Source organism: Streptomyces sp. NPDC052042 (assembly GCF_044548345.1).
Classification (GTDB): domain Bacteria; phylum Actinomycetota; class Actinomycetes; order Streptomycetales; family Streptomycetaceae; genus Streptomyces.
Genome location: NZ_JBIUBU010000017.1, coordinates 1 through 171,552 on the forward strand (window position 1 = coordinate 1; position 171,552 = coordinate 171,552).

Below are 171,552 nucleotides of genomic sequence, written 5' to 3' on the forward strand. Positions count from 1 at the left end.
GCCTCCTGCGCGTCCGGCGACCAGGTCCGCGCATCCCCCAACAGATCACTCACACACCGTCAACGAGCCTGAACCCAAAGCGTTTCGGATCAATAAGCCTCCGCGGGCCTTGATGCCCTTGATCTGCGCGTTGACCGAGCGGTCGATCATGACGGCCGCTCAGACCTTGCCATCGACGCCACCATCCGCTCCAAGCGGGCCAGCCGCGTCTTCTCGGTACGGGCGGTGACCAGACCGAGGTACAGCGCGAACTGGTCGGACTTGCCGAGCGTGTCGTAGAACGCCCGCGCTGCCGGGTTCGCATCGAGGGCTTCGATGAGATCCGGTGGTGCGGTGGCGTTCTTCGGCGAGGCATATGCCTTCGCCGAGCGGCCGTCTGCCCGCGCCGCCTCGACCTCGGCAAGGCCGCGGGGGCGCATCCGGCCCGCCGCGATCAGCGCCTCGGCCTTGTCGACGTTCACCTGCGACCAGGCGGAGCGGGGGCTGCGGGGTGTCGTGCGCTGCAGAAAGTACGAGTCGTCGAAGCCCCGCCGCTGACCGTCGATCCAGCCAAAGCAGAGCACCGTGTCGACCATCTCTTCCCAGGTGAGCGACGGGATGCCGGTATGCTTCTTGGCGATCTTCACCCAGAGCGCAGTCCGTTCCCCGTGATGCGTGTCGAGCCAGGCCTCAAGCTCGGCCGGGCTCGCGGGGACAAGGATCTCGACGCCGTCCTCGTATTTCTGCATAAACCGCAGACTAGAGGCCCTATAGGACAGATGCTGACCTACTCGAGCGCACCGCTCAGGTGACCTGCTCAAGCGGCCTACTCAGGCGACCTGACCGGCTCACTACTTGGCGAGCTTCGCCCTGCTGCCACAGGCCACCCGTCGAGTCGATGAACCGCTTGAGCTGACGGCCGACGTTGAGGTCGCGTACTCGGATGTGCCCGATCTCCCCGCTGTGGCCGCCTGGAGGAACCCGACGAACCGGGCGGCGCGGTCAGCAGGTTGACGCAGGATACGGTACAGGTGCACGGGCCGTAGTAGGGCAGGTCAGCGACACCTCGGCCAGCGGTTCACCCTCAGCACGCAGCAGTTCACGATCTCGGTAGCAAGTGCTGGGAACGCATCCGCAAGTCGTGGGTACAGCCCACCTGTCACCACGGCACCGTATATGTCGCAGGCCATGAGAAGCACCAGAGGTTAAAGAACAAGCTCAGTACCTGTTCTCGAACTATCGCCGGTGGGGTTGCAGCGGCAGCCACTCGCATCGCGGGCGGCGTTCCCGGTGGAAGTGGCTGGCAGCGAAATAAGATGACGGCGACCTACCGCGCTTCCTAGGATCGGTCATCGTGCTTTCCCCTCCCTCGTTCATCAGCGATGACGCGGTCGTACGTGCGGTCGCCACCCACTGGCTGCCTCAGGTTGCCGAAGTCGATTACCTGCCCTGGGGGTTCGGCGCATACCACTGGCGAGTGTGTGGTGCTGGCAGGACTCTGTTTGTGACGTTGGACCAATTGGCGCCCCGACATACCGCGACTTCGCTGGAGGCCGCTTACGCGGGGGCCGCCGCATTGGCGGCCGGCGGCCTGGATGTGGTGTGTGCGCCGGTGCCTGCCCGATCCGGGCGCTTTACCGTCGATGTCGGGCCCGGCGTGCTCAGCGTGACGCCGTGGCTGGACGGGCGGTCTCCGACCGAGGCGGAGGCCCGAGAGCCCCAGCACGTCCGTGAGGTCATCGCCGCGCTTGCCGCTCTGCATCGGGCAGCGCCGCCGGACAGCTTGCAGCACTGGACTCCACGGGTGGGCCCGGAGTTTGCCGATGAGGTGCGCGTTCGCACTGCCCGGCCCTGGGCATCCGGACCCCTGGCAGAGAAGGCTCGGGGCGCGCTCGCCGCCCGCTGCGACGCGATCAGGCGCTGGACCATTCGTTATCTGGAGCTGACGGACATCGCATGGGCCCGCCGGGACGCCTGGGTGCCGACCCATGGCGAGCCGCACTTCGCCAACCAGGTCGTGGGTGCCTGTGGACTGAAGCTGGTCGACTGGGAGTCGCTGGCTCTCGCACCGCGCGAGCGAGACTACGCCGATCTGCTCGGCACGGCCGCCGGTGCCGGTCTGAACGCCGACCCGGCGATGGTCGAGCTGTTCGCGCTCGACTGGCGGCTTTCCGAGATCGCTGAATATGCGCGCTGGTTCGCCGCGCCGCACACGGGCACCGACGACGATCGCACCGCATTGGCAGGGTTGTACGAGGAGTTGTCAGACATCCCCGGATGCCCCTCCGCCGAGTAGTCAGGCGGCCTCTGTCGGGGTAGGTCGCTCGCGTCGGTGACGACTCGGCAGGTTCGGGATCTCTGGATGGCGGTGGTGACCGCCGCCACCGCCGGACTGATCAGTCCCGTTGCGCCTTGCAGGTTGCCGGTTGGCCTTTCCTGCGGGAGCTTCGGCGGGTGATTCGCCTGGTCATGAGGGTGATCGCGGCCCAGGTGATCAGCGATTCCGAGTGCTGGATGAGCCGTTCGTAGTCGCGTGTCAGCGGGCGTGCATGATCCAGGCGAGCGAGCGTTCGACGACCCAGCGACGGGGCAGGATGACGAGCCCAGGTGTGTTCTTCGGTCGGCTGACGATCTTGAGTGTCAGATTTAGATGCGTCTTCGCCCAGTCGACGAGTTGTCCGGCGTAGCCGGAGTCGGCCCAGGCGATGGTGATCTCGGGGTGCATCAGCCACAGGCGGAAGAGGACTTCCTTGGCCGCTTCGCGGTCGGTCATGTCGGCCGGGGTGACCACGACGAACAAGGGCAGGCCCTTGGTGTTCACGACCAGGTGCCGTTTGCGGCCGTTGATTTTCTTCGCGCCGTCATAGCCTCGCGAGTCGTGGCCGTGCCCGCCCGGCCGGAGGCGGTCGCGGTGTTGACGACCTTTCCGCCCGCAGCCTCCTGTGCGGTGATGGTGTTGGCCCGGGTGGTGCACTCCATCGTCTCGCCCGGCGCCAGGCTGGTCCTGGGGCAGGTCACGTCGCTGGCGGTGGGGTCGGAAACCTTGATGCCGGTGACGGTCAGGGTGCCCTGGTTGGCGACAGTGAGCTTCCACTCAATGCGGTCCCCGGCATCGGTCCGGCCGTTGCGGTTGACGTCGGTGACCTTGGCCGTCTTGGTCAGGCCCAGCTGGGCCCGTCCGTCGGGCGGCACAGTGATCTTCGACGACGGGGAGACGGGCACCTCACCGGTGGTCGGGGTGCCGGTGGCGGTGGCCGCGTTGGTGATCGACCCCGCGTCCACGTCGGCCTGGGTCACCGTGTAGGTGGCGGTGCAGGTGACCGTCGCGCTCGGGGCCAGGGAGGCCGCCTCCGCCGGGCAGACCACCTCGCCCAGCTTGCCGGTGCCGGTGAACTCGCCCTCCTTGACCTTGACGTCCTTGAGCGTGACGTTGCCGGTGTTGGTGACGGCGAAGCTGTAGGTGATCTCCTCACCGGCCACCAGCTCGTCCGGCCGGCCGCTGTGGCCGGACTTATCGAATTCAGAACGGGGTTCGACGTTATTCCGCCATTTTCGAATCGGTATTCGGGAAAACCGTGAAAAGGTCGAGGCGTTTCCGTGAGGATCGGCCCATGCTCACTCGACTGGCAAGAGCGGGCCTCGCCGCCGTGCTGTCCGTGACCACCCTCGCCGCCGGTGCCGGCGTCGCGGCGGCCGACACCGCCTCACCCTCCGACCAGCACGTGACCGTGGTCCTGCACGGCAGCCCGCCGCAGACTCCCACCTCCTCGGGCCAGTTCGTGGTCGGCTGGACCTCTGCCGGAACGGACGACCTCACCGGGCCGACCCACATCACCCTCGACCTGCCGCCGGGGCTCGCCAACTACGGCGTGGCGTTCTACTCCTCGCCGCCCGACTACACCTTCACCCAGACCCTCTCGGCCGACCGCCGCCACCTGGACGTCGTCCTCACCGCCACCCGGCGGCCCGGCCACTATGAGTTCATGAAGGTGACCTACCAGGCCGACGGCACCCAGCAGCCGGACGACCGGATCGTCGCGACGATCGGCAACCCGAACGACGCTGATCCGACCGGACACGTGGCTGTCATGCCGCTCGACGGGAGTCCTGGACCGACGGTGGTCCAGGCGCCGCCGACCGTCACCGGGACCGACACCACCACCGGCCCGGGCGCGGGCGGCACCGCGCTGACCGTCAGCGGCGGCGACCTGGCCCACGGCATGGTGCTGGTCGGCGGCGTCCCGGCGCCCGGCACCTGTACCGACACCGCCTGCACCGTGACCACGCCCGGCGGTTCGGGCAGCGCGCCGGTCACCGTGGTGACGCCGGGCGGCACGGCCGCGGCGCCGGCCGCCTTCGACTACACCGGCGCCCCGCCCCCGGCCCCGCCCGTGCCGGCGGTGGCGTACGCGCCCGTCACCAGCGGCCCCGCGGCGGGCGGCACCCCGGTCCACCTGTTCGGCACCGACCTGGCGTACGGGATCGTCCGGTTCGGCGGGGTGCCGGCCCTGCACGTCTCCTGCGGCCCGCTGTACTGCAGCGCCACCGCTCCCGCAGGTGCAGTTCCCGGGCCGGTGGACGTCACGGTCACCACGGCGGGCGGCACCAGTGCGCCGGTGACGTACACCTACACGCCGTAGCCCGGCCGCCGTGGCCGCCCGCGCGGTCCGCTCCGCCTCCGATGCCCGGGCGCCCGGTGGCCCCCGGGCATCGGCGCGATTCATCGACACATCGCCGGAGCCCCTGAGTCCTCGGCGTCCCGCCGCTGCCGGTCGTGGTCCGGGCGCGCTCCGCGTGGAGCGCGTGCGCAGAAGACAGCGGGAAGCGGAAGTACAGCCATACCGCGTGCGCGATCGCCTCCACCGGGTACCGGTGGCCCTCGTACGACAGCGGCGCGGACGACACGAGCCAACCTCTTCCGGGTTGATCACGGTGGAGGGGGACCGTCCTTCAGCCTGTCGGCGGTGAAGTCGCGCATCAGCAGGCCCGGCGCTGGCGCGGCCGTCTTGTCCGCGATCGTCGTTCGCCTGGTGCGGCGCAAGTGGCGCCCGATGATGTGGTGGACGCGCATCAGCCGTGTCACGCTTTTCCGGTTGATCTTCCGTCCCCGCGGGCCCTCAACTCGGCGTGGACACGCGGGGCGCCGTAGGCACCCCGGTGCTCGGCGTGGATGGCACGAATCTCGGCGACCGCTGCCGCCTCGTGGGCCTGGCTCTCGACGCGGACCTCTTCGGTGGTCTGGTGCCGGTAGTAGCCGGAGCGGGAGACCCCCAGGACCCGGCACAGCCGCTTGACGCCGAAGTCGGCGGAGTGCATGACCTGTTCCGGCGCTGGCAGCGAGACGGCTCCTGGAAACGGATCTTCACCGAACTTCAGGCTCAGGCCGACGCGAAGAGCCTGATCACCTGGGACATCAACGTCGACTCCACCATCTGCCGGGCCCACCAGCACGCTGCCGACGCGCGGAAAAGGGGGACCTGCAAAAGGAATCGCCCGGCGGCATCGCCACTGAGCCGGACGGCCACAGCCTCGGACGCTCGTGCGACGGCCTGACCAGCAAGCTGCACCTGGTCGTCGAGCAGGGTCAGAAACCGATGTCGATCGTCATCACGGCCGGACAGCGCGGAGACTCGGCCTTCGGCGCCGGGGACCGATTCGGTACCGCACGGCGATCCGTGTTCCGCCGGCTGGAACGAGATGTAAGGAGTTCGGCACTGCGGTATGCGGTCATGGCCTCGGGCCGCTGAGCCGACGGCCGCCGAAGCCGGCGCGGCAACCGGGCCGCGCTCCCTGACGGCCACATCTCGCTGGAGCTGCCGTCCCGGAAGAGCCGTACAAGCCCCTTGGGCGGGCTACGGCGAAGTTCACCCGCCCTGACATGCCGCGCACCGCGCTCAAGGCGCCCCGACCCCCAACCAGGAGGAGAACGGAACATGGCGAAGGACAGGGCGGCCGAGAGGCTGCCGATACCAGGGCAGGACGCTCTGCGGGACGAGGTCCGCGATGTCGTGCGGCTCTCCCCCGCGTCTGCCGAGGGCCTGCTGATGGGGGCCCGGCGGGGTGCCACCGAGGTACTCGCCGCGTTCGCGACGGCCCCCCGGCCGTCCCCGCAGGCCAATGCCCACGCCGTCGGCCGTGTCCTGCAGGACACGATCGGCGTCGCGATGGCCGGTGTGGGCACGGAGACCGGACGGTTGACGCTCTCCTGGCTGGAGACCGAACGGGCGCCCGGCCCGGCCGCCGTGTGGGGCACCGGCCTGCGGCTGGCGCCTTCGCAGGCGGCCCTCGTCAACGGCACCACGGCCCACGCCCTGGACTGGGACGACGCCGCGCCCTCGATGGCGATGCACCCCGGTGCCGTCCTGCTGCCCGCGCTCCTCGCCCAGGCGGCCGCCGAGGACGTGTCCGGCGCCAGGCTCGTCGCGGCGTACAACATCGGCTCGGCCGTCTTCCGAGCGGTCTCCGAAGCGCTGCCGCTGCCCTTCCACTACGGGCGTGGCTGGCACAACACCTCGTCCACGGGGCGTCTGGCGGCCACCGCGGCGCTGGCTCACCTGACGGGCCTGGACACCGGGGCGACCCGGCACGCACTGGGCATCGCCGCGTCGTGCGCCGCCGGGAGCCTGGCCAACTTCGGCACCATGACCAAACCCCTGCACGCGGGGCTGGCCGCCCGCGACGCCGTCACCGCGATCGGCCTGGCCCGGCGAGGATTCACCGCCAACCCGCATCAGCTGGAGGCCCCCCGGGGGTTCTTCGCGGCCTACGGGGACACCTCGTTCGAGCTGCTGGCCACACTCGGCGAGCGGCTCGCCCACTGGGAGAGTGCGTGGACCACCGACTGGGCGCTCAAGCGGTACCCGTCCTGCTACGCCACCCACCTCGCCATCGACTCGGCGCTCGAACTGCGCCGTCGCCTGGCGGACCCGGGCCCGTCACGGATCGCGCGGATCCGGGTGTCGGTCCCCGCCTCGTCGACCAGCCCGCTGCTCGACCGCCTGCCGGTCACCGGACTTGAGGGCAAATTCAGTCTCGCGTACACCGTTGCCCGCGCCCTGGTGGACGGCCGTGTCGAACTTGCGGACTTCACCGACGACCGGGTTCTCCACGACGCCGCGGTCCGCCGTCTGACGGACCTGTTCGAGCTGGAGCGGCGCGACACCGACGACGATCCGACGTGCTCCCACACTACCGTCGAGGTCACTCTGAATGACGGACAGGCTCAGAGCCACGGTGCGGACGTGACCTATGGGGACGCCCGCAACCCGTTGACCGACGCGGATCTCGACGCGAAGTTCGCGGCGGCACTCGCCGAGGCCGACTGGAATCCCGCCGAGGCCGCCGCACTCGGTGAACGGCTGCGCCGGGCCACGGCGACCCCCTCATTGGCCCCCTTGCAGGACGCGTTGTGTTGGGCGCGGGGGACACCCTCCTGGTGAGCCGGCCGCAAGTGCCCGGCCTCACCGGCGTCGGCGGCCCGGCCCCGCCCGGACTCCCCGACGAAGAGACCCGGGAACCGCTCGGCGCGGGCACCGCCGTCTTCGCCGGGAAGTGGGATCCCGCCCTCCGCGGGGCAGAGCGTTCCGTCTGTCGGCACCGATTTCTTCGTGACAGCCGCACATCCGGGAGAACCTTCGGACGTCCGAGCCCGGCACTACGAGAGGCCACCTCGATGACCCTTCAGCTGACCCAGGAGTCCACGAGCCGTTCTGTGAAGCTCCCCTCAGGAAACGTTCACTACAACGTCGCAGGCAACGGCCACCCGGTCATCCTGCTGCACGGCAGCGGCCCCGGCGCGACCGGATGGAGCAACTTCGGCCCCAACATCGTCGAGCTGGTGGAGCAGTTCACCTGCTACGCCGTCGACATGCCCGGCTGGGGCGATTCCGACCCGGTCACGCCCGAGGACCGGGACCATGTGCGTACCGCCCTTGAGTTCATGGACGAACTCGGCCTGGGGAAGGCCGCGTTCATCGGCAACTCCATGGGCGGCGCCACCGCGATCCGCTTCGCGGTCGAACACCCCGAGCGGCTGTCCCACCTCATCACCATGGGAGCCGGCGCCACCGGTGCGAAGCTGTTCGGCGCCGGCGGCCCCACCGAGGGCATCAAGATCCTTCAGAAGGGCTACCGGGAGCCCACGATCGAGAGCATGCGCGAACTGGTCGACGTGATGAGCTACGACTCGGGCGAACTGCGTGAGGAACGTGCCCGGCAACGGCTCGACAGCCTCGTCAAGCACCCCGAGCACGCCCGGAACTTCCTGGCCGGCGGCCGGAACCCGCGCGACTGGCCGAGCGAGGACAGACTGGCCGGCATCCCCGTGCCCACGCTTCTGGTGCACGGCCGCGACGACCGGGTCGTGCACTACGAGAACTCCCTCAAGCTGGTCACCCTGATCCCCGACTCGCGGCTGGTACTGCTCAACCGGTGTGGTCACTGGGCCCAGGTCGAGCACGCGGAGGAGTTCAACCGCCTTGTCGCGGACTTCATCAACAACAACTGACCGAACGAGAGGGGACAGCGATGTCACGTCCGCCGGCGCACAAGCAGCGGCACACTGTGGCAAAGCTCAGGTACCGGGAGGTTCTGGGTCACTACCCGACCGGAGTGGTGGTGGTCACCGCACGGGACGAGACGGGAGAACCGGTCGGGATGACCATCGGATCGTTCACGTCCGTGTCCCTCGACCCGCCGCTGGTCGCCTTCCTGCCCACCCGTGACTCCCGTACTTTCGCCCGTCTGCGGACGGCATCGTCGTTCTGCGTCAACGTCCTCGCGGCTGATCAGGACGGTTTGTGCCGCCGGTTCGCGGTCCCGGGCGAGGACCGGTTCCAGGGGGTGGAGTGGACTCCGGCGCCGTCCGGCGCCCCGGTCCTCGACGGGGCCGTCGCGTGGATCGACTGCGAGCCCCACGACGTGACCGAGGCCGGGGACCACTGGCTGGTGCTGGGCCGGGTCACCCGCCTACGGGTGGTCCGACGGGTGCAGCCGCTGCTCTTCTTCCAGGGCGGCTACGGCCGGTTCACTCCCACGTTGTTGACGGCTCCGCCCGGAACCGATCTGATCCGCGGTGTCCGGCTCGCCGAGCGGACCAGGCCCCGGATGGAGGCGCTCGCCCAGGAGCTGGGGGTGGAGTGCTCCGTACTGTCGCCGGTGGGGCCCGACCTGGTGACGGTTGCCGTGGCCGCGCCGCCGGGCAGGGCGGCCCTGAACACCGTCGGCGACCGGATCCCGATGCGTCCGCCGCTGGGTGATCTGTACGTCGCCTGGCAGGACGAGGAGACGGTCGTCCGGTGGCTGGACGGCACTGGGGCCTCGGACTCCGCGGCGCGCAGCGCCTACCGGCGCCGACTCGACGTGGCCCGTCGGCGGGGCTGGTCGATGTCGCTGGCGGGGAAGCGACAAGAGGGCCGACTGGCGACGGCCCTGCGTGAGTACTCCGAGGGGGACCTGACACCGGAGCACCACCGGCGGGTGGAGCGGGAGATCGCCGAGATGGCGGAAGCGTACGAACCGGTGCCGCTTGAGCCCGGCAAGCGGTACGACGTCCGTTCTCTGGTGGCCCCCGTCTTCGGCCCCGACCATGAGGTCCGGCTCGTCCTGCGCATCTCCCAACTTCCCGTGCAGGCCCCGGAGGCCACGGTCCGGCACTGGCTGACACGCCTGACCGAGGCCGCCGGCCATCTGTCGGCGTCCCGGGAGGCCACCGCCTCCGGCCGGTCCCTCGGATCTGCCAGGTGACCGGCAGATCCCGACGACGCGGTCCCCGTACGGCGGTCGGTGCGGGCTGCCCGACGGGGGTCCGGCGCGGGTGCCGACCGGGGCAGCGGCGGAACCGGGACCCGTGGCCGGGGAATGGACAGGAAGAAGGGCGCGGGACGGAATGTGGCGCGTCACGCGGGAGAAAGCACCGGTGAAGCCGGGAGCGGAGACTGGGGGCAGGGTGCCGGCAGGACGAAATCCGCTGGGTAGTGCTCCGGAGGAGGCGCCCGACGATCTCCCCGCTGATGTTCCGGAAGGGGCCCGGGAAGACCCCGGGGAAGGGAAACGGAAAGCGGGGTTGCGGCACTCCCTGCGGGCCTTTCGACACCGGGACTACCGGCTCTTCTGGAGCGGCGCGCTCGCTTCCAACATAGGGACGTGGCTGTCGAACCTCGCTGTTCCCTTCGTACTGTTCCAGGCCACCCACAGCGCCTTCTGGGTCGGTCTGGCCGCCCTCGCCCAGTTCCTCCCGGGCGTCCTCGTCGCACCATTGGGCGGATCGCTCGCGGACCGCCTGAACCGGCGCCGGGTCTTGATATCCACTCAGATCGCCATGGCTGTCACGGCCGGCGGGCTCTGGGCGCTGTGGGTCACCGGTGCTGCCCGGCCGCCCGCAATCCTCGCGATCGTCGCGCTGTCTGGCCTCATCACCGGGCTCAACCTGCCGATCTGGCAGTCGTTCGTCAACGATCTGGTCCCTCGTGAGGACCTGGCCTCTGCGGTGGCGCTGAACTCGCTCCAGTTCAACGCGGCCCGCTCGGTCGGCCCGGCCGTCGCCGGTCTGCTGCTGGCCACGCTCGGACCGGGCTGGGCGTTCCTCATCAACGGCTTCTCGTTCGTTTTCGTGTTGTGCGCGCTCGTTCTCATCAGGCGCGGAACGGGAAGCCCGGCCCCCGGTTCGGCCCGCGATCCGGGTGTCGTCCGCGGCTTCGTGCAAGCTCTTCGCTATGTGCGCCGACAGCCGGGTATCCGGGTCGCCATCCTGGTCTCGGTGCTCATCGGCTTCTTCGGCAATCCGGTCTTCGGGTTCACGGTCGTCTTCGCCGACGAGGTCTTCCACGTGGGGGCGCTGGCCCTCGGGGCGCTGAACGCGGCGCTCGGCCTCGGAGCGGTGCTCTGTGCCCCTCTCGTGTCCAGTGCCGGAGGCGGGCTCACCCTCGCGCGGATCGTTCGCTGGGCCATGCCGGTCCATGGACTGGCCATGGTCGGCTTCGGCCTGGCACCCGGTCCCGTGGTCGGCGCCTTTTGCCTCGTCGTGGTCGGCGGCTGCTTCCTCGCCGTGGTCTCGTCCGCCAACACCTCGATCCAGATGATGGTGACCGAGCGGATGCGCGGCCGTGTCCTGGCGATCCGGATCATGGTGTACAGCGCGAGCCTGCCCCTGGGCTCCCTGGTCCAGGGCGCGATCTCCGACCTGATCGGCCCGCGCGTGACCGTGGCGGGAGCCGGTGTCGTACTGGCTCTCGTGGTGTTGCCGCTCCTCCGGGGACGCGGCGGGCGACTCCTGTCCCGGCTCGACGACCCGCCCGATCGGGGATGACACAGGGCTTGTGCCGCAGAATGGAACACATTTTCTCCCACATCTTCCCGAGGTGACTGGAACCGGGTAGTTATGGGGGCTCTCACAGGGGTGGATGAAAGGGTCAATCAGTGGCTTTTCTGGATATATCCGCCGCGCGGGGTGACGGGGTGTCCCCTACGGAGAGGGAGAACAGCCCCTTGACCTCTGTCGGCAAGGCGCTGCGCCTGCTGGAGGCGTTCCGCGCCACGGGACCGATCGCCGGAGTGACCGAACTGGCCCGCGCCACCGGACTGCCGAAGTCCACGGCGTTCCGGCTGCTCAACCAGCTCGAACGCAGCGGATTCCTGGATCGGTACGGCACCGACTACCGGCTGAACTGGCTGGTCTTCGAACTCGGCAACCGCGTGGCCGACCGCGCTCCCGCAGACCTGCGCAGCGTCGCCGGCCCATTCCTCAGCGACCTGTTCCTGCACAGCCGATACGTCGTCCATCTCGCGGTTCTGGACCATACGGACGTCCTGTACCTGGACAAGGTGTACGGGCACGGCGGCATCAAGGTGCCCACGGCCATCGGCGGACGCATGCTCGCCTCGTGCTCGGCACTCGGCAAGGCCATGCTTCCGTTCGGACACCAGAACGCGGTCGAGAGGATCCTTGAGGGCGGTCTTACCCGCCGCACCCGCCACTCCATCGCAGCCCCCGGACTGTTCCTGGCCGAACTGCGCCGGGTCGCCCAGCACGGCGTGGCCTTCGACCGGGAGGAGGCGGCACTCGGCCTCACCTGTGTCGCCGCGCCGGTCATCCACCACGGCAGGGCGGTCGCCGCGATATCGGTGTCAGGCCCCACCGGCCGCTTCGACCCCGCGGCGCTGGCCACCCGCGTGCAGTCCGCGGCCAACGAGATCTCCGCTCTGCACGCCTTCCACCTGCGGGAACAGGAAGCCGACGCGGCCCGGGAGTGATGTGCGCCACCAGCGGTTCCACGGGGTGGCACGGACCGCTTCGCCGACCGGCAGTTCCGGGCCGAGTATCAAGCCGCCGAGGCCAAGCCGGGCGGACCGTGTGACCGGCCGCCGAGTCCGGGCCCGGCGAGCCGAACACCGAGCAGCCGAGGCAAAGCCCGGCAGCCCCCTTCGGACCGACCCCCGGGACACTGAGAGAGGCCAGATGAGCGACGTTCGTGAACGGATCGAGAAGGCAGGGGACTTCCTGGCGGGAAGTGCCCCGGACTGCGAGCGGCTCGGCCGGCTCACCGACGAAGTCGCCGACAAGCTGCGCTGGACCGGGGCGACCCGGATGTTGCAGCCTCGCGAGTTCGGCGGTGAGGAGGCCCACCCTGTCGAGTGGTTCGAGGCGGTCCTCGACATCGGCTCCCGCAACGGCTCGGCCGGCTGGGTGGCGAGTGTGGTGGGCGTCCACCCCTGGGAGATGGCACAGTGCGACCACTCCGTCCAGGAGCAGGTCTGGGGTGAGAACCAGGACACCTGGATCGCCTCGCCGTACGCCCCGCTGGGCCGGGCCAGGCCCGAGGGCGACGGGTACGTCCTGAGTGGCCGCTGGTCGTTCTCCTCCGGGACCGACCACTGCGAGTGGATCTTTCTCGGCGGCCTGGTCACCGACGCCCACGGCGCGGTCGCCGACCCCGCCACCGCGGTGCGGCACTTCGTCCTCCCCCGCTCCGACTACACGATCGTTGCAGACTCCTGGCAGGTCATCGGCCTTGAGGGCACCGGCAGCAAGGACATCGTCGTCAAGGACGCGTACATCCCGGCCGAGCGGGTCGTGAACCCCGACCTGCTCCCGGAAGCGGCGATGCGGCTCGGACGCACCAACCCGCTGTACCGGATGCCTTTCGCGATCATGTTCTCCGGGGCCATCACAGCCGGCAGCCTCGCCATCGCCGAGGGCGCCCTCGCGGCCTTCGTCGACCTGACCCGGGAACGGGTGGACGCCCGAGGCGCGGCGGCGGCCCGCAACCCGCACCACCTCGCCGCGCTCGGCGCCGCCTCCGCCGACATCGCGGCTGGCAGGCTGCAGTTCCTCAATGACATCAACCGGGTCCACCAGGTGGCCGAGGCCGGCCACGAGCTGACCCCGTCCCTGCGCCTGGAGGTCCGGCGGAACCAGGTCCGTTCCGTGCGCCGCGCCGTCGATGCGGTCGACAACCTGTTCCTGCACGGGGGTGGCGGCTCGCTCCGTCGTGACCAGCGGTTCCAGCGGTGCTGGCGCGACCTGCACGCCGCCATGAACCACGTCAACAACGCTGCTGAGCTGACGTACGAGGGTTATGGGCTCGACCTGTTCGGTCTGCCCGTCCCCGCCGGTGTCCGGTACTGAGGCCCGTCATGGAGCTGAGCCTCGGCACGGCCCAGGAGATGCTGCGCACACTCGTGAGCGCCGCCAAAGGACGCGGACAACGCCTGAGCGCCGTCGTCGTCGATCAACAGGGTTACGAGATCGCCTCCGTCCGCATGGACGGAGCCTCCTGGTTCACTGCCGGGATCGCCTGCTGCAAGGCACGGTCCTCGGCGGCTTTCGGCCGCCCTTCGGCCGGTCTCGCGGCGATGCGGGAGCGGTATCCCGAGGTAGTGCGGCTGGCCGGTGAGCAGTTGCCGTTCAGCGTGACCGACCTGCCCGGCGGTCTGCCGCTCTTTGCGGGGGAACGGCTCCTCGGGGCCGTCGGGGTGAGCGGCGCGACTCCGGAGGAAGACGTGCGCGCGGCCGGCGAGGCCGTGGCCGCCTTCGCTGAGAGGACCGAGGAGGAAGCCGATGAGTAGGTCGGCGCACCGATCGCCGGGCGAGTTGTTCCGCCACGGGGAATGCCCAGTTGGAGCCACTCCGAGGAGCCGTCCCACGGTCCTCGGGCAAGACGTCGGTCGCCGCACGACCGGCCGACCAGAGGGAGGTGAACAGTGCGTACCGCTCTGATCCGGGTGGCGCACCTGGCAGGAGTACTCCTTGGAGTGACCTTCCTGGTGTACGTCCTCCTCGACATGCTGCCGGGCGACACTGCGGAGGTCATCGTGGCCTCCAGCGACCAGCCGTCACCCGAGGCAGTGGAGGCCATTCGCCACAACCTCGGGCTCGACCAGCCTCTGTTGGTGCGCTACGTGCATTGGCTGGGCGCCCTGTTCCAGGGCGACCTCGGTCAGTCGTACCGCACCGGTCAGTCGGTGCTGGGCGCTGTCGTCGACCGGCTGCCGGTGACCCTGGAGCTGATGGTCGTGGCCGAGGTGGTCTCGCTCGCAGTGGCGATCCCGCTGGCGGCGATCGCCGCCAACCGCCGTGACTCGGTCCGTGACCGGATCATCGCGGTCTTCACGTTCGGGATGCAGTCCCTGCCGCACTTCATGGTCGCCCTGCTCCTGGTGTTCCTGCTTGCGGTGAAGCTCAAGCTGCTGCCCGCGATCGGATACGTCCCGCTCCAGGACGGAGTGATGGAGAACATCAAATCGCTGGCCATTCCGACGCTGGCCCTCTCGGCGGGGCTGATCCCGCTCTACCTCCGTGTGCTGAGAACCGAGATGGTGCGGACGCTCCAGGAGGACTACATCCTCTTGGCCCGCTCCATCGGCCTGCGGTCGGGCACGATCCTCACCCGGTACGCACTGAAGCCGTCGTTGCCCACCCTGGTCACGGTCGTGGGCGTCAACATCGGCGTCCTCGTCGGGGGAACGGTCGTCATCGAGCTGATCTCGGGCCTGCCGGGTGTCGGGACCCTGCTGTTCACCAGCATCAACGCCCGTGACTACGTGATGGTGCAGGGCCTCATCCTGCTCATCGCCTCGGCGTACGTCGTCGCGAACTTCTTTGTCGACATGCTCTACACGTTCCTCGACCCCAGGGTGCGCGCATGACCACCGAGACCGTCGGCGTCGAGCCGGCTACGAAGAAGGCCGGGACGACCGGCGTCCAAGCCCGGGGCGGTTGGCGGTCGTTGACGTTCAGGGCCAGCACCGCGGTCTCCGCGGCGTGGCTCGGACTGCTCGCTCTCGCCGGGCTGGCCTTCCCGCTGCTGCCACTGCCGGATCCGGCCCGCAGCGACTACGGCGCCATCGGTGCCGCGCCGGGGTACGCCGGACACCTTCTCGGCACGGACACCATCGGCCGCGACATGCTCAGCCGGCTCATCATCGGGGGACGGGTCAGTCTCACCGTCGGCATCGGCGGTGTGGCCCTGGCAGTGCTGATCGGCTCCCTGCTCGGCCTGCTCGCTGGGTTCCACGGCGGTGTGCTCTCCCGAGTGATCAACGCGCTGATGGACATACTGCTGGCCTTCCCGTCGCTGGTCGCCCTGATCGCACTGAGCGTCTTCATCGGCACCGGCCTGAAGATGATCATCATCGGCATCGGCCTCATCACCGCGCCCCAGGTGGCCCGGGTCACGCGGGCGGCGACACTGTCATTCACCCAACGGGAGTTCGTGACCGCAGCGCGGGGCATGGGGGCCGGTGGCACCCGCATCCTGATCCGGGAGATCGTTCCCAATGTGGTCGGCCCGGTCATCGCCTTCGCGACCGTGCTGGTCGCCGTCGCCATCGTCGCCGAGGGCAGCCTGAGTTTCCTCGGCCTGGGCGTCCCGCCGCCCGCGTCGAGTTGGGGAACGATGATGGCCGACGGGCGGTCGGAGTTCGAGAACAACCCGCACATCGCCCTTCTGCCGGCGGCCGCGATGTTCGTGACGCTCCTGGCCCTGTACTTCCTGGCCGAGGCCCTCAACCGCAGGTTCGACGTCAAGGAGGCCGCACTGTGACCACCCCTTTGCTCGAAGTCTCGGGTCTGGAGATGCACTTCCGCACCGCCCGTGGCGTCGCCAAGGTGATCAACGGCGTCGACCTGCGGATCGAGAAGGGCCAGGTGCACGGCCTCGTCGGGGAGAGCGGCTCGGGCAAGTCGGTGACCGCCCGGTCGATCCTCGGTATCCTGCCGCAGCGGGCCATCGAGCACCGCGCGGGAGAGATCAGGTACAACGGCCGGGATCTCACCGGGCTGAGCGAGAAGCAACTGCGCCAGGACATTCGCGGTCGGCAGATCGCGATGGTCTTCCAGGACCCGATGACCGCGCTCAACCCGGTCATGCGCATCGGCCGGCAGCTCATGCTGCCGATCCGTCAGCACCAGGGGCTGCCCCGCAAAGAAGCCCGTGCCAAGGCGCTCAGCCTCCTCGGACAGGTCGGCATCCCCGACCCGGAGAGCCGGCTGCGGTCCTTTCCCCACGAGCTCTCCGGCGGTCAGCGCCAGCGGATCATGATCGCCATCGCGCTCGCCTGCGACCCCTTTCTCCTCATCGCTGACGAGCCGACCACCGCGCTCGACGTGACGGTGCAGGCGCAGATCCTCGACCTCTTCGACCAGTTGCGCAAGGAACGTGACCTGGCCATCCTGCTGGTCTCGCACGACCTCGGACTGATCGCCGAGCGCTGTGACGAGGTGTCGGTGATGTACGCCGGCGAGGTCGTGGAGCGGGGCCGGGCGAGCGAGGTCTTCGAGCACCGCCGGCATCCCTACACCTGGCTGCTGGAGGGTGCCCGGCCACGCCTGGAAGACCCGCCGCACACCCGCCTGAACACCATCGGCGGTCGCCCGCCGAACCTCCTGGAACGTCCGTCGGGCTGCGCCTTCCGTGACCGCTGCCCACGGGTACTGGAGATCTGCGGGAGCGTTCGTCCCCTGCTCTCGGCCGTCGACGGTACCTCCTCCATCGCCTGCCACAACCCGATGTCCGCCGTAGAGGTGGACCCGGGTGCGGGCATCGGCGCCCAGCAGTCCGCACCCGTCCGAGGAACGCCGGCATGACCAACCAACAGTCCCATGACAGCGCACCGGTTCCGGGGGAATTGGTACCTGCTCCCGCCAGGGAGACCGAGAAGGGGGCCATCGCGCGGCCCGTCCTGTCCGCACAGGACATCGTCGTAGAGTACAAGGCCGCAGGCCAGCCCCCGGTCCGCGCCGTCCGCGGTGTCAGCCTCGACCTGTTGAAGGGGGAAACCCTGGGCGTCGTGGGCGAGTCGGGCTGCGGAAAATCGTCGATCGGCCGGGCGCTGGTCCAGTTGCCACCCCCGACCTCGGGCGAGGTCCACCTCGGCGGCGACCGGCTCACCGGCCTGACCCAGCGCCAGTTGCGCCCCCTGCGGCGACGTATCCAACTGGTGTTCCAGGACCCGATCTCGTCCCTGAACCCGCGCCGCAGCGCACTGGAGATCGTCGCCGATCCGCTCCGCCTGGCACGGCACCCGAATCCCCGCCAGGTCGCCCTGAAGGCACTCGACGAGGTCGGTGTGGACGAGCGGATGGCGGACCGCCGACCACACGAACTCTCCGGCGGACAGTGCCAGCGGGTGTCGATCGCACGCGCCGTCGTCCAGAATCCGGAGGTCCTGATCTGTGACGAGCCGGTCTCGGCGCTGGACGTGTCGGTTCAAGCCGCGGTGCTCAACCTGCTGGAACGGATGAAGGTCGAGCACGATCTCTCGATGGTCTTCATCTCCCACGACCTCGCCGTGGTGAAGAACATCAGCGACCGTGTGGCGGTGATGTATCTCGGCAGGCTGTGCGAGATCGCGACCGCCGACGAGCTGTACGCCCGGCCGCTGCACCACTACACCGAACTGTTGCTCGCCTCGATCCCGAACCCCGGGGACAAAGAACGCCGCCGACGGCCCGGTGCCGTCCCACCCCGTCCCGTGACCGCCGCGGGATGCCCGTTCGCGGCCCGTTGCCCGGCCGCCACCGAGCTCTGTCTGCGCGAGGCCCCGGAGCTGTCCGAAGCCGAACCCGGGCACCTCGTCGCCTGCCACCACCCCGCGAACACACCTGCGTCCGGCCCGGCGCCGGCCTCCGCGCCCACCTCTCAGCGGCCGTTCTGACCGTTCGTTCCGCCGTGTGGCACCGGAACGTGGGCAGAGGCGCGGAGGGACCAGACCATACAAACCACGGCGGATCAGTCCATGCCCGTGGAACCAGCGATCAGCCCGAGGAGCTTTCGTGATCAAAACCAATCACCGCAAGGCCGGGATACTGGCCACCGCTGTCGCGGTGGCCCTGCTGGCCGCCGGGTGCGGCGGTGGGGAACCCGGTACCTCTCGGCCCACCACCGAGGTCACCAAGAGCGAGGGCGTCTCGCTCAACGCGTACGGCGGCGCGAAGCTGGCGCTCGGTCAGCCCATGAAAGGCGGCTCGCTCAAGGCCGGTGTGATCGCGCCGATCGACAGCCTGGACCCCACGGTCGCCCTCCCGACTCCGGGAACCAGCGCGGCCATGGCCGTCTATGACACCCTGATGAAGATCGAGCCGGACGGCCAGGCCGCGCCGGAAATGGCCGAATCGCTCACCTCCACCGACAACGTTCACTGGACGCTCAAGCTGCGGCCCGGCGTCACCTTCACCGACGGCACGCCCTACGACGCCGACGCGGTGATCGCCCACTTGAAGCGCTACGCGTCGCCGGAGTCACAAGCCCGTGACGCCGGCCAGGCCCGGCAGATCACCAGCCTCAAGAAGGCGAACGACCTCACCGTCGAACTCACCGTCGCGACCAAGTCGGTGGAGTTCCCGCTCCTCCTCGCGGGCAGCGCGGGCATGGTCCCGTCACCCTCCGAGGTCCGCAAGGCAGGCAAGTCGTTCGGTCTTCACCCGGTCGGCGCCGGACCGTTCAAGGTCAAGTCGTTCCAGCCCGGCGGCGACCTGGTGCTGGAGCGGAACCCTGGCTACCGCGACAAGAACCTGCCCTACCTCGACCGCCTGACCCTGACAACGGCGACGGACACCCAGGCACGCCTGTCCGCTCTGAAGGCGGGCAGCCTCGACCTGGCGCCGACCCAGTCGGTCACCGACTTCAAGGAAGCGGAGAAGGCCGGGCTGACGGTGCTGGAGCAGCCCGCGTACACCTACTTCTACATCGCACTCAACCTGTCGAAGCCGCCCTTCAACGACCCGAACATGCGCAAGGCGCTCCTGGAGGGCATCGACACGCAGGCGCTCGCCAAGGCCGTCTTCGAGGGCCAGCAGCCTCCGATGAAGGGCTGGTTCACCTCCAACCATCCCGAGTTCACGAAGACCGCCTACCCGGCCTACGACCCGGACCACGCCAAGAAGCTGGTCGACGCCTATAGAGCGGGCGGAAAGTCACCCGACTTCACCATGACCATCACTTCTCCGCCGGAGTTCCAGCGCCAGGCGAGCGTCATCCAACAGATGCTCTCGGACATCGGAATCAAGATGTCGATCGGTGTCAGCGACCAGCCGACCATCATCACGGAAGCGGCTGCCGGCAACTACGTGGCGCAGCTGAGGTTCATCGGTATGACCCTGCAGACGACCACCGACCTGAGCATCCGGTTCCTCTCCACCTCCCCCGGGTCGATCACCAAGAGCGGCGACCCCGAGCTGGACTCGATCATCAAGCGACTGAACGTGACTCCGATGGACCAGCGCCACGACCTCTACACGCAGGCCCAGCAGAAGCTCACCGGGTGGATGCCGTCCATCCCCCTGGTGCAGCAGGTCGGGGGCTGGATCGTCGGCAAGCAGGTCGGCGGATTCCCCGGGGCCCAGGGCGAGCAGACCGTCGACATGTTCGACGCGAGGCACCTCTACGCCAAGTGACACCGAAGAACGGAACCGAACCGAGCCCCTGAGGACAACAGATGACACACGAGACCGACCCCGCTTCGCGCCGTGCCGACGCCGGGGAAAGCACTCCGGCACCGGCCGAGCACGAAGGCGTCGCACCGCTCCACTTCCGGCAGACCCTCGGGAACTACCCCACGGGTGTGGTCGTGGTGACGGGGATCGACGACCGTGGCGAGCCCATCGGGATGGTCGTGGGTTCCTTCACCTCGGTGTCCCTCGACCCGCCCCTGGTGGCCTTCCTGCCGCAGTGCGACTCCGGCACCTTCGCACGGCTGCGGACCGCCGACAGCTTCTGTGTCAACGTCCTCGCCGCCGACCAGGAGGCGCTCTGCAGGCGGTTCGCCCGGCGCGGTGAGGAAAAGTTCGCCGGTGTCGCCTGGGAACCGGCGCCCAGCGGTGCCCCGGTCCTCGACGGCGTCGTGGCCTGGGTGGACTGCACATACGAATCGATCAGCGAGGCCGGCGACCACTACATCGTGATCGGCCGGGCCTCGGCCATGGACGTGGTCCGGCCCACCCTGCCCCTGCTGTTCTTCCAGGGCGGCTACGGCCGCTTCACCCTGCCGACACTGTTGGCCCGCACGGAGCCTGACCTGATCCAGGGGATCCGGCAGGCGGAACTCGCGCGCGACCAGGTGGAACAGATCGCCTCGGAGTTCCAGGTGGAGTGCAGTGTGACCGCCTGCGCTGGCGAGGACGCGGTGTTCGTCGCCCTCGCCAGCCGTTCCCCGGATCCGAGCCTGATCTCGCTGGGCTTCCGCGTCCCCCTCGTCCCCCCGCTGGGCGCGGTGTTCATCTCGCACGCGGGTTCGGTGGCGGTCAACGACTGGCTGTCCCGGCTGCCCGGCTCCGACGAGAAGACCCGCGCGGCGTACATCGCCCAACTGGAACGTGTCCAGGAACGCGGCTATTCGATCTCGTTGCGCGGATCGCACACCGACCGGGAGATGTTCGCGGCGATCCGCGACTACTCCTCGGTGGACCGACTGCCCGAGCACGAGCGCCGCTTCAAGGCGCTCATCAAGGAGACCGCTTCGCTCTACGAACCGGACATCGACCCCGACGGCAGCTATGACGTCCACTCGATCGTGATGCCGGTCGAGGGGCCGCTGCAGCAGGTCCAGATCGCGCTGAGGCTGGGAGGCACCCCACGCGGTGCCGACGGACGTCAGATCGAGCGGTGGGTGGCACGGCTGCGCGAGGCCGCCCGGATCGTGTCCGAGAGGCTCATCGAGAACCATCAGCCCGAACTCCGGCCCGAGTTCTGACGGCGCCCGCCGTCCGACTGGACGGATCCCCTTCTCATTCCGCACCGCGGCACGGAGCGCTCGTCGGCCGCGCCGGACAACAACGCCCTGACCATGAGACATGGTTGACATCCCGACGGGAGAAGTCATGACAGCGACCGTGAAAAGCCTAGGTTACGCCGTACTGGGATGTACCGACACCGGGGAATGGCGCTCGTTCGCCGAAGATCTCCTGGGCCTCCAGGTCGTCGGGACCGGACCGGGCTCCCTGCGACTGCGCATGGACGAATACCTATACCGGCTCCAGATCGAGGAGAGCGACACCCGCGGTGTCACGACACTGGGCTGGGAGACCGCGGGGCCCGCCGAACTCGATGAGCTGGCCCGGCGCGTCGAAGAAGCCGGATACACCGTGGAACGGCCCGGCGTCGAGGCCGCCCGTGCCCGCAACGTCACCGACCTGGTCCGCTTCAAGGACCCCGACGGCCTCACCCTGGAACTCTTCTACGGGCTGACCAACGCTCTGACGAACTTCGTCTCCCCGACCGGAAACAGCTTCGTCGCCAGCCGCCTCGGCCTCGGACACGCCTTCCAGCTGGTCTCCGACCCGGGCGCCTACTGGACCCTGTACAGGGACGTGCTGGGCTTCCGCCTCAGCGACCACATCGAAGTGGGCCCCGGCACCGACGCCACCTTCCTGCACTGCAACCCGCGCCACCACTCCTTCGCGTTCGTTCCGGCCGTCGCCGACGACCGCCACCGCGCTCAGGGCGTCGGCCATCTCATGCTCGAATCGGTGGACGTCGACGGTGTCGGACGGGCCCTCGACGCGCTGTACGCGAGCGGTGGGAAGGAGACCGCCACGCTCGGCAAGCACACCAACGACAAGATGATCTCCTTCTACCTCGAATCCCCGTCCGGGACGGGCATCGAGTACGGCAGCGGCGGCATCGAGATTGACGACGCATCCTGGACCCCGACCCGTTACCAGTCCGCTCACTACTGGGGGCACAAGCGATGAACACGGTGACCGAGAACAGCGTCCTGGAGAAGATCGAGAAGGTCGCCGACGTCCTGGCCGACGATGCCGTGGAGTCGGACCGGCTCGGCCGTCTCTCCGCCGTATCGGAGCAGGCGCTCCGCTCGACCGGTGTCTGCAGGATGCTCCAGCCGAAGGACTACGGCGGCCTGGAGTCCCATCCGAGGGAGTTCATGGAGGCCGTCCTACGACTGGGCTCGCACTCCCCCTCCACCGGCTGGGTGGCCGGCGTGGTCGGCGTCCACCCGCACGAACTGGCGCTCGGCAGCCGTGAGGTGCAGGAGGAGGTCTGGGGGCGGAATCCCGAGACCTGGATCGCCTCCCCCTACGCGCCCATGGGGCGGGCCCGCCCCGTCGAGGGAGGCTATGTCCTCAACGGCCGCTGGCCGTTCTCCTCGGGCACTGACCTGTGCCAGTGGGTGATGATCGGCGGACTCGTCACCGACCAGGACGGCGGCATCGCCGAGAAGGCCGCCCGGCACTTCGTACTGCCGCGCTCCGACTACGAGATCGTGGCCGACTCGTGGAAGGTCGTGGGGCTGCGCGGCACCGGCAGCAAGGACCTGATGGTCCGAGACGCGTTCGTCCCGGCGCACCGGGTCATCGAGACCGCGGAGATCACCGACGGCACGGCCCACTCCGCCGCGGGCCGCAGCGACTCACCGCTCTACGCGATGCCCCGCAACGTGATGTTCGCCGGAGCGGTCACCGCAGCCACCCTGGGCGCGTCCCTGGCGGTGCTCGGCGCGTACACGGCCCTCACCCGCGACCGGGAAAGCCGGTCCGGAAAGTCCTCGCGCGATCCCTATCAGCTCGCCGCACTCGGTGAGTGCGCGGCCGACATCGACGCGAGTGTCCGCCACTTCCTCGGCGACATCGACCGGATCTTCGACATGTGCGCCGCCGGTGTCGGCGTCCCCCTGTCGGTGCGCGCGGAGGTCCGCCGCAACCAGGTCCGTGCCTCGAACCGAGCCGCTGCGGCTGCCGACAAGCTGTTCCGTATCGCCGGCGGCATCTCGCTGCGCACCGACCTCCCGCTGGAGCGCCTGTGGCGTGACAGCCAGGCGGCCGTCCATCACGTGCAGAACGTCCAGGACCCCATCCTGCAGGCATACGGCCTCGACTTCTTCGGACACCCCATTCCGCCGTCCGTGAAGTTCTGAACCTGACGAAGGAGAGGAAAGCCCATGGCTGTTCAAGAGCTCGGCCACGCCGGACTCTGGGTCGACGACCTGGAGAAGATGCGTGACTTCTACACCTCCGTGCTCGGACTCACCGTCACCGACGAGGACCTCGACAAGGGGATCGTCTTCATGAGCGCCCGGCCGGAGGTCGAGCACCACGAGTTCGTGATCGCTCGTGGCCGGAACGCGCCCGCGGACGTGAAGCTCGTCCAGCAGATCTCCTGGCGGGTCGACTCCGTCGAGACGCTGATGGAGTTCCACAAAAAGTTCAGGAGCGCCGGCGTCTCCGTCCAGCAGGAGGTCACCCACGGCAACGCGTTCGGCATCTACTTCTGGGACCCCGAGGGCAATCGTATCGAGGTCTACCTGCGCGTACCGCGCGACGTACGGCAGCCGTTCCGCAAGGACCTCAATCTCGACCAGAGCGTGGAGGGCGTCCTCGCCGAGGCCGAACGCCTGCTGGCGGAGGGTGGTCCCGCGTTCGGTGCACCCGGCGGCCGTGAGCGATTCGTCGTCGAGGAGGTGGAACGATGAGACTGGCGTCCGTCGTCGTCGGCGGCCGGGAGTCCGCCGCGCGGGTGGAATCAGGCTGCTACCACCTCCTGCCGTACCGTGACGTGGGCGAGTTGCTCCGCCGGCCCGAGTGGCGCACGCTCGCCGGGGCCGAGGGCGAGACGGCAAGGGCCGACGAGGTGCGGCTCCTTCCTGTCGTACCCCGTCCGGACAAGATCGTGTGCCTCGGCCGCAACTACGCGGAACACGTTGCGGAGACCGGCAACGACCTACCCGAACACCCCGTGCTCTTCTCGAAGTTCCGTGCTTCGCTGACCGGACCGTACGACGACGTTCCCATGCCGCGGGCGAGTGACAGGCTCGACTGGGAGGCCGAGGTCGCCGTCGTCATCGGTGTTGGTGGCCGCGACATCCCAGAGGCGGAGGCACTGTCGCACGTCGCCGGCTACACGGTCAGCAATGACCTCAGCGTCCGTGACTGGCAGAGCCGGAGCCGCCAGTGGCTCGCCGGCAAGGCGTGGGATGGTTTGACCCCGCTCGGCCCGCACCTGGTCACCGACGACGAACTGCCGCCGGGCGCGGCCGGCCTGGAGATCTCGTGCGAGGTCGACGGAGTGGTCATGCAGCAGGCCGGAACCGACAAGATGATCTTCGATGTGCCGACGGTCATCGCCGAGATCAGCACGTTCACCCTGCTGGAGCCCGGTGACGTCATCCTCACCGGCACCCCGAGCGGCGTCGGCAACGCCAGGGAGCCGAAGATCTTCCTCAGCCCCGGGCAGGTCGTGGTGACCCGGGTGGAGAAGATCGGAGAGACAAGGAACAGGATCGTTGACTAGGTCAGTTCTCTTCGACCCCGAGCACCTCGCCGACGAGCGGCGGGCGCTGTACGACGAACTCCGGTCGGGGCCACGTGCCGACCCCGACCGTCCCGGGGGGCCGGTCGACAGCCGCGGCCGGCTGACCGGACCGTTCAACGCCATGTTGCACAGCCCCCGTGTGGGCGGCCCCCTGCAGCGCCTCGGCGCCGCCCTGCGCTACGAGTCGTCCATCGACGACCGGGTGCGGGAGATGGCGATCCTGCTGGTCGCCGGTCGCCACGACTGCGCGGTCGAGCGAATCACGCACCAACGCATCGCCCGCGATATCGGTATTTCCGAAGAGACCATCGGAACGCTGGAACGCGGCGAGGTCCCGGCCTCGTTCGACGACGGCACCCACGTCACCGCCGCGGCGGCGCTCGAACTCGCGGAACGTATGCTCGACCGGGAGCCGCCCGACGACGCCGGGTTCGAGCGGCTCCAGAAGGTACTGGGCCCCGACGGCGTCTTCGAGGTCAGCTCGCTGGTCGGCTACTACTGGACGCTCGCCCACCAGCTGAACCTCTTCGCGGTTGAGCCTATCGAAGACAGGTCCGAGGCATGACCCCCACTGAACAGTCCACGTCACGGCTGGTCGAAGCGGCCGGCGTACGCCTGCACCTGCACGAGGCCGGGCGAGGGCCGCTTCTGCTCTGCGTCCACGGCGGCGCCCCCGGCGCGTACGGCTGGGGCAACTTCGGGCAGAACATGGCCGCCTTCAGCAAGCGGTTCCGGACTGTGATCGTGGACCTGCCCGGCTACGGGAAGTCCGACAAACCCGCGATCGAGGGTGGCCGCCACGCCTTCTATGCGAAGGTGTTCGCGGCCCTCGTCCGAGAGCTGGGGGAAGAGCGCGCCCACGTCGTCGGCATGGCCACCGGAGGTGCGGCGGCGATCGCCATGTCGGTGGACCACCCGGACGTGGTCGAGCGACTTGTGCTGGTCAGTTCGGCGGGGGGGCTGCCGCTGTTCACCCCGACGCCGAGCGAGGGGCAGAAGGTCATCCGGGACTACTACGGCGGCGACGGGCCCTCACGCGCGAAGATGCGGGCCTATCTCGAAATGATGATGTACAACCGGTCGGCTGTCACCGACGAGTTGGTCGACGAACGCTACCTGGCCAGTGTCGCTCCCGACTTCATGGCACAGGCGCCCGAGGGGCACGGCACCCCAGCGGTCAACGAACCCGTCTGGAACCGGCTTCACGAGATCGCCGCCCGCACGCTCGTGGTGTGGGGCCGGGACAACCGGGTGCAGGGGTACGACAACGCGCTCTTCATGCTCAACCGGATCCCGGACGTCGAGATCCACGTCTACGGACGGACCGGGCTGTGGGTGCCGTTCGAGCGGGCGCGCCGGTTCGAGTCGCTGGTCACCGGCTTCCTGACCGACGAGTGAAAACGGGCGTTCGCACCACTGGCCCGGAGCCGGCCGAGGCGTCCGGGCCCAGGCAGTCCGACGAGGCGCGGCGGGCCCTGGAGTGTGCGGTTCATGGTGACCGGACGCAGGCCGATGTCGGCGCCGACCTCCCGGATCGCATTCGCCTGCTCGTAGACATGGCCGGCGCCACCACCAACATGCTGCGCGACCTCGGGTTCGCCCTCGGTCCGGTCGTCGTCGGCGCGGTCGCCCTCAGCAACGCGGGATCGGCATTCTCGTCGAACCTCTCCGGCACGGTCCTGCCGGCCGCCGACGCCGCGGCAGCACGGGAGATCGCCGCGGCAGGCGGTCCCATCGCCGTGAACAGCCTGCCGACGGGCGCCCGACGATGGGAAAGCCGATGCTACGGGCCGACTACGTGCCTTCGACGTGACCGGTTCAGAGTACGAGCGTCCCGTCTTCGGCGCGCGTCCCGGTGCCAAACGTGTCCACGGTGAGGTTAGGCGCGGCTCGCCGGGCGCCGGTCTCCCCTCTCTGGAAGCGCACCGGTCGGTCAGGAGGGGCGGCGTGACCGCGCGGGGCGGCCGGACCACTCACAGGTATGCCCGTGTGTGGAAGGCCCTTTGCGGCAGCAGGATGCGGGCCGATCCAATCGAAGCCCCGCATGCCCTTGTGGGGCCTGGCCGAGACGAAGAGGCGGTGAAGCGATGTCGCCGCGGTTCATCCTGTACAGCCCGGATGTGGAGATCGTCGAGCCTGACTTCGACGAGAACATGCAGACCGTGATTGCGCGGATGGAACGGTACATCACCGGTTCGGTGACGGCTGAAGGTACCGGCCAGGCGGTCCGTGACACGCACGCCAAGGGCTACGGGCCCGGACCCGGTCCGGGCCCGTGAACGTCACCCCGGCGATCCTCGCCACGGACATGCCCTGCGCGACAGCAGCACCATCTGCGCCCGCCGCCAGGTCACCACCGAACCAGTGCCCCGGCGGATGATCCGCAGCAACCGCCTGCCCTCGTCATCATCGATCTCCCGGACCCGCACACGTTCAGCCACCTGATCATTCTGACCGCCCGGTACCGCCAGACACAGCAACCGGACGACACGTCACAACGACGCGAACATTGCCCGATGCGGCACCAGCCACGGTTGCCGGCCTCATGCCTCACCGCAGCAGGCAACCGTGATTCGGAAGACTCGTCGCCGTTCTTGTGGCTCGGCGGGGGGCTTCGGGTACCGGCAGCCGACCTGCGGCTGCCGGTACCCGACGGGCCTCAGTCGGCCAGTGAGATCGCCTTTTCCGGACAACGGGCGGCGGCGTCCCGGGCAGCGGCTTCGTCGCCCGTCGGCACGCCTCCGTCGCCTGCTGTACTGGCGAACCCCCAGTCGTCGAGGACGAAGACGGACGGGCAGATCTCGGCACAGACGCCCATGCCCTGGCAGCGGGTGGCGTCGACTTGGGCCTTCATGGCTGGTGCTCCTCTCGCGCCGGGCAGGTGCGGCGCAGGTGGTATCGGATCTCGTCGGCGAAGTGCTCCAACAGCGACCTCACGAGCAGGGCAGCGCCGTCGAGCAGCGCGCAGGCTCCGCGCCCGGGCAGGGTGGTCGCCCAGCGAGCGAGCTTGTCGAGGTCGTCCTCGCTGTGTTCGCCCGTCCTGACGCGTTCCAGAGCTGCTGCCATGGCTTTGGTGCCGTTGAGGCAGACGCCGCACTGGCGGCTGGACTCGGCGGCGAAGTAGCCGGCGACGGCGGTACCCAGTTCGAGCGGGCACTGGCCGGTCTGCAGCACAGTGAAGGCGGCGCAGCCCAGACCGGACCCGGCCGCGCGGAAGGCGTCGTAGTCGAGTGGCAGGTCGAGCCGGGAGGCGGGCAGGAGCCCGCCGAAGTAGCCGCCCGCGAGCACGGCTCCGGCTTCGCCGACGATGTCACGCAGCGGGGTTCCCAGGGCCACCTCGAAGAGTGTGGTCCGCTCGCCCGCGTTGACGGTGATCAGTGTGGTGCCGGGCGAGCCCGGGGTTCCCACTTCCCGGAACGCCTCGGCGCCGTGTCTGGCGATCCATGCGGCGTGAGCGAGGCTCTCGATGTTCTGGATCAGGGTGGGACGGCCGTCCACGCCCTTCTCGTACGGTCGTGGCGGCTTGGCTCTCGGCAGCGCGATCCCTTCGTCGATCGCCCGGACCACGGCAGTTTCCTCTCCTGCCACGTAGCGGTCCGCGGCGGTGACGATCTCGACGGCTGAGCCTGATCGTCCGGCGAGAGCCGTGCGGACGGCCTGCTCGTCCTCGGGCCTTGTGACGTAGACGATCGCCCGGTTCGCGTTCAGTGCCTCGGCAGCCAACAGCAGGCCGTCAAGAACCAGGTGGGGCCTGGTCCTGAGGAGGTAGCGGTCCTTCCACGAGGCCGGTTCCCCCTCGGCGCCGTTGGCGACGACGACTCGCGGACCGGGGCCTGCCGCGACGCCCCTCCATTTGGTGGCGACGGAGAAGGCAGCCCCTCCCCTACCTCTGAGACCAGAAGCGGCCAGTTCCTCGATCAGCGCGCTCCCACGCACGGCGACGGCCGGTTCCGGTGCGGTGCTCAGCAGACGCACCGGGGTGCCTGGGTGAACGTGGGCAACCGGCAGGAGTTCTGTGGCGGGGTCGGGTGGTGCGGTGGTCATGCTCGGCCCTCCGCAGCCGGACCGTGCGGGGATTCCAGCAACGGTGTCAGGTCACGGGTGGTGGTCCAGCTCAGTGCCTCCAGCAGTACGGCGTCGAGCAGGATCTCGTAGCCACGCTTGGGTGAACGGATCGACAGCCGTTCGCCGTTGCGGGTGTGGACCTTGCTGACCTCCACGACTGCGAACTCGTTGGAGATGGTCATCACGGGTTCGGTCATCACAGGTTCGGTCATCACGATTCCCCGTTCAGGTATCGGGCCCACTGCCGATAGAAGTTGAGCTGCACACCCTCTTCGTAGCGCGGCGCGAACACCTGTCCGGGGCCAGGCCAGTCCTTGACCTCCTCGACGAATCCGATGTCCTCGTGGCCCATCTGGTAGTTCAGCTTGAGGTCGATGGCCCTGCCGTAGGCGGTTCCGCTCATCCGAGTGATCGACTGCCAGGGTTCGGTGTCGTCCTGCTCGAACAGGCCAGCAGGACCGAACGTGCCGATGGAAGCACGGTAGGACCGCTCGCGAAGATGCTCGGGGGTGCCCTTCCAGGCGAGCACCCAGTTCCAGATCTCCATCTGGCCCGGTCCGCGGGGCTGCCACTGACGCAGGCTGATCAGCCCCGTGGCCGGGTGTGCCGGATCCTCGGTGAGCGGGGCGACGATGAAGGAGAGGTTGGGAAAGACCGTGCCGACGCAGATGCGTGAGCGGCGGGCGATGTCGAACTGTTCCTCGGTCAGATCCCCTTGCCGGAACATCTCGACGATCTGCTGGTCGAAGCCCCAGAACTTCGGCCCCGGTTCGTCGGGGTCGCTGGCGATGGAGAAGGTGATGGAGTGTCCCGGGGCGGCTTGCACATGGTAGCCCTGCATGTTGGCCACCGGCGGGATCTCTATCGCGCCGATCTCCCACATCGATTTGTGCAGAAAGACAGTGTGGTAGTCGTCACCGGAGAAGTTGTCGGCACCGATCTTCCAGTTGGCATCGAGGACGAAGCGGTTCGGCTCGCCGATCACCTCCAGACCGCCGTCGGTCAGGCCGAACATGAGGTCGAGGTACCACGTCATCCCACCGAGGTAGTCCCGCAGCGGCGGGGCCTCGGCGTCGAGGCTGGCGAAGATCAGACCGTGCACGCTGTCCACCTGGGCAGCGGGGACGAGACCCCACTGCGATTTGTCCAGTCCCTTGTATGCGGTCTGGATGGCCGGCGCGCCGACCAGGGCTCCGCTGTTGGAGTAGGTCCAGCCGTGGTAAGGGCAGCGGAAGTTGGAGGCGTTCCCCTTCTCCGTCCGGCAGACGCGGGTGCCGCGGTGGCGGCAGGCATCGAGCAGCACCCTGACCTGGCCGTGCTCGTCACGAACGAGGATGAAGGGGTCCTCACCGATGTGGCGCACGACGTAGTCGCCGTTGGCCGGGATCTCGCTCTCGTGCCCCACGAAACACCAGGCCCTGGTGAACAGGCGCTCGGTCTCGAGCCGGTGGATCTCGGGGTCGTTGAACGCATAGCCTGGCAGCAGCCCTTGCTCCAGGTCGGCAGGTATGCCGGCGATCCGTGCGTCGATGTCAGACATGAATGCTCCAGTGCGTCAGAGGAAGACAGCGAGGTTGTGAGTGGCGAGGGTCGTCTGGTCGAGCAGGACGATCCTGCGGGCGAGCTTGAGCGTGCCGTCGCAGGGGCGCAGCACGTCGTGCCGTTCGCCGACGAGCAGCTGGTGCTCGACGGCGTCGTGCCGGCTGCGATAGAGCAACAGGTTGGACTTCACCGCCAGATCGCCCGCCTGTTCGCCCGGCTTCACACGGATGTTGGAAACGAAGCGGCGGGTACGCGAGGGCGGGTCCTCGGCCCAGGCGTATTCGCTGGACAGCCGCCGCACCCGGCCCCTCATGCTGGAGTAGGTCTCCTTCATGTGAAAGGCCGTCCGGCTGAAGCCCGCACCCCTGGCACGCTCCCGGGTGCTGCGCAACGGCACCAGGTACTTCAGATCCTCGGACAGCATCTCCAGCCACTGGTCGACGAGGTTGTCGTCGAGCAGCTCCGCTTCCCGGTGCAAGAAGTCGGTGGCCGATGTCAGGTCGTTCACGGTGTCACTCCTGGATTCGATGAGTTCGACCTCGTAGCCGTCCGGGTCGCGCAGGAACGCGAGCCGCGTCCCCGTAGCCGTGACGAACGGGCCGCGCTCGGCGGGTATACGTGCCAGCACCGCGTCCATGTGGGTGGTCTCCACGGCCACGTGCCGGTAGCCGCCGCCCGGGCCGACTGGTTGGCCGGGTGAGAGGACGAGCTCGAGCGCGGCACGTCCGCCGAGGTCGAGGAAGAGGTGTATGGCGTCACCGATGTGCAGTTCCTCGGCCGGCTCGAAGCCGAGAAGCCGATAGAAGTCCAGGCTTTGCGAACGATCGGTGATGTGGTATGAGGCATGGGCGAACCGCACAGTCCTCCTTCACGGTCGGGATCTCTTGTGGGCGCGCATGGGCGCGGGGGAAGGCGCGGCGGTGCGGGCCCGTGACCAGCCGGGGGATCCTCAGCCGGTGTGTTCTGTCTCCGCAGGGGCGGGCGCTCGGGCATGGCGCTTGGCGATCGGCAGGTATCCGATCACCGCAAGTGCCAGCGAGACCAGCGGTGCTGCCTCGTAGCCGGTCTGGATGAGCACGATGCCCACGGCGGCCGAGACCACCCAGACGCAGAAGGCGGGCTTCACCGGCACATCGTCCGTGCGCCACGGCGCACGCAGGCTCAGGTGGGTCAGCACGATGCCGACCCAGCCGACGAAGAACGTCCCCTGCCATTGGAGCGCGAGCTGCAGGTAGGAGAAGACGTCGGTGAGCATCAGCACGAAGACCAGAGCGCCCACGCCGACCACCACGACGGGGCGTGGTGCGTGCACCCGGACGAGCTGCCGCAGCAGCCGCTGGAGGTTCATCGACGCCTGATAGAAGTTCAGCGTATTGATCCTGATCTGAGTCACTACGATGAGCAGCACTCCGGCCAGGCCGAGTGGTCCGACCAGCGCGGTGACCACGCCGTTCTCCGCTGCGATGGTTGTCCCCGGCAGGACCATCTGCACCAGGAACATCCCGGCGGCACCGTTGACCAGGAAGATCCCGGCAGAGAAGACCCAGCCGAAGGTGACCGTCTGGTGGTAGCGGACGTCGTCGGTCCGGGCGAAGCGGGCGAAGTCCACCGTGGTGGGCATCACAAGCCAGACACCCAGGTAGAGGATGACCGTGGTGAGCCAGCCCGGCAAGGTTCTGGCGGCCTCCGGCACGACGCCGGGGAAGTCGAGGAAGCGGCCTGGCTCGCCCTGTCGGGCGGCGAGAATCACCGCGGCCGTCATGCCGACGACGTAGAGCGGGAGCAGAACGCCGTTGAGCTTGCCCATCCAGGTCAGGATGCCGCCCATCATCAACGGCAGCATCCCGATGACCACGATGAGGTACCACCAGCGGATGTCCATGCCCCAGTACTGGTGGAAGGCCTCGGCGACGACGCTGCCCTCGAACACCGCGAAGTAGACGGTGGTCGCGGCGAGCAGCAGCGCGATGAGAACGGATCCCGCCCTGCCGAACAGGCGCGCGGAGACCAGCGCGCTGTTCAGCCCGCTGGAGGCTGCCAGGCGGACCAGCGGGGAGTTGACCAGGGAGAAGAGAACGACGCTGACGAGCAGGCCGATGAGAGCCTGCCGTGTGCCGGTGAGGGTGGCGGCGAGCGCGCCGTAGAACAGCCAGGCCATGGCGCTGATCAGGGACCAGCTCGCCATGGTGAGGCTCATGCGCGGCGCACGTGCCTCGGGCGGGACGATCGAGTGAGCGTAGTCGTCGGCTCTTTCGTCCTCGGTGGAGGTGCTCATGGTGCGGCTCCTACAGGTGGTAGAGGGTGCGGGCGTTACCCGCTCGGATCCGCTCGTCGTCGGTGACCGCGTCAAGGGCGTCGACGTTTTCCCGGGTGTTCCAGAACGGATAGTCGCTGCCGAACATGACCCGCTCGGGGCCCATGACCTCCAGCAGCAGCCTGATCGCGGGCGGCCACAGGCTGACCGCGTCCACATACATCCGGCGCAGCCACACGCTGGGGGGTTCGGTGAGCGCGCCCATGCCGCCACTCGCCCGGTACTTCATCGCCTCTCGGTCGATCCGGCCCATGAGGTAGGGAAGGAGGGATCCGGCGTGCGGCACGACCATCCGGATGTCCGGCCATCGCTCGTACAGTCCGCCGAGTACCAGACGCAGGACGCATGCCGTGGTGTCGACGGGGAAGGCGAGTGTGGACATCAGCGCGTGGTCGCCGAAGTGGGCGGCGAACGCGGGGGCGGTCGGGTGCAGGGTGAGCGGTGTGCCGGTGGCTTCGGCGGCTTCGAACAACGGGTCGAGGCCCAGCTCGCCCAGTTGCCTGCCGCCCACGGTGACCGGCAGCAGGGGGCCGCACAGCCCGAGACCGTTCGCCCTCAGCAGTTCCTCGGCGGCCGCCTCGGGGTCGGCCAGTGGCAAGGCTGCCATCGGGGCGAGCACGCCGGGGTGGGCTCTGGCCAGGTCGGCGAGTTCGTCGTTGACGTCCTGGGCCAAGGCTGCCGCCTGGGCGGCGGGGAGCTGATCGACGATGCCGACGATGGCCGACAACAGGGCAGTGCGTACACCTGCTGCGGTCATTTCCTCCAGATTGGCCGCCAGGTCGGTCATCTCGGGGGTGAGGCGGTAGCCGTACCCCGGTGTGCATCGGACGAATTCGCCGTCGAGGAAGGGTGGTTCGGTGCGCGAGCGCAGGAAGTCGAGGACGGTCTGCGGCATGGTGTGCCGGTGTACGTCCACCAGGTCGGTGCTCATGAGTTCGCCTCCGGGGGTTCGAGGACGAATCCGTCGCCGGTCGACGGGTCTTCGACCACACGGTGGCGGTGCGAGCCGAGCGGGCCGCCCGAGGCTTCCACCAGGTCGCCGACCCCGAGCCACTGGCCGGTCTTCATCGCCACGCCGTCCGGGGTGCCGGTGGCGATGATGTCGCCGGGCCGCAGCGTGGTGACGGCCGAGGCGAAGGCGATCTGCTCCTCGATGGAAAAGACCATGTCGCCGGCCGGGGCCTGCTGCCGTACTTCGCCGTTGACCTTCAGTTCCAGTTCGAGCGACCGGTAGTCGGGCACGAACCGGGCCGGCACGAGCAGCGGCCCCATCGGGGCGGACCCGTCGAAGGCCTTGCCGGCGAACCAGTCGGTCTTGAAGAACGCCCAGTCGGTGCGCTGTTGCAGATCGCGGCAGGTCAGGTCGTTGAAGAGCAGGTAGCCGGCGATGTGCGAGGCGGCCTTGGCCGACGGGATGCGCCGTCCGCCCCGGCACAGCGCCACGGCGAGCTCGACCTCGTAGTCCAAGCGAGAGGTGACGGGTGGGTAGGCGATCTCGCCGTACGGGCGCTCGGGCGAGTCGGGGCCCTTGGCGAACAGGTACGGCATCATTCGGGATCGGTCGATGCCGGTGAAGCGGTCGATGTCTTCTCGGCCCTTGAAGTCGGCCACGTGCTTGGCGTAGTTGGAGGCGGCGCACAAGATCTGGCGCGGCTCCGGGACGGGCGGGGCGAGGGTCGTGTCGCCGATCTCCAGGCTGCCTCGGTGCCAGCGGGGGTCGTCCAGCCCTTCGGCCCGTACGGCTGCGGCGGTGTCGGTGAGCCGGTCGAGCCAGCGGTCCCAGTCGCCCAGCAGGGCCTGGACCCCAAGCCGGGTCAGGGCTTCCCTGGTCTCGGCGTCGGGCGAGACGGCCGCGGCCAGGTCGATCAGCGTGCCGTCGATGGACAGCAGCGCCTCGTAGCCGCCGGTGGTGCGGTATCGGGTGGCAAGGGCGAACGGGATCACGCGGCCCCCTCGCCGCGCAGGTGGTCGCCGCCGGCGACACGGGCGACACCGCGAACGGCCAGGCCCGAATCGGCCTCTATGACGAAGCCGGTCATCAGGTTGGCGTCCTCGGACGCGAGCATGGCGTAGATGCCCGCGTAGTCCTCGCATCCGGGCACCCGCTTCAGCGGCAGCGCGTCGGCGGTGCCCTCCATCAGGGAGTCCTTGGTGCCCTGGCCTATGGACTCGACGCCGCGCAGCCTGGTCGGCGCGACACCGGGGGCCACGCCGTTGACCCGTACGTGCGGGGCCAGCTCGTAGGCCAGCTCGCGGATCAGCCCGACCACCGCGTGCTTGGAGGCGGTGTAGAGCACTCCACCGCCCGCGGAACGGAACCCGGCCCACGACGCGGTCAGGACGACCGAGCCGCGCGCGTCGAGCAGGTGATCCATGGCGGCCCGGACACCGAGCAGACAGCCCTTGGCGTTCACGGCCATGATCTCGTCGAAGCCGCTTTCCAGAGAGGGGCCGTCCAGGTCGGCGAGATGCACGGCGTGGTCGAAGATGCCCGCGTTGCCGACGAAGACGTCCAGGCCGCCAAAGCGCTCCACGGTCTGCTCGACGACGCGGACGTTGTCGGTCCAGGACCGCACATCGGCGACCACACCCAGCGCCCGCTCGCCGAGTTCCTCGACGGTGGTCTCCACCCGCTCGGCGAGGTTGTCGACGATGCAGACGCCCTTCGCGCCCTCGTCCAGATAGCGCTGTGCCACGGCCTTGCCGATGCCGCCCCCGCCGCCGGTAACGATCGCGACTTTCCCTGTCAGCAGTTCCACATGAACCTCCACAAGCTCTGGCGTCAGATCGACATCCGATTTAGCATCAACTATTGGATCCACTTCATCCGATGTCAACACCCCAGAGAGGTGTACATGCGCAGCGAAGGCCATCCCACCGTCAACGGCGTCCTTGGCTACGGCATGACCGTGCCGTCCCTGGAAGTGGCCGACGGCTTCTTCCGGAACTTCGGGCTCACGGCGCAGGAGAGGTCGCACGCCCTCTCGTTCGGCTGCCAGGGAGCTGAGCAGGAGCAGGTCACTCTCGTCGAAGCCCGCCGCAAGAAGGTGGCGTATGTCAGCTTCGGCGTCGACGAGGGCCGGCTCGCGGAGTTCGGTACCCGGCTGGAAACCCATGGTGTGAAGCTGCACGACGCACCGAAATCCTTGGAAGGACCCGGTCTGTGGTTCCAAGACCCGGACGGAGTGTGGGTCAACCTGCGGGAGAGCCGACCGGACCCGGGTGCGCCGATGCCCGAGTCCGACATGAACGTGGGCGGCTCACGCCCCCGGGTGGACCGCGCCGCCTGGCAGCACGTGCCGCAGAAGGCTCAGCCTCACCGTCTCGGCCACGTATTGCTGTACGTGTCCGACCTGACCGCCGCCGAACGCTTCTACGGCAACCTGCTCGGCTTCCGGCTGAGTGACCGCACCGGCCGCATCCTCTCCTTCTGGCATGCCCGCCCCGGTGACCATCATGTGTTCGGTTTCGTCCAGAGCACGCATCCGGGCCTGCACCACTCGAGTTGGGAGGTGCCGAACCTGGACGCCCTGATGATCGGCAAGCAGCACATGGACGAGCAGGGGCACCCCGGTTGGGGGCTCGGCCGGCACGGCCTGGGATCGAACCTCTTCACCTATGTCCCCGACCCATGGGGGAGCTGGATCGAGTACTTCATCGACATCGACCAGGTCAGCGACGACTGGGAGCCCCGCGACCTGGAGTGCCCGACCGCGATGTGGGCACCGCGGATGCCTGAGTCCTTTGTCGTCAACACCGAGAGCACCGAAAGGATCGAGCTGTGACCGACTTCCTTGACTTCGTCGACCTGTGCGAGCGGCAGCTTCGGCTCAGCGCCGTCCATGAGGGCGAGCGCGTCGCCGTACTGTCGCGTGGGACCGAACGACTCGAGTACGCCGACGCGTTCATGGCCGCCGCCAACCGTCTCGGCGCAGCCGCCCACCATCTGCGGCTCCCCTCGGGACTGGGCGGCGGCGGCGTGGACTCCCTCGTCGTCGGCACCACGCCCCTGTCCGGCAACCCGGCGGCGGTGGAGGCGCTGAAGCAGTCCGACCTCCTCATCGACCTGGTGTTCCTGCTCTTCTCCGCCGAACAGCTGGAAATCCAGGCGAGCGGCACCCGCATCCTCAGCGTGGTCGAGCCGGTGGACGTGCTGCGCCGGATGTTCCCCACCGACGGCATCAAGGAGCGCATCGACCACGGCGTGGAGCTGATGCGCAAGGCGTCGACGCTCACTGTGACCAGCCCGCACGGCACCCATGTCCGCTACCAGTTGGGCGCCTACCCCGCCGTCCCCGAATACGGCTTCTCCGCGGTTCCGGGCCAATGGGACCACTGGCCTTCGGGGTTCCTGTTCACCGGAGGAGCCGACGACGGCGTGGACGGCACCGTCGTGATCGCCCCTGGCGACATCGTCTTCCCGTTCAACACCTACGTTCGCACCCCGATCACGCTCACCATCGAGCACGGAAGGGTCGTGGACATCCGCGGCGAACTGGACGCGCTGCTGCTGCGCGAATACATGGCCTCGTTCAACGACCCGGACGCCTACGGCATCTCGCACATCGGGTGGGGCATGCACGAGAACGCTCGCCGCACTTCCCTGGCCGTGGATTTCCAGGGCATCGGCATGGAGGCCCGCGCGACCTACGGCAACGTCCTGTTCTCCACCGGACCCAATGGCGAGCTCGGCGGCTCCAACCACACCGCCTGCCATGTGGACGTGCCGCTGCACGGCTGCACACTGCTGCTCGACGACGAGCCCGTGGTGGTGGCCGGCGACATCGTGGTTCCCGAACTGCGGGCGAGGACACGGTGAAGCGTCTCCTCGTCCCCAGACTCGACGGGCAACTGTCCGTCCTGGAGGCCGGAAAAGGCCCTGTCGTACTCGCTCTGCCAGGCATCACCTGCCCGGCCGACGCATGGGCGGACCTGGCCGGACGACTGGCTGCCCACGACCGCCGCGTCCTCGTGCTCGACCAGCGCGGCCGCGGGCACAGCACGGTCACCGAGGGCGGCTACGGCTTGGACGAGCTGGCCGACGACGTCCTGGCAGTGCTGAGCGAGCTGGAGCTGGCCGACGTGGTGCTGTTCGGACATTCGATGGGCGCGCTGGTCGCGGCGCGGGCGGCCACCGAGGCCGCCCGCCGCCGGTGGCCGGGCATCGTCCGCCTGTTGCTGGCCGACCCGCCGCTCTGCCGGGACGGCAGGCCGTACCCCACACCGCTGGCGGGCTACCTCGATCTGGTACGGCGGGCCCGTTCGGGCACGCTCACCTCGGACGAGGTCGCACGGCGCCACCCCGCCTGGACCAGCGCCGAACCCTGGCTGACCGCGCTGCCGTCCTGTGAGGAAGCAGCCATCACAGCCGCACATCGGGACTTCCACGACGGCCGCTTCCTCAGCCAGTGGCCGAGCCTGAGGGCCGAGCTCCTCTACGGAGAGCGAAGCGATGTGGTCACCGCCCAGGACGCGGCACTGCTCCGGCATGCCAACCCCCGCTCCACCGTCAGAGCCGTCCCCGGCTGCGGACACATGATTCCCTTCGAGCGCCCCGACGAACTGGCGCGCGAGGTGGCTCACGCATTCAGAGAGGTACACACATGAGTCCCGCATGGGCCACCGGCCGAACCTTTGGTGGCACACTCGCCCTCGGCACCCGGCCTGGGCTCGTCGTAGTAGACCTGCAGCGCGGCTTCACCGAGCCGGACGGACCGTTGTCGTGCAACGCGGAGGCCGCCGTGGCCGCCGCACACGACCTGGTCGAGGCGGCACACCGAGCGAAGGCCCCGGTCTGGTTCACCGTCATCAGATACGGCCCCGACGAGCCGCTCCCCCTCTGGTCGGCCAAGATCCCCGCTCTGGAGGAACTGCGCGCCGGAAGGGCCGCTGCCGATCTCGATCCCCGCCTCGGTCACCGACCGGGCGACGAGGTGGTCGTCAAGCGCGGTGCCTCCGCCGTCTTCGGTACCGACTTGGTGGATCGTATCCGCGCCCACGGTGTGGACACGGTGCTGCTGTGTGGTGCCTCCACCAGCGGCTGTGTCAGGTCCACTGCGGTGGACCTCATCCAGAGCGACCTGCCCGCGGTGCTCGTACCCGAGGCTTGTGCCGACCGCGACGCGGTCCAGGCCACCGCGACGCTCACCGACCTGACCGCCAAGTACTGCGACGTCCTGCGCCTTCCCGAGGCATTGAATCTCTTCGCCGTGAAAAACAACGACACCGGTGACACCGGGTCGTGACCCGACAGCCGTAGCGCGGGCCGGGCCGGCCCGCGCTGCGCGTTGAAGAGGCAGACCGTCTCCCATGCCACGCACCCTGCACCGAGCGGCACATGCGGCACCAGGAAGTGGCTGATGAACTCGGCCAACAGGTTCTCGTCGGCCATGGCTCCGGCCTTGCGGATGAACAGGTCGCTGCCCACGCCCAAGGTGTTGAAGTTGTCGCTGCAGGAGATATCAACGGAGAACGTCACGGTCCGGTAGCCGGCACCGAACGGAACGCAAGCGACGGACGAGCGGACCGTGTCATGCCGGCACCGGACCCGATGGTCGCCCTCCATCCCCCGGAAGGGCTTCATGGGGGCGCGGTGTTCCCGAGCAGGGGCACCCGCGCCACGGACAGTGCTCAGCAGGACGACCTCCTTCTGCGGAGCCGGGATCCCTGACCCCGCCAAAGGAGCCAAGCATCAAAGATATGATCCAATAGAGTATGCAATCGTCCGGGAGAACCCCGGCTTCGAGCGACGCAGGGGGAACCGGCCATGAAGAGCGCGACCGGAAGCGCTTCACGCGCAGGCGATGCCGTGGCACAAACCCACGAACGACTGCGCGACATGATCCTCGGTGGAGAACTGCTGCCAGGACAACGCCTGACACAGCAGGAACTGATCGAGACCCTTGATGTCGGCAGGACACCGCTGCGTGAGGCCCTGCGCATGCTGGAAGCCGAGGGCCTGGTCACCTCCAAGGCAAACCGCGGGGTCACGGTCACCGGCATCGACCTCGCCGAGGCCGAGGAACTCTACGGGATGCTCCTCCTGCTCCAGCCCCCGCTCCTCACGCTCGCGGCCTCGGAGATCTCCGACGCGACATTGGACGCGATGGAAGAGCGGCTCACCGACATGCAGAGCAGGCCACCCACGCGCCGCGACTGCCATCAGGACCACGTCGACTTCCACATCCTGCCGAAGGAATGGTTCGGCCCCATACTCGGCCAGCTCGTCCTCGACACCTACCAGCGTCTGGGCCGACTGCAGCGTTTCTACTACAACCGCCGACGGCTCCCCGACTACATCGTGGAACTGGACGTGGCACTGCTGGAGGCACTGCGCCGCAGGGACGGGCAACAGGCCAAACGGGTGCAGGAACTGCATCTGCTGAACTCGGCGATCGGCCTGATCCTGGACGTCGACCCGTGGCACCGCTTCGGACCGCTGCTGCGCGCAGCAGCCGGCGTCGGCATCAAGATGCAGACCGCACCAGACGGGTCGGTCACCCCCCCTCTCAAAGCGACCTGGGCGAACACCCTTGATGAATACCAGCCGGTAAATACCGAAATGGTCATTGATGCCACCTGTACCGACTGACACCTCACTGCCCGAAGGGGCCGAGGCCGGGTGGTACGCGGTACGGGTGCGTGCCGGCGGTCTCCGACGGGGCCAGGCACTCCGACGTGGACACCGCGTGACCGCCGGCCGCGGGGCTCCGGGGTCCACCGGCCGCTACGCCGCGCCCGGCAGTGACACCTGGACCGTGAGGCCGCCGCCCGGGTTGGCGGTCAGGGCCAGGTCGCCGTGGTGGGCGCGGACGATGCCGGCGGCGATGGTCAGGCCCAGACCGTGGCCGCGGCGGGTGGGGTCCTGCTCGGCCAGGCGGCCGCTGCCGCGCAGGAAGGGCTCGGTGAGCCGGTCGACGGTGCCGGACAGCGGCGGTCCGGTGTTCGTGACGGTCAGCAGGGCACGGCCGGGTTGCGCCGGATCGGGGCCGCTGGTCAGGGTGAGCGATCCGCCCGTGGGCAGGTTGTGGCGTATGGCGTTGTGGAGCAGGTTCAGGGCGAGTTGGCGCAGGAGTACGCCGTTGCCGGTGACCGGGGTCGGACGGATGCCGGTGGAGACGGTGACGCCCCGTGCCCCGGCCTCCTCGCGGACGGTGTCGACGGCGTCCCGGGCGGTGCCTGCCAGGTCGAGCGGTTCCATGGCGGGCGGGGCGTGTTCGAGGGCGGAGAGCCGGAGCAGGGCGTCGGTGATGTCGATGCCGCGCTGGTTGGTCTCGCGGAGCCGGGAGACGAGCCGCCGGTAGTCCTGGCCGTCGGGGTCGGCGACAGCCACGTCGAGCATCGTGCGGCTGACGGCGAGAGGCGTGCGCAGTTCGTGTGAGGCGTTGGCGGCGAAGCGCTGCTGGGCGTCGAAGGACCGCTGGAGGCGTGCGAGCATGACGTCGAAGGTGTCGGACAGCTCGGTGAACTCGTCGCGCGGACCGGCGAGTCCGACGCGGTGGTCGAGGGAGCCGTCAGCGGCCTGGCGGGCGGCCCGGGTGATGTCCTGGAGCGGGCGCAGCACACGGCCCGCGATCAGCCAGCCGGCGCCGAGCCCGATCAGGGCGAGGAGCAGCAGGGCGACGCAGGACGCCTTGACCAGGGCGTGGAGGATGTCCGGACGGGTGGCGACAGCCGCGGCCTGCGGGTTCACGTCGCCCAGCGGGTAGTTGGGCACGAAGCGCATGGCCAGGTAGACCACGACCAGGCTCAGCGCTCCGGCGAGGACGACGAACAGGGCGTAGGTGAGGGTGAGCTTCATCCGGGCGGTCAGCCGGCGAGGCCGCCCGGGCCGCGCCGGGGTGTCGGCGGCGCCGGTGGCGTGGGCGGTCGCCGGGCCGGTGGCACCCCGGGGGCCGGTGGCCGCTCCGGTGCCGGTGTCGTCGCCGTGGCGGGGTGCGGGGCCGTGACTCACCGCTCACGCCCCGTCGGCCCGCGCTGCCCCGCCGTGCCTTGTCGCCCAGGCCGGCCCTGTTGCCCGGCCCTGCCGTGGTGCCCGGCCGGCCCGCGCTGACCGTCCGGCTCGTCGAGCCGGTATCCGACCCCGGGCACGGTGTGGATGGCCCATGGTTCGCCGAGCCGTTTACGGAGCGTGGACATGGTGATGCGGACCGCGTTGGTGAACGGGTCGGCGTTCTCGTCCCAGGCCCGCTCCAGCAACGTCTCCGCGCTGATGACACCACCGCGTGCCGTCATCAGGACCTCCAGCACCGCAAACTGCTTCCTGGTGAGCGCCACGTACCGCCCGTCACGGAAGACCTCGCGCCGGAAGGGATCCAGCCGGATCCCGGCACATTCCAGGACGGGGGGCGTACCGTCCTTGGGACGGCGGGCCAGCGAGCGCAGGCGTACGACCAGCTCCTTCAGATCGAACGGCTTGGTCAGATAGTCGTCGGCGCCGATCTCGAACCCGGTGACCTTTTCATCGATCAGACCCGCCGCGGTGAGCATGAGCACCCGGCAGCCCAGGCGCCGCTCGACGATGATCCGGCACACGTCATCCCCGTGGGTGCCCGGAATATCGCGGTCGAGCACAACGATGTCGTACTCGTTCACATCCAGGTGCTCCAGGGCGGTGTCCCCGTCCCCGGCGATGTCGGAGGCGATGGCCTCCAGCCTCAGCCCCGCCTGCACCGCCTCGGCGAGATACAACTCGTCCTCGACAATCAGCACCCTCATACGGTCTCTCCTGCTCGCGCCCGGCCCGGCCGGCCACCGGCCCGGCCGTACCGCCCCATCGAAACGGTACGGGGCCATGGAAACGCTACGGGGATATCGAAAACGTATCGGTAAACCGAAACGGCCCGGCAACACGACCCGCCGTTCACTCGGGGCACCCACAGGCGGCACCCGCCGCCCGTCCAGATGCCCGGAGGCGACCATGCACGACCACGATCCCCTCACAAACCGCTCCGCCACGGCCGCACGGCGCTCCCCGGCCCGCATGGCGGCCGGGGCCGGGGCTGCTCTGGTGGTCGTGCTGGCGGCAGTCTGGGGCATGGCACCCCGGGACGAACCGGCCGCGCGGGCCACCACCGCGGGGAACCACGCGAGCGACCAGCGCGAAGCAGCGCACGCCCCGGCCCCGCAGGACGCTGCTGACCTCTCCGAAGGCCGTGACCTCACCCCCTTCGACACCCAGTACCCGGCAATCGGCCGTTTGGACAAAGACCTGCTCAAGGCCGTGCAGGAGGCGGCCCGGGACGCTCGCGAGGACGGCATCGAGTTCCGGGTCACCTCGGGATGGCGCAGCAGGGAGCACCAGCAGCGGCTCCTGAACGAAGCAGTCCAGCGATACGGAAACGCGGAAGAGGCGCGACGGTTCGTGAACACCCCGGACAAGTCGGCCCACGTCTCTGGAAAGGCCGTCGACATCGGCCCCACCGACGCCGACGACTGGCTCATCCGCCACGGCGACAACTACGGGCTGTGCCAGGTCTACAACAACGAGATGTGGCACTTCGAGCTGCTCACCGCGCCCGGCGGCGCCTGCCCGGCCCCTCTGACGGACGCGGCGGGCTGAACGGCGATGACTTCAGCCCACGGACCGACGCGCATCCCCTTACGAGAGGCCCGCTGATGGCACCGGCCCCGACAGCCGTCCCGGGCAACACGGCACCGGCCTGCGCGGCGACACGGATCGGCGCCGCCAGGCCGCAATCCCAGCCACCGTTCGCCTCCCGCCTCATGCCGTCCGCCGGTTGGGCACCACCGACGTCATGCGTTACAGTTGATCTTGACAGTTCGCCGCAACTCACGGCGGCTGACGCTGCGTTGGTGGTCCAAGGAAAGACGCCCCGCTTCCCGCGGGGAAATGCAGGTGCAAGGCCTGCCCAGCGCTCACTCACGAGGCCCTTCCCCCCACCGGCGGAAGGGCTTCGTCACGTTCCCCGCACGCCCTGGAGGACCTCCGGGTCCTCGCCCGCGAAATCCCTACGACAGCGGAGCCGTGATCAGGCAGCCCTGGCTCGGTTCGCCGAGCAATCGGGTCCCGGCTTTGCGACCGTCGAGGCGGAGGCTCTGCGGGAAATCCTTCCAGCCCTGCGGGTGCCGCCGCCGGTCATCGCGCACGCGAGCGACGAGGGCATGGTTGAGCCGGACGACCTGCGCCGCGCGTTCCTCGGCGGGCGGGCGGCTACGAGTTGCAGGGCACCGGAGTGGCATCATCGTCGACCGGATCGTTCTCGCCTGCGGGACGGGCCTGCCCGCCCTCGCGGAGCACCTTAGCGAGCACATCGAAGTGCCCGGTGTCCCGGCTGCACGCTTCACCTTCAACGCGCCGGAACTACGCCTGGACCGGGTGGTGTCCACGCCGGCCTTCGAGATCCGGCCATCCGCCCGGTACGGCTTCGTCGGCGCCGAGGACGTGGTCCCGGGCGGGACCGAGACAGCGACGCGGGCTCGGGTACGTGCGTCCCTGAGCGCCGTGAGGGAGGCGTTCGGACTGCCCCGGGAGCCGGTGCCGGGAGACGTGACCATAGGGGTCCGCCCGATCCCGGCTGGCGACGACGTGCTCTGCGCACCGCTGGCGAGCGCTCCAGGGGGCGTCGCACTGGCTGCACACCCCGGGGTGACGCTCGTGGCCCCGCTGGCGCTGCGTGCGGCGGAACAACTCGTCAACCCCTGGTGTCCTGCGCAGCGGGCCGTTGCCGGCACGGCCTCGCGGATCAGCGGCCGGTCGGCCCCCGTGCCTCGGCGGAGGCAACGAGGGATCGGCGCCATACGTCCAGGGCGGTGGCCTTGGCCTCTCCGATGCCGTATCACAGCGACACGGCAGCCGTTGTCCAGCACAAGGACAGCACCAGCGCTGGTATACGCGGTGTTCAGCACGGACCGATGGCCCTGAAATGCAGCCGCCATCCGGATACCCGCCGCAACGAGCGGAGGGACCCACCACCTCTCCGACCGCGGCCCCGCGAGGCCCGAGACCTCCGCGGCCCAGGATGGCTCGATTCGAACCTTGCCGGTCCCAGGCAAAGCACCTCACATTGGGCACAGTTCATGCACATCTTGCGCACAACTGACGGTGACGGGGGAGTCGACAGCGGTGGCGTTCCAGCGCGCGAGAACCACGGTGGCGGGCGATGCGGCGGGCGGTTCGGGGCGGCACCCCGGCACGCCCCCGGAATCCTGGGGGCCGGCGGGCGCCGGGGCAGCGCGGCGCGGGCCGCGCTATCTGGTCCTGGGGCCGCTGGAGCTGCGGCTCGAGGGTCGGCCATGTACGCCCACGGCGCTCAAGTCCCGTGCGTTGCTGGCCCTGTTATTACTGCGCGCCAACCAGCAGTCCTCCGCGGACGCCCTGATCGAGGACCTGTGGAACGGCCGGCCGCCCCGCTCGGCGCTGGCGGCGCTCCAGATGTACGTGTCGGGCCTGCGTCGGGTCCTGGACCCCGGCCACAGCCACGACGGCCGTGACGCCCGCCGCCACCCGCTGCTGCCGACGGTGGGGTCCGGCTATCTGCTGCGGGTGGGGCCCGGGGAACTCGATCTGGACGAGTTCCGCGAGCAGGCGGCCCTGGGCCGCAGCCGGCTCGCCGCCGGCGACTGCCGGGCCGCCGACCACGCCTTCCGGCGCGCTCTGACGCTCTCGCGCGGTACGCCCCTGGGCGATCTGACGCACGCGGACCTGCCCGGCTTCTACGGCGACCGACTCGCCGAGGAGCAGCTGGCGGTGGTGCAGGACCGGATCGGCGCGGACATCTGTCAGGGCCGCGCCCGGGAGGTCACCGGCGAACTCCGGGAACTGTGCGCCCGCTATCCCCTGCGGGAGGCCTTCCACGAGCAGTTGATGCTCGCGCTGGCCACCACCGGCCGGCAGACCGAGGCCCTCGAGGTGTACGCCGAGGCCCGACGGACGGTGGTGGCAGCCGGTGGCATCGAACCGGGATCCGCTCTCCGGGCGGCGCAGCAGGCAGTGTTACGGGTACGGCCACCGCTCAACACCGGGCACGAGCACTGCCGGTCGGCCTTGAACGACACGCAGGAACGTTTCCTTCCTCGCTGAGGCAGACCTCCCCGGTGCTCAGCGCAGTCGCCAGTCCAGACGGCGCCGGTAGTAGACCAGGGGCTGGCCCTCGCCCGGCACACAGGAGGACACCTCGCCCACCAGCGCCGTGTGGTCGCCGTGCGGGAAGGCCGCGGCGACCCGGCAGCGCAGGTAGCCGGGCACGCCGAGCAGCCGCGGCACCTCGCCGTCCCACTCCCACAGGGCGTCCGCGAACTTGTCGTCCGTGCCGCCCGCGAACACCCGGGCCAGCGCCTCGTCGTCCGCGCCCAGCAGGTGTACCCCGAAGTCCGTGCCCGGCCCGGCGCTCAGTTCCCGGCCGGTCCGGGAGCCGCCGGCGACGGCCATCAGGACGGACGGCGGCCGCACACTGTAGGAACACAACGAGGACACCAGCATGCCGGTGGGGCGGCCGTCCGCCCGTCGCGCGGTCGCCACCGCCACGCCGGACACCAGCCGGGACATGGCCTCGGTGAACCGCTCGGTGAGCACGCCCGGTTCGGTGTCCGCGCCGGACGAGTGCCCTCCGCCCGCGGCAGGCTGTCCGCCCGTGGCGGGCTCTCCGGCCGGCGGCCGCCCGCCGGCCAGAGCGGTGCCCTCCGCCCCCCTACGCACGGGCCTGCCCGGCGGCGCGCAGGCAGCTGTCCAGGCGGCTACGGGCATCGGGGTCACCGGTGGTGGCCAGGGCCGCCTCGAAGTCCGTCGCGGCCTCGCTGTAGCGGCCGGCCGCCTCGTGGACCACACCGCGGTTGAACCGGAAGTCCGCACGGTCCGCGAGACCCACGGCCCGGTCGAAGTCGGCCACGGACATGTCCAGGTCGCCGTCCAGGTACGACAGTTCGGCGCGCACCGCCCATGCCTCGGCGAGTTCGGGATCGTTGCGCAGCGCAGCCTCCAGCGCCTCCCGGGCCGCGGTGACGTCTCCCTCCTCCGCCAGCAGCCGCCCGCGCAGCGACAGCAGATGCGGGTGCTCCGGGTACTGCGCGAGGCCGCCGGAGACACTCTCCAGCGCCGCCGCGGTGTCGCCGAGGTCGGCCAGGAGACCGGCCCGGCCGAGCGAGGCCTCCGGATGGCCGGGTTCGAGTTCCAGCGCGCGGTCGAAGTCCGCCAGGGCACCTTCGGTATCCCCCAGCTCCAGCCGGGCGTCGCCCCGGTTGTAGTACGCCTCGGGGAACGGCGGCTCCAGACGCAGCGCCCTGGTGTACTCGGCGATCGCCTCCTCGGCGCGGCCCAGCCTGCGCAGAATGGTGCCCCGGTTGAAGTGGTGGTCGGAGAAGCCGGCGTCCGCCTCCAGGATCTCGGCATAGTCCTCGAGGGCTTCCGTCAACCGCCCGCTCATCGCGTTCACCTGGGCCCGGTTGTAGCGCAGGCCGGTCCGGTGCCAGCTGCGCTTGCCGAGGCTCAGTTCCCGGTCCAGCCGCTCGATCCCCTCGTCCAGCAGCCGCAGCGCCTCGTCCGGCCGCCCCGCCCGGACCTCGACCAGCGCCAGGCCGTTGCGGTTGAACACCGAGAAGAAGGCCCGCTCGTCGGGGTCCGGCAGCAGGTCGGCGATGCCGATGGCCTGGTTGACCCAGGCGCGCGCCAGGCTCTCGTCACGCCGCTCCGGCGGGTAGTGGCGGGCGTAGAGCATCCCGGTCTCGTAGGCGAGCTTCATGTGGTGGGTCGCGCTCTGGGTGCGGGTACGGGCCTCGTGCTGGAGGACCGCCGACTCGTCCGGGCGGCCGCCCGCCGCCAGACAGGCGCTGGCCTCGCGGATGAAGTACCACCAGGTGTCGGGGTGCTCCTCGACGGTCAAGAAGGCCCTCGCGGCCTCACTGAGCTCGGCCGAGATGTGGTAGAAGCCCAGGTACTTGCAGTGGTCGAGGGCCCAGCGCGCCGCCGTCACCCCGGCCCCGACGGGATCCGTGCCCCGCAGCAGATGGTACGGCAGTGCCCCCAGGCGCAATGAGGTCTCGCCGGCCTCGGCCCGCTCGGCCAGCTCCCCGGCCCTCCGTTCGTGCAGGGCGGCCCGCTCGGAGGGCGTGAGCGCCGCGTAGGCGGCGGCCGGGCCCGGCTCGTCGTCCACGCAGTCGCCGTCCACGAAGCCGCGGGCCGCGAGCCGTACCGCCGCCGGGTCCCCGGCCACGGCTGACGGCGCGGCGTCCTGCTCCGGCTCCGGCGGTCCGGTGACGGGGGTCGCGTACGCCGTCAGCGCGTCCGGCAACGAGATCGAGACCTCGCCCGGCGGCTCCCGCAGCGGTTCCCGGCCCGAACAGGCCACGATCGTCAGCAGCTCCGGCGGTATCCGGCGCAGCGCCACCGCCAGGAACTCCTGGTCGGTGACGTCGGCGTGCTCGACGTTCGTCACGATCAGGGTGCGGGGCGCGCCCGCCGAACCGGGCAGCGCCGCGAGGAGGAACTCCACGAGCCCGTGCGCCACCCGCAGCGAGTGCAGCCGCGCCGGGTACCGGCTGATCTCGCCGGCCGAGGACTGTTTCTCCAGCCCCCGGACCAGCGGCGGCACCAGGGGCGTCAGCTCCTGGGTGCTCTGCTGGAGTTCGATGTAGTGCCGGTCCGCCAACTCGGGCCTGGCCCGCAGGATCTCCGGCGCGATCTCGCGCAGCAGCGTCCCGGCGGCGGTGTACGGACCGCGCAGCCGACGGTGCGCGTCCACGGTGAGCGACGGACCGGGCAGACCGAGAGCGTCCCGCAACTGCTCGCGTCGGCGGGAGTGCGGGGCGGAGATCCAGTAGTGACCGCTCACGTTTCTGCCTTTCACTGAGGGCCTTCGGAGGTGGAGGCGGTTGCGGGGTCCCGCCGGCGTTGGGCGAGGGAGCGCGTGGTGGGCGAGGAAGCGCGTGGTGGGCGACGGCGTCAGGTGATGACGTGCCGGGTCCGGTCGCGGCGCCTGCGGAGCCGCTCGCGGGCGGCGAGCCAGAGGGCGATGCCGATCTGGAGGAAGGTCAGCAGCAGGAAGACTGTGCCGTCCACGAGCATGACCCAGTCCGGCCGGTCCGCCGTGAAGCGGCCGAGGGCGGCGCCGATCATGTCGTAGAAGACCGGACCCAGGCCGAGCAGGAAGGTGCTCAGGCTGAGCGTGTAGCCGACCGGGATGAGCCAGGAGTACCAGCGCGCCGCCCGCCGGTCCGCCGGATGCCACCCGGACTCGTCCAGCAGCCGGTCCGGGCGCCGCAGCAGCCGGTTGTACCGGCTGCGAAGCATCCGGGTGGCCGTGGTGTGCAGATCCACGCAGCCGAGGGCCGTACTGATCAGCACGTAGATGTCGGTGCGCAGGTAGAAGAAGAACTGCCACAGCACCCGGATCACCGCGGCGAAGGCCACCGCCAGGCAGACCCGGGCGGCCAGGCCGTCGCCGCCGGGCCCGCGCGTGAGGTCCGCCACGATGATCAGCACACCGATCAGGACTACGTCGACGAGCATCCCCGCGAGGATCGGTAGATAGCGTCTGCGGCGCTCCACCACGACCAGGCCGTCCAGCGAGGTCTCGACCACCAGGAAGTAGAAGCGGTACGACATCCGGGTGCGCGAGCCGACGCCGAGGCGGCGGCCGGCCAGCGCATGGTAGATCTCGTGGATCGCGATGAGCGGTGCGGCGGCGACCGTCATCACCACCATGATCAGGGAGTAGTAGTCGCTGAACACCATGTCCCTGGGGGTGGGCAACAGCTCGGGGCTGCGCACCACCAGCACCGCCGCCCAGGCCACCACCGCGCCGTAGCAGAGCCACGCCACCGGCGAGAACAGCGCCCGCCCCAGTCGCTGCCAGCGCACCGGTGGGGCGGCGTCCGGAGCGGGGCCGGGCCCGGGCACCACGAAATCCAGCTCGTGCAGCGCCTCGACGATGTCGGCGACGTCGATGGGTTCGCCGTACTCGACCGCGTACCAGTCGGCGGCCTGCCGCGGAGTCGCGCCCTCCTGGAGACGGCGCACCAGCGCTGCGCCGTCCGGCGGGAAGATGGCGAAGGACTCGGTGTCCGGGCGGCCGATCGTGACCTCGCCGTTCTCCTCCAGATACACGAGGCGGTGGAGCACCAGCGGGCTGTCGAGGTCGCGCACCGCGGCGGTGTCTGCGGCGACGTCCGGGGCGTCCGGCAGCGCGGTGCCGTCACGAAGTTCCTGATCCGCCATCGCGGCTCCTTCATCTGCATGGTCCGGCACCGCGCACGCACGCAGCCCGTTCACCGCCCGGGTTCCGGCGGCAGGCCGCGGCCTGCCGCCGGAACCCGGAGCGGCACTTCACGTGCGCTGGACTCAGTTGGCGACCGGGTACGTCGCACAGGCCGAGGAGGTCAGACGAACCGGACCGGCCTTGCGGATCTGGATCTTCTTCATCTTGTTCTTCTGCATCGCAGAGACTCTCCCTGGTGGTGGTCGATGACACATGGCCTGTTGGCCATCGGTGATTCTTCTGCGCCGGGCCAAAGTCGCCCCAGATCCCCGCCAAAGCCCCGCAAGCCGCGTAATTCCTTTGCGGCCATGCCGTCCGGGCGCAGGCTGCCGCTGGGCTTCACCGAACGGACGAGCTGGTCGACGCCGACCTCACGCGCAGCCTGTCCCACACCCACCGGACCAGGACCAGACCGAACTCGCTGCTGAGACACGCCGGTTCTTCCACGATGGTGTCCCACGGAGTGGTGTAACGGATCTCGGCCCGGAAGTGCGCCGCTCGTGTGACCTCGCGTGCACCGACTACTGGTGAATGCTCGCTACGACGAGCTGAAGCGGCAGATGGCCGCGGTGAAGGAGTGGTTCGCCGCCGACATCCGTGACGCCGCCTTCCCCGCTCAACCGCTCGAACCGGAGGGTTCATGGGCCGCTCACACCAGGCGATGGTGGATGAGATCGAAGCCCACCTCGGGCGCAGCCTGCCAGCCCGCTGGGAGGATGAGTTCACACCTCCCATCGCGATGCTCTGGCCGCCGAACTCACCCCGTGAAGGGCATCTTCGAAGCTCTCGATGCACTGCGGCACATCCCCGTCTGCGTGGCGTCCAGTGGCAGCCACGACAAGATGCGGTTCACCCTGGGAATGACGGGGCTCTACGAACGCTTCGCAGGCCGCATCCACAGCTCGGACGAAGTCGCGCGAGGCAAGCCCGCCCCCGACTTGTTCCTACACGCCGCGCGGCGGATGAACGTTGAACCTGCGGCGTGCGCTGTCGTCGAAGACAGCCAGTACGGTGTGCAGGCAGCTCGTGCGGCCGGCATCTGCGCCTTCGGCTGTGCAGGCGGACTGACACCCGCTGACCGACTCGAAGGCCCCAACACCGTGTTATTTCGCGACATGCGGGAATTGCCTTCCCTCATCGTCGACCCCTGACCTCGTGAGCGGGCCGCGTTGCCTCACCTGGCCGGAGCACGTCGTGCTTGATCCGATCCTGTGTTTCCCCTGGGCGCAGCCTGTGGGGGGCTGCGCCCAGAGCAAGTGGCCTCCCGCCGCTTCGGGGCGCTGCCTACGATGACCGGCATGCCCTTTGATGCCTCTGTTTCCTCGGTGTGGCCGGTCCTGCCCCTATGACGACACGGACGTGGCACCGGCATTCCTGACCGATGTTCCGGGGTTCACGCAGGCGGTCGCGGCGTCGGGCGAGGACGCCGGCGTCGTGCGTGCGGAGCTGCGGTGGCCGGGCGGGGGTGCGCTGGTTTTTGGTTCGACCCGGCACACGGACAGCTGCGCAGGGCGGCAAGCTCCTCACGCTCAGCGTTGGTGAGCATGTCGTCGCGTTCGTCGACGTCGGCCTCGGCCTCGGCCTGCCGGATCCAGTTGCGCAGGGCCTCGTGGTGCACGCCGAGTTCCTCGGCCATGCGGCGGATCACGGGCTTCGGTTCGGCGGTCCGGTACATCCGGACCGCACGCTCACGCAACTCCAGCGGGTACTTCCTCGGCGCAGGGATCGTCTGAGCTCCTCTCATGAGACCCATCTGCCCCCTGTCACCCATCCCGAATCTCGGGGGAACCTCAGGCCGTCGCGGCATGGGGGTGCAACGGCGACAGTCTCGTCGCTTGGTTCCTTGCCGCTTTCACGTGACCTTCGGCGTTTTCTACAGACCATCCAGTCGCCTGGTCACTGTGTCGAGTGTCGGCCAAGGAGGACCCTCGCGCAGCAAGCGCAGGAATTCCTCTCCGAATCGCCTCCCATTCGGAAACTGGTCGCCAAGCTCCCAACGCCACGCGGCGACCATCGCGATAACGAGCTGCCGACACTCGTCCAGCAGCCCTTGGTCAACGCTTGGGTAGTGCTCGCAGACCGCCTCGGGAACATGGGCGAGGTCGAACTCGACGGGTCCACGGCAGCACGTCTCAAGGTCGATGAACAACGGGCCGTTCTTCGTGCTGAGCACATTGCCTGGATGCGGCTCTCCGTGGAGCAGCTGCTCCACGGCGCCGCGGTCGTCGATCGCTCGTCGCAGGCTTGCCAGCCTGCCGCTGAGGAACACGCGGTCCGCGTCGGTGAGCTCCGGCGAGCGATCCGGGTCGGCGACAACTTCTTCCGCCTCCGTGATCCGGTCTGTGAACCTCGGGCTCGGCACATCGACCTTGCGCATGCCGGCGTGCAGCTGCTCCAGTGCCTTGGCGTAGTCGACTGGTGAGGTGTGAGGTGTCACGGGCTCGTAGTAGGTCCACAGCGTCACTGCGAAGCCATCGCGTGTGTACACACACGGGTCCGCGCGAGGCTCCAAGGGACACACCGGGCATCCGACCTCGGTGAGCCGCTGAGCGAGATCGACTTCGAACTGTGCAACCTCTTGTCCCAGAGGGGCGACCCGGGCAAAGACGTCGAATGGCGTCAGCCGCAGTGCCAACTTGTTCGAGTTGTGGAGAACGATTGCATCATTGGCTGGCAGGTCGAGCGATGCGGCGACCGAAGTCGCAGCCGCGATCGCACGCGTGACGTCGGTCATATCCACCCTCGAATCTTGGCATAGATGAGCGAGGGCGATGCCAACCAGCGTGGCCAGGTGCCAACTATCGTGGCCCGGCACAGCATCGCGCACTCCCCGCACGGTCACAGACGACAGATGCCGCGCTGACACGACAGTTGGCGTGCTGAGTCACAGCAGCGTGTGCTCCGCCGGGAGGCACTGTTGCCAACTGGCGCGCCCAAGTGACAACTATCCCGCTTCGGCACATGAAAATAGTTTATATTGATCAGAAACTTATGGGGTTCACTTGTTGAGGATGTAGTGGACGTGTGGGCCGCCGAAGTATCCGCGGACGATGTAGGGCTGGCGTTGTCGGCGGTGGAAGAACCTGCGGGTTTCGGCGGCGAGTTCGGCCTGGTTTCGGGCCCGGTGGGTATGGGACAGGCTGCGCTTGAGGTCGGCGTCGACCAGCTCGTCGGGGTTCAGCTCAGGTGAGTACGACGGCAGGAAGTGCAGGATGATATTCGCGGAGATATTTCTCATGGTTCTTCTTATTCTCGCTTCGCTTTTCATGGCTTCCATCGGCGGATATCTCGCTTACCTTCAGTGGCGGCACAGGAAATTCATACGAAGCGGGCAGATGGAGACCACGAGAGGGGAGTGCGTCAACTTGAGATGGACTCCTGGAGGGCTGGTGGCGAGTGGTATCCGTTATGTCGACAAGGAGGGCCGCCGGCGCGTGGCGTGGACGCGGGCCCAAAGCACGATTCCGGTCGGGATAGGGGAAAAAGCTCAAGTGAGCTACGACCCCAAAGGGAAGACGACAGCTCTGGTGAACGGCGTTTCCCAGGGGACCGGGTCGTACGGGGTCGCCGCAGGGTTTTTCGTCCTGGCGGCGATTCTTCTGTTCAACGCGTTCCGGGATGTCTGATCCCGTTGACCCGCCGCGCCCTCGGAACCCGGCGCATATCTTGGACCTGACCGGGAATCCCCTCTCCGACCGGGTACCGGTCGACGACCAGGTGGACCTTGCGGTCGAAGTGTCCGACAAGGCGCTCCAGGAAGCGGCGCATGGTCTTCGCGTCGAAGGACTCGGTGAAGACCATGAAGTGCATCCGCCCCTTGGTGCTGATCGCGGACATCACGTTCACGGAGAACCGGTTCCCGGTGCGGCGGACGACCGGAGTGCTTCCCCTGGCACCCCAGGTGCGGCCCGTGACCTGGTCCGAGCGGATCCCGACCTCGTCGCGGGAATTCGACCGTGCCGGAACGGGACATCTATGGACTGGGCGTGCGTGAAATCCGCGCGCAGCCCATCGGCTCGGGTGCCCCATTCCGGAAATACGACTCGGTGATGGCCTCCACGACGACCGGATGCAGATCCTCCTCCGTCGTTCCAGCCTCCTGGAGCTCCAGGATCTGCTTCGCGTAGGCGGGCGAGATCGGGGTGGTGATGGTGCGGTGCGGCCGTCGTCCGAGTTGCCCGAGCACGTGAACCCGAAGTAGGCCGTCACCTCCACCATCATCCCGCTGGAGGTAGACGCCTGCTCGCGCACCTGCGCCCTGACCTGCGGTTGCCACTCGGAATCGGCCTCCTCCACCAGGGCGGCCTGGTGATGCTTCTGCGGGGTCGTCTGCTTTCCGGCGCGGTAGCTGCTCCACCGTGCGGCGCGAGACGTCCAGGCGCTCCGCCAGGGCCTTGGTCGCCCCGTTCGCCCGTGTGAGAAGGAATTTCACCTGAACCTTTGCGGATTTCGGCGCGGGCCGGGTGAACACCTTCCGCTCCGCCCGAGCGAGGGCCTCCAGAACCTTGCCGCGGCGCGGAGCCGGCTGCTGATCGCTCATGCGGTCAGTCGGTCACGGAACCCGGGTCGTGGCCAACCGAAGCGCTCGCACACGCCTGCCCCGGGGCTTGCCGCTGTGTTCAGCTGTGCTCGGGCTCCACCGGGAGCCATAGTTCGGCATCGGCCTCGGTCATTTCCGGCGACAGGCGGGTGCGCAGGAGTTCGGGGCCGGTGCGGGTACGGTACGGGTTCGACGGGAACCACTCGGTGAACACGTCCCGCCACAGCTCCTGGATGGCCTGCGGCGCCGGCCCGGAGGTGGTGAAGACCGCCCAGGTGCCGGCCGGGACGGCCAACAGGGTCGTGCCCTCCGGAGCGGCCGCGGAGGTGATCACACCGTGGTGGTAGTCGAGTTCAGTGCCCTCGGCGCGGCTGGGGTCCATGCCGTCACAGACCGCGACGATGCCGTGCGGCTCCTGGTCCGACAGCTTCTCCAGGCGCTCCAGGGTCTGCGGGGCGATCCCACGAACAAATTCCATGATCGCCTGGTTCGGCCCCGCATGCACCAGCGGGACCCGGGTCTTGAGCCCGACGACGGTGAAGTCCGCCTTGTGCACGACGCGGTATCGCATACTGCTGCTCCCTTCGATGGTGAGGCGGAAGGCCATCCGGGACTGGGAGTTGAGCACGGCGCCGGTACGCCGGGCCTCGCCCGGTCCGATGCCGTGCATGGCACGGAACGCTCGCGCGAACGCCTCGCCGGAGCTGTAGCCATAGCGCACCGCTATCTCCAGCAGCGTCTCACGCCCTGCGAGTACTTCGGCGCCCGCGAGGGTGAGTCGGCGGCGCCGGACGTACTCCGACAGCGGCATACCCGCGAGCGCGGAGAACATCCGGCGCAGGTGGTACTCCGAGGTGGCCGCGATGCGTGCCAGTTCCTCCATGTCGACGGCCTGGTCGAGGCAGCACTCGATGTGCTCCATGGCCTGGTTCAGCCGCTCCAGCATGCCCGGCCTCCTTTCTCATCCCTCTTCACGACCACCTTGCCGGCGATGGTCGTGAAGCACGTCTACCCGGCACTGCGGTCGGCGCCGTCCCCGTCCGGGCCGGGGGTGTCCTGTCCCAGGCCCCGGCGGATCGCAATCTCCACGGGCGAATACGCGCCGTCGGACCGCTCCAATTCGTATGGCGCGGCCGGCATCAGCGGCGGCTGGGCCATGAAGCGCGGCCGCACCCCATGGTGCGGTTGCGCCGCGTGCACCAGGAACGGATGGCACAGGAAGACGTCGCCCGGGGACCCGGTGGCGTGGGCGAGTGGTAGGTGGTCGGACGCCGCCACCAGATCGGGCGCGAGAGTCAGCCCGCTCGCCCCTTCCTCCCCGTACTTCTCCAGCACCTTCGGCACGTCGAGGTGTGAGCCGACCCGGATCCGGGTCGGGGCGTCCTCCTCACCGACCTCGCTGAACAGGAAAAGCATCAGCAGCGCCCGGCCCCGGGAGCGCAGATTCGTGAAGTACCAGCTCTCGCCCTCCGGCAGATAACTCCCCTCGATGTGCCAGCCCGCGTCGTCCGGCTCCTCCTCGTGCGGGAAGCGCAGCGGGAACGTGCCCAGCGAGTAGCGCGGCTCCCAGCGTCCCGCACCGACGAGCAGATCGTACGCGCGCTGCAGGGACGGGGAGTTGGGTGCGGCGGCGAACGGCCCCTGCGCCATACCGCCCACCCAGTGCACGGGCCGAGTCCACGTCGACGGGTCGTCCGGATCGCAACCCGTCTCTCGCCACAGCAGCCTCGCGCAGTCCGCGGCCACGCGCGGCGCGACGGCGCCCTCCAACTTCACGAAGCCATCGCGGAGGAAACTGGATACCAAGGTCGTGTCATCCATGTCCCCATCGTGCGGCGACACCGGTCCCGATCACCCGACATTCCCCGCACCGCCTTTGTCAGGTGAACACCGAGCCCTTTCCCACCCCTCCGAGACCGGAGGCAACCGCCCCGCGGGTCACAGGACCACACGGCTGGATCCATGCTGAGAACGGCGAGATGGCTGCACTGGCCAGCGCGCCGCGGATGCGCAGGACGGTGGGCAGCAGGTTCGCGCTGGTGGACGTGACCTCGGTGAGCGCGGCGGTGACCGCGGCCGGTACGTCACCTGCGGGTTCGGCGGGGGTGTTGATGATGGTGTCCGTGGCGGGGAAGGACTCTTGGACGAGTTCGGTCTGGTGGTGCCACCACCGAACCTCGCCTCGTTCTCCGAGCGCCAGATGGTGGAGGTAGAGGCAGTACGAAGAGGCGGCATCACCCGCGCCGGCGGCGTACTGCCACCAGAAGCGAGCGTCTTCCTCGGCTTCGGCGAGCTGCAGTATGCAGCCGAGCACGCGCGCACCGGGCGGTTCGGGGAGGTGCGGCGTGATGAACTCGTCCAGGGTGCGCAGGCCGGTGCGGGTGACTACCGCCTCGCACAGGGTCTGCAGGTTCTGGGCCGCGTCCTGCTCCGGGGTCTCCGGGATGCTCGCCGGTGCGGAAGCGGGGCTTGGTGCGGGACGGTGGGCGCTTGTACTCGGGCGAGGATCCGGGCTTCGGCTGCGTCGATGTCTTCCTGGGTGTAGCCCCCGCACGGCGCTCAAGCGTCCCTCATATGCCCGTGGCGTGGTCGAGGGCGTCGGCAAGCCGGTCGTGGGTCATGGCGGAGCGTCCGCGGATGCCGACCCTTGAAGAGAGGATTCAATGCTGCGCGGCAAAGTCGGCCGGCCTGCTCGGGGGGTCGGTGTCCGCGTCGGCGGTGGTGCGGAGTGCGGGCTTCTGCGTCGGCTCGTGTGTCGGGTCCTCGGCCGTGGGCAGCTCCGGTGACGGCCCGAGGCGCAGGTGCGCGCCCAGCGGGAGGCAGAGGACGACGAGCCCCGCCCACATGGCGAAGGCGAAGCTCCACAGTCCCATCATCAGCGCGATGGAGAGGTGGAACAGGACGCCGGCCGCCAGCAGGTACCAGCGCAGGCGCTGCGGCAGCAGGAGCACGAGGGCGAGCCCGAATTCAATGAACAGCGGTGCCCAGGTCAGTGCCGCGACGCCCAGGGGGTGGCCGACGGCGAGCTCCACCACCGGGTCGAGCCACCCGGGAGCGCCGAAGGCGAGGTTGTTGCTCCAGTACCACATCGCGGTTCCGTCCGCCCACTCCGTGTGGGGGAGCTTCGCGACGCAGGCCTGGAAGTACAGGAACGACATCTGCAAGCGGGCCATGACCAGAGCGGAGCAGCACACGAAGGCCGTCACCTGTGGGCGTGCCGGGCCGGGCCGCTCCTCCGGCGGGCCGTCCCAGTGCCAGCGCCGGGGATCGCCGAGGGCCGCGAGGGCGAGGAGGATGCTGAGGTTGCAGGCGATCTGGTCGCCGCCGTCCGGGATGGCGATGTTGGCCCAGACGCTGTAGGTGATCCACGCGTGCGGCAGTGCCGTCCACCTCGGGCGCCAGCCGGACGCGATGACGAGCAGGACCGCCACGCACACCAGGCGGCCCACGTCCAACTGCTGCTCAGGGATGTGGCAGAACAGGCCGATCGCCCTGGGACCCTCGCAGCCGACGGGATCGTCGCGGCCGACGCCCGGGCGGAAGAGCGTGTCGGAGCCGCTCCACAGGAGGGTGCCCGACGTGCCCAGGGCCACCAGGGTGCGCGCCAGTCCGTAGACGCTGGTCCACGGTGACGGGAAGGACTTCACCGGCATCTCACCTCCAGGACGTAGGCGCTCTCCGGGGTGTGGGTGCCCGGGTAGAAGTCACGCCAGGCGTAGGGAACGGGCCGCTGGTTGACCAGGGCGATCCGGCCGCACAAGGTGGGCGACGGAGTCGGGTTGTCGGCGTGGGTGACGGTGCTCGCGCGGTCGAGGCAGTCCGTCAGCGCACGGCCCTTGCATGCGAAGGGTCTGTCGTCCTGGGCCCGCTGGAACAGCAGGCCGATCTCCAGGCCCTGGGCTCGTGACTCCCTGTTGAAGCCGTACTCGGCGTGCAGTCCCGCCCGCAGGCTCTGCCATGTGCCGTCGACCAGGCCGTAGGGGTCCAGGTCGGTCTCCCTCGGGGACTTGGTGAAGAACGCCCACCCCTGGGGTACCACTGTCCGCGTCGCTGAGGTCACCCTGTTCTGTCCCGGCAGCTCCACCACGTTGTTGGGAAGCTGTGTCTGCACCACGTACAGGAGGATCACCGCCCATATGCCGGTGACCGCTGCGGCCCAGGTCCGGGGGACTTCCCGGGTGCGGGGCGGGGAGACCGACAGGCGGCTCCACCGCCGCCCGCTCGTCGGCCGGTTCATTCGGCGTCTTCCCTCACTCTCGTTGCTCGATGCGGACGGCGCGGTCCGCCCCGTACCGGATGTGCTCCGTGCCGGTCCGTGGGCCGCCTTGGTCGGGAGGGCCGCGGGGTCCGTCCTTCCGGGGCGGTCATCCGCCTGCCGACCGGGGGCCGTTGGACGGTGTTCCCCGTCCGGCGCGCGGCCCTGCCCGGCGGGGTGTCCGGGGCCGGCTCCGTGCTCCGGGCACCCCGCCACCGTCAGGCGTCCTTCAACAGGCTGGTCAGACGGGCGATGCTCTCCTCCGCCGACAGTTGCGGCCGTTCCTGGTCCATCCAGAAGTGCTGGACCTCCCACGCGTATTCCACGTCGTAGACGGCGACCATGTTGACCGCCGCCGCGACGTTCGCCACGACGATGAGGACCGCGCACAACCCGGTGTCGCTGTTCTCCATCCCCCCTACAACCTTGACGTGCTCCTTGAGGAGTCCCGAGGTGCGGTCCAACGCCGCTTCGACCCGTCCGGGGTCGCCGCTGCGGAGGTCGGTGGAGAGCCCGGCGAAGAAGCCCGGCTTGTCCTTCTCGATGATGTCCGCCAACTCGGCGACCCCAGCCACGGCCTTGGCGCTGCGGTTCTTCCGGAGCGTCTCCTTCGAGCTCTTGTAGTAGCCGCCTGCGATGAGGCTGTCGGCCACCCGTCCTTGCGTGAAGACCAGGCCGGCGAACAGGGTGCGGCCGTCCTGCCCGGCCGTCGCGGCCTTCTCGACCACCACCGCGGCCGGCGGGGTCGTCGGCGCGGTGGACGCGTGGGCGGTGCCGACCACACCGGCCCCCACGACGACGGCCGCCGCGACGGCGGTGGCGATCACTTTCGGCGAGAACTGCACAGGGATCTTCCTCCCATTTCTGTTGCGTGTCCGTAGCCGCCCCATCCCGCGACCGCGTCCGAGGGCACCGGACCGGTATGGCTCCGCGTCGGGCGGAAGTCGGGCGGAGGACGGCCCCTCGTGAGGGGTGAGCGGCTGTCGGGCAACCAAAGCAGCCGGTCGGAGCCGGGGGGTACCCCCCTGAAAGGGGGGCTTGTCCGGGGGGTACCGCTGTGCGTCCCGGTCTTCGGATGGGCGCTGCGGCGGGACGTGGGGCTCGCGGTCCGTCGTCGTCGGCCATGAGTCGCGTACGCCGCTCCTTACGGCTCCGGTCTGATTCCGGTTCCGTCGACCCGAACCGTCCGGGGGCACCTCTGGTGGTGTGCCGAAGCCGGCTCGGGGCCCCGACGGCCTGTGCCCGCCGGTTTGGGGGGGTGCGGCCAAGGCCGGCCTGGCCGCGGCGACGTTGTCGCACAGCACCGGGATTCGACTGCGGCAGAAGCCTGGGCGGACGGCCGCACGCTGGGTACGGTCCCGCCGAGTACCGAGGCACGTACGGGCGAAGGGGGATGCGTGGGCGTCATCGGGGAGAACGGATCGGCGGCGCTGAGGGGGTTGCGGGCGGCGGCGGCCGCGCACCGGCTCGTCAACCTGACGGGGCCGTTGGGAGTCGGCAAGTCCCGCCTGGCAGCCCGTTTGGAGCCGGCGACGGTGGTGGACCTCGACCGGCCCGGCTCACTGTCGGCGCTGCACGCCGCGCTGGCCGCGCATTCCGGTTCCGGCCGGTGCGCCGTGGTGGTCGACAGCGCCGACGGGCGCCACCGGCCGGCCGCGCTGCGCGAGGACTCGACAGGGCCGGGGACGAGTGTCCCACCGTGGTCGTCGTCACCCCCCGGCCCATGGCTGCCGACCCTCTCTGGGCCGGCTCGGGCGTCGTCTCCGTCGCCGTACCGCAGGTCTGCGCCGGGTGGATCACCATCCGGGCCGCGGGGATCGAGGACGCCGGCGGACGGGAGCTGGTGACCCGGCTGGCGGACGGCATCCCCTCCCTCGCGGACGCCGTCTGCCGTGCCTGAGCACTTCCACCCGAGCCCCCAGGACCACAACCGCCACCGCCGACGCGACAGCCGCCGTCGCCCGCCTCCATGCGGCCTTCGCCACCGGGCGCACCAAGCCCCTCGCCTGGCGCAAGGCCCAACTGCGGGCCCTGCGACGCCTGTTGGTCGAACAGGAGGCCGCCTTCGGCTCCGCGCTGCGTGCCGACCTCGGCAAGAGCGCCACCGAGGCGTACACCACCGAGATCGGCTTCACGATCAACGAGATCGACCCGGGCGACGCGTGGTGTCGGCGCACGGCAGGAGGGCGGGGCCGGGCCGGCGGCACCGGTGTGGGTTCCGGACCGCGTTTCCGGTCTTCCGGGCCGGATTCCCGTCAGGCACGGGCGACCGCGAGGGTCGACAGGTGGTCGGCGTAGGCGTCGAGGGCGGCAAGGGCCTGGGGGTCGTCGCGGTCGATCAGCCAGTTGAGGGTGAGGCCGTCCAGGAAGTTCATCCCGTAGCGGGCGAGGACGGGTACCTCCATGGTCCAGCGGATGTCGGCGAGCTGTGCGACGGTCCGGAGGTGGTCGATGTTGGCTTCCAGGTATTGCTGGTACTGGCGGCGGGCCACGTCGGCCAGGCCCGGCTCGCGCAGGGCGTACTGGGTGAGCTCGTAGGTGAGTTGATGCTCCTCGGGGCTTTCGCGGATACGGTCCCAGTAGGCGTGCAGGAAGGCGCGGAAGAGGTCTCGCGGGGAGGCCCCGTCGGTGGGGGTGACGAGGGGGAAGGCGAGCGAGCGGAGCATGATGCGTTCGATCACACCGTGCAGGAGCTGCTGCTTGGAGCGGAAGCAGTAGTGGAGCGCGCCCAGCGGGAGTCCGGCCTCGCCGACGACGGCCCGGGTGGTGGCCCTGGCCACGCCGTCGCGGATCATGACGCGGATGGCGGCCTCGACGAGCTGCTCGCGGCGTGCGTCGGCGGACTGGCGGACCATGTGGTCTCCCGTGGTTCTGGGGCGGCGGGCCCGGTCAACGTACCTCGGTGTCGGAGGACTACAGGAAGGCGTGGCCTTCCCCTCGGTAGGTCGGGACCACGTCGACGATCCGGTCACCGTCGACGAGGTGCAACTGGTTGACCCGCTCGCACAGTTCGCCCGCCTTGGCATGCCGGAACCATACGCGGTCGCCCAGGCGCAGGCCGTCGGCGGCATCGCCGGTGAGCGGGGTCTGGACCTCGCCCGCGCCTTCGCGGGGCAGCAGGCGCAGCCCGGCCGGCCGGACCGGCCGGGGCAGCCGGTCGGGTCCCGCCGGTCCGGAGGCGATCCACCCGCCGCCGAGGAGGGTGACGTGGCGAGGGGCGGGCCTGCGGACGACGGGCAGCACGAAGTGGGCGGCGGGCAGGGTGCGGAAGCGGCGGTAGTGGTCGAAGAGCCCGGGGGCGTAGAGGCCGGAGCCGGCTCCGAGTTCGGTCACGGCCGGTTCGGCGGAGGTGGTTTCCAGGCTGCCCGTTCCGCCGCCGTTGACGTACTCCAGGGGTGCGAGGGCGCGTACGGCCCTGACCACGGCGGCACGGCGCTCGCGCAGTTCGCGCGCGGAGAGGCGTTGGACGAGCCGTACGGCCGCGCGGGACAGCGGAAGGCCGGGCTGGTCGTCGCCGACGCCGGCGATCTGCCCCTCGTAGGCCATGACGCCGACGAGTCGCAGACGCGGCCGGGCGAGCACCGCGAGGGTGAGGTCGCGGGCCTGTTCGGGCGTGTGCACCGGCGAGCGGCGCATCCCGAGGTGCACTCGCCCGCCGGCCAGGCGGAGGGAGGCGTCCAGGTCGAGGCAGACGCGTAGCTGCGGACCGTCGGGGCCGACGGCGGCGGAGAGGAGATCCAGGTGCTCCTCGGAGTCGACCATGAGGGTGATGCGTGCCGCGAGTTCTTCGTCGGCCGCCAGGCGGTGCAGGGCGGGCACGTCCGTCGAGGGGTAGCCCACCAGGACGTTGTCGTTGTCCTGTGCCAGCCACAGTGCCTCGGGGAGGGTGAACGCAAGGATGCCGGAGAACCCGGGCAGGCGCAGGACGTCATTGATCAGGCGACGGCAGCGAAGCGACTTGCTGGCCAGACGGATCGGTTTCCCGCCGGCGCGGTGGACCATCCGGGCGGCGTTGGCGCCCAGCGCCCCGAGGTCGACGACGGCGAACGGCGGCTGGAGGCCGGCCGTCGCACGCTCCAGGTCCGCAGGACTCGCGGGCCGCGGCGTGGGGGCGAAGTCGCTGCCCGCGGTGTGCGTCGTTTCCGGGGTCGGAGTGGAACGTCCCATGGCTGACGGGCCTTTCTCTGGGCCTGGGGGCCTGCTCGGCGGCGCCCACCATGACTTGGTCGATTGTCCAAGTCAAGGGTCTTCACCTCTTGACTTGGACAACCGACCAAGGTGACGCTGCCGCGACGAGCGTCGTCGACCGTCGATCCCATCGAGAGGACTTCCGGTATGACCGAGGTGTGGCGCAACTGGTCGGGCAGCGAAAGAGCACGGCCCGTGCTCGTCCGAAGGCCGGCGAGCACGGCCGAAGCGGCCGCCGCCGTCGCGGAGGCGGCCGGCCGCGGGCTGCGGGTCAAGGCGGTCGGCTCCGGGCACTCCTTCAGCGGCGCGGCCGTCGCCCCCGGCGTCCAGCTGCGCCTGGACGCCATGGACCGCCTGTGCTCCGTGGACGCGCAGAGGCGGCTGGTCACGGTCGAGGCCGGAATGCCGCTGTGGAGGCTGAGTCCGCTCCTCGCCTCCCACGGGCTCGCCATGGAGATCATGGGCGACATCGACCGGCAGACCGTCTCCGGGGCCGTCTCCACCGGAACCCACGGCTCGGGGCTGCGCTTCGGCGGCATCGCCACTCAGATCAGGGCGCTGCGGATGGTTCTCGCCGACGGATCCGTGGTCAGCTGCTCCGCCGACGAGCGTCCCGAGCTGTTCCGGGCCGCGCGCGTCGGGATCGGGGCCCTCGGCGTGGTCACCGAGGTCACGCTCCAGTGCGTCGACCGGTTCGCCCTGCACGCCCGCGACACGGCGATGCCGGTTCGGGAGGTCCTCGACCGGATCGACGAACTGACGGAGGACAACGACCACTTCGAGTTCTTCTGGTTCCCTCACAGCGACGTGGCACTGACCCGGCGCTTCGCCCGGCTGCCCGGGTCCACTGCGTTGAAGCCGATCGGCCCCGCCGCCCGCCGCCTCGACCGGGCGGTCAGTGACCTCGGGTTCGAGGGCCTGTGCCGGCTCGGCACCGCGGTCCCGGCCCTCGTGCCGCCGATCGCCCGGTTCGCGGCGCGGGCGATGTCCACGCGGGAGTGGACCGACCTGTCCCCGAAGGTCTTCGCTTCGCCGCGCGATGTCCGGTTCCACGAGGGCGAGTTCGCCATCCCCCGCGAGCACGCCGTCGACGCGCTGCGGGAGATCAAGCGGTGGATCGACTCGACCGGCGAGCGGGTGTCCTTCCCGCTGGAGGTGCGGTTCGCCGCCGCCGACGACATCTGGCTCTCCACCGCACACGGCCGCGAGACCTGCTACATCGCCTTCCACCAGTACCACCGGATGCCCTACCGCCGTTACTTCCAGGCATGCGAGGACATCCTCGGCTCCTACGGCGGCCGCCCGCACTGGGGCAAGATGCACACGCTCGACGCGGAGAGCCTCCGCCCCCGCTACGAGCGCTTCGACGAGTTCGTTGCCCAGCGCGACGCCCTCGACCCGTCCGGGGTCTTCGCCAACTCCTACCTCGACCGCGTCCTGGGGCTCGCGCCCGACGCCGTGCCCGTCACCCGCGACCTCCTCAGGAACCCGGCCTGACCCGCCAGTCATCGACACCCCGCCCAGGAGACCCACATGCCCCGCCCCGTCCACGCGGGCCGCAACGGCTGCGACGGCTGCAACGGCTGCAACGGCTGCAACGGCTGCAACGGCTGCAACGGCGCACGGTGCCGGGTCAGGTCTAGGTCTCGGGGGCCAGTGGAACCCGGCCGATGGCGCGGCCGTGGTCGTCGAGGAGCCAGCCCATCCGCTTGGGCGTGTGCATCGCGATCGTGCGGTCCCTGATCTCCAGCGCCGGGAAGGAGTCGGCGAGCTGCGCCTCGAAGTGGTCGATGGCCGACAGGCTGTGCAGCAGGACCTGGACGAGGAGGTCGTGCGGGCCGGTGACCGAGGCGCTCAGCCGGACCTGGCCCAGCCGGGTCAGCGCGTGTCCGGTCTGTCCGAGGAGGCTGTGCGGGACCGTCATGCGGTAGACGGCCGTCATCGACAGGCCGGCGAGGGGATGGGCGAAGTCGCGGCGCAGTGTCCTGGCGCCATCACGGAGCATCCGCTGCACCCCGCGGCGGGCCCATGCCGATCAGCTCCTCCCGGTCGCCGGAGTGAAACCATGGGCAGACAACACCCCTGGCAGAGCAGCATTCCAGTTGGCCGAACGGGCCAGGTCGAGCGTTCAGTCCCAGGCTGCCGGACTCGTCCTGAAAGAATCTTCGGGCAGGTGTCGATCTGACCGGGACCCGTTCGTCGTCATGGTGTACGGCGACCCGCCGTGCGAGGGAACAACAGGACCTGACAGGAGTCGGACCATGAAGTACATGCTGCTGATCAACGCTGGTGCGAGCGACGAGAAGGGCGCGGCCGCCGAGTGCAGCGTCGAAGACTGGATGGTCTACGACAAGGAAGTGAAGGACGCGGGAATCTGGGTTTCCGGGGAGTCGCTGGCCGATCTGGTCACCTCCACCACCGTACGGGTCGGCCAGGACGGCAGGCGGACCGTCACCGACGGGCCGTTCGCCGAGAGCCGCGAGGTCCTCGGCGGCTTCTACGTCATCGACGTACCGGACCTGGACGTCGCACTCGACTGGGCCGCCCGCTGTCCCGGCGCGCGCGGCAGCGGGTCGGTCGTCGTCCGTCCGATCGCCGAGTTCGGGGCCTGACAGTGAAGGACGAGGGAGGCACCGGGACCAGCATGTCCATCGAGTCACCCCGCCCGTCGCCGGTCCAGTCGTCCGTGGAGTCGGTGTTCCGTGAGGAACGCGGCCGACTGCTGGCCTCCCTCGTCCGCCGCTTCGGCGATCTCGACCTGGCCGAGGAGGTTGCCTCCGAGGCTGTGGAGGCGGCTCTGGTGCACTGGCCGGTCCGGGGGGTTCCGGCCAAGCCCGGGGCCTGGCTGTTGACCACCGCGCGGCGCAAGGCCGTCGACCGCTTGCGGCGGGACCAGGCATACGCCGCCCGCCTCGCCGTCCTGCAGGTGGAGGCGGACCGGGCCGATCACGCCCCGCCCGCGGACGGCGACGGCGGTCTGCCGGACGACCGGCTGCAGATGTTCTTCACCTGCGCCCACCCCGCCCTCGCGGCCGAGGCCCGCACGGCGCTGACCCTGCGCTGCCTGGCCGGGCTCACGACGCCCGAGGTGGCACGGGCCTTCCTCGTCCCTACCGCGACGATGGCCCAACGGATCGTCCGGGCGAAGAAGAAGGTCCGCGAGGCCCGTATCCCGTTTCGCGTGCCCGGCGCCGACGAACTGCCGGAGCGCCTGCCCGGGGTCCTCCAGGTCATCTACTCGATCTTCACCGAGGGGTACGCGGCCAGCTCGGGCCCGCAGTTGCAGCGGCTCGACCTCGCACAGGAGGCCATCCGGCTGGCGAGGGTCCTGCGTCACTTGATGCCCGCCGAACGGGAAGTCGCCGGCCTGCTCGGGCTCATGCTTCTGATCCACGCGCGACGCGAGGCCCGGACCGGCCCGAACAGCGAACTCGTGCTGCTCGACGACCAGGACCGCGGTCGCTGGGACCACACGATGATCGAGGAAGGAAACGGCCTGGTGGTCTTCGCGCTGACCGGCGGACCGCCCGGCCCGTACGGGGTCCAAGCCGCCGTCGCCGCCCTCCATGACGAGGCCGCCGACCTTGCGACCACCGACTGGCCACAGATCGCAGCGCTGTACGACGTGCTGCTCCAGCTCACCCCGTCCCCCGTCGTCGCACTGAACCGCGCGGTGGCGGTGGCGATGCGCGACGGCCCGCAGGCGGGCCTGGCGCTGCTCGACGAGCTGGCCGACGAGCCGCCACTGCTCCGCCACCACCCCTACCCGGCGGCCCGGGCAGACCTGCTGCACCAGCTCGGCCGGCTGCCCGAGGCCGCCACGGCCTACCGGGAAGCGCTCGAGCTGGCCGGTACGGAACCCGAACGGGACCTTCTCAGGCGCAGGCTGAACACGATCCTGCCAACCGGTCCGGACGACAAAGCAGGCACCTGACGGCGGAACGCCCCGGTCGCGGATACCACCTGCACCTGTCTATCCGTCGTATCTGCCCATCCGCTACCCGAGGAAAGCAGGTCGTTCACCTCATCATCTCCTGACCCCCGCGCCTCCAGCGGCCAACACGCCCGGCTACACGGGGTGTTGAATCGCCGACCGGAGACTCCGCCTACATCCCACGCACCCAACGCGCACGATCCGGCCCAGCACTTCCAGTTGCGCATGTCGTCCTGGAACCGGTGCCGTGGTGTGTCCGGCAATGAACCGGGGCGGTCACGGCAGGATCTCGACGTACCCATCGGTTCCGTGCACGCGGATCCGCTGCCCGTCCCGGATCAGCCGGGTGGCCTGCTCCACGCCCACGACGGTCGGCAAGCCGTACTCCCGGGCGATCACCGCGCCATGGGTCATCAGGCCGCCCACCTCCGTCACCAGGCCCGCGATTCCGACGAACAGCGGCGACCAGCTGGGGTCCGTGAAGGTCGTGACCAGGATGTCGCCCGCTTCGAGATCGGCCTCCGCCATGTCAAGGATGACGCGAGCCCTTCCCTCGACGGTCCCGGCGGAAACCGGTAGGCCGATCAGGGCACCGGCCGGCATGTCGTCGCGTCGGTACGCCCCGGTCACGGCCTCGCCGTCCGATGTGAGCACCCGGGGCGGTGTGAGTGCGTGATACGACCGGAACGCGTCCTTGCGCTGCTGGATGAGCTGGTCATCCACCCGGTTCGAGCGCACGACGTCGTGGAGTTCCTGGAAGGTGAGGTAGAAGATGTCCTCCTTCTCAGGAAGCACGTTGGCCTGCACGAGGCGCTCGGCCTCCTCCAGCAAGGCATGCTTGTAGACGAAGTAGCGGCTGACGATGTCGTACTTCGGGTACTCCCGGTACCCGATGAAGGTTCTGACCCGGTCGATCATCCGCTTGGCCTCGTCGGCCTTCTGGTCCCCGTCCGGCAGGGCCCGCAAGCGTGACAGCACGTCCTGTTCCTTCCTCCGCGCCCTCTGCCGCCCTTGCTCGAAGCGCCGCTCGGCGGCGCCCGGCTCGAAGTTCCTGACGTGGTCGAGGATCAGGGACACGAGCGTGGTGGGGCGCTCGCGCCAACGTGGCCTCGTGATGTCGATCTCGCCGACGCAGCGCATGCCGTACCGGTCGAGATAGGCATCCATGGCCTCGCGCGCTTCGGTCCCGCCCGCGAGCTTCGCCAAGCCGTCCAGGAAGCCCTCGTCCTCCACGCCCTGCAGGAACGCCACCACCTCCGGCTGCGGGCGGATCACATCCGCGACGTCGAGCAGCGCCAGTCCCATCTCCGACGAGACGTTGCCGGGGGCGGACAGCGTGAGCGTGTCAGCCGCGTTCTTCTCCCCCAGCCACTCCCGCAGCTTGTCGTTGAGCCACCACGTGGCCTCCATCCCCGCCATGATCACCTGCAGGCTCAGCGGATCACCGAGGACCCGCTTGTGCTCCTCGAAGGCCTCCAGCAGGAAGTCGAACAGCGCCGGTCCGGTCTTCGCCCGGATGTCGCGCTCCAAGGCGGCGATGGACACCTGGCTGCGTTCGATCAGCTCGGTGACGATGGCCGGATCGGTCTCGATCGGGGCGGACGCACCGCCGGCCGGCGGCCCGCCGGGACCCGCGTCCGGGAGCGACACGACGAAATCGTCGCGGCCGAGGACGGTCTCCAGAGCGTCCTTGATCAGCGGATCGCCTCTCCCCATGGCGTCCAGGAGACCGGCGCGGCTCGCGGGCGAGGCCAGGCGCCGGGTGACGTCGACGAACAGCCTCCCACCGGCCTCGTGCACCGGCACCATGGCCGTCAGCTGCCACATGGAGAGCCCCAGGGGCTTCATGGGGTCGGTCATCATCTGCCCATGACCGACGGAGACGTAGACGTGATTCTCCTGGTCGCCGGTCTCGGGGATGGGGAACAGCGTCGTGATCGGCCGACTCTGAACGATCTGGAAGCCATCATCGACCAGGCACCATTCGATGTCCTGCGGGCGGCCGAAGTGTGCTTCGATCCGCCGCCCGAGCTGCACGAGCCGTACGACCTGCGCATCCGTCAGCGCCGGCTGCTCCTGCTGTTGCGAGTCGATCGCCACTTCCCGCGTACCGCCGGTTGGCAGGGCGTGAACGGCACGCTGTTTGGCGGCGATCGCCTTGGCGACGACTTCGCCGTGTCGCACCGTGAAGACGTCCGGGTTCACCAGGCCGGAGACCAAGGCCTCGCCGAGGCCGAAGCCGGCGTCCACGGTGGCGACCTTCCGGTTGCCCGCGACGGGGTCGGCCGTGAACAGGATGCCGGCCGCATGCGGGAAGACCATCTGCTGGACGACCACGGCCATGTGGACCGTACGGTGGTCGATGCCGTTCCGCTGGCGGTAGGTCACGGCCCGCTCGGTGAACAGCGAGGCCCAGCACCGGCTGACGTGCTGGAGGATCGCCGTCGGCCCCACGACGTTCAGGTATGTGTCCTGCTGGCCGGCGAAGGAGGCCGTCGGCAGGTCCTCTGCCGTCGCGCTGGATCGGACGGCGCAGGCGGCTTGCTCGCCGAGCCGGGCGAGCCCGCGGGTGATCGCCGCCGCGAGATCACCCGGGACGGCGACCCCTTCGATGGTCCGACGAATCTGCGCACTGAGCGTGTGGATCGCCTCCCGGTCGTCCGGGTTCAAGCGCGACAACTGATCGAGCCGATCGTCGATCGACGGCGCTTCCGCCATGATCCGCCGGAAGGCGTCCGTCGTCACGCAAAAGCCACCCGGCACGCGGATGCCCTCGATCCGCGACAGCCCGCCCAGGTGCGCGCCCTTGCCGCCAACGACCACCGCCTGCGTCTCGTCAATCTCTTGAAGATCCAGCACATACTGCTCGATCACCGCGTTACCTCCAGGGCAGCCGTGTTCCGGTGCACTGCACCGGCCGGTCGAATCACCGGCGTCTCCAGCTCCGTCGAACCTCTTGCCGGGCACGTCCTCATCCCTGGTTGCCTTCCCTCTGGCGAGTCGGGCGGGCGCTCCGCCCCGTCGGGCGGCGCGCACCCCCGCACCTTTGCCCCGAACGCCCGCAACCGCACTGCCGGTTCCCACACTGGTTCGACGTCACCGCATCCCCCGTACGTCGACAACAACTCCCACACGTCATGTCCCCCCATTTCCGCAGGCTGTGGCCTCGGCCGACGATTCTGCGCCGCGATCCGGGTCTTGCCGCAAGCCCCCCATTGCGCTATACGTTGAGAGTGGCAAGGAGATCTCTCTCCTTGCCTTTGCCATGCAACGAATCCGAAGCGGCCTGCGGCACATCCCATACCGCAGCGACCTCATGGCCGGCTGCCTCACCGAAACGGGGCTGACGAGCAACCCCTCGCCGTCGCAGACGACATCACCATGTCAACCGCAGTAATAGCTGGCGGGGTAAATTCCGCGAACTGTTCGTTTCTCAGATGCGACTATTCCTCCGACTGGCGTACCGGTCGCCGGTGGATTTCGGCAGCGGAGGGAAGAGCGCCTCCCGTATCCGCGCCGCAACACTCAATGTATGCCGAAGAATGTAGCGTGCTGCCCGATCCCGACCGGGGTCCAGTCGCGAGGAGCCGGAAATGCTCAAGGGATTCAAGAACTTCCTGATGCGTGGCGATGTCATCGTCGTAGCTGTAGGCCTCATTGTCGCATTGGCCTTCAGTACGTTGATCAAGGCATTCACCGATTCTGTGATCAATCCCATCATTGCGCGTGCTCAGGGCGGTCGTTCAGTCGGATTGGGGTGGCAGCTCGGTCAGGCAGGCAACAAGGCCACATATCTTGATATTGGTTCCTTCATCTCCGCAGTCATCTACTTCATCATTTTCATGGCCGTCGTCTACTTCCTCATCGTCGTACCGTACAAGCATTATTCGGCGCGGCACGGTGTGATGGCCTTCGAAGAACCGGGGCCTGTCAAGACGTGCCCGGCCTGCCTGTCAGAGGACCTGCCGGCCGCTGCTGTCACCTGTCGGTACTGCGGCACCGAGCAGCCGCCGAAGACCGGAACGCCACGCCCCTGATCACCGAGGTTGCACGCGTGCTGTCGTGCTGCTGTTCAGGTAGGTCTGATGGTCAGGCCGGTTTCGGCGAGACAGCCGTCCATGAGGTGACTGCGGTACTGGATGTGCCGTAGGCCGCTTCGGATACGGGCTCGCCCCCGGCCAGCCAGTCGCCCCATGGCTCTATCCACGAGATTCGCTTCTGGCACAACTTCCGCGCAGCGGCCACTCCGTGTAGTTGCTGCGACTTCACGGCCGTAATTCCCGGGCGGTCGTGGCGACGGGTCTCGTACGGTGCCGGGATGTTGACTGTGCGAGCTATGACGGAAGCCGATGTCCCGGCTGTTTCAGCGATACGAGTCACCGGCTGGCAGGCCGCGTATGCCGGGATCGTGCCCCAGTCCTTCCTCGATGACATGACGGTGGAGGCAGATATTCAGCAGCGCCGTCAGCACTTCGAGAGGCCGAAGGAGGACATGACCAACCTGGTAGCGGTCGACGCCCATGGACGAGTCGTGGGTTGGGCGTGTCTCGGGCCCTTTCGCGGCAGCGGAACGAGTACGGCTACGGGTGAGCTTTACGCCCTGTACGTTCAGCCCTCACTCATCGGAGCTGGAATCGGTCGCACGCTCCTCGAAGCCGTGCACGCTCACGCTCAGGCGGATGGCTTCGGCGTGATGCTGTTGTGGGTCCTCACCGACAACACTCGGGCCCGTCGCTTCTACGAGCGAGCGGGCTATGCCGCTGACGGTACCGCCCAGGCCGACGACTACGACGGAGTATCCGTATCGGAAGTTCGTTACCGGCGCACCGTGCAGAAGGCTACTGCGTGAGCCCGCCGAGGACCCAGCCAGCGACGGCTCGCGGCAAGGGTGGAGCGGGCGATCACCGGGCGGGGCAAGGTGCGCTTGTCGTGCAGGTAGGCGCGAACGCGCTGGCAGCCACCCTTGCCGACGCGACAGCCCTGCCGGCGTGACAGCCCTGCTGTGGTTCGCGGTGACGGTGTGGGTCGTGACGGCCGGTTCGGGCCAGGTCTCGGGCTTGGCAAAGCGGAGTGATCAGTCTCCCTGGGACCAAGCGGCGCTCGGCAGTGACAGGTAGACGCCGAAGTCGACGAGACCGGTTGCGGCGTGGATGTCCGCGTGGAGCGCGTCCACGCGCTCTTGGCGGTTGGCTTCCCTGCTGGCGGACCACTTCGACTTGATCTCGATCACCACCGTCAGGCCGCTACGGTCCAGCGGGCTCAGCGGCCGGAAGCGGATCTCGACATCCCCGGGTTGCAGCTCGCCGTCGTACGGCTCCTCGGGGCACTCCACAGCCAGGCCACACTCGCTGTCTGACCATCAGAGGTGGCGGGTCGGCGTGGAAGCGCCGGGCCGTGTGACGGTTGACGTGGGCAGGGCCCGGCACTTCCCGTGCCGGGCCCTGCACGCATCCTCAACACCCCTGCGTGGATAGTCAAAGGCGAGCCGACAACGGCGCGGCATGCTCATCTCCCAACAGGAGAAAGGTTCATGCCCATGAAACTCACCAAGCAAGTCGGCCTCGCCCTCTCGGCGCTCGTACTCGGTGCCGGATCAGTCGCCGCCACCCCGGCGATTGCCTCTCCCGCCTCCGCGCCGGCAATAATGGCGGAAAGCGCCTGCCCCTATACCGGGTCCCATCCGACCCTCTCCCTGACCAACACCGGCGCCGCCGTCAAGCACGCACAGTGCCTGCTGAACATCTACGGCAGGGGGATCGCGGAGGACGGCATCTTCGGCTCTGGCACACAAGCCGCCGTCAAGTGGGCCCAGGGACGATGCAAAATCACCGTGGACGGCATCGTCGGCCCGAAGACGTGGGACTGCCTGCACCCGGACAAGAGTCCCAACCCGTGACCTGAGACCGTCCGGGGGAAGACACACGCGCCGGTGCCCCGGGTTCGGGGTGCCAACCCGGCGAACCTTCCCGGTCACAGGGCAACACACCTGGCCAGGACTGTAGAACGTGCGGCTCTGTCCCGTGGCCGAGCGGGAGACGGACACGAGCGGCGTGCGCGAACGACTTGGGCGATATGTGTGCACTGCCGCTCAACCGTTCGCGTCACGCCCTTGTCTCCCTCCCGGGCAGTCCCACAGACTGACGGCATTGCCGCAGAAACTCTGGTGGGGGGACCGATGGTCAGGGAAGCTGAGCGCGCACTGGGCGTTTTCATCAGCAACCATCCGACGGACAACGCGCGTCGCGGACGCGTCGCGATCAGCGTGCTGCTGGTCGGCCTGGCCTTCGTGGCCGTCGCAGTCCCGGTGACCTTCGCCGTCTTCTCCGGGGGCGGTGGTGGCTCGAAATTTGCCGGGCTGCTGTGGGGCGGCGCACTCTTAGGGGTCTACGGCGGCGTCTCCAATGGCCTGCGGACCCTACAGCGGCACGGCGAGGTCTTCGTACTGCGCGAGCACGGACTGGTCTACCGGCGGACCGGGGAGACCCGGGTGCTGCCCTGGACAGCGGTCCGCAGCGTGGTCGATCGTGGGCAGAACCACGCCTTGGGCCGGCTCATGGGCTGGGACGTCCACGTGGTCATCCGGATCCGGGACGGCGGACGGCTGCTGCTGACCGGCTACACCGAAGACGCGGCCCAACTCGCCACGACGATCCGGACTGCCGTGGCGACCAACACCCAGTAGGGCAGTGCTCAGCCATGGGTGCCGGTCCCGGCCTGGTCGGCACCCGCACGGCGCCCAAGCGCGTCCACGAGCAGGCCGATAAGGCGTAGCCGAAGATCCGGCGGCCCCGGACAGCACACCCGATCACCGGACGCCCCGCCGGGCCGGGCCGGAGCCGGCCCGATGGCCCGATGGCCCGGCACGCCACAGCCACGCGCCAACGGTCCCCGAACATTGCCCCCGCTCTGCCCTCGGGTACCTGGCCCGACCGTTCGCGCCTCAGGTATCCAGAGGGGAGTCGTCTGCCGGCGGAGGGAGAGGTCGCGTGTACGCCGAAGACCGGGCCAGGTCGGCCGGGGCATTGAAGGGCAGGGCCCCGGCCCGCCAACCCCAGGCCGTGAGCCGGACACCGCTCCCGGACCTCCTCGCGTTGCAGAGCGCCGTCGGCAACGCGGCAGTCGTCCAGATGCTCTGCCGGGCCGGACACCCATGGGCCCAGGAACGACACCAGGACGGCGCCGACCGCAACCAGCAGCAGACCGAGCACCCCGTACAGCGCTCCACCGTCCATGACATCCTGCGCACCGGCGGTCGCCCCCTCGACGACGGCACACGGGCCGAGATGGAAGCCCGGCTCGGCGCGGACTTCTCCGACGTCCGCATCCACAACGACGCCGCCGCCAAAACCTCCGCCGCCGAGGTCGGCGCCCGCGCCTACACCAGCGGCAGCCACATCGTCATCGGCAACGGCGGCACCGACAAACACACCCTCGCCCACGAGCTCACCCACGTCATCCAGCAGCGGCAAGGCCCGGTCGCCGGCGTGGACCACGGTGACGGCCTCCGCGTCAGCGACCCGTCCGACCGCTTCGAACGCCAGGCGGAAGCCAACGCGCGCCGGGTGATGGCGGGGCCGGTGCGGCGTGCCACCGAAGCGGTCCCGGCGTCCGATGGCGGCACCGCCGGGGCGGGTCGGGAGCCGTGGAATTCCGAGGCCATCGGTGTCCAGCGGGTCGTGACCACCCGTAACAGCGCGATGGCACCCGCGCCCACGGCTCTCACTGGCAGCCGCGACGCCGTGATCGACCAGATCAAGTCCGACGGCGAGAAGGCCAGGCGCTGGATCGCCGACTACGAACCGATCCTCGACGAACTCAAAGCCGCGCCCGACACCTTCACCGTGGCGGACAACACACCCGCGGAGGAGGCCATCGGCCTGCTCACTGCCTTTTACATAAAGACCGGACAGACCGCGGAAGGCAACCCGATCTCTCGGGTCGTCACCTACCTTCTCCACGGCGGCGGCCGACCGCCGAACATCGGCGGCTTCGGCACCTTGGCGGTGGAGGGCACCGAGCTCACCGGCCGGCCCAACTTCGCCACCGCGACCCAGGAGGCGCTGCCGCTCCGGCCGTTGCAGCATCGTCGCCACTACATCGCGTGGCACAACATACGGTCGTTACTCAATCGCGCCTACGCCGAGCACGCCGGTCAGTTGATCCCGTACCTCACGGCAAAACTCGGGGCGGGGCAGGTGCACGCGGGCATGAACGACGAATCGAACAAGTCACTCGCGAAGATGCCACTCGCCCAGTTCGGCAACGGCAACCGCGACCACGCCGAAATCCTCATGCGCGCCGCGTACGTGATGAACAGCTCGGTCAACAATCTATGGGTGGGCGGCGGCAGGGAGAATTCGGAGATCAACGCGCTGAGTCATTCGCTGCAAACGCAGGTCCGGCAGGTGACCCCCCAGAGCCTGGCGGCGTGGCACGCCTCTCTCCAGGCATCTGCCGTCAAATCGGCTCAGGCCCAAAGAGCGCGGGACAACGTCCTGGTGCGGATAGAGAACGCTCATGCCGCCCTCGGGGCCGCGCCAACCGCCGCTCAGCAGGAGCACATCATCGCGCGGTTGAAGGAGGAGGTGTGGCAGTGCGACATCCGCTTCCTGGAGACCGACGTTCCGGAGTCCGAGGACCACGCATCCGCGGGCAGCGACGCCATCGTCGTGGGCGACGCGGTGTTCGATGCCGTCTTCTTCCCCGACGTCGCGTTCCCCTTCGATGTGGTGCGCGCCGCCGTCGACTTCCTGTGGACGTCCTCCTGAGGCTGCCGCTCCTCTGAGCCCCGCTGCTGGGACACCCGTTGGGCTTCGACGATCTCCGGGGCCGGCGGGTCAAAGGCGCCGATCGCGCGGACCTTGCCGGCGCGCACGAGGTCGGTCGGTGAGCGCGGAGAGGGTTTCCTCGATGTCGGTGTGTGTGGGGTGCCGGGTGGTGGATCCGGTAGCGGTCGAGGGGGCGGTCCGCAGCCGCTTCAGCGAGCCCTCACGCTGTTGACGGTGGTGTGGGCGGACTCGTCGACCTGGAGGGTGAAGACGTCGGGGCGCGCGTAGTGACCAGTGGGATCGAAGTCGAAACGGGCGCGCGTGAGGTCGTCGAGGTCGAGTTCGGCGGTCAGGATGCCCTCGCCGTCGCGCAGCGGTCCGGCGAGGACCTCGCCGAGTGGGGAGACGATGACGGAGCCGCCGCCGATCAGGACGGTGTCGGGCTCGTCGCCCTGGGCGGGGTGGAGGTCGGCGGGTACGGCGTCGCGGCGCAGGTACTGGTTGGCGCTCAGGACGAAGCAGCGGCCCTCCAGGGCGATGTGCCGCATGGTGGCCTGCCAGGCGTCGCGGTCGTCCACGGTCGGCGCACACCACACATCGACGCCCTTGGCGTACATGGCCGTGCGGAACAGCGGCATGTAGTTCTCCCAGCAGATGCCCGCGCCGAGGCGGGCGGTGCCGGTGTCGATGACCGGGAGGGTGGAGCCGTCACCCTGACCCCACAGGTAGCGTTCGGCGGCCGTCGGCATGAGCTTGCGGTGCAGGCCCAGGTAACCGTCGGGGCCGAAGAAGAGGGCGACGCAGTACAGGGTGCCGCCCTGGCGTTCGACCGCGCCGACGACGGCGTGGCAGCCGAGTTCGCCGGTGAGGGCGGCCAGGGTGTCGACCTCGGGGCCGGGGACGTCGATGGCGGCGGCGTGGTAGCGGCGGAACAGTTCGCGGCCGGCCGGTGTGCGGCTGCCGACGGTGATGCCGAAGTCCAGGCCCTTGGGGTAGCCACCCAGGAACGCCTCGGGCAGGACGACGACCTCCGCGCCGCGCTCGGTGACGGCCTCCCGGATGAGTTCCTCGGCTCGGGTCAGCGCGGCCTGCGTGTCGAACAGCGGGGCGGCGGCCTGGACGACGGCGGCGATCACGGTACGGCGGGGCTCGGAGGCCGCAGAGGCGGCGGGGAGCGAGGGGGTCATGGCATCGAGGCTAGGAATCCTCACACTCATCGAGCAAGCTGATGTTCGTGGTGATCGACATTTATGAGAGTGAATTCAGGAAGGCGGACCTGAATCTGCTGGTGGTCTTCGCCGCCCTGATGCGCGAGGGCAGCGTCACCCGGGCCGCCGCCGCCCTGCATCTGAGCCAGGGCGCGGTCAGTGCCGCACTCGGCCGGCTGCGCAGGCTCTTCGACGACGAGTTGTTCACCCGCACTCGCACCGGCATCGAGCCCAATCACCGCGCGGTCGAACTGTACCGCCGCATCGAGCCTGCCCTCGGGCTGATCCAGGGTGCCGTCACCGGCCGGGACCACTTCGACCCGGCCACCGCCCGGCATGTGTTCACCCTGGGGATGTCCGACGACCTGGAGGCCGCGCTGCTCCCCCGGCTGCTCGCCGCCACGGCCGGCCTGCCGGGCATCCGGATCGCCGTCAGGCAGGCCCACCGCAACACCGTCGCCGGCATGCTCGACCGCGGCGAGATCGACCTCGGCATCGCCGCCGCTCCCGCACACGGCCCCGACCACCGGACCCGGGAGATGTTCGCCTCCGGCTACAGCTGCCTGTTCAACCCCCGCCTGCTGCCACTGCCGACCCCGCTGAACCTTGACGACTACCTCGCCCACCCCCACCTGCTGGTCTCCTACGACGGCCGCCGCGGGATCGTCGACGACCTCTTGGAGGCGCGCGGACTGACTCGCCGGGTGGTCGCGTCCACCACCCACTTCGCCGGTGCCGCCCTCCAGCTCCCCACCCTGCCCGTCCTGGCCACCCTCCCCACTCACGCGGCCACCGTCTACGCCGACGCCCTGGACCTGACGGCCGCCGAGCCACCCCTGCCCATGCCGCAGTACACCGTCAGCGCGATCTGGCACACCACCGCGACCGACGGCCCCGCCCACACCTGGCTCCGCCACCTCGTCACCGGCCTCGGTCGCGTGCCGGGCACGCGGGCAGGTCCGGTCGGGGGCACGGGCCCAGGGCCGGCGGGCTAGGTGCAATACCGGTGATTTAGTGCGCCATTGACAGCTCTGACGTGCGAAAACGTCGCGCAAAGAGGTTCTGTCGGGCGCCAAAGTCACCGGTATTGGGGCTAGGTGTATGCGTCCAGGAACGCCGGGTGCGGCAGCAGCCAACGGCGGGCTCATCGGCCACCCCGCCCCCCGCCTGAGAACACACAGACCGGCCACTACACAACTCGGGGCAGCTCAGGACGAGCCTCACCTGGCGGGGTTGCGGATCACTGGCGATGGGCACGCCACTCGGAGGCCAGCATCGCCCAGAGCTCCTCGTCGTGACGGGTGCCGCCGTACGGCCAGCACTCGCGCCGCACCCCCTCGCGTGTCATGCCGAGCCGCTCGGCCACAGCGGAGCTGCGCTCGTTGTCGGCTCGGCAGTACCACTCGGCGCGGTGCACTCCCCGGGAGGTGAACGCCCACTCCAGCAGAGTGCGGCATGCCTCTGTGATCAGGCCGTGCCCCTCGGCGGAGGGCTCCAGCCAGCAACCGATCTCACACGAACCGGAGGCGGCGTCGAAGTCCACGAACATCACGCCGCCCACCAGCGTGCCGTCGAGCCATATGCCGTAGAGGCGGGCGCCGTCCGCGGCCTGTCGCTCGGCGTACCGGCGCAAGGTGGCCCGCGCACCGTCGAGATCGTCGGTGACGAACGACTGCCCGACCCACGGCCGGATGTGTTCGCGGGCCCGGTCCATGTGGGCGGCGAACTCCTCGGCGTGCCATATCTCGAGCGGACGGAGACAGGCGTTGTCCCGCAGCGGGAGGGCGAACATGATGACCCCATTCACACAACAAACGTTATGAGTATGTACGGTAGCAGCATGGCACGCACCAAGGGGGACCACGAGGCCCGTCGGCGCGACGTCTCCGAGGCGGTCTGGCGCGTGCTGGCCACGCATGGCTTCGGCGGGCTGACCATGCGCGCCGTCGCCGCCGAACTCGGCGCGACCACCGGCCTGCTCACCCACTACTTCCCCGCCAAGCGCGACCTGGTCGCACACGCCCTCGACCTGCTCGAACTGCGTACCGACTCCCGTCCCCGGCGTACCGCCGGGAAGGGCATGTCCGCCGTGAGGGCCGCCCTGCTGGACATCCTGCCGCTGACAGGCGAGGCCACCGTCAGCAACCGGATCTGGGTGTCCTCCTGGGACGCCGCGCTCGCCAGCCCCGAGCTGAGCGACGACTACGCCCGCAAGTACGCCCGAAGCCGCGACAGGCTGCGCGACCTGGTGGCCGCAGCCCAGGAACTGGGCGAACTGCCCACCGGAGACCCGGCCCGCATCGCAGCCGGCGCCCAGTCCTTCGTGCTCGGCCTGGTGGTGCAGGCCCTGTTCAGCCCCGAGGCGTTCCCGCCTCACCGCCAGACCGAACTCCTTGACGACTACCTGGCCGCGCTGGCCTCCCCGCCCCCGACCGGTGACGATCGCGCGGTCTCGTCCTGACAACCGAGCCGAACGGCGTTCGGGTTGACCCGGCCTCCGGCCGACGGAAACCTCAACAGGCGTTCCCAGTAAGGGAGTTCAGCCGATTTCTGGTTCTACGGAACGTGATCGGCCCGTGCCGTACTGTTCCGCCCATGGCTGTGGGGTCCGAGGGAGATCTGATCGATGGGCGTTTCGAGCTGCTTGGCGGGAAGCACCGCGAGGTAGGCGGTGATCGAGTTGCAGCCGTTGCGGGCCGGGCTGTACCAGCTCCATGCCGCCGCATCCGCACGCTTGCACAGTCAGTGCCCGTGCACCTACCGTCAGTACCGTGCATGTTGTTGTCACCGGCGGTCACGGCCGGGTCGCGCTCGCAGCATCCCGTCTGGGTACGGCCCGGGGCTGGCGGATCACCGGGCTCATCCGCCGCCCGGAACAGGCCGACGACGTCCGGGCCGCCGGAGCCTACCCGGTCCTCCTGGACCTGGCCACGGCCACGGCGGAGCAGTTCGCGGAACGGCTCGTCGGCGCGGACGCGGTGCTCTACACGGCCGGCGCGGGTCTGGGCGACGCCCCCGGCCGGGCGAACCCGGTCGATCGTGACGCGGCCCTCACCCTTGCGGACGCGGCGCAGCTCACGGGTGTTCGGCGCTATGTCGTGCTCTCGTCCATGGGGGCCGACCGCGGTGCTCGTTACCCGAAGGATCCGCTCGTCGAGACGTACCTGAGGGCCAAGGGCGAGGCCGACGAGCATCTGATGTCCCGGCCCTTCTTGGACTGCACGGTGCTGCGGCCGGCATGGTTCCGTGACGGCCCGGGCACCGGTCTTGTCCGTCTCGCCGAAACCACCGGTACCGGCGAAGTGGACCGGGCGGACGCGGCCGCTGTCCTCGTGGCCCTGCTCGCCGCCCCCGCCACCGCGGGCCGGACACTGGAACTCATCTCCGGCCACACGCCCATCGAGGAGGCAGTCGCGGCCCTCGCCCACCCGGCAGACCCGCAGCCTCCCCGCTGACCGGCCCCCACCGCGGGGGTCACAGACCTGAATCAACGACAGGCCCGCCCGGGTCCGGGCGTTTTGAACAGGGCCGGGTCAACGGCCGTCGGGCAGCTCACCGTCGGCGAGCCGCACCGCATCGGCCCGGCACACCTCGACGGTCCGTACGGCACCACCCGGCAGAGCCCACCGCACGGATACGACGGCAGGACCGTGCCGCTGGTCGAAGAAGCACCCGGCTCCCGGCGAGGCGTTGCCGAGCCCCGGCCGCCTGTCGAGCCGCTCCAGAGCCGCACGCCCCTCGGCCAGGATCCCCGGAACCTCTGCCGCGGGAGCGCTGAGGAAACCCGCCGTTCCTTCTCCTCTTCCTCTGCGTCGCTGATGGCGATGCGGAAATCCAGTGGTTGGGCTGGGTGCTCGTTGTTTCAGGACCGGAGCGGAACGTGCCGCTGAGTGCCCGCCGAAGATGCGCTGAGCGATGTCCTCCCTCAACTCGTCCAGCGCCTGGCGAGCCAGGGGAACGAAACGTCCGCGCGCGGTGACGCCCGGCGGGCCGACCACTCCCGAACAGGACAGTCGAGACGTCAGTCAGCCGATGGGGCAGACCTGCCAGGAGCGTCACCACGAACGTCATCACCGTCAGTCGAGAACGCGGACGACGAGCCGTACGGCCCCCATGACCCCGCGCCCGATCCACTTGAACAGACCGGTCTCGACCGCCAGTTCAGCAACGTCACCGGCCACCTCCACCGTGTCCTGCCCGGTCCGGCACCGGCGGCAGGCACGAGGCCACCGCCGTTTCCGCTCCCCGCACGTCCCGCACTTCACGTATCTCGCCACGGTCACCATTTTCCACTCCCGCAGACGGCGGCTGAAATGCCCGGTGGCGGACGCGCCGGGGCGTGGCGATTTCCTACGGGCCCCAGGCACAGGGGGCTCAGGTGTCGATGCGCCGTCGCGCGAGATCAGCTGCGATGCCGTCCAGGACACCGGCAAGACCTGAGGCGAACAGCGCATCGAGATCCCAGGGGTCGGCGCCCGCGCGCATCGCGCGGGCCAGCCGGGGATACGCCCCGGGTTCGTACAGCGGGCTCTGTGCGTGGTCCGAGGCTTTCGACCCCTGTTGCGCGGCCGTCTGCGACTGCCGCTCCGCCTCCACATCGCTCACGAGGATCAGTGCCACGCCTTGCACATAGGAGGCGAACATGAACATGTACCGGAAGACATCGGCGGGGTCGAGGTCGAGCCCGTCGAACGAAGAGAGGGCGCTTTCGCTGTCCGCTGCGAGAGCCGGGCTGAAATACGCGCGGGTCGTCACCATGACCCTCGGCAGGATCCACGGGTGGCGGTGGTACAGATCCCAATCGCGGGATGCGGCGCGTTCGAGGCCATGACGCCAGTCCCGCGGTGGTGAGTCGGGCAGCGGCACATCGGCCATCGCGGCTTCCACCATCAGGGTCACCAGGTCGTCCTTGGATGCCACGTGCCGGTACAGGGACATCGTGCCGGTGCCGAGTTCCATGGCGACCCGGCGCATCGACAGCGCGTCGAGCCCTTCCGTATCCGCGACGACGATCCCGGCCCGCACGATGCGCTCGACGGTGAGATGTCGCGCGCCGTCGTCGCTCTCAGGGACGCGGGCCGGCGTTTCCGCCCTGCGTGTCCGATAGGCCCTCGCCTGGCAGGCACGGGAGCAGTAGACCCTTGGCCGCCCCCGATCCGCCGGCTCCAGAGCCCTTCCGCACGACGCGCATGTCGGCTGCACGGACATCAACACGCTCCTTTTCATCACACCACAGATGTGTGTCGAAATTCTAGCCCGTCAGCACAGATGCACGTGATTCGACTTAAACAAGCAGGTCAAAAAGCCATTGCCTCGCTGGCACACGCGTGCGTACCCTGCACGCTGTCGCTGCGTACAAAGTACGCTTCCGGAGTGGTCAAGCCCATCCGGATCTGCACGGCTCGGGAGAGGGCATGACTGAACAAGACAGAAGAGCCGGAACCGGGGAGTGGGTCGGTCTCGCCGTCCTGGTGCTGCCCTGCCTGCTGGCGTCCATGGACATGTCCGTCATGTTCATCACGCTCCCCTCCCTGACGGCCGACCTCGGCCCGAGCAGTTCCGAGCAACTGTGGATCATGGACTCCTACGGGTTCCTCCTCGCCGGCCTGCTCATCACGATGGGCACACTCGGTGACCGCTTCGGGAGGCGGCGGGTGCTGCTCGCAGGCGCCGCGGCCTTCGGCGCCGCCTCGGTCCTGGCGGCCTACTCGACCAGTCCCGGGACACTCATCGCGGCCCGCGTGCTCCTGGGCATCGCCGGAGCCACGCTGGCACCGTCCACTCTTTCCCTGATCCGGAGCATGTTCCACGACGCCGCGCAGCGGGCCACCGCAGTCGGCGTCTGGACAGCGGGCTTCGCGGGCGGCGCGGTGCTCGGCCCGATCATCGGTGGTCTGCTCCTGGAACACTTCTGGTGGGGCTCGGTCTTTCTGGTCAACGTGCCGGTGATGGTCCTGCTGCTGATCCTCGGCCCGTTGCTGCTCACCGAATACCGCGACCCCAGGCCGGGTCGTTTCGACCTGCTCGGCGCCGCCATGTCCCTCGTGGCCGTGCTCAGCATCATCTACGGCATCAAGACGATGGCGGAACACGGCTTCGGATGGATCTCCCTGACATGCTGCGCCGCCGGACTTGCCGTGGGTGCGGCATTCTTCCACCGCCAGCACAGGGCCGCGCACCCGATGATCGACATGAAGCTGTTCCGCACGCCCCGGTTCAACGTGCCCCTGCTCATCGACGCGCTGGCGACGTTCGGACTGGTCGGTTTCAGTCTGTTCAACTGGCAGTTCATGCAACTCGTCCTGGGCATGGGTCCGTTGGAGTCGGCGGTGTGGTCCTTGCCCACCTTCCTCGTCATGCCCCTGGGTATCGCGCTGGCCACCGCGCTCGCCCCCCGCATCGGTAAACACAACGTGATCGCCGCCGGGCTGCTCGTGGCGACCGCCGGCTACGTCATGCTGAGCCTGCTCCAGGCCGATTCGGGAATCGTCCACCTCGTCGGCGGCATGACCGTCGTCTCGATCGGCATCGGTGCCGTCTCCGCCGTCGTCACCGAGGTGATCCTGTCCGCCGCACCACCGGAGCGGGCCGGGGCGGCCTCCGCCATGGCCGAGACCTCGGCCGAGTTCGGCGGCGCGCTGGGCATCGCGCTCCTGGGCAGCATCGGCACCACCGTCTACCGTGCGGAACTGGCGGCCCATGCTCCTGACGGCCTCACGTCCAAGGAGCTGGAGGCGGCGAAGAGCACCCTCGGCGGGGCGGTCGAGACCGCCGCCGCCCTCCCGAGGGGCACCGCCGAGTCCTTGCGGAACGCCGCCTTCGACGCCTTCGCCCGGGAGGCCAGGATCGCCTCGATGGTCAGCGCCGTCCTGATGACGGGCGCGGCAATCCTCATCGCCACCCTGCTTCGCACCGCGCACCCCCGGACCGGGCCCGAAGCCCCCCAGTCCGCAGCGGAGCACCATGACGAGGACCGGGCGGGAGACCTGCACTCCCGAGCAACCTCGTCCTGAGCAATGCTCGTGGACCGTACCGGCTGGATCCGCGGGACTGGTGCCGGCTGCGGGACGAAAGCGACCGGCTCCGGGTGCTCGCTCGTGTGGAGCCGATGTTCCTGACAGCCGGGCCCCGGCAGCCAGGGGCGCGGCGGTGTCCGCCCGGTACGGGGCGGCGGGCAGGCCCCGGTCGCTGCCGTCGAACGGCGTGGGCCGCGTGGGCACCGTGAATCCCGTGGTCGGGTGTCAGTTGTTGTGCAGGAACTCCAGGCGCTGCCTGGCCACGGACAGGTGTCGGTGGTCGAGCATCGGCAGGCTGCGCAGCAGGCTGATCAGCTCGGGACCGCACTCGCGGGCCTGCCGCGGGTCGCTGATCTGCGTCCAGCAGTAGTGGGCGCTCTTCACTGCGGCCATGACCTGCGGGGCGTCGGGCGACTGGTGGGCAAGGCGGGTCCGGCCCGCTGCGATCCACAGTTGGGTCGCCAGCACCCAATTGCCCTGCATCTTCGCGAGATCCGCACGGATCTCGGTCCACTGGGTGGCCTGGGCGGAGGTGACGCCGTAGGTGGTCAGGGCGTGCTGCTCCCACAGCTGGGCCAGTTGCGTCGCCTCGGAGTACCGGTGCTGCTCGGCCAGCGCATGGATGTACGGACGCGGGTCGGTCTGGGGGTCGGGCGCAGCGTTCTGGGGCCGCGCGGCCGACTGCCGGATCACCGGAACCGGCGGTTGCGGTACGGGAGTCCGGGCCGCCGCGCGGCCCGGACCCGGCCCCTGTACCGGGTCGGCGGCGGGTTCCGCGCGCTGCCGGCGGTGGTCCACGTCGTCGTTCGCGGGCCGGGGTTCCGGCGGCGCGGGCGCGGCCGGCTGGGCGAGGACGAAAGGCGGGGCGTGCTGGGGCAGGGGCGACTGCGGCGCCGGGGCCGGGCCGGGCGCAGCGGGCTGCGGCGGCGAAGTCCGGAACAGGAACGGGGACACGTGCGCGGGCGGGTCCGGGCGCCGGTCGGTGCCGGGCGTCACCTCGCTCGGGTCCATTTGCCGCTGGTCGTCCGCGAGGAGCGGCGGGTGCGTCCTCGGATGCCCGGGCTCGGTCTGCGGGGCGCTGATCTCCGGGGTGTGCGGGAGGACCAGGGCGCCGGGCGGGAGCGCCACGGAGCCCACGGTCAGTGCGTGCAGCCAGGCGTTCGTGGGCCGGTCGGGGGTGAGGCGCAGCTGCTCGACGAACCCTCGTGTGTAGGTGCTCACGCCGTTGCTGCCGGCGTAGCCGGGAGGGGCGATTACCCCGTACACCTCGGCTGCTGGGGGTGTGGCGAGCGCGCCGGGCTCCTGCAGGTGGGGCCAGGCGTGCTTGTCCGCGGCGAGGTCGACCAGCACGGTCGTCAGCCCTGCGGGACGGTGGCGCAGCTCGGTCCCCAGCCATTCCCAGGGCAGCGCGGTGTAGCGGATGGTGGATGCCGTGGTGTGCGCCAACGCGAGGTAGAGCTGGTGGTCGCGGCGGGCGAGGGTGAGGCGGCCGGAGAGGTAGACGAGCAGCGGGCCCGGGGTGGCCGCGGCGGTGCGCAGCTTCATCAGCAGGGCCTGCTGGTCCTTGACGCCGTCGAGATAGGTGGTGTCGGCGGGCACGTTGCTGGCGAGCAGCGCGGACACGGGCACCATCGACAGGGCCGCGAGATTGGCGCTCGGCTCGACCTGGACGGCGCGCCGTCGTATGGCGGTGTCGCCCGCGATGAGGAGTACGTGCCCTCGCTGTGCCTGTCCTGCCCCGCTGGTTTGCATGTACTGCACCGTACTCATCAACGACGATGATTCCGGCTGGGCTTCCCGATCACAAGCAAGTCCTGCTACGCATCGCGTTGTTCACGGCCTTTGCGTGGTTTCCGGAGAGTTCTCCGAGCAGCGGCAACCGACCGGATCGTCGCTTCCGGCCGCGACTCGGACCCCACGGCCGCACCCGCCTCGAACTCCGTCGGATCGCCCTTCATGACCACGGGGCATCCGTTCTCCTGGACTCGGGATCCACGCGTCCCGGGTGTCCGAATCCGGGATCGAGTCCCGACTACGACTGGGGCATCAGGGGGTCGTGACCGGCCGCCGCCGGGGCAGTTCAGCGCCCCTCACCGCGCCGCTTGGGCCCTGCGTCGCGCTGTTCCAGGAGCCCGGCCTCGCGCAGTACCGCGAAGTGGCGGCTGAGGGTCGCCTTGGTGACCGGTACGTCGAAGCTGCCCCGCCCAAAACGAGCCCGTCCCGAGCCCGGCCGACGCACGCTGACTTCGCACCACACCCGCACGGCCGCGTGGCCCCCGCAAGGAGTGCGATGCCTCAGCCCCATGCCTCGCCTTGTACTCGAACCACCGCAGAACACCGCGGCCATCGCGCGGCCCGACCAGTCGCCGTCCGGCCCGCCCGCAGGAGCGGACCAGTCCTGAGCCAGTCACGAGCACAGAGGTCTGCGTGGATGAGGACCGTGCGAAGGTTGTTCAAGACGCGCGGGGAACATGACGAGGCCCTTCCCCCGGACGGGGGAAGGGCCTCGTGAGCGAGCGCTGGGCAGGCCTTGCACCTGCATTTCCCCGCAGGAAGCAGGGCGTCTTTCCTTGGACCACCAACGCAGTGTCAGCCACCGCGAGTTGCGGCGAACTTTCTAGATCAACTATAGCGCATGCGGGCCGTCGGCCGGCCCCCGGTCAGTTGCGGCAGTTGAGCGGCAGACCCGTGCGTGCGCGCTCGGTGCCAGGCGCTCGACTTCGTGCCCATCCGAACCGCCACCGCATGGCTTCACTGATCTGAATCTCCGTAATTACTCCACGGCAAGTGAGCCAGAACCAAAACTCGTGAACATCACCCGACCGTGGATCCGGGCGCCTCCCAGATCCGTGTACAACCGCCGTCACGACTCGTGAATACAGCCAGTCCTGAATCTGCCGATCCATTCGGAGGTCGCCTTGAGACCGCCGAAGGTGTAGAAGTGAACCTTTATGTCGCCGTGCCGGGCGGGGGCGTAGGCGAGGGACAAGTCCCGCAGGAACCGGTCGGGCCCGGCGGTACCCATCAGATTCGTCAGCGACAGGCCGTACTTCCTGGCGATCGACGCGCTGGTGCCGACGCCGAACCGGGCGGCATAGGAGAGCAGGCGGCGTATGCCGGCGGGGCCCGGTACACCGATACGGATGGGCAGGGCGATGCCGCGCTGCCGCACCTCCTCGATCCAGCGCAGGACGGGGTCGGTGTCGAAGCCGAACTGTGTGATGATGCTGCCGCTCATGCCGTTGGCGAGGAGAGCGGCGCACTTCTCCTGGAGTGCGGTCCACAGGGCTGCGTCGTCGATGTCCGGATGGCCCTCGGGGTACCCGGCGATGCCGATGTGGCTCACGCCGTACTCCTGTAGCTTTCCGGTCTCGATGACGGCGAGAGAATCCTCGAAGGGGCCTTCGGCCCGGGCGGGGTCACCGCCGACGACGAAGACGTTGTCGCCGGCACCGTCGGCACGAAGTCCGCTGAGGAAATGTTCGAGGTCGGCCTGCGAGCCCAGGCGCCGGGCCGAGACGTGCGGGACGGGGACGAAGCCGAGACGCTTGACCGCGCGTGCCGCGTCCAACCGCATCGTCAGGCTCTCGTTGCCGAGGAAAGTGACATTGACGCGGGTCCCCGGGGGGATGCCGAGGCGTGCTTCTTCCAGCGCGGCAATGTCCTTGCCGGTCATTTCCAGCGAGAAGTCGTCCAGCAGTGAGGTCCTGATCGCACGGGGTGCCGTGCTGCCGTGATTCATGGTGCTCCAAGTCGGACGGGGACACGCACGCGGGGCCCGGCCGGGCGCCCGCGGGTTCGCGGGTGCGGCGGCCGGTGGTGCCTCCGGGCCGCCCCGGCGTTCCCCTCCCGTCGCTGCCGGGTCCGGGCGTGCTGGTCGAAGGGGCAGGACCGGATGGTGGCGCGGATGCGGGAGAAGCCTAAGGGCTGTCCCGTAGTCCGCGGTGGACCGGTGACCGGGGTCCGGGCTCGGCGTGCGCGGCTTCGACGAGGGGCTACGCGAGGACGGGGGCGGCAGTGGCGATGCGGGGCTGCGCGAGGACGGGGGCGACGGGGTCGATCGACGCGGTCTGCGTCGTCGTGCCGACCAGGCCGGCGTCGCCCTCCACACGGCTTCCCGGGCTCGGGGTCGGGGCTGGTCCGGAACCCTCGGTCGACCGATGAGTACGTCATCGCACGGCTTCGGGCGCTGCTGTTCGACACGGCGGCGCGCCCGTGATGCCGACGCGGCCCCGTGCCGTGGAGCCGTGCTCGGGGGAGGCCGTCGTACCCGCGGCTGCGCGACCGCACCGCCGTGCGTTTCCAGGACGCGGCCCCCGTCCGGGCCGGGAGCGAAGATTCCGTGGCCGGTGCGGACGAGGCTGACGCAGGCGGCCCCGGTCAGCGCGTCGGCGGCGAGACCAGCGGCCCGCACCCCGGCCAGGGCTCCGTGGAACCGGCCGAACAGGTGCGGGCCGCAGGGTTGCGGAAGGCGCCGCTCACACGGTGGCGCTTCCCACCGTCGTCGGCGTCTTTCCTCCCGAGTCCTCGACAGCCGCCGAGGACAGCGGGATCGGCGTGAACATGGAGGGCTCCTCGTCCGGCGTCAGTGCGGTCGGTCCGTACAGCCAGTCCACGAACGAGTAGTCGTAGGTGTCGCGGGCGCGCAGCAGCACATTGCGCTGTTCGCGGGCGACACCGTCGAGGTGCCACAGCTCGCCCCACGTGCGGGACGTGGTCACCACGCGGCGGCAGTGCTCCGGGCGGACGGCCTCGTAGGCGGCGAGGGCGGCGTCCCAGTCGATGGTGCCGTCCTCGGCACGATTGCGGGCGACGTGCTCGCCCAGCACCCAGCCGTCCTCGATGGCCATGATCGCGCCCTGCGCGATGTACTGCAGCGGCGGGTGCGCGGAGTCGCCGAGCAGCGCGATCCGGCCGTGGACCCAGTTCATGATCGGGTCACGGTCGAACATCCGCCACCACTTGTCCCGCCACATGAACGGCAGGCCGTCCTGGACGAAGTCGCAGGTCCGGGCGAAGGCTGCGTCGAGCTCGTCCGGCGTGCCCCAGTCTTCCTGCCCGGCCAGCGCCTTGGGCGACTCGAAGACCGCGACCTGGTTGAGCAGTTCGCCGCCGCGCAGGCCGTAGTGGACGAAGTGGCAGCCGGGGCCGACGTACACCACGACCTCGCCGAGGTCGACGGACTGCACCCGCGGCAGCTCGGCGGGGACAGTGCCGCGGTAGGCGACGTACGCCGAGGAGACGGGCTCGTCGTCGACGAGCAGCTCGCGGGCCGGGGAGTGCAGGCCGTCGGCCGCGATCACGACGCCGGCCTCGTGGGTCTCGCCGGAGGCGAGGGTCACGCGGGCGCCGTCGTCGGTGTTCTCGTACGACGTCACGTGCGCGTCGTTGACCAGCTCGACACCGGCGCGTTCGCAGGCGCGCAGGAGCAGGCCGTGCAGGTCGCTGCGGTGGATGACCAGGTACGGGTAGCCGTAGCGTCTTTCCAGGTCGCGCAGGTCGAGGCGGGTCAGCTCGTCGCCGTCGACGGCGTCGCGCATGACCATCGCGTCCGGGACGACGCCGAGGCTCTTGGCCTCCTGGAGGAGGCCGTAGTCGTCGAGGATGCGGGTGCAGTTGGGGGCGAGTTGGATGCCGGCGCCGACCTCGCCGAAGGCGGGGGCGCTCTCCAGCAGGCGGACGGCGAGGCCTTGGCGGGTCAGCGAGATGGCCGCGCCGAGGCCGCCGAGGCCGCCGCCGACGACGATCACATCAGGGTGGGACATGGGACTCACTTCTCAGAGCCAGGGGCCGAGCGTGGGGGCGTCGGCGAGCGAGTGGGGGCGGCCGGCCAGCCAGGCGGCGACCTCGGGCAACGGGCCGTCGGGGAGCTCGGTCAGACCGCGCCTGGTGCCGATCTCGTCGACCAGGGCGGTCAGGAAACCGGTCGGGAGGTCGGCGAAGGTGACGGCACCGGTGCCGAGGTCGACGGCGTGGACGCATACCTCGCGGGCGCGCATCCACGGGAGCTCCGTGGCGGGGACGGTGCGGCCCTGGGCGGTGACGACCTCGTGCTGCCACTGCTCGTCGGTGAGCCGGTCCAGCCCCTCGTCGAGCGCCCGCGCGGAGGCGGTCACCCAGGAGCGGAGTTCCTCGGCCGGCAGGGCCATGCCCCTGGCGATGCCGGCGGAGCGCTCCTGCGGGGAGGCGTACATCGGCGTCTCTTCGCCGGTGGCCGCCCAGTGCACCAGGTTGCACAGGGCATCGGCGTTGGCGGCGACGTGCGCCGCCAGGTGCTTGCGGGTCCACTCCGGCAGGGCGCTGGGGGCGCCGAAGCCGGCCTCGTCGAGGCCCGCGACGGCGTCGAGCAGCAGCGTGGTGCCCGTGCGGACCCACTCGCGCGCGTCGGCGAACGTCCGCGTGCCGCCCGTCATGCCTCGACCACCTTGTTGGTGCAGGCGCCGAGGCCGGCGATCTCGGTGACCACGGTCTGGCCGGGGAGCAGGAAGACCTTGGGGTCGCGGGCGTTGCCGACGCCGGCCGGGGTGCCGGTGGCGATGATGTCGCCGGGGCGCAGGGTGATGACGGTGGAGATGTATTGGACGAGGAAGACCGGGTCGAAGAGCAGGGTGCCGGTGTCGTCCTGCTGCATGACCTGGCCCTCGACGGCCGTCTTGACCTGGAGTGCGGGGCGGACGCCGCCGACCTCGTCGGGGGTGACGACGTAGGGGCCGACCGGCGTGGTCGCCTCCCAGATCTTGCCCTGGGTCCACTCGATGGTGCGGAACTGCCAGTCGCGCGCCGAGATGTCGTTCATGACGGTGAAGCCGGCGATGGCGTCGGCGGCCTGCTGCTCGTCGGCGCGGCGCACCTCCTCGCCGATCACGATGGCCAGCTCGACCTCCCAGTCGAGCGCGTCGGTCTCGGCCGGCTTGACGATGTCGTCGTTGGCGCCCAGCAGGGTATCGGCGAACTTCGGGAAGAGGGTCGGGTAGTCCGGCAGCTCCCGACCCATCTCCTTGATGTGGTTGGTGTAGTTGTGGCCGACGCAGACGACCTTGGACGGGTTGGGGACGACCGGTGCGAAGTCCGCGCCCTCGGCCGGGTAGGTGGTGCCGGAGGCGGCGGCAGCCCTGGACTGCCAGTCGGCCTCGGCGAACAGCGCGCCCAGGTCGGTGTATCCCAGGTCGACGAGGACCTCGCCGTCGAGGCGGACCGCCCGGGTCCCGTCGGCGGTGCGGATGGTGGCGAGCTTCATGTTCAGGCGTCCTTCCGGGTGCGGTTGAGCTTGAGCGCTTCGAAGACGGGCGTGTCGGAGAAGCGGAACAGGTCGAGGGCGCCCTCGTCGGAGTCGGTCGCACCGGCCTCGGACTTGGCGGAGAACGGCGCCCAGGACGGGACGACGAACAGGTCGCCGCGACTGACCGTCCAGGACCTGTCGCCGACGGTCACCACGCCGGAGCCGTCGAAGACCTGGTAGACCGACGAACCGGTCTCGCGCACGGGTGCCGTCTCGGTACCGCGGACGATGCGGTGGAACTCGGCGCGGATGGTCGGCAGGACGTCGGAGCCGTCGTGCGGGTTGGAGTAGCGCACCGCGGCGTGGCCTGGTTCGACGGTGCCGCCGAAGCCCTCCTTCTCCACCAGGAGCTGGTCGTTGAGGGCGGCGTTGGTGTGCTCCCACTTGTAGGAGAGCAGTGGGCTGCCCGGTGTGGCCGGGACGGACGACAGCGGGCGCAGGCCCGGGTGGCCCCACAGGCGCTCGGAACGCGAACGCTCGGGGGTGATCCGCTCGGCGTCGCTGATCTCGTCCCGGCCGAACTCGAAGAACTGTGTCTCGGTGGCGTACTGGAACGGGATGTCGAGGCCGTCGATCCAGGCCATCGGCCGGCTGGTGGCGTTGTGGTGGGCGTGCCAGTTCCAACCCGCCTGGGGGAGGAAGTCACCGCGCTTCATGGCCACCGGGTCGCGTCCGACGACCGTCCACACGCCCTCGCCCTCGACGACGAAGCGGAAGGCGTGCTGGGTGTGCCGGTGCTCCGGGGCGTCCTCGCCGGGCATCAGGTACTGGATGGCCGCCCACAGCGTGGGGCTGGCGAAGGGCCTTCCGCCGAGGGAGGGGTTGGCCAGCGCGATGGCCCGGCGCTCACCGCCGCGGCCGACGGGAACCAGGCCGCCGGCCCGGGCCGCCAGCTCCCGCAGCCGTTCCCAGCGCCACAGGTGGGGCACGGCGCGCGAGCGGGGGTGGGCCGGCATCAGGTCGCCGATCTCGGTCCACAGCGGAACGAGCAGTTCCTGCTCGAAGCCCCGGTACAGCTCTTCGAGTGCCGGGGTGACCTCGGGTTGCCCCTGGGCGGAGACGGCCTGGAGCCGGACCGGGGAACCCGTAGCGGTGTCTGGGGCAATGGAGGACTGAGTCACAGGCGACAGCATGCCCTGTTCCCTCCAGAAGAACATCTAGATTCTGGAGAGCGGAATCGGAGATGGGGCGGAGCGACGCGCGGGCCGCGGTCCGGCAGGGGCGGATGCGGTCGCCGACGTCCGGCCGGACCGGGTCGGCCGGCTCTTCTCCGTCTGTGATGTGGGCACGCGTGTGGTGCGTGGTCTCTTCGGACCGCACGGGCGGGTACCCCACCCGCGCCTGGGTGCGCTCAGCCGGTGGTCATGCCCCTGTTTCGGCGTATGCGGCGTTCCAGGGGTGCGAAGATCACCGCCTCGATCAGGACGCCGATGGTGAGCACGATCAGTACCGCGGCCACCACCGCGGCCAGGTCGCCGCTTTCCTTTCCGGCCTGGAGCATCCGTCCGATCCCGGGCAGCGGGGTCCGGGTGATCAGTTCGGCCGTCATCAGGGCCCGCCAGCCGAAGGTCCAGCCCTGGCGCAGGGCGGCGAGCAGGCCGGGCAGCGCGGCGGGGAGCACGACGAGGACGGCTCCGGTCGGACCCGTGGCGCCCATGGACCGCCCCGCCCGCAGCAGTTGCCGCGGCACCTGGTCCACGGCGTGCAGCACCCCGACGGCCACCGAGGGCACGGCGCCGAGCAGCAGCACCGCGTACACGGCGGCCTCCGACTCCCCCATCGGGATGACCACCATGGGCACCAGGGCGGCGGCGGGGAGCGACTGCACGGAGGACAGGGCCGGACCGCACAGGGTGCGGACCGTCCGGACCCGGGCGAGCAGCAGTCCCAGTGGGATCCCGAGGGCGGCCGAGACCATGAAACCGGCCAGGCAGCGGGCCGCGCTGTAGCCCGCCGACGCCGGCAGCACGGCGTCGGTCCATGCCCTGGCCAGTCGGTCGCCCACGTCGGCGGGGGACGGCAGCCGGGGGAACCAGCCCAGTGCGTGTGCGAGCTGCCAGACGATCAGCACGAGGGCCAGCGTGCTCAGGATCGGGAGACAGCTCCGCAGCGGATGCGGCCGGTGCGGGGACGGGGGTGTTCGCTCCAGGGTGTCCAGCCCCGCCGTCACCCCGGCGGTGCCCGCCAGGGGCACAGGGCCCGAGCAGGAGGCGGGCAGCGCGTCAGCGGCACGCGGCATGGCGGATGATCTCCTCGTGCAGTCGGCCGGTGATCTCACGGGACAGACGGGTGACACCGGGGTCCTCGGGCCGACGGGGGCGTGCGAGGCCCACGTCCCAGGTGGCGGCGACCCGGCCCGGTCGGGACCCGAGCAGTACGACCCGGTCACCGAGCCGGACCGCCTCCACCACGTCATGGGTGACGAACACGACGGTCAGTTCCCGCTCCTTCCAGACCCGCAGCAGTTCGTCGTGCAGGAGGTTCCGGTTGATGGCGTCCAGCGCGGCGAACGGCTCGTCCATCAGCAGCACCTTGCTGCCCTGCGCCAGCGCCCGGGCCAGGGCGACCCGTTGCCGCATCCCGCCGGACAGCTGGTGCACCCGCAGGTCGTACCCGTCCGGCAGCCTCACCAGGCGCAGCAGGTCGAGGGCCCGTTCCCGGCGCTCCGTCCGGGCCACCCCCGCCAGGCGCAGCGCCGTTTCGATGTTGCGGCCCACCGACAGCCAGGGAAAGAGAGCATGGTCCTGGAACATCAGGGCCGGCCGGCCGGATGTCCGGTGGATGGTTCCCGTGGTGGGCCGGTCCAGGCCCGCGACCAGATTGAGCAGCGTGGACTTGCCGCTTCCCGAAGCGCCCAGGAGGCACAGGAACTCCCCCGCAGCCACCTCCAGGTGGACGTCGTCGAGGACCGGCGCGGCGACCGGCCCGGCGGAGCCGAAACGTTTCGACACATGGTCGAGGCGGACGGCGATCCCGGGTGCGGGCAGCAGGCCGGGCTGCGGAGGCCTCATGTCCCTGCCATGCCGGCGCTGAGGGTGGTGCCGTCGATGGGGTCGATCAGCAGGAAGGCCCCGGTGGCCCGGGAGTCCCGGTACGCGTCCAGCGGAAGTGGTTCGGCGGTGCGCAGCACCACCCGCCCGATGTCGTTGGCGGTCAACCGACCGGGCTCCGGGTGCCAGGCAAGGGTGTCGAGGGTGAGCCGGGAGGGGATCTCCTTCACGATCGCCTTCACGGTGCGGGTGCCGTGCCTGAGGAGCACGCGCTGCCCGACGGTCACCGGCCGGTCGGCGAGGTGGCAGACGGTGGCGTCCACGTCCTGGGTGAGGGTGGGAACGGCGGCGCTGGGGGCGATCAGGTCACCGCGGGAGATGTCGAGGTCGTCCTTGAGGAGCAGGGTCACCGACTGCGGGGCGGTCGCCGTCTCCACCGGAACGCCCAGCAGGTCGATGCCGGAGATGCGGGTGGTACGCCCGGAGGGCAGCACGGTGACCTCCTCGCCGACACGGAAGGTGCCGGTGGCGATCTGCCCGGCGTAGCCGCGGTAGTCGGGGTGCTCGGGGGTCTGCGGGCGAATCACGTACTGGACGGGCAGCCGCGCCGGGAAGCCGGCCGGGGCGCCCTGGCCCACCGGGACGGTCTCCAGGTGTTCCAGCAGGGTGGGGCCCTCGTACCAGTCCATCCGTGCCGAGGGTTCCACGACGTTGTCCCCGGCGAGCGCGCAGGCGGGGACGGCGGTCACCCGGGGGATGCCCAGCCTGGTGGCGTAGGCGGTGAACGCCTCGGCCGTCGCGGCGAACACGGCCTCCCGGTGGCCGACGAGGTCCATCTTGTTGACGACGAGGACCACGTGCGGGACCCGCAGCAGGGCGGCGATCGCGGCATGTCGGCGGGTCTGCTCGACGATCCCGTTGCGGGCGTCGACCAGGATCACCGTCAGGTCGGCGGTGGAGGCGCCGGTGACCATGTTGCGGGTGTACTGCACATGGCCCGGGGTGTCGGCCAGGACGAACCGGCGGCGCGGCGTCGCGAAGTAGCGGTGGGCCACGTCGATGGTGATGCCCTGTTCCCGTTCTGCGCGCAGGCCGTCGGTGAGCAGCGCCAGGTCCGGTCCGGCGGCGCCGCGGGCGGCGGAAGCCCGCTCGACGGCCTCGATCTGATCGGCGAGGACCGACTTGGAGTCGTGCAGCAGGCGGCCCACCAGGGTGGATTTGCCGTCGTCGACGGAGCCGGCGGTGGCGAACCGCAGGAGCGTGGTCGGCCCGGACACGGTGGTGGTGGTCATGGCTAGAAGTACCCCTCGCGCTTGCGGTCTTCCATCGCGGCCTCGGAGAGCTTGTCGTCCGCGCGGGTGGCACCGCGCTCGGTGAGGCGGGACGCCGCGATCTCCGCGACGACCTCGTCCAGGGTGACGGCGTCGGAGTCGACGGCACCGGTGCAGGACATGTCCCCCACCGTGCGGTAGCGCACCAGGCGGGACTCGACCGGTTCGTTCTCCTTCGGACCGCCCCAGGCGCCGGCGGCCAGCCACATGCCGTTGCGGCGGAACACCGTCCGCCGGTGGGCGAAGTAGATCGACGGCAGCTCGATCCCCTCCCGGGCGATGTACTGCCACACGTCCAACTCGGTCCAGTTGGACAGCGGGAAGACCCGGACGTGCTCGCCGGGGGCGTGCCGCCCGTTGTACAGGTTCCACAGCTCGGGGCGCTGACGGCGCGGGTCCCACTGGGAGAACTCGTCGCGCAGCGAGAACACCCGCTCCTTGGCGCGGGCCTTCTCCTCGTCGCGCCGCCCGCCGCCGAAGACGGCGTCGAAGCGTTCGGCCCGGATCGTCTCGGTGAGCGGGACGGTCTGCAGGGGGTTGCGGGTCCCGTCGGGACGTTCGCGCAGCACACCCTGGTCGATGTACTCCTGGACCCCGGCCACATGGAGGCGCAGCCCATGGGCGGCCACCACACGGTCCCGGTGGTCGAGGACCTCCGGGAAGTTGTGTCCGGTGTCCACGTGGAGCAGCCCGAACGGCACCCGCATCGGTGCGAACGCCTTCAGCGCCAGATGCAGCATCACGATCGAGTCCTTGCCCCCGGAGAACAGCAGCACCGGGCGCTCGAACTCCCCCGCCACCTCGCGGAAGATGTGCACGGCCTCGGATTCCAGCACGTCCAGATGCCCACCGGGGCGGAATCCGGCGGGGGCAGCGGTTCGCTGCGCCACTGCGGTGGTGGTCACGGCAGAAGGCTCCTCTCCTGAAGCAGCGTGTAGGCGGCCGAGGCGGATTCGGCGACGGTCCGGTGCTGCGCTGCGATGCGCAGGTCGGGGGATGCGGGCTCCTCGTACGGGTCGTCCACCCCCGTCAGGCCGGAGAGCTCCCCCGCGGCCTGTCGGGCGTAGAGGCCCTTCACATCCCGCTGTGAACACACCTCCACCGGGGTGGCCACATGCACCTCCAGGTACGGTGTCCCGCCCGCCTCGTGCCGCTCGCGCACCGCCTCCCGGCTGTCCGCGTACGGCGCGATCACCGGCACCAGCACCATGACCCCGTTCCGGGCCAGCAGTTCGGCCAGGAAGCCGATCCGCTGCACATGGGTGTGCCGGTCCTCGCGGCTGAAGCCGAGCCCGGCGCTGAGGAAGGCGCGGATCTCGTCCCCGTCCAACACCTCCACCCGGTGCCCCTCGGCCCGCAGCCGCCCGGCGAGTTCCCCCGCGATCGTGGTCTTGCCGGCGCTGGGCAGTCCGGTCAGCCAGATCGTCGCCCCCGTCATCCGTCAGCCCGCCGGAAGGGCCGCGGCCAGGGAGTTGGCCACCTGGAGGCCGGCGTTCAGGCCGGCCGCCGCGGGATCCCTGGACCAGGGCTGGGACTTGACGGTGGCGGCGAAGCGGCGCGCCTGGACGGAGGGGGCGCTGCGGGGGCCCAGGCGGCCGGCCCGCCAGGCCTCGCGGAAGGCGATCTTGGCGCCTTTGCTGTTGCGGTGCGCGACCCGCAGGGCCGGTACGAAGAAGACCTGCCCGCCGGAGGGGGCCAGTCGCTCCACGAGTCCGTTGTCACTGGCCGTGACCACGTCGGGGAAACCTCCGGCGTCGAGGAACCGATCGGTCCAGACGGCGGAGTTGCCGCCCGCGAAGAAGGAGACCGGGCTGTCCGCGGCGTGCTGAGCGTAGCGCGCCTCGTAGCGGTACTGGCGGGCCCGTGCCACCACCCCGCTGTCGAAGGGCAGGACCCTCCCGGTGACGGCCGCCCGGTCCTCGGTGAGGGAGGCGCCGAGGACATGGAACCAGTCCGGCAGCGGACGGGCGTCGTCGTCCAGGAACGCCAGGACGTTCCCGGTGGCCTCGCTGGCCGCCAGGTTGCGGCTGGCGGCGGCGCCGCGGCGGACCGGGTTGCGCAGGGTCCGGACGGGGAAGGGAAGGTCCTCGGTCGCGGGGCTCAGCGGGGTCGTCGAGGCGTCGTCGACCAGCAGGACCTCGGACACCGTTCCGATGTCGGCGATACGCACCGCCTGCAGAAGGTGCCGGACGTCGGTCGGCCGGTTCCGGGTGGCGACCACCACGGTGACCTGTTGGGTGAGTGGCACGGGTGTGCTCCTTCGAATGCTCGGTGGGAAGCGGTCGGGGCCGGGGTGGCTCAGGCCGTGGTCCGGGCGAACGGGTCCAGCACCTCGTCCACCTCGTGCAGCAGGTCTTCGAGGGTGGCGCCGGGCACGGGGCTCCCGTGCGGGGGTTCGGTGGTGATGACGATGCGGGCGGCGGCCTCGGCGGCCAGCCGTACGGCCTGGGCGCTGTCCCGGCCGCGTGCCACCACGTAGCCGCAGCGGTCCTCCGACCAGCGCAGCGGGTGCACGGTGTCGCCGGCCTCCACCTGGACATGGACGTCGGTCACGCCCGGCGCCCCGTCGGCGTCGTCCGTCCCGGTCACCGAGGTGACGACGCCGGGCTGGGCCACCAGGAACCGGATGGCGGCGGCCCCCTCGGCGGGAGGGAGGACGGGCAGCGGGTCGTCCGACTCCGCGAGACGGTAGGTGCTCTCCTCCAGGTCGACGTCGTGGACCAGCCGGATCAGGTCGTTGATGCGGTCGCCGCCTCGCCTGCTGTGCGACTCGATGACCCGGGGCCCGTCGGCGGTCAGGATGACCTCGGTGTGCGCCGGGCCGTCCACCAGTCCGACGGCGTCCAGGGTGGCCGTCACCAGTTCGTGCACCGCGGTCAGGTCCTCGGCGCTCAGCGGCGCGGGGACCACATGGCCGATCTCGACCACGCCGCCACCGGTCTCCTTGCCGGTCACCGCGACCACGAGGTGCCGGCCGCCCGCCGAAAAGGTCTCGACGCTCAGTTCCTCACCGGTCAGCAGCTGTTCGGCCATGAAGGACTCCATGGCGAACTCCTCGCGCCAGGCCCATGCCTCGTCCACCTGGTCCAGGGCGGTGACCATACGGACGCCGAGGCTCCCGGACCCCATGGTGGGTTTGAGCACCGCCCCGTCGTGGGCCTTCACGAAGTCCCTGAACTCCTCCAGACCGGGGCGCACCAGCATCGGGACCGGGCCGATGCCGTGCTCGTTCAGCAGGGCGCGCAGGGCGGGTTTGTCGTGCAGCAGCCGGGTGGTGCGGGCGCCGTTGCCCGGCAGGCCCAGCGTCTCGGTGAGGTGGCCGGCCACCACCTGGGCGGCCTCGGTCTGGGTGAAGACCCGGGTGAAGGGACTCCGTTCGTGCAGGGCGCGCACCAGGGCGGTGGTGGTGGGGACGTCCTGGTAGTCGACCAGCAGCAGTTGGGCGCAGTGCTCCACCACGGCCGGGTCGAACGCGGACGGCTTCTGGACGTGCACGACCTCGTAGCCGAGGGCGGCCGCCTTGCGGACAATGCCCGCCTTGCCGCCGAGCACGAGAACGCGGGGGGAGGTCACAGGGATCACCTTCAGGAAAGGATCGTCGGGACAAGGGGCGGGACGGCTGCCGGTGGGCGGGCGGACTCGGAGAGGGCCTGCCACACGGCGGCCGTCCCCGGGGGCAGGTCCTCCTCGTCGGCAGCCCTCCGCGGGGACAGGCCGGACAGGTAGGACCGCAGGTCCAGGCCGGTGAACTCGCTGAGCCGAGCGGTGTCCTCGCCCCGGCACAGGGCCTGGTACTCGACGACCAGCTTCCGGTCGTCCGGAACCTCGGGCGCGAAGTCCAGCCAGTGCCGGTTCCACGCGGTCCACTTGGCGAGTGCCGCGTCCCGCGTCTCCGGGCGCCAGGGCCGGTCGCCGGTCCACCGCAGCATGGACCGCGCGGCGGCGGCCGGATGGCGCACCAGCATCACATAGCGGGCGTCGGGCAGGACGGCGTTCAGCCAGGGCAGGTGCAGCAGGTACTCGTTGTACTTGTCGCCCCAGTACGGCAGGTCCCGCCCGGCCTCGGTGAGGATGCGCCGGGCGAGGGCGACGGGGTCGTCTCCGGCGGTCCCCTCGGCGACCTCCCGGGCGGCGGCGCGCAGACTCCCCTCGACGCGGTCGCGCCAGGCGTCGACGCCCGCGCCGTCCGGCGGCCGCCGGTCCAGAGCGTGCAGGATCTCGTCGGCGCGCAGGTGCCGGTCGGCCAGGTCCTGGGCGGTGAGCCAGCGGTGCAGAAGATAGGGCAGCTTGCCGTTGACGGTGAAGTGCCCTCCGGCGTCGTGGAAGGCCAGGTTCAGCGCATAGGCGAAGGCGGTGGTGCCGCAGCGCTGGCTGCCGAGGAGGATCACCGGCGGGGTGGTCATATGGCGGCCTCCGCGGGCGGGACGGCGCCGGTGGCCTCGGCCATCTCGCGCAGCAGCCGCATGCAGGTGGTGCTGGCCTCCAGGCCGCCCGCGGTGAACTGCTCGCCCCACGGTTCGTCCCGCTGGCTCTGGGTCAGCGGCTCCCGGCCGACCCGCCAGTGGGTCTCCAGGGAGACCCAGCCCTGGTAGCCGTCCTCGGCCAGCCGGGCCAGGATCGCCGGCCAGGGCAGGTCCCCGTCACCGAGGCGGACGTAGGAGGCGCGGCCGTCGGGGTCCTTCACATGGACGTGCCGGATACGGTCCCGGCCGAGCGTGTAGTCCTGCGGGAAGGGCCGGGGGTCCCAGCCGCTGAACACGCTGTTGCCCGGGTCCCACAGGATGCCGAGCCGGTCGTCGCCGAGCTCGTCCAGGAATTCCAGCGTGTGGCGCATGGTGGGGCTGTTGGTGCGCATGCCGGTCTCCACGATCAGCGGCACCCGGTCGGCGGGCACGCCGTCCAGTACCTCCCGGGCGGCCTTGGCCGCGGCCCGCGGGGCCGGGTCGCCCTCGCGGTAGAAGGTGAAGATGCGGACGAACGGCGCCCCCAGCAGTTCCGCCCGGCGGACCGCGTCCACGAGCAGGTCGCGGACCGCGTCCACCTCGGCGCCGGTGCGCGGCAGGGCGCGCTTCAGGGCGGGCGGGTCGAAGCCGGCGATCTCCAGGCCGTGGGCGAGGACGGTGTCGCGGACCTCGGCGAGCTGCGCGTCCGTCATCCGGTGCGGCGGGACTTCGCCGCTGGAGCGGATCTCCAGCCCGCCGAAGCCGTGCCGGACCGCCTCCGCGGCGGCAGTCGCGATGTCCTGGGACACCTCGTCGTTGATGACGGCGAGTCTCATGCGGGGGCCTCCTCGGCGGATCGGGGGGTGGATGCGTACCACTGGAGAAGGAGCGCGGTGTCCTCGGCCAGGGAGCCGGCCTTGGACTCGACGGTGACGGCCTTCAGCGGACCGGCGGTCGTCAGCAGCCGGTGGGTGAGGTCGGCGCAGGAACTGCCCAGCGGCAGATGGGGCGAGGTGTGCGGGTCGTCCGGGTCGAAGCCCTTGACCTGTGCGTACGAGATCCACCGGGCCAGCCGGCCGACCGCCCGCACCGGGTCGTCGGTGATCCTGGCCAGGCCCAGGGTGTCCAGCACGATCCCGGTGCCCGCCCGGGTGCACAGCGCGGCGAGCTCCTCGACGGGGGCGTAGCCGTGGTGGGTCTCGGCCAGGACGAGGTGTGGCCCGCCGACCAGGTCCGCCAGGGCGCGGACCTGGGCCAGTGTCAGGTCGATGCGCTCGGGGGCGGTGCAGCCTTCGGCGGCGAACACCTTGACCGGCAGCCCGGGTTCCGGCCGGGACGGGCCGTCGTGGACCCCGGCCGGGTGGGCCGGGTCGCCGAGCACGGTGCCCACCCCGACGAAGGCCACCGCGCAGCCGGCCGCGCGCAGCGCCGCCAGCCCGCCGGTGGTCTCCCACGCATGGCCCTTGCCGACCCGGACGTCCACGGTGGAGCCCCCCAGGGAGCGGGTGAGCGTGGCCAGGGCGTCGGCAGAGAGTCCGGGGGCGGAGCCGGAGCACAGGCCGACCCGGGTGGCGGACGGGCTCATGCCACCGCCCTTGCGTCCGCGGCGGCACCGGCCAGGATCTCCGTGACGGGGCGCGCTGCTTCCAGATGGCACCGGACGGGCTGCCGCCCGGTGGCGACGGCCTGCGCCATTTCCTGGTACACCCGGCGGCGCAGCTCGGGGGTGGGCACGGTGGGCAGTGTGTGTTCGGTCCCGCCGAGTTGCAGGGTCACCATGCCGTCGGCGATGCAGAAGCCCCCTTCGGGGCCGAGGATCTGCAGGCGTTCGCTGCGCACGGACGACTCGGCGGTGACCGTGAAGGCGAGGGTGGAGCCGCTGGTGAACACGATGTGCCCGGTGACCCGCATGTCGATGCTGGGTGCGAACTCCCGCACCGGGGCGATCGTCAGCCGGCGGGGGCTGCCCATGATCTGGCAGGCCAGGTCGAGGTAGTGCACCCCGAGGTGGGCGAGGATGCCGCCCAGGGCGGACGCGGGGTCGCTGCGCCAGCCGGCCCGGCGGTAGTGGGCCGGCGGCCGGAACCGGGAGACCTCCAGCACGGCGGTGACCGCCGGGTCGGACCAGTTCGCGGCAAGCACCGAGTCCGGCAGCCGCATGCGGTGCTGAAGCATCACGCCGACCGGCCGGCCCGCGCGCCGCGCGGCCTCGGCCACCAGGTCGATCTCGGCCGGCGACACGGCCGGCGGCTTCTCCAGCAGAACGGCCTTGCCCGCCTCCAGGGCCTGCACGGCCAGCGCCGCCCGGCCGCCGGGCGGCACGCACAGGGACACCAGTCCGACCCGGGGGTCGGCAAGCAGCTCCGCCCAGCTCCTGGCCCTGGCGTGCTCTCCGGTGCCGGTCGCCGCGTCCTGGTCGAAGACGGCCGCCACATGCGCCTCGGGCAGCCCGTCCAGGGCGTCCGCGTGCTGCCGGCCGGCCGAGCCGTAACCGACGATGCCCACCCCCAGGCTCATCGCACACCTCCGGCGACGGCCGTGCGGTCCGCCGTCCAGCCGAGCTTCGCGGCGACGGCGAGCGGAACCGGGATGCCCTCGTCCGCCGCCCGGGCCTCGGCCGCCGCCTCCTGCTGTTCGGGCAGGTGGACGGAGGGGGCTCCGAGCGGGTAGCCGGCGGCCACCGCGTCGGTGAGCACGGTGAGCAGCTCGTCCACGGGCGGGTCGCCGAAGGCGGCCGGGGACAGCGCGAGGAACAGCTGCGAGCAGTCCATGGGGCGGTCGGGTTCGGCACGTTGCTTGTGCACCAGCGGGCTGACGGTGGCGCCCGCGAGGATCCCGGCCAGCACCTCGGTGATCACCTGGAGGCCGAGGCCCTTGTGCCCGCCGAACACCGGCACGGCTCCGCCCCGGTCGAGTTCCTCCGGATCGGTGGTGGGGCGTCCCTGACGGTCCACCAGCCAGGTGGCGGGGATCGGCTCGCCCCGGTGCGCGGCGTGGCGGATCTTGCCGCTGGCGACGATCCCGGTGGCGAAGTCCACCACCAGGGGACGGACTTCGCCGCGCGGGACGACCAGGCACACGGCGTCGTTGCCGAGGGTGGGGCGGCCGGCGCCGGGGGCGGCGACGCTCGGGCCGGAGATGTTGAGGACCAGGCCCACCACCGAGCGCCGCACGAAGTGGTCCCGGTAGGCGGCGAGCATGCCGACGTGGTTGTTGCCGCGCACCGCCACGGCGGCGATGCCGTGCTCGGCCGCCCTGCGGGCGCACTGCTCCGCCGCCAGTTCGGCGGCCACCTGCCCGAAGCCGCCGCGGGCGTCGAGGACGGCAACCGGGGCGTCCTCCGGCGTCGTCCACCGGGGCTCGGTGTTCGCGTCGATCCCGCCCTGGGCCAGCCGGTCCAGGTACATGGGGAGCAGTCCCACGCCGTGCGAGAAGTGACCGCGGACGTCGGCGTCGACCAGGACCCGTGCCACCAGCGCGGCGCGGTCGGCGGCGACCCCGGCGCCGGTGAGCGATCCCACCGCCGCCTCGGTGAGGGCGTCCCGGGAGAAGCGGGCCACCTCGGCGTCGGGTCGGGCGGGCGGCCGCGGCGGCCGGTTGAGGTGCACCACGCGGTCCGCGGTGGCGGCCGGGTTCCCGGCGGTGGTCACCATCAGCACCGCGACGCCGGCGCGGGCGGCGGCGCGGGCCGGTTCCTCCGGCGGGGCCGCGGAGGGGTCCGGCCGGGTGGCGTCGACCACCAGGACGGGCGAGGCGGTGCCGGCCGGCACCGGGTCGCCCGGCCGGACCACCGCCAGGCCGGCCGGCGGGGCGGGCGCGACCCGCCGGGCCGGGGCCCCGTCGCCGACGGTGACGGAGCCGTACTGGGCCCGCCGCCGTCCGGCCAGGACCTGGACCAGGGCGGTGGCCGCCGCGGCGTCGTCCGCCTGCACGGCGACAATCTCACCGGCGGCCACCGTGACCCCGAGCCCTGCGACGACGATGCGTTCCGCGCCTTCCGGGCCCTCGGCCACGATCAGGTCCGCCACGCGAAGTGCGGGCGGCCTGCCCGCTGGTTCGGTCATTGCTGGTTCCTCCGGATGAACGGTCGACGGTGGGGGGCGGCGGGCCGGGCCGGAGCCGGCCCGCCGCCTGCGGGACGAGGCGTCAGGCGCTCTCGGGCTCCAGGAACTCGAGCCGGTTGCCGAGCTTGTCGAAGGCGTAGAAGCGCTCGTGGCCGGGGAAGTTGTCGTCCCAGGTGACCTCGTGCCCGCACTCCTCCAGGCGCTTGGCGAGGTCCTTCAGGGAGCGGACCAGGATGCCCGGATGAGCCTTCTTGGCGGGGCTGAAGTCCTTCTCGACGCCGAGGTGGACCTCAAGGCCGCCACCGCGGAACCAGCAGCCGCCGCGGGCGGCGAGCACCGGCGGCTTCTCCAGCTCCGTCATGCCCAGTACGTCGCCCCAGAACGCGCGGCACTGGTCCTCGGCGCCCGCCGGGATGGCCAACTGCACGTGGTGCAGGCCGCCGAAGGCGTAGTCGGAGGTGTTCTCCGTGGTGGTGTTCTCCGTGGTCATCTGTGTCTTCTCTCTCCTGTGTGGTGGGGCCCGCCGGGGTTCCGGCGGGCGTTGCGGTCACCGCCGAGGCGGTGAGGCGGTGAGGCGGTGAGGCGGTGAGGCGGTGAGGCGGTGAGGCGGTGAGGCGGTGAGGCGGTGACGGTAAGTCAACTACGGGTGGTGAGCTCCTCGTGGCGCTCGGCCATGCCGTTGCTGCGGACCGTGAAGGCCAGCTTGCGAACGCCTTCCTGGGCCCTGCTCAGGGCCTCCTCCTGGGTGGTGCCCACCGCGCAGACGTGGGCACCGCGGGCGAAGGACCCGGTGACGCCCTTGAGACGCTTGCCCGGTTCGCGCAGCACCTCGACATCGACGACACCTTCCAGGGCGCGGGCCCCCTCCTCCCCGCTCACCTCGACGATCTCACCGACGGCGTCCGGGCACGCGTACCAGATCGCGGCGGCCCGCGGCCCGTTCTCCCGGGTCTCGGCCAGCGCGGCCCGTACGTCGTCGAGGACCTGAAGGCCGACGGCCTGGCGGGCCACCACGTCGATCAGGTCGACTCCGGTGATCCGGGCCCACAGTTCGGGAATCTCGTCGCCTGCCGGGCGCAGATGGGTCTCCACCACGTACACCTCGTCCGCCCGCACGATCACCTCGGTGTGGGTGACGCCCCGGCGCACGCCCAGGGCCTTCAGCGCGTCCCGGACGGTGCCGGCGATCCGCTGCTCGTCGGAGTCGGGCAGCGGGGCGGGCACCACGTGCCCGACCTCCACGAAGTGGTCGTCCTCGGAGATCTTCCGGGTGATGCCGGTGACCAGGTGCTCGCCGTCCTCGCTGACGCACTCCACGCTGTACTCGTCGCCGGTGACGAAGGGCTCCACCAGCAGTTCCGGCGAGTCGAGGTCCCCGGCGCCCCGGGCGCCCCAGGCGAGGGCCCGTTCGATGTCGGCGGGGCCGTCGATCCGGGTGACGCCCTTGCTGGCGACACCGCGCACCGGCTTGCAGATCAGCGGGTATCCCGCCTTCTCGACGACCTTGAGGACGCCCTCCGTGTCGTGCACCACCTCGGCGATCGACCCGCCGACGCCCGCCTCGGCGAGGACCCGGCGCATCTCGCGCTTGTCGGCCACCGCGCGCACCGTCTCGGGGCTGTGCCAGTCCAGACCGAGGGCGACCCCGATGGCGGCTGTCTTTTCGGTGTCCTTCTCGGTGAAGTTGGTGAGCCGGTCGACCGGGTCCACCGCGTGCACGAAGCGCGCGGCGGCCACCCACTCGTCGACGGGGGCGTCCTCGCGCAGCACGAGCAGCCGCTGGATCTTCTCGCGGCTGCGCAGCCGCGGCACCACCTCGGGGCGGCAGATCACCGTGGTCCGCAGTCCGGGCCAGACGTCCCGGGCCCGGTCGGGCAGGTCGCGTCCCCCGCTGACGACCAGGAGATGCTGGGGCGGCGGGTTGTCGGTCATGAAGTCCTCCTCCGAGAGGGACGTACGAATGGGCGGCACCGCGAGGCGCGGACGGCGCGATGTTCAGGAACCGGTGGTGGCGGGGACGGCGGACGGCTCGGGCTGCTGACCGGGGTCCCCGGGGCGCGGGCGGGAACCGGCCCAACTGAGCACGGCGGCAAGCGGGAAGGCCACGGCGAGGATCAGCCAGCCGACCGCTCCGGCACGGCTGAGCAGCCACAGCATCACGGCCGGCCCGCCGATCTCGGCCACCGAGAAGCCCATGTTGAAGAAGGCGAGGTAGCGGCCCTGGGCGGCATCCGGAGAGAGCGCGAACGAGATCTCCCACGACGAGGCGGAGTGGAGCAGTTCACCGGCGGTGAGCAGCAGCAGCGCCACCACCAGCGCGGCCACGGCCCAGGCCGGCACGTCCAGCACACCGCTCGCCGCGAAGATCAGGCAGGCCAGGGAGAGGAGGACGGCGGAGTGGGTGGTCGCCCGGGTCGCCGAGGCCAGGTCGTCGATGTGCCGGGTCACCCGGACCTGCGCCAGCACGGTGATGACCGTGTTGGCGGTGACCAGGACGGTGAACATCCAGATCGGGGCACTGGTGTGGTCCGCTATCCACAGGGGCAGCACCACGGTGAGGACCGCGTCGTGCAGGAACAGCACGCCGGTCGCCGCGGTCACCGCCACGAAGCGCCAGTTGCGCAGCGGCGGAACCAGCGTGTCCGCCCCTTCCTCCCCGTCGTCGGTGCCCTTGCGGGGCACTCGGACGTCGGGGAGGAGCCACAGGAGGCAGAACACCACCAGGAAGCTGAGCGCGTTGCCCAGGAACAGCACCTGGAACGCGGTCGCGGTGCCCATGTTGAGGGCGATGCCCGCGACACCGAAACCGACGGTGAACCCGACGTTGCGCAGGGACCGGACGAAGGCCATGGTGCGGTTGCGTTCCGGGCCGGTGATCAGGCGACCGACCAGGGCCTGGTTGAGCGGCTGTCCGGCACGGTCCATCACATAGAGCAGACAGGCCGTGACGAGGAACTCGGTGAAGCCCTCCACCCGGAGGTAGGCGATGTAGCCGACGGCCCGCCAGATGCTCACCAGCAGCATCATGTTGCGCGGGCCGAACCGGTCCGCCAGCCGCCCCATGGGCACGGTGGTGGCGAGGCCGACCAGGCCGGCGATGCCCAGTCCCAGTCCCAGCTCGGTCGCGGTCAGTCCGGCGAAACGGGTGAAGTAGAGCGCCGACCCGGCCAGGAACAGGCCCGTACCCGTGGAGCCGACCAGCGCGTTCAGCGCGATGATCCGGGACTCCCGGGTGGCGGGCAGCGCACCGGTCAGCCGGGTGCGCCAGGTGGTCTTCTCGGTCATGAGTCCCCCTCCGGGGCGTCAGGGAGACGGTCGGGACGGACGCCGGGTGGGGCGGCGGCGCCCGTCGTGCGGCCGGCGTCCCAGCGGGCACGCCAGTGGCGGACCAGCCCGTCCCAGGTCCCGGTGCGGCCCGAGGGCAGGTAGGTGCGCCGTACCGCCCGGGGGGCGTGGGTCCACGGCAGGGCCGGTGAGCGCACCGTCCCGAAGGCCAGTACGTCATCCGGCAGCACGTCGTCCCGCGGGATGCCGCCGTAGGGATAGGCGAACAGCCGTGCCGCACGGGGGCCGTAGCGGTGCGCGATGTCCTCCAGGGACCCGGCCACCTCGTCGCGGGCCTGTTCCCGGGGAATCCGGTCCAGATGCGGGTGGGTGCGGGTGTGAGCGGCGATCAGATGGCCGTCGTCGGCCAGCCGATCGCACTCCGTCCAGGTCAGGTGGTCCTCCCGGGGACGGGGGCTGCGCCGGCCGAGCAGTCCGGTGCAGACGAAGAACAACGCCCGGACGCCCAGCCGGTCGAGGATCGGAGCGGCCAGGGTGAAATTGTCCCGGTAGCCGTCGTCGAAGGTGATCAGCACGGTGGGACGGTCCGGCCTGCGGGCTCCGCCGTCCGGCCCGGCGAACAGATCCGCCGGGTCGTAGGGCGCGAAATCCTCGAGGACGCGTTCCAGGCCGCGCTCGAAGTCCTCCGGGCCGACCGCCGTGTAGTGGTCCACGCCGGGGTGGACGTGGTGGAAGTAGAGAACGAGTGGCCAGCCGGGGGCGCTGCTCCCGGCGGGCTGGTGCTCCTCGGCGATGCCGGTGATCAGGGGTGCTTCGATGGGTGCTGTCACCGCTGTCCTCCAGTGGGAACCGTGTCGGCCTCCAGGTCGGCCAGGCACCCGTTCATCACGCGTTCGATGGCGGCGGCCAGGTCCTCGATGCGCTGTGGCGCCCAGTGCCCGGTGGAGTACTTGAGGCTCAACTCCAGTTCTCCGCCGATGATGTCGCCCTCCACCATCAGCAGGTAGCGCTCCCGCTGGAGCGGGGAGCGGTGGGCGCCGAAGCTCTCGGCGGCCGGGCGCAGCACCGCGCCGGAGGCTCGCTGCTCCAGCCGCAGCAGGTGCCCGCGGAAGTTCAGTCGCACGGTGGGGCGCGGGCAGGCGGCGAGTGCGGCACGCTCCGCGGCCTTCGGGGAGGAGAACCGCAGCGCGTCGAACCCGTAACGGCGTTCCGGCAGCGTCGCCAGCGCGCCCAGGGTGGTCCGCAGGGCGTCGAGCCCCTCCCCCTCCCAGCGGAGCGCCACGGGGAAGGTGCTCTGCACGTAACCCACGGTGCGGGACAGGTCCAGATCCCCGACGGCGAGGTCACGGCTGTGCGCGTAGACGTCCACGCCGTGGACAGGGTCCTGGGTCCAGCGGGCGAGACCGCCCACCAGGGCGCCCAGGGCGAAGTCGTGAGGGGCGATCCCCCGGGCGGGCAGGTCGTGGGTGACCAGTCGGGTGGCGGCGGCGGGCAGCCGGAAGCGATGGGTGCGCAGCGAGGGGAGCCGGTCGTCGCCGTCGCGTTCGGGCCGCAGCCGGGCGAACTCCCCGCAGCGGGCGGCCCAGAGGGCGGCGTCCTCGCGGGCCTGCGGCGTCCGTACCCAGGCCTCGACGGCGGCGCCGACGGCGCGGGGCCCGGTCGCCGGGGAGAGCGGGGTGCTGTCGGCGAGGAGCGTTTCGAGGTCGTCGACGAGGATGCCCATGGAGACGCCGTCCAGCACGAAGTGGTGCACGGTCAGCAGCAACCGGGCGGTGCCGTCGCCGAGTTCGGCGTAGAGCAGGCCGAAGACCCGGCCGCCGGTGAGCGACATCGACCGCTGGACGTCGGCCAGGGCCTCCTCCAGGCGGGCGGTTCGCCGCGCCTCGGGGACCATGCGCAGGTCGGCCCGCCGAACCACCTGGGTGGCGCTGGGCCCGGCCAGCTCGACCGTGCCGTCGGCGTGCAGCACCGTACGCAGCGCGGGGTGCCGCAGTTGCAGTGTCTCGGCGACCGAGGCGAGCCGCTCCCGGTCCAGCCCCGTGTCGACGGCGAACAGGGCGTTGAGGCAGAAGTGGTCACGTTCGGGCAGTTCCCCGTCGTGGAACCAGCGGTGCTGTGCGGGGAGCAGCGGCAGCGGTCCGGCGGGCTCCTGGGCCGCCGCCGTCAGCGGTACGGATCGTGCCGCGGCCCGGGTGAACGCCTCGCGGGCGGTACGGCCGACGAGCAGGTCCGCGGGGCGCATGGCCAGGCCCCGGGAGCGCAGCGCGGCGCAGACGCGCAGGGCCATCAGGGAGTCCCCGCCGCGGGCGAGGAAGTCGTCGTCCGGGCCGAGGGCCGGGTCCTGGAGCAGGCCGCGCAGCAGCCGTACCACGGTGTCCCGGGTGGGCGTTCCATCATGTCCCGCGCCGCCGTCTTCGCCGTCGGTGGCGGGGGCGTCGAGGAGGGCGGCGGCGCGAGCGGCGGCGGACTTCCGGTCGGTCTTGCCGGAAGTGGTGAGCGGGACGTGGTCCAGGACGACCATCCGGCTGGGCACCAGGTAGGCGGGCACCCGTTCTCTCAGGGTGGTGCGCACCGCCTCCGGTTCGAGGGCGGGTTCCGTTCCGGACACCGCCGCGGCGAGCACCTCTCCGCCGGACGGGTCGTCGAGGACGAAGGAGACCGCCGCGGCCACCCCGGGGACGGCGAGCAGGTGCCGGTCGACCTCGTCGAGCTCCACCCGGTGGCCGCGGATCTTGACCTGGTTGTCGGCCCGGCCCAGGAACTCGATGCTGCCGTCCGGATGGCGGCGAACGATGTCGCCGGTGCGGTACATCCGGGCGCCGGGGGCGCCGTGGAACGGGTCCGGCCGGAAACGCTCCTCGGTCCGTTCCGGGTCGTGCAGATAGCCACGGGCGAGCGGGCTGCCGCCGATCCAGAGTTCTCCGCTCCGGCCGGGGCCGACCGGGTCGCCCCCCTCGTCCAGGACGTAGGCCCGGCGCTCCCCGACGGGGTCGCCGATGGGCAGGCCCGGGGTGGCGGGCACCGGCGTCCGCGGTGACAGCACCAGGGCGGTCGAGGTGATCACGGTCTCGGTGGGCCCGTAGCCGTTGACGAGTACGGTGTGGCCGAAGGGGGTGCGCCGGTGGGCGCGGACGTCGTCGGCGGAGGCGTTCTCGCCGCCGATGACGGTCATCCGGATGCCGACGAAGGACGAGGTGGGCTCACCGTCGAGCTCCCCGCAGAGCAACCGCCAGTAGGCGGTGGGTAGTTGGAGCACGGTGACGCCGAGGTCGGCGGCGAGCGCGGCCAGCGCACGGGCGTCCGGGACGCCTCCGTCGCGGAAGGCCACGGTGCCGCCGGCCGTCAGCGTCGGCCAGATCTCCTCCTGGGCGACGTCGAACCCGAGGCTGGCGAACTGCAACACCGTGTCGTCGGGGGTCAGGGCGAGCAGGTCGCCGATCGCGGTGCAGTGCTCGGCGAGTTCGTCGTGGCCGACCAGTACGCCCTTGGGGGTGCCGGTGGAACCGGAGGTGTAGATGACGTAGGCGGGCCCGTCGGTCTCTGTGCCGGCCGCCCCCGTCCGGGGTGCGGAGTCGGCCCGGGACCGGTCGAACCGGACCAGGCCGGTCTCGGCGTCGAACAAGGCGACTGCCCCGGAGTGCCGTATCAGGTGGCTCCGCCGCTCCTCGGGGGTGGCGGTGTCGATGGGCAGGAACGCGGCCCCGAACAGCCAGGTGCCGAGCATGGCGATGACCGCTTCCGGTCCGGAGGGGAGCCGGATCGCGACCACGCCGCCGGGCCGGACGCCGGCCCGCGCCAGCTCCCGCGCCGTCCCGGTGGCCCGGGACCACAGCTCGGCGTAGGTCATGGTCCCGTCCACGGTCCGCAGGGCCACCGCGGACGGGTCTGCGTCGGCATGGGCCCGGATCCGCCGGGCCACGGAGGAAGTCCGGCCGCCGGGGGTGCCGTCGGCGGGGGTCGTGGCGGTCTGCGGCAGGTCGGTCATGCCTGGTGCTCCTCGATGGGTGCGGGACCGCAGGGCTCCAGGAGCCGGCGTGACCGGGCGAGCAGTCCGTTCCGGTAGACACGGTGGCGCTGCACCACGACGGTCAGGTCCGCGGCCTCGATGGCCGCCCGGAGATCCCGGGTCGGGGTCAGGGGCTGTCCCTGGACGGAGAAGGCGTCCACATAGGGGTCGTGGAAGGCGACGTCCGCACCCGCGCCCCGCAGTTCGGCGGCCAGTGGCCCGGCGGGGGAGTGGCGGACGTCCGCCACGTCCGGCTTGTAGGTGACCCCGAGCAACAGCACCCGGGCGCCGCGTACCGGAACGCCGTCCCGCTCAAGGAGTTCCCGGGCCCGGGCGGCGACCCAGACCGGCATGGAGTCGTTTATGCGCTGGGCCTGTTCGGCCAGCCGGAAGGGGACGCCGGCCTGGGTGGCCCGGTGGATCAGGTACAGCGGGTCGACCGGGATGCAGTGGCCTCCCACCCCGGTTCCGGGCCGGAAGGCGGTGAAGCCGAAGGGCTTGGTGGACGCGGCCTCGATGGTGTCCCAGACGTCGACGCCGAGGCGGTGGCAGATCTGCGCGAACTCGTTGACCAGGGCCAGGTTCACCTGGCGGAAGGTGTTCTCCAGGATCTTCGCCGCCTCGGCCTCCCGGGGCGAGCGGGTGAGGTGCACCTGCTCGGTCAGCGCGCCGTAGAAGGCGGCGGCCCGGTCCCGGCAGGCGGGGGTGAGGCCGCCGACCACCTTGGGCGTGTTGTGGAATCCGAAGCGGGTGTTGCCCGGGTCGACCCGCTCGGGCGAGAAGGCCAGGTTGAAGTCGCGTCCCGCGACCAGGCCGCTCTCCTCAAGGACCTCACGCACCACGCCTTCGGTGGTGCCGGGGTAGGTGGTCGACTCGATGATGACCAGCTGCCCGGGGACCAGGTGGCTCCGGACGGTGCGCACGGCCGAGATCAGCGGCCCCAGATCGGGCACTCCCTGCGGGCTCACCGGCGTCGGCACACAAAGCGCGACGACCGAGCACTCCTCCAGGAAGGCGGGGTCGGTGGTGGCATCCAGCCGGTCCGACACCGCGGCCAGTTCGGCGAGGGTGACGGTGTCCACGGGCGGTCGGCCCATGTTGACCTGGGCCACCAGGAAGTCGTTGCGATCGAGCCCCCGGGTCCGGTGACCGGCCGCTGCCGCGGCGACCGCCAGCGGGAGGCCGGCGTATCCGATGCCGACGACAGCGACTTCCGCGGTGGCCGCGTGGACGGAGGCGGAGCCCGGATCCGGTGCCGGAGCCGGCGGGGAGGGTGCCGACTGGGCCGTCGGCGCGGTGGCGATCGCTTCCATCAGGGAGGACTCCCGGTAGAGGGGGCAAAGTGCGGGAACGGAGTTGCCGAGGCGGCGCGCGTGGGCGGGGCCCGCCCTCACCACCAGCCGTTGTCGCCCTGGGGACCCTTGCTCTCCTGGGCGGCCGGCGCGTCCGCCCGGACCTGTCCGGGGGTCTCCTCCACGGCCTGCGCGGCCGATCCGGCCAGCGCCAGAACCAGGGCGATCGGAATGAGGCGGTGGAGCACACGAACGGTTGTAGACATGCTTGTCCCCCGGTGAGTGAGCCGTGTCTTGTGGAAACCACGCCCCTGACCGGATTTCGGGTCGGGCGCTGGCTGGAATGCTGCTCCACTCCCGTACGGGCGTTCAACAGATGGTGGCGGCGTCCCTCCGACATGACGGAAAGACGCCAACCCCACCCTTCGTCTCACATTTCGATACCGGACGCAAAGAGAACGTCAAGCGCGCAGGTCGCACCCGTCGCTCAAGGGAACGGACTCAGGTTCCCGCGGCCCGGAAAGCCCTTGCTCCCGTACCGCACCGCGCCCGCAGGGCACTCTTTCAGTCATCGAGCAGCCCCAGCCGCGCTATCCGCAGGGCCGCCTGGAAGCGGGTCTGAACGCCCAGCCGCTCCATCAACTGGGCGATGGATCGGCTCAATGTCCTTGGCGACACACCCAGATGACGGGCGATCACTTCGTCCTTGACGCCGTCGGCCAGCATCCGCACCACCACCTGCTCCTGTCCGTCCAGCACGATCTCCCCCGCGCCGCCGCACGCCGCCGACGACGGCAGCGAGGGTGTGGCGTCGCGCCAGCAGTAGTCGTACAGCGCATGGAGCGAGCGGACCAGCGTCCGGCCGTGCAGGGCGAGCGCGCCCTGACCGCTGTCCTCGGGATCGATCGGCAGCACCGCACGGTCGTCGTCGAAGAGCAGCAGGCGCAGCGGCAGGTATTCGGCGATCCGGACCTCCCGCCCCGGACGCGCCGAGTCCGCCAAATAGGCGGCGACGTAAGGCACGTCCGCCGCCCGGCGGGAGTAGAGCGTCTCGACCCGGATGCCCCGGCTTTCCATCTCCTTGTCCCGCAACAGCATGTCATCGATCACGTGTTCGGGCGGCGGCCCGCCCGGATGCATCGACCGCATCCGTACCCGGGTCGTGCTGCCCACGTCCTCGAGGAACGCGTTCACCAGCGCCGGGGTCGGCAGGGTGTGGATGTCGACCGTCTCCCGCCGCTCCTCCGCCAGGAGGGTGTAGTCCTGCACCAGGCTGGAAATGGAGGTGCGGATCTTGGAGACGAGTTGGAGATGTGTGGTGGTCTGCCGCTCCTCGGCCGAGAAGAGCCGGGTCAATGCCGCTTCCGGAGTCACCGTCAGATAGCCGTTGGGGGACTCGGCGGCGGGTGACAGGAGCCCCAGGGCGACCAGTTCCTCACAGGCCTGCTCCGCTACTCCCGCGGGGCAACGTGCCTCCGCGGCCACCTGTTCGATGGTCCAGCCCGGATTCCGGAAGATCAGTCCGTAGATTCTGCGTCGCAAGTCAGGCTGTACGTCGTCCAAATTTCCCCCGTTCCGCGCCAATGGGCCGTCGGGGGCTCCATCACGGCGCCCACCGACGGCCCTCATGCTGGCACAGAGATCTCTTCTCGGATCCGTGAGGTCGTTCTCTCCCAATACCCCATTCTGGAAAGAGCGTTCGGTCCTATGGCATCGGTTTCCCGCCAGGAGAGGGCGGTTTCGCCGGTGAGGCGGCGGTCCACCAGGTCGGTCAGGGCGAGGTGGATCACGGCCTCGGAGCGGGCCGGGAGGGTCGTCACGTCCAGGCCCCGCCGGGGCGGCGGCCCGGACGTCTCGTGGAAGCGCAGGGTGGCCGTCGGAACGCCGGTGCGTTCGGCGGGGCGGGAGATCCGCGGCGCGCTCATACCGCCGACCGCACACCTTCGAGGCGGCTCGCAGGTCAAGCCCGGGCTGGCCGCGCGGGCCGATGGCGTCCGATGCCGGGCAGGTACCGTCCGACCCGCGCCGTGTAGGCGGTGTAGGAGGCACCGTGGACGGCCGCGAGGTAGGGCTCCTCCACCACTCTCACCTGGAGTTGGACCGCGGTGACGAGTGCGACCAGCGCCGCGGCGGCCACCGCGTTGGGGACCATGAGCACCAGGCCGACGGCCATGGTCGTCATGGCGGTGAAGACAGGGTTGCGCATGTGGGCGAACAGGCCGCCGGTGACCAGCCCGGTGCGTTCGCCCGCGTCCACCCCGACCCGCCAGGAGGCGCCCATGTGGCCCTGAGCCGCCAGGGTCGCCGCCATCCCGCCGAGCGCGACTGCCGGCCCCGCCCACCGCAGCCATCCCGGGCCGGTGCCCGGCAGCTCCGGTAGCCCGGCCAGTGCTGCCACCGGCGCCGCCGCACCGCCCAGCACGGCCAGGACGAACACCACCCCGGCCCACCAGGCGGCCGAGCCGGGACGACCGGAGATCCCGCGGAACCCCGCGTCCCCGGTGCGTCGGCGCTGCACCACCGCCCGCACCCCGAACGCGACGCCCGCCCACGCCAGATACAGCACCAGCGCGGTCGCGGCCCAGCCGTTCATCGGCCGACCTCCCCGTCGGCGCCGGGGGTGCGGCAGGCGCGGCCCGGCCGATGTCCGTCCTCGTCGGTCCGCCCGGCGGCGTGGGGACCGGGCACCACCGCGACCGGGCCGGGCGGGGGCACGACACAGCGGGCGTCCCCGTACCGGGTGTCGCGGCGGGCCGGGGAGGGCCCGAGGGATATCGGTGTCTCGATGATCATCAGCAGCAGTCCTTCTCCTCTGCGTCCGGGCAGGTACGGTCCGCTGCCACGGCCACCACGGCGGCACGCAGGTCGTCCAGGGCGTGGCCGAGGCGTTCGTCGGCGAGCTCATAGCGGGTGCGGCGGCCGTCGGGGAGGGTGATGACCAGGCCGCAGTCGCGCAGGCACGCCAGGTGGTTCGACAGCCGGGTGCGGGAGATGCCGAGCGCGTCGGCGAGGTCGGCGGGGTAGGCGGGGGCATCGCGCAGGGCGAGCAGGATGCGGCAGCGGATCGGGTCGGCGAGGGCGCGGCCGAACCGGGCCAGCACCTCGATGTCGGAGGCAACGGTCAGCGTCAACACAGCTCGACAGTACACGCGATCCTGAATTCAGGAAAGCGTGGATTATTCGTCGCGCGCAGCCCCGATGTTCCGGTCCGGGGAACTCACTGGACCGCCGCACTCCGCCCCGGCGGAGTCCACCACCCAGACGTCATCGGTCCACAGCGCGGTGTCGGCGGACGGCAGGCGTGTGGACTTCCGGATCAGCCAAGTGGCCTTGCGCAGCCGCTCGTTGCGGTCGGCCACGGTCCCGTGCGTGCGGCCGATCGCTCTGGGGCAGGCCGTCTACGCCTTGGTACGCCTGCGGATCAGTTCCATGTCCTCCTTCGGCAGCGCTTCGGCGACCAGCAGCCGCGGCAGCAGTTCCGGTTCCCGCGTCATCGCGCGGAAGGCGAGCGCGACGGTCACATCATGGTCGGGCCGGTGCACGATCTCCACCGGGTCGGCGGCGCGGATGTTCCCCGGCTCGATCACCCGCAGATACGCGCCCGGCAGCGCGGCCTGCGTGAACCGCTTGATCCAGCCGTCACGCTCCAGCCAGCCCTGGAACGTCGCACACGGAATCCGTGGGCACGACACCTCCAGGACGACATCCGGCCCGATGCGCCAGCGCTCGCCGATCAGGGCACCGTTGACGTCCAGGCCGACGGTCGAGAGGTTCTCCCCGAAGACGCCGTTCGCCAGCGGCCTGCCCAACTCGGCCTCCCACCCGTCGAGGTCCTCCCGGGCGTAGGCGTAGACGGCCTGGTCGTAGCCACCGTGGTGCTGCACGTCATAGACCCGATCGCCGACCAGACCGACCTCCCCGGTGCCCTTGGGGCCGGGCGCGATCACGGCGACCGGGCCGTCGACGGGCCGCTTGTCGATACCCGTGGCACCAAGCCCCTTCCACGGGTTGATGCGGGGTCTGCCGATATTGACGGAGAGCAACTGCATGGAGGCGACGGTATGGTCCGATGCCCCGAACGGCCACATATTTCCTGGCGGCTGACGCCCTTGCGAGGTGCGCGGCGCCGACGCGGGCGCCTGGCGGCCCCGGCAGCCCAGTCGGTTGACCACTCAACCGGGCGACGGCGTCAATGACGTGTCAGGTCATCGCCCCCGACGCGTCGGGGCGCCAGGATCGTCGGCACAGGGAGACCGACCCGAAGGACCATGCCATGCCCGCCTACGTCATCGCCCACCTGCGGGACGCCGCCCCGCACCCGGAGATCGCCGAGTACATCGAGCGCCTCCCCGGCACCTTCGAGCCGTACGGCGGCCGTTACCTCGTGCACATGACGCAGCACGAGGTGAAGGAGGGAAGCTGGCCCGGGGCGGTCGTGATGATCGGCTTCCCCGGCATCGCCGAGGCGCGGGCCTGGTGGCACTCCCCCGCGTACCGGGAGATCGCACCGCTGCGCTCGCGGCACATCGACGGCGACATCATCCTGGTCGAAGGCGTCCCCGACGGCTACGACCCCGCTGGGGCCGTACGGGCCGTGCGGGAGGCCGCCCTGTCCGCCGAGCAGCCGTCCGCCGAGTAGCCCTCGGTCGTCGGGCCGGGCGGAGCACGGCAAGCCCGGGGCCACGCCGACAGCCCTTCGCCCCGAGGCGCACATGCGGCTCCACGGCATCGACCGGGCTGCACGGCAGGGGGCGGGAGCGGCCCCGGGGAGCAAGGTGAGTGCCGTGCGGAATTCCATTTCCGAGAGCCCCATCGACATCTTTCCAAGAGCCCCATCGCCATCTTTCCGAGAGCCCCATCGACATCCGGATGCTCGGCGAGCTGCCCGAGCCCGAGCGCCTGGTCTCGGTCACGCCGAAGTGGGTCCTGGACACGGCAGGACGACGGACCAGCCATACCGCACCCACGTTCCGGGAGGCCGCGCGACCGGCGGCGGCAGCGCGTGATGACGACGCTCGCCGCATTCCGACACCTACGTGACGCCTTCCGCGCCGACCCGGAGTTCCGTCCGGGCCGGCCGCGCAGTAGAGGGCGTTGACCCGGCCGTCGGCGTCGAAGTCGAAGGGGATGGTGACGGTGGCGATCACACGTCTCGGACCGCCACTTTGGCCCGGCTTCCGTTCGAGACCGCCCGTCGGCCGCGGTCGGGGCGCCCGACGCGTGGCCGGGCTCGCTTCGGAGACGGGCCTCGGGCATCCCGAAGGCATCGGTCATGACCTCGGGCCCGTTGTCTTCGCCCCGCCGGCTGGTCCCCCAACACCCCGGCCCGAGGCATGGATACCGGGAACCCTTGACGCCCCACTCCCGACCATGCAGGATTGCCGCAATCAGAATCGGCCCCATGCAGAAGTTCGGGATTTTCAAACTTAAGAATGCAATGATTCCGAAGGCCGGGTGCGATTGAGAGATTCGGCGCCTGGCGTTCCACCTGCCCGCCGCGAGGCGCGGGGGCACGAGCACGGCAATGAATGCGGAGGTGGAGGGCATATGGCTCTCTCCCGGATGGATCGGTCCCTGGTGGTCGCCCTGCGGCGCTCGCCGCGCGCTTCCTATGCGACGCTCGCCGCCGAGACCGGCGCGGACGAACGCACGGTGCGCCGCTCCCTGGAGCGCCTGCGCGAAGACGGCACCCTCGCCTTCTCCGCCTCCGTCCTCTTCGAAAACGCGCGCGGGTACCTCGTCGCCCAGCTGGAGCTCAACTGCCGCCCCGACGCCGTCGACACCGTGGCCCGTGCCCTGGCCGACCGGGACGACACCCGGTTCGTGGCGGTCACCACCGGCGGCGCCGATGTCGTCGCCGACCTCACCGTCCCCGACACCGAGGCCCTGCACGCCGTGATCACCAGCGAACTCAGCGCCCTGGAGGGGGTGTCGGCCATCCGCACCCAGATCGTGATGCGACTCCTCTTCACCGCTGTCGACTGGGACCCGGACGGCCTGATCAGCGACACCCGGCGCCGCGCCACCCGGGGCGAACCCGCGCCCGCCACATCTCCGCTCGACGCCACGGACCTCGCCATCGCCGCAGCCCTGCGCGAGGACATCCGCGCCCCGCTCTCCCGCGTCGCCCGCGATCTGGACATCCACGAGACCACGGTCCAGCGCCGCCTCAATCGCATGCTCCACGGCAGAGCGCTGCAACTGCGCGCCGACGTCGAACCCGCCGCTTTCGGCTACGCGGCGGAGTCCCGCTTCACTCTCAGCGTCCGTCCCGCCGACCAGGCCGCGGCGCTGCGCACCCTCGCCGCCGACCCCGCCCTGCGCGCCTTGTACGTGGTGACGGGACCGGCCAGCATCCTCGGCTACTCCGTACATTCCTCCCTCGCCGAGATGCACGACCTGCTCGACGGTCCGCTCGCCGGTATCTCCGGACTGCTCGGCTGCGACCTCGCCGTCGTCCTGCGCGCGTACAAGCGCGCCGGCATCACTCTCTGACCCGGCGAGCCCGTGACCCGGCGAGCCACCTCTTCCGACCGAAGACCCACCCGACACCACCCCGCACGAGGCGCCCCGTGAAGTTCACCCCGATCGCCCCCGGCCGCGAAGGCAGCCTTGGCCAGGGCCCGTACCGCCGCCTGATACTCAAGAACGTCACCGTCATCGACGGCACCGGAGGCCCCGCCTACGGGCCCGCCGACATCGTCATCGAGAACGACCGCATCCGCTCCGTCGTCTCCGCCGGCCGCAACACGGACATGACACAGATGGGCGCGACCGTCGAAGGCGACGCCGAGGTCATCGACCTCGACGGTCACTACGTCCTGCCGGGCCTCATCGACTCCCACGCACACATCGGGTGCGCCGAGCAGGGCCCGAACGCCGACTACATCTACCGGCTCTGGCTCGGCCACGGCATCACCACCGTCCGCGAGGTCGGCTGCATCGGCAACGGCGTCGACTTCACCGTCCGTGAAGCCGCCCGTTCCGCCGCCAACGAGATCACCGCCCCCTACGTCATCCCCTACTCCGCCTTCGGCGCCGGACGTGGCGAGCCCTTCCGCAGCCCCAAGGACGCCGAGCAGTGGATCAGCGAACAGGCCGAGACCGGGGCACGGGGAATCAAGTTCTTCGGCGCACCGCCCGCGATCTTCGAAGCCGCGATCGCGGAGGCGAACCGGCTCGACCTGGGCAGCGCCTGCCACCACGCCGCTTCCGACGTGGCCCGCGTCAACGCGCTCACCACCGCCCGCTGGGGCCTGACCAGCATCGAGCACGGCTACGGCCTGCCCGAGTCGATGTTCACCGACCGCCGTGTCCAGAAGTTCCCCGGCTCCTACAACTACAACGACGAGCACGACCGCTTCGCCTACCTCGGCCGCCTGTGGCGCGAGGCCGCCGACCCCGGCAGCAAGGTGTGGGACGACACCATCGACGAGCTCGTCTCGCTCGGCACCACCCTCGATCCGACCCTCGCCGTCTACGTCGCTTCGCGTGATGCCGCCCGCGCCCGCGGACGTGAGTACCACCGCGACTACACCTCACCGCAGGCCTGGAAGTTCTTCCAGCCCAACCCCGAGAGCCACGGCTCGTACTTCCAGGACTGGGGGACGGAGGAGGAGGTCGCCTGGAAGGAGAACTACCGCCTCTGGATGGCCTTCGTCCGCGACTTCTACCACCGCGGCGGGCGAGTGACCGTCGGCTCGGACGCGGGGTTCATCTACAACCTCTACGGCTTCGGCCTCATCGAGGAGATGGAACTGCTGCGCGAGGCGGGCCTCCACCCGCTGGAGATCATCCAGTGCGCCACATCGAACGCCGCCGCGCTCCTGGGACTTGAGGACACCGGCGTCGTCGAACCCGGCAAGCGCGCCGACCTCCTGGTCACCGCCGAGAACCCCCTCGCCAATCTCAAGACCCTCTACGGCCACGGCCACCTGCGGATGCTGCCCGACGGCGCACTGGCCCGCGTCGGCGGTGTCACCCACACCCTCAAGGGCGGCGTCGTCTTCGACGCGGCCGCGCTGCGCGCCGACGTACGCGAGTCGATCGCCTCCGAACGCGAACGGCTCGGTGTCCCCGCCCCGTTCACTCCCTGACGCGCTCGCCGCCGCGCCCGCTGCCGCTCCCCCGCCCCGCTCGCCGCCGCGCCCGCTGCCGCCGCCCCGACTCGCTCGTCGCCGCCCCACCCGCTGCCGCCGCCCCGCCCCGTCCCCTCCCCTTACGCACCGTTGGGATCCGCCGTGTCTTCTCCCACTCTCAGACGCCCGCCCACCGCCGGTCCGTCCCACCGCAAGGTCATCGTCGCCACTGGTGCCGGCCAGGTCATCGAATGGTTCGACTGGACGCTCTACGCGACCTTCGCCCCCTACTTCGCCGGACAGTTCTTCACCGAAGGCGCCGGTGGATCCGACGGCCTGCTCGCCGCCTTCGGCATCTACGCCATCGGGTTCTTCTTCCGCCCGCTCGGCGGCGTCCTCTTCGGCCACCTCGCCGACCGTTTCGGCCGCTCGGTCATCTTCAACCTCACCGTGTTGATGATGGCCGCGGGCTCGCTCCTCATCGCAGTCCTGCCGGCGTATCACTCCATCGGCATAGCGGCACCGCTGATCCTGCTGTTCGCCCGCGTCGTCCAGGGCCTGTCGGCGGGTGGCGAGATGCCCGCCTCCACCGCCCTAATAGCCGAGGCCGCGCCGGCGCGGCGACGCGGCCTCTACTCCTCGGCCATCTTCGTCGGCGTCGGCATCGGCGTGCTGCTCGCCTCGCTGCTGGGCTGGATCCTCACCACCTTCCTCACCGAAGAGCAGGTGATGGACTACGGCTGGCGGATCGCGTTCGGCGTCGGTGCGCTGGTCGGCCTGTACGCGCTGGTCCTGCGCCGTTCGCTGCACGTCGAGGAGCCGGCCCACATCACTGCCGAGCAGACCGCGGCCGCCGCGCCCCCCGCAAAGACCGGCATCGTCCAAGGGCTCGTCACCCTCTTCAAGACCCAGCCCCGCGGCGTGCTGCGGATCATCGGCTTCGGCATCGGCGGCACCGTCTCCTTCTACACCGTCACCGTCTACATGCCGACGTACCTCAAGCTGGAAGTCGGCATGGCCTCCTCCACCGCGTTCATGGTGAACTGCATCGCCCTGGCCCTCTACAGCCTGCTGCCGCCGTTGGCCGGTCTGCTCTCCGACCGCTTCGGCCGCCGCCCCGTCATGGGATTCAGCTCACTCGCCCTCGCCATCGTCCTCGTGCCGCTGGCGAGCCTGTTGTCCAACTCCGTCGCGGTGACGCTTCCCATCCTGCTGGTGCTCGTCGTGCTCCTCACCGGCTTCCACGGACCGTTCCCCGCACTGATGAGCGAGCAGTTCTCGCCCGAGTCGCGCGGCCTCGGCATCGGCCTCGCCTACTCGGTGGCCACCGCGGCCTTCGGCGGTACCGCCACGTACCTGGCCACCTGGCTGGTGGATGCGGGAAACGCCATGTGGTACTTCGGGTACGTCGCACTCACCGCCCTCATCGCCGCGGTCTGCTACTTCACGATGCCGGAGACGTCGCAGGGCTTGGACGCCCCCCGCACCTGACACACCCACAGACACCGCCGCCCGCTGCCCCCTCCAGGGCGGCGGGCGGTCGCGCGGTCGGCCGGTCGCCGATCCGATCCCGTCCGGCTGCGGCGACGGCGCCGCCGCCCGCCGGGCGCGATCGGGGCCACGGGCAGCATACGGCCGTGGACCTTGGCATCCGCACCACGCGTGGTGATCGATGAACCCACGAAGACGGGCTGCCGCATGGCCCTCAACCGAGATCGAGAACAAGTTCAAAAAAGCGCGCATCAAGCGCCCTTCAGAACACGATCAAGTGCCGCCCGGCCTGCAGGTCCCCAGTTCGGCTTGCCGCCGGGAAGGCCCCGGTCTCCGTTCTGCCCCATGAGCATCAGGAAGAGGCTCTTCATAGCGGCCAGCCCGCGGGCGCGCCGGATCGCCGCCTCGTCTGCATGCGCGTACATGTCGAAGAACCGTGAGGCCGTGCCCTCGGGTAGCAGCACCCATGCGGCGGCGAGGTCCCACGCCGGATCGCCGGCGCACATGCTACCGAAGTCGACGATGCCCGAGAGCGTTCCGTCCGAGACGACGACGTTCGCGGGATGGAGGTCGCCATGCACCCACACCGGCGGACCCTCCCACGCCTGGGCCGCAACCGCGTCGTCCCAGACGGCCCGGACGTCGGCAGCGATGTCGTCGGGGGCGACGGCCTGGAAGAAGTTCTCGAAGCCGTCCGTGCAGTTCCTGGGATGGGCACCGCGGTCCGTAGCGATCGGCGCCTCGGCGGGCGCTTCCACATGGAGCGCCCGGAGGAAGCCCGCCAGCGTGTCGGCCGCGTGGGCGCCGCGGCTGATCGAGCCGTGGTCCAGCGGCTCGCCGGGAACCCACGTCATCACGGTCCAGTGCTTGGGGAAGCGCTCGGACGGTTCGCCGAGCCGCACCGGGGTCGGCACCGGGAGCGGCAGGCGCGGGGCCAGCACGGGCAGCCACCGCCGCTCGTTGAGCTGGAGCTCCGGGGTGGGGTCCATGCGCTGCATGCGCACGGCCAACTCGTCCCCGAGGCGCCACATTTGGTTGCCCCAGCCGCCCGCCACCTCGCGGATGGCCAGCCCTGCAAGGTCTGGATGTTGCTCCTGCAGCAGGTCGCGAACCAGGTCTGCGGTGATCTCGATCTCGGTGTCGGTCATGCGAAGTCACAGTACTGCGGCGGCAGGCGGCGCGGCTCTCGTCCTCCGGATCAACTAGTGCCGCGGCAGGAGACGTTTGCCCGTCAAGGAGCGCGTCCGGTGCGTGCTCTCGGTGTGCCGGCCGGAAGCCCTCGTACTGGACGTCGGGTTTTCGGCCGGTGCGGCAAGAGGGCGTGCCGGACGTCGCGACGGGGCGAACGTGCCTGATGCGGCACTAGCTGTGATTCCGTCGACACGGACCGGCCATGCGGCACGGACGTCGGGGGTCCGGCCCCGCGTCATGTACGCGCACCGCCACCACACACCCCGGGCTCCCCTCCGCCAAAAATACCCCCCGGGGTATCTGTGCTATCGTCGAGATATACCCCGGGGGGTAAATGTACTGGAAGGGAGTGCCCGATGTTCTTCGTCGACACGATCGAGGTGGCAGGGCTCGGCAACCGCAGCTACCTGGCAGGCGGCGAGCGGACCGCCGCGGTGGTCGACCCGCCCCGTGACATCGACCGGGTGATCGCAGTGGCCGCACGGCGCGGCGTGCGGATATCCCACGTCGTCGAGACGCACCTCCACAACGACTACGTCACCGGCGGTCTGGAGCTGGCCCGGCTCACCGGCGCGGCCTACCTCGTCCCGGCCGGGGCCAGCGTCTCCTACGACCGCGTGCCCGTCCACGACGGGGACCGCCACGAGATCGAGGCCGGCCTGGCACTGCGCGCGCTGGCGACACCCGGCCACACCCCGCACCACACCTCCTACGTGCTTGAGGAGAACGGCGAGGCCGTCATGGTGTTCACCGGCGGCTCGCTGCTGATCGGCACCGTGGGCCGGCCCGACCTGGTCGAACCGCGGCTGACGGAGCACCTCGCCCGGGCGCAGCACGCCTCGGCGCACCGCCTGGCCGACGAACTGCCGGACGACGCGGCGGTCCTGCCCACACACGGCTTCGGCAGCTTCTGCTCGTCCAAGCAGGCGACGGGCGAGTCCACCACGATCGGCCAGGAGAAGGCGTCGAACGAGGCGCTCACCCGTGACGTGGAGACCTTCGTCGCCGATCTGCTGGCCGGTCTGGACGACATCCCCGCGTACTACGCCCACATGGGCCCGGCCAACGCCGCGGGACCCGACCCGGTCGACCTGACCCCGCCCGCCCTGGCGGACGCCGACGAGATCGCCGCCCGGCTCGCCGCCGGTGAGTGGGTGGTGGACCTGCGCAACCGGGTCGCGTTCGCCGAAGGCCATGTCGCCGGTTCGTTCAACTTCGAGGCCGAGGGGCAGCTCGCCACCTATCTGGCCTGGTTGATCCCGTGGGGCAAGCCGGTGACCCTGCTCGCCGAGTCCGCCGAGCAGCTCGCCACCGCCCAGCGCGAACTGGTGCGGGTCGGCATCGGCCGCCCGGCCGCCGCAGCCACCGGAGAACCGTCAGGCTGGGTGCGGCAGGGCGAGGCCCTCGCCTCCTTCCCGCGGGCCACGTTCGCCGAGCTCGCGGAGCACCCCGGGGACGGCATCGTCGTCCTGGACGTTCGCCGGGAATCCGAGCGGGCGGCGGGCCACGTGAAGGGCTCGGTCCACATCCCCGTCCATCTCCTGCACCGCCGCCTCCACGAGATCCCGGAGGGACAGGTGTGGGTCCACTGCGCCGGCGGCATGCGCGCCGCCATCGCAGCCTCCCTGCTCGACGCCGCGGGCCGTGACGTCGTGGCCGTCGACGACCCCTTCGACGCGGCCGAGCGGGCCGGGCTCACGATCCGCACGCTCTGACGGCAGTTGTCGCGGATCACCGCACCCGGAAGGCGAAGCGGATCACCGCACCCGGAAGACCAAGCGGATCACCGCATCAAGAAGACGAACAGGAGCGAGAACCACGATGAGCCCCTTCGGACGCGACCGGGGCGGCCCGGTGCGGGTGACCGCACAGGAGGCCGCCGCCCGCACCGGACACGCCAGAGTGGCCCCAGCCACCGCGGCCTCCGTGCTGCTCGACATACGCGAACCCCACGAGTGGCACGCCGGCCACGTCCCCGGTGCCGTGCACCTCCCCTTCACGGCACTGACCTCCGGTGCCGTGCTGCCCGCCGAGGCGCGGTCACGACCGGTCGTCGTGATCTGCCGGTCGGGCAACCGCTCCCAACAGGCCGCCGAACTGCTCCGGGCCCGCGGCGTCGAGGCCGTCGACGTCACGGGCGGCATGCGGGAGTGGGCCGAGGCGGGGCTGCCGGTCGTGGACGCACGGGGCGGGGACGGGACCGTCGTGTGAGCGCGGTGATACTCGCCCTGGCCTCCGGGGCCGTCATCGGCCTGGCGCTCGGAGCCCTCGGGGGTGGTGGCAGCGTCCTGGCCGTCCCCGCCCTGATCTATCTGCTCGGCTTCACCCCCGTCGCGGCCACCACGGCCAGCCTGGTCATCGTCGCCGTCACCTCCGCCACCGCCCTGTCCGCCCACGCCCGTGACGGACACGTCCGCTGGCGCACGGGGCTGCTCTTCGCGGCGGCCGGGATCGGCCCGGCCATGCTGGGCGGGGCACTCGCCGGACGCCTGCCGGAGGCGGTACTGACCACGGCCTTCGCCGTGATCGCGGCCGTCGCGGCGGTACGCATGCTCAGACCCCGCTCGTCCCCGGAAGGCACCACCCGGGTACGGCCGGGCCGGGCGGCGGCCGCCGGTGCCGGACTGGGCGCGGTCACCGGTGTCCTCGGTGTGGGCGGCGGCTTCCTCGCCGTCCCCGCGCTGGTGAGCGTCCTCGGCATGCGGATGCGGGCGGCCGTGGGCACCAGTCTGCTCGTCATCACCGTCAACTCCCTGGCCGCCCTGGCGATGCGTGCCGGTACGGCCGACGGGCTGGACTGGGCCGTCATAGCACCGTTCACCGGTGCGGCGATCCTGGGCGCCTGGGACGGCAGACGCCTGTCGGCGAAGCTGTCCGGACACACCCTTCAGCGGGTGTTCGCCCTGGTCCTGCTGGCGGTGGCCGGCTTCATGCTGGTGGACGCGGTGATGTGATGACCGCCCGAGCGGAATTCCCCACGTCGGTGGCGGGAACGGCTTCTCCGGTCGCACTTGCCTCGCCCCCGCACCCCCACCCCCGTTCCTTCCCCCGACGCGCTGTCGGCCACGCAGCACTGCACGTTGCCGGGAGCGGCACCCACAGTGCCGCCCCTCGCCGGTCGTCCGGATCGCGCCAAAGGTCCCGGCTCCGTACCCGCCGCAGCCGGTTCGGCACGGCCCTCGGGGGCGCGCCGCCGCCCTCGATCTCAACGTTCCACAACCACCCGTAAACACCCCTCGGGGTACCGCACGTCCCGGTTCGGGGCGGCGGCGAACATCAAGGATCACATCTGCCATGAGCACCCCCACCGTTCTCGACGCCGACCAGGCCCACGCCCGGCTGCACGAACTCATCGTCATCGACGTCCGCACCCCCGGCGAGTACACCTCCGGCCACCTGCCCGAGGCGCTCAACATCCCCCTGGACCAGATCCGGCGCGCGCTGCCCGAGATCCGGCGCGCGACCGAGCGCGGCGAGGTCCTGGTGGTGTGCGCCTCCGGCGCCCGTTCGGAAAGCGCCTGCGAGCTCCTCTCCGAGCAGGGCATCCCGGCGGCCACCCTCGCCGGCGGCACCAGCGCGTGGGCCGCCGCGGGTCACGACCTGCAGCGGCCCGTCGCCTGTGACACACGCGCCCGCTGGAGCATGGAGCGCCAAGTGCGCTTCACCGCGGGGACGGTGGTGCTCCTGGGCCTGCTCCTGGGCCTGCTGGTGCACCCGGCCTTCCAGATCCTCTCGGCCGGCATCGCGGGCGGCCTCGTCTTCTCCGCGCTCACCAACACCTGCGGCATGGCCGTCCTGTTGGCCAAGCTGCCGCACAACCGTCCCCGTCCGGCCGATCTCGCCGTGACACTCGCCGCCCTGCGCCACCGCTGACCAGCGGCACAGGACGGCGGTCGCCCCACGGTGCGAGCCGCGGGCGGCCGTCGCGGCGGGAGGGCAGCCCACCGGTTCTGCGGACTCTCCCGCCACGAGGCGACCACAGCCGCCCGGACGGGACCGTCCGGGCCCGTCGTGTCCCGCCACACGCGGGCCCGCCTCGTCGCCCGCGCCCCGACCGACCCGGACCCGGGTCACCGGAGGCGTTGATCCGTAAGCCGGTGGCCCCGGCCCGGGCCCACCATGCGCCCGGGCCGGGGCTACTGGCTGTTTCGCTCCATGCGCGACGCCCGGCGGAAAGCGGCCGTCGAATCCCGCGGCGAGCGCGCGTACCGGGCGCGGTCCGGCACCGCGGTCCGGCACCGCGGTCCGGCACACGGACTCGACCCGCCGACAGCCCGCCCCGCTGTTCAGGGGCTCGAAGCCTCAGCACCCCTCCCGGCAAGGCTGGTGCGGCTGCTCCCTGCTCACCGCGGAAGACCTTCCGGATGTCGTGGAGCCGCGTTCTCGTCACCTCGGCCAGCCGCAGGCGCGGGCTTCGGCGGCGTCATCGATTGACGGCGGCACCGCGTCCGGTGCCCTCGGTTCGACGGTCAGATCCGCCGTCGGCCCGGTGCTCCTGGTGGCGGTATTCCCTCGGCGGCAGGCCGTAGGCGGCACGGAACAGACGGCTGAAGTGAGCGGGATCGGTGAGCCCCCAGCGGGCCGCCACGGCCTGGATCGAGGCCCCGGCCAGGCTGGGGTCGGCCAGGTCGGCTCGGCAGCGTTCGAGGCGGCGCTGGCGTATCCAGGCAGCGGGTGAGCTGCCGTTCTCCGCGAACAGCTGCTGCAGGAGACGCAGGGAGATGTGGTGGGCATCCGCGACGGCCTGCGGAGTCAGCCGGGGATCGCCCAGGTTCCGTTCGACGAACTTCCGCGTTTCGACGCGCAGAGCACTTCTGCGGGCCTCCGGGGGCACGGCGTGCTCCGCGTCCAGACAGCGGCCGACCATCGATGTCAGGAGATCGGCCGTGACCGAGGCCAGGGCGGGAACGTCCCGGGGGGTGAACTCGTGAGCGCGATGGTGCAGATCGGTGATCCAACGGCCGAGGACGGCGGCCATGCCCGAGCCGCTGGGGATCGGCACGCCGATCAGCGGGCGCACGACCCGCTCCGGCAGGGGCAGCAGGGCACGGGGGACCGTGGCGACGACGGATGACCACTTCTCCGGAGTGGCTCGTAGCGTGACGTCGAGGGGCCGGCTGCTGTCCGCCATCACAAGGTGGCCCGAGCCGTACTCACGGGTGCAACCCGCATAAGTGAGTCGCCCGCTCCCGGCGATCACGCACTGGACCTGATAGACCTCCGGGTCGTACTGCCGGATCAACCGCGGTGTGCGCAGCACGTTCAAATGCGGTAGGGCAAGAGCAGAGATCTGCGTCGCTTCTCCCAGGGTCAGAAGCCGCATCCTGGCGCGGAAGTCGTCCTTCTCCTCACTGCGCAGCACATTGCGCAGATGGGACCGCTCCGCGATGTCCTCCCACAGGGCGAACCGTTCCGGAGCCGCCACCACTTCTGTCGTGAACTCCGTCACCAGCATGTCGTCCCCCTCCAACGTGCCGCAGCGCGGGTCGACTCCGAGAGTGCCCGGCCGGCCGCGCGAGGGGTGAGACGGAGATCGGCCGTTTCCTCCGGGACGCCCGGTCCCGGACGGGCTCGTACGCGTGTCCCGCCCCGGTCCGGACACCGGCCCGGTCCGGGGCGTGCGCGAACCATCAACCTCCGTACGGGGATCGGCAAGGACTTCGCGCCGCGGCGCCCCCATGCTCAAGGCGTCATCTCGAACCGGACACCACTCACGAGGAGTCGATCGATGGGCAAGCGCTCCATGGGTATGTTGGTCGCCGCCGGTGTCGCCGCCGCCGGCCTGATGGTCCCGGCCACCGCCGAGGCGACCGCTCCGGCGGCCAAGGCCAGGGACTGCAAGGCTCACGACCATTCGGCCAAGGACAACGTGACCCGCGGCAAGGCGACCAAATCCACCATCCCGATCCGCAGTGAAGGCCCCTACGCGGACTGCGTGATCGACGGGTACGTGGACAACACGATCACGCTCGTCTACCACTGCACGACCACGAACAGCCTGGGCAACAAGTGGACATACGTACGCATCCCTGGCTCCTTCGGCGGCTGGGTCTACAACGCGAACCTCAGCCCGAGCGGCTCCAGCAAGACCTGCTGACGGGGCGGAGGACCCGCTGCCCGCCCTCGGGCGCCATGACGCACCGGGCCCGGCCCGTGCCGCCTGCGGGCCCTGCGGCAGATCTGCGACGCCCCCGCCCTCTACCTCGATGACCCCGTCGACGGCAGCACCGACCCGGCCGGCTCCGCGCGGCGGTCGGGCAAACTGGCCGCCCTCGGCGGGTCGGCGCGCTGAGTCGTTCCGTCCGGCTTCCAGGAGCGCCTTCCGTCCCTGGCCGACCGGACCGGGCGGCACGGCGGTGGCATCGCCCGCACGCACGCCGTCCGCGATGCCGCGCACGCCTCCGATCAGGAACGGGTCGGTGAGTTCTGATGTCACCGGCTCGGCCCGCGAGGCATGACATCGATCGGGCGTGTTCGTCAGCGGCGAAGAGGGTCACGGGGCACGGCCGCCCGTGCCAGGGTGTGCTTGTGAATACGACACCCGATGGACGGCCCGTCCCACCCCCGCGTGCCGACGAGCGCACCATGCTGGAAGCTTGGCTGGACTTCCACCGCGCAACGCTCGCCCTCAAGTGCTCGGACCTCAAGGATGATCAGTTGCGGCTGGCTTCAGCGGCACCGTCGCCGATGACGCTGCTGGGCCTCATGCAGCACATGGCCGAGGTGGAGCGCAACTGGTTCCAACGTGTCTTCGCAGGCCGGGACGTGCCTCCGGTCTTCGGGGAGAGCAATCTCGACGGTTACGCCCTTCAGCCGGACCGAGGACTCGACGAGGCGATGGCCGCCTGGCAGGCAGAAGTCCTTCGAGGCCGCGAGCTCATCGCCGACGCCTCGCTCGACGACTCCGGCCGCCTGTCCGAACAGGAAGCCGGTCACGTCGGCGACCAAGGGGTCTCCCTGCGCTGGATCATGGTGCACCTGATCGAGGAATACGCTCGTCACAACGGTCACGCCGATCTCATCCGGGAACGAATCGACGGAGTCACCGGGGCATGAGGCGCTCGCGGGCTCCGCACTCGTGGGCCGGCAGATCGATGTCTTCGGGTCGAGGCGTCTCCTGCCGATCCTGGCGACGGGGCTGCTGGCCTCCTTCGTCGTGATCGCGTTCCTGCCGCAACCGGTGGCGTGGCTCGTCGCGATCCTCGTCTGGGGCGCGACCGGATGGGCGAGCGTCCCGACGCTGCAGGACGCCCTGACGCGCTCCCGGCCCGAGGCCACGACGTTCATCGTCGCGTTCCAGATGGCCGCGATGTACCTGGGGTCCGCCGTCGGCTCCGCGCTGGGAACGGCGCTGCTGGGCAGCGGCGCTCCCGCCGGCTCTCTGCCGATGTGGGCCGTAGGCGCGCAGGTCGTCGCCGTCGTCCTCGCCCTGATCGTCAGCACGACGAGCAGGAAACCGGTGGACGTCCGAGGGGAGCCGGAGTCGCGGCAGGTGTTGAGCCGGCCCTGTTGACCGCCTCCCGGCGACGTCATGAAGGGCCCCTGCCGTTGTCAGACGCAGTGGGGACCCTTTTGTCCCTCGCCCGGCAGGCCCTGCCTGCCTTCACCGCTCACACCGGGAATGCTGCATCGTGGTGTCTTCCCGCCGGGTTCCGGCCGTACCCCGCACGGGGGCCACGCGCTCAAGCTTGGTCCAGCCTCGTTTCTTGAGCAGCTCGATCAGTTGCCGGGCCGACGGCACCGTATCGAACGCCAGGTTGTCCATCAGCTTGGCGAACGGTGGTTCGATGTCGACGGCGGCGCCCTCACCGACACCATGGCCGGCATCCAGCGGCCGTCCGGTCCCGGACGGCCGCTGGTTCCCCTTCACCTCGTTCGGCGGGGAGTGGCGGCCCGCCGCCGATTGCTCCGCCGATCCCGCGGAGGCGTACCGGGCGGCCCGCCGCGCACGCGCGGCGCGATGAGATGAGCCGACACCGCGTCAGCCATGACCGGTCAGGGGCGGAGGTGTCCGCCCCGGCCGCGGCACCGGAACGTCCGGCGCCTTCGGTTCACCCTTCCTTCCGGTGATCGGTCTCGTGGAGGTCGAGGGTGACACCGGGCGGGACGAGGTCGGCCACGTACTCGGCGAACGCCTCGCGCTCCCCCTCACCGCTCAGATCGGACAGGGGACTCGTCGGCCACACCGGCCGGCCGTCGACGAAGGCCACCGCCGCGGCCGGGTCGTCGACGGTGCTCCGCACCTCGGCCGTGCCCTGCGGGGGCAGGGACAGCGCGCCCGGCTCGACGTCCATCAGCCCCAACGGCCGGTCCGCGTACGGCTCGAACAGGACCAGCGCGGGCGCTTCGGAGAACGGCTCCTCGCCGTCGGGCAGGAGGATGTAGTCGAGCCCGCGCACCTGCGGTGACCGGGCGGCGCGCAGCACACGCCGCAGCATGCGCCGGGTGACGGCCGCGGACCACGCCAAGCGGCCGATGGCCAGGAGCGCGACCGCAGCGCTGATCCACAGGCCCCTGGTGAGGCCCGGGTCTCCGGGGATCTCCGCCATGGCGGGATCGGCGACGGAGTATGCGACGGTCGTGGTGCCGCCCTCGTCCGGACCGTCGTCTCCGAGCACGATGTCCGTCACGATCCGGCGGCCGTCCGCCGTGACGAAGCGGACCTCCGCCTCGCCGGGCAGCAGCCACGGTTCGGTGGGCAGCCCGTCGTACCGCTGCTCGACGGTCGCGACCGCCGTCTCGGTGGGGCCCGCGTGCAGCCGCGCGGCCGTCACCCACCATCGCGCCGAGAGCCCGGCGGTGACGGCGAGTACGAGGAGAGCGCCCCAGGCGATGCCCGACGCGAGTACGACGCGGCGCAGGGCCGGTGAGCGCCACCAACGCCCGGTCCGCGGGTCGGGTTCGGGGCGCCGTCGCTTCGTGCCCGGCTTCGGGGCGCCCCTGGCCAGAAGCATGCGGGACACCGCCGCCAGATGGGCGCGGTCAAGCGGATCGGCACTCGGTTCCGGGGCGGTGGCGGTGGCGGTGGCGGTGGCAGCGGACTGGAGCGTGACGGTGCACGGCTCGGGTGCGGGCGCGTCGGCGGGTGCGGGCGCGTCGTCGATGGCAGAAGCGGGAGCGGCCGCGTCGTCGGTGGCGGGAGCGGAGGCGGGTGCGGGCGACTCTGCGGGCATGCCGGCGGGCACGGAAGCGGGTGTGGCCGGTCCGGCCGGCGTGGGAGCGGGTATGAGTTGTCCGGCGTGCCGTGAGCGGCGGGAGCGCAGGGCGACGCCCAGCAGTGCGGTACCGATCCCGCATACCGTGACGAATCCGAGGGCCACGGGCGTGAAGTCGCGGTCGAACGCCTCGCCCCGCAGGGGCCACGGCAGGGCGCTGATCGTCAGCGCATCGCCCCGGACCGCGTGTTCACAGTCGACCTCCGCGGTGCGGCGGGTGCCGTCCCACGGGTCCACCCACGCGACGGCACAGCCGTACTCCGCCGTACCGGTGACCTCGGCCCGTACCGTGTGCCCGAACCCGTACGCGAAGGCCGCCAGGCCGAGTCCCAGCAGTCCCAGTGCCGCCGCGGGCCAGCTCCACCAGGGAACCACCAGACCGCTCGGGGCGGTTCGCGGCGTCCCCTCGCCGTCAAGGAGGAGCTTCCGCAGTCGGCGCAGCCGCCTCGCGTCGCCCACCGAGGCGGCGACGATCCCGATCAGCCCGGCCGTTCCCATGACGGTCATGGCGAAGACCGTCATGAACGGGGAGTCCTCCAGGTCGGCCGCCTCTCCGCGAACCGGCCATGGACGCGCGCTGATCCGCAGCGTGTCGCCCCGCTTCTCCCCCTGGTAGCAGTCCACCTGTGCGCGCCGGGTACGGTCCGCGTCCCAGGGGTCCTGCCACTGAACCCGGCACTCGCCGTCCCGTGCGCCGGTGACCGTCGCGGTCACCTCGCGGCCCAGGCCGAAGGTGTGCGCGCCGAAGAGCCCCAGGGCGAGTACTCCGGCCAGCAGCAGCGCGACGAAGCCGGGCACCCGTATGCGATGCCGCAGAGGGATCCGGAGGTCGTCCGCGGATATCTCCCGCGCGGGCTCGTCCGCGCCGGGAGCGGTGAGCGCCTCCGACACGGTGCTGCTCGCCGCCGGGGGCACGGCGATCTCAAGCAGGCGTCCGGTCCGGGGAACCTCGTACACCACGACGTCCTGTTGGACGAACGGCGACGGCGACCGCCTGAGTCCGCCCGAGGGCCGCGGTCCGATGTCCCTGACACGTCCGCCGCGGGGTATCGCGAGAACGGCCGAGTCCTCCGCCACGAAGCGCGGGGGCGTGCCGGCGCCGCGGATGAGCCAGAAGTCGCCCCGTACCGGCCGGTCCCGATCCCGGCCCTGCCCCTGCTCCCGGTCCTGCTCCCGGTCCGGGTCCTGGTCCGGGTCCGGGTCCTGGTCCTGGTCACGTTCGGCGGGTCCGACGAGGGGACGCCAGGCGACCTCCGCGGGTATGCGCAGGGGGCGGCCCGAGGAGAAGGCGCGCTCGTACGACTTGGCCCGCCGGTACATCCACAGGACCGGCACGGTCCAGGACAGGAAGCAGCACACAAGGAAGAACAACAGGGACATGCGCGCACTCTCGACGACGGAAGGGCAGAAGGGCAGAAGGGCAGGGCAATCCATGGCAGAACAGTGCGTGCGATTCTGCCGGATCCGGGCAAGATGCCGCTCTCCCCGCCGCCTTGACGAGGCTGCCCGCGAGGAAACGTTGCGGATCGCGGCCCGGCGCACCCCCTTCCCCGTGCTCGGGGGCGAAGAAGACTCGGGCGCGGAGAAGTCGACGACGGCGTCCTCTCCGGCACCTCTCCGGCGTCCTCTCCGGCGGCTTTCCGGCGCCTCTGCGGCCGTACACGTGCTTTCCGTTGAGGACGTGGGCACCGCGCGCCCGGTGCTCGCCGACGTCGAGGTGTCCGCATGCCCGCCGCAGCGGGTGAAGCGGCGATGCCTGCCGCCGACCCGGCGAATGGCGGGACGGGTGCCGCCGACGTACCCACCCGACGGCGGACGGCCGGGCCCCGGCCCCGGCCGAACAGGCCCGGCGGCGGCGGACGGCCGGACCGGGAAGTCGATAGGCTCCCGCCAGGTGACAGCCCGGAGAGGACACGTCCACCCGGGGAAGAACACGTTCGGACGGAGTCGGGAATGCCCAGGAATCTGGCGGATGTCGCCCGAGCCGCACTGACGGCCGCGTGCGTGCGGAGCCGGGGCGATGCCACCGGGCCCGGCGGGTACGGTGACATCGCCCGCGTCGCCGACACCTGTGTACGGGGCGGGCTCGGCTTCGTCCAACTCCTGCACCGGCGCAAGGACGGCATCCTCGCCGAGGAGCTCTACTTCTCGACCCGGGAGGACGACGGATCCTGGGCGGTCGCGGAACACCTCTCCGGAAGCACCATCGGCGACGACCCGGGCGACCCCCGCAACATCGCGGCCGTGCTGCGCGGCAGGCCGCTGGCGCTGCTGGGCGAGTCCGAGGCGCTTCTGTACACCGGACGGCCCGAGGCCGACGACGAGGACGGGTACGAGATGCTGCGCTTCCACACGCTGCTCGTGCCCCAGGAGGCCGGCCACCTCGATATCGAGGACGTCTCTTCGGGGGTCGGCCCCACCCCCAGCCGGACCAGGAAGCCGCTTTCGTCAAGAATCGCCCTCTTCGCGCTCTTCCCCGGTGAGCGTTTCTCCGTTCATGTGATGGCGGGGGAAGGGGGCAGTCGGCGGGCCCTGGGCGAGCCCTGGGAGCTGACCGGCACCGCGCCCGGACCCGGATAGGGTCGAGGTACCCCCGACCAGGAGAGGCGGTTGCATGGCCGGCGAGATCGTGATCGCACAGACGACCATCGACGACGAGGACCGGGCGGACGCGTTGGCGCGCGGCGCCATCGGGAACCGACTGGCGGCCTGTGCCCACATCGACCCTCCGTTCACCGCGGTCTACCGCTGGAAAGACGCCGTCGAGACGGCCCGGGAGTGGCGGATCTCGTACAAGACCACCACGGACCGGCTCCCGGAACTCGAAGCGTGGGTGGCCCGGGAGCACACCTACGACGTCCCGGAATGGATCACGCTTCCGGTCACCGGTGGCTCCGGGGCGTATCTGTCCTGGGTGGTCGAGGAGACCGGCACGCCGTGACACCGCGCGCCGAGCGGGCGGGCGGGCGAGCGGGCGGCGGCGCCCCCGAATGACCGTTCCGTCGCGTCCGGTTCGGCGACCGCGTCAGTCCGAGCCGTAGTACAGGCGGAGGAATTCCTCCATGGCTGCGTCGACACCGGCACGGTCACCGGTGGCAAGAAGATCGAGCAGCAGACCGCGGACGGTGGCGAGCCCCAGCCTGGCACGGTTCCGGGCCGTGGCGGGGTCTGCCCCCGCGGCCGTCTCGGCGTCCACGAGCGGCTCCAGCCAGTCCGTCACGAGCCCTTCCAGGACTGGTACGGCCTCGGGCCGGCCTCGCAGCGCGTGCCCGCAGATCTCGAAGAATAGGCGCTCCTGACCGACGAGCCCGGGGTCCGTCAACTGCCGCCACAGCAGTCGCGCGACGTCGGCGGGCGAGAGACCGGGCTCCAGGCGGAGCCGGGACAGCAGCTCGCGCTGGCGCCGTTCCGATGTCCGGATGATCTCGGCGAACAACTGCTCTTTCGAACCGAAGTAGTGGATCAGCATGCGGTGGCTGATGCCGATCGCGGCACCCAGACGACGCAGGCTCAGGTCCGCGATGCCGTGAGCCGCGACGTGGTCGACGGCAGCGTCGACCAGTTGGGCCCGCCGGTCCCCCTCCGCGCCGCGCGCGGCCTCGGGCCGCGGTTCATCCGCATTCATCACGCCGCGAGTGTACCCATCGGTGCATGGCGCATGTACCGTCTGGTACATGCAGCCCGTCACCGTATCGATCGACGTACCGCAGCCGCCGGAGCAGGTCCATGACTTCCTCGATGTCATGGCTCACCACGAGCGATTCACCGACCACTATCTGACCGACTGGCGCTACAGCGGGCCCGGCCGCGGCGTCGGATCGTGCGCCACGGTCACCGCCGCGCTGGCCGGCACGAAGACCGACGTCACGATCGAGGTCGTCGAGGCCGAGGCGCCGCGACGCATCGTCGAACGCAACGTCAGCGCGGGTGGCCGGCGCCTGGCCCATGGCACCTACACCATCGAGCCGTTGCCAGCTGGTGGGAGCCGCGTCTCGTTCACCTACACCTGGACACGCGCCCCTCTGGCCGACCGCCTGCTGGCGCCCGTCGTCCGGGCCACGATGCGGCGTGCCAACCGCACGGTCATGCGGCGCCTGGCCACCGAACTGGCTCGCCACGTCTCCGCCACCGGCTCCTGACGCGGCGCGTCACGACCTCTCTGCCCGGCACGAATGCCTCGGACCGACGGCCTGTGTCTCGTGGCCGCATCGCGGCACGCGGTCGTGGTGGCCCAGCGGCGCGTCCAGGCGTCTGAGGCAGTGCCCGGCATGACGGTTCTTGTTGTCGCCTTGGTGTCGTCTTGTTGTCGCTCGACGGCTTCCGGGCATCGCCGCCCCACGCGGTCGGCGTCGAGCGTGTGAGGGCGCCGCACCTGTGGCAGCGACACTCGGCCATACTCGGCCATTCATGACCGATAGCGGACTATCGGTGACGCGTTGTCCTCGGCGGTTGTTTTGATGGATCGATCGGGCGATGTGGCCCGAGCGGCAGCGAGGGGGACGCGATGGCGCGGATCAGCGGGTATGCCGGTGCCAAGGGCCGCCAGTCCACCGGAGGGGCCCGTGCCTAGCCGCCGTCCGGTGCGGCGTCCGCCCCGGTCCGGCACACGCCGCCCCCCGTCCCGGTCCCCCGCGCGGCGCCTCTCCCGGGCCCGCGGGCGGCGGCGCTTGCGCGTCGGCGAGGCGCTGGTGCTCGCCGTCGTCGCGCTGTGGCTCCTGGGCGAGCTGATGCGCTGGCTCACCGAACACCTCTGGGTCGCCGCGACCGCCCTCGGGCTCGCAGCCGCGGGGGCCGCCCTGTGGTGGCATCAACGGGACCGGCGGAAACGTCGGCGGCGGGAGGAGGCCCGCGCCCTGCGCTACCCGATGACGCACATCGACCAACTGCACCACCGCGACTTCGAGTTCGCGATACGCGACCTGATGTACCGCGACGGCTGCACCGATGCCGTCCAGGTCGGCGGCGCGGGGGACAACGGCGCCGACGTCAAGGCCACCGACCCCTATGGGCGGCGATGGGTCATCCAGTGCAAGCACCGCCGGGCCGGAGTGTCCGGGGCCGCCGTCGGAACACCCGACCTCCAAGTCCTCAATGGCACGGGCCGCCCCGTGCACAAGGGCGATGTCGTCGTCCTGGTCACCAATGGCCGCTTCTCCAAACCGGCCCTGGACTTCGCCCAGTCGCAGCGCCTGCATCTGGTGGACCGGGCGAAGCTGGCCACATGGGCCGGCGGACACCGCCCCCTGTGGGAGCTGCTGCGTTCCGTCCCCTCTCCGCGGGGCCCCGGGCCGTCGTCCTGACGGGACGGAAAACGTTGCGGGCCGGGTACGACGAGTGGCCGGGTGGCGCCACCGGTTCCGTTCCCGGAACGGCGGCGCCACCCGGCCGCATACATGGTTCAGCCCATCGCTCCGTTCAGCCGTTCAGCCGTTCAGAACACGAACGGTCCGGGCGACTGGGTGGAGGTCGCGTTGCAGGTCACGGTGATCCCCATGACCACGACCTTGAGGGATTTGGCCACCAGGCTGTCCCCCGACGCGACGGTTCCACTGAGCGGGCCGGTGGAGACGGGGCTGCCCGCGGGAATGGCAGGGTTGGAGCCACCGGTGAACGTCACCGTGCTCGTGCCCTTGTTGGTGAGCGTGAGCGTCGATTTCACCGAGTTCGCCCCGACGTTGATGGGGGCGGTGATGGCGGAGGTCGAGAGGGTGATGGTCGCCGCCGTGCCGCTCTGGCTGGCGGTGAGGGTCGCGGAGCCTGACCCGTAGATGCCGCAGTTGAAGGAGATCGTGGCGGTGGTGGGGGTGACCGCGCCGGCTGTGGGCGCCAGCGCGAGCGTGCCCGCGGCGAGCGCGGAACAGACAGCTGTCCGCCGTATGCCATGCCTCATGATGGTTGGCCCTTCGTGGGGGGGGACCGGCACGGATTCGACATGCCGCACCGGAACATCTCACATACCTGACAATCCGTCAGGTGGATGACTCCCCCATTGAGGCACGGCCCCCTTGAGACAACAAGGCGCACCGTCATGATTTTTGACATGTTCCGACCAAGATGCCGGATGTCCGCCCGGGGCGTCCGACTGCCACGCGCCGGGGCACGGAGAGCGCGGAGAACGGAGGATGCGGAGGGTGCGGAGGGTGCGGAGGGTGCGGCAACGGGCTTCTCATGTCATCCGGCCCGTTCGCGAGACCAACGAAAGGAACGGCATCGGACCTGAAGGGCGGGGAGTCAACAGATCCGATGCCGCGTGCCGAAGCCATTCCGAGAGGATTCCCGGAGCGCTGTCACCGAACGGGTTCAGTCCCCGGTGTTGGTGGCCCAGACCGGGCGCCTGTCCTTGTCGTAGACAACGACGTTGCCGTCGTCCTGGACAGCGAGGTACGCGCCCTTGTGCCAGGTGTCGGATGCCCAGAGCGGTCGTCCGCCGCGGTCGTAGAGAACGAAGTTCCCGTCCTCCTGCATGACGGCGTGGTCACCGTTCGGATAGGCGCCGGGAGCCTGCCAGGCCGGGCGGTTGTCCTTGTAGAGGACCAGGTTTCCGTCCTGCTGCAAACGCAGGATGGCGCGACCGTTTCCTGAGGTCCACGCCTGGTTCTTCCGCAGCGTCGCCCTGGGGTGAATCAGCGTGTCGGCCGTCGGGCGTGCCCCGGCGGCGTGGGACGAACGGGCCGCTTCCGGTGCGGAGACGGACGCCTGGGCGGCGGTCGCCGACATGCCGCCGACCGCGAGGATCGCAGCCGCAGCGGCGAGAGACGGAAATGCGCGGAGTTTCATCGGTTTCCCTTCACAGTTCACGACGCCCTGCTGTCCCGGGCCACGCCATAAAAACCCCCACACGCCCCGGGAGGGAAACCGGCTCACGGAAATCCTCAATAATTCGTGATGACCGAAATCCATATCAACACGGGAACTTCCATGCCTTCAGGAAGATGTTCCGGCCTTTCGGAAAGCCGCACACCGTGCCCCCGGCGGGATGCGCCCGGTTCGTCGGCACGACACATCGGGCACGAATGGCATGGGCCGCCGGTCGCTCCCGTGGATCGGCTCGGCGTGGGCCCCGGGACGGCGTGGGCCCCGGAACAGCAGTATGTTCCGCAGCTACGGATCTGCGCCCCAACCGGGCATCCGGAGCGCCAGGTTCACCTCTTTGTGGAGTTCAGCGTATGTGCCGTGTGCGGTGGCCCGGCCCAGGGGTAGGGTCCCGGCCGTGCACTTCCTTCAGCTCTACGCCTGACACAGCGGGCGGGCCCCGCCTCCGTCCCGCAGGCCCGGGTGGCGCTCCGACAGCGGGTCTTTCTTTTGCGACAGTTTGTGCACGGGTTTTTGCGCTGCCCTTTTCGCCGTAGACCTGAAATGAGCGATCGTCCATGACCCGTCGCCGTGCCCATATCGCGATGGTCGGCATCCCCGCCGTCAGCCATGTCCTGCCCAGCCTTGACATCATTCGCGAGCTGGTGGCCCGCGGCCACCGGGTGAGCTACGCCAACGGCACGGCGGTGGCCGACCTGGTCGCGGCGGCCGGTGCCGAGCTGGTCCCCTGCACCTCCACGCTGCCGGTCGCCGACGGCAACTGGTCCGACGACCCCAGCGCCGCGCTGGACCCGTTCCTCGGCAACGCCGCATCGACACCTTGGACGCCACCGCCGAGACCCTGTGGGGCGCCCTGGGCGACCTCGTCGCCGACGCGGAGGTCGCCCGCCGCCCGCCGCTCAGCGCGGCTCCGGGCCGACGTGCGGGCCGAGGGCGGCACCACCCGGGCCGCCGACCTCATCGAGCAGATGCTGAACTGCCCTCCCTGCGGCTGAAGCGGGGTGGCCGGACTTCTGCGGAACACCGGACTTCTGCGGAACAGGGGTGGTGAAGCGGTGTCACCCGCTTCACCACCCCCGCCTGCGTTCGGCGTGCCGCCATGACCACGGCTCGTACCGGGTCCCGGCCGCTCCGCCGCCGTCGGCTACGACGTCCCGGCCGTCGCGGTGCCCCGCTGGGAACGCGGCGTCTTCTCACCGGCCTTGTTGGGCTGGATGGTTCTCGGGTCGACGGCTTCGCCCGGGGCACCCTGCCGGTAGACGCCGTCGGGGTCGGAGTCCCGGTCGTGGGGCAGGAGGAAGAACACGCGGCGGCGGTAGAGACCGCTGTCCGGGTCGGCCTCGGCGGCGGCGTCGAGCTCGACGTAGCCGATCATGCGCCCGTCGCGGGCGTAGCGGGGTCTGCTGCGCCGACGGGGGGTCTTGTCCAGGGCCTGGCGGACGTAGTCAAGATGCTCGGTTTCTTCCAGCCACACCACGTGGGCTTCGTGGGTGAGATCGCCGTCTGTCAGTAGCGAGCTCATGGCCACGACCTCTCCTTCGTCCGCGTGCACCGTTCCGGGAGGTGCCCGAATTGTGTACCGCTGTCCCACCGGGGGGTCCGGGATGGCGTTCCCGGAGGTGGGACGTACGCCCAACGGGCGTTGTCTCCATCGTAGAGGGGGTCGCGGTACGCGTGGAGAGGGCGGCGGCGCGGCCGGGGGGCGGAGGGGTGCGGGATGTCATTCACTGTTCGGCTGCCAGGGCGAGGTTGGGGTAGAACTTGCGGCCGTTGGATTTGATCATGTCGGCGGGTGATGCGAGGCCGACCTCCTGACGGACCCGGGTGGCGAAGGTGCGGGTGGTCGCGGGGCGGATGCCCTCGCTGGTGGTGCACCAGGTGCTGTAGGAGGCGTAGAGCAGCCCCTGCTCGACACGGAGTTCCGGTCGTTCGGGGTCGTGGATGCAGCACTCGGTGAGGAAGCGACCGATGTGGTCTTCGGTGTTGGCGTACGCGGTGGTGGCGATGCGGACCCTGTCGGGGCCCGCCAGGGTATCGCGGGTGGCGAGGTAGCGGCGGGCGCCTTCGGTGAGCCAGTGCAGGATGCCGGGTCCCTCGTCGACGACGAGTTCGACGGCGAGGTTGTCGATCTTCCGTTCGTCCGGGACGATCCGCTCGAAGGGCAGCAGGCGGATGCGCCGCCAGAAGGCGAAGCCGCCGGTGGACACCTCGGGCCTGTGGTTGCCGAGCAGCCACAGGTGGTGGGTGGGGGTGAAGGAGAAGTAGTCCTGCCGCATGCGGCGGGCCTTGATCTTGTCACCGCCGGTGAGGAGCCGTACGCGGGCCTCGTCGAAGCGGTCGTTCGGTTTGAGCTCGCTGCAGACGATCAGGCGTCGCCCGTGGAGTTCGGTGAGCTCGGTGGAGTGCTCGGAGAACGCGCCGCGGTCCATGAGGAAGCCGGGCGGGGCCGCGTCGGCGTAGTCGCCGAGGATCTGGATCATCACGTCGAGGAGGACGGACTTGCCGTTCTTGCCCTGACCGTGGAGAAACGGCAGGACCTGAGCGCCGACGTCGCCGGTGATGGAGTAGCCGAGCAGCAGGTGCAGGAAGTCGATCATCTCCTGGCCCTCGGCGTCGTCGCCGAAGGTGTCCGCCAGGAACCGGTGCCATCGGGGCGTGGGCATGTCCCGAGGACCGACGCTGGTGGCCCGGGAGTGGAAGTCGCGTGTGGGGTCGGGTTTGCGGAGGCGACCGGTCTTGAGATCGACGATGCCGTCGGGCGTGCACAGGGCGTAGGGGTCGCCATCGAGGGTGTCGGGGTCGACGGAGAGGTCCGGGGACGCCTTGGCCTGGGTCAGCATGGCCTTCATGCCGGTGGTCGACAGGGTGCGCTTCTTGTGGAGGCGCAGCTCCCGGTCGCTGAAGAGGCCCCGAGGATCCGCGTCCGGCATGTCCTCGGCCATTTCCCCCGCGGCCCACAGGGCGGCCTTCTCCCCGCCGGAGCGCTTCCAGCGGTAGCCGTCCCAGGAGTACCACCCCAGGCCCTCCACGTGCCGGAACTGGTCGCGGTAGAGGCGGGCGAAGAGCTTCGCGTTGCCGCGGTCCGTCAGCGTGCCGGGCAGCTGTCCCGGTGGCGGCCAGGCCACCGGGGACACGGCTGCCATCGGAACGGCCTGCGCCGGCAGGGCGGGCGCGGGCGACGAGGGCACCGCAGGGGCCGACGCGGACTCTTCCCGGGCTTCGAGGTCGAGCATCTGCTGAGCGGCGGCAGTGGCGTCGAAGCGCATGCTCTCGGCACTGCTCATGAACGTCCTTCGGGGTGGAGCGGTCGGGCGGCCCCGGCTGCGAGACCGTCGTGGATGATCTTCTCGTTCCGGTTTTCCTGCCAGGGGCGGGCCCGGTGGGCGGCGTCGAGGAGCAGCGCGCGCACGTCGTCCTCCCGGAGGTGGCCCGCGGCCGCCAGCCCTCCGGCGGTGAACGCGGCCCGGTTGAGTTTCTCGGTGAATCCCGCCCCCTCCCTCATCGCCTCGCACCGGGTGACCTCGTCGAGGAGCGGTGCCAGGATCCGGTGTGCGGCCTTGGGACGACGGGCGCGCCGCGCACCGGGGACGACGGGCGCCACACGGCCGCGCGGGGCTTTCGGAGCCGGAGGCGGCACGACGTGGCCCGTGCGGGCCAGTTCGGCCGCCAGCCAGGCGGGGAGAGGGGCAGGCGTACGGACAAGGCCCAGGGCCTCGTACACGCCCTGAGAGGTCTTGGTCGTCGGGGCCACGATGTAACCGCCCTCGGCCCGTACGTCGACCTGCCAGGCGAGTGCGACCTTGGGACTGGAACCGGTCGAGGAGCGGTACCGGGTCGCAGGGGCGGGATTCCGGTACCAGATGTGGAGCCCGCCGGAGGGGGTCCGTACGCGCAGGGTGCCCTCGTCCTCGGCCGGATCCGGCTGCCGGCGGAAGGCGGCGAGCAGTGCCATCGTGTCGAAGCCCGAAGCCAGACCGGTGAGGTTGACGGACTCATGGATCGGGATTCCCGGAAGCAGCCGACTGCGGTCCGGCACGGGGGCGGAGTGGGCGTCGATGTCGATGACGATCAGGTCGGCGGGCCCGCACGCCACCCCCACTCCGGAGCGGGGGCTGTCGGTCCACCACTTCTCGATGCGCTGCGGGTCGGTGGTCCCGGCGTGGAAGCCGTGGCAGGGGCGCCCTGCGGGGAGGCAGGGGCAGGTCCGGGGGTCGTGGCGCCGGTCCCTGCAGTCCTCGCAGTTCCCGGCCGGGGTCTTCCGGCCGGGGGCGAGGGGGTGAACCGGCCAGCCCTGCCCGGCACACCAGCGGGCCACGGACAACGACGACACCTGCCGGGCAGGGGGAGCTCCGGGGCTCGTCTCACCGTGGCGCCGCACGTAGTCGTCCTTGTCCGTCCGGTCATAAACGCTTCAGTCCCTGCCCCCGACGCCGCTGGTCACAAGGGCTCTTGGCGCGCCGACAGGGACTGAAGGGACTGTCTTTCGGAATGAGTGTAGGCATGTCCTCCTTGCCCGTCCTGTCATCTCCCCCGCGTGCCGTTATCCGATTCTGAGTCCCTTGAGTCCCTTCGGCCCCTCTCCGTAGTCACTGAGGGCCCGGCAAAGTCACGTTATATGCCGCTTTTAAGAACGGACCCTGCCCCTGGGGGGTTGCTCGGCGCAAGGGTCCGGAGCGGGCGACACGCCGATTTCAGGCTGAGAAGGAAGGTTGACGTCGGCTCGGGGACTGAAAGGAAGGGACCAGGGACTGAACGGAGCGGGACCGTCCCTGGCTTCAGTCCCTGCACATTCTCGCAGGTCAGGGCACTGATCACCCCCCAGACAGGGACTGAAGGGACTCAAATCTCTAATTATGAGCCAGATACGCAATGGGTCATATGAGATACACGCGGGCACACATACACGCGTACGTAGTGAGCTTATAACTGGAGATTTGAGTCCCTTCAGTCCCTGTTCAGAGCTACGCAACCGCTCTGACCTGGGCTTTTCTCAGGGACTGAAGGACAGGGACCGAACGGCCACGAGTCACTGGACTGAGTCCCTGGCCCCTTGAGTCCCTGGAGCGGGGGTCGACGCCGTCCGCAGCCGGCGTCCGATGGTCGGTCCACGGCCCGCGCGCCGCGCAGGTCTCGGCGTAGCCGGTCCCTTCCCTCGACGGCTGCGCCGCATGACCCACACCGAGATCGCCCCGGAGCGGGTCCGGGAGTTTTGCTGCGCGACCAGTCCCCATCCGGCAGCCCCGTCGAGGCCCGGTGCGCCCGGCCTGCCGGCCAGGTGTGGCGGCACGGCAACAACCCTGCCGTCCGTTCTGCCCTGGGCCACGCGGTCCGCGGAGGCGCCTCCGCGCGAGAAGCCCGCCTGACTGCCTCCCGCCCGCTCCGGGCCTTCCTCTGCCCATTCCCGTCCTCCAGGGCCTTGGAGAGCCCTCTGAGCGCTTTTCAAGGCCCTGGGGCGTCCCCCGCCCGGGTGCCGGGTCCCCGCCGACCGGTCCCCCGCCGCGCGCCCCGGAGGCCGCCGCCCTACTGGGGGGCCGCCACCGCCCCCCAGGGCCCGCCCGGAGGCCCCGGGCGGCCGTTGAGGCGTGCGTCCCGCCAGGGGCGTTTTTCAGGACGATGCCGACGTCCGCATGGGAGGGCCCCCGCCGTCACCCGGTGCCCCCCTCGGACCCAACGTCGTTGCGAACGTCGAGGCCAAGCACATCGCGGTGGAAGGAGATCGCCTTGTCGCGGTCATCGACGGCGATGAAGCACTGGGAAAGGGCGATGTGGACGACGTTCACGCCATCCGGGGGCGCGGGGCGCTTTGGCCCGTCCGCATCCGGCGTGTCATGAGGTAGCTGTACGGTGTCTCGCCGAAGGCAGCGCGAAAACTGCGGGAGAAGTGGCCCGGCGCCATCAGGGAGCCCCGTGCGGCGCCGGCCCGTCCAGGGGCTCGGCGTAGTCGCGGTCCTGCGGTCGCGGGCCCGGCGCAGCCGGGCGAGATCGTCGAGGCCCTGGACGCTCATCCGGCCAGTTTTGGATGTGCCCGCGCTGCCCGGGGCTGCTCCGGCGGCCGTTCCGAGCAGCCGGAGGGAGGGCCGAGGCCCTGGCCCTTCACTGGGAGGAACGGCCTTCCTCCGAGGGGAGCCGGACATACTGCTCGGTGCCCGTCGGGCCGAGCCGGGCGACAGCGACGGGGACCGCGGAAGCGGCACCGCCCAACAGAGGGAGAAACGATCGACATGGCCAAGAGGACGGACCCGACGGAGACGACGGACGGCCCGTCGCACATGCCGTACATCGCCGACAGCCACGACCTGATCCGCGTGCACGGAGCCCGGGAGAACAACCTCAAGGACGTCAGCATCGAGATCCCGAAGCGGCGGTTGACGGTGTTCACCGGAGTCTCCGGCTCGGGCAAGAGCTCGCTGGTGTTCGACACGATCGCCGCGGAGTCCCAGAGACTGATCAACGAGACCTACTCCGCCTTCGTGCAGGGCTTCATGCCGACGTCCGCGCGCCCCGAGGTCGATGTCCTCGAAGGGCTGACAACCGCGATCGTCGTCGATCAGCAGCGGATAGGCGCCGATCCCCGGTCCACGGTCGGTACGGCCACCGACGCCAACGCGATGCTGCGGATCCTCTTCAGCCGGCTCGGACAACCGCACATCGGTTCCCCCAACGCGTTCTCCTTCAACGTCCCCTCGGTCCGGGCGAGCGGGGCGATCACGGTCGAACGCGGCAGCAAGAAGACCGAGAAGGTCACCTTCACCCGTACCGGAGGCATGTGTCCGGGCTGCGAGGGCCGGGGCACGGTCAGCGCTCTCGACCCCGCCCAACTCTACGACGACTCCAAGTCCCTCAACGAGGGAGCGCTCACCATCCCCGGCTACAAGACCGGTGGCTGGAACTACCGGCTCTACACCGAGTCGGGCCTGGTCGACCCCGACAAGCCGATCCGCGCGTACACCGAGAAGGAACTGCACGACCTCCTCCACCACGAGCCGACCCGGATGAAGGTCGCGGGCATCAACATGACCTACGAGGGGCTGATCCCGCGGGTCCAGAAGTCGATGCTCTCCAAGGACCGGGAGGCGATGCAGCCGCACATCCGGGAGTTCGTGGACCGGGCGGTCGCCTTCACGACCTGTCCCGAGTGCGACGGCACCCGGCTCAGCGAGGCGGCGCGTTCGTCGAAGATCGAGGGAATCAACATCGCCGACGCCTGTGCGATGCAGATCAGCGACCTGGCCGCGTGGGCCCGCTCCCTCGGCGAAGCCAAGGGCTCGTCGAGCACCCGATACGCCATGGTGGCGCCGCTGCTCGCCACCCTGCGACGGACGCTGGACTCGTTCGTGGAGATCGGGCTGGGCTATCTCTCGCTCGACCGGCCGTCGGGCACGCTGTCGGGCGGCGAGGCGCAGCGCGTCAAGATGATCCGCCACCTCGGCTCCGCGCTCACGGACACCACCTACGTCTTCGACGAGCCCACCACGGGCCTGCACCCCCACGACATCAGCCGGATGAACGACCTGCTGCTGCGGCTGCGGGACAAGGGCAACACGGTGCTCGTCGTGGAGCACAAGCCCCAGACGATCGCCATCGCCGACCACGTCGTCGACCTCGGGCCCGGAGCCGGTACGGCGGGCGGCACCGTCTGCTTCGAGGGCACCGTAGAGGCGCTGAGGGCCGCCGACACCATCACCGGACGCCACCTCGACGACCGGGCCGCGCTCAAGGGGGCCGTACGCCAGCCCGCCGGCACCCTGGAGATCCGCGGTGCGAGGGCGCACAACCTGAGGGATGTCGACGTCGACATCCCGCTCGGGGTGCTCGTCGTCGTCACCGGCGTCGCCGGTTCCGGCAAGAGTTCGCTCCTGCATGGATCGATCCCCGCCGCCGCGGGTGTGGTGGCGGTCGGTCAGGACCCGATCCGCGGTTCGAGGCGGAGCAACCCGGCGACGTACACCGGACTGCTCGACCCGATCCGCAAGGCGTTCGCGAAGGCCAACGGCGTGAAGCCGGCGCTGTTCAGCGCCAACTCCGAGGGGGCCTGTCCGAACTGCAAGGGCGCCGGCGTCGTCTACACCGACCTGGCGATGATGGCGGGCGTCGCCTCCACCTGCGAGGAGTGCGAAGGGAAGCGTTTCGAGGCGTCGGTGCTCGACCACCACCTCGGCGGCCGGGACATCAGTGAGGTGCTCGCCATGTCGGTGACCGAGGCCAAGGAGTTCTTCGGCACCGGCGAGGCGCGTACGCCGGCCGCGCACCGCATCCTCAGTCGGCTCTCCGATGTCGGGCTCGGCTACCTCAGTCTCGGCCAGCCGCTCACCACGCTGTCCGGCGGGGAGCGGCAACGGCTCAAGCTGGCCGTCCACATGGCGGAGAAGGGCGGCGTCTACGTCCTCGACGAGCCGACCACGGGCCTCCACCTCGCCGATGTCGAGCAGCTGCTCGGTCTGCTCGACCGACTCGTCGACTCCGGCAAGTCGGTCGTCGTCATCGAGCACCACCCGGCGGTCATGGCCCACGCCGACTGGATCATCGACCTCGGCCCCGGCGCGGGCCATGACGGCGGTCGCGTCGTCTTCGAGGGCACCCCCGCCGATCTGGTCGCCGCCCGCTCCACTCTCACCGGCGAGCACCTCGCGGAGTACATCGGCGCCTGAGGCCCGACGGGCACCGTCCGAGAGCCGCGGGCGGTGCACCCGGCTTTGTCGCCCCCTCACCTCCCCTCCCCCGGCCCCCGCCGCCGCTCGCGACCGACGTGCGCCGTGGGCGGCGGCGGGGGCGGGCAGCGGCTCCCAGGGGCCCGGGTGCGGCCGTGGGAGCCGATGACCACCCCGGGCCCGAGAACCGACCGGCAGCTCCCTTCTACAGCGCCACCACCCAGCCGCCATCGACCGTCAGGGTGTGGCCGGTCACATACGCGGACGCCTCCGAGGCCAGGTAGACCACGGCACCTCCGAGATCACCGGGTTCACCGATGCGCCCGAGCGGGATGTGAGTGTCCACGAGTCGGTCCTCCTCAGTCCGATCGGGCAGGAGATCCGTGGTCATGGCGGTGCGCATGTAGCCGGGGGCGATGGCATTGACCCTGATGCCGTACCGCCCCCATTCGTACGCCATGTTCTTGGTGACCTGGACGACGGCGGCCTTGGACGCGTCGTACACCGAGGAACGTTCACCATCGACCACGAGGCCGCCGATGGAGGCGAGATTGATGATCCGACCGCCCCGGCGCTCCCGCATGGCCCGTGCCGCGCGTTGCGCGGTGAAGTAGGTGCCGCGCAGGTTGACGGAGAGCGTGGTGTCGAACTCTTCGGAGGTGGCCTCCAGCGCGCTGTTGCGCAGGGAGACGCCCGCATTGTTCACCAGCACGTCCGGGCTGTCCCCGGAAGCCTCCAGGGCGTCGAACGCGGCGTCGATACTGCTCGGTCTCGCGGCGTCGAGTTCCAGGGCGGAGCAGTCGATCGCGTGTTCTCTGAGGAACGCGCACGTCTCCTCGGCGGCCTTCGGATCGAGGTCGGAGACGATGACTCGGGCGCCCGCCGTGCCCAGTGCCAGGCACTGGGCACGGCCCAGGCCGCCGGCGGCGCCTGTGACCAGGGCGGTCTGCCCGGACAATGAGAAGCAATCGAACGGGGCGGCGGAGGGGGAAGTGGCGTGTACGGCCGGCATGGAACGGCGCTCCTCGTGTTGGGCCGTGCGAGACGGCGGGGGCTGCCAGAGGGCTGTCCCGTCATCCCCGGCGGGTGCGCGAAGCCGGCTGCGGTACCACGCCGGGTTGTCGGAACATCCGCATACATCCGGATACATCCGATATATGGATGTCCTTCCGCCTTGCGATGCACCGCATCCGACGCCGCGCGCTGGTCCACCGCGGATGACGGGACAGCCCCTACAGCCCGTAGTCGGTGAGGATCCGCACGACCTTCTGGGAGTCGTGCAAGACGTGCTCGCGGATGTGTTCGGCAGCGGCCTCGGCGTCCTGCCGGACGATGGCCTCGGCCAGCGGGCGGTGGTCGACGGCGGTGCCGCCCGGAGACTTCACGACCTTTGAGCAGAAGTACCACTGCCGCAGAGCGAGGTTGAAGTGGATCTCGGCCGTGGCCGAGAGGTGCTCGTTGCGGGTCATCGCGTACATCGCGCGGTGGAACGCGGCGTCCAGGTCGATGCACTCCTGGAGGTTGGTGGTCTCGGCCTGCTGCTCGGCGAGCGCCAGCAGATGCCGCTTCTCCGCGTCCGACCCCCGGCGGCAGGCCAGAACCGCGGCGAGCGCCTCGAGTTCGAGCCTCAGCTCGGTCACGGACCGGGAGTTCTTGAGAGCGATGTCGGTGGCGTAGGTTCCGCTGCGGGGGTACACCACCACGAGCCGCTCGAAGGCGAGCCGTCTGATCGCCTCGCGCATGGGAGACGCTCCGAAGCCGAGACTGCTGCGCAGCTCCGGCTCGCTGAGCCGTTCCCCGGGCATGATCTCGCAGCGCACCAGGCGCGAGCACAAGGCGTTGTAGGCCGAGGCGCTGAGCAGATTCGGAGCGGATGCCTCGCCGTCGGCCGTTGAGTCGCCGACGACTTTTACAGAACGCACCGGACAACCTCTCTGTGGGGGTGCCAACGGCAGGACCGTTGGCACCGTGGGCAGTTGACTGTGAGCAGGCTACGCGTCGGTCACAGGCGCGGTGCCCTGCGCTCCAGGGTCTGCGAGCAGGTCGTCGATCACCGTGGATATGCCGTTCTCGACGGTGCAGGCGTAGTCGCCGACGGAATATTCCCCACCGAGAATGTCCACCAGCTTGAGTTCGATGCCATTGACGGACAGGGCCGAGGACAGATCGACCTCGGCCGGACCGAAGGACTTGCGCTTCAGGACGAAGTCCTTGGAGGTGTCGCGCGAGATGATCTCGAAGGTCTTGAAGCCGGGTCCGTTCGCTTCGGGGAGCGCGTGGACCTGGAGGTGCGGATACAGGCGCATGTCCGACCAGGCGTCGGCGGAGTATCCGTCCTGCGTCGTCATCGCGATACGGAAGATCTGGGAACCCGCGCGCGTGACCGTGCCGCAGGCACCGCTGTCGCTGTCCGTCAGCTCGATTTCGGCGTACTGCTTGGGGTAGCCCCAGACCTCGCGGCCGAAGGCCACGCTCCAGGGCTGGTCCTCGAATTCGAAGAAGTAGGTCACCGCCGTCGTGTCCTTGTACCGGACCGGGATGACGACTCCGGAGTCGTAGAAGGGGCCAGGGGTCGCGTTGCCGAAGTCCGCGATCTGGACGACGAACCGGTCATCGGCCGGCTCGAACGGCGTCGGCTCCAGCAGGGCGGCGAGATTGGCGGCGTCCCCTCGGCAGTAGACCGAAAGCGTCCGGAGGTCCTGCGACCAGTACGGCTGGTCACCGCCGGGGTAGCCGAGGTACTTGAAGAAGTTCTTCACGTCGTAGTGCTGTGACATCGTCAACTTCCTTTTTCCATAAGGTTTTCGTGTGATCGGGGCCCCGCTGCGGCATGCGGCGCGGCAGCCCACCGGGGATTGCGGGACAGTCCCTCAGTTCCTTCCCGCCTCGTGAATCCGGCGGAGGAACGTCTTCAGTTCGGGCGTGCGCGGCTCGTTGAAGATCTGCTCGGGCGGCCCCTGTTCGAGGATGGTTCCTTTGTGCAGGAAGCAGAGCTGGGACGAGATCTCCCTGGCGAAGGGCAGCTCATGAGTGGTCATCATCATCGTGATGCCGTCGGCCGCCAGTTCCCGGACGAGGTTGAGCACCTCGATCACCAACTCCGGGTCCAGGGCCGAGGTGATCTCGTCCAGCAGCAGCACCTCGGGGCGCATCAGCATGGCCCGTGCGATCGCCACCCGCTGCTGCTGCCCGCCCGAGAGCTGCTCGGGGTAGGCGTCCGCCTTGTCCTTGAGGCCCACGCGTTCGAGCATGACGCGTGCGTCGGCCTCCGCCTGGGTCTTCGAGGCCACCCCGGCACGGATCGGCGTGAGGGTGCAGTTCCGCAGGACCGTCATGTGCGGGAAGAGGTTGAAGCTCTGGAACACGATGCCGACTTTGCGGCGCAGCCTGACCAGGTCGACTCCGTCGCCGGAGACGACATCGCCGTTGAGCGAGATCTTTCCGCCCTGAATCGGTTCGAGCCCGTTGACGCAGCGTAGGAGTGTCGACTTTCCGGACCCGGACGCGCCGATGAGGGTGACGACCTCGTTCCGTTCGACGGCGAGATCGATGCGGTCGAGGACCGTGGTGGCGCCGTACTTCTTCGTGACCTGTTCCAGGGCCACATGTGCGGTTGTCGTCATGGGTCAGACTCTCTTCAGCTTTGTGCCGGAGCGCGCCAGCAGGTAGTCGACGAAGCGGGTCTGCGGGATGGTGACGAGAACGAAGACGAAGCACACGGCGGTCACCGCGGAGAGGTTGAAGTCGTTGGCGGAGTAGATCTTCGCCTGGCTGAAGGCGTCGATGATGCCGACGACGATGACCAGCGCCGTGTCCTTCTGCAGCCCGATGAACTGGCTCAGCATGGGCGCGGCGATGTTCCGCGACATCTGCGGCAGGATGACGAACCTGAGGACGTCCGGCTGCGAGAGGCCCATGGAGAGCGCCGCGGAGGTCTGCCCCGGGTTGATGGACTCGATGCCGGCGCGGTAGAGCTCGGCGTTGTACGCGCTGTAGGTGAGCGCCAGGGCCGCGATGGCGTAGACGATCGGGTCGCCCTCGCTGAGCACGGGTACCTCGGTCAGGGGCAGACCGAAGCAGACCAGGTAGATCAGCACCACGGACGGAATGCCGCGGAATACGTCGATGTACGCGATCGCCAGCACTCGAACCGGCCAGAAGCCCTTGCCCGGCAGGAGCCGTGCCACGGCGAGGACCAGGCCGAAGAGCATGGCCAGGATCTGGGCGCCGACGGCGATCTCGATGTTGATGACAAGAGCCTTGAAGACGTCTCCCAGACTCTTCGTCATGAACGACATGTTGAAGAAGGTCTTCTGCACCGCACCGTCGTTGGTGAAGACGAGCAGGCCGGCGACTGCCACGACGGCCACGAACCCCGTCAGGCCCAACGAGGACACCGATGCGTTCCGCGACCGGGCGGCTGCGACCCGCGACTCGGTGTAGCGCCCGGCCTCCCACTCCTCGTCCGAGAGCCTGTTGCGCTGGTGGGCCAGCAGAAGCGGGCCGCCGAGAACGACGACCGGCAGCACGACTCCGAAAACGAGCCGGGGCATCTGGCCGGTGGTGAGCGTTCCAGCGAACTCGTAGCACAGCACGACGGTCAGCAGGGCGAGGATCGCTGCCCCACCGAGGTATCCCGAGGTGCGCAGTGGACGAGCCGGGGCGAAGCCTTGTCCGTCGGGTGCGGATCTGTCGGTGGAATCCTTGTCGAGCGTTCTGGCACCCATCTTCACGCGCTCCAGTCAGGAAGTGCGCCCGGGTCGCCGCCGAGGATCGGGTTGAGCCACTTGTCCATGATCGACTTCAAGGTGCCGTCCTTCTCCATGTCGGCGAGGATCTGGTTCACCACCTCGACGTTCGGCGACCCCTTGGGGAACAGCGGGGCGACATCGCCGCCGACCGGGTACCTGCCGATGACCTTGAGCTTCCCGTCCGACTTGGCGGCACGGGGCATGACGGTCGCGGTGTCGTTCAGCGCGGCGTCGATCTGACCGGAGAGTACGGCGTTGAAGAGGTCGTCATTGGAGTTGAACACCCGGACCCGCTTGGGCTTCAGGGTGTCGTTGGCGAACTTCAGCTGGAGTGATCCGGCCAGTACGCCGACAGTCGAGTTCTTGATGGTGGACTGGGAGAGCCCGGAACCGTTCTTGGTGAGGACACCGGTCTCGTAGGTGTTGTACGGGGTGGAGAAGTCGACGGCCTTGCGCCGTTCCGGGGTGACGAGGATGTCCCACACCGCGAAGTCGAAGTTCGACGTCTTGGCTGTCACCAGCGCCTCGAAGGAGGCGTTGACCAGGGTGATCTTCTTGAGGCCCGCCCGGTTGGCGATCTCCGCGTCGAGGCAGTACATGTAGCCGCCGTCGACGGTCTCCAACGTGTTGCCCCGGTATCCCGCAGGGAAGGGCAGCGAGGCGGCGACGGTCAGTTCACCCGCCTTCTTCGTCTTCATCTCATGGATCTGGGGGTTCTTGGTGACCTCGCAGTCTCCGAACGGTTTCGCCTGATGCGCGGAGTCCGCTCCGGCCCCGCCGGAACAGGCTGTGAGCGCGACGAGGGAAGTGGCTATGGCCACTACGCCGCTGATTCTCAGTGACTTCTTCATGTGCGACCTCTGGGGAGGATGACTTCGGAGTACGAAGAGCAGCCCGAGTCCACGCCATGCACTGCCGCGCGAACCTTGGAACATCACTGATATTTCAGTGATGTGGGACAGAGGTTATACAGGGGCGTACGTTTTTGGCCAGACCTTGTCGCAAAGTAGATGTGAGGCAGCGTCGTAGCTGTGCGACCGGTGACAGGGCCACCGTTGCGCCGACCGGACCGGCGGCCGTCCGGTTCAACGACTCGGCTGCCGAGTGCCCGCCGTCGGACACTTGGCCGCGCTCCGGCCCGGATCGCGAGCTCTCTTTGTCTGCGCGGACGCGATGAATGCAAAGCGGGACGTGTCATCACCTTTCATCGACCGTGCATGAACAAGTCAGCCTGAAGTGTGGTGTTGCTGATCCCCTGGACGTGGTCGGCCTTGGAGCTATGGCGATTTCGGACGGTGCGGTCGCAAAGACCGAAGGATTGGGAGTGGGCGGGTGTGTCTGTTCGCGGACGAGGCGCTCGTCTGTGAAGAGCCGCCCGCCCGTTTCGACCGGCCGGCCAGCTCATGGCTGAGGTGTAGATGGTCGAAACGCAGGACAGTCACGCTGCGCGGAAAGACCCGGTGCGGGGCCGGGAAGGTTTGCCGGCGGCTCGCGGCGTCCGGCGTGGTGGATCGCAAGGTGGAGCATCGGCCGCGTACAGGCCCGTACTCGGGTCCGACGTACTGCCTCGTACTCGGGTGATGCGGCAGAGCGGCGAGGAGTCGCATCGGGCGTCACGAGTCGGTGAAGCCGCCCGGCCGCAGCGCTGGGCGCGGACGCGCCCAGCAATCCGAAGTCATATGTGTGCCCGAGTGCGGAGCCCCTCCCCCGCTGAGCCCCCCGCTGAGCCCCCCCGAGGCGGCGATCCCCGGACCAGATGGTTTATCGATGAACAACTTCTGTGGGAGCGCCTGAGAGCGTGCGGCCCGACTGCGTTCTTCATGCCAGGAAACCGCATTCACGGCCATACAGCCGGGGTCGAGCCCGCCGCGCACCGGCCGCCCCGAGGGCGTTTCGGCGTGGATACGGACGCGATTCGACCCAGGGACGGTCCCGATGACCAAGGGTGGGCCTTGGTGCTCCAGCGCTGTCTGGCCCCTCTCCCCCACCGCTGGAGTGGGGCTTCCCGAAAGTTCTTCCGCCGTGCTGGATCGGCCCACGTGCTTCAGGATGATCGCGATGGAACGAGGCCTTGGCGGCCCGTGGCGTCACACGATCCGGGCGTCGCCTCAACACCGGATCGGGAGCGTCTCATTGCGGGCGGGTGACGTGCTGTCCCCTCGGCCAGGGCCTCGCGCTGCTTCGGCTACTCCGTCGGGGGCCTGCCTGGCAGAGCGAGGCGCTGCTGTCTAAGGAGCCTGCGTCGTTGCGTAGAGGTCGTTCGGCAGATCGTGCACAGATGACGTGTGGGCCGACATGCTGGGGCGACCCTCGTACGGGTCCGCCATCGCTGAGATCGCCGCAGAACGCCGATCGAATCGATCTTAAATGAAGGGGATCGACGCTGTCGGTAACGGCATCAGTCGGCGGAATGGCTGAGAGAACTGCTGGCCCGTGCCGTGCTTCGCTGCATCCGCAGGAGGCACAGAGCATTGCTCCATGGGGAGCAGGCTGGGAGGGCATGGCCTCACAGCATCTTTCTTCCGGTCGGTCCGAGACGGATAGGACTCCGACCGATTCCTGGGCGGATCCGGTGAGGTTTCCTCGGCTGGGAAACCTCGATCGGTGATCCGTCCACGCTGGTTCTCCTCCCAGCTTCACGGATGAGCGGGCACCTGGCTCGGGTCGTCATGGGTACGGGACTGTAGCCATGCCCGAACAGCGGAAGACCTTCACCTGATCCTGTCTTTGTCTTGTTCTCCGAACCCTTCTTGGCCTATCGGTAGACCAGCATGTGTGACTCGGCGGATCGTATGGCGGGAGGAATGGTCGGAGGAGAGATCGTTGATTCTGGCATCCGAAGGCTGGCCTGCTGCTTGGCTCTCCCGTAGGTGTCGAGTGCCCTCGTGCCTGCCGATCTCATCTTGTCCATGGATGCCTCATTGTGTTCACGGGTGTGGTTCATGGATTTCCCTGCGTGCACTCCATCCAGTTGGTGTCACGAAGAAGGTTCTATCGGTGCAGAGTGTCCATGAAGACACCCAGGGGTCCGAGAGAGTGGACCACCTTGGCATGGTGCTCTCCGGGGGCGCATGGAGTGAGAGAGAAGCAAGATCTGCTGGATGGACGGTGCGCTAGTCCGCCGTCGGTGAAGAGGGCAACAGACCGGGCAGAAGCGATGGGTGGCATCTACCTGATGGTGAAGTCGGTTGATGTCTCTGGTCGAGTGCGGGGGTGCTTCCGCGTCGACGGCAGGAGGCCAGGTAGCAGTCAAGAAGGCTGTTTGGGTTCGTTTCACCATGACCAACACATCACTTCGGACTGCTCAGACGTGCCGTGGAGGTGATGCTCAAGACCTGTCTGAACGCGTAGAATGAGGGTGTCTTGTTCGAGAGAAAACAGGCTCTGACCTGCGAAAACAAACATTGGCGCAAACATGGACGCAAGCTTGGACGCACATGTGGAGTCACGCTTGAAGGCGAGTGGATCCAACAGCGTCTCACTTCACTTGAAGGGTTATGTAGATGCACGTGGATCCACTTGCCTGGCAAAGTGTCATGGGTTCCATGTTGATGCAGGTGCTTCTATGCGCCTGCATCAACGTTGGTCTGAGCACGTGATAGTGAGTCGGTTTGCGAGTCGGTATGCAGGTGCGCGTGCGGGCCTGTTTATCGGTTACGCCACTGATGGGCGTACGCGCCATCGTGCAGGTCGGCTGCGCAGCATCCCTCGGGGTCCATCCGTATGCGAGGTGCTTCACGGAGTGTCATACGCGGAAGAGGGTGTGCCGGTGGACGTGACGACAGGCAGCCCCGCGTACGTAGGTGCGGGCCGCTGTGCAAGTGAGCCATCGGGCAAGGGTGTGAGTCGGTCTACTGGTTCGAGTGACGGTTTCCTGGCATGCGGGCGGTTTCATCAGGCTGCAAGCAGGGTCAGGTGTCGGTGTGCGGGCCCGCCGGCATGCCAGTACGGAGACACGGGAGCGGGTTTGTTGCTTCGCAGGGAGGACGGCCTGCCCGCAAGTCGGCATCCGCGCTGGTGGGTGGATTCGACGGCAGATCAATGTGATGACTCACTGCCGAGTGGGTCCGTCTGTCCGGTGGCGGGCATGAGTGCCGGGGGGCATGCCCGGTGAAGCGTGAGTCCGTGAGGCAGTTCAACGGAGGGTTGCCCAGAAAGTCGCTCGGCTGGTTGATTCGTCCGCACAGTGCTGGGTGGGGAGGGAGACGGGGCGGCGAATCGGGGGACCAGCCCGCGCGTAAAGCTGCTGGTCGGCCTGGTGGATGATTGATCACCATGCGCGTCGGCGAGATTGGTTACGGGTTGGCCGGTCAAGGGGTGAGGCTGTGACCCCGCAGAGGAGTGTGCCGCCCCTGTAGACGGTGTGCCTGCGGGATTGGTGATCTATGGGCAGGGAGGCAGAGGGCGAGGCGAGGGAGCCTGCTCGCCGCCTTGCTGCTTGTCCGGCAGACCCGCATCCCTGACGGTTAGTGAGCCGATCGGTGTGTTGGGCGGCAAGCCCCGAGGGTTTCCTGATAGCGTGTGCTGCGGTTTGATCCACAACTGGGCTGGAGGTGACTGTTCTTGTGGGTGTGCCAGGAGTGGTCATCGCAGCCCACTCCATTGAGGAAGGCACGGTGGAGCGAGCAGGTTGAGAGGCAAGTGAATCAACCTGAGGAAAAGCGGTGCGGCTTATGTGGAGGTCAACTCAGAAGAGGCCGCTGACCTGGCGGGACGGGGCCGCCGAGGGGCTTTTCGCGGCCAGGCCCCTGCCCTTGAGCCCTACCTCGCACCGTCATGGAGCGGTTTGGAGCGCAGGATCGTTCTGGGTGAAGTTCTGACCATGCAAACAGTTCAAATCGGGCATACAGCGCCCTCTTTCCGGGCCTGAACCAGAGTGAGAGGACCCATGTCCAGTCCCTTTGCAGCACCTGACGTCCACGCCCAGCTGCCGGCGATCCCCTGGGCCTCGCTGTCGCACATCTTCATGTTCGGCAACGGCAAGGGAGGCGTCGGCAAGTCCTCGGTCTCCGCCAACGCCGCCGGCAAGGCCGCGCGCAGCGGCCTGCGGACGCTCATCATCGACTGCAACGCCCAGGGCAACATCGCGCGCGAACTCGGCTACAAGAAGGCCGAGTGGAACGACGGGGGAGCAGGGCTGCTCGAATCCCTTCGGGCAGGTGCTCCGCTGAATCCGCGTGAGAACGTGCGCGAGAACCTTGATGTGGTCATGGGCGGACCGGCACTCGGTGACGAGTTCGGCATCTTCTTCCATACGCTTCTCGCCAAAGAGGGCCCGCACGCTTACCTGCGGCTGCTGATGTGCCTGCTGCCCATCGCGCACAGGTACCAGATCATCGTCCTCGACACGCCTCCCGAGAACCCCTCCCTGCAGCGGCTCGCCCTGTCGGCCGCGCGGTGGCTCATCATCCCGGTCAAGAGCGACGGCGGCGCGGAGGACGGGCTCGCCCAGATCGGCCTTGAGTTCTCGTACGTCAAGTTCGTCAGCCAGATCAACCCGCACATCGCGCTTCTCGGCGTGCTGCTGTTCGACACGGGGCGTACGTACACCGGGATCCACGCCGATGTGCGGCAGCAGGTCCAGAAGGTGCTCGGGCAGGAAGCCCATATGTTCAAGCACCTCATCGGGCACACCGAGTCGGTCGCTCGGCTCGTGCGTAAGCGTGGTCTGCTCGTGTCCGAGCTGGCCGAACGGCGGAGCGGCGGAGACCGGAGCATTCCGGAGACCGTCAAGGGGCTGGCCGCCGACTATGAAGGCTTTACCGAAGAAATGTTCGCTCGGGCTCTTGAACTGAGGAAGGAAACTGCGGCATGACACCGCCGAAGGGCAAGAAGCGCGGGGACGAGGACGACGGGCAGAGCATGTCCGACGAAGGCGTCGGCAATCTGTTCAGCGGGGGAGGGGCGCCTTCCAGCGCGCTGGCGGGCTGGGCGAGCCCGCCAGCAGTGCAGCCGACCGTCGCCCCCGTCCAGCCCACCCCGGTGGTGGAGCCGACGCGTCCGGTGTCGGTGATCCCGCAGCCTTCGCGAGAGGTTGTCGAGGAACCTGACACGGTCGATGACGCGGACACGGCCAAGCCGGTCGGGTTCTACGTCTCCACGAACGTCGCGAACCGGTTCCGTAAGCACCGCAAGCAGACCGACCTCACCCACACGCAGATCGTTCTCCTCGCCGTCGAGGCGGCCCTGGAGAAGGGCATCACGCAGGTGGTCGAGGACGCGCGCAGGGCGCCCAAGTTCCAGTCGAAGCTGTTCGCCGTCAAGCCCGATGACACGGATCTGCGTGGTCTCGGCCCGGTTCAGTTGCAGTACAAGCCGACCAAGGCGCAGCGCGGGATCATCAACGGGCTCGTTGCCGAGTCCGGGCTCCCGGATCACACGAAGTTCCTGGCGATCGTTCTCGACCAGTTCCTGCCGGGACGCCGGGACGTGTGACGATCGGCGAGAGAAGCCGATGCGGGGGAGGAGGCGGGGGAGCGGGTGTCGGGGTGGCCCGGTGCCCGCCCCGCGATACGCCGCGTGGCGCGGATCCGGGAGCGCTCCGCGCCCGTGGTGGTCACCGCAGGAAGGAAGGCGAGCGTGACTGACCGGGACCGGACTGCTGCCTCGGCGGCGCCCGGGCGTCGGGGATATGAGCGAACTCGGTGGAGCAGGCGAATTCGGCGGAGTGGGCGAGGCCGAACCGATGATGCGTGACCTTCCGGAGCGGGAACCAGCCACCACGGGGGAGAGCGCAGAACCGGTCGGACCCGACGGACTCACCGTCGGCCGGGCGGCCGCGCTCGTCGGAGTCAGCGTGAAGACCTTGCATCACTGGGACGCGATTGGCCTCGTACGTCCGAGCGAGCGCACCTGGGCCGGGTACCGGGTGTACTCGGGCGACGACATCGCCCGGATCCACCGGGTCCTCGTCTATCGAGAGCTCGGGTTCCCCCTCGCCCGGATCGGCCGGATCCTCGACGACCCGGCCGCCGACGCGCGCCACCACCTGCGTCGGCAGCGGGCAGCGCTCATGGAACGCATCTCGCGACTGCAGACGGTGGTTGGCGCGGTCGACCGCATGCTGGAGGTCTCGTACACGGGGATGCGGCTGACGCCAGAGGAGCAGGTCGAGATCTTCGGCGACGACTGGCGGCCCGACTGGATCGGCGAGGCCGAGGAGCGCTGGGGCGACAGTGCGCAATGGGCCCAGTACGCCGAGCGGGCCGACGGGATGACGCCGGAGGACTGGAAGGAGGTCGCGGCGGCCACCGAAGCTCTGAACGCCGACCTCGCCGTGGCCAGGCGCGGCGGTGTCGCACCCGGCTCCGAGAAAGCGAACGCTCTCGCGGAACGGCACCGTGCACTGATGTCGACCTACTTCGATTGCACGCACTCCATGCAGGCGTGCCTGGGGCGGATGTTCGTCGGCGAGCCCGGATTCGCCGAGTACTACGACGCGTTGGCACCGGGGCTGACCGCCTGGCTGCGCGATGTGATCTTCGCGAACGCCCGCGGGCACGGCGTCGACCCCGAGTCGGCGACGTGGGGGTGACCGGCGCCCTCTCACCGCCGGGGTCGCCCCGGCGGTGGCTCGGCCCCGGCCGCCAGGCCCGATGGATTCGCCCCGATGGTTCGCCCCGATGGTTCGCCCCGACGGGCTCGTCCCGATGGGTTTGTCCCGACGGGCTCGTCCTGAGCACCGGATATGCGACGAGTCGGTCAATGAGCTCGTCTCGGCACGTCGGCCGGCGATCCGGCCTCCACGGGACGCTTTCTACGGGACGTTTTCCACGGGCCGATCACGGCCGTGACGGCTTGACCCTGACGCAACAGGAGGCCCTACGGTCTCGTGCCATGAAGATCATTGTTCATGACACGGCGTCCGCCATGCTCGACCTCCTGCGGCGACCGCCGGAGGAGCGTCCCGACGCCCTGCGAGACATGCTCAGCCCGATCCAGAAGGTGATGGGCGATATCGACCTGGTCGGGATGCGCGACCACCCGGACGGCTGTTTCCGGATCGACCGTGAGGACCCGAGGTATCTGCCCGCCCTGCGCCGGATGAGGCAGGAGCGTGTGTGGGAGCGGGTCGAGGACTCGCTCGCCGCCGCGTGGGAACGGATCGACGCCGCGGTGCCCGGCATCGGGCACGCCGAGACCGTGCATGTGGTCGTGGAACTCGGCAACCCCGACGACGACCATCTGACGCGCCGCAGCGGGGGTTACGCCGGCATGGGCGGCATCCCGGGCGCGATCCACCTGGTGATCTGGCCCACCGAAACGAGCCTGCGTCTGATCGGTCACGCCGCCGCGCACGAGCTCCACCACAACGTTCGGTACGCGAACGTGGTCTGGGACCCCGTGTCCGTCACGGTCGGCGAGCACGTCGTCGCCGAGGGGCTCGCCGAGGCGTTCGTACGGGAGTTGGCCGGCGATCAGGCCATGGGCCCCTGGTCGAAGAGCCTGACCGGTGCTGAGCTGGACCGGGCCCACGAGAAGATCACGGCCGACATCGACGTGGCCGGAATGCAGAACCTGACCGCGTACGTTCTCGGCGATGCCACGGCCCAGCGCATGGGGCAGCCTCCGGTCGGGCTCCCGGACTTCGCCGGATACTCCGTCGGACTACGGATCGTGGACGCCCACTTGGCGGCTTCGGGGCTGACCGCCAGCCAGAGCACTGCCCTTCCAGCGCGGGAAATCCTCCGCAACGCGGGCGTACAGACCAGTTCGTGACCACGGTCTGAAGGGGGAGGGAACGGCATCCGCACGGCTGCGGCTCCGACTCGGCCCGGAGCCTTCCCGCCCCGAGGCCCCGTGCCCGGGACGTGCCCACGCTCCGGGGCAGGCGCACCTTCGGGCAGGCGCGCCCCGGGGCGTGGCAGAGCCGCGGCCTTGTTGCCCCAGACCGAGGCCAGTTCGGTCAGCAGCACGCCCCGGAACAGCATCTCCTCCCACACCGGATTGATCAGTGCGAATGCCACGACGCCCACAACCGAGAGCCAGAGCGGGAGGCGCTGGAGCTCTCGCAGGAATTCGGCCGGCTCGGGCCGCACCGTGAGTGCCTGCGAGCGGCCGGGGGAGGGGGAAGCAGGTGGGCGCCCGCCTGCTGTGGCACCGGAGCGTCCGGCCGTCGAGCGGCCGAGGGTGCGCTTATGGAAGAGGCGCGCTTATGCACGGTCCGCCGTCGAGGGCCTCTCAGGACCCGGTACAGCCGCCGTCGACCGGCATCGCCGTGCCGGTGACGAAGGACGAGCGGTCGCTGCAGAGCCACGCCGCCGCCTGAGCCACCTCCACAGGCACCGCCATGCGCTTCTGCGCGGTGCGTACGACGAACTCGTGCTCCAGCGCGGGGTTGGCGGAGACGACCTCGTCCATCATCTCGGTGCGCGTGCTGCCCACGACGAGTGCGTTGACGCGGATTCCCCGTTCCCCGTACTCCAGGGCGGCGGCCTTCGTCAGGCCGATGACGGCGTGCTTGGCGGCGACGTACGGTGCGGAAGCGCCCGTGCCCCGCAGGCCCGCGACGCTGGAGGTGTTCACGATGGCCCCTCCGGCACCGGACTGCAGCATCACCGGGATCTGCTGACGCAGGCAGTTCCAGACGCCCCGTACGTTGACGTCCATCGTGTGTTCGTAGACCTCGTCGTCCATCTCGTGCAGATCGGTTCCGGCCGTGGCGAAGCCCGCGTTGTTGAAAGCCGCGTGCAGACCGCCGAACTCGGTGATCGCCGTGTGCACCGCGCGGGCCACGTCCTCGCTCCGCGCCACGTCTCCCGGCACGGCGACGGCTCTGCCGCCCGCTCGCGAGATCTCCGCGACCACGGAGTCCAGCTTCCCGGCTCTTCGCGCCATCAGGACGACCGCGGCCCCCTCGGCTGCGAACAGCCGGGCCGCGGCTGCTCCGATACCACTGGAGGCGCCGGTGATCATCGTGACCTTGTCGTGCAGCATTCCCTGCTCGGTGCCCATCGTGTCGACTCCCCTTGCGCGTAAGCGCGCTGGTCCATGGCGCTTCGAATCTCATCCGGTGGCGGGACGGGCTGTGTCCCTTTCGGCGTCGGGGCTGCCCAGCGATACGGATCGGACGGGCCCCGGGACGATGGGGTCAGTCGCGCCAGACCGTGCCGGCTGCGGCTTCCTCGTCCAGCGTTCTCAACAGCCTGTCGTCGATGGCGTCGAGTGACCCGACGATGTGGCGCGTACCGACCTCGCGCATCAGCTGCCGCTGGAAGCTGTGCTCGAAGGAGCTGGGATGACCGATGAACGGCATGTTCAGAGACTTCGCGGCTTCGGCGACCCGGGCCACATCGTCGACGACGAGTACTTGGTCGTGCTCAAGGCCGAAGAACTCGGTGGCGATCTCATGGATGCCGGGGCGGAAGGCATCGGTGCAGATGTACCCGGGGCCGTCGAAGAGGCCGGCGAACTCGCCGAGGAACCTGTCGAAGTGCCCCTTCTCCAAGCCGCCGTAGCACACGGTCTCCAGCCCCAACGCCCTTGCTCGGCGAACCAGTTCAATGGCACCTGGAGTGACCCTGACGGGGTGGGCGTCGAGGAATTCGGCCCGTTCCTCGAAGTACGCGGCCAGGACGTCGTCGGGGCTGGAGCCGGGGCTCAGGATGGTGCCGGTCCGGGGGCCGGTCGGGGTCCCGGCGCCAGGTCCAGAGCTCGAACCGGAAGGCGATCCCGAGCCCGAAACCGATCCCGCCCCCGAGTCCGACCCCGAAGCCGGGCACTGGCCTCCACCTCGGCCGGGGCCGAGCTCAAGACCGAGAACCGCTGCGATCTCGCGGGCTGCGATGTGCCGGGGCTGGGAGAAGATACGGCGCTCTACATCCGCCGTGTAGGTGGCGCCGCGGCGGGTGAGGAAACCGTGGATCACCGGGCTGAAGGTGTCGTTGAGCAGGACGCCGTCGATGTTCAGCGCGACGAGGCGGATCTGCCGGGTTCTCGTGACCATGACGCTCCTGTGCGGACGGGGGCGGAAGGTGCGGAAGGGGAGAAGTGCCTTGCCGGGACGGTGGCGTGTATGACGATGGTGTGTATGGCGGTGTGCGTACGCGGACGGCCCGCATACGCGCCGACGCTGTTCAGTTCTGTGAGGAGAGCAGTCGCTCCAGACGGTCCGTGCTCACCTGGGTCCGCGTGATGGCGGTGGGAACGGCGATGCCCGGCAGCAACAGGTGCCACATGCGTATGACCCGGTCCGCGAGGTCCTTGCGCCCACTGACCACGGTGGCGACGGTCTGCATGCCCGTACACGACTCGACGACGAACTCGGCGACCGCGAGTGCATCGACACCGGGTCGGAGGTCGCCCTTCTCGGCCGCCACCGCCAGACACTCGGCCATGATCTCCGACCAGTCCCGGTACGGGCTGGAGTCCTGTATGCCGAAGGTCGCCTGTTCACTGGTCAGCCGCACACCGGCGCGCAGGATCGGATCCATCTGGAGCTGGTGCGACCAGATCAGGGTGAGGTCGACCAGACGTTGGAGGCCAGTCGACTCCAGCCACGGGACGACCGTTCCGGCCTGAGCGTTCATCAGCGACCGGGCCAGTGCCTCTTTCGACGCGAAATGGTGGTACATGGCACCCGAGGTGACTCCGGCGCGCGCCAGGATCCGGTTGATGCTCGCGCCGACGAAGCCGAACTCGTCGAACACTTCCGCAGCCGCTCGCAGGATCGACTCACGGGTCTGTATCGCCCGCTCCTGCCTCGGCTTGCTCATCGCCACCTCCATAAACAATAGAGAACGCTTTTGATCGTATAGGCCGTCTCCAGGGCCTGGAGGGGAAACAGGACGAGCGGTCTGTTCGTTGCGGCCGCCGGGCTGCCCTCCATGCTCGACCCCTCTGGAGAAGGCTGTTGACCTGCGGATATGGGGCAGATGTGGCACAGGGGGCAGGGCGATGGTGGCCCTGCGCTCGTGAATCGCGAGGTGTGTGATGTGGCTTCTATTCGTATGTGTCAGGAGTTGCCGAGAGGAAGGAAATCGCCGCTATATGGTGATTCCGGCGCCAGAAGGTTCTGGCTGATTTTCATGTGAAAACCCGCCGTGGCGACACGACCCCGGGGAGTTGCCCGAGGGTCTTGAGCGGCTGTTGCGGGATGAGGAAGGTGCTCGGGAGAGCGGGAGCGGGACCGGGAAACGGGTGCTGCACGTATTCACCGGTCCTTCCGCCTCTACTGCGCAATTCGTTGCGATGCCGCACGGATGCTCAGGGGTGGCATGGTCGACCACCCGGCGCTCGTCGTCCATGACGGAGGCGGATACCCCTCGTTGCGGCATGGTCCGGATTACTCCGAGGGCGAGCGCCGGGTGAAGCGGAGCGGGGGTCAGATTTCGGCCAGGTCGGTCATGCCGGCCGACGCGGTGAACATGGGCTCGCCGCTCTGCCGGGCAACGACCCGTACGCCCCGGTCGGCGCCCTCCGGCGGGGGAGTGATGGCGCTCGACTCGATCCAACATGGGGAGTCGAATTCCACGTAGCGGTGGAAGTGGATGTCCATGTAGGTCGGCGTCTCGCTGCTGGGAGCGGCGGATGCGGACAGGGCGTGACCGGCTTGTCGGATCGCCTCCAGAAGCAGCATGCCGGGCACGTGGTCGACGGGGTGGTCGAACAGGACGGGATGGGAGGTGTCGACGCGTAGCTGCCAGTGGTGCTCGCGTGCCGTGGGGGTGAGGACGACGTCCTGGGCACGGTCGCGGGCGACCGTGGCGGGGCGGACCGGGGGCGTCGGGGGAGGGGCCTCGCCGTACATGCGGGGCACGTCGCCGCGACCTTGTCGAATGCGCTGGTAGACGGCCGGGGCATGGATGCCGAACCGGGTCGATGCCACGGCCAGCAGCACATCGTCCCGGACCGCCTCGATATCCATCCGCATCGTGACGGGAACCGACCTTCGGAGTGCGATCTCCGAGCAGCGGATGTGGAGTTCGACTTCTGCCGGTGTCGCTTCGGTACGCATGGCCCGGGGGTGCACCCGGAACTGGAAGCGTGACCAGCTGAGCTGGTGCCCGAAGGGCACCTCGTATGCGACGTGGGCGAGCAGCGGAAACGTCTGCCGCACCGTTTCGCAGAGTAACAAAGGGTCGTGAAATCTGGATCCGGATATATAGAAACTGTGACTGCGCGGCCACTGGGCAGTGACGGCGAAGCGGTCATCACCCATTTTGTGCCAACTGGTCAGGAAAACTTCTGCGAGCGCCGCACGATGCACGTACTCCTTGGCGACGGTGGTGGTCAGAGCGGGACGTGGAACGGCGGGACGTTCAGTCGTGATGAGCATGCCTCTCCCCTGGGGCTTGCTGACGCGGAACCTCCGGCCGCTGAGGCCGTCGAGGTGCTCAGTAAAATAAAGGCTGCCTGATTTGTTTGTCGAGAGTGCCCCGTGAGCCCGGTGTTTCCAGGTGGGGGTGTGGCGAAGGCTCCTGGGCGAGATCGCGTCTTGATCTTGGTCTGTTTGCCGGGGATTTTCGTATGGGGGCGGGGTGGTGGGCGGCCACTCGTTGACGAAGGGGGCGGCCTTCGCTGAAACGCACGCCGGTGCACGCATCGATCCGCAGGGTCGACCTCTTTCCGGAGAATTCTAAATGTGAATCTACGGAATGGCCCGTTGCTTCAATCCGTATGAATGCGAAACGGCATGATTGTGTAAGTGATTTCACTCCGGGGCGCTTCGGCAACCGCAGGCCGCCTTTGCGAGCAGGGTGGCAGACGACGCTCCGGGTGTCTCCCACGCGCCGGACTCTCCCGTGGCCGCGCTGCGGTCGCTCCTGCGGTGTCCGGCAGCTCGGTGTCCGGTGACTCTGCCGAGCGGATACAGGAGTTGGGCTGCCCCGGCATGGGGGAGGCCGTGCGCGGAGGGCGCGCACCGTGCGCCGAATGGGTGCGGCGGGCCGTACTCAGGGCCGGGCGGCTGGAAGCCTCCTGGGGGCGTCAGGAGGCTCCGGAGCGGGACCGCCGGACAACCATCCCACCCGCGCAGGCATCCAGAGGGTTCCGAGACGTACGCCGGGCCGCGCCCCGAAGCCGCCTGAGCCTCCTGAGTCGCCTGAGCCGCCTGAAGGCGCACCCGGGAGCGGGCGTCTCCGGGAGAGGCACGTCATGCCGGAACCCCGCCCACGCTGAACGGAGTTCTGGCGTGAACGGGGTTCCGTTGTGAACGGGGTTTCGGTGCTGAACCGGGCTCCGGGTGAGTGGAGCTCGGATGCTGAACCGGATTCAGGCGGGAGCGGGCCTTTCCCGTGATTGCCGTAGCCGGTCAGGCGTCCCGGTAAGGACGACCCGCTTCCCGGGGTGTCAGGCGCGCTTGGAGCGGCGGCGGGCCGCCACGACCAGGCCGGTGCCCGCGGCGAGCACCACGGCGGTGCCGATGACCAGCGGGACCGTGCCGCTGCTGCCCGTCGAGGCCAGGTCGCCACCGCCGGTGGCGGGCGACGTGCTCTGCGACGGGGCCGGGGTGCCCGGTGCGGCGGGCTCCGACGCCTCACCGGTCGGCGTACTGCTCGCCGGAGGCGGGGTCGCGGAGGCCGGCGGGGTGCTCTCCACCGGCGGGGTGGTCTCGGGGGTGCTGCTCGGCGTCGGCGTGGCCGACGGAGTCTTGCCGGGCTCCGGCAGGCAGCCGGTGAACGGGAAGTGGTGCGTCTCCGCCCCGCCCGAGCCGTGCAGCGAGGCCACCCACACCGAGCCGTTGATCGGCGCTGCGGTGCCCAGTTCCAGGTGTGCCTGGGGTGCCAGCACGCTGCCGGGCCAGGCGGCCTTGCTGCTCTTGGTGATCGTCGTGGCCTCGGGGAAGTTCCAGAGCAGCTTGGCGCGGACCTTGCCGCCGGCGGCGCTCTGGAGCTTGTCGTCCAGGACGAAGCTCTGGCCGTCGGACAGGAAGAAGCCGGTGGTACCCGCCTTCGCCATGTCGTAGGCAGCGCCGCTGACGTTGACGATCGTGGTCGAGCCGGCCGGGACCTTGATGTAGATGTCCTTGGCCTGTTCCAGCTGCGCGGCGGTCACGTTGAAGACGTTGCGGGTGCTGTCGCTGCCCGCCAGGGTGAGCTTGCTGCCGTCCGGCGTCACCGTGGCACCGGCGGTCGTCGCCTCGCCGGCCAGAGCGGAGGAGTAGGACCGGAGCTTGGCGAACTCCCCGTCGAAGTCGATCAGGTCGGCCTTCTGGCTGAACGTGCCGGCGTGCAGGCTGACGGGCGTGTCGCCGACCTTGCCGCCGACGACCGCATTGCCCTTCATGACCACGGTGGCGGACGAGCCGTTGAGGAGGCTGCCGCGGACGACGAGCGAGGCCCGGCCGGGCAGGGCGCCGACTTCTGCCGCCGTCAGCTCGTTGGCGACACTGAAGCCGCCGCGGAAGTCGGCGTTACCGCCGACGGCCACCGCACCCTCCGCGTCGGGGGAGTGGACGTTGTCGCCGAGGACGAACTCGCCGTACTTGCCGGCGATACCGAAGGCGTCGGTGGTGCACGCGGCCGAATCAGCGGGTGCGGCCAGTGCGGCCGGGGCGGCCGTGAGGCCGAGTACGAGGGCTCCACCGAGCGCGGCGGCTGCGGCGGTTGCGGATATGCGCATGGGGCTAGGTTCTCCCGCGGAGTGATTGAGAAGATTTTGTGGCGGCTTTGGCCATAGTTTGCACAGAATGACACATTGGTCAAGACCAATACTCAGCGGGCTGATGAAGTGCCAGAAAACAGAAGTTTGTCCGTTATTGACGGTCTTGTGGCTTGACGGTTGCTGAGCGGAACGCATGCCCGACGGTGACGGAGCGGGCGGTGCCGCCGTCTTGTGGAGGGGCTGATCTGCGGTTTTCCGGGACTTGAGGTTCTCTTCGGCGCTTGGTCTCGCGCCCGGGTCTCGGGTCTCGCGTCTTGGATCTGGAGGCGCATCCGGCATGCCGGATGCCGCGGCACCCGGCGCGACGACCGATGTCCGCCCGGCGCGGAGGTCGGGACGGAAGCCGGTGTCCGCCCGGCGCGGAGGGAGGCGCGGAAGTCGATGCGCGCGCCCGGGTACGTAATCCCGGCGCGGTGCCGTCCTCCTGACGCATCGAGGGGGCGCGCGACCGCAGCCAGGCGCTCTCTGAACCCTGTGCCTGCACCTGGTCCGGCGCGGCCAACAACCTCCACTGCCACTTCCTCGAACACATCGGGGTATCCCCAGGCGGCTGCCGGCGGGCTTTCCCGCGCGCGGATTCGGGCAGGGAGCCCGCGCGTGCCAACCGCCTACCGGTGTGACTCACCGGGACGGAGCATCACATCCCCGACGAGCGGGGCCGCATCCACGGCGCGCGCGAACGATGTCGGGCGAGCGGCAGCTCACTGCTGTGAAGAAGACGCCCGAGTGGGCATGGCTCACCGAGGTCTCCTCGGTGAGCCTCCAGCAGTCCCTGCGGGCCTGGACACTGCCCGCCGGAACTTCTTCGACGGCCTGAAGGCCGGACGCCCACACACGGGTGCGCCGCGGTTCACATTCCGGAAGGACAACCGGCAGGCCGGGCCGTACGGCTCACCGCCAACGCCCGATGGGAGATCACGGGCTGACCCGCAGTGGACGGCCAGGCCGTTCCCGGGTCTCGGCGCCGGAGCCCTGAGATGACGCAGCGCAGTTGGCAAATCAACACGCTTGTTGGCACATGACGCTGGTGTTGCCTCGGTATTGCCCTGTGGTTACTCTCCGAAGCTTTCCTGTCACCGTTCAAGCTGACGGCTTCTCAATCGATCGCATTCGTCCTGGAACCGCCGACCGCGGAGGGTGTTCGGGTGGGCACCTGCGAAGCGTCCACCGTGATGCCCGAGCCCGCCGCGCCCGGGGGCCTGGCCCGTCCGCGGCGACTTCCGACAGCGTCTGCGGGGGTCGTCACCGCAGATGCCAACTTGTCGCCTCCGAGGTTCATGCCCACGCCGGCCGGATCCGCGTCCTTCTCAGACGCGAATCCGCTGCCAAGCGCTGAGGAGGCGGACAGTCGTGGGACGGCTACTTATCGTCACCATCGGCTGGACCGTGACTGCCCGCCATCATGTCGGATTCCCTGATTCGGCCGTCGTCGACGGGTACCTCGGGCCAGGCCTGGGGTGAAGCGTAGATGCAAACACTTACGCAAGCCCCTGATTAAACGTGGACGCAGGCTGGCCATATACGTGACTGCAAGCGTGAGCATAAACCTGGACGCAAACATGGCCACAACCATGGCCACAACCATGGCCACAACCATGGCCACAACCATGGCCACAACCATGGCCACAACCATGGCCACAACCATGGCTACAAGTATGCCCGAAAGCATGTGCACAAACATGGACGCAAACATGGAGCCAAACATGAAACTAAACAATGATGCAAACCTCTCTGTAAACCTTGCCCCCACCGCTGTCGAGGTCGTGATGAGGACGAGTCGGCCATGGCCGCCGCGCTCTGGCGTGCCGTCGTCGCGGACGGTAGCGAGTCGTGCCCCGTCTCGGAGTGCCGTTCCTCCGTCTTGGGATGCCGACCGCGAAACTCGCCGTCGGTGCCCCTACGGGTTCGGGGCGCGGTGGCGGTGCGCGATCGTCTCGGCGAGGCGCATGACCAGTTCCCTGGCGGAGGGCGGGTCGATGACCTCGAAGTGGTCGCTGAACTGGAGGAGTTGGCGCACCGCGTCGAGTCGGTCGTAGCCGACCCGCAGGACGATCGTGCCGTCCTCGGCGGCCGGTCTCGTGCTCAACAGGCGTTTGCCGAGGATCCGTTTGGCCATGTCGAGGCGGTTCGCGTCCAGACGTACGGTGACGACGAGATCCCGCGCGTCCTCCAGACTCGCCCCGAGCGCCCCGACCAGTTCGGTGAGCGTGGCGCCGTCACGTGGCCTGTGGGGTTCGTCCAGGACGTCCCAGCCCGCGAGGCGGCTGAGCGCGTACATGTGCGGTTCGCCGTCCGCGTCGGCGATGAGGTACCACCGGCCGGCGCGCAGGAGCACTCCATAGGGGTCGACGACGATCGACCGGTGGTGTTGGGCGCCGCTGTGTCGGTAGCGGACGCGCAGGCGTCGTCCACGTCGCAGGTCCTGGGCGAGTGAAGCGACGTCCGCCTCCGCGTCCTCGTCCGGGGCGAACCAGGCCCGGTGATCGATGACGACGACCTCCGCCAGCGGGATCAGGTCGTCCTTCCGCGATGCCGTCCGTCGCTGCCCGGCCCGTTGCGCCGTGAGCTTGTCCGTGGCAATGCGAGCGGCGGCCTCCAGGCCGAGCTTCTGCGCCTGGACGAGATCGATGCCGAGCACGGTGAGGAGTTCCGCCTCGGTGTCGCTCAGGCGGGACACGTCGAGCTGCGTACCGGGGAGCAGGACGATGCCGCCATATCGGCCCCGCTCGGTGAAGACGGGGACCTCGGCGGCGGCCAGCGCTTCGATGTCGCGCATCACCGTACGCACGGAAACCCCGAACTCCTCGGCCAGTTCCTGGGCGGTGGTGCGGCGCCTCGCCTGGAGGGCAGCCAGCATCGCGAGCAGCCGTTGCTGTCGATTCAAGGGACCACCTCGGTTCATCGGACCACCTGTGCCCAAACATGACATGAACTGTCATGTTTACGTGCCAGTGTTGCGGACATGGCGATGGCCCCGATGCGGGGAACCGTCCAGGACCAAGACGAAGGAGAGAGCACCATGGCGATCCCCAACCTGTTCCTGATCTATGTGACCGATATCGATAAGGCCACACGCTTCTATGGCGACTTGTTCGACATTGGACCAGTCATCACGACACCGCGTTACTGACTTCGGCGTGTCAGGGTGATGTTGGGGTGTCGAGGGTCAGGCCGGTACCGGCTATGAAGCCGTCGAGGGTGTCGGGCCGGTATTGGAGGCGTTTGAGTCGGTTGCGGACGAGGGTCTCGAGTCGTTCGAGGGCGACGACGGCGAGGCTGGCCAGGCTGCGCTT

At 69.9% G+C, this 171,552-nt stretch carries 154 protein-coding genes and 11 pseudogenes; 67 read left to right on the top strand and 98 right to left on the bottom strand.

Going from position 1 to position 171,552, the window contains the following annotated elements; translation table 11 throughout:
• Positions 1–146 precede the first annotated feature (146 nt).
• Positions 147–728, bottom strand: a complete 582-nt coding sequence (locus ACIHCL_RS24830; protein ID WP_399864868.1) for a YdeI family protein — start codon at positions 726–728, stop codon at positions 147–149.
• A gap of 605 nt (positions 729–1,333) precedes the next feature.
• Between ACIHCL_RS24830 and ACIHCL_RS24835 the strand changes: the two genes are divergently transcribed.
• On the top strand, positions 1,334–2,275 hold the full coding sequence (locus ACIHCL_RS24835; RefSeq protein ID WP_399864870.1) for a phosphotransferase family protein: 942 nt from the start codon (positions 1,334–1,336) through the stop codon (positions 2,273–2,275).
• Positions 2,276–2,428: 153 nt separating this feature from the next.
• Here the strand turns inward: ACIHCL_RS24835 and ACIHCL_RS24840 are convergent.
• Positions 2,429–2,863: pseudogene (locus tag ACIHCL_RS24840) on the bottom strand (transposase); the annotation flags it as partial.
• On the bottom strand, positions 2,797–3,459 hold the full coding sequence (locus ACIHCL_RS24845; protein WP_399864871.1) for a hypothetical protein: 663 nt from the start codon (positions 3,457–3,459) through the stop codon (positions 2,797–2,799). The gene ACIHCL_RS24845 and the pseudogene ACIHCL_RS24840, both read right to left, overlap by 67 nt.
• A 131-nt stretch (positions 3,460–3,590) precedes the next feature.
• Here ACIHCL_RS24845 and ACIHCL_RS24850 point away from each other — a divergent pair, with 131 nt between their 5' ends.
• Positions 3,591–4,619, top strand: a complete 1,029-nt coding sequence (locus ACIHCL_RS24850; protein ID WP_399864873.1) for an IPT/TIG domain-containing protein — start codon at positions 3,591–3,593, stop codon at positions 4,617–4,619.
• A gap of 172 nt (positions 4,620–4,791) precedes the next feature.
• Here ACIHCL_RS24850 and ACIHCL_RS24855 read toward each other — a convergent pair.
• Together ACIHCL_RS24855 and ACIHCL_RS24860 are read right to left on the bottom strand one after the other, a co-directional pair.
• A pseudogene (locus ACIHCL_RS24855) lies at positions 4,792–4,884 on the bottom strand (IS6 family transposase); the annotation flags it as partial.
• 55 nt (positions 4,885–4,939) lie between these two features.
• A pseudogene (locus ACIHCL_RS24860) lies at positions 4,940–5,292 on the bottom strand (IS3 family transposase); the annotation flags it as partial.
• A 620-nt stretch (positions 5,293–5,912) separates the two neighbouring features.
• Between ACIHCL_RS24860 and ACIHCL_RS24865 the strand changes: the two are divergent.
• From ACIHCL_RS24865 to ACIHCL_RS24960, 20 genes are all read left to right on the top strand, one after another.
• On the top strand, positions 5,913–7,418 hold the full coding sequence (locus tag ACIHCL_RS24865) for an MmgE/PrpD family protein (RefSeq protein ID WP_399864874.1): 1,506 nt from the start codon (positions 5,913–5,915) through the stop codon (positions 7,416–7,418).
• A gap of 233 nt (positions 7,419–7,651) precedes the next feature.
• Complete coding sequence (locus tag ACIHCL_RS24870; RefSeq protein ID WP_399864875.1) at positions 7,652–8,485, top strand: alpha/beta fold hydrolase; 834 nt, start codon at positions 7,652–7,654, stop codon at positions 8,483–8,485.
• Positions 8,486–8,541: 56 nt separating this feature from the next.
• The gene (locus ACIHCL_RS24875; RefSeq protein ID WP_399864877.1) at positions 8,542–9,723 is read left to right on the top strand and encodes a flavin reductase; all 1,182 of its coding nucleotides are present in this window, start codon (positions 8,542–8,544) and stop codon (positions 9,721–9,723) included.
• A gap of 142 nt (positions 9,724–9,865) precedes the next feature.
• The gene (locus ACIHCL_RS24880) at positions 9,866–11,284 is read left to right on the top strand and encodes an MFS transporter (RefSeq protein WP_399864879.1); all 1,419 of its coding nucleotides are present in this window, start codon (positions 9,866–9,868) and stop codon (positions 11,282–11,284) included.
• A gap of 179 nt (positions 11,285–11,463) precedes the next feature.
• Positions 11,464–12,228: an IclR family transcriptional regulator gene (locus ACIHCL_RS24885; protein ID WP_399864880.1), complete on the top strand. Its 765-nt coding sequence runs from the start codon at positions 11,464–11,466 to the stop codon at positions 12,226–12,228.
• Positions 12,229–12,433: 205 nt separating this feature from the next.
• On the top strand, positions 12,434–13,603 hold the full coding sequence (locus tag ACIHCL_RS24890; RefSeq protein ID WP_399864881.1) for a hydroxylase: 1,170 nt from the start codon (positions 12,434–12,436) through the stop codon (positions 13,601–13,603).
• 8 nt (positions 13,604–13,611) lie between these two features.
• The gene (locus ACIHCL_RS24895) at positions 13,612–14,043 is read left to right on the top strand and encodes a heme-binding protein (RefSeq protein WP_399864883.1); all 432 of its coding nucleotides are present in this window, start codon (positions 13,612–13,614) and stop codon (positions 14,041–14,043) included.
• A gap of 135 nt (positions 14,044–14,178) precedes the next feature.
• Positions 14,179–15,123: an ABC transporter permease gene (locus ACIHCL_RS24900; protein WP_399864885.1), complete on the top strand. Its 945-nt coding sequence runs from the start codon at positions 14,179–14,181 to the stop codon at positions 15,121–15,123.
• Positions 15,120–16,019 carry an ABC transporter permease gene (locus ACIHCL_RS24905; RefSeq protein WP_399864887.1) on the top strand — a complete coding sequence of 300 codons (900 nt, stop codon included), beginning with the start codon at positions 15,120–15,122 and terminating at the stop codon, positions 16,017–16,019. Before ACIHCL_RS24900 ends, ACIHCL_RS24905 begins: the two co-directional genes overlap by 4 nt.
• Positions 16,016–17,062 (top strand): ABC transporter ATP-binding protein, encoded by a 1,047-nt coding sequence (locus tag ACIHCL_RS24910; protein WP_399864890.1) that lies wholly within the window; start codon positions 16,016–16,018, stop codon positions 17,060–17,062. Before ACIHCL_RS24905 ends, ACIHCL_RS24910 begins: the two co-directional genes overlap by 4 nt.
• Complete coding sequence (locus tag ACIHCL_RS24915) at positions 17,059–18,132, top strand: oligopeptide/dipeptide ABC transporter ATP-binding protein (RefSeq protein WP_399864892.1); 1,074 nt, start codon at positions 17,059–17,061, stop codon at positions 18,130–18,132. Before ACIHCL_RS24910 ends, ACIHCL_RS24915 begins: the two co-directional genes overlap by 4 nt.
• Positions 18,133–18,250: 118 nt before the next feature.
• A complete protein-coding gene (locus ACIHCL_RS24920; protein WP_399864894.1) occupies positions 18,251–19,870 on the top strand; it encodes an ABC transporter substrate-binding protein in 1,620 nt (539 codons plus the stop codon).
• 41 nt (positions 19,871–19,911) lie between these two features.
• The gene (locus tag ACIHCL_RS24925; protein WP_399864896.1) at positions 19,912–21,165 is read left to right on the top strand and encodes a flavin reductase; all 1,254 of its coding nucleotides are present in this window, start codon (positions 19,912–19,914) and stop codon (positions 21,163–21,165) included.
• Positions 21,166–21,304: 139 nt separating this feature from the next.
• The gene (locus ACIHCL_RS24930; RefSeq protein ID WP_399864898.1) at positions 21,305–22,165 is read left to right on the top strand and encodes a VOC family protein; all 861 of its coding nucleotides are present in this window, start codon (positions 21,305–21,307) and stop codon (positions 22,163–22,165) included.
• Entirely contained in the window at positions 22,162–23,346 is a 1,185-nt protein-coding gene (locus tag ACIHCL_RS24935) for an acyl-CoA dehydrogenase family protein (RefSeq protein WP_399864900.1), read from the top strand. Before ACIHCL_RS24930 ends, ACIHCL_RS24935 begins: the two co-directional genes overlap by 4 nt.
• A 24-nt stretch (positions 23,347–23,370) precedes the next feature.
• Positions 23,371–23,901: a VOC family protein gene (locus ACIHCL_RS24940; RefSeq protein ID WP_399864902.1), complete on the top strand. Its 531-nt coding sequence runs from the start codon at positions 23,371–23,373 to the stop codon at positions 23,899–23,901.
• Positions 23,898–24,719 (top strand): fumarylacetoacetate hydrolase family protein, encoded by an 822-nt coding sequence (locus ACIHCL_RS24945; RefSeq protein WP_399864903.1) that lies wholly within the window; start codon positions 23,898–23,900, stop codon positions 24,717–24,719. Before ACIHCL_RS24940 ends, ACIHCL_RS24945 begins: the two co-directional genes overlap by 4 nt.
• Positions 24,712–25,305 (top strand): carboxymuconolactone decarboxylase family protein, encoded by a 594-nt coding sequence (locus ACIHCL_RS24950; protein ID WP_399864905.1) that lies wholly within the window; start codon positions 24,712–24,714, stop codon positions 25,303–25,305. Before ACIHCL_RS24945 ends, ACIHCL_RS24950 begins: the two co-directional genes overlap by 8 nt.
• Positions 25,302–26,138, top strand: coding sequence for an alpha/beta fold hydrolase (locus ACIHCL_RS24955; protein ID WP_399864907.1), 837 nt, complete (start codon positions 25,302–25,304; stop codon positions 26,136–26,138). Before ACIHCL_RS24950 ends, ACIHCL_RS24955 begins: the two co-directional genes overlap by 4 nt.
• Positions 26,139–26,827: 689 nt before the next feature.
• Positions 26,828–27,019: a hypothetical protein gene (locus ACIHCL_RS24960; RefSeq protein ID WP_399865175.1), complete on the top strand. Its 192-nt coding sequence runs from the start codon at positions 26,828–26,830 to the stop codon at positions 27,017–27,019.
• On the opposite strand, the pseudogene ACIHCL_RS24965 reads toward ACIHCL_RS24960, so the two are convergent.
• The 10 genes and pseudogenes from ACIHCL_RS24965 to ACIHCL_RS25010 form a co-directional block, all read right to left on the bottom strand.
• A pseudogene (locus ACIHCL_RS24965) lies at positions 26,997–27,181 on the bottom strand (IS630 family transposase); the annotation flags it as partial. The gene ACIHCL_RS24960 and the pseudogene ACIHCL_RS24965 overlap by 23 nt on opposite strands.
• A gap of 218 nt (positions 27,182–27,399) precedes the next feature.
• Positions 27,400–27,594 (bottom strand): ferredoxin, encoded by a 195-nt coding sequence (locus ACIHCL_RS24970; protein ID WP_399864910.1) that lies wholly within the window; start codon positions 27,592–27,594, stop codon positions 27,400–27,402.
• The gene (locus ACIHCL_RS24975; RefSeq protein WP_399864913.1) at positions 27,591–28,784 is read right to left on the bottom strand and encodes an NADH-ubiquinone oxidoreductase-F iron-sulfur binding region domain-containing protein; all 1,194 of its coding nucleotides are present in this window, start codon (positions 28,782–28,784) and stop codon (positions 27,591–27,593) included. The genes ACIHCL_RS24970 and ACIHCL_RS24975 overlap by 4 nt, the downstream gene beginning before the upstream one ends.
• Positions 28,781–29,017 carry a dihydrodiol dehydrogenase gene (locus ACIHCL_RS24980; RefSeq protein ID WP_399864915.1) on the bottom strand — a complete coding sequence of 79 codons (237 nt, stop codon included), beginning with the start codon at positions 29,015–29,017 and terminating at the stop codon, positions 28,781–28,783. Before ACIHCL_RS24980 ends, ACIHCL_RS24975 begins: the two co-directional genes overlap by 4 nt.
• Entirely contained in the window at positions 29,017–30,345 is a 1,329-nt protein-coding gene (locus ACIHCL_RS24985) for an aromatic ring-hydroxylating dioxygenase subunit alpha (protein WP_399864917.1), read from the bottom strand. The genes ACIHCL_RS24980 and ACIHCL_RS24985 overlap by 1 nt, the downstream gene beginning before the upstream one ends.
• A gap of 15 nt (positions 30,346–30,360) precedes the next feature.
• Positions 30,361–31,206 (bottom strand): 3-phenylpropionate/cinnamic acid dioxygenase subunit beta, encoded by an 846-nt coding sequence (locus ACIHCL_RS24990; RefSeq protein ID WP_399864918.1) that lies wholly within the window; start codon positions 31,204–31,206, stop codon positions 30,361–30,363.
• Between the two features lie 90 nt (positions 31,207–31,296).
• Positions 31,297–32,622: a purine-cytosine permease family protein gene (locus ACIHCL_RS24995; RefSeq protein WP_399864920.1), complete on the bottom strand. Its 1,326-nt coding sequence runs from the start codon at positions 32,620–32,622 to the stop codon at positions 31,297–31,299.
• A gap of 10 nt (positions 32,623–32,632) precedes the next feature.
• A complete protein-coding gene (locus ACIHCL_RS25000) occupies positions 32,633–33,592 on the bottom strand; it encodes an amidohydrolase family protein (protein WP_399864922.1) in 960 nt (319 codons plus the stop codon).
• On the bottom strand, positions 33,589–34,605 hold the full coding sequence (locus ACIHCL_RS25005; protein ID WP_399864924.1) for a fumarylacetoacetate hydrolase family protein: 1,017 nt from the start codon (positions 34,603–34,605) through the stop codon (positions 33,589–33,591). Before ACIHCL_RS25005 ends, ACIHCL_RS25000 begins: the two co-directional genes overlap by 4 nt.
• Positions 34,602–35,420, bottom strand: a complete 819-nt coding sequence (locus ACIHCL_RS25010) for an SDR family NAD(P)-dependent oxidoreductase (protein ID WP_399864927.1) — start codon at positions 35,418–35,420, stop codon at positions 34,602–34,604. Before ACIHCL_RS25010 ends, ACIHCL_RS25005 begins: the two co-directional genes overlap by 4 nt.
• Between ACIHCL_RS25010 and ACIHCL_RS25015 the strand changes: the two genes are divergently transcribed.
• From ACIHCL_RS25015 to ACIHCL_RS25040, 6 genes are all read left to right on the top strand, one after another.
• Positions 35,421–36,446, top strand: coding sequence for a VOC family protein (locus ACIHCL_RS25015; protein WP_399864929.1), 1,026 nt, complete (start codon positions 35,421–35,423; stop codon positions 36,444–36,446). It abuts the gene before it with no gap.
• Positions 36,443–37,480, top strand: a complete 1,038-nt coding sequence (locus tag ACIHCL_RS25020) for a leucyl aminopeptidase (protein ID WP_399864932.1) — start codon at positions 36,443–36,445, stop codon at positions 37,478–37,480. Before ACIHCL_RS25015 ends, ACIHCL_RS25020 begins: the two co-directional genes overlap by 4 nt.
• Positions 37,477–38,268 carry an alpha/beta fold hydrolase gene (locus ACIHCL_RS25025; protein ID WP_399864934.1) on the top strand — a complete coding sequence of 264 codons (792 nt, stop codon included), beginning with the start codon at positions 37,477–37,479 and terminating at the stop codon, positions 38,266–38,268. The genes ACIHCL_RS25020 and ACIHCL_RS25025 overlap by 4 nt, the downstream gene beginning before the upstream one ends.
• Positions 38,265–38,906 carry an isochorismatase family protein gene (locus ACIHCL_RS25030; RefSeq protein ID WP_399864936.1) on the top strand — a complete coding sequence of 214 codons (642 nt, stop codon included), beginning with the start codon at positions 38,265–38,267 and terminating at the stop codon, positions 38,904–38,906. The genes ACIHCL_RS25025 and ACIHCL_RS25030 overlap by 4 nt, the downstream gene beginning before the upstream one ends.
• A 114-nt stretch (positions 38,907–39,020) precedes the next feature.
• Positions 39,021–39,149 (top strand): hypothetical protein, encoded by a 129-nt coding sequence (locus ACIHCL_RS25035; protein WP_399864939.1) that lies wholly within the window; start codon positions 39,021–39,023, stop codon positions 39,147–39,149.
• A gap of 320 nt (positions 39,150–39,469) precedes the next feature.
• Positions 39,470–40,252, top strand: coding sequence for a GntR family transcriptional regulator (locus ACIHCL_RS25040; protein ID WP_399864940.1), 783 nt, complete (start codon positions 39,470–39,472; stop codon positions 40,250–40,252).
• A gap of 135 nt (positions 40,253–40,387) precedes the next feature.
• Here the strand turns inward: ACIHCL_RS25040 and ACIHCL_RS25045 are convergent, their stop codons facing one another.
• Both ACIHCL_RS25045 and ACIHCL_RS25050 read right to left on the bottom strand, forming a co-directional pair.
• Positions 40,388–41,614: a sensor histidine kinase gene (locus ACIHCL_RS25045; protein ID WP_399864942.1), complete on the bottom strand. Its 1,227-nt coding sequence runs from the start codon at positions 41,612–41,614 to the stop codon at positions 40,388–40,390.
• Complete coding sequence (locus ACIHCL_RS25050) at positions 41,611–42,378, bottom strand: response regulator (RefSeq protein WP_399864944.1); 768 nt, start codon at positions 42,376–42,378, stop codon at positions 41,611–41,613. The genes ACIHCL_RS25045 and ACIHCL_RS25050 overlap by 4 nt, the downstream gene beginning before the upstream one ends.
• A 202-nt stretch (positions 42,379–42,580) precedes the next feature.
• On the opposite strand from ACIHCL_RS25050, the gene ACIHCL_RS25055 reads away from it, so the two are divergent.
• Entirely contained in the window at positions 42,581–43,222 is a 642-nt protein-coding gene (locus tag ACIHCL_RS25055) for a M15 family metallopeptidase (protein ID WP_399864946.1), read from the top strand.
• Between the two features lie 1,524 nt (positions 43,223–44,746).
• Positions 44,747–45,703 carry a BTAD domain-containing putative transcriptional regulator gene (locus ACIHCL_RS25060; RefSeq protein ID WP_399864947.1) on the top strand — a complete coding sequence of 319 codons (957 nt, stop codon included), beginning with the start codon at positions 44,747–44,749 and terminating at the stop codon, positions 45,701–45,703.
• An 18-nt stretch (positions 45,704–45,721) separates the two neighbouring features.
• On the opposite strand, the gene ACIHCL_RS25065 is transcribed toward ACIHCL_RS25060, so the two are convergent.
• From ACIHCL_RS25065 to ACIHCL_RS25075, 3 genes are all read right to left on the bottom strand, one after another.
• The gene (locus ACIHCL_RS25065; protein WP_399864950.1) at positions 45,722–46,195 is read right to left on the bottom strand and encodes a flavin reductase family protein; all 474 of its coding nucleotides are present in this window, start codon (positions 46,193–46,195) and stop codon (positions 45,722–45,724) included.
• Positions 46,196–46,310: 115 nt separating this feature from the next.
• Positions 46,311–48,446: a tetratricopeptide repeat protein gene (locus tag ACIHCL_RS25070; RefSeq protein WP_399864951.1), complete on the bottom strand. Its 2,136-nt coding sequence runs from the start codon at positions 48,444–48,446 to the stop codon at positions 46,311–46,313.
• Positions 48,447–48,556: 110 nt separating this feature from the next.
• A complete protein-coding gene (locus tag ACIHCL_RS25075) occupies positions 48,557–49,831 on the bottom strand; it encodes a hypothetical protein (protein WP_399864954.1) in 1,275 nt (424 codons plus the stop codon).
• 804 nt (positions 49,832–50,635) lie between these two features.
• Here ACIHCL_RS25075 and ACIHCL_RS25080 point away from each other — a divergent pair.
• Positions 50,636–51,022, top strand: coding sequence for an HAD family hydrolase (locus tag ACIHCL_RS25080; protein ID WP_399864956.1), 387 nt, complete (start codon positions 50,636–50,638; stop codon positions 51,020–51,022).
• Between the two features lie 242 nt (positions 51,023–51,264).
• On the opposite strand, the gene ACIHCL_RS25085 is transcribed toward ACIHCL_RS25080, so the two are convergent.
• The 3 genes from ACIHCL_RS25085 to ACIHCL_RS25095 all read right to left on the bottom strand — a co-directional run bounded on the left by ACIHCL_RS25085 (position 51,265) and on the right by ACIHCL_RS25095 (position 53,109).
• On the bottom strand, positions 51,265–51,615 hold the full coding sequence (locus tag ACIHCL_RS25085) for a transposase (protein ID WP_399864959.1): 351 nt from the start codon (positions 51,613–51,615) through the stop codon (positions 51,265–51,267).
• A 129-nt stretch (positions 51,616–51,744) separates the two neighbouring features.
• Entirely contained in the window at positions 51,745–52,605 is an 861-nt protein-coding gene (locus tag ACIHCL_RS25090; RefSeq protein WP_399865154.1) for a phosphotransferase, read from the bottom strand.
• Positions 52,606–52,869: 264 nt separating this feature from the next.
• Positions 52,870–53,109 (bottom strand): transposase, encoded by a 240-nt coding sequence (locus tag ACIHCL_RS25095; RefSeq protein ID WP_399864961.1) that lies wholly within the window; start codon positions 53,107–53,109, stop codon positions 52,870–52,872.
• Here ACIHCL_RS25095 and ACIHCL_RS25100 point away from each other — a divergent pair.
• Positions 53,084–53,497: a DUF3592 domain-containing protein gene (locus tag ACIHCL_RS25100; RefSeq protein WP_399864964.1), complete on the top strand. Its 414-nt coding sequence runs from the start codon at positions 53,084–53,086 to the stop codon at positions 53,495–53,497. The two genes, ACIHCL_RS25095 and ACIHCL_RS25100, sit on opposite strands and share 26 nt — an antisense overlap.
• Before the next feature lie 70 nt (positions 53,498–53,567).
• Here the strand turns inward: ACIHCL_RS25100 and ACIHCL_RS25105 are convergent.
• From ACIHCL_RS25105 to ACIHCL_RS25140, 8 genes and pseudogenes are all read right to left on the bottom strand, one after another.
• Positions 53,568–53,813: pseudogene (locus tag ACIHCL_RS25105) on the bottom strand (transposase); the annotation flags it as partial.
• A 31-nt stretch (positions 53,814–53,844) separates the two neighbouring features.
• Positions 53,845–54,057 carry a hypothetical protein gene (locus ACIHCL_RS25110; RefSeq protein WP_399865176.1) on the bottom strand — a complete coding sequence of 71 codons (213 nt, stop codon included), beginning with the start codon at positions 54,055–54,057 and terminating at the stop codon, positions 53,845–53,847.
• A gap of 433 nt (positions 54,058–54,490) precedes the next feature.
• Entirely contained in the window at positions 54,491–55,357 is an 867-nt protein-coding gene (locus tag ACIHCL_RS25115) for a GyrI-like domain-containing protein (protein ID WP_399864967.1), read from the bottom strand.
• Positions 55,358–55,419: 62 nt separating this feature from the next.
• Entirely contained in the window at positions 55,420–56,232 is an 813-nt protein-coding gene (locus ACIHCL_RS25120) for a phytanoyl-CoA dioxygenase family protein (protein ID WP_399864969.1), read from the bottom strand.
• 58 nt (positions 56,233–56,290) lie between these two features.
• Positions 56,291–56,725: a hypothetical protein gene (locus tag ACIHCL_RS25125; protein WP_399864972.1), complete on the bottom strand. Its 435-nt coding sequence runs from the start codon at positions 56,723–56,725 to the stop codon at positions 56,291–56,293.
• Between the two features lie 346 nt (positions 56,726–57,071).
• Positions 57,072–58,064: a sporulation-delaying protein SdpB family protein gene (locus tag ACIHCL_RS25130; protein WP_399864974.1), complete on the bottom strand. Its 993-nt coding sequence runs from the start codon at positions 58,062–58,064 to the stop codon at positions 57,072–57,074.
• A complete protein-coding gene (locus tag ACIHCL_RS25135; RefSeq protein WP_399864977.1) occupies positions 58,055–58,648 on the bottom strand; it encodes an SdpA family antimicrobial peptide system protein in 594 nt (197 codons plus the stop codon). The genes ACIHCL_RS25130 and ACIHCL_RS25135 overlap by 10 nt, the downstream gene beginning before the upstream one ends.
• Positions 58,649–58,884: 236 nt before the next feature.
• The gene (locus ACIHCL_RS25140) at positions 58,885–59,511 is read right to left on the bottom strand and encodes a hypothetical protein (protein WP_399864980.1); all 627 of its coding nucleotides are present in this window, start codon (positions 59,509–59,511) and stop codon (positions 58,885–58,887) included.
• A gap of 878 nt (positions 59,512–60,389) precedes the next feature.
• On the opposite strand from ACIHCL_RS25140, the gene ACIHCL_RS25145 reads away from it, so the two are divergent.
• Positions 60,390–60,566, top strand: coding sequence for a hypothetical protein (locus ACIHCL_RS25145; RefSeq protein ID WP_399864983.1), 177 nt, complete (start codon positions 60,390–60,392; stop codon positions 60,564–60,566).
• A gap of 355 nt (positions 60,567–60,921) precedes the next feature.
• Here the strand turns inward: ACIHCL_RS25145 and ACIHCL_RS25150 are convergent, their stop codons facing one another.
• Both ACIHCL_RS25150 and ACIHCL_RS25155 read right to left on the bottom strand, forming a co-directional pair.
• On the bottom strand, positions 60,922–61,521 hold the full coding sequence (locus ACIHCL_RS25150; RefSeq protein ID WP_399864986.1) for a TetR/AcrR family transcriptional regulator: 600 nt from the start codon (positions 61,519–61,521) through the stop codon (positions 60,922–60,924).
• Positions 61,522–61,579: 58 nt separating this feature from the next.
• On the bottom strand, positions 61,580–62,833 hold the full coding sequence (locus tag ACIHCL_RS25155) for an amino acid deaminase/aldolase (RefSeq protein WP_399864989.1): 1,254 nt from the start codon (positions 62,831–62,833) through the stop codon (positions 61,580–61,582).
• Positions 62,834–63,001: 168 nt separating this feature from the next.
• Between ACIHCL_RS25155 and ACIHCL_RS25160 the strand changes: the two genes are divergently transcribed.
• A complete protein-coding gene (locus ACIHCL_RS25160) occupies positions 63,002–64,351 on the top strand; it encodes a D-arabinono-1,4-lactone oxidase (protein ID WP_399864991.1) in 1,350 nt (449 codons plus the stop codon).
• A 142-nt stretch (positions 64,352–64,493) separates the two neighbouring features.
• On the opposite strand, the gene ACIHCL_RS25165 is transcribed toward ACIHCL_RS25160, so the two are convergent.
• Positions 64,494–64,859 (bottom strand): hypothetical protein, encoded by a 366-nt coding sequence (locus tag ACIHCL_RS25165; protein WP_399864993.1) that lies wholly within the window; start codon positions 64,857–64,859, stop codon positions 64,494–64,496.
• 256 nt (positions 64,860–65,115) lie between these two features.
• On the opposite strand from ACIHCL_RS25165, the gene ACIHCL_RS25170 reads away from it, so the two are divergent.
• Positions 65,116–65,466 (top strand): YciI family protein, encoded by a 351-nt coding sequence (locus tag ACIHCL_RS25170; protein ID WP_399864995.1) that lies wholly within the window; start codon positions 65,116–65,118, stop codon positions 65,464–65,466.
• A 32-nt stretch (positions 65,467–65,498) separates the two neighbouring features.
• Positions 65,499–66,788, top strand: coding sequence for an RNA polymerase sigma factor (locus ACIHCL_RS25175; RefSeq protein WP_399864998.1), 1,290 nt, complete (start codon positions 65,499–65,501; stop codon positions 66,786–66,788).
• 276 nt (positions 66,789–67,064) lie between these two features.
• On the opposite strand, the gene rph is transcribed toward ACIHCL_RS25175, so the two are convergent.
• The gene (gene rph, locus ACIHCL_RS25180; RefSeq protein WP_399865001.1) at positions 67,065–69,662 is read right to left on the bottom strand and encodes a rifamycin-inactivating phosphotransferase; all 2,598 of its coding nucleotides are present in this window, start codon (positions 69,660–69,662) and stop codon (positions 67,065–67,067) included.
• Positions 69,663–70,381: 719 nt separating this feature from the next.
• On the opposite strand from rph, the gene ACIHCL_RS25185 reads away from it, so the two are divergent.
• Positions 70,382–70,825 carry an MscL family protein gene (locus tag ACIHCL_RS25185; RefSeq protein ID WP_399865003.1) on the top strand — a complete coding sequence of 148 codons (444 nt, stop codon included), beginning with the start codon at positions 70,382–70,384 and terminating at the stop codon, positions 70,823–70,825.
• A 35-nt stretch (positions 70,826–70,860) separates the two neighbouring features.
• Here the strand turns inward: ACIHCL_RS25185 and ACIHCL_RS25190 are convergent.
• Positions 70,861–70,950: pseudogene (locus ACIHCL_RS25190) on the bottom strand (IS630 family transposase); the annotation flags it as partial.
• Positions 70,951–71,106: 156 nt separating this feature from the next.
• Between ACIHCL_RS25190 and ACIHCL_RS25195 the strand changes: the two are divergent.
• Entirely contained in the window at positions 71,107–71,637 is a 531-nt protein-coding gene (locus ACIHCL_RS25195; protein WP_399865006.1) for a GNAT family N-acetyltransferase, read from the top strand.
• Positions 71,638–71,862: 225 nt separating this feature from the next.
• On the opposite strand, the gene ACIHCL_RS25200 is transcribed toward ACIHCL_RS25195, so the two are convergent.
• Positions 71,863–72,120 (bottom strand): hypothetical protein, encoded by a 258-nt coding sequence (locus ACIHCL_RS25200; RefSeq protein WP_399865009.1) that lies wholly within the window; start codon positions 72,118–72,120, stop codon positions 71,863–71,865.
• A gap of 204 nt (positions 72,121–72,324) precedes the next feature.
• Between ACIHCL_RS25200 and ACIHCL_RS25205 the strand changes: the two genes are divergently transcribed.
• The 3 genes from ACIHCL_RS25205 (at position 72,325) to ACIHCL_RS25215 (ending at position 75,556) form a co-directional block, all read left to right on the top strand.
• Positions 72,325–72,684, top strand: coding sequence for a peptidoglycan-binding protein (locus ACIHCL_RS25205; RefSeq protein ID WP_399865011.1), 360 nt, complete (start codon positions 72,325–72,327; stop codon positions 72,682–72,684).
• A gap of 279 nt (positions 72,685–72,963) precedes the next feature.
• Entirely contained in the window at positions 72,964–73,470 is a 507-nt protein-coding gene (locus ACIHCL_RS25210; protein WP_399865012.1) for a hypothetical protein, read from the top strand.
• Between the two features lie 304 nt (positions 73,471–73,774).
• The gene (locus ACIHCL_RS25215; protein ID WP_399865014.1) at positions 73,775–75,556 is read left to right on the top strand and encodes a DUF4157 domain-containing protein; all 1,782 of its coding nucleotides are present in this window, start codon (positions 73,775–73,777) and stop codon (positions 75,554–75,556) included.
• A gap of 209 nt (positions 75,557–75,765) precedes the next feature.
• On the opposite strand, the gene ACIHCL_RS25220 is transcribed toward ACIHCL_RS25215, so the two are convergent.
• Positions 75,766–76,743 carry a nitrilase-related carbon-nitrogen hydrolase gene (locus ACIHCL_RS25220; protein WP_399865016.1) on the bottom strand — a complete coding sequence of 326 codons (978 nt, stop codon included), beginning with the start codon at positions 76,741–76,743 and terminating at the stop codon, positions 75,766–75,768.
• A gap of 47 nt (positions 76,744–76,790) precedes the next feature.
• On the opposite strand from ACIHCL_RS25220, the gene ACIHCL_RS25225 reads away from it, so the two are divergent.
• Positions 76,791–77,759, top strand: a complete 969-nt coding sequence (locus ACIHCL_RS25225; RefSeq protein ID WP_399865019.1) for a LysR substrate-binding domain-containing protein — start codon at positions 76,791–76,793, stop codon at positions 77,757–77,759.
• Between the two features lie 245 nt (positions 77,760–78,004).
• Here the strand turns inward: ACIHCL_RS25225 and ACIHCL_RS25230 are convergent, their stop codons facing one another.
• Positions 78,005–78,556 carry a GNAT family N-acetyltransferase gene (locus ACIHCL_RS25230; protein ID WP_399865157.1) on the bottom strand — a complete coding sequence of 184 codons (552 nt, stop codon included), beginning with the start codon at positions 78,554–78,556 and terminating at the stop codon, positions 78,005–78,007.
• A 48-nt stretch (positions 78,557–78,604) separates the two neighbouring features.
• On the opposite strand from ACIHCL_RS25230, the gene ACIHCL_RS25235 reads away from it, so the two are divergent.
• Entirely contained in the window at positions 78,605–79,225 is a 621-nt protein-coding gene (locus ACIHCL_RS25235; RefSeq protein WP_399865021.1) for a TetR/AcrR family transcriptional regulator, read from the top strand.
• A 310-nt stretch (positions 79,226–79,535) separates the two neighbouring features.
• Positions 79,536–80,219, top strand: coding sequence for an NAD(P)H-binding protein (locus ACIHCL_RS25240; RefSeq protein ID WP_399865022.1), 684 nt, complete (start codon positions 79,536–79,538; stop codon positions 80,217–80,219).
• Positions 80,220–81,138: 919 nt separating this feature from the next.
• On the opposite strand, the gene ACIHCL_RS25245 is transcribed toward ACIHCL_RS25240, so the two are convergent.
• Complete coding sequence (locus tag ACIHCL_RS25245; RefSeq protein ID WP_399865023.1) at positions 81,139–81,972, bottom strand: TetR/AcrR family transcriptional regulator; 834 nt, start codon at positions 81,970–81,972, stop codon at positions 81,139–81,141.
• 206 nt (positions 81,973–82,178) lie between these two features.
• Here ACIHCL_RS25245 and ACIHCL_RS25250 point away from each other — a divergent pair, with 206 nt between their 5' ends.
• The gene (locus ACIHCL_RS25250) at positions 82,179–83,777 is read left to right on the top strand and encodes an MFS transporter (protein ID WP_399865024.1); all 1,599 of its coding nucleotides are present in this window, start codon (positions 82,179–82,181) and stop codon (positions 83,775–83,777) included.
• A gap of 228 nt (positions 83,778–84,005) precedes the next feature.
• Here the strand turns inward: ACIHCL_RS25250 and ACIHCL_RS25255 are convergent, their stop codons facing one another.
• The 32 genes from ACIHCL_RS25255 to ACIHCL_RS25410 all read right to left on the bottom strand — a co-directional run bounded on the left by ACIHCL_RS25255 (position 84,006) and on the right by ACIHCL_RS25410 (position 116,518).
• A complete protein-coding gene (locus tag ACIHCL_RS25255) occupies positions 84,006–85,532 on the bottom strand; it encodes a hypothetical protein (protein ID WP_399865025.1) in 1,527 nt (508 codons plus the stop codon).
• A 1,111-nt stretch (positions 85,533–86,643) separates the two neighbouring features.
• Positions 86,644–87,522, bottom strand: a complete 879-nt coding sequence (locus tag ACIHCL_RS25260; RefSeq protein ID WP_399865027.1) for a methylenetetrahydrofolate reductase — start codon at positions 87,520–87,522, stop codon at positions 86,644–86,646.
• 736 nt (positions 87,523–88,258) lie between these two features.
• A complete protein-coding gene (locus tag ACIHCL_RS25265) occupies positions 88,259–89,545 on the bottom strand; it encodes an FAD-dependent oxidoreductase (protein ID WP_399865028.1) in 1,287 nt (428 codons plus the stop codon).
• Between the two features lie 12 nt (positions 89,546–89,557).
• Positions 89,558–90,193, bottom strand: a complete 636-nt coding sequence (locus ACIHCL_RS25270) for a maleylpyruvate isomerase family mycothiol-dependent enzyme (RefSeq protein WP_399865029.1) — start codon at positions 90,191–90,193, stop codon at positions 89,558–89,560.
• A complete protein-coding gene (locus ACIHCL_RS25275) occupies positions 90,190–91,017 on the bottom strand; it encodes a fumarylacetoacetate hydrolase family protein (protein ID WP_399865030.1) in 828 nt (275 codons plus the stop codon). Before ACIHCL_RS25275 ends, ACIHCL_RS25270 begins: the two co-directional genes overlap by 4 nt.
• A 2-nt stretch (positions 91,018–91,019) precedes the next feature.
• Positions 91,020–92,180: a cupin domain-containing protein gene (locus ACIHCL_RS25280; protein WP_399865158.1), complete on the bottom strand. Its 1,161-nt coding sequence runs from the start codon at positions 92,178–92,180 to the stop codon at positions 91,020–91,022.
• Positions 92,181–92,410: 230 nt separating this feature from the next.
• A complete protein-coding gene (locus tag ACIHCL_RS25285; protein WP_399865032.1) occupies positions 92,411–93,298 on the bottom strand; it encodes an ABC transporter permease in 888 nt (295 codons plus the stop codon).
• The gene (locus ACIHCL_RS25290) at positions 93,282–94,070 is read right to left on the bottom strand and encodes an ABC transporter ATP-binding protein (protein WP_399865033.1); all 789 of its coding nucleotides are present in this window, start codon (positions 94,068–94,070) and stop codon (positions 93,282–93,284) included. The genes ACIHCL_RS25285 and ACIHCL_RS25290 overlap by 17 nt, the downstream gene beginning before the upstream one ends.
• The gene (locus ACIHCL_RS25295; protein ID WP_399865035.1) at positions 94,067–95,341 is read right to left on the bottom strand and encodes a sulfate adenylyltransferase subunit 1; all 1,275 of its coding nucleotides are present in this window, start codon (positions 95,339–95,341) and stop codon (positions 94,067–94,069) included. Before ACIHCL_RS25295 ends, ACIHCL_RS25290 begins: the two co-directional genes overlap by 4 nt.
• A 2-nt stretch (positions 95,342–95,343) precedes the next feature.
• The gene (gene cysD / locus ACIHCL_RS25300) at positions 95,344–96,270 is read right to left on the bottom strand and encodes a sulfate adenylyltransferase subunit CysD (protein WP_399865160.1); all 927 of its coding nucleotides are present in this window, start codon (positions 96,268–96,270) and stop codon (positions 95,344–95,346) included.
• 11 nt (positions 96,271–96,281) lie between these two features.
• On the bottom strand, positions 96,282–96,818 hold the full coding sequence (gene cysC / locus ACIHCL_RS25305; protein ID WP_399865038.1) for an adenylyl-sulfate kinase: 537 nt from the start codon (positions 96,816–96,818) through the stop codon (positions 96,282–96,284).
• Between the two features lie 3 nt (positions 96,819–96,821).
• Positions 96,822–97,628: a glycosyltransferase family 2 protein gene (locus tag ACIHCL_RS25310; protein WP_399865039.1), complete on the bottom strand. Its 807-nt coding sequence runs from the start codon at positions 97,626–97,628 to the stop codon at positions 96,822–96,824.
• 50 nt (positions 97,629–97,678) lie between these two features.
• Positions 97,679–98,953, bottom strand: a complete 1,275-nt coding sequence (locus ACIHCL_RS25315) for an ATP-grasp domain-containing protein (protein ID WP_399865041.1) — start codon at positions 98,951–98,953, stop codon at positions 97,679–97,681.
• 11 nt (positions 98,954–98,964) lie between these two features.
• Positions 98,965–99,783, bottom strand: coding sequence for a sulfotransferase (locus ACIHCL_RS25320; RefSeq protein ID WP_399865042.1), 819 nt, complete (start codon positions 99,781–99,783; stop codon positions 98,965–98,967).
• Positions 99,780–100,658: a sugar phosphate isomerase/epimerase family protein gene (locus tag ACIHCL_RS25325; protein ID WP_399865044.1), complete on the bottom strand. Its 879-nt coding sequence runs from the start codon at positions 100,656–100,658 to the stop codon at positions 99,780–99,782. Before ACIHCL_RS25325 ends, ACIHCL_RS25320 begins: the two co-directional genes overlap by 4 nt.
• Positions 100,655–101,407, bottom strand: coding sequence for a hypothetical protein (locus ACIHCL_RS25330; RefSeq protein WP_399865046.1), 753 nt, complete (start codon positions 101,405–101,407; stop codon positions 100,655–100,657). The genes ACIHCL_RS25325 and ACIHCL_RS25330 overlap by 4 nt, the downstream gene beginning before the upstream one ends.
• Positions 101,404–102,339: a Gfo/Idh/MocA family protein gene (locus tag ACIHCL_RS25335; RefSeq protein ID WP_399865048.1), complete on the bottom strand. Its 936-nt coding sequence runs from the start codon at positions 102,337–102,339 to the stop codon at positions 101,404–101,406. Before ACIHCL_RS25335 ends, ACIHCL_RS25330 begins: the two co-directional genes overlap by 4 nt.
• Complete coding sequence (locus ACIHCL_RS25340) at positions 102,336–103,886, bottom strand: Ldh family oxidoreductase (protein ID WP_399865050.1); 1,551 nt, start codon at positions 103,884–103,886, stop codon at positions 102,336–102,338. The genes ACIHCL_RS25335 and ACIHCL_RS25340 overlap by 4 nt, the downstream gene beginning before the upstream one ends.
• 82 nt (positions 103,887–103,968) lie before the next feature.
• Positions 103,969–104,376, bottom strand: a complete 408-nt coding sequence (locus ACIHCL_RS25345; protein WP_399865053.1) for a glyoxalase — start codon at positions 104,374–104,376, stop codon at positions 103,969–103,971.
• 146 nt (positions 104,377–104,522) lie between these two features.
• Positions 104,523–105,818, bottom strand: a complete 1,296-nt coding sequence (locus ACIHCL_RS25350) for an ATP-grasp domain-containing protein (RefSeq protein ID WP_399865054.1) — start codon at positions 105,816–105,818, stop codon at positions 104,523–104,525.
• 63 nt (positions 105,819–105,881) lie between these two features.
• Positions 105,882–107,171 carry an MFS transporter gene (locus tag ACIHCL_RS25355; RefSeq protein ID WP_399865057.1) on the bottom strand — a complete coding sequence of 430 codons (1,290 nt, stop codon included), beginning with the start codon at positions 107,169–107,171 and terminating at the stop codon, positions 105,882–105,884.
• Positions 107,168–108,001, bottom strand: a complete 834-nt coding sequence (locus ACIHCL_RS25360) for a polysaccharide deacetylase family protein (RefSeq protein ID WP_399865058.1) — start codon at positions 107,999–108,001, stop codon at positions 107,168–107,170. The genes ACIHCL_RS25355 and ACIHCL_RS25360 overlap by 4 nt, the downstream gene beginning before the upstream one ends.
• Positions 107,998–111,156 (bottom strand): amino acid adenylation domain-containing protein, encoded by a 3,159-nt coding sequence (locus ACIHCL_RS25365; RefSeq protein ID WP_399865060.1) that lies wholly within the window; start codon positions 111,154–111,156, stop codon positions 107,998–108,000. Before ACIHCL_RS25365 ends, ACIHCL_RS25360 begins: the two co-directional genes overlap by 4 nt.
• Entirely contained in the window at positions 111,153–112,490 is a 1,338-nt protein-coding gene (locus tag ACIHCL_RS25370) for a nucleotide sugar dehydrogenase (protein ID WP_399865062.1), read from the bottom strand. Before ACIHCL_RS25370 ends, ACIHCL_RS25365 begins: the two co-directional genes overlap by 4 nt.
• A gap of 77 nt (positions 112,491–112,567) precedes the next feature.
• Positions 112,568–112,735: a hypothetical protein gene (locus tag ACIHCL_RS25375; RefSeq protein ID WP_399865064.1), complete on the bottom strand. Its 168-nt coding sequence runs from the start codon at positions 112,733–112,735 to the stop codon at positions 112,568–112,570.
• Between the two features lie 298 nt (positions 112,736–113,033).
• Entirely contained in the window at positions 113,034–114,011 is a 978-nt protein-coding gene (locus ACIHCL_RS25380) for a LuxR C-terminal-related transcriptional regulator (RefSeq protein ID WP_399865066.1), read from the bottom strand.
• An 83-nt stretch (positions 114,012–114,094) separates the two neighbouring features.
• Positions 114,095–114,394, bottom strand: a complete 300-nt coding sequence (locus tag ACIHCL_RS25385) for a hypothetical protein (RefSeq protein WP_399865068.1) — start codon at positions 114,392–114,394, stop codon at positions 114,095–114,097.
• A 35-nt stretch (positions 114,395–114,429) separates the two neighbouring features.
• Positions 114,430–115,062: a methyltransferase family protein gene (locus tag ACIHCL_RS25390; protein WP_399865070.1), complete on the bottom strand. Its 633-nt coding sequence runs from the start codon at positions 115,060–115,062 to the stop codon at positions 114,430–114,432.
• Complete coding sequence (locus tag ACIHCL_RS25395; protein WP_399865071.1) at positions 115,059–115,262, bottom strand: hypothetical protein; 204 nt, start codon at positions 115,260–115,262, stop codon at positions 115,059–115,061. The genes ACIHCL_RS25390 and ACIHCL_RS25395 overlap by 4 nt, the downstream gene beginning before the upstream one ends.
• Positions 115,262–115,594 carry an ArsR/SmtB family transcription factor gene (locus tag ACIHCL_RS25400; protein ID WP_399865162.1) on the bottom strand — a complete coding sequence of 111 codons (333 nt, stop codon included), beginning with the start codon at positions 115,592–115,594 and terminating at the stop codon, positions 115,262–115,264. The genes ACIHCL_RS25395 and ACIHCL_RS25400 overlap by 1 nt, the downstream gene beginning before the upstream one ends.
• Before the next feature lie 51 nt (positions 115,595–115,645).
• Positions 115,646–115,828, bottom strand: coding sequence for a hypothetical protein (locus ACIHCL_RS25405; protein WP_399865073.1), 183 nt, complete (start codon positions 115,826–115,828; stop codon positions 115,646–115,648).
• Positions 115,829–115,867: 39 nt separating this feature from the next.
• The gene (locus ACIHCL_RS25410; protein ID WP_399865075.1) at positions 115,868–116,518 is read right to left on the bottom strand and encodes an MOSC domain-containing protein; all 651 of its coding nucleotides are present in this window, start codon (positions 116,516–116,518) and stop codon (positions 115,868–115,870) included.
• Positions 116,519–116,742: 224 nt separating this feature from the next.
• On the opposite strand from ACIHCL_RS25410, the gene ACIHCL_RS25415 reads away from it, so the two are divergent.
• The 4 genes from ACIHCL_RS25415 (at position 116,743) to ACIHCL_RS25430 (ending at position 122,038) form a co-directional block, all read left to right on the top strand.
• Positions 116,743–117,108 carry a DUF1330 domain-containing protein gene (locus ACIHCL_RS25415; RefSeq protein WP_399865078.1) on the top strand — a complete coding sequence of 122 codons (366 nt, stop codon included), beginning with the start codon at positions 116,743–116,745 and terminating at the stop codon, positions 117,106–117,108.
• A gap of 908 nt (positions 117,109–118,016) precedes the next feature.
• Positions 118,017–118,964, top strand: a complete 948-nt coding sequence (locus ACIHCL_RS25420) for an Lrp/AsnC family transcriptional regulator (protein WP_399865080.1) — start codon at positions 118,017–118,019, stop codon at positions 118,962–118,964.
• Positions 118,965–119,041: 77 nt separating this feature from the next.
• On the top strand, positions 119,042–120,565 hold the full coding sequence (locus tag ACIHCL_RS25425; protein ID WP_399865082.1) for an amidohydrolase family protein: 1,524 nt from the start codon (positions 119,042–119,044) through the stop codon (positions 120,563–120,565).
• A 144-nt stretch (positions 120,566–120,709) separates the two neighbouring features.
• Positions 120,710–122,038, top strand: a complete 1,329-nt coding sequence (locus ACIHCL_RS25430; protein WP_399865084.1) for an MFS transporter — start codon at positions 120,710–120,712, stop codon at positions 122,036–122,038.
• Positions 122,039–122,289: 251 nt separating this feature from the next.
• On the opposite strand, the gene ACIHCL_RS25435 is transcribed toward ACIHCL_RS25430, so the two are convergent.
• A complete protein-coding gene (locus ACIHCL_RS25435; RefSeq protein WP_399865087.1) occupies positions 122,290–123,186 on the bottom strand; it encodes an aminoglycoside phosphotransferase family protein in 897 nt (298 codons plus the stop codon).
• A 399-nt stretch (positions 123,187–123,585) separates the two neighbouring features.
• Here ACIHCL_RS25435 and ACIHCL_RS25440 point away from each other — a divergent pair, with 399 nt between their 5' ends.
• The 4 genes from ACIHCL_RS25440 to ACIHCL_RS25455 all read left to right on the top strand — a co-directional run bounded on the left by ACIHCL_RS25440 (position 123,586) and on the right by ACIHCL_RS25455 (position 127,102).
• Positions 123,586–124,944 (top strand): rhodanese-like domain-containing protein, encoded by a 1,359-nt coding sequence (locus ACIHCL_RS25440; RefSeq protein ID WP_399865088.1) that lies wholly within the window; start codon positions 123,586–123,588, stop codon positions 124,942–124,944.
• A gap of 106 nt (positions 124,945–125,050) precedes the next feature.
• The gene (locus tag ACIHCL_RS25445) at positions 125,051–125,440 is read left to right on the top strand and encodes a rhodanese-like domain-containing protein (protein ID WP_399865090.1); all 390 of its coding nucleotides are present in this window, start codon (positions 125,051–125,053) and stop codon (positions 125,438–125,440) included.
• Positions 125,437–126,183: a sulfite exporter TauE/SafE family protein gene (locus ACIHCL_RS25450; protein ID WP_399865093.1), complete on the top strand. Its 747-nt coding sequence runs from the start codon at positions 125,437–125,439 to the stop codon at positions 126,181–126,183. The genes ACIHCL_RS25445 and ACIHCL_RS25450 overlap by 4 nt, the downstream gene beginning before the upstream one ends.
• Positions 126,184–126,523: 340 nt before the next feature.
• Entirely contained in the window at positions 126,524–127,102 is a 579-nt protein-coding gene (locus ACIHCL_RS25455; RefSeq protein ID WP_399865094.1) for a rhodanese-like domain-containing protein, read from the top strand.
• 550 nt (positions 127,103–127,652) lie between these two features.
• Here ACIHCL_RS25455 and ACIHCL_RS25460 read toward each other — a convergent pair.
• A complete protein-coding gene (locus tag ACIHCL_RS25460) occupies positions 127,653–128,684 on the bottom strand; it encodes a helix-turn-helix domain-containing protein (RefSeq protein ID WP_399865096.1) in 1,032 nt (343 codons plus the stop codon).
• A 273-nt stretch (positions 128,685–128,957) separates the two neighbouring features.
• On the opposite strand from ACIHCL_RS25460, the gene ACIHCL_RS25465 reads away from it, so the two are divergent.
• The 3 genes from ACIHCL_RS25465 (at position 128,958) to ACIHCL_RS25475 (ending at position 130,742) form a co-directional block, all read left to right on the top strand.
• Positions 128,958–129,326 (top strand): SH3 domain-containing protein, encoded by a 369-nt coding sequence (locus ACIHCL_RS25465; protein ID WP_399865098.1) that lies wholly within the window; start codon positions 128,958–128,960, stop codon positions 129,324–129,326.
• A 431-nt stretch (positions 129,327–129,757) separates the two neighbouring features.
• Positions 129,758–130,285 carry a DinB family protein gene (locus ACIHCL_RS25470; protein WP_399865099.1) on the top strand — a complete coding sequence of 176 codons (528 nt, stop codon included), beginning with the start codon at positions 129,758–129,760 and terminating at the stop codon, positions 130,283–130,285.
• The gene (locus ACIHCL_RS25475) at positions 130,245–130,742 is read left to right on the top strand and encodes an MFS transporter (protein WP_399865164.1); all 498 of its coding nucleotides are present in this window, start codon (positions 130,245–130,247) and stop codon (positions 130,740–130,742) included. Before ACIHCL_RS25470 ends, ACIHCL_RS25475 begins: the two co-directional genes overlap by 41 nt.
• A 90-nt stretch (positions 130,743–130,832) precedes the next feature.
• On the opposite strand, the gene ACIHCL_RS25480 is transcribed toward ACIHCL_RS25475, so the two are convergent.
• Positions 130,833–131,099, bottom strand: a complete 267-nt coding sequence (locus tag ACIHCL_RS25480) for a hypothetical protein (RefSeq protein ID WP_399865102.1) — start codon at positions 131,097–131,099, stop codon at positions 130,833–130,835.
• Between the two features lie 181 nt (positions 131,100–131,280).
• Entirely contained in the window at positions 131,281–133,824 is a 2,544-nt protein-coding gene (locus ACIHCL_RS25485) for a hypothetical protein (protein ID WP_399865104.1), read from the bottom strand.
• Positions 133,825–134,397: 573 nt separating this feature from the next.
• Here ACIHCL_RS25485 and ACIHCL_RS25490 point away from each other — a divergent pair.
• Entirely contained in the window at positions 134,398–135,024 is a 627-nt protein-coding gene (locus ACIHCL_RS25490; protein WP_399865106.1) for a hypothetical protein, read from the top strand.
• A 34-nt stretch (positions 135,025–135,058) separates the two neighbouring features.
• Complete coding sequence (gene cutA / locus ACIHCL_RS25495) at positions 135,059–135,385, top strand: divalent-cation tolerance protein CutA (protein ID WP_399865109.1); 327 nt, start codon at positions 135,059–135,061, stop codon at positions 135,383–135,385.
• 84 nt (positions 135,386–135,469) lie between these two features.
• Here the strand turns inward: cutA and ACIHCL_RS25500 are convergent, their stop codons facing one another.
• Positions 135,470–136,069, bottom strand: coding sequence for a TetR/AcrR family transcriptional regulator (locus tag ACIHCL_RS25500; RefSeq protein ID WP_399865166.1), 600 nt, complete (start codon positions 136,067–136,069; stop codon positions 135,470–135,472).
• Positions 136,070–136,118: 49 nt separating this feature from the next.
• Between ACIHCL_RS25500 and ACIHCL_RS25505 the strand changes: the two genes are divergently transcribed.
• A complete protein-coding gene (locus ACIHCL_RS25505) occupies positions 136,119–136,583 on the top strand; it encodes an SRPBCC family protein (protein ID WP_399865112.1) in 465 nt (154 codons plus the stop codon).
• Positions 136,584–137,111: 528 nt separating this feature from the next.
• Positions 137,112–137,744: a restriction endonuclease gene (locus tag ACIHCL_RS25510; protein WP_399865115.1), complete on the top strand. Its 633-nt coding sequence runs from the start codon at positions 137,112–137,114 to the stop codon at positions 137,742–137,744.
• Positions 137,745–137,875: 131 nt separating this feature from the next.
• On the opposite strand, the gene ACIHCL_RS25515 is transcribed toward ACIHCL_RS25510, so the two are convergent.
• On the bottom strand, positions 137,876–138,334 hold the full coding sequence (locus tag ACIHCL_RS25515) for a hypothetical protein (RefSeq protein ID WP_399865117.1): 459 nt from the start codon (positions 138,332–138,334) through the stop codon (positions 137,876–137,878).
• Positions 138,335–138,744: 410 nt separating this feature from the next.
• Positions 138,745–139,221: a hypothetical protein gene (locus tag ACIHCL_RS25520; RefSeq protein WP_399865118.1), complete on the bottom strand. Its 477-nt coding sequence runs from the start codon at positions 139,219–139,221 to the stop codon at positions 138,745–138,747.
• Positions 139,222–139,814: 593 nt separating this feature from the next.
• On the opposite strand from ACIHCL_RS25520, the pseudogene ACIHCL_RS25525 reads away from it, so the two are divergent.
• A pseudogene (locus tag ACIHCL_RS25525) lies at positions 139,815–140,066 on the top strand (glycosyl transferase); the annotation flags it as partial.
• A 335-nt stretch (positions 140,067–140,401) separates the two neighbouring features.
• Here the strand turns inward: ACIHCL_RS25525 and ACIHCL_RS25530 are convergent.
• From ACIHCL_RS25530 to ACIHCL_RS25550, 5 genes and pseudogenes are all read right to left on the bottom strand, one after another.
• Entirely contained in the window at positions 140,402–140,779 is a 378-nt protein-coding gene (locus ACIHCL_RS25530; RefSeq protein ID WP_399865119.1) for a DUF6009 family protein, read from the bottom strand.
• Positions 140,780–140,981: 202 nt separating this feature from the next.
• A complete protein-coding gene (locus ACIHCL_RS25535; protein ID WP_399865122.1) occupies positions 140,982–142,541 on the bottom strand; it encodes a phage/plasmid primase, P4 family in 1,560 nt (519 codons plus the stop codon).
• Positions 142,538–143,572: a bifunctional DNA primase/polymerase gene (locus tag ACIHCL_RS25540; protein ID WP_399865169.1), complete on the bottom strand. Its 1,035-nt coding sequence runs from the start codon at positions 143,570–143,572 to the stop codon at positions 142,538–142,540. The genes ACIHCL_RS25535 and ACIHCL_RS25540 overlap by 4 nt, the downstream gene beginning before the upstream one ends.
• A 1,342-nt stretch (positions 143,573–144,914) precedes the next feature.
• A pseudogene (locus ACIHCL_RS25545) lies at positions 144,915–145,037 on the bottom strand (VOC family protein); the annotation flags it as partial.
• An 11-nt stretch (positions 145,038–145,048) separates the two neighbouring features.
• Positions 145,049–145,262 (bottom strand): annotated as a pseudogene (locus tag ACIHCL_RS25550) (AraC family transcriptional regulator); the annotation flags it as partial.
• Between the two features lie 216 nt (positions 145,263–145,478).
• Between ACIHCL_RS25550 and ACIHCL_RS25555 the strand changes: the two are divergent.
• Entirely contained in the window at positions 145,479–147,905 is a 2,427-nt protein-coding gene (locus ACIHCL_RS25555; protein WP_399865124.1) for an ATP-binding cassette domain-containing protein, read from the top strand.
• A 205-nt stretch (positions 147,906–148,110) separates the two neighbouring features.
• Here the strand turns inward: ACIHCL_RS25555 and ACIHCL_RS25560 are convergent, their stop codons facing one another.
• From ACIHCL_RS25560 to ACIHCL_RS25585, 6 genes are all read right to left on the bottom strand, one after another.
• Positions 148,111–148,917 (bottom strand): SDR family NAD(P)-dependent oxidoreductase, encoded by an 807-nt coding sequence (locus ACIHCL_RS25560; RefSeq protein WP_399865126.1) that lies wholly within the window; start codon positions 148,915–148,917, stop codon positions 148,111–148,113.
• A gap of 220 nt (positions 148,918–149,137) precedes the next feature.
• On the bottom strand, positions 149,138–149,827 hold the full coding sequence (locus tag ACIHCL_RS25565; RefSeq protein WP_399865129.1) for a GntR family transcriptional regulator: 690 nt from the start codon (positions 149,825–149,827) through the stop codon (positions 149,138–149,140).
• 69 nt (positions 149,828–149,896) lie between these two features.
• Complete coding sequence (locus ACIHCL_RS25570) at positions 149,897–150,682, bottom strand: acetoacetate decarboxylase family protein (protein ID WP_399865134.1); 786 nt, start codon at positions 150,680–150,682, stop codon at positions 149,897–149,899.
• A 93-nt stretch (positions 150,683–150,775) separates the two neighbouring features.
• Positions 150,776–151,528, bottom strand: a complete 753-nt coding sequence (locus ACIHCL_RS25575; RefSeq protein ID WP_399865136.1) for an amino acid ABC transporter ATP-binding protein — start codon at positions 151,526–151,528, stop codon at positions 150,776–150,778.
• 3 nt (positions 151,529–151,531) lie between these two features.
• A complete protein-coding gene (locus ACIHCL_RS25580) occupies positions 151,532–152,632 on the bottom strand; it encodes an amino acid ABC transporter permease (protein ID WP_399865137.1) in 1,101 nt (366 codons plus the stop codon).
• A 2-nt stretch (positions 152,633–152,634) separates the two neighbouring features.
• Entirely contained in the window at positions 152,635–153,507 is an 873-nt protein-coding gene (locus ACIHCL_RS25585) for an ABC transporter substrate-binding protein (protein WP_399865139.1), read from the bottom strand.
• A 4,037-nt stretch (positions 153,508–157,544) separates the two neighbouring features.
• Here ACIHCL_RS25585 and ACIHCL_RS25590 point away from each other — a divergent pair.
• The 4 genes from ACIHCL_RS25590 (at position 157,545) to ACIHCL_RS25605 (ending at position 161,374) form a co-directional block, all read left to right on the top strand.
• Positions 157,545–158,471, top strand: a complete 927-nt coding sequence (locus tag ACIHCL_RS25590; RefSeq protein WP_399865140.1) for a ParA family protein — start codon at positions 157,545–157,547, stop codon at positions 158,469–158,471.
• Positions 158,468–159,091 carry a hypothetical protein gene (locus tag ACIHCL_RS25595; RefSeq protein ID WP_399865142.1) on the top strand — a complete coding sequence of 208 codons (624 nt, stop codon included), beginning with the start codon at positions 158,468–158,470 and terminating at the stop codon, positions 159,089–159,091. Before ACIHCL_RS25590 ends, ACIHCL_RS25595 begins: the two co-directional genes overlap by 4 nt.
• 253 nt (positions 159,092–159,344) lie before the next feature.
• On the top strand, positions 159,345–160,190 hold the full coding sequence (locus ACIHCL_RS25600; protein ID WP_399865171.1) for a MerR family transcriptional regulator: 846 nt from the start codon (positions 159,345–159,347) through the stop codon (positions 160,188–160,190).
• A 302-nt stretch (positions 160,191–160,492) separates the two neighbouring features.
• Positions 160,493–161,374, top strand: a complete 882-nt coding sequence (locus tag ACIHCL_RS25605) for a DUF2268 domain-containing protein (RefSeq protein ID WP_399865143.1) — start codon at positions 160,493–160,495, stop codon at positions 161,372–161,374.
• Positions 161,375–161,538: 164 nt separating this feature from the next.
• On the opposite strand, the pseudogene ACIHCL_RS25610 reads toward ACIHCL_RS25605, so the two are convergent.
• From ACIHCL_RS25610 to ACIHCL_RS25630, 5 genes and pseudogenes are all read right to left on the bottom strand, one after another.
• Positions 161,539–161,694, bottom strand: a pseudogene (locus ACIHCL_RS25610) (type II CAAX prenyl endopeptidase Rce1 family protein); the annotation flags it as partial.
• A 142-nt stretch (positions 161,695–161,836) separates the two neighbouring features.
• On the bottom strand, positions 161,837–162,610 hold the full coding sequence (locus tag ACIHCL_RS25615; protein WP_399865146.1) for an SDR family NAD(P)-dependent oxidoreductase: 774 nt from the start codon (positions 162,608–162,610) through the stop codon (positions 161,837–161,839).
• A 136-nt stretch (positions 162,611–162,746) separates the two neighbouring features.
• Positions 162,747–163,601 carry an HAD family phosphatase gene (locus ACIHCL_RS25620; protein ID WP_399865148.1) on the bottom strand — a complete coding sequence of 285 codons (855 nt, stop codon included), beginning with the start codon at positions 163,599–163,601 and terminating at the stop codon, positions 162,747–162,749.
• A 130-nt stretch (positions 163,602–163,731) separates the two neighbouring features.
• Positions 163,732–164,370, bottom strand: a complete 639-nt coding sequence (locus ACIHCL_RS25625; protein ID WP_399865149.1) for a ScbR family autoregulator-binding transcription factor — start codon at positions 164,368–164,370, stop codon at positions 163,732–163,734.
• Positions 164,371–164,978: 608 nt separating this feature from the next.
• The gene (locus tag ACIHCL_RS25630; RefSeq protein ID WP_399865173.1) at positions 164,979–165,833 is read right to left on the bottom strand and encodes a ScbA/BarX family gamma-butyrolactone biosynthesis protein; all 855 of its coding nucleotides are present in this window, start codon (positions 165,831–165,833) and stop codon (positions 164,979–164,981) included.
• Between ACIHCL_RS25630 and ACIHCL_RS25635 the strand changes: the two genes are divergently transcribed.
• Positions 165,738–166,013 (top strand): hypothetical protein, encoded by a 276-nt coding sequence (locus ACIHCL_RS25635; RefSeq protein WP_399865179.1) that lies wholly within the window; start codon positions 165,738–165,740, stop codon positions 166,011–166,013. The genes ACIHCL_RS25630 and ACIHCL_RS25635 overlap by 96 nt on opposite strands.
• A gap of 932 nt (positions 166,014–166,945) precedes the next feature.
• Here ACIHCL_RS25635 and ACIHCL_RS25640 read toward each other — a convergent pair.
• The 3 genes and pseudogenes from ACIHCL_RS25640 to ACIHCL_RS25650 form a co-directional block, all read right to left on the bottom strand.
• Positions 166,946–168,217, bottom strand: coding sequence for a choice-of-anchor A family protein (locus tag ACIHCL_RS25640; RefSeq protein WP_399865151.1), 1,272 nt, complete (start codon positions 168,215–168,217; stop codon positions 166,946–166,948).
• A gap of 1,939 nt (positions 168,218–170,156) precedes the next feature.
• Positions 170,157–171,143 (bottom strand): helix-turn-helix transcriptional regulator, encoded by a 987-nt coding sequence (locus tag ACIHCL_RS25645; RefSeq protein WP_399865153.1) that lies wholly within the window; start codon positions 171,141–171,143, stop codon positions 170,157–170,159.
• A 256-nt stretch (positions 171,144–171,399) separates the two neighbouring features.
• Positions 171,400–171,552, bottom strand: a pseudogene (locus tag ACIHCL_RS25650) (IS630 family transposase); the annotation flags it as partial.

Excerpts from the sequence above, each read along its gene's own strand:
- ACIHCL_RS24890 (WP_399864881.1), top strand. The coding sequence starts at position 12,434 with ATGAGCGACGTTCGTGAACGGATCGAGAAGGCAGGGGACTTCCTGGCG.
- ACIHCL_RS25625 (WP_399865149.1), bottom strand. The coding sequence starts at position 164,370 with ATGAGCAAGCCGAGGCAGGAGCGGGCGATACAGACCCGTGAGTCGATC.
- ACIHCL_RS25255 (WP_399865025.1), bottom strand. The coding sequence starts at position 85,532 with ATGCAAACCAGCGGGGCAGGACAGGCACAGCGAGGGCACGTACTCCTC.
- ACIHCL_RS25455 (WP_399865094.1), top strand. The coding sequence starts at position 126,524 with ATGAGCACCCCCACCGTTCTCGACGCCGACCAGGCCCACGCCCGGCTG.
- ACIHCL_RS25000 (WP_399864922.1), bottom strand. The coding sequence starts at position 33,592 with ATGAGCACCGACCTGGTGGACGTACACCGGCACACCATGCCGCAGACC.
- ACIHCL_RS25135 (WP_399864977.1), bottom strand. The coding sequence starts at position 58,648 with ATGAACCGGCCGACGAGCGGGCGGCGGTGGAGCCGCCTGTCGGTCTCC.
- ACIHCL_RS25595 (WP_399865142.1), top strand. The coding sequence starts at position 158,468 with ATGACACCGCCGAAGGGCAAGAAGCGCGGGGACGAGGACGACGGGCAG.
- ACIHCL_RS25420 (WP_399865080.1), top strand. The coding sequence starts at position 118,017 with ATGGCTCTCTCCCGGATGGATCGGTCCCTGGTGGTCGCCCTGCGGCGC.
- ACIHCL_RS25075 (WP_399864954.1), bottom strand. The coding sequence starts at position 49,831 with ATGGCGGATCAGGAACTTCGTGACGGCACCGCGCTGCCGGACGCCCCG.
- ACIHCL_RS25195 (WP_399865006.1), top strand. The coding sequence starts at position 71,107 with ATGTTGACTGTGCGAGCTATGACGGAAGCCGATGTCCCGGCTGTTTCA.
- ACIHCL_RS25395 (WP_399865071.1), bottom strand. The coding sequence starts at position 115,262 with ATGATCATCGAGACACCGATATCCCTCGGGCCCTCCCCGGCCCGCCGC.
- ACIHCL_RS25345 (WP_399865053.1), bottom strand. The coding sequence starts at position 104,376 with ATGACCACGGAGAACACCACCACGGAGAACACCTCCGACTACGCCTTC.
- ACIHCL_RS25100 (WP_399864964.1), top strand. The coding sequence starts at position 53,084 with ATGATATTCGCGGAGATATTTCTCATGGTTCTTCTTATTCTCGCTTCG.
- ACIHCL_RS25580 (WP_399865137.1), bottom strand. The coding sequence starts at position 152,632 with ATGGGTGCCAGAACGCTCGACAAGGATTCCACCGACAGATCCGCACCC.
- ACIHCL_RS25375 (WP_399865064.1), bottom strand. The coding sequence starts at position 112,735 with ATGTCTACAACCGTTCGTGTGCTCCACCGCCTCATTCCGATCGCCCTG.
- ACIHCL_RS25465 (WP_399865098.1), top strand. The coding sequence starts at position 128,958 with ATGGGCAAGCGCTCCATGGGTATGTTGGTCGCCGCCGGTGTCGCCGCC.
- ACIHCL_RS24975 (WP_399864913.1), bottom strand. The coding sequence starts at position 28,784 with ATGACCACCGCACCACCCGACCCCGCCACAGAACTCCTGCCGGTTGCC.
- ACIHCL_RS24970 (WP_399864910.1), bottom strand. The coding sequence starts at position 27,594 with ATGAAGGCCCAAGTCGACGCCACCCGCTGCCAGGGCATGGGCGTCTGT.
- ACIHCL_RS25355 (WP_399865057.1), bottom strand. The coding sequence starts at position 107,171 with ATGACCGAGAAGACCACCTGGCGCACCCGGCTGACCGGTGCGCTGCCC.
- ACIHCL_RS25365 (WP_399865060.1), bottom strand. The coding sequence starts at position 111,156 with ATGACCGACCTGCCGCAGACCGCCACGACCCCCGCCGACGGCACCCCC.
- cutA (WP_399865109.1), top strand. The coding sequence starts at position 135,059 with ATGGCCGGCGAGATCGTGATCGCACAGACGACCATCGACGACGAGGAC.
- ACIHCL_RS25205 (WP_399865011.1), top strand. The coding sequence starts at position 72,325 with ATGAAACTCACCAAGCAAGTCGGCCTCGCCCTCTCGGCGCTCGTACTC.
- ACIHCL_RS25530 (WP_399865119.1), bottom strand. The coding sequence starts at position 140,779 with ATGAGCTCGCTACTGACAGACGGCGATCTCACCCACGAAGCCCACGTG.
- ACIHCL_RS25175 (WP_399864998.1), top strand. The coding sequence starts at position 65,499 with ATGTCCATCGAGTCACCCCGCCCGTCGCCGGTCCAGTCGTCCGTGGAG.
- ACIHCL_RS25250 (WP_399865024.1), top strand. The coding sequence starts at position 82,179 with ATGACTGAACAAGACAGAAGAGCCGGAACCGGGGAGTGGGTCGGTCTC.
- ACIHCL_RS25230 (WP_399865157.1), bottom strand. The coding sequence starts at position 78,556 with ATGTTCGCCCTCCCGCTGCGGGACAACGCCTGTCTCCGTCCGCTCGAG.
- ACIHCL_RS25015 (WP_399864929.1), top strand. The coding sequence starts at position 35,421 with ATGAACCTCCACAAGCTCTGGCGTCAGATCGACATCCGATTTAGCATC.
- ACIHCL_RS25320 (WP_399865042.1), bottom strand. The coding sequence starts at position 99,783 with ATGACCACCCCGCCGGTGATCCTCCTCGGCAGCCAGCGCTGCGGCACC.
- ACIHCL_RS25185 (WP_399865003.1), top strand. The coding sequence starts at position 70,382 with ATGCTCAAGGGATTCAAGAACTTCCTGATGCGTGGCGATGTCATCGTC.
- ACIHCL_RS25385 (WP_399865068.1), bottom strand. The coding sequence starts at position 114,394 with ATGAGCGCGCCGCGGATCTCCCGCCCCGCCGAACGCACCGGCGTTCCG.
- ACIHCL_RS25145 (WP_399864983.1), top strand. The coding sequence starts at position 60,390 with ATGGCTGCCGACCCTCTCTGGGCCGGCTCGGGCGTCGTCTCCGTCGCC.
- ACIHCL_RS25275 (WP_399865030.1), bottom strand. The coding sequence starts at position 91,017 with ATGAAGCTCGCCACCATCCGCACCGCCGACGGGACCCGGGCGGTCCGC.
- ACIHCL_RS25600 (WP_399865171.1), top strand. The coding sequence starts at position 159,345 with ATGCGTGACCTTCCGGAGCGGGAACCAGCCACCACGGGGGAGAGCGCA.
- ACIHCL_RS25370 (WP_399865062.1), bottom strand. The coding sequence starts at position 112,490 with ATGGAAGCGATCGCCACCGCGCCGACGGCCCAGTCGGCACCCTCCCCG.
- ACIHCL_RS24915 (WP_399864892.1), top strand. The coding sequence starts at position 17,059 with ATGACCAACCAACAGTCCCATGACAGCGCACCGGTTCCGGGGGAATTG.
- ACIHCL_RS24850 (WP_399864873.1), top strand. The coding sequence starts at position 3,591 with ATGCTCACTCGACTGGCAAGAGCGGGCCTCGCCGCCGTGCTGTCCGTG.
- ACIHCL_RS25265 (WP_399865028.1), bottom strand. The coding sequence starts at position 89,545 with ATGTCCCACCCTGATGTGATCGTCGTCGGCGGCGGCCTCGGCGGCCTC.
- ACIHCL_RS25055 (WP_399864946.1), top strand. The coding sequence starts at position 42,581 with ATGCACGACCACGATCCCCTCACAAACCGCTCCGCCACGGCCGCACGG.
- ACIHCL_RS25085 (WP_399864959.1), bottom strand. The coding sequence starts at position 51,615 with ATGAGAGGAGCTCAGACGATCCCTGCGCCGAGGAAGTACCCGCTGGAG.
- ACIHCL_RS24955 (WP_399864907.1), top strand. The coding sequence starts at position 25,302 with ATGACCCCCACTGAACAGTCCACGTCACGGCTGGTCGAAGCGGCCGGC.
- ACIHCL_RS24935 (WP_399864900.1), top strand. The coding sequence starts at position 22,162 with ATGAACACGGTGACCGAGAACAGCGTCCTGGAGAAGATCGAGAAGGTC.
- ACIHCL_RS25220 (WP_399865016.1), bottom strand. The coding sequence starts at position 76,743 with ATGACCCCCTCGCTCCCCGCCGCCTCTGCGGCCTCCGAGCCCCGCCGT.
- ACIHCL_RS25640 (WP_399865151.1), bottom strand. The coding sequence starts at position 168,217 with ATGCGCATATCCGCAACCGCCGCAGCCGCCGCGCTCGGTGGAGCCCTC.
- ACIHCL_RS24925 (WP_399864896.1), top strand. The coding sequence starts at position 19,912 with ATGACACACGAGACCGACCCCGCTTCGCGCCGTGCCGACGCCGGGGAA.
- ACIHCL_RS25130 (WP_399864974.1), bottom strand. The coding sequence starts at position 58,064 with ATGCCGGTGAAGTCCTTCCCGTCACCGTGGACCAGCGTCTACGGACTG.
- ACIHCL_RS25555 (WP_399865124.1), top strand. The coding sequence starts at position 145,479 with ATGGCCAAGAGGACGGACCCGACGGAGACGACGGACGGCCCGTCGCAC.
- ACIHCL_RS25340 (WP_399865050.1), bottom strand. The coding sequence starts at position 103,886 with ATGACCGAACCAGCGGGCAGGCCGCCCGCACTTCGCGTGGCGGACCTG.
- ACIHCL_RS25445 (WP_399865090.1), top strand. The coding sequence starts at position 125,051 with ATGAGCCCCTTCGGACGCGACCGGGGCGGCCCGGTGCGGGTGACCGCA.
- ACIHCL_RS25505 (WP_399865112.1), top strand. The coding sequence starts at position 136,119 with ATGCAGCCCGTCACCGTATCGATCGACGTACCGCAGCCGCCGGAGCAG.
- ACIHCL_RS25030 (WP_399864936.1), top strand. The coding sequence starts at position 38,265 with ATGAGTCCCGCATGGGCCACCGGCCGAACCTTTGGTGGCACACTCGCC.
- ACIHCL_RS25035 (WP_399864939.1), top strand. The coding sequence starts at position 39,021 with ATGAACTCGGCCAACAGGTTCTCGTCGGCCATGGCTCCGGCCTTGCGG.
- ACIHCL_RS24985 (WP_399864917.1), bottom strand. The coding sequence starts at position 30,345 with ATGTCTGACATCGACGCACGGATCGCCGGCATACCTGCCGACCTGGAG.
- ACIHCL_RS25520 (WP_399865118.1), bottom strand. The coding sequence starts at position 139,221 with ATGAAACTCCGCGCATTTCCGTCTCTCGCCGCTGCGGCTGCGATCCTC.
- ACIHCL_RS25155 (WP_399864989.1), bottom strand. The coding sequence starts at position 62,833 with ATGGGACGTTCCACTCCGACCCCGGAAACGACGCACACCGCGGGCAGC.
- ACIHCL_RS25295 (WP_399865035.1), bottom strand. The coding sequence starts at position 95,341 with ATGACCACCACCACCGTGTCCGGGCCGACCACGCTCCTGCGGTTCGCC.
- ACIHCL_RS25235 (WP_399865021.1), top strand. The coding sequence starts at position 78,605 with ATGGCACGCACCAAGGGGGACCACGAGGCCCGTCGGCGCGACGTCTCC.
- ACIHCL_RS25270 (WP_399865029.1), bottom strand. The coding sequence starts at position 90,193 with ATGACGGGCGGCACGCGGACGTTCGCCGACGCGCGCGAGTGGGTCCGC.
- ACIHCL_RS25615 (WP_399865146.1), bottom strand. The coding sequence starts at position 162,610 with ATGGGCACCGAGCAGGGAATGCTGCACGACAAGGTCACGATGATCACC.
- ACIHCL_RS25500 (WP_399865166.1), bottom strand. The coding sequence starts at position 136,069 with ATGAATGCGGATGAACCGCGGCCCGAGGCCGCGCGCGGCGCGGAGGGG.
- ACIHCL_RS25570 (WP_399865134.1), bottom strand. The coding sequence starts at position 150,682 with ATGTCACAGCACTACGACGTGAAGAACTTCTTCAAGTACCTCGGCTAC.
- ACIHCL_RS24960 (WP_399865175.1), top strand. The coding sequence starts at position 26,828 with ATGTCGCCGCGGTTCATCCTGTACAGCCCGGATGTGGAGATCGTCGAG.
- ACIHCL_RS25490 (WP_399865106.1), top strand. The coding sequence starts at position 134,398 with ATGCCCAGGAATCTGGCGGATGTCGCCCGAGCCGCACTGACGGCCGCG.
- ACIHCL_RS25535 (WP_399865122.1), bottom strand. The coding sequence starts at position 142,541 with ATGAGCAGTGCCGAGAGCATGCGCTTCGACGCCACTGCCGCCGCTCAG.
- ACIHCL_RS24870 (WP_399864875.1), top strand. The coding sequence starts at position 7,652 with ATGACCCTTCAGCTGACCCAGGAGTCCACGAGCCGTTCTGTGAAGCTC.
- ACIHCL_RS25245 (WP_399865023.1), bottom strand. The coding sequence starts at position 81,972 with ATGTCCGTGCAGCCGACATGCGCGTCGTGCGGAAGGGCTCTGGAGCCG.
- ACIHCL_RS24945 (WP_399864903.1), top strand. The coding sequence starts at position 23,898 with ATGAGACTGGCGTCCGTCGTCGTCGGCGGCCGGGAGTCCGCCGCGCGG.
- ACIHCL_RS25575 (WP_399865136.1), bottom strand. The coding sequence starts at position 151,528 with ATGACGACAACCGCACATGTGGCCCTGGAACAGGTCACGAAGAAGTAC.
- ACIHCL_RS24830 (WP_399864868.1), bottom strand. The coding sequence starts at position 728 with ATGCAGAAATACGAGGACGGCGTCGAGATCCTTGTCCCCGCGAGCCCG.
- ACIHCL_RS25585 (WP_399865139.1), bottom strand. The coding sequence starts at position 153,507 with ATGAAGAAGTCACTGAGAATCAGCGGCGTAGTGGCCATAGCCACTTCC.
- ACIHCL_RS25350 (WP_399865054.1), bottom strand. The coding sequence starts at position 105,818 with ATGACCGACAACCCGCCGCCCCAGCATCTCCTGGTCGTCAGCGGGGGA.
- ACIHCL_RS25160 (WP_399864991.1), top strand. The coding sequence starts at position 63,002 with ATGACCGAGGTGTGGCGCAACTGGTCGGGCAGCGAAAGAGCACGGCCC.
- ACIHCL_RS25605 (WP_399865143.1), top strand. The coding sequence starts at position 160,493 with ATGAAGATCATTGTTCATGACACGGCGTCCGCCATGCTCGACCTCCTG.
- ACIHCL_RS25285 (WP_399865032.1), bottom strand. The coding sequence starts at position 93,298 with ATGCCGCGTGCCGCTGACGCGCTGCCCGCCTCCTGCTCGGGCCCTGTG.
- ACIHCL_RS25165 (WP_399864993.1), bottom strand. The coding sequence starts at position 64,859 with ATGCTCCGTGATGGCGCCAGGACACTGCGCCGCGACTTCGCCCATCCC.
- ACIHCL_RS25325 (WP_399865044.1), bottom strand. The coding sequence starts at position 100,658 with ATGAGACTCGCCGTCATCAACGACGAGGTGTCCCAGGACATCGCGACT.
- ACIHCL_RS25335 (WP_399865048.1), bottom strand. The coding sequence starts at position 102,339 with ATGAGCCTGGGGGTGGGCATCGTCGGTTACGGCTCGGCCGGCCGGCAG.
- ACIHCL_RS24995 (WP_399864920.1), bottom strand. The coding sequence starts at position 32,622 with ATGAGCACCTCCACCGAGGACGAAAGAGCCGACGACTACGCTCACTCG.
- ACIHCL_RS24865 (WP_399864874.1), top strand. The coding sequence starts at position 5,913 with ATGGCGAAGGACAGGGCGGCCGAGAGGCTGCCGATACCAGGGCAGGAC.
- ACIHCL_RS25210 (WP_399865012.1), top strand. The coding sequence starts at position 72,964 with ATGGTCAGGGAAGCTGAGCGCGCACTGGGCGTTTTCATCAGCAACCAT.
- ACIHCL_RS25120 (WP_399864969.1), bottom strand. The coding sequence starts at position 56,232 with ATGGATGACACGACCTTGGTATCCAGTTTCCTCCGCGATGGCTTCGTG.
- ACIHCL_RS25170 (WP_399864995.1), top strand. The coding sequence starts at position 65,116 with ATGAAGTACATGCTGCTGATCAACGCTGGTGCGAGCGACGAGAAGGGC.
- ACIHCL_RS25485 (WP_399865104.1), bottom strand. The coding sequence starts at position 133,824 with ATGTCCCTGTTGTTCTTCCTTGTGTGCTGCTTCCTGTCCTGGACCGTG.
- ACIHCL_RS25415 (WP_399865078.1), top strand. The coding sequence starts at position 116,743 with ATGCCCGCCTACGTCATCGCCCACCTGCGGGACGCCGCCCCGCACCCG.
- ACIHCL_RS25095 (WP_399864961.1), bottom strand. The coding sequence starts at position 53,109 with ATGAGAAATATCTCCGCGAATATCATCCTGCACTTCCTGCCGTCGTAC.
- ACIHCL_RS25440 (WP_399865088.1), top strand. The coding sequence starts at position 123,586 with ATGTTCTTCGTCGACACGATCGAGGTGGCAGGGCTCGGCAACCGCAGC.
- ACIHCL_RS25050 (WP_399864944.1), bottom strand. The coding sequence starts at position 42,378 with ATGAGGGTGCTGATTGTCGAGGACGAGTTGTATCTCGCCGAGGCGGTG.
- ACIHCL_RS25090 (WP_399865154.1), bottom strand. The coding sequence starts at position 52,605 with ATGACCGACGTCACGCGTGCGATCGCGGCTGCGACTTCGGTCGCCGCA.
- ACIHCL_RS25515 (WP_399865117.1), bottom strand. The coding sequence starts at position 138,334 with ATGAGGCATGGCATACGGCGGACAGCTGTCTGTTCCGCGCTCGCCGCG.
- ACIHCL_RS24980 (WP_399864915.1), bottom strand. The coding sequence starts at position 29,017 with ATGACCGAACCTGTGATGACCGAACCCGTGATGACCATCTCCAACGAG.
- ACIHCL_RS25290 (WP_399865033.1), bottom strand. The coding sequence starts at position 94,070 with ATGAGGCCTCCGCAGCCCGGCCTGCTGCCCGCACCCGGGATCGCCGTC.
- ACIHCL_RS25330 (WP_399865046.1), bottom strand. The coding sequence starts at position 101,407 with ATGAGCCCGTCCGCCACCCGGGTCGGCCTGTGCTCCGGCTCCGCCCCC.
- ACIHCL_RS25620 (WP_399865148.1), bottom strand. The coding sequence starts at position 163,601 with ATGGTCACGAGAACCCGGCAGATCCGCCTCGTCGCGCTGAACATCGAC.
- ACIHCL_RS24905 (WP_399864887.1), top strand. The coding sequence starts at position 15,120 with ATGACCACCGAGACCGTCGGCGTCGAGCCGGCTACGAAGAAGGCCGGG.
- ACIHCL_RS25115 (WP_399864967.1), bottom strand. The coding sequence starts at position 55,357 with ATGCTGGAGCGGCTGAACCAGGCCATGGAGCACATCGAGTGCTGCCTC.
- ACIHCL_RS24895 (WP_399864883.1), top strand. The coding sequence starts at position 13,612 with ATGGAGCTGAGCCTCGGCACGGCCCAGGAGATGCTGCGCACACTCGTG.
- ACIHCL_RS24940 (WP_399864902.1), top strand. The coding sequence starts at position 23,371 with ATGGCTGTTCAAGAGCTCGGCCACGCCGGACTCTGGGTCGACGACCTG.
- ACIHCL_RS25390 (WP_399865070.1), bottom strand. The coding sequence starts at position 115,062 with ATGAACGGCTGGGCCGCGACCGCGCTGGTGCTGTATCTGGCGTGGGCG.
- ACIHCL_RS25260 (WP_399865027.1), bottom strand. The coding sequence starts at position 87,522 with ATGAATCACGGCAGCACGGCACCCCGTGCGATCAGGACCTCACTGCTG.
- ACIHCL_RS25560 (WP_399865126.1), bottom strand. The coding sequence starts at position 148,917 with ATGCCGGCCGTACACGCCACTTCCCCCTCCGCCGCCCCGTTCGATTGC.
- ACIHCL_RS24880 (WP_399864879.1), top strand. The coding sequence starts at position 9,866 with ATGTGGCGCGTCACGCGGGAGAAAGCACCGGTGAAGCCGGGAGCGGAG.
- ACIHCL_RS25150 (WP_399864986.1), bottom strand. The coding sequence starts at position 61,521 with ATGGTCCGCCAGTCCGCCGACGCACGCCGCGAGCAGCTCGTCGAGGCC.
- ACIHCL_RS25435 (WP_399865087.1), bottom strand. The coding sequence starts at position 123,186 with ATGACCGACACCGAGATCGAGATCACCGCAGACCTGGTTCGCGACCTG.
- ACIHCL_RS25590 (WP_399865140.1), top strand. The coding sequence starts at position 157,545 with ATGTCCAGTCCCTTTGCAGCACCTGACGTCCACGCCCAGCTGCCGGCG.
- ACIHCL_RS25460 (WP_399865096.1), bottom strand. The coding sequence starts at position 128,684 with ATGCTGGTGACGGAGTTCACGACAGAAGTGGTGGCGGCTCCGGAACGG.
- cysC (WP_399865038.1), bottom strand. The coding sequence starts at position 96,818 with ATGACGGGGGCGACGATCTGGCTGACCGGACTGCCCAGCGCCGGCAAG.
- ACIHCL_RS25410 (WP_399865075.1), bottom strand. The coding sequence starts at position 116,518 with ATGCAGTTGCTCTCCGTCAATATCGGCAGACCCCGCATCAACCCGTGG.